This window comes from Massilia agilis, assembly GCF_024756255.1.
Classification (GTDB): domain Bacteria; phylum Pseudomonadota; class Gammaproteobacteria; order Burkholderiales; family Burkholderiaceae_D; genus Telluria; species Telluria agilis.
On sequence record NZ_JANUHB010000003.1, the window covers coordinates 112,128 to 341,630 of the forward strand.

The window sequence follows — 229,503 nt, forward strand, 5'->3', positions numbered from 1 at the left end:
TAAAGCGAGGCATGGGTGCCTCGACGCGCTTGATTCTACACAGGGGCTGTGCGGGATGAGATTCCATTTCCGCGCTTAAACGTGTTACAGCGCGGGACGCGGCTTGCCACGCTTCTTGACATTAAGATTTAGGTGGCGCATGTTTAACGCGACGATTCGTAACAATCCTTTTTTGATCAGTCTTCTCTATTGGCCATCGCCCGCCCTTAAAGCAGCAACCCGCCGGACCGCGCTGCCTCTCTCCACTGCACTTCGGACGCAAGATTTCGAGGATCTCATCATGACACTTCTCCGTACATGCGCTGTGCTGGCCGCCCTGGCCAGCAGTGGCGCGGCCTTTGCCGATACCGATTGCACCGACCCCATCGCGCAATGGAAGCCCCATGAAAGCTTGCGGCAAGAGGTGGAGCAACGCGGCTGGGCGGTGCAGCGTATCAAGGTGGACGACGGTTGCTACCAGGTCAGGGCCACCGACCGCAAAGGCAACAAAGTGAAGGCAAAGTTTTCCCCCGCCTCGCTGAAGATCCGCAGCCTGCAAGTAGAGTTCGGGCCAGATGCCGATGCCTCGGATTACATCCCGCCCGTCCAGCAAGAAGCCACTATCCGGGGCAATGGACGAATGAGAAAAGGAAACACTCCATGAAAAAACTGACGACTTATATGTGCGTTGCCGGCGCGCTGACGCTGCCTGTCCTGGTGCAGGCGAAACCGGTCACGCTCAATACCCAGCTGCAAAATTATGGCGGCAATGGCGCTTACCTGGCCATTTATCTCACCGACGCTGCCGGTCAATACAAGAAGACCTTGTGGGTCGCTGGAAAGAAATCGAAGTATTACAAACACATGAGCGCCTGGGCGCGCGGCAGTGCGCTCAAAGCAAGCGAATTCGATGGCATTACCGGGGCCAGCGTTGGCAGCGGCAAGTCGCTCAAGGTCACGGTGGACGTGGCGGACGTGCTGATCGACGCCGGCTATGAAATCAGGATCGACAGCGCGGTCGAAGACGGGCGCGACAATCCGGCCGAGGTGCGCGTTCCGCTGACCAAGCAGGGCTCCGGCAAGCCGGTCAAGGGACGCGGCTACGTCAGCACCTTCCGCTACGACCTGTAACCGGGAAACATGCTGCGCAAGATCCATTCGCTGCCGGGGCTGATCGCCGCACTGCTCATCGTGCTCCTGGGAATTACGGGAGCGGTGCTGTCGGTCGATCCCGCCATCGACAGGCTCGGTACCAGCATACCGGCGCACCTGAGCGTCGCCGAACTGGCGGGCCGGGTGGTGGCGCACTACCCGGGGGCCGAACAGATCCAGCGCACGCCCTCGGGCGGGATCATCGTTTACTACCACAGCGACAGTGGCGCCGGCGCCGACCGCGTCGACCCGCAACGCGGCAGCCGTATCGAACCCTACGTTCCCTCGGCATTCTCACGTTGGACCAAGCAGCTGCACAGGTCGCTGCTGCTCGATACCACCGGCCGCGCCGCCACTGGCATCACGGCCATCGTCATGCTGGTTTTGTGCGTGTCGGGCCTGCTGCTGCTGGTCAAGCGCGTGGGTGGATGGCGCCAGGTGGCGGGGCCCTTGCGTGGAAATCGCAGCCAGCGCTGGCACGCCGAGGTGGGGCGCATCGCCATTGCCGGTTTGCTGTTGTCGGCGCTGACCGGCACCTACATGTCGGCCGCCACCTTCAGCCTGGTGTCGGACGGTACGCAGGACGAGCCCGATTTTCCTGCCGCCACCTCCGGCGGCCCGCCGGCACCCGTAGCCCGCCTGCCGGCCCTGGTGGCGACGGATCTTGCGGACCTGCGCGAGCTGGTGCTGCCTGACCCCAGCGACAGCGCCGCCGTCTATACCTTACGCACTGTTCAGGGGGATGGTTATGTCGACCAGTCCACCGGCAAGCTGCTGGTCTTCCGCGCGCACAGCGGCGTGCGCGATACGTACGAACTGATCTACAAGCTGCACACGGGCGAAGGCCTGTGGTGGCTGGGCCTGCTGCTGGGCCTGTGCGCGCTCGGTGCGGTCTGGCTGGCGGCGACCGGCGCAATCGTCTGGTGGCAGCGCCAACGCGCCAAGCCCAAGATTGCGGGCAACAGCCCGGCACAGTCGGCCGAGACCTTGATCCTGGTCGGCAGCGAAAACAACAGCACATGGGGATTCGCGCGCGTGCTGCACGATGCGCTGCGCAAGGCCGGCCACAAGGTGCACACCGCGCCGATGAACCAGGCGCCGTTCCAGCGCAGCCCTGCGCGCCTGGTGTTCATCCTCACCGCGACCTATGGCGACGGCGAGGCGCCGTCGTCGGCCAACCAGTTCCGGGCGCAGCTGGCGCAGCGTGCGCCCGACCCCGCAACCAAGTTTGCCGTACTGGCCTTTGGCGACCGCCAGTTCACCAAATTCTGCCAGTTCGGCAAAGACGTCGATGCGGCGCTCGCTGCGCATGGCTGCCAGCGCTTGCTTGAGCTAACGACCATCAACCGCCAGTCGTCGCAGGAATTCGCACGCTGGGGTGTCGCCGTCGGCCCGCTGCTTGGGCTGGAGCTGGAACTCGAACACACGCCGGCACATCCGAAAACCTTCCCGCTGTACCTGCGCGAACGGATCGACTATGGGATCGAAGAGTCCGAGCCCACCGTGGTGCTGCGCTTTGACGCAGGCGCAGGGCAGCCTGCCGGGCTGTTCCAGCGGCACCGGCTGCCGCATTTCGAGGCCGGGGACCTGGTCGGCATCATCCCCCCGGGCAGCCCGATGCCGCGCTTTTACTCGCTGGCCAGCGGGTCCCGGAACGGCGTGCTCGAAATCTGCGTGCGTAAGCAACCGCACGGCGTGTGTTCGACCTACCTGCATGGACTGCAAACCGGCGAGCGCATCGACGCCTTCATCCAGCCCAATCCGCAGTTCCGCCCGGCCTCGGGAAAGGCGCCGGTGATCCTGATCGGCGCCGGCACCGGCATCGGCCCGCTCGCCGGCTTCATCCGGAACAACACAGGGAAATACCCGATGTACCTGTACTGGGGCGGCCGCAACCCCGAGTCGGACTTCCTTTACGAGCCCGAACTCAAGAACTACCTGGCCGACCGCCGGCTCACCCAGCTGCACACCGCATTCTCGCGCGTGCACAACGGCGTGCACGTGCAAACCCGGCTGACCGAGGATGCCGACAACATGCGCAAGCTGATCGAAAACGGCGGCCAGGTGCTGGTGTGCGGCAGCAGCGCGATGGCAAGCAGCGTGCGCATGGCGCTGGACGAGATTCTCGCTCCCATCCACCTGAGCGTGCTCACGCTCAAAACCAATGGACGGTATCGTGAAGACGTCTTCTGAAGACGCCCTGCAGCGTTACAGCCTCAACGGAGCGACGATGGGCACGCGCTACACGGCGATCTTCTATGCGCCCGCAGGTACCGACACCGCCGCCATCGGAAGGAGCCTGTTTGCGGTGGTGGACAAGGTGGACCGGCAAATGTCGAACTGGATACCCGAGTCCGACCTGTGCCGCCTGAACGCCGCGCCCGATGACAGCTGGATTACCGTGCCCGCCGAGCTGGCGCAGGTGCTTGAGGCGGGCCTCGCGGTTGGCCGGGAATCGCATGGCGCCTTTGACATGAACGTGGGCGCGCTGGTGGATGCATGGGGTTTCGGCCCGTCGGGGCGGACCCTGCACGGCGCAGTGCCGCAGGAGCAGCCGGCCGCGCGGTCCATCGACACGCTGGAGGTGGACCGCATACGCCGCCAAGTGCGAAAGCGACGTCCGGTCAAGCTGGACCTGTGCGGTATCGCCAAGGGCTATGGCGTCGACCAGCTCGCATACTGCCTGGACCGCTGGAACATCACCCGCTACCTGGTCGGCATTGACGGCGAAATGCGCGCGCGCGGCGAAAAGCCGGGTGGCGAGCCCTGGGCAGTGGCCGTCGAGCAGCCGACCTTTGGCAAGCGCGAAGTCGCCGGCGTGATGGAGCTGAACGACGCCGCCATTGCCACCTCCGGGGACTATCGCCATTGGGTCGAGATCGATGGCAAGCGCTACGCCCACACGATCGACCCCAGGTCGGGACAGCCATTATCGAATGGCCTCGCGGCGGTCACGGTGCTCATGCCGACCTGCATGCTGGCCGATGCCTGGGCAACGGCGCTGATGGTGCTGGGTGAGAAGGATGGCGTCGCCCTGGCCAAGGAAAAGGGCATCGATGCGCTGTTCGTGCTGCGCGAAGGTGACCAGCTGCGGGAAGTGGTGGTGGCCGGCCGCCTGCTGAGCGACGACAGCGGCGCCGCCGGTTAGGGTAGCGTGGGCAGGTCGCCCTGCCCACGCGTACCAAAGGCCCGCAATCAGCCGTGCAGCGGCTTGTAGCGGATACGCTTCGGCTTGGCGCCTTCTTCGCCCAGGCGCGCCTTCTTGTCGGCTTCGTATTCCTGGTAGTTACCGTTGAAGAAGGTCACCTGCGAGTTGCCTTCGAACGCCAGGATGTGGGTGGCGATGCGGTCGAGGAACCAGCGGTCGTGCGAGATCACCATCACGCTGCCGGCGAACTCGAGCAGCGCGTCTTCCAGCGCGCGCAGGGTTTCCACGTCCAGGTCGTTCGACGGTTCGTCCAGCAGCAGCACGTTGCCGCCCTTGAGCAGGGTCTTTGCCAGGTGCAGGCGGCCGCGTTCGCCGCCGGACAGGTTGCCCACCTGTTTCTGCTGGTCGGCGCCCTTGAAGTTGAAGCGGCCCAGGTAGGCGCGCGACGGCATCTCGAAACGGCCCACCTGCAGCACGTCGGCGCCGCCGGTCACGTCCTCGAACACGGTCTTGTTGTCGGACAGCGCGTCGCGCGACTGGTCCACCAGCGAGATCTTGGCGGTCTGGCCGATGTGCACTTCGCCGCTGTCCGGCTGCTCGATCCCGGCGATCATCTTGAACAGGGTCGATTTACCGGCGCCGTTGGGGCCGATGATGCCGACGATCGCGCCCGGCGGCACGGTGAACGACAGGTTGTCGATCAGCAGGCGGTCGCCGAAGGCCTTGGTCACGTTCTTGAATTCGATGACGTCGTTGCCCAGGCGCTCGGCGACGGGGATGAAGATCTCCTGGGTCTCGTTGCGCTTCTGGTATTCGTATTCGGACAGTTCGTTAAAGCGTGCCAGGCGTGCCTTGGACTTGGCCTGGCGTGCCTTCGGGTTCTGGCGTGCCCACTCCAGTTCCTTCGCCAGCGCCTTCTGGCGCGCGGACTCGTGCGCCTCTTCCTGCTTCAGGCGGTCTTCCTTCTGCTCCAGCCACGACGAGTAGTTGCCCTTCCAGGGAATACCGTGGCCGCGGTCCAGTTCCAGGATCCATTCGGCGGCGTTGTCGAGGAAGTAGCGGTCGTGGGTGATGCCCACCACGGTGCCCGGGAAGCGCAGCAGGAACTGCTCCAGCCACTCGACCGACTCGGCGTCCAGGTGGTTGGTCGGCTCGTCCAGCAGCAGCATGTCGGGTTTGGACAGCAGCAGCTTGCACAGCGCCACGCGGCGCTTTTCGCCGCCGGACAGCACGCCGATCTTGGCATCCCACGGCGGCAGGCGCAGCGCGTCGGCGGCCATTTCCAGCTGCAGGTTCAGGTTGCCGCCGTCGGCGGCGGCGATGATCGCTTCCAGGCGTTCCTGCTCCTTGGCCAGCGCGTCGAAGTCGGCGTCGGCTTCCGCATAGGCGGCGTACACGGCTTCCAGCTTGGCCTGCGCTTCAAACGCTTCGCCCAGGCCCGACTCGACTTCCTGGCGCACGGTCTTGTCCGGGTCCAGCTGCGGTTCCTGCGGCAGGTAGCCGATCGACAGGCCGGGCATCGGGCGCGCTTCGCCCTGGATGTCGGTGTCGATGCCGGCCATGATCTTGAGCAGGCTCGATTTGCCCGAACCGTTCAGGCCCAGCACGCCAATTTTTGCGCCGGGGAAGAACGACAGCGAAATGTCTTTCAGGATCTGGCGTTTCGGCGGGACGATCTTGCCCACGCGATTCATTGTGTAGACGTAGTTGGCCATTCTTTAACTTGTAGGTGAAATGAGGACGACAGGATACGACAGAATAGGCGGCACCAGCCGTTTTTCTGCTCAAGCCTTGTTGGCAGCGGCCGGCTGGGTACGCCTGAGCAGGCCCTCGGCGGCGAACAGCGCCAGCGCGCTCCAGATCAGCGCGAAGCCGACCAGTTTGCCGGAGTCAAAGTGCTCATGGAACATCAGCACGCCCAGCAGGAACTGCAGGGTCGGCGACAGGTATTGAAGCAGCCCCAGCACCGACAGCGGAATCTGGCGTGCGCCGGATGCGAACAGCAGCAGCGGGATCGCGGTGGTCGGGCCGGAAGCGACCAGCAGCGCGCGCGTTAGGTCGGAGCTGGTGTTCAGGAATACGTTTTGTCCGTGCAGCGTCAGCCACACCACGTACACCAGCGCGATCGGGAACAGCACCATGGTCTCGAACGACAGCCCTTCCAGCGCGCCCAGCGCGGCAGTCTTGCGCAGCAGGCCATAGATGCCGAAGGTGGAGGCCAGCAGCAGCGCAATCCAGGGCAGCGTGCCGGCCTGCCACGTCAGCCAGGCCACGCCGAGCGCGGCAATCGCGATCGCGCCCCATTGCTGCGGGCGCAGGCGTTCCTTCAGCAGCAGCGAGCCGAACATGATGTTGACCAGCGGGTTGATGAAGTAGCCGAGCGACGATTCGATCACATGGCCGGTGGTGACGGCCCAAATGTAAATGCCCCAGTTGGCGGACAGGAAGAACGCGGAGGCGATAAAGCTCATCAGCACCTTCGGCTTCTTGACCAGGTTCAGCCAGCCCCACTGGCGCCGTACGGCCAGCACGATCATCAGGAACAGCAGCGACCACACCATGCGATGCGCCAGGATCTGCACCGGGGGCACCTCGCCAAGCGCGCGGAAGTACAGGGGAAACAGGCCCCAGCAGAGAAACGCCAGGGCTGCAGAAAGGATGCCGGTTTGCATGGGAAACGTCGGTGGGTTGCAGGGACGACATTATCCCAAAATACGGCCGAGCTTGCCGGCGGCGGCCGATTGCCACCACCGCCAACAAGGTTGTTCCTGCCTATTTGCCGACCGCGAACAGCATCGCATTGTTGATCGCGTACACCGTCCCGTCCGCCCCGATGGCGGTCGGTGTGTACGATTCACCCAGCCCGCTGGTCAGGCGCACCTTTTGCGACAGCGTGTTGGTCGCCAGGTCCCAGCGGTACAGCCAGCCGTCTTCGCTGTTGACCAGGATCGACTTGGTGAACGGGTCCACCGCCGCCGTGTTGATGCACCACTCGACCACGCCGCCCGGGTAGTTGGGATCGGGCGTCACGCCGAGGATGGTCAGCACTTCCTTCATCACCTGCACGCCGGGTGCGATGAAGTCGGCCTGCGCCGCGTTCGGGTCGAGCAGCGCGACCTTGTTCTTCGAGTCGCCGCTGCCGGCGCGGCCGTAGTTGTTGTATTTGGTGGTGATCAGGTACTGCGAGCTTCCCTTGTAGCCGGGCACCATCGAGGCCGGCACGATCGATGCCGTGTCGTCCCAGCCGAACGAACCCGGCGTCTTGGCCTGTGCCAGGTTGGCATTGAAGTGCAGCAGCCAGCCGCGTGCGTTGTGCTGGGCGTAGGTGGTCTCGAGCACGCCGAAGAACACGTCGCCGTCCGGGCCGACGGTGGGCGAGGCGGTGCTGTCGTCCGACACCCGTGCCGGTTGCGCGGTCTGCGGGTCGACCAGCAGCGCCTTGCTCTTGAGGGACAGCGTGGCCGCGTCCAGGGCCAGCAGGTAGCCTTTCTCCCTGGGGCCGTTGACGGCCACATACAGCGTCTTCTGGTCCTGCGACAGCGCGGGCGCGCTGTTCATCGCGGCCTTGTCGATCTCGGTGTCGCCGGTGAGCACGGTGGCGGCAGCCCAGCTGCCCTTGCCGTCCGCGCCGATGCGCGCCACGCCGCCCTTGAGCCCCGCGGGCGCACCCGGCAGCGTGCTGAAGCCGAAATAGATGTTGCCCTGGCTGTCCGCCGTGATCGGCGTGTTGACGAAGACGCTGGCGTCGAACGCGGCCTTGTTGGCGTCATAGGCCGCGTTGCCATAGAACGCGGCGCTTTGCGCGGTGATGCCGCCACTGTCCGGGTTGTCGCGGTACAGCACGCGCCCGCCCAGCGCCGGCACGATCATCCGGTTGGCGCTGGTGAGCGTGACGTTGAAGCTCGGCGTCCAGCGGTGCGGCGGCATCACGTAGTCGGTTTGCATCTCCCACAGCAGCTCGCTGGTGTAGCCGATCACCGCCCGCACCATATAGCCGTCCTGGCTCAGGCGCTTGACGGGAATGAGCACGGTGTTCTTGCTGGTGATCGCTGGCGAGCCGTAATGGACCAGCAAATAGCCTTGCGGGCTGTACTGCGGGGCCATGTCCACCGCCGTACGCCAGCGGATGCGCGCCAGATCTTGGGTCGCAACCTGGGCCACGGCCGTGTGCTGCGCGTCGGCGCCGAATCCCAGCCAGGCCGGACCGTTGACCGGCGGCAGCACGACCGGCGGCGGTTCCGTCACCACCGGCGTGCCGCTGCCGCCGCCACCGCCGCCGCACGCGACCAGCAGCGCGCCCGCCAGCGCCGCCGCCGCCAGTGCGAACCTGCCGTTTGTTTTCTGGGCCAGATGCATGAGCTTCTCCTGCTGTGCCGGAAAGCTTCAAGTATGTACTATTGCTGGGCTAAACTTGTATGAAATTGCACACCCCATGGCTATTGTCCCTATCCGCATAGCATTGCTGGCGCTGCTCGTCGCCGTCGCCGGCTGCGACAAGGACAGCCATGGCGCGGCGAGCGCACCGGCGCCGCTTGCGCACAGCGCGGCGGCGCCCGTGGCCCCCGTCGACGGCGAGCGCGCGCCCACCAGCTATCCGATCCTGTTCGTGACCCAGGCGCCGGTCGCTACCGACGACGCGGCGCGGCTGTCGGTCTTTGCCAACCACCTGCCGGCGATGGACGCGGCGCCGCGCGGCGGCGACCTGATGCTGCGCTACCCGGACGGCAGCCTGCGCAATCTCACCCAGGAAGCGGGCCTTGGCACCGACGGCGCGCAAGGCGCCAACGCGATCGCGGTGCGCGAGCCGTCGGTGGACTGGGACGGCAAGCGCGCGCTGTTTTCGATGGTGGCCGGGGACGGGCACGCGTTCTGGCAGCTGTACGAGGTGACCGGCCTGGCCAAGGGCGAGCGCGCGCACATCGTGCGCGTGCCCGGCCAGCCGGCCAACGCCAACAACGTCTCGCCGCTGTACGCCACCGATGGCCGCGTCCTGTTTACCTCGGACCGCCCGCGCGCCGGCCTTGCGCACCTGTACCCCCAGCTGGACGAGTACGAAGCCACGCCCACCACCACCGGCATCTGGAGCCTTGACCGCGCAAGCGGCGCGCTGCGCATCCTGAACCATGCGCCCAGCGGCGCCTTCAGCCCCATCGTGGACAGCTACGCTCGGGTGGTGTTCACGCGCTGGGACCACCTGCAGCAGGACCAGCTCGCGCAGCGCGACCGCGACGCCGCGCAAAACGGCGTGGCGCTGCCCTTCAGGTCCTTCAACTATGCCGGCGAGGCGGCTGGCGCGATTCCGCTGCCGGCGCGCACCGAGGTGTTTCCCGAGTCGCGCTCCGGCAGCCAAGGCAAATATGGCTGGGTGAACGCGTTCACCAACAACTTCTTCACCGCCTGGCAGATGAATGAGGACGGCAGCGGCGAAGAGACCCTGAACCACGTGGGCCAGCACGAACTCGCGTTCGGCTACCTGACCCCGAGCTTTCGCGACGACCCGGCGCTGTCCAACCGCACCGTCGACACGCTGCACGCCAACCGCACCAGCATTCGCCGCGAGGGCGGCCTGCTCCAGCTGCGCGAGGACCCGCGCCACCCCGGCACCTACTTCGCCGTCGCCGCGCGCGACCGCGGCACCTTCGGCACCGGGCAGCTGGTGCGCCTTGGCGGCGACCCTGGCCTGAACGGCGAGCAAATGCAGGTCGATCCGGTCACGCCGGGCGACCCGGGCGACGCGCTGCCCGGCGGGCGCTTTCGCAACCCCTTGCCGCTGTCGGATGGCGCGCTGGTGGCCAGCCACACTGGCGACGAGCGGCTCGTGCCCGGCGCACCTGGCCTGTCCGGCTTGCGGCTGGTATGGCTCGAACCAGGCCCCGCGGGCCTGTACCGGGCCGGCAGGCCGCTCACCGCCGGCATCAGGAAGACCTTGCGATGGATGTCGGCGGCGGGCCCGCGCAACTGGTCGGGCGAGCTGTGGGAGCTGGAGGCGGTCGAGGTGCGGCCCCGGCCGCGGCCCACGCGCGCGCAGGCCGGGCTGGAAGCGCCGGAGCGCGCCGTGCTGGCCGAAGAACACGTCAGCGAAGAAGCGCTGCGCCGCTGGCTGGTGCGTAACGACCTTGCCCTGATCGTAACGCGCGACCAGACCAGCCGTGATCGGGCAGACTTGCAACAGCCGTTCAATTTGCGCGTGCCCGGCGGCGTGCGCACGCTGTCGACCAGCGCGCCTGGCGGCAGGGTGTACGACATCGCGCATTTCCAGCTGTTCGAGGGCGAGCAGTTGCGCGCCTATCCGGGCCGCCCCGGCCGCCGCGTGATCGCGCAGCCCATGCACACCGGACGGCTGCCGGCCAACCCCGGCGCTCCCGAGGGCAGCGTGCAGATTGCGCCTGACGGCTCCACCGCCGCGTTCGTGCCCGCGCGGCGCGCGCTGAGCTGGCAGACCACGGATCCGTCCGGCGAGCCGGTGGTGCGCGAGCGCAACTGGATCACCTTCCAGGCCGGTGAAATGCGCGTGTGCGCATCGTGCCACGGCGTCAATGTGCGCGACCAGGCAGGACGGCTGCCGCCGGTGAACAAACCCGAGGCGCTGCGGCGCTTACTTTCATGGTGGAAACAACAGTCACAGTAGGGGCATTTGCGTATTTGAAACAGCCACTTGCAAAGTTCCATAATGTGGCATATTGTGCAACGCACCAAAACGACAAGACGGTGAAATTTTGGCTTCGCAACACAAGAAAAGCAGCGTCGCCGCGCTGACCCTGGCGGCAGTCGGCATCGTGTACGGCGACATCGGCACCAGCCCGCTGTACACACTCAAGACCATCTTCGATCCGGTGCATGGACTGGCACTGAACGAATTCAACCTGGTGGGCGTGATCTCCCTGATTTTCTGGGGGCTGACCATGATCGTCGCGCTCAAGTACGTGTCGCTGGTGCTGCGCGCCGACAACCGTGGCGAGGGCGGCATCATGGCGCTGATGGCGCTGGCCTTGAGCTCGGTGCGCAAATCGAGCTGGCAGTTCCCGCTGATGCTGATCGGCGTGCTGGGCGCCACCATGTTCTACGGCGACAGCGTGATCACGCCGGCAATCTCGGTGCTGGGCGCGATCGAGGGCCTGGAGGTGGCCACGCCGGCGCTGTCGCGCTACGTGGTGCCGCTCACCATCGTGGTGCTGGTGGCGCTGTATTCGGTCCAGCGCCACGGCACCGCAGGCATCGGCCGCTGGTTCGGCCCGATCATGATGATCTGGTTCGCCGCGCTGGCGATCATGGGCGTCATCAATATCGTGGCCGCGCCGCAGGTGCTTGCCGCGCTCAATCCGCTGCATGCGTTCGCGTTCCTGCTCGAGAACCGCTTCGTCGGCTTCGTCGCGCTGGGCGCGGTGGTGCTGGCGTTCACCGGCGCCGAGGCGCTGTACGCCGACATGGGCCACTTCGGCAAAAAGCCGATCCGGGTCGCCTGGTTCATGGTGGTGTTCCCGGCGCTTGCGCTCAATTACATGGGCCAGGGCGCGCTCTTGATGGCGCAACCGGAAGCGATCGAGAACCCGTTCTTCCACCAGCTTGGCGCGTGGAGCGTGTATCCGCTGGTGGTGCTGTCCACGGTGGCGGCGGTGATCGCGTCCCAGGCCACCATCTCGGGCAGCTATTCGATGACGCGCCAGGCGATCGCGCTCGGGCTGCTGCCGCGCATGCGCGTGCTGCACACCTCGGTGAGCGAGATCGGCCAGATCTACATGCCGGCGGTGAACTGGCTGCAGTGCGGCGTGGTGCTGCTGGCGGTGATCGGCTTCGGCTCGTCGGAAAAGCTGGCTGGCGCCTACGGCATTGCCGTGACCTGCACGATGATGGCCACCACCATCCTGACCTTCTTCGTGATCCGCTACCGCTGGAGCCTGCCGCTGGTGCTGTCGCTGGGCGCGACCGCCTTCTTCATCACCATGGACATCGCGCTGGTCTCGGCCAGCAGCCTGAAGCTGTTCCACGGCGGCTGGTTCCCGCTGCTGCTGGCCACCGTGCTGTTTACCATCATGATGACCTGGAAGCGCGGCCGCGAGCTGGTGTTCGAGAACCTGCAGCAGCACGCGATCCCGCTGGACGACTTCCTGCAGTCGCTGTTCGTGGCCCCGCCGGTGCGCGTGCCCGGCACCGCCATCTTCCTGCGCGGCGAAAGCGACGGCGTGCCGCACGCGCTCTTGCACAACCTGTCGCACAACAAGGTGCTGCACGAGCGCGTGGCCTTCCTGACCGTGCACATTCGCGAAGAGCCGTTCGTGCCGCCGAGCGAGCAGGTGACCATCATCCCGCTCGGGCACAACTGCTTCCAGCTCAACGTCTGCTACGGTTTCAAGGACGAGCCGAACATCCCCACGGTGCTGGGACTGTGCGAGCAGCAGGGCCTGAAGTTCGAGCCGATGGAGACTTCGTTCTTCATCGCGCGCCAGACCGTGATCTCGGTGCCGGGTCGCGGCATGGCGCCGTGGCGCGAGCACCTGTACATCGCCATGTCGCGCAACGCGCGCGCCGCCGCCGACTACTACCAGATCCCCGCCAACCGCGTCATCGAGCTCGGCACGCAAGTCGAGATCTGATACAAAGGCTTACAAAATCCGGACACCTCCTGCCGCCGGGCTCGGGTAGTGTGCGGATTTTGTTCCCGGTTTTTCTTACCCTTTTTATCGCCAAGGATCGTCCATGAAACTGAAGTATCCCCTGATCGCCGCCTTCGTCGCCGTGCTGGGCCTGACCGCCTGCGGCGGTGGCGGAAGCTCGTCGGGCGCCAGCTCGAGCGGCAGCACCGCCGTCGCCAGCCCCGCGCAACTGAGCTTCACCGACTCCGTGGTGGGCACCGGCACCACCGCCGCCACCGGGATGACGGTCACGGTCAAGTACACCGGCTGGCTGTACAGCACCAGCGCGACCAACAACAAGGGGACGCAGTTCGACACCGGCACCTTCTCGTTCAAGCTGGGCACCAATTCGGTCATCCCCGGCTTCGAGCAGGGCGTGCTGGGCATGAAGGTGGGCGGCAAGCGCACCGTGCTGATCCCGTCCAGCCTGGGCTATGGCGCCTCGGGCACGTCGGGCATCCCGGGCGGTTCGGGGCTGGTGTTCGACATCGAACTGGTCAGCGCCCAGTAAGCACCGACGAGCGGGCCGGCACGACGCCGGCCGCTTCTGAACACTTACCGCTCGTGCGGCAGCTTCGCAATCACCTTGATTTCGAAGTTGAACCCATAAAGCCAGGTGACGCCGACCCCGGTCAAGGCCGGGTAGGGGGCACTGCCCCAATACTCCGGCAGCACGCTCCAGATCGCGTCCAGATTCGACGCCGGATCGACGACGAACATGGTCACGTCCACCACATCGTCGAAGGTGCAGCCGGCCGCTGCCAGGACCGCATTGAGATTGTCGAAGGCCAGCCTGACCTGTGCTTTCAGGTCGGGCTCGGGTGACCCATCCTCCCGGCTGCCGACCTGGCCCGAAACAAACAGCAAGCCGTTCGATCGGATTGCTGGAGAATACCGATTGCGCTCGTAAAGCGCCTGCCGGCCATCCGGAAAAACTGCGTCGCGTATCGTCATTGAAACCTCCGTGGGCGAGACTGCCCGAACAAGAAAGACTCCACTCTAAGGACGGCGCTATTTTTGATAAACAGGCCAGTCCACGCATCACTGTTTGTAAAATGAGAACAATGACGATGGGGGCCAAGGATGGATCGGTTTGATGCGATGCGTGCGTTCGTTCGCGTGGTCGAGGCTGGCAGCTTCACCAAGGCGGCCGAGACGCTGTACATGAGTAAGACCAGTGTGACGCAGCTGGTGCAACAGCTGGAGGCGCGGCTGCGTGTGAAGCTGCTCAACCGCACGACACGCAAGTTGAACGTCACGGCCGATGGCGCAGCCTACTATGAACGCGCGGTCCGCCTTCTGGCCGACCTGGACGATGCCGAAACCAGCCTGTCCAGCGCAGCAGCTGCCCCGCGCGGGAGGTTGAGGGTGGACATCGCCAGCCCGCTGGCGAGCATGATCCTGGTGCCGGCATTGCCGGCTTTTCATGCGCGCTACCCCGAGATCCAATTTGACATGGGCGTGAGCGATCGCCTGGTGGACCTGGTCAGCGACAATGTGGACTGTGTCGTTCGAGGCGGTGAGATAGCCGACCAGTCGCTGATCGCCCGTCACGTTGCGGATTTGACCATCGGCGCTTATGCCGCGCCAGGCTACCTGGCCCGCATGGGGGTGCCGTCCGGGCCGAAAGCGCTCGAAGGTTCAGCGCACAGCATGGTCGGTTTTTTGCATCCCCGTACCGGCAAGGTTCCGCCGACCGCGATGCATCTCAATGGCGAGTCCATCAGCGTGAAAGGCCGGTATGTGCTCGCGGTTGACGATGGCAACGCCTGCCTTGCAGCGGGCCTGGCGGGCCTGGGCGTGCTCTTCCTTCCTGCCTACATGGCGGCGCCTCACCAGGCCCGTGATGAACTGGTTCCCTTGTTCGAAGAATGGCACATCGACCCGATGCCATTGCATATCGCATTTCCGCCCAATCGGCACGTCAGCGCCAAACTGCGCGTGTTTATCGACTGGGTGATCGAAATAATGGGACAACACGCGCCGCTGATCAAACCGATTGGCAACGCGGGGAACGTTGCCAGCCCCGGATGAATCGCCCCGTGGCGGGACGGTTCATGCAGGTGCGCGTATGTCGCGTGCGCGCCTTAGGCGCGGCCGGACATGCGTTTGAGGATGCCGTCGCGATCGATGAACTGGTGCTTGATCACGCCCAGCAGGTGAAAGCCGATCAGGAACAGCATCGCATCGGCGGTGAAGCCGTGGACCTCTTCGAGCGGCTCGTGCAGGGCGCGGAACTCCGGGAACGGGCTGGGGATGCTGAGCAGGTCGAAGACCGGAATCGCGCGGCCCGTGCTCCAGATGATCAGCGGCCCGGTGATCGCCAGCACCGCGATCCCCACCAGCAGCAGCACGTGCACGACCTGCGCGAACTTCTGCAGCGCCGGCTGCTGCGGCAGCGCCAGCGGCGAGGTCGAGCGCACGCGCCAGTACACGCGCCACAGCAGGAACAGCGAGGCGAACGCGCCGATGGCGATGTGCAGGCCGCGCCAGAACTTGCGCGCGTCGCCCTTGGGCATATCTTCGAAGTACAAGCCGATCGCGAGCAGCGCCAGCACCAGCAGCGCGCCCAGCCAGTGGTTGAACCGCGAGACCGAGCCGTAGCTGGTGGGGGAGTCTTGGGTCGACGACGACATGTTGTAATTCTCCAAACGGGACAAAAATTCCATTATGGATGATCCCGGCTGGCAGTTCAAACGCCGCCGCGGGGCTCCTGCGCCCCACTGAGCGGCGGGGCGCACGTCAGTCGCGCAGGGCCAGCACCGGGGTGACGCGTACCGCCGCCAGCGTGTGGCGCAGGGTGGCCCCCAGCGCCACCGCCAGCGCCACGGCCAGCGCCGCGCCAAGCGCCCACAGCCCGATCGGCGCGCGCTCGGTGAACGAGGCCAGGTAGCGTTCGGTCGCGAGCCACGCGGCCGGCAGGCCGATGAGGGCGCCGATCCCGGTCAGCATCGCGAACTCGCGCACCACCAGGGCGCCGATGTCCCCGCCGCTGGCGCCGTACAGCTTGCGCAGGACGATCTCCTTGGTCTTGCGCTGCACGCTGTATGCCGCCAGCACATAGATGCCGAACGCGGCGATGGCGATCGCGATCACGCTGGAGGCGGCCAGCAGCTTGGCCAGCCGCAGGTCGTCCGCGTAGCGCGCCTCGATCATGGCGCGCATGCGCCGCATGTCGAGCAGGTCGTTGGGGAAGTAGCGCGGCCACATCTGCTCGATCGCGCGCTGCACCGCCGCCATGTCGCCGCTCACGCGCACCGTCAGCGTGCCCAGCCGGGTGCCAAGGTAGAACACGCTGGGCTGGGCGGCGCCGCGCGCCAGCCGGTGGCGCAGGTCCGGCATCACGCCGATCACCTGCATCGGCTTCTCGTGGCCATTCGGGCTGCTGAGCACCTTGCCGATCGCGTCCTGCGGGCTCGCGAAACCGAATTTGGCCGCGGCCGACGCATTGATCACAACGCGGTCGCGGTCGCCGATGTGGTCCATGGCCGGGTTGTACAGGCGGCCGGCCAAGGACTGGATCCGGTACACATCGGGGAATTCCGGGCTCACCAGGTAGGTGTTGATCTCGGCCGAGGTTCCGCCCTCGCGCGCCAGCGACGAGGAATTGGCGCTGACCGTCATCGGCATGTCGCTCTCGGCCACGCCAGCTACCCCTGGCAGGCGGGCGAGGGCGTCGCGGAATGCGCGCACGGTCGGGTCGCGCATGTCCTTGGCTGTCTTCACCAGCAGTAGCGGGTCGGGATCGAAGCCGGGGCTGAGCGTGCTTGCAAAATGGGTCTGCCACGCAACCGCCAGCGTGGTGCCGGTCAGGCCCATCGCGGTGGCGAACTGCAGCACGGTCAGCACGCGCCGCATCCACAAGCCGCCGGGCGTCTCGGCATTGCCGCGCCCGGCCAGCGCGGCGGTGGGCCGCACGCCCAGCGCCGACCAGGTCGGGTAGGCGCCGGCGGCCAGTCCCAGCAGTACGCCGAGCAGCAGGCAGCCGGCCAGTGCCGCCGGGCTGAACATGGTGTCCAGCTTGCGCTGCACCAGGTCGGCGAACACCGGCAGCACCAGCCAGGCCAGCAGCAGGCCGGCGAGCGTGGCGATCAGGCAGACCAGTACCGACTCGGCCAGGAACTGCCGCACCACCGTCGGCGCCGATGCGCCCAGCACCTTGCGCACCGCGATTTCGCGCTGGCGCCGCAGCGTGCGCACAGTGGCCAGGTTGACGTAGTTGGTGGCCGCCAGCAGCAGGATCAGCACCGCGACGGCCAACAGCCCGTAGATGGTCTGGCGGTCGCCGTGGAGGGACGAGCTGTCCTGCAGGTCGGGATCGAGGTAGGCGTCGGCCAGCGCGCCAAGCTTGAAGTCCAACAGCTCGCGGCCATTGAGCGCGGCCACCTGGTCGGGGCTCTGCTCCCTGGCCATCGGCGAATCGCGCAGCGCGCGCTGCAGGGCATCGAGCAGGGCGTGCTGGTCGGCGCCAGGCAGCAGCTTCACATACACGCGGCCGCGCGAGGAGCCCCAGTTTCGTTCGATGAGCTGGCGGTCTTCGGCCGGCCACAGCGTCGTCTTGGGCCCGGCCAGGGCGTCGAACGGCATGGTGGTGGCGGCTGGCTGGTCGGCCACGATCGCGCCCACCGCGTAGGCCTGCCCGCCGGATTGCAGGGTGCGCCCGACCGCGTCCGCCGTGCCGAACAGCTTGACCGCGGTCTCGCGCGCGAGCACCAGGCCGTCCGGGCGCAGCAGCGTGGCGCCCAGGTTGCCGGCCAGGACGCGCGGCGCGAAGATCTTCTCGAAGTCGGGATCGACCATCGTCACGCCGATGCTCTGCACCTGTTCGCCGACACGCACGTCCACGCCAGTGTCGAAGAAGGTAGTGGCAAGGAGCGGCTGCCCGCTGGCCACTGCCGCCTCGCGCGCCTTCAGGCTCGTGTAGTCATACCAGGCGCCGCCGAAGGCCGACAGGTTCCAGCGCTGCTTGATGCGGTAGATGCTTTCGCGCTCGGGCACCTGCTGGTCGTACGACAGCGAATGGCGCACGTAACCGAGCAGCAGGAAGCAGGCGGCAAAGCCGACCGCCAGCCCCAATATCACCACCGCCGTGTAGGCCGGCTCCTTGAGCAGCAGGCGCCAGCCGATGCGGAAATCGCGCAGGTTCATGGCCGCCTCCCTTACGCTGCCTGCAGCGCGTCGACCACCACGCGCCCGTCCAGCAAATGCAGCGTGCGCGAGGCCTGGGCCGCGTGCGCGGGTGAGTGGGTGACCATGACCACGGTGGTGCCTTCCTCGTTGATCTGGCGTAGCAGCCGCATCACCTCGTCGCCGTGGGCGGTGTCGAGGTTGCCGGTCGGTTCGTCCGCCAGCAGCAGCGGCGGGCCGGCCACCAGCGCGCGCGCGATCGCCACGCGCTGCTGCTGGCCGCCCGACAGCTGCGAAGGACGGTGTCCGGCGCGGTGCGCCACGCCCAGCTTGGCCAGCATCGCGCGCACGCGCTCGCGGCGCTCGGCGGCCGGGGTGCTGGTGTACTCGAGCGCCAGCTCCACGTTCTCGTACACCGTCAGCTCCTCGATCAGGTTAAAGCTCTGGAAGATGAAGCCGACCCGCCCGCGCCGCAGCGCGTTGAGCCTGGCCTCGCTCCAGCCGGCCACGTTCTGGCCGTCGAACCAGTACGCGCCCTGGCTGGGCACGTCGAGCAGGCCCAGGATCGACAGCAGGGTCGACTTGCCGCAGCCGGAAGGCCCGGTGATGGCAAGGTATTCGCCGGCCGCGATCTCGAGGTCGATGCGGTCCAGGGCGGTGGTCTGCACTTCGCCCGCCAGGTGCGTCTTGCTGACGCCTGAAAGTTTGAGCATGGTCTTTCCCTAATCTGGTTGCGTTTTTATTTACTTGTTCAGTTCCAGCCGCTCGGCCTTGCCGAATGGAGTGTAGCTGGAGACGATCACCCGTTCACCGGGCGCGAGGCCCGAGAGCACTTCGATCTGGCTGCTGCTGCGGCGGCCCAGGCGCAGCGCGCGCTTGACCGCGCTGGCGCCGCCGGCATCGAGCACGAACGCCCAGGTGCCGCCGGTATCGTTGGCGAACGCACCGTTGGGCAGCAGCAGGGCGTTGGCCGGCGCGCCGAGCGTGAGCTGGGCGTCGAGTCCCTGGCCGGGGGACAGCTGTGGCTGGGCTCCGGCAAACACCAATTCGACCTTGAAGCGGCCTTCCTTGACTTGCGGGTACACCGTCCTGATCGTCACCTCGTGGTCCTTGCCGTCCTGGCGCACGCTGCCATGGCGGCCGACCGCGATCCGGTTCAGGTAGAACTCGTCCACCTGGGCGGTCAGCTTGAAGCGGTTGGGGTCGTCGATGCGGCCGATATGCTCGTCGGTCTTCACGGTCTGGCCCACCAGCAGGTGAAAGTCGGCCAGCATGCCGTCGATGGGGGCGCGCACGGCCAGTGCGTCCACCGTGGCGGAGACCAGCTTCAGGCCCGAGTTCAGGCCATCGATCGCGGTCTGCATCTCCGACAGCGCGGCGTGGCGCACCTTTTCCTCGACGTCGACACGGCCCTCTTCAGCCTCCAGCGCATGGCGCGCCTGCGCCAGCTTGTCGGCCGACTCTTCCAGCGCTGCCTGCGAAATGAAGCCTTTGGCCGCAAGGCGAACGTTGCGGTCGTGCTGCTTTTGTACCTGCGACAGCGCAAAACGCAAATCCAGCAGGCGCCGTTGGTGGTCGGTGCGGCCCGCCTCCTGCGCCACCCGCAGGTTCGACAGGTTCGACACCTGCTGCGCCGTTTCGGCCTGGGTGCGCAGCAGTTCCAGGTTGCGCTGCGGGTTCGACAGCCGGAACAACAGGTCGCCTTTCCTGACCATCTGGCCGTCGCGGGCGAACACTTCCTCGACCCGGCCCGATTCCACCGAATCCAGGATCACGGAATTGAGCGGCTCGGCGGTGGCGCGCACGACGATATCGTCGCGGAACACGCCGCGCTGCACGGTGGCGATGCGCACGTCGCTGGCGTTCACCTGCAGGCCATGCGGCGCTAGCTGCCAGAATGCGTAGCCGGCGCCGATGAGCACCGCCAGCGCGGCGCCGACACGCTTTGCCAGCTTGCCGCGCTTTTTGGGCACGACCTGGTCCATGTTCGACCCGGTGACGGCCACTTCGGGGGTATGTCGGTCCATAGCCTTCTCGTGTTGTTCGACGCAGGCGTAATTGCAAGCGGCGTGCCAGCCCCTTTGCACGGGCAAACGGCGGCTCGTACGTGGCGGAGTGTCCGCTTCCGGACAGTGCCGCCGTCCGCTTCCGGACACCGGCAATTTGTGGCTTTTCCGATAAGCCCGGGCGCTGCTAGAATCGGCCGGACTGACCTCATCAATACCGCAGACGATGGCCGATCCAGCAGCCCGCATCCTCATCCTCGACGACGACGCCGACGTCGCCTACGCCGCGCAGTTGCTGCTGCGACGCCGCTACGGCGCAGTCACGAGCCTGGGCGACCCTGCCGGGTTGGCCGCCGCGCTGGCAGCGGGCGCGCCGGACGTGGTGCTGCTCGACTTTAATTTCGCGCCGGGCCGCATCGACGGCGCGGAAGGGCTGGCGGTGCTGGACCGCCTGCGCGCGCTGCCGCGCCCGCCGGCGGTCATCGCCCTTACCGCGTATGCCGACGTGCCGCTGGCGGTGGAGGCGCTCAAGCGCGGCGCCTGCGACTTCATCACCAAGCCGTGGGATAACGCGCGCCTCGTGGCCGCCATCGAGAGTGCGCTGGCGCGGCGCGGCGCCGGCGCGTCGTGCGCGGTGCCGGAGTTGATGGGCGATTCGGCGGCCATGCGCGAAGTGAAGGCGATGATCGCCAGCGTTGCGCCGACCGAGGCCAATGTGATGATCCTGGGCGAGAACGGCGTGGGCAAGGAGCTGGTTGCGCGCGCCATCCACGGCGCATCCCGGCGCGCCGGCCAGGCCTTCCTGGCCGTGGACATGGGCGCGCTGCCCGAGGCCACCTTCGAGAGCGAGCTGTTCGGCCATCGCAAGGGCTCGTTCACGGACGCCAAAGAAAACCGCGCCGGCCGCTTCCAGGCCGCACGCGGCGGTTCGCTGTTCCTTGACGAGATCGGCAACATGCCGCTCGCCGCGCAGGCCAAACTCCTGAATGTGCTGGAGCGGCGCGAAGTGACCCCGCTCGGCGCCGACCGCGCCGAGCCGGTCGACGTGCGCATCGTCAGCGCCACCAACCTGGACGAAGCCAGGCTGTTCGACCCCGCCGTGTTCCGGCCCGACCTGCTGTTCCGGCTGAACACCATCGTGATCCGTGTCGCGCCCTTGCGCGAGCGGCGCGAGGACATCCCTGCGCTGCTGCGGCACTACCTTGCGTTGTACGAGCAGCAGTACCAGCGGCCGGCGCGCACGCTGTCCGCCGGGGCGCTGGAACGGCTGTGCGCCTGGCCCTGGCCCGGCAACGTGCGCGCGCTGCGCCACGCGTGCGAGCGGGCGGCCATCCTGGGCGCGCAAGAACAGTACCAGTTCGGCGATTTCGGCCTGGGACCGGCCGCGGCGGCGCCGCCTGCGGCCACCGGCGCCCCGCTCGCGCCGCAGCTTGCGCTTGGCCGGCTCGAGCGCGAGGCGATCGCCGCCGCCCTGCAGCAGGCCGGGGGCAACATCAGCCAGGCGGCGCGGCTCTTGGGCGTCTCGCGCGCCGCGCTGTACCGCAAGCTGGACAAGCATGGGATCTGAGCGAGGCGCCGCTGCGGCCTTCACGCTTGCCCTCGCGGGCATGCTGGTGGCCGCGTTTGGCGCTGGCGCCCTGGCCGGCTCGCCCCGGTTGCAGGTGCTGTGCGCGCTGGCCGTGCTGGCGCTGCTGGCCGCGTTGTGGCGCAGCCTGCGCGCCATGCTGCGCCAGTCGCGCGGGCCCATCATCGAAAGCGCCAATGCGATGGCGCCGGACCAGCGGCGCCTGCTCGATGCCGCCCAGGCGGTGGAGGCGCGGCTCGAGCACGCGCCGATCGCGCTGTTCAGGATCGACGGCGCCGGCGGCGAGGGCGCGGTCGTGCCGCTTAACGCCAACGCGCGCAAACTGGTAGCGCCCGGGCGCGCCGTCGATCCGGCCGGCCTGTACCGCCTCATCGCCGCGCAGCAGGTTCACCGGCGCGGCATGATCGGTTTCGACACCGAGCGCGGCACCGAACGAGCACTGGTGTCGGTGAGCGCACTGACCCTGCAGGGCAAGGCGCAGCGCCTGGCCGCGCTGATGCCGGTGGAAAGCGAACTCGAAGCCGAGGCGCTCAATGCGTGGCGCCAGCTGGTGCACGTGCTCACGCACGAGATCATGAATTCCCTCACCCCCGTGGCCTCGCTGTCGCGCACCGCGCGCGAGCTGCTCGGCGAAGACGGTTCCAGCGTGCCGGCGGACGCGCGCGCGGACCTGGCCATGGCGCTGGACGCGATCGGCCGCCGCGCCGACAGCCTGGTGCAGTTCGTCGGCAGCTACCGCAGCCTGTCCAACGTGCCCGAGCCGCGGCCGGAGCGCGTGGTCCTGCTTGTGCTGTTCGAACGGGTCGCCGCGCTGGTGCGCCCGGACTGGCAGGCACGCGGCGGCCGGATCGAGTTCGCGGTGCAGCCCCCAACGCTGGAGCTGGTGGTCGACCCCGGCCAGCTGGAGCAGGCGCTCATCAACCTGCTCAAGAACGCGGCCGATGCGACCGCCCAGGTGGCGGCGCCGATCGCCAGCGTGTCCGCCCGGCTTGTGCGCGGCGGGCGGCTGCAGATCGAGGTGGCGGATAACGGCAGCGGTGTGCCGCCGGAACTGGTCACGCACATCTTTACCCCGTTCTTCACGACCAGGAAGCACGGCAGCGGCATCGGGCTGGCGATGGTGCGCCAGCTCGTGCACGGCAATGGGGGAACCGTGCGTTATGCGCGCTCGCTTGGCAGCGGCGCGCGCTTCATGATCACGTTCTGAGCCGCGCGCCGGTTACGGCAGCAGGATCGACAGCTCCTGCGCACCCTTGAGCAGCACCGGCAGGAACAGGTCGAGCATCTTGCGGTTCGACACCCGCGCCGCGTGCGCGCCGACGTTGAGCGCGGCCAGCACAGTGCCGCTGGCGCCGCGCACCGGCACCGCGATCGAGCGCAGGCCGACTTCGAGCTCTTCCTCGACCATCGCGTAACCCTGTTCGCGTACCCCGGCCAGGATCTCGCGCAGGCGCGCCTGCGACACCACCGTGCGCTCGGTCATCGCCTTGAGCGGCACGCGCTCGAAGTAGGCGTCCAGCTGCTCGGGCGGCAGGTGTGCCAGCAGCACGCGCCCCAGCGAGGTGCAGTAGGCCGGCAGCCGGCTGCCGGTGGTGAGCGACACCGACATGATGCGCGAGGCCGCCGAACGGCCCACATACAGCACCTCGTCGTCCTGCAACACCGCGAGCGAACATGATTCGCTGAGCGTGCGGCTGACCTGGTTCAGGTAGGGGTGGGCCGAGACCGTGAGCGGCGTCGAGGACAAGTAGGAGTAGCCGAGCGTGAGCACCTTGGGCTTGAGCGCGTAGTGATTGCCGTCCGCCTCGGCGTAGCCCAGTTCCATCAGGGTGTGCAGGCAGCGCCGCACCGAGGCCCGCGGAATGCCCGTGCGGTGGCTGATCTGCGCCATCGTCAGGCTGCGGCGCTGGTCGCTGAAGGCCTGCAGCACCGCCAGCCCGCGCGCCAGCGAGGTCATGAAGTTGGGGTCGCTGTGCGGCTGCTCGTCCTCGGCCTTGCCGTCGGTGCTGGGATCTCCGCTGTTCATATTCTCCTCAGAAATCAAACTGTCAAATTGCGTTCGACAATCGAACACAATTTGTTGCGTCCGTCTTGACGCTTCAATCGTACGGCTTCTAAACTTTGGCACAAATGGTTCTGCGATCGAACAATAGTGCGATCACCGAACAGTGTCAACAGACGTCCCGCCCCACAGCATGACTGCGCGCCGCGGGGCGGGAGGTCTCCAGTGATTAACAAGCTATCCCCGTCGCTCGAAGCGGCGGTCGCCGGCGTGCATGACGGCGCCACCGTGCTGATCGGCGGTTTCGGCACCGCCGGCCAGCCGGCCGAGCTCATCGACGCCCTGATCGCCCAGGGCGCCCGCGATCTCACCATCGTCAACAACAACGCCGGCAACGGCGAGACGGGCCTGGCCGCGCTGCTCAAGGCGCGCCGCGTGCGCAAGATCATCTGCTCGTTCCCGCGCCAGGCCGATTCGCAGGTGTTCGATGCGCTGTACCGCGCCGGCGAGGTCGAGCTGGAACTGACCCCGCAGGGTAACCTGGCCGAGCGCATCCGCGCCGCCGGCGCCGGCATCGGCGGCTTTTTCACGCCCACCGGCTACGGCACCCGCCTGGCCGAGGGCAAGGAGACCCGCGTCATCGACGGCAAGCACTATGTGTTCGAGACCCCGATCCACGCCGACTTCGCGCTCATCAAGGCGCATCGCGGCGACCGCTGGGGCAACCTCACCTACCGCAAGACCGCCCGCAACTTCGGGCCGATCATGGCCATGGCCGCGCGCTGCGCGATCGCGCAGGTGAACGAGGTGGTGGAACTGGGCCAGCTCGATCCCGAGGCGATCGTCACCCCGGGCATCTTCGTGCAGCGCGTGGTGCTGCAGGGAGGGGCATGATGCAGCGCCTGACCCGCGACCAGATTGCCGAGCGCGTGGCGCGCGACATCCCCGAAGGCGCCTACGTCAACCTGGGCATCGGCCTGCCGACCATGGTGACGAAGCACCTGCCGCCTGGCCTGGACATCTTCCTGCACAGCGAGAACGGCCTGCTCGGCATGGGCCCGCCGCCTGCGCCGGGAGACGAGGACGAGGACCTGATCAACGCCGGCAAGCAGCCGGTGACGCTGCTGCCCGGCGGCGCCTACTTCCACCACGCCGATTCGTTCGCGATGATGCGCGGCGGGCACCTGGACATCTGCGTGCTGGGGGCCTTCCAGGTCTCAAGCCAGGGTGACCTGGCCAACTGGCACACCGGCGCGCCGGACGCGATTCCGGCGGTGGGCGGCGCCATGGACCTGGCGATCGGCGCCAAGCGCGTGTTCGTGATGATGGAGCACCTGACCAAGGACGGCGCCAGCAAGATCGTCCCGCAGTGCTCCTACCCGCTGACCGGCGTGGGCTGCGTGAGCCGCATCTACACCGACCTGGCGGTGATCGACGTGACCGCGCATGGCCTGGTGGTGCGCGAGATGGTCGAGGGCCTGGACCTGGACGAACTGCAGCGCATGACCGGCGTGCCGCTCGCCTATGAAGCTTTGTAAGACATTGCAGCGCGCTGGCCAAGGCCGCGCGCTGCGCCCGATGTGTGCGGGCGTTGGGCCGGGGATCGCAACGATCCCCGAACGGGCCTGACGCCCGCCTCGACATTTTTCAAAACAAGTATCCGGAGACAGGAATGGCAAGGCAAGACACTACCCCCCAGAAAACCACGCAGGAGCTCACGCCCGCGCAGCGCGTGTTTGCGATCGTCGGCGCATCGTCGGGCAACCTGGTCGAGTGGTTCGACTTCTACATCTACTCGTTCTGCGCGCTGTACTTCTCGTCGCAGTTCTTCCCCAAGGGCGACCCGACCTCGCAGCTGCTCAACACCGCCGGCATCTTCGCGGCCGGCTTCCTGATGCGTCCCGTCGGCGGCTGGCTGTTCGGCCGCATCGGCGACCGCTACGGACGCCGTAAGTCGATGCTGATCTCGGTGCTGATGATGTGCGGCGGTTCGCTGCTCATCGCCGTGCTGCCGACCTACAACCAGATCGGCAACGCGGCGCCGCTGCTGCTGCTGATCGCGCGCCTGTTCCAGGGCCTGTCGGTGGGCGGCGAATACGGCACCAGCGCGACCTACATGTCCGAGGTCGCCCAGTCCGGCAAGAAGGGCTTCTACGCGTCGTTCCAGTACGTGACGCTGATCGGCGGCCAGCTGGTGGCGCTGCTGGTGCTGGTGACCCTGCAGCAGATCCTGACCGAGGCCGAGCTCAAGGCCTTTGGCTGGCGCATCCCGTTCGCGATCGGCGCGGCCACCGCGGTGGTCTCGCTGTACCTGCGCAGCTCGCTGCATGAAACCACCACCGAAGAGACGCGCAAGAGCAAAGGCGCCGGCCGCATCAGCACGCTGCTGCAGCACAAGCGCGCGTTCGTCACCGTGCTCGGCTTTACCGCCGGCGGCTCGCTGATCTTCTACGCGTTCACCACCTACATGCAAAAGTACCTGGTCAACACGGTGGGCATGACCAAGGAAACCGCGAGCGCCACGATGACCGTCGCGCTGCTGGCGTACGCCGCCATGCAGCCGCTGTTCGGGCTGCTGTCCGACCGCATCGGCCGCCGCGCGTCCATGCTGTGGTTCGGCGGCCTGGCCACCGTCTGCACCGCGCCGATCTTCTTCGCGCTGCGCGGCGTGCAGAGCCCGGTCACCGCTTGCCTGCTCATCATCGGCGCGCTGGCGATCGTCAGCCTGTACACCTCGATCAGCGGCCTGATCAAGGCCGAGATGTTCCCGATCGAAGTGCGCGCGCTGGGCGTGGGCCTGTCGTACGCGGTCGCCAACGCGATCTTCGGCGGCTCGGCCGAGTACGTGGCGCTGTGGTTCAAGTCGGCCGGCATGGAACAGAACTTCTACTGGTACGTGAGCGGCATGTGCGCGCTGGCCTTCGTGGTCGCGTTCAAGATGCCGGACCCGGGCAAGTCGGGCCTGCTCAAGTAATCCCGCGGCGCCTGGGCGCGCCGGAAACGCTTCTCTCCTGCGGGTGCCGCCTTCGTGGTGGCGCCCGTTTTTTTTTGAACGTGCGATGATGGCGGCGCCGTCCGGTCTAAGGATGCAAGGAGGGGCTCGACATGCACATGATGGACGAATGGCCGGCGCTGCCGTACAGCCAGTGGCAGGACACGCTCGCAACCTTGCATTTGTGGACGCAGGTCGTTGGCAAGGTCAAGCTGGGCCTCATGCCGTGGACGAACCATTCCTGGCACGTCACCTTGTTCCTCACCGCGCGCGGCTTGAGCACGCTGCCGCTGCCGTATGGCGTACGCAGCTTCCAGATCGATTTCGATTTCATCGAGCACGCCTTGCGCATCGAGACCGCGGACGGGGCCACGCGCCTGCTGCCGCTGCGGCCGCAGCCGGTTGCGCATTTCTATCGCGACGTGCTGTTCACGCTCGACGAGCTCGGGCTGCCGGTGAAAATACGGCCGATGCCCAACGAGATCCCGGACGCGATTCCCTGCGACCAGGACCATGTGCACAGCGCTTACGACGGCGACTACGCCAACCGCTGCTGGCAGGCGATGCTGCATGCGCAGCGGGTGTTCGGGCGCTTTCGGGCCGGCTTTCGCGGCAAGTGCAGCCCGGTGCACTTCTTCTGGGGCAGCTTCGACCTGGCCGTCACGCGCTTTTCGGGACGGCGCGCGCCCCCGCATCCCGGTGGCGTGCCGCATTTGCCGGACTGGGTCGCGCGCGAAGCCTATTCGCAGGAAGTGAGCAGCTGCGGCTTCTGGCCGGGCGGCCCTGCCTTGCCCGAGCCGGTGTTCTATTCGTACGCCTATCCGGAGCCGGCGGGCTTTGCCGATGCGGCGATCGCACCGGCCGCCGCTTATTTCCACCCGCAGCTGCGCGAATTCGTGCTGCCCTACGAAGCGGTGCGCGAGGCGCCGTCACCCGACGACATGCTGATGGAGTTCTGCCAGAGCACCTATGAGGCTGCTGCCAACCTCGCCAAATGGAACCGTACGGAGCTGGAGACCGTGCCCGGTGGCGCCTGATAGCGCGTGTGCGGCGTGGGCACAAGTGCCCACCCTACGCCAGGTGGTGCTCTTGTAGGGTGGGCTCTTGAGCCCACGCGGCCACACCCCCCGCCTCAGCGCAGCATGTCGATGTGCATGATCCCGTCCTCGTCGTACGGTTCGGAGATCGTTTGGAAGCCGAAGCCCTGGTAGAACTTTTCGAGGTACTGCTGGGCGCCGATCTTGATGCGGTGGCCCGGATGCAGGCGCTCTGCGCATTCGATCCCGCGCGCCAGCAAAGCGCGCCCGGCGCCGGTGCCGCGCGCGGCCTGCGTGGTCAGCACCCGGCCGATCGACATCTCGTCGTACTTGACGCCCGGCGCCAGCACGCGCAGGTAGGCCGCCAGTTCACGCCTGCCATCGACCGTGCGCCAGCCAAGCAGGTGGTGCGCGCCGATGTCCAGGCCGTCGAAGTCGTTATAAAAGCACTGCTGTTCGAGCACGAACACCTGCTGGCGCTGCTCCAGCACCTCATACAGTTCCACGTTGGTCAGTTCGTGGAAGCTGCACCACTGCCATTCGATCATGTGTTTTCCGTTGTCAGGCCGCCGTCTCGAAGCCTTCGAGCACGTTGACCGTGTTGATGCCAAGTTCCGCGATCGCGCTGCCGCCCTCCATCATGAAGGCCGTCGGCAGCCCGAGGTGGGCGATGCGTTCGCCGATGCGCAGGAAGTCGCTCGTGGACAGCGCCACGCGCGAGGCCGGGTCGCCGGCGAAGCCGTCCACCCCGAGCGAGACGACCAGCGCATCCGCCCCGTATGCATTGATCTTGATGCAGGCCGTCTCCAGCGCCGCGAACCACTGCGCGGCGGAAGCGCCGGCCGGCAGCGGCACGTTCATGTTGAAGCCCAGCCCCTCGCCTTCGCCGGTTTCGTCCGCATGCCCCAGGTAGAACGGGTATTCGGTGCACGGGTCGCCGTGGACCGACACGAACAGCACGTCGCTGCGGTGGTAGAAGATGCTTTGGGTGCCGTTGCCGTGGTGGTAGTCGATGTCGAGGATCGCCACGCGCGCCGCGCCATCGTCCAGCAGGTGCTGGGCCGCCAGCGCGGCGTTGTTCAGGAAGCAGTAGCCGCCGAAGAAATCGGCGCCGGCATGGTGGCCGGGCGGGCGCGTGAGCGCGAACGTGGAGCGCTCGCCCAGGCGCAGCGCGTGCGCGGCGTTGACCGCGCAGTCGGCCCCGGTCTTGGCCGCGATCCAGGTGCCGGCGGACAGCGGCGTGCCGCTGTCCATCGAGTACAGGCCCAGGCGGGCGCAAAAATTGTCGGGCTCGATGTCGTCGCGCAGCGTGCGCACCGGCCAGACGGCGGGAAAGGCGTCCTTGTCGGCGTTGGCCGGGTCCAGCGCGGTCCACTCGCTCCACGCATTGCGCAAAAAGTGCAGGTAGCGCGGCGTGTGGATGCGTTCGAGCGAGACCAGCGGCACGCCGTGCGGCGTGACGATGCGGCCAAGGCCGCGCCGCTCGAATTCGGCCAGCACCAGGCTGGCCCGCTCGGGCTTCTCCGAACACGGCACCAGCTCGCCCCGGTAAATTTCCAGGCGTGGCCGGTGCTGGGCGTGGTGTTCGTTGAAAAAGGTGAGCAAGTCATCCTCGCGGCGTGGTTATTCGCCGCATAGTGTACTGCTGTTGTATTTGGCGACAAAGTCGTCGAAGGTGCCGGTGTCGGACTGCTCGATGACCGCCTGCTCCGCCAGCGAGCTTCCCGCCATCTCGAGGAACATCGCTTCCTCGGCCGGCATCAGGCCCGCCTCGCGGAAGTAGGCCGCGTGCAGCTGGCTTTGCTGCAGGCCGAACTTGTTGGCCGAGCCGAGCGCGCGCACTTCGTCCAGCACGCGTGCCGACGGCGTCTTGGACGGGTCCTCGACCTTGGCCTTCTGCACGGCCAGCGAGGCCTCGTGCACCGGCTCGTCGAACTGGGTGTCGAGCAGCTTGGCCACCGGGCGGATGCGTTCGATCAGTTCCATCGCCCATTCCACCAGCGGCACTTCCTTGCCGTCCTTGGTCAGCGTCAGGCCCGGCTTGCGGCCTTCCTTGACCGTGCGCGCGAAATTGGACGCGTGGACCTGCCCGTCGGCCGCGCTGATGAAGGGGCTCTCTTCGAGCGCGCAGAACAGCAGGAAGGCGTCGAGGAAGCGGCCGGCCTCCAGCGAGATGCCGACCGGCTCGAACGGATCGACGTCCATGCAGCGCACCTCGATGTACTGCACCCCGCGGCGGCACAGCGCCTGCACCGGGCGCTCGCCGGTGCGGATCACGCGCTTGGGACGGATCGTCGAATAGTATTCGTTCTCGATCTGCAGCACGTTGGTGGACAGCTGGATCCACTCGCCGTCCTTCTTGGTGCCGAGCGCCGCGTACGGCTCGTACGGGCGGTTGACCGCGTCCATCAGCGAGGTGACGTAGCTTTCGAGGCTGTTTTCGTGCGGGCGCAGGCCGGACTGGGCGTCGTTCTGGTAGCCCAGGTCGCTCATGCGCAGGCTGGTGGCGTACGGCAGGTACAGGGTGTCGTCCGACAGCGACTCGAGGTTGTGCGGGCGGTCGCGCAGGAAGCTCTTGTTCAGCACCGGCGAGGCGCCGAACAGATACATCAGCAGCCAGCTGTGGCGGCGGAAGTTGCGGATCGTCGCGATGTAGCTCTCGGACTGGAAGTCGCGCAGCGCCGAGCGCCGCTCTTCCATCACGCCTTCGTTCACCGCCAGCACCTGCCACAGCTTCTCGGGCAGCGAATAGTTGTAGTGGATGCCGGCGATGCACTGCATCGCCTTCCCGTAGCGCAGGGCCAGGCCGCGCCGGTACACGTGCTTGAGCATGCCGATGTGCGACTTGCCGTACCAGGCGATCTCGATGTCGCTGTCCGGCGGCAGCTCGCACGGCATCGACTGGCTCCACAGCAGCTCGCCGCCCAGCCGCGCATACGCGAAGCGGTGGATCGTGTCGAGCCGGTGCAGGGTCAGTGCGATGTCGTGCTCGGCCGGCGTGATGAACTCGAGCAGCGCCTCGGCATAGTCGGTGGTGATCTGCGGATGCGTCAGCGCCGATCCGAGTGCGACCGGATGCGGGGTGTGCGCCAGGTGGCCGTGCTGGTCGACGCGCAACGTCTCGCGTTCGATGCCGCGCAGGCCCTGGCCCAGCAGGGAGCGGTGTGCATCGTCGTCAAGCAGGGCCAGGCGGCGGGTCAGTTGGTTCGACACGGGATGTTTCCTTTCTTTTACTGCCTAATCAGTGGCGCCAAGAGTAACCGAAAATCGCCGGCCGCGTCGGGCACCCCTCAAGTTCACAATCTTGACAAAATGTCAGCTTGGTGGATGGGCTGGCGCCGGCTTCGGCGCCTCGACCTTGGGCGCGCTCTCCTGGCCGATCCAGCGCTCGATTTCGCGCTCGAGCACCGCCAGCGGCAGCGGGCCGTTGTCGATCACCGCGTTGTGGAAGCGCTTCAGGTCAAAGCGCGGACCCAGCGCCGCCTGGGCCTTCTCGCGCAGGGCCAGGATGCGCAGCTGGCCGATCTTGTAGCCCAGCGCCTGCCCCGGCTGGGCGATGTAGCGGTCCACCTCGGCCTCGTTGTCGGCCGGCGGGTTGGCGGTGTTCGCGTTCATGTAGTCGATCGCCTGCTGGCGCGACCAGCCCAGCGCATGGATGCCGGTGTCCACCACCAGCCGCACCGCGCGAAACAATTCGTCGTTCAGGTGGCCGAAGCTGGAGAACGGGTCCTTGTACAGGCCCAGTTGCGGGCCCAGGCTCTCCGCATACAGCGCCCAGCCTTCGCCGAAGGCCACGTACCAGCCGTAGCGGCGAAACGCGGGCAGGCCCTCGATCTCGTGCGCGCGCGCGACCTGCACGTGGTGGCCCGGCACGCCTTCGTGCAGGGTGAGGGTGTCCACCTCCCACATCGGCCGCGTGTTCAGGCGCGAGGTGTTCACCACCAGCGCCGCCACCCGCCCGGGGCCGCCGGCCTCGTAGTAGGCGCCCGGCTGCTGCTCGGCCCCGGCGCCCTGGATCGGCTTGACCACGATATCTTCCTTGGGCACGGTGGCGAACAGGTCGGGCAGGCGCGCCTCGGCGCGTTCGAGCGTGCGCCGGTAGCGCGCCAGCAGCGCCTCGGGCTCAACGTAGAACAAGCGCGCGTCGCTGCGCGCGAATGCGGCAAACTGTTCGAAGGTGCCCTTGAAGCCGGTGCGCGGGATCGCCGCCACGATCTCGCCGCGCAGGCGCGCCACTTCCTTCAGGCCGAGCGCGTTGATCTCGGCGGGGCTCATGTTGGTCGTGGTCGCGCCACGCACAAGGAAGGCATACCACGCCGCGCCGCCCGGCAGGCTGGATGCGGCGATCGCGTCGCGCGCGGCCGGCAGGTACTCGGTGCGCACGAAGTCCTCCAGCCTTTGCAGCGCGGGCGCGGCGCTGTCGGCCAGGGCGGCGTTGCCGCTCGCGGCCAGCTGCTCGCGCACGTCCTTGTCGATCGTGGCCGGCAGCGCGCGCAGTGGGGCGCCCAGCGGGCCGTCGGCCAGGTGCTCGCGCATCGCGCGCAGCAGCGCGGGCAGCGGCTGCATCACGACCTTGGGCGCGACCCAGCCGTTGCGCATCCCGTAGCGCATCTGCTCGATCAGGCCGTCCACGTAGCGCGGCAGCGCCTGCAGGCGCGCGATGTAGTTGCGATAGTCGTCCTCGTCCGCGAACTGCATTTGCGCGACCAGTTGCGGCAGGCGGATGTGCAGGCCGTTCTGCGCCGTGATGGGGTAGGGATCGAACGGGTAGAAGGCGGCGGCGGCGAGCTTGCGCTCCTTGTCGTCCAGGAACAGGTCGTAGGAGATGCGGTCCTGGCCGGCGAGCTGGTCGCGGTCGATGGCCTTGATCGCGTCGAACATGCGGTGCTCGTGCTCGGTGGCCGCGCGCAGGCCATTTAACGAGGTGTCGGCGAGCTTGTCGTCGAAGCGGTGCTCGCCGATGCCCGTGGCCAGCTCGGGCTGGTGGCGCAGGCGCCATTGCCAGTCGCGCTCGAACAGCGCGTGCGCCTGGTCCGCCACGCTGTCGGCGGCTGCCGCAAGCGGTGCGTAGATGGCGAGGATGGCAAACAGTCTGCGCATGCGATGGGTCTGGGCGTGGATCGGGAAGTTTATCAAAGGCGCAATTTCGGGCGCGCAGGGGAGAGCGGCCAGGCAGGTCGTCCTGGCGCTTGCCCCGGCGGCGCGACGGGATGCGGGCTGGCTGTTATGCGTTACGGGTAGCGAGCCTGCCGCCGCTGACGCGCTCGATGCCGGCCAGGTCGCGCCAGCTTTGCACATCCGCATAGCCCTGCGCCTCCAGCAGCGCGCGCACCTGCGCCGCCTGGTCGTAGCCATGCTCGAGCAGCAGCCAGCCGTTTGGCGCCAGGTGCCCGCCCGCGCCGCCGATGATGATGCGCAGCGCCGCCAGCCCGTCCGCATGGTCGGTGAGCGCCATGTTCGGCTCGAAGCGCAGGTCGCCGCGCGACAGGTGCTCGTCGCCCGAGGCGATGTAGGGCGGGTTGGACGCGATGACGTCGAAGGTTTCGGCACCCAGGTTCGAGAACCAGTCGCTGCGCAGGAAGCGCACCGCGGCCCCGTGCGCGTTGGCGTTGGCGCGCGCAACGTCCAGCGCCGCGCCGGAGTAGTCGAGCGCGGTCACGGCGGCGTCTGGCCGCGTGTGTGCGACCGACACGGCGATCGCGCCGCTGCCGGTGCCCATGTCGAGCAGGCGGCCCTGTTGCGGCAGGCGTTCCAGAGCCAGTTCAACCAGCAGTTCGGTGTCGGGGCGCGGAATGAGCACCGAATCGTTGACCGCGAAATCGAGCCCGTAGAATTCGCGGCGGCCCACGATGTAGGCGATCGGCTCGCCGAACTTGCGGCGCTCGACCAGGGTGGCCAGCTGCGCGGCCTCCTCGGCCGTGAGCGCGCGGTCGGACTGCGTGACCAGCCCCACGCGCGACAGGCCCAGCGCATGGCACAGCAAAATGCGGTTCTCGAGCGGGTCGAGCGGCAGCGCCGACTGCAGCGCGCCGATGGTAACGCCAGCGGTAATCATCGTTTGCCGCGCACCAGCAGCCATGCCAGCGACACCGCCAGGATGGCGAACCACACCGCCGACCATGCCGGGATCGAGAGCCCGAACAGGGTATCGCGCGCGTCCTCGCACAGGCCGTCGGCGTGGAACATCCACGGCATCGCGGTGGCGGTCGGGATCTTGTTCAGCATGGTTTCCATCGGGTCGATGCCGCACGAGAAACCGGGGTGGGCCAGCACGTACAGGTGCTTGCCCACCACGCCCAGCCCGCCCAGCGCGCCCAGCAGGCCCAGGCCCGCACCCACCTTCGGCTGGCCCATGGCGGCGCCCAGCAGGCAGCACAGCGCAATGGCCAGGTACAGGTAGCGCTGGATCACGCACAGCGGGCAGGGCATCATGTTCTGCACATGCTGCAGGTACAGGGCGGCGCCGACCAGCGCGAAACAGGCGGCGGCGATGGCGTAGAGGACGTTCTTGGACGTGGTCATTCGTATAGGTTGGGGCTGCAAAAAAGATGGGGCATTGTCGCATAAAGCGGCATGCCCCTTCCTTGATTTCGGCTTTGCAATTCGTGATGGGTTTCGTAGGGTGGGCGGGTCTCCCGCCCACGCGTTCGACTAACGCAAGAGCTGGTTGAACGCGTGGGCAGGATCTGCCCACCCTACGCGAATCAATCGCCCAGTGCTGCCAGCTGCTCGGCCTGGTGTTCCGACGCCAGCGCGTTAGTCAGCTCTTCCAGGTCGCCGTCCATGATCATGTCCAGCTTGTAGAGCGTGAGGTTGATGCGGTGGTCGGTCAGGCGCCCCTGCGGGAAGTTGTAGGTGCGGATGCGCTCGCTGCGGTCGCCCGAGCCGATCAGGCTCTTGCGCGTGGCCGCCTCGCGGCTCTGCTGTTCGCGCAGCTGCACGTCCTTGATGCGCGCGGCCAGCACCTTCATCGCCTGCGCCTTGTTCTTGTGCTGGCTGCGGTCGTCCTGGCATTCGACCACGATCCCCGTGGGCAGGTGGGTGATGCGCACCGCCGAGTCGGTCTTGTTGATGTGCTGGCCGCCGGCGCCCGAGGCGCGGAAGGTGTCGATGCGCAGGTCGGCCGGGTTGATGTTCACGTCCTCGACCTCGTCCGCCTCGGGCATCACCGCCACCGTGCAGGCCGAGGTGTGGATGCGGCCCTGGGTTTCGGTGGCCGGCACGCGCTGCACGCGGTGGCCGCCCGATTCGAACTTGAGCCTGGAGTAGGCGCCGTTGCCGACGATGCGCACAATCACTTCGCGGTAGCCGCCCAGGTCGGACGGCGACTCCGACACCATCTCGACCTGCCAGCGATTGCGCTCGGCAAAGCGGGTGTACATGCGCAAAAGGTCGCCCGCGAACAGCGCCGATTCGTCGCCGCCGGTGCCGGCGCGGATCTCGAGGAAGATGTTGCGCTCGTCGTTTTCGTCCTTCGGCAGCAGCATCTTCTGCAGCTCCAGGTCGAGTTCTCCCAGGCGCGCCCTGGCGGCCTCGATTTCGTCCTGCGCGAACTCTTTCATGTCCGGGTCTGCCAGCATCTCCTGCGCGGTGGCGATGTCGCCCTGGGCGTCCTGGTACTGGCGGTACAGCGCGACCAGCGGGCCAAGCTCGGCGTGCTCGCGCGTCATCTTGCGGTAGTTGTCCATGTTCGCCGTCGCGTTTTGTTGCGCCAGCAGTTCGTCCAGTTCGACTAGTCGGTTGGCCAGTTGGTCCAGCTTGGCCAGCATGGATGGTTTCATCGGGTATCTCGGTAACGTGGTTCGGGCCGCAGGGCGCGGCAACGCGGCGCGCCGCGGCAGGGGCGGCGCGAGAGAAGGGGAGGGCCGCTAACGGCGGCCGCGGAACAGCTGCGGCAGCAGGCTGGCCAGGCGCGCGCGCTCGTCGCCCTGGGCGCGGTGCAGCGCCTGCTGCGGGCCGTGCAGGAACTTGGCGGTCAGGCCGCGCGAGAGCGCTTCGAGCACGGCTTCGGGATCCTCGCCCTTGGCCAGCAGCTTGCGCGCGCGTTCCAGCTCGGCCAGGCGCAGCTCTTCGCTGGACTCGTGCAGGTCGCGGATCACCGGCACCACGGCGCGGTCGCCAATCCAGTGCATGAACGACTGCACGCGCGTTTCGATGATGGCCTCGGCTTGGGCGACCGCGGCCTGGCGGCTTTCGATGCCGGTCTGGACCACCTGCGCGAGGTCATCCACGGTGTACAGGAACACGTCGTCCAGTCCGCCGACTTCGGGCTCGATATCGCGCGGCACGGCCAGGTCCACCATGAACACCGGGCGGCGGCGGCGTGCCTTGATGGCGCGCTCGACCAGGCCCTTGCCGATCAGCGGCAGGGTGGAGGCAGTGCACGAGATGACGATGTCGAACTGGGACAGGCGCTCCGGCAGGTCGGCCAGCTTGATCGCCTGGCCATTGAAGCGCGCCGCCAGCGCCTCGCCGCGCTCCATGGTGCGGTTGGCGATGGTGATGCTTTTCGGGTTCTGGGCCGCGAAGTGGGTGGCGCACAGCTCGATCATTTCGCCGGCGCCGATGAACAGCACGTTCTGCTCGCCGATGCGGTCGAAGATGCGCTGCGACAGGCGCACCGCGGCCGCCGCCATCGACACGCTGTGCGCGCCGATCTCGGTGGTGCTGCGCACTTCCTTGGCCACGGCAAAGCTGCGCTGGAACAGCTGGTGCAGGTAGGTGCCCAGGCCGCCGGCTTCCTCGGCCGCGCGCACCGCATCCTTCATCTGGCCCAGGATCTGCGGTTCGCCCAGCACCATCGAGTCCAGGCCCGAGGCGACGCGGAAGGCGTGGCGCACGGCGTCGTCCTGCGGCAGCAGGTACAGGTGCGGGCGCAGCTCGGCGTGGTTCAGCGCGTGGTAGTGGGCCAGGAAATGGGCCGAGGCGTCCAGCGGGTTGGGGGCGCCGCTGGCGGCGTACATCTCGGTGCGGTTGCAGGTGGACAGCAGGGCCGCTTCGTCGCTGCCCTTGTCGTTGTAGCGCGCAAACCAGGCGCGCGCCGCGCGCACCGCTTCGCCGAGCTGCTCAGGCCCCAGCGCCAGTTGCTCGCGCAGCGAGACCGGTGCTGTGTTGTGATTGAGGCCGACGGCAAGAAGTTGCATGCTGACTGGAACGAGGGCTGGCGGGTGGCGCCATTATACCCTGAGGCGGGCAGGGTTTCAGGCGCCCAGTTTTTCCAGCCGGTAGCCGTAGCTGTACACCGGCACCAGGCGGAAGCCGTTTTCTGGACGCAGTTGCAACTTGTTGCGCACGCGCGAGACGTGGGTATCCATGGTGCGCGAGGGCACCGCCGTTTCCCGCACCCAGACCGACTCGTGGATGTAGGCGCGCGACAGCGGACGGCCGATGTTGCGGAAAAACAGCAGCGCCAGGTAGAACTCCTTGTGCGTCACGTCGATCGGCGCGCCGTCCATCAGCAGCCGGCCCGGGCGGGTCTCGAACGTGTACGGGCCGAAGGTGAGCTGTTCCGAGCCGTTCTGCGACGGGTAGGCGCGGCGCAGCAGGGCCGAGACGCGCGCGGCCAGCTCGCCGCGGCGCAGCGGCTTGACCAGGTAGTCGTCGGCGCCGGCGGTCATGCCTGCCACCATGTCATCCTCGGCCGAGGTATTGGCCAGGAACATGGTCGGGGTGTTGGCCGACAGTTTTTCTTTTGCGCGCCGCAGCACCTCGCTGCCCGGCATGTCCGGCACTTGCCAGTCCATGATCAAGAGGTCGGTACTGTCCTTGCGCAGTTGCCCCAGCAGTTCCTTGCCCGAGTCAAAGGTCTGGCACGAGTGCCCGGCCCCGGAAAGAACCTGGCAGATGGTGTCTGCCTGGCTGCGGTCGTTATCCAAGACGGCGATTCTCATAGTGCAATTCAGCTCGTTAAAGAGTCCTGTAGGAGTTAATGTAGGAGCAGTCCTACAAGGTTACACCGAATATAACAGACTTTTACAAAGATGTGCCATAACTGGACAAGAAAATTTCGTTTAGAAACAACGATTTCCCGTGTGCAATGGTCGGGAATTCGCGAAATCCCGTTGTAGGAATAGGATGGCAAATGTGTCTCGGGCGCTATGCAGGATGCTTATGCAGGACGGCAAACGGTTGTTTTCATTGGATAAAGCGGCATTTGTTCCATTACAACGAAGTTTGTCTTTGTGCAATCCAGATGGGTGTGCGCGGCATACAGCGCAAACGCGTTAAGCTTGGGCGTTGGCAGACTTCGCTTTGGATATGAAAGAGAACCTGGACTGGGAATTGATGCCGGCAAGCGGCACCGAGATCGCGCGGGTGCGTGAGCAGTGCCGCAAGCTGGTGCGCAAGCGCGCGGCGGTGTCGGCCGGCATCGCGGCGGTACCGTTGCCGGGCGTGGACCTGCTGTCCGACCTGACCACCTTCGCCCTGCTGATCGAGGAAATCAACAAGGCCTTCGGGCTGACCCCGGCGCAGATCGACAAGTTGCAGCCGCGCATGCGCATCGCGGTGTACGAGGCGACGGCGGCGATCGGCGGGATGCTGGTGGGGAAAATCGTGACCCGCGAGCTGGTGCTGCAGGTCTTCAAGAAGTCGGGGCTGAAGCTGGCGGCCAAGTCGGTCAGCCGGTTCGTGCCGCTGGCCGGACAGGTGGCCTCGGCCGCGATCGGCTACGCGCTGTTCCAGAAGATGGGGTACCAGCACATCGAGGCGTGTGCGAAGGTGGTGGAGAAGGCGGCCGGTTCAAAGCCCGTGTGAGGCGCCGGCAGCTTGAAAGACGTCGTCCCGGCGCAAGCCGGGACCCATACACAGCATCCGGATTCGGATACTCAGCATGGGTCCCGGCCGGCGCCGGGACGACGTTCGTGCGTTAACGAAGCGCGTTACGCGTCCGGCAGCACCACGTTCACGTCGAGCACTTCCAGGTTGCCCTGGCGGTCGAGCGAGATCTTGATGTCGTCGGCGTTGACCTTGGTGTACTTCGAGATCACCTCGATCAGCTCGCGGTGCAGGGCCGGCAGGAAGTCCGGTCCGCCGGCACGGCTGCTGCGTTCGCGCGCGATGATGATCTGGAGGCGTTCCTTGGCCTCCGACGCGCTTTTCTGTTTCTGCGGGAACAGGATCGAAAGCAGGCCCATGTCACTTCACCCCAAAGATGCGCTGCAGCAGACCGGGTTTTTCGTAGTTGGTGAAACGCAGCGGGCGTTCTTCGCCAAGGAAGCGTGACACCACGTCTTCGTACGCCTCGGCCACGTCGGTCCCCTTGAAGTGGATCGCCGGGTTGCCCTGGTTCGACGCGTGCAGCACCTGCTCCGATTCCGGGATGATGCCGATCAGCTTGATGCGCAGGATTTCCTGCACGTCTTCATGCGACAGCATTTCGTTCGCTTCCACGCGCTTGGGCGAGTAGCGGGTGATCAAGAGGTGCTCCTTGACCGGTTCCGAGCCCGATTGCGCGCGGCGCGACTTGGCTTGCAGGATGCCCAGGATGCGGTCCGAGTCGCGCACCGACGACACTTCCGGGTTGGTGACGATGATCGCCTCGTCGGCAAAGGTCAGCGCCATCAGCGCGCCGTGCTCGATGCCGGCCGGCGAATCGCACACGATGTACTCGAAGCCCATCTTCACCATTTCGTTCAGCACGCGCTCCACGCCTTCTTCCGACAGCGCGTCCTTGTCGCGGGTCTGCGAGGCCGGCAGGATGAACAGGTTCTCGCAGTGCTTGTCCTTGATGAGCGCCTGGGTCAGGCTGGCCTCGCCGTTGATCACGTTGATCAGGTCGTACACCACGCGGCGTTCGCAGCCCATGATCAGGTCGAGGTTGCGCAGGCCGACGTCGAAGTCGATCACCGCGGTCTTGTGGCCGCGCATGGCCAGGCCCGTGGAAAAGCTCGCGCTCGAGGTGGTCTTGCCCACACCGCCCTTACCGGACGTCACAACAATAATTCGTGCCACAAAAAAGTCCTTTTCGGTATCTGGTTGTCAGTTGCGCTCAGACGCGGGTAGCCGAACTGAGCGATAGTATATCCAGTCGATCGCCTGTTAGTCGAATTTGCGACGGCCCCTTGCCCAGGTCGGCGGGGAAGCCCTCGTCGAAGGTGCGGTACACGCCCGCAATGGAAACCAGTTCGGGCTGCATCGACAGCGCGAAGATGCGCGCGCCGGCATTGCCGGAAGCGCCGGCCAGCGCACGGCCATGCAGCGGCGCATACACGTGGATGCTGCCGTCGGCAATGATTTCGGCGCCGTTGTTGACCACCGCCGTGATGATCAGGTCGCTGCCGCGCGCGTAGATGCGCTGGCCCGCGCGCACCGGGGTGTCCACGATCATCGCGGCGCTGGCGGCCGGGGCGGCGGGGGCGGCCGGTGCCGCCGTCGGGGCCGGTGTCGGGGCGGGCGTGGGCGCCGGCGTGGCCACCGGGGCCGCCTCGCGCACGCGCTCGCCGCTGGCGCCGTCGTCCAGGAACAGGCCGCTGGCGCGGATCGCGTCGTGCATGGCCGCGGACGCGCCGCGCACCGCCACCGCGTTCAGCCGGTATTTCTTGAGCAGGGCCGCCAGCGCCGTCCAGTCGATGCGCGGGTTCCCCGCCGCGATCGCGGTCACGTCGATCACCGCGAACTCGTCCTCGAAAAAGTCGGACACGCCCCCCGTCATCTGTTTCAGCGCCGCGTCGATCGACAGCGGATCGGACGAATGGAGGATCGTCGAGATCGCGACAACGGTGGAAATCTTGATTTCGACGGGCAAGGAGGTCGGGCTTTTGGACATAAACGGGTCAGGTTGGCTCAAGCCCGTGCATTCTACTGTGATTTTTAGCCGTGTGGACATGCCAACTGGCATCAAATCGCCCGAAATCACGGCAGGTTGGCAGTTCGAAAACAGCAGTTCGCGGTGGCGGAGGGCCCGTCTCACCCAGGGTAAATACCGCTTGCTTTTCCTTGTCCTGTCGCTAACATATCTGTTATCTAACAATTAATAAAGAGTGGGGCCGGCCGGTCCGGCGACGCGGCAACGAAGGGAATCACTTGAAAAAGACGGTCTTTTGCGCGCTGGCGCTGGCGGGCGCACTGGCGCACGCTGCCGAGCCGCTGCGCGAGGTGGCGTGGCTGCAGGGCTGCTGGCAGGTCGATGGCGCCGAACCGGGCTCGGGCGAGCACTGGAGCGCGCCGGCGGCCGGCGCGATGGTCGGTTCGGTGCGCCTGGTCAAGGGCGGCAAGATGACGAACCTCGGACTGCTCCAGCTGCGCCATGTCGATGGCCAGCTCGAGTACGTGGCCCAGTCGCTGGGCGAGGCGGTGATGGCCTTCACGCGGGTTGCCGCGGCCCGGGGCGAGCTGGCGTTCGCGCGCGCGGCGCCGACGTTTCCCCAGCGCCTGGTGCTGCGCCAGAAGGACGCCATGCATTTCTATTCCAGACTGGAAGGCACCGTGAAGGGGGAGCGCAAGGTGCTCGAATTCCCGATGACGCGGGTCAACTGCGAAGGCAACTGAGCGGCATTGCCGGCGGGCTTACACCGCGTCGTCGTTGTCTTCTGTGACCAAGCTGATAAGATTGACTTGCCTCAAAGGCGAAAGGACGCCCGATCACTAACATGTATCTTTTTCCAACGCAGGCCGGCACCCGGCAGCCACGAGCTGCGGCTACGCCCGGCCTGCCTTGCTGCGTCGAATCCTGAACCGGCGGCGGGCTGCCGCCGCCTCGTCAACCTCCTGGCACGCCAGGACACTGGAGAATCAAATGGAAGAAGTTGTCATCGTCGCCGCCGGCCGCACCGCTGTGGGCAAGTTCGGCGGTAGCCTCGCCAAGGTATCCGGCGCCGAGCTCGGCGCGCACGTCATCAAGCAGCTGCTGGCCAAATCCGGCATTGCGCCGGACGCCGTGAGCGAAGTGCTCATGGGCCAGGTGCTGACTGCGGCGGCCGGCCAGAACCCGGCGCGCCAGGCCTCGATCAAGGCCGGCCTGCCCGACACCATCCCGGCCATGACCATCAACATGGTGTGCGGCAGCGGCCTGCGCGCCACCCACCTGGCGGCGCAGGCGATCAAGTGCGGCGACGCGCGTATCGTCATTGCAGGCGGCCAGGAAAGCATGAGCATGTCCCCGCACGCCATGCCCGGCTCGCGCGACGGCGTGCGCATGGGCGAGGCCAAGCTCGTGGACACCATGATCATCGACGGCCTGTGGGACGCGTTCAACCAGTACCACATGGGCGTGACCGCCGAGAACGTCGCGCGCAAGTACGACATCTCGCGCCAGGAGCAGGACGAATTCGCGCTGCAGTCGCAGCTGAAGGCCGAGGCCGCGCAAAAGGCCGGCAAGTTCAAGGACGAGATCATCCCCTTCGAGATCGTGACCAGGAAAGGCACGACCGTCGTCGATACCGACGAGTACCCGAAACACGGCACCACGCTCGAGGCGCTGTCGAGCCTGCGCCCGGCCTTCAACAAGGAAGGCACGGTCACTGCCGGCAACGCATCCGGCATCAACGACGGCGCTGCGGCGGTCATCATGATGTCCGCCTCGCAGGCCAAGGAAATGGGCCTGGCGCCGATGGCGCGCATCAAGGCCTACGCCTCGGCCGGCGTGGACCCGTCGATCATGGGCATGGGCCCGGTGTCGGCCACCCGCCTGTGCCTGCAAAAGGCCGGCTGGGGCGTGAACGACCTCGACCTCATGGAAATCAACGAGGCATTCGCCGCGCAGGCCGTTGCGGTCAACAAGGAAATGGGCTGGGACACGTCGAAGATCAACGTGAACGGCGGCGCGATCGCGATCGGCCACCCGATCGGCGCTTCGGGCGCGCGCATCCTGGTGACCCTGCTGCACGAAATGATACGCCGTGACGCCAAGCGTGGCCTGGCCAGCCTGTGCATCGGCGGCGGCATGGGCGTGGCGCTGGCAGTGGAACGCTAAGCGCGGGCGCAACCGCGCTGGCGGTCCGGGTTTTCGGAAGTACAGATAAAAACAGGAGAAGACACATGGCTAGAGTGGCATTGGTAACGGGGGGCATGGGCGGCCTGGGCGAGGCAATCTGCATCAAGATGGCCGCGCTGGGCTACAAGGTCGTGGCCACCTACTCGCCGGGCAACACCAAGCGCGACGCGTGGCTGGCCGCCATGCGCGAAAAAGGGCACGAGTTCCACGCCTACGAGTGCGACGTTGCCGACTACGATTCGGCGCAAGCCTGCGTGGCCCAGGTGGTGGCCGAGGTGGGGCCGGTGGATGTGTTGGTCAACAACGCCGGCATCACGCGCGACATGACCTTCAAGAAAATGGACAAGGTCAACTGGGACGCGGTCATCAAGACCAACCTCGATTCCGTGTTCAACATGACCAAGCCGGTGTGCGACGGCATGGTCGAGCGCGGCTGGGGGCGGATCATTAACATCTCGTCCGTCAACGGCCAGAAGGGTGCCTTCGGCCAGACCAACTATTCCGCCGCCAAGGCCGGCATGCACGGCTTTACCAAGGCGCTGGCGCTGGAAGTGGCGCGCAAGGGCGTGACCGTCAACACCATCTCGCCGGGCTACATCGGCACCAAGATGGTGATGGACATCCCGAGCGAGGTGCTCGAGACCAAGATCATCCCGCAAATCCCCATGGGGCGCCTGGGCAAGCCGGAGGAAGTGGCCGGCCTGGTGGCCTACCTCGCGTCGGATGAGGCCGCTTTCGTCACGGGGGCCAACATCGCCATCAACGGCGGGCAGCACATGTACTAAGCCGAAAGGGCGGGGCGGCAGCATGCCCCCCGCCTGCATCGGTCAGCGCGGTAATGCCGTATGGCATCATGCTGTTTTTTCAACAGCATCATCGGCATGACGCGCACCCCTCTTTTCATCCAGTCCCAGCAGACCGAGTGTTGCATTGCCGTGCTTGGCGCGATGCTCGGCTATTTCGGGCGTTCGGTCACGCTGGCCGAGCTGCGCGAAGTCACGGGCATCTCGCGCGATTGCCTGAGCGCGGCGGACATGGCGCGTGCCGCCCGCCATTACGGCCTGGCGGCGCGGGTGCTGCGCAAGGAGCCGGGCGAGCTGGCAGCGCTCGGGCTGCCGTTGATCGTGCACCTGGACTTCATCCATTTCGCGGTGCTGGAAGAGATCAGCGCGACCGAGGTGCTGCTGAACGATCCGTCGTACGGGCCAGAGCGGCTGCCGCGCGAAGTCTTCGATGAGCGTTTCACCGGCATTGCGATCGCGCTCGCACCCACCCCGCAGTTTGAACGCAACGCGCCGCCGCCCAGGCTGCTGGCCGCTTGCGCCGGGCGCCTGCCGCCACAAGCCCGCCGTCCGCTGGCGGCCGCCGCGCTGGTCGCGATCCTCATGCCGCTGGCCCCGCTGGCATTGGCCTGGACCGCGTTCGCGGGGAGCGGCGCGCAGGCTGTTGCCGGCGCCGCGCTGGCGGCGGCCGGACTGCGCATGCTGCTCGCCTGGCTGCAAGCGGGGGCACGCGAGCGCGCCGAGCGCGCCATTCGCGAGGACGGGGAGCGCCGGTTCGTGGAGAGCATGGCGCGCCAGCCGCAATCGTTTTTCGACTACCGGCTCCCCTCGGCCCTGCAGGCGATCGCGGGCCTGCCGCAGGCGCTGGGCGGCGCCGTGTGCCGGCAACTGCTGCCGGCCTGGACCCGGCTTGCGGAAACGGTGGTCTTGCTGGCCGGGCTGGCCTGGCTGGCGCCGGCGTTCGGGGCCGCCGTGTGCGCGGTGCTGGGCGCTGCCGCCGTGCTGGCGTGGGCGGCGGGCGGGCGCGGAGGCTGGCGCCTGAACCGGCTGCTGGCGCCGGCACCGGAAACCGCGTCGTACAGTGCCAACGGCATCGAGAGTACCCGGACCGGCGGCCAGGCCGAAGAAGCGCTGGCCGCACGCGCCGGCGCGCTGGCGGCCGACATCGGCCAGCGCCAGTGGCTCGCGTCCTGGGCCTTGCGGATCCGGCTGGTGCAGCATGGATGCCTGCTGGTCCTGGTCGCGCTGCTGGCCCGCTACGCCGCCGGGGCGCCCGCCGGGCAGGTGCTGGCGCTGCTGTTGCTGGCGGCGCCGCTGCCGCTGGTGCTTCCCTGGCTGGCGCGCTTGCCGGCCTGCCTGCACAACCTGCGGGTCATCGTGCAGCTGCAAGACGACGCGCAAGCGCCGCCGGCGGCCCCACCACACGCGGGGAACGTGGCGCTTGCGCCGGTCCCGGCCCTGGTGGCGCGCCACCTCGTGTTCGGTTACGCGCGCAACCGCGCCCCGGTGCTGGACGATGCGTCGCTCGATGTCGCGCCCGGCGAGATCGTGGGCCTTACGGGGGCGTCCGGCGCCGGCAAATCGACCTTGGCGGCGCTGCTGTGCGGCCTGGCGCAGCCCTGGTCGGGCGAGCTGCGATTCGGCGGCGTCGCGCCAGGTGCGCTCGACCCTGGCCAGCGCGCGCACGCGATCGCATGGGTCGACAAATTCCCGGCATTCTTTGCCGGCCCGGTGCGCGCCAACCTGACCCTGTGGCAGGACGGCGTCGGCGAGGCCACGCTGCGCCAGGCGCTCGACGACGCCTGCCTGGGCGAGCTGGTGGCATCGCGCCCCGGTGGGCTGGACAGCGGGGTGGCGCCGCGCGCGGCCAATTTCAGCGGAGGACAGCGCCAACGCCTGGCGATTGCCCGCGCGCTGGTGAGCGAGCCGCGCCTGCTGATCCTGGACGAGGCCACCGATGGCCTGGACAGCGCGCTCGAGGCGAGCCTGCTGTCGAACCTGCGCCGGCGCGGCTGTAGCGTGATCCTGATCAGCCACCGGCCCGCCACGCTGGCCGCCTGCGACCGCGTGCTGCGACTGGAGCATGGCACGCTTGCGCAAGACGCCGCGCCCGCGCCGTCGCGCACCGCCAGCGCCGCCGGTTTTCACGACGCGCCGGACGAGACGGACGAGCCTGCGCCGCCGCTGCCCGGGCCAGGCCAGTTGCGCGACTGCCTGCGCCAGCTGGCCGAGCGCTGCGGCCTGCCGTGGGATGCCGGGGCACAGCCGGCCGCGCCTGCCGCCACGCGCGCGCAGGCCGTGCTGGCGCTGGCGCGCGCGCAGGGATGGCGGCTGCGTCCGGTGCGCATGGTCGCGCGCAGCTGGTGGCGCGAGGACCCCGGACCGCTGCTGGTGTTCGAGCGCGCCAGCGGCCGGCCGGCCGTGCTGGTGGCCGGGCCGGGCCGTGGCTACGCCATGTTCGACGCCGCCGGTGCGCGCCGTCCTGTCACGGCGCCGGAGTGCGCGTTCGACGACGAAGCGTACGCGCCGATGCCGCGGGCAGGCAAGGCGGTGCCGGGCAGCGTGGCCGCCTTGCTGGCGCGCGTCGGTTGGCACGGCCGCCGGGACTGGGGCGGCACGCTCGCCGCCTGCGCCCTCGATGCCGTGCTGGGCGTGGCGGCGCTTTGTTCCGCTGCCCTGCTGGCCTGGCCGGCCGCCGCCGCCGCGCTCATCGCGTCCTTGCTGTGGCAATGGCAGGCCGGCGTGCGGCTGGCGCGGGTACTGGGGCGCGATCACGCCGCGCTTGACGCTACCCTGCGCCAGACGCTGCATAGCGTGCCGCCGCCGGCAGCATCCGGCCGCTACACCGCGCTGCGCCTGGCCAGTGGCGCCGACGCGGCGCCGGCCGTGCTGCGTGCGCTGCAGGACGACCGCCGCGGCGCGCCCCCCGTGGCCACAGCTGCCTGCTCGCTGCTGGCCACAGGCGCCGGCCTGGCCTGGCTGTGGCCGGCGCTGTGGCCGGCGTGGGCCGCGCTGGCGCTGGCGGCCATGCTGCCGCTGGCCTGGGCGGCGGGGCCGGCCCGGTTGCGCGTGCGGGGGCCGCGTGTGCTGAGGCGCCGGGCCCAGTTCCTGCAGCATGTGCTGCACCACGTCGGTTCGCTGCGTGCCGCCGGCCGTACCGATGCCGCCTTGCGGCGCTGGCTCGGCATGCCGTGGCGCCAGCCGGTTGGCCTGGCGCGGCGCCTGCGTGCGGCCAGTGCGTGGCGCGCCGGCTATCCGCTTGCCGCCCTGGGCCTGCTGCTGGCCTGGGTACTGGCGGCGCCGGCCGCAGCGCCTGCGGGCGCGCGCTGGCTTGCCACCGCGGCCCTGGCGTTGTCCATGCTGGTCCATGCCGGCCGCCTGTGCCAGGCGGGCCTGGCCTGGGCCGCAGCGCTCGATGAGCGGCGCGCGCTGCACAGGCTCCTGCGTGCGCCGCGCGACCCGGCCCCGTCCGCGGACGCTGCGCAAGGGCCTGCGCGCGTGCAGGCGCACGCCCTGTGTTTCACCTATCCCGGCAGCCCGCATCGCGCGCTCGATGGCGTGTCGATCGAACTCGCGCCAGGACGCATCACGGCGCTGGCCGGCGCCTCGGGCAGCGGCAAGTCCACCCTGCTCAGGCTATTGCTCGGCTTCGAGACAGCGAGCCACGGCCAGGTGCTGGTCGACGGCAGGACGCCCGGCGCGGCCGGCATGGCCGCGCTGCGCGAATCCACCGGGCTGGTGATGCAGGATGAGGTTCTCAATGGGGCCGGTCCGCTGCGCTGGCAGCTTGCGGGAATGGGCACGTGGCCGCTGGGCGCGGTGTGGCAGGCGCTCGAGCAGGCCGTGCTGGCGCGCGACGTCCGGCGCATGCCGATGGGCGTGCTGACCATTGTCGACAGCGCACGGCTGGCCACCGGGCAGCTGCAGCGCTTGCTGATTGCGCGCTGCCTGCTGCGCCGACCGCGCCTGCTGGTCCTCGACGAAGCGACCAGCGCGCTGCCCGACGAGATGCAGGCCGAGCTGCTGGGCCGCATCCGCGCGCTTGGTGTGACCTGCCTTCTGGTCAGCCATCGCGACAGCGCCCTTGCTTGTGCCGACGAGGTGCTGGTGCTCGCGCATGGCAAGGTGGCCGCGCGTGGCGCACCCGGCAGCGCGCCGGTGCGCGCGGCGCTCGGCACGCTCGCCGGGCAGGAAGGGCGGGCACCGTTCGAGCCGGCGATCGAAGCGCCGGCCGGTGCGCCCGCGCCAGGGGCCCCGGCCATGCGGCGCGGCCTGTTCCGCGACCAGGCCCTGCGCCGCTTCCAGGGCGAGGGCAGCAACACCAGTCCCCTGCTGTTGCTGCGCCGGGCGCGCTGGCCCGGCTGGCTCGCCGCCGCCCTGCTGGCAGCGCTGGCGGCGCGCCTGGCCTGAACGATCAGTCCTCGAGCAGCCGCTCCAGGAAGCGCGCGACTGCCGCGCCGATCGCCTCGGCCTTGTCCCGGTCCAGCGCGTGGGGCAGGTAGCACAGGTGCCATGCCAGGGTTCCGTCGCTCATGCCGGCACTGAGTTCAAGCACGGGGAAGCTGCCGCTGCGCGCACGCGCCTCGTTCCACGCACCCGGCAGGTGAGTCGCGCCAAGGAAGGTGAACACGCCGTCGCGCCGGAAGCCGTTATCGACCGCACCGCGAAATTCCAGCGCCAGGGCCGGCTGCGCCAGCCGTTGGGCCTCTCCGTGCGCTGCGGCGCCATGGCACAGCAGGGCATAGTCCGCGGCATGCGGCGCGACCGCGGCATGGGCCTGGCGTGCCACCGCGTACTGGCGCTGCGGGCTGGAGGGAGCGGCGTGCACCCGAACCGGGTAGAAGTCGACCAGCCAGCCGACCGCCGCGGCGCTGGCCCCGCTGCGGCCGTGCTGGTTCAGCAGCACCAGCGCCGATGCGTCGCCACTGGCGCCGCACCAGGCATGGCAAAACGCGGCCAGCAGCGCGTCATGGCGCGCCGGGCCATCGGCAAAGCGTTCGAGAAAGCGCCGGTTGGCCAGCGGCGCCAGGCGCTGCTGCGCCGTGTGCTCGAACACGAACGGCCATGGCTGCGCCTCGGGCGGCCCGGCGCTGCCGCAGACGGCGCGCCAGAACCGCAGTTCGTCCTCGGCCCAGCCGGGTGTCGCGGTGCGCGCCTGGCGCGCGCCAAGCCAGTCCAGGAACGCATCCGGAGCCGGCGGGGCCAGCGTGCCCCGGCACGCCTGCCCGTAGGCGTGCTGCAGGCCGCGCAGCAGGATCGCGACCGACACCGCGTCGATCGCCAGGTGGTGCAGCGCGAGTGCGAGCACCCCAGTTTCGCCAGCGCCGCGGTCGAGCCAGACCGCATGGGCCAGGTGGCCACGTTCGATGTCGATCGCGGCACGCAGCTGTTGCAGCACCGCGTTTTGCCAGCCGCGCGCGCCGGCGGGCACGGTGGCCATGTCGAGGCGCTCCAGGCCGATCCCCGCGCCGTCCGGCCGCGCGCTCCATCCGGCCGCGCCAGCGCGTTCGAAACGCAGGCGCAGGGCAGGGTGGCGCTGCACCAGCCACGCCAGCGCAGCCTCCAGTGCGCCCAGGTCGAGCGCCGCCGGCACGCGCAGGTACACGATTTCAAGGAAGTCGTTCGGGTCGGCCACGCCGGCGGCCAGCAAGCGCAGTTGCACCGGGCTGGGCGCGTACGCGGCCGCCTGCCCCGCGCCGCCAGCGGCGTCGGCCGGCCCGCCGGGCGCGGCGTCGAGCAGCCATTGCAGCTCGCGCAGCGGCAGGTCGGGCCGCAACTGCTCCACGCTGATGGCGCGGCCCAGCTCCTGCTCGAGCGTGATCGCCAGCTCGACCCGCTTGAGCGAATCGATGCCGAGCTCGCCGAGCGTCCAGTCGCTGTCGACCTGGCCCGGATCGAAGCCGGCCAGCCGCGCGGCGCAGTCCAGCAAGGCGGCCTGCCCGGCTGCGCGGGCCGGAGCCGGTGTCGCCGGCGCCAGCGCCAGTTCGCCACTGCGCCATGCGTCGCGTGTGCCCGAGCGACTGATCTTGCCGCTGGTGGTGCGCGGCAGCGCGCCCGGCAGCAGCAGCACGATCTCGTCGGCACTCACGTCCAGCGCCTGCGCCAGCGCAGCCTGGATTGCCCTGGCGACCTGCTGCTGGTCGGCGCGGCGGCGCTCGCGCCGCAGTTCGCATGCGAGCACCAGCCGCTCGCCGTGCGCGCCCTCGTCGCTGAACGCGGCCACCGCCAGCGGGTCCAGCGCCGGGTGGCTGGCGCCGGCCAGCTGCTCGATGTCGGCAGGGTAGCAATTGCGGCCGCGCAGGATGATCAGGTCCTTGATGCGGCCGGTCACGTACAGTTCGCCGTCATGCAGGTAGCCGGTGTCGCCGCTGCGCAGCCACGCTGCGGGATCGCCCTCCAGAACCTGCCCGAATACCTGGGCATTGAGCCGGTCCTGCCGCCAGTAACCGGCCGCCACCTGGGCGCCGGCGATCCAGATTTCGCCGACGCTGCGCTCGGGGCAGCGGCGCCCGCGCTCATCGACGATCGCAACGCGCACGCCGGGGCCGGGAGCGCCGCACGAGACCCGCTGCTGCGCCGTTTCGCCTTCTTCGTCGCGCGCATGGGTGGCAAGGCCGGTGCCGGGCGCGCGCGCGCTGACCAGCAAGGTCGATTCGGCCAGCCCGTAGCAGGGCGCCAGCGCATCGGCGGAAAAGCCGGCGCTTGCGGCCAGGGCCGCGAACCGCTGCAGGCTCGCCGCGCGCACCGTTTCGGCGCCGCAGAACGCGACACGCCATGACGACAGGTCCAGTCCCGCGAGGTCCTGCGGCGCGAGCTTTTGCGCGCACAGCTCGTAGGCGAAGTTGGGGCCGCCGCTGTGGGTGGCGCGGTAGCGGCTGATCGCTTCGAGCCAGCGCCGCGGGCGCGCGATGAAGTGGGCCGGCGCCATCAGCACCAGGTGCACGCCGAATGCCAGCATTGGCAGGATGCCGCCGATCAGACCCATGTCGTGGTACGGCGGCAGCCAGCTCACCACGCAGGCGCTCGGCGGGAGGGCGAAGCGCTCGGCCATGGTGGCCAGGTTCGCCTCCAGGTTGGCATGGCTCAGGCAGACGCCGCGCGGCGACCCGGTGGAGCCGGACGTGTACTGGATCAGTGCGGGGCCGGCGCCTGGCCGGCTTTGTGCGCCGGCGTCGTCGTCCGGATGGGTTTCATCGGTGGCCAGCCAGCGCAGCGCGCCGGCCCCGTGGCCGGCCTGCCAAGTCCGGGCCAGGCTGGCGCTGTCCACCAGTGCCAGCTGGGCATCGGCGTCGGCGACCAGGCGCTCGAACCGTTCGCTTGCGCGCGAGCCGAGCCGGTAGGTGGGCGGATAGGTGGGCACCGGCGTGATCCCCGCCACCCAGCACGCGCACAGGGCGGTGACGAGTTCGGGTCCCGGGCGGTGCAGCACCAGCGCGCGCTGCGCATCCGGGCAGTGGCGCAACAGGCGCCGCGCGATGCGCCGGGATTCGTTGTCGATCTGGCCGAAAGTGAGCGTGCGCGGCGCGCCGCCATCGTCGTCGAGGAAGGTGAGAGCGATCCGGTCCGGCGTCTCGGCCGCCAGGCGGCGCACGCCGGCCAGCAGGCCGGGTTGCATCGGTCAGGCCTCCGGCGCGTCGGCCAGGAGCCGCATCAGGCGGCTGAAGCGCTCGCCGGCGATCGCCACGTTGTCCAGCAAGCCTTCGTCCAGTTCGTCCTCCAGCAGCTCCTCCGATGCCAGGCTGGCCGCACCGCCGTAACCCAGCCGCGCGATGGTGCTGCGCATGCGCTCGGCCAGGAATACCGAGATCGCCTTGAAGAACCGCATGCCCAGCGCAGGGTCGCTGGCAAAGCGCGCCTCCAGCTCGTCCTTGCGCAGTTCCAGCAGGCTCACCTCGTCGAGCGCGCGCACGGTCGCCGACGTTGGCGCGCTGTCCACGAACGACATCTCGCCCAGGATCTCGCCGCTGGACAGCTTGGCCACCACGCCCAGGCCGCTGATGTCCACTTCCATGTGGCCGTCCAGCAGCAGGTAGAGCCGGTCGAGCACTTGTCCCTGCTTGATCAGCACGTGGCCGGGCGCCAGCTTGCGCTTGCGCCCCAGCCTGGCCATCAGTTCAACGTCGGCGTCGGCCAGCAGGCCAAAAATGTACAGTGCCTTGCGCATCGGGCTTCCTTTCCATCATAAGAGCTGGCGCTGGGCCAGCTCGGCAAATAATCCGTCTTCGTCCAGCAGCTGCCGGTAGGTCCCGCGCTGCACGATGCGGCCGTTGTGCACCACCAGGATCAGGTCGGCTGACATCACCGTGGACAGCCGGTGCGCCACCACCACCCGGGTCAGTTCCAGGCGCGCCAGGCTGTCCATCAGGATGGCCTGGGTGCGGTTGTCCAGCGCGCTCGTCGCTTCATCCAGCAGCAGCACGGCGGGCTTGCGCGCCAGCGCGCGCGCCAGCAGCAGGCGCTGGCGCTGGCCACCGGACAGGGTGCCGCCGCCATCCTGCAGCACGGTGTGTAGCCCCATCGGCATGGCGGCGATTTCGTCGGCAAAGCCGACCTGGCGCGCCGCCTCCATCGCCTGTTCGTGGCTGATGCGCGCGCTGCCGGCGATGTTCGAGAACACGCTGCCCGACGCGATGCGCCCGTTCTGCAGCACCACGCCGATGCGGCGGCGCAGCGCCCCCGTATCGAGCTGGTCCAGCGGCTGGCCATCGAAGGCGATGGTGCCCGCCTGCGGCTGTTCGAAACCCATCATCAGGCGCAGCAGCGTCGACTTGCCGCTGCCGGACGGCCCGACGATGGCGACATACTGGCCAGGCTCGACGCGCAGCGAGACGTCCTGGAGGATCGGTTTTCCTTGCGGCGCGTAGCGGAACGACACGCCGTTGAACGCGATCGCCCCGCGCAGTGCCTCCGGCTGGCGCTTGCCGGCCGCGTCTTCGGGCACGGCCTGCAGCAGAGGCTTGAGGCGGCGCCACGGCGACAGCGCGCGCGCCGCGCCGTTCAGGGCCAGGCCCATTGCGGTGACCGCAGCCAGCAACTGTCCGAACGCGGCATTAAACGCCAGCAGGTCGCCGGTGGCCACGCCACTCTCGCGCCGGAGCAGGACGAGCATCGCGCCGAAGATCAGCAGGCTGGCCAGCGGCGGCGCGCACGCCTGCACCAGCTCTTGCACCTGGGTGCTGCGGCGCGACGTGGCAAAGCGCCCGGCCTGCGACAGGTAGATGCGCGCCCATGCGGCCAGCGCGCGCGGTTCGGCCGCCGCCGCGCGCAGCTTGCCGATGCCGGTGATGAATTGCAGGACCAGCCCCTCGACCAGGCCGCGCTGGTGGCTCTGCTCCGCCTTGGGGCGCCACTGGCTGCGGGCCGACCACACGGTCAGGGCCAGCACCAGCGCCACCGGCCCCAGGCCGGCGAGCGCCAGCGGCACGCTGTAATAGAACATCGCGGCCAGGCTGGACAGCGAAAACAGCGCGCCCAGCATGGCGCCGAGCGCGCTCAGCGACAGTAGGTTGCGGATTTCCTGCACGCCCAGCGCGCGGTTGGCCAGGTCGCCCACCGTGTAATTCCTGAAGAAACCTACCGGCAGGCGCAGCAGGCGGTCGAACAGCGCTGCCTGCAGGGCCAGGTCCGCGCGCGATTCGCAGCGCAGCAGCAGCCAGGACTTGACCAGCTCGAATCCGGCCGCGCCCAGCGCCGCCGCCACCAGCAGCCCCACCAGTTGCCACTGGCCGCCAAGGTCGGCACGCGGGATGACCGACTTGACCAGGAGGCCCGTGGCCACCGGCGCCATCAGCGCCAGCACCGAAGCGGCCAGGCCCGCCAGCAGCAGCAAGCCGAGGTCGGGCGCCAGGCCGCGCACGCCGAACCGCAGCAGGGCGCCGGCATCCAGCGCGCCGCCGGGCAGCGGCCGGTACAACATGAGCGCCTGCGCGCCCAGGGTGGCGGCGCTGGCGGCGTCCACTTTCTGCACGACGCCGTCGGCGCCGACCAGCCGGTAGCCGCCGCGCCCCGGCAGCAGGGCGCAGGCTTGTTGCGCCTGGTCGAAGCCGATCAGTGGGCCATTGTCGGCGCGCCACCACTGGCCGCGCAGCAGCACCGCGCGGCTGCGGATGCCGGCATGCGCGAGCAGTTCGTCCAGCGGGGCATCGGCCGGCAGTCCCGCGGGGCTCTGCAGGTCGATGCCGAGCGCGGCGGCCACGCGGTGGCAAGCGGCGAACGCCGCGCCGTGTTGCCCTGCCTGCGGCACGGGGGCCGGCGCCGGGGCGGCAGGCGCCGCACTCGGGCCGCTCGCCTCGCTCGGCCGCACCGGCTGGCCGGGCACTCCGCCGTCGCGCACCAGGCGCGCGAGCGCACCCAAGGCCTGCTGGTAGCGCAGCATGCCGTCGCGCCAGCTGCGCGTGATGCGGCCGGCACGCGCCGCGCCCTGGGCCGCAAGCGCGGCATCGAAGCGTTGCGCGGCTGCGGCATGCAGCGGCGCCAGCGCCGCGACGCTGTCGGCAATGGTGTCGGGCGCGCCCAGGTGTGCGCACCAGGTGCCCAGCAGCGCGCGCCGCTGCTGCGCGGGCACGGCGTCCAGCCCGGCGTCGTCCAGTTCGATGACCTCGGTGCCCAGCGCGGCCAGCCCGAGCACGCGGCGCGCGCCGATGGCGGGCAGGCCGAACAGCAGCTCGCCGGTGGCGCACTGGAACAGGAAACGGCGCCGCCCGCCGGTCTCTTCCGCGAACACGTTGATGGCGCCGCGCAGCACGAACAGCGGCGCCGGCCGGCCCGTCAGGTCGAGCGGGTGGGCCGCGCTGGCGGAGCGTACCGGGCCGGGGAAGTCGTGGTGTGCCGTCATCACATTGCCGCAATCAGGTCCGCGTATTCGCCGCCCAGGGCCAGCAACTGCTCGTGCGTGCCGCGCTCGACCGCCTGCCCGCCCTTGAGCACGATGATCTCGTCGCAGTCGCGCAAGGTGGACAGCCGGTGGGCGATGATGACGCAGGCACAGCCGCGCCGGCGCAGCGCCGCGTCGATCGCCTGTTCGGTCACCGTGTCCAGCGCCGAAGTGGCTTCGTCGAGCACCAGCAGCGCCGGGTCGCGCACCAGGGCGCGCGCGATTTCCAGGCGCTGGCGCTCGCCGCCGCTCCAGTTGGCGCCGCCCTCGCCCACGGCGCTGTCCAGCCCACCTTCGCGCGCCGCGACTTCGGCGGCCACGCAGGCGTCCTCCAGCGCGGCATGCAGGTCGGCGTCGGGCACCGAGTCGTCCCACAGGGTCAGGTTGTCGCGCAGGCTGCCCTGGAACAGGAAGACCTCCTGGTCGACGTAGGCCACGGCGCTGGCGAACACCCGCGCCGGCAGCGAATCGAGCGCTCGGCCGTCCAGTAGCACCTGCCCCGACGATGGCGGCACCAGGCCGCAGCAAATGCGTCCGAGCGTGCTCTTGCCGCTGCCCGACGCGCCCACCAGCGCAACGCGTGCGCCCGGCGCCACTGTCAATGAAATGTCGCGCACCTGCGGCGGGTCGAGCGGGCTGTAGCCATAGCTGACGTTGCGCAGCTCCAGCCGGCCCTGCAGGCCGGCGGCCCACGCTGCCTCCTGCTCGGCGTCTTCGCCGTCCGGCGCGCTCGGCGGCACCGGATAGTGGAACACGTCCGACAGGCGGGTCAGCAAACCCTTGACCGACTGGATGCTGGCGGCCATGCCCACCAGCTGCGCCACCGGTTGGCTGAACGCCGCCAGCAGCAGCTGGAACGCGACCAGGTCGCCAATGGTGAGCACACCGTGGATGACGCGCAGGCCGCCAAGGCCGAGCACCATGGCCGCGGTCAGTGCGGCCAGCAGGCCGGGCGCCACCGCCAGCAGCGCACCCTGGCGCCCCAGCTCCTGCTGCCCGAGCAGGGTGGCGGCCTGGTAGCCGGCCCAGCGTCCGAAGGCCACGTCCTCGGTGCCGCCGGCCTTGAGGGTTTCGATGCCGGCGATGGCGCCGACGGTGGCCGCGCTCAACTTGCCCTGGTCGCCGATCAGGCGGTTCGACAGGTCGGCGCGCTGGCGCCCCAGCGCATGCAGGCACCACAGGTTGAGCCCGACCAGCGCGAGCACGCACAGGCCCAGCGGAAGATCGTAGGCCAGCATCACGGCCGCGTAGAACACCACCGCCAGCAGGTTGAAGCAGCTGGTGGCGAGCGACCCTGACAGCAGTTGCGCAATGCGCTCCGATGCGCCGATCCGGCTGGCCACCTCGCCGGGGTGGCGCTGGCTGAAGAAGTTGAGCGGCAGGCGCATCACATGCGCCAGGAAGCGGGTGGACATGGCCACGGCCAGCTTGAGCTCCAGCCGCAGCAGGTAGCGTTGCTGCAGCCAGGTCAGGAGGGCGCGCCCGGCCAGCGCGGTGGCCATCGCCAGCATCAGCGGGCCGAACCAGCGCTCGTCGCGCGCGACCAGGATCTCGTCGACGAATACCTTGGCGCACAAGGGCAGGGCGATGCCGGGCACCACCAGCAGCAGGCTGGCCAGCGCCACCAGCGCCACGCCCTGGCGCGAATGGCGCAGCCACGCGGCCAGCTCGCGCAGCAGCGACGGGGGGCTGCCGGCCGCGACGAAGTCCGGCCCCGGTTCCATCGCCAGCACCACGCCGGTGAAGCTTTCGCCCAGTTCCTCGAGCGTGACCTTGCGCGGCCCGCTGGCGGGGTCGTTCAGCCAGGCGTGGCCATCCTCGATCCCTTCGAAGACGAGGAAGTGATTGAAGTTCCAGTGCAGGATCGATGGCACCGGCAGCGCGGCCAGCGCTTCCACCCCATCCTTGGTGAAGCCTTTGGCGGCCATGCCGTGGCGGCGCGCGGCCTTGAGCAGGTTGCTGGCCTTGCTGCCGTTGCGCGACACGCCGCAGTCGATGCGCAATTCCTCCAGCGGGATCCAGCGGCCGTAATGAGCGAGCACGATCGCCAGCGCGGCCGCGCCGCATTCGACCGCCTCCATCTGCAGCACGGTCGGGGTCTTCACGCGCCTTGCCGCGCCAGGCCCTGCCTTGCTCATCGCGCGGCCCGCGCGTCCAGGCCGGGCAGCACCAGTTCGATGGGATGGCGCTGGCGCAGGGTGACCTCGGCGTCGATCAGGGTGCCGCTGGTGAGCGGTGCGGCAGCGGGACCGGGGACAAGCGCAATGCGCACCGCGTAGCGTGGCACCGGCGCGCCGAACGCCGCCGCCAGCGACTGGTTGGCCAGCATGGCGCCGATCGCCTCGCTACTGAGCGGATACGGCGACACCGCGCTGACGGTGCCGCGCACGGCGCCACGCGCGCCTGCGGGCGTGAGCAGCGCTGGCATGCCCGGCTTGACCTGTTTGCCCTGGTCGGCGGGCAGGAACAGCAAGCCTTCCACGCGCTGCGGGTCGCCCGCTTCGATCGACAACAGCGCCTCGCCGGCGCGCACGGGGGCGCCAGCGGCGCGCTTCAGTTCCAGCACGCGGCCGTCCGCCGGCGCCGCCTGCGCGGCGTGTTCGCCCGTTGCAAGGGTGATCTCGGCCACCGGTTGGCCGCGGCGCACGCCGTCGCCCGGCGCCACGGAAAACCCGTGCAGCCGGCCGTTGCCGCTGGCGGGCAGCGTGACGATGCGGCTCGCGCCGGCGGTCAGGATGCCGGGGCCGGACAGGGTGACGGGAACCGAGGCGCCCAGGCCCCACGCAATGAGCGTGGCGCCGAGCACGCCCAGCAGGGCCAGCGCAAGCCAGCCGCGGCGCTCGGCCACGGGCAGCAGCCGGTCCAGTTGATCGGGAGAGGCCAGCCGGTCGAGCGCGGCCTGGCGGAAAAAACGCTTTTCAGCCATGTGCTGGCAGTCGAATCCGGTGCGATGGCAGGCAGGGAAAAGTCAGCGCCCCGGTGGCCGGGGCGCGGTTGACACTGGCAGGCCGCGCCGCAAGGCGGCAGCGAGCCTGCATGAACCTTGGCCGTGGTTCAGCCGCGGTCGATGCCGCTGTGGTGGTCGAATTTCCTTTGCGGCGGCATGCAGATGCCGCCCGAGACCAGTTCCATTTCAAAGTCGGACAGCTCGTCGTCCGGCGCGCTCAGGACCGCTACCGCGTCTTCGGCGGAAAAATCGTGGCCGTGTTTGCGGCCCAGTTCGGCCAGTCCGGCGTAATCGATGGTGCCGTTGCTGACGTGGCGTGCCACCTCCGCCTGCAGGGCGGCCGAGGCGTTGGTTTGCTGGCGGAAGGCTTGTGCGGCCTGGATCGACATGGGGACTCCCTTCTGGTGAATGAAATGCGTGGATGCGCGATTCGATGGCTGGCCGGCGATCAGCCGCCCATCGGACGGTCGCGTTTGGCGTACTGCGGCGGGATGATGGCGCCGCCCGAGACCAGTTCCATTTCAAAGTCGGACAGCTCGTCCGAAGGCGCGCTCAGGACCGCCACCGCGTCTTCCGCGGAGAAGACGTGGCCGTGCTTGCGGCCCAGTTCGGCCAGTGCGGCGTAATCGATGGTGCCGTTGCTGACATGGCCCAGGACTTCAGCCTGCAGGGCAGGCGAGGCATTGGTTTGCTGGCGGAAAGCTTGCGCGGCTTGGATCGACATGGCAGGTCCTTTTGAATGATTGCAGTGCGGTTGGCGTACAGACGTTATTGCATTTAGATCAATCTTATCCTCCATGCTAGCTGATTTCTTGCTTATGTGCAACGCATGCATACAGGCGGCGGGAACGGCGGGCCGCACGCTACAATGCGCTGACCAACCAAGGACACGATCCCGATGACTACCTTGCCCCACGGCGGCCTGGCCCTGTCCGCCCTCGAAGAACAACTGCTGCAACCCGGCGTCAAGGGTTTGCCGATCACCGACCCGCTGCGCCAGGGCGCCATTGGCCTGCAAGGCTGGAACGTGCTGCATGGCGACACCAGCTTTCCGGTCGCGCTGCTCAAGACCTCGGCCCTGAAGCACAACCTGGACTGGATGCGCCGCTTCTGCGAGCGCCACGGCGCCACGCTCGCCCCGCACGGCAAGACCACGATGAGCCCGCAGCTGTTCGGCGCCCAGCTCGCCAATGGCGCCTGGGGCATCACGCTGGCCACCGCCACCCAGGTGCAGGTCGCGCACCGCTTCGGCGTGCGCCGGGTGCTGCTGGCCAACCAGCTGGTCGCGCGGGCCGACACCAACGCCGTGCTGCAGCTGATGCATGAAGACCCCGATTTCGACTGCTACGTGCTGGCCGACTCGCTGGCCGGCGTCGAGCGCCTGGCCGAAGCGGTGGAGCGCCACCCGCTCGCGCGCAAGTTGCCGGTGCTGGTGGAGCTGGGGCTGCCCGGCAAGCGCGCCGGCTGCCGCACGCTGGACGAGGCGATGACCGTGGCGCGCGCCGTGCAAGGCGCGCCCGGCCTGCAGCTGGCCGGCTTCGAAGGCTACGAGGGCCTGCTCGTCTCGGGCGAACGCGAGCGCGACGCGCGCGAGGTGTCCGAATTCGTCGGCCGCATCGTCGCCCTGGTGCGCGAGTCGGACGACGAAGGACTGTTCGGCATGCCCGAGATCCTGCTGTCGGCGGGCGGCTCGGCCTACTTCGACCTGGTGGCGCGCGGCTTTGCCGGCGTGGGCAAGCTGTCGCGGCCGGTGCGCGCCGTGCTGCGCAGCGGCTGCTACCTGACCAGCGACCACGGCTCGTACAAGCGCCTGCTGGCCCAGCTGAACCTGCGCGAGGACATCCCGGCGCGCGACGCGCTGCGCCCGGCGCTGGAAGTGTGGAGCGTGGTGCAGTCGCGCCCCGAGCCGACCCTGGCCATCCTCACCATGGGCAAGCGCGATGCCTCGTACGACGACGGCCTGCCGGTCCCGCTGGTGCACCACCGGCCCGGCCCCGGCACGCCGGCCGCGCTGCCGGACGGCTGCGAGATCTTCAAGATGAACGACCAGCACGCCTACCTGCGCCTGCCCGATGGCGATCCGCTGTGCGACACCCTGGCCGTTGGCGACCTGGTCGGCTGCGGCATTTCGCACCCGTGCACGACCTTCGACAAGTGGCCGCTGCTGCTGGCGGTGGACGACGATTACGTGGTGCGTTTCGCACTGAACACGTTCTTCTGAAAGCCGGGCAGTACGCTACAATGGCCCTCGCTTAACAAGAGAGCCACACATGCCCGTCACGCCGTCCTCGCTGTTCCCGCCGATCCTGCCCGCCCGCCACGGCATGCTGGCGGTCGACGACGTTCATACCATCTACTGGGAAGAGGTCGGCAACCCGAACGGCATCCCGGTCATCTTCCTGCACGGCGGCCCGGGCGCGGGCCTGTCGCCGCAGCACCGCCGCTTTTTCGACCCGCACGCCTACCGCATCATCCTGTTCGACCAGCGCGGCGCCGGCAAGTCCACCCCGCTGGGCGAGTGGCGCAACAACACCACGCAGCTGCTGATCGAGGACATCGAACGCCTGCGCCAGATGTTCGGCATCGAGCGCTGGCTGGTGTTCGGCGGCTCGTGGGGCTCGACGCTGGCGCTGGCCTACGGGCAGGCCCATCCGGACCGCTGCCTCGGTTTCGTCCTGCGCGGCATCTTCCTGTGCACCAGGGCCGAGATCGACTGGTTCATCCACGGCGTCCAGTGGTTCTATCCTGAGCTCTATGCCGAGTTCATCGCGCCCATCCCCGAGGCCGAGCGCGGCGACCTGCTCAAGGCCTATTGCGCGCGCCTGCTGTGCGACGACCCCGACACCTACTGGCCCGCCGCGCGCGCCTGGAGCCGCTTCGAGGGGCGCCGCGTGTTCCTGCTGCCGCAAGAGGACGAATCGCCGTCCGACACGCTCGACCTGGGCGTGGGCCGCCTCGAATCGCACTACATGGCCAACGGCGGCTTCCTCGAGGACGACCAGCTGGTGCGCAACATCGACCGCATCGCGCACCTGCCGGCCGTGATCGTGCAGGGCCGCTACGACGTGATCTGCCCGCCGCTGTCGGCCTGGCGCCTGTACCATGCCTGGCCCGGTTCGCGCCTGCGCATGATTCCCGACGCCGGCCACGGCGCGCTGGAGGCCGGCATTGCGCGCGCGCTGGTCGCCGCCACTGAACAGTTCAAGCGCAACGGGCGCTTCGATTGAACGCGAAAGTGGCTGTGGCGCTGGTAAACTCTGTTCGAACAATGAACCCCGGGCACATGTGCCCGGGCTACGATTAATCCAAGGGACGTAATGAATATTCAGATCAGCGACGTCGGCCACATCATCCAGTTGGCGATTGCGCCGGTGTTCCTGCTGACGGGCGTGGCCACCAAGCTTGGCGTGCTGGCCAACCGCCTTGGGCGTATCATCGACCGTACGCGTTTGCTGGAGGACCGCCTGCGCAACGGCCCCAACGAGGAATACAGCGAGGAGCTCGAGGTGCTGTACACGCGCTCGCACCTGATCAACTACGCGATCACGTCCAGCACAACCTGCGGCCTGTTGATCTGCCTGGTGATCGCGATGCTGTTCCTGAGCGATACCGCCGACCTGCCGCTTGACCAGATCATTGCGGCCTTCTTCGTGCTCGCCATGCTGGCGCTGATCAGCAGCTTCGTGAACCTGCTGCGCGAGATCTTCATCGCCGCGCGCCACATGCGCGAACGGCATAACGCGACCCTGCCACAGCAGGTGCGCTAAAGAGAGAACCATGCACGACTACCAACGCCCACCCACCCTGTATCGCTACGGCACCCGCGCCGAACTCGAGGCCGCGCTCAAGTCCGGCCAGTTCCGGCTGGTCCCGTCCGGCCAGTTCCTCACCGTCGCCTTTTCCAAGGTGTGGGACAAGGAGCTGTTCGACCTGCTGGCGCCGGCCGACTGCTGCCTGGTGATCCACAACACCGAGGAGTTCGGCGAGCGCCTGCACCGCGCGGTGCAGCGCACGCTTCCCAACTGGGCCGGCATCGACGGCGCGGTCGAATACGGCCACCGCTCGCCCTTGGGCGCGGCCTTCACCAAGTCGGCCGCCGAGGCGCCGGAACAGGAGTGGCAATTCGCCTGGCGCTCGCTCACGCCGGGCGCGAGCCTGAACCCGGTCACGGTCCGCATCGGCAGCATCGAGCAGTTCGCCGAACTGCGCGACCGCGAGAGCCACTTGGCGTAAGGACGAAATCACGCTTTAATGGCGTGATGAACACGACAACTTATCCGCACCTGCTCGAACCGCTCGACCTGGGCTTCACCACCCTGAGGAACCGGGTGGTCATGGGCTCGATGCACACGGGCCTTGAGGACCGCTTCTACCACTACGGCAAGCTGGCCGCGTTCTACCGCGAACGCGCGCGCGGCGGCGTGGGGCTGATCGTCACCGGCGGCATTTCGCCCAACCGCGAGGGCTGGCTGCTGCCGCTGGGCGGCACCATGAACTTCATTGGCGACGTGTTCAACCACCGGCGCGTCACCCGCGCCGTGCACGAGGAAGGCGGCAAGATCCTGCTGCAGCTGCTGCACGCCGGGCGCTACGGCTACCAGCCGTTCGTGGTGTCGGCCTCAAAGATCAAGTCGCCGATCTCGCCCTTCAAGCCGCGGGAACTGACCGAAGCCGGAATCGAAAAGACGATCCGCGCCTATGCCCGTAGCGCGCGGCTGGCCAGGCTGGCCGGCTACGACGGCGTGGAGGTGATGGGCAGCGAAGGCTACCTGCTCAACCAGTTCCTGTGCGCGCGCACCAACAAGCGCGTGGACCGCTGGGGCGGGCCGATCGAGAACCGCATGCGCCTGGCCGTCGAGGTGGTCCGGCGCATCCGCGACAAGGTGGGGCCGGACTTCATCATCATGTACCGGCTGTCGGTGCTGGACCTGGTCGAGGGCGGCAACACCTGGGAAGAAGTGGCCACCGTGGCGCGCGCGCTGCAGGAGGCCGGCGCCACCATCCTCAACACCGGCTACGGCTGGCACGAGGCGCGGGTGCCGACCATCGTCACCTCGGTGCCGCGCGCGGCGTTTGCCAGCGTGGCCGGGCGGCTGCGGCGCGAGGTCCGGATCCCGGTGGTGGCATCGAACCGCATCAACATGCCCGAGGTGGCCGAGGACATCATCGCGCGCGGCGACGCCGACATGGTGTCGATGGCGCGTCCCTTCCTCGCCGATCCAAACTTCGTGGCCAAGGCTGCCAGCGGCCGGGCCGACGAAATCAACACCTGCATCGCCTGCAACCAGGCCTGCCTGGACCACACCTTCGCCAACAAGCGCGCCACCTGCCTGGTCAACCCGCGCGCCTGCCACGAAACCGAATTGGTTTATACGAAAACGGCTGCGCCACGGCGCATTGCGGTCATCGGCGCCGGCCCCGCCGGGCTGTCCGCCGCGACGGTGGCGGCCGAGCGCGGGCATGCGGTGACGCTGTTCGAAGCGGCCGAGCGCATCGGCGGCCAGTTCAACATCGCCATGCAAATACCGGGCAAGGAGGAGTTTGCGGAGACGATCCGCTACTTCCGCCGCAAGCTCGAAACGACGGGCGTGGATGTGCGCCTGGGCCGCCGGGTCACGCGCGCCGAGTTGCTGGAGGCCGGCTTCGACGAGGTGATCGTCGCCACCGGCGTGAAGGTGAGGATGCCGCGCATCGAGGGCATCGGGCATCCGAAGGTGCTGTCCTACCTCGACGTTTTGCGCGACAAGAAGCCGGTGGGCCGGCGCGTTGCCGTCATTGGCGCGGGCGGCATCGGGTTCGACCTGAGCGAATACCTGCTCCACGATGCCTCGCATCCGCTGCCGGTGCCGGTTCAAGAGTGGACTGCGGAGTGGGGCGTGGACCTGGCGGTGCGCGAGCCGGGCGGCCTGGTCAAGCCCGCAGAGGCCACGCCACTGCGCCAGGTCTGGCTCATGCAGCGCAAGGCGTCAAAGCCGGGCGCGGGGTTGGGCAAGACCTCCGGCTGGGTGCACCGGGCCACCTTGGTGCGCAACGGCGTGCGGATGATGGCTGGCGTGCAGTATGACCGCATCGACGACGCCGGGCTGCACATCACGGTGGGCGGCGAGCGCCGCCTGCTCGAGGTGGACAACGTGGTGATTTGCGCGGGGCAGGAGAGCCTGGCCGAGCTGATGCCGGAGCTAGCGGAGCAGAACCACGGACCGCGCTTTCACAAGATCGGCGGCGCGGCGCTGGCGGCGGAGCTCGACGCCAAGCGCGCGATCCGCGAGGGCGCCGAACTGGCGGCGCGCTTGTAAGCGTGGGGTTCCGTAGGGTGGGCGGGTCCCCCGCCCACGCGTCCAGCTCCCCGGGCACAGTGGCAGTGCATGCCGAAGTTGAACGCGTGGGCGGGAAACCCGCCCACCCTACGGGACGTGTTGCTTATTTTTTGCGCACCACCACGCAACCGATCGAATAGCCCGCACCAAACGAGCAGATCACCCCGTACGACCCCGCCGGCATGTCATCCTGGTACTTGTGGAACGCAATGATCGACCCCGCCGACGAGGTGTTGGCGTAGGTGTCGAGAATGACAGGCGCCTCGTTCGGCTCGGCGTCGCGCCCGAGCAGCGTGCGCGCGATCAGCAGGTTCATGTTCAGGTTCGCCTGGTGCAGCCAGTAGCGCGATACCTGCGGCAGTTGCAGGCCCGCGGCCTTGACCGTGTCGGCGATCATCTCGGCCGCCATCGGGCACACTTCCTTGAACACCTTGCGGCCCTGCTGGCGGAACAGCTTGTCCGGCTGGCCGATGCCGGCTTCGTCGAAGCGGTTCATGAAGCCGAAGTTGTTGCGGATGTTGTTCGAGAACTTGGTCTTGAGCTTCGATTCCACGATCTCGAACTGGTGGTGGCTGGTTGCCGTGTCCGCCGCCTCGATCACCATCGCCGTGCACGCGTCGCCAAAGATGAAATGGCTGTCGCGGTCGCGGAAGTTCAGGTGGCCGCTGGTGATCTCGGGGTTCAGCACCAGCACCGCGCGCGCCTGCCCGCTTTGCACCGCCGCCGCTGCGGTCTGGATGCCGAAGGTGGCCGACGAGCAGGCCACGTTCATGTCGAAGCCGTAGCCATCGATGCCCAGCGCCTCCTGCACTTCCACCGCCATCGCCGGGTAGGCGCGCTGCATGTTTGAGCACGCCACCAGCACCATGTCGATGTCGGACGGCGTGCGGCCCGCGCGGTCCAGCGCCTGGCGCGCGGCGGCCACGCACATCTCGGCCTGCAGCGACAGTTCGTCGTCGCCGCGCTCGGGAATGCGCGGCGTCATGCGCGCGGGGTCGAGGATGCCCGACTTTTCCATCACATAGCGGGATTTGATGCCCGATGCCTTTTCGATGAACGCGCTGCTGGACGGCTCGATGGCGGCGACCTCGCCGGCCGCGATCCTCGCGGCGTTGTCGGCGTTGAAGCGCTCGGCATAAGCGTTGAAGGCCGTAACCAGCTCGTCGTTGGAGATGGAGTAGGGAGGCGTAAACAGGCCGGTGCCGCTGATGACGACAGATTTCATGTTGGCGAAACTTTCAGTGAAGATAACCGGGCTTTACCGGCAGATGAGTCGATTCTACACAAACGGCCGTGGCGTGGGAATCGCCCGGCGCAGGTGGCATGCAGGGGGCGTAGGGTGGGCAGAACCCGCCCACCCTACCGATTACTGCGTGCGATGCGCCAGCGTCGGCTGCGCGTGCCTGGCCAGCTGCATCGGCTGGCCCTTGAGGTGCTTGAGCGCCTGCGCCAGCTGGAAGTCGCTGTCGCTGCCGAAATCGATGGGCTTGCGTGCGCCGGCCCTGGCCAGCGCCTCGTCCTCGTCGTAGGCGCCGGCGCGCGAGGCTTCCTCCTTGTCGCGGTCGTTGGACAGGTGGTGTTCCAGGTCGGCCTCGCGCACGCGCAGCGCGTTGATGCCGTCGCCGTCCGGCGTTTCGTCCACCGCATAATCCGGCACGATGCCGCGCGCCTGGATCGAGCGCCCCGACGGCGTGTAGTAGCGCGCCGTGGTCAGCTTGACCGCCGCGTCGTTGCCGATCGGCCGGATGGTCTGCACCGAGCCCTTGCCGAAGGTCTGGCTGCCGATGATCGCCGCGCGCTTGTAGTCCTGCAGCGCGCCGGCCACGATTTCGGACGCCGACGCCGACCCGGTGTTCACCAGCACCGCCATCGGCAGCGTCCTGAACACCTCCGGCACCTTGGCCAGCGGGTCGTCGCCGCCGCGCACCATGTAGTACTCGGCCTTGCCGTAAAAGCGCTGCTTGGAGTCGGCCAGCTGGCCGTTGGTCGAGACCACCTCGGCGCCCTTGGGCAGGAAGGCCGCCGCCACGCCGATTGCGCCCTGCAGCAGGCCGCCCGGGTCGTTGCGCAGGTCGAGCACCACGCCTTTGAGCTGGGGGTCCTGCTTGTACAACGCGGCCAGCTTGTCGGCCAGGTCGTCCACCGTCGGTTCCTGGAACTGCGACACGCGGATCCACGCGTAGCCCGGCTCCACCAGGCGCGCCTTGACGCTCTTTTGCACGATCTCTTCGCGCGTGATCGTGAACGACAGCGGCTGTTCCTCGCCCTCGCGCCGCACGGTGATCGCCACCCGGGTGTGCGGCTCGCCGCGCATGCGTTTGATGGCCTCGTCCATCTCCACGCCCTTGAGCGACACGCCGTTCACGTGCGTGATCAGGTCGCCCTGCTTGATGCCGGCGCGCCAGGCGGGGGAGTCCTCGATGGGCGAGACGATGCGCACATAGCCATCGTCGCTTTGCTGGATCTCGATGCCCAGCCCGACGAACTTGCCCTCGGTGCCCTCGCGCAGCTCGCGGTAGGCTTTTTTGTCCAGGTAGGCGGAATGCGGGTCGAGCGAGCCGACCATGCCGGAGATGGCCTCGGTGAGCAGTCGCTTGTCGTCCACCTTTTCGACGTAGTCGGACTTGATCAGGCCATAGACGTTCGACAATTCACGCAGGCTGTCCATCGGGATGGCCGCTTCGACCGGCTTTTGCGCCAACGCCGAAAACTGCATCGAAATCGCCACGCCGGCGACTGCGCCCAGGCCGACCAGGCCAGTGTTCTTGAGTTTGGTGCCCATGTTTCACCTGCGAAGAGCGCATGAGATAGCGCAGGGCCAGTATAAACCTGAACGGTCCGGGTACGTGGACACCGCACAAGCGCGGTGCGCGATGGCAAGATTTGTAAAGCCCTGTTTCGACTCCTGCCTGGACGGTAAGCAATTGTAAGAGTGCGGGCAGGGCAACAGTGCCGGCCCTATATTCGTCCATGCAGTTTTTCTCTCTCTCCACTCTTTTGAAGTGGTCTTTGCCCACGGCCCCCTCCGTGGGCTTTTTTCTGCCCCGGAGATTGTAATGAAGTCAAGTTCAGTGCGCCGCGGCCTGCAGGCGGCGTTCGTGGCGCTGGCCCTGGGCGGCGCCGTCCCGTCCGGCGCGGTGCCGCTGATGGACATGCGCGCCGAAGACCTGCTGCCGATGGCCTCGGAGCTGCGCAAGACCCTCAACCTGAACGCCAACCAGCAGACGCTGTGGCAGCAGGTGGAAAGCCGCAGCCGGGCCATCCTGCGCGAACGCCAGTCGCGCCGCGAGCGCCTGCAGCAGCAGGTCAAAGCCCTGCTCGAGAATGCGACGGTCGAACTGCGCGACGTGAACGCCCTGATCGACGCCGAAAGCGCGGCAGCCTTGGCCGAGGACAAGCAGCTGCGCGAACTGTGGCTGACCGTGAACGACGCGCTGGACGACGGCCAGCGGCGCAAGGTGGCAGCGATGCTGGTCGAGCAGATGATGCGCGTGCCCGACAACGGCCAGCACGGCGGCCAGGACCGTCCGCGCGGCGAGGGCGGCGACCGGCACCGTGGCGGCGCGGGCCATGGGCGGGGCGGCATGAACATCGGCATGCCGGGGAGTTGACCAGAGCTGCGGGTGGGCGTTCGGCCGGGCACTGCCCAGCCTCACCCTGCCCACGCGTCCAGCCTGCATATGCATGCCTGCAACGCGCCCATGTATCGAAAAGTAAAAAACCGCCTGCTCATGATTTCCATGCGGCCCCAGCCGCTAGAATGTTCAGCCTGCCGACTCCCGGCCCGGTAAAAAATAACTGAACAACAAGCATGAGCAGATTGATCCCGATCGCCTGCCTGGCCGTGCTGGGCACGGCCGGCGGACAGGCGTTGGCACAGGACCAGGCGGCGCCGGCTGGCGCGCCTGCGCAGGAAGTCCAGGACAGCGCGGCCAAGGCGCCGGCGGCCGACGCAAAGCCCGAAGCCGCCCAGCGCCGCCGTCCGCCGGTGCGCGCCCAGAAACCCGCCACCACCGAGGGTGACGCCAAGGACACGCAGCAGGTGGTCGTCAGCGGCAGCCGCGATATCGACGTGCGCCGCGCCTCGACCGCGGCCAAGATGATCTTCGGCCGCGAAGAGCTGGACCGCAACGGCGACAGCAACATCGGCGAAGTGCTCAAGCGCCTGCCGGGCGTGACGATGGGCGGTGCCCCGGGGCGCGGCGGCGGCGGTGTGCGCATGCGCGGCCTGGGCAACGGCTACACCCAGATGCTGGTCAACGGCGAACGCCCGCCGCCAGGCTTCTCGCTCGAATCGATCCCGCCCGACCAGGTCGAGCGCATCGAGATCATGCGCGGCCCGGTGGCCGAGCACAGCACGCAGGCGATCGCCGGCACCATCAACGTGGTGCTGCGCGAGGGCTACACGCAGAAGGACAAGCAAATCCGCGTCGCCGACAACATCGAGCAGGGCCGCCACGGCGCCAACGTCTCGGCGACCATTCCCGGCAAGGCTGGCAACCTGACCTGGATGCTCAACATCGCGGCCATGCAGAACCGCCAGCACAACGAAAGCGACAGCCGCGACATCGACGCGCTGGACGACGGCACCGTGCAGCGCGAGCAGCTGATCCACGTGGACGGCAACGGCAAGTCGCGTGGGGTACACCTGTCGCCGCGCCTGTCGTACAAGTTCGACAATGGCGACACGCTGAACTTCCAGCCCTTCATCGTCGCCAACCGCAACGACAGCATCACCGACTCGTATGTGGACCAGACGATCGGCCTGGTGCCGCCCGAGTTCGCGTTCCAGCACGCCGTGTCCCACTCCAGCGGCAACATGGCGCGCGGCTTCGGCAACTGGGTGCACAAGATGGACGGCGGCGCCAAGCTCGACGTGAAATTCAGCGGCGGCGTCAACCACAATGAGAGCGAAGGCGTGCGCCAGAACTACGACGCGGCCGAGCGCCTGAATCGCGTGTACAACGACACCGACACGATCCGCCACCGCAGCTTCTCCACCGGCGGCAAGTACAGCCGCCCGCTCGGCCAGGGCCACAACTTCGCAGCCGGCTGGGATGCCGAAGCGGCGCACCTGTCGCAGGTGCATGTGGCCGAAGGCGACAACAACCCGCTGTACGACGAGTCGGGCGCGAACCTGACCGCCGACACCCGGCGCGTGGCGCTGTTCGCGCAGGACGAGTGGGACATCACGAGCCAGTGGTCGACCTACTTCGGCCTGCGCTGGGAAGGCATCCGCACCACCAGCAACAGCGTGGCGCGCGAGGTGAAGAACACCAGCAGCGTGTTCAGCCCCGTGCTGCACACGGTGTACCGGATTCCCGGCCACGACAAGGACCAGGTGCGCGCCAGCCTGACCCAGAGCTACAAGGCGCCGGCGCTGAACGACATGATCGCCGCGCCTTCGTTCTCGAGCGATAACCGCGCCACCCGCCCGGACCGCAGCGGCAACCCGAACCTCAAGCCCGAGCTGGCCAAGGGCATCGACCTCGCGTACGAGCATTACCTGACCCGCAGCGGCATCCTGTCGGCCAGCGCCTTCGTGCGCGACATCGACAACCTGATGCGGCGCCAGACCACGCTGCAGCAAACCAGCATCGGCCCGCGCTGGGTGTCCACGCCCACCAACATCGGCCATGCGCGCACCAGCGGCATCGAACTGGAAGCCAAGTTCCAGCTCGCCGAGTTCTTCCCGAACGGCCCGAACGTGGACGTGCGCTCGAACTACAGCCACTTCTGGTCGAAGGTGGACGGCATTCCGGGCCCCGACAACCGGCTCGACCAGCAGGCCAAGCAGACCGCCAACGTGGGCGCCGACTACCGCATGAAGGGCCTGCCGCTGACGCTGGGCGCGAACCTGAACTGGACGCCGGTCACCGTGATCCGCTCGGCGGTCCAGGAGCTCGACACCACCGGCATGAAACGCCAGCTCGACGCCTACGGCCTGTGGCGCTTCGGTCCCAACACCCAGCTGCGCGTCTCCGGCAACAACCTGTTCGCCCGCAAATACGAGACCGCGCGCGTCGTCGACACCAACGGCATGCTGCAGGCGATCGACACGCTGGCCCGCACCTACACCAGCGTGCGTGTGCAGCTGGAGCTGAAGATCTGATGCGCATGCTGCGTTTGCCAGTTTTTTCATCGGCCACCAAGAGCCGCCTTTTCCCCTGCTAACAAGAGAGACTATCCTGTGAAACGATACCTTCTGAGCACCCTGACCCTGTCCGTGATGGCGGCCTTCGCCAACGCGGCCGACAACGCCCCGGCTCGCACTTCCGGCATCGACGTCCAGTACATCGACTCGAGCGTGCGTCCCCAGGATGACTTCTTCAAGTACCTGAACGGCAAGTGGCTGAAGGACACCGAGATCCCGGCCGACAAGTCGAGCTGGGGCACCTTCATGCAGCTGCGCGAAACCTCGATCACGCAGGCGCGCGGCATCATCGAAGCGGACGCCGCGGCCAAGCACAAGCTCGGCACCGACGAACAGAAGATCGGTGACCTGTACAAGAGCTTCATGGACGAGAAGAAGCTGGAAAGCCTGGGCACCAAGCCGCTGGCCGGCGAACTGCACCGCATCGCGGCGCTGAAGGACAAGAAGGCGCTGCCCGCCCTGATCGCGCACCTGTCGCAGATCGGCGTGTCCAGCCCGTACGGGATCCGCGTTGCGCAGGACGCCAAGAACTCGACCCAGTACGCCGTGTACATCGGCCAGAGCGGCCTGGGCCTGCCGGACCGCGACTACTACCTGAAGAAGGACGACAAGCGCATGGCCGACGCGCTGGCCGAGTACGAAGAGCATGTCGCCAAAGTCCTGACCCTGGCCGGCGAAAAGAACGCTGCCCAGCAGGCCAAGGCCATCGTCGCCTTCGAAACCCAGCTCGCGCAGGCGCAGTGGACCAAGGTCGAACTGCGTGACCCGGTCAAGCGCTATAACAAGATGGAAGTGGCCAAGCTGGCCGAACTGGCGCCGGGCTACGACTGGAAGGCCGCGCTGGCCGGCGCCGGCGTGGGCAACAAGGTGGACACCGTGATCGTGGGCCAGCCGAGCTATCTGAGCGGCATGAACCAGATCGTGCAGAACGCCGACCTGGCCACCCTGCAGTCGTACTTCAAGTGGCACCTGCTGCGCGAGTTCTCGCCGTTCCTGTCCAAGCCATTCGTTGACGCGAACTTTGCGTTCTACGGCACCGTGCTGACCGGCGTGGCCGAGAACCGTCCGCGCTGGCAGCGTGGCGTGGCAACCGTCGAAGGCGCGCTGGGCGAAGCCGTGGGCCGCCAGTACGTGGCGCAGTACTTCCCGCCGGAGCGCAAGGCCCGCATGGAGGAGCTGGTCAAGAACGTGCTGGCCGCGTACAAGGACAGCATCGAGCACCTGGACTGGATGGGCGCCGATACCCGCACCCAGGCGCTGGACAAGCTGGCCAAGTTCACCCCGCACATCGGCTACCCGAGCAAGTGGCGCGACTACTCCAAGCTGACCATCAAGGCCGATGACCTGGTCGGCAACGTGATGCGCGCTTCGCAGTTCGCCCACAACCGCAACATCAGCAAGCTGGGCAAACCGGTGGACCGCGAAGAGTGGGGCATGACGCCGCAGACCGTGAACGCGTACTACAACTCTTCGCTCAACGAGATCGTGTTCCCGGCCGCGATCCTGCAGCCGCCGTTCTTCAACGCTGCCGCTGACGACGCCGTGAACTACGGCGCGATCGGCGCCGTGATCGGCCACGAGATCGGCCACGGCTTCGACGACAAGGGCAGCCAGTCCGACGGCGACGGCAACCTGCGCAACTGGTGGACCGACGCCGACCGCGCCGCGTTCAAGGCCAAGACCGATGTGCTGGACGCGCAGTACAGCGCCTTCGAGCCGATCCCGGGCTACCACGTCAACGGCCAGCTGACCATGGGCGAGAACATCGGCGACAACTCGGGCCTGGCGATTGCGTACAAGGCCTACAAGATCTCGCTGCACGGCCAGCCGGCCCCGGTGATCGACGGCTTGACCGGCGACCAGCGCTTCTACATGGGCTTTGGCCAGGTGTGGCGTTCGAAGATGCGCGACGCCGCGCAGATCGTGCAGATCAAGACCGACCCGCACTCGCCGGGCCAGTTCCGCGCCAACGGCACGGTGCGCAACCAGCCGGGCTTCTACGAGGCGTTCGGGGTCAAACCGGGCGACAAGATGTATCTCGAGCCGAAAGATCGGGTCTCGATCTGGTAAATTACGCGTTGTAAGCCGTCGTCCCGGCGAAAGCCGGGACCCATGCCGAGTATGCGAATCCGCTAACGGTGTATGGGTCCCGGCGTTCGCCGGGACGACGTTTTAGTGGTTTATCTTCCAAAACTACAAGTGGAGAAGAACATGAAACGTCATCTGCTCAGCGCACTGACCCTTGCGCTGATCGCCAGCGTTACCCACGCCGAGGGCACCGCAGCCAAGGCCAACGCCACCGCCTCGAAATCGGCTCCGGTCCTGTCGGCCGGTATCGCCATGCAGTATGTCGAGTCGTCGGTCCGCCCGCAGGACAATTTCTACGATTACGTGAATGGCAAGTGGATGCAGGCTACCGAGATCCCGGCCGACAAATCGGCCTGGGGCTCGTTCCAGAAACTGCGCGACGACACGCTGACCCAGCTGCACGGGCTGATCGAGAAGACCGCGTCCAGGCACGCGGCCGCCGGCACCGACGAACAGCGCATCGGCGACTACTACGCCGCCTTCATGGACGAAGCGAAGCTCGAGCAGCTGGGCCTGGCCCCGCTCAAGGGCGAGCTGGACAAGATCGCCGCGATCAAGGACAAGTCCGAGCTGCCGGCCGTGTTTGCGCGCATGAGCAAGCTGGGTGTGAACGTGCCGTACGACTTCGGCATCCACCAGGACAACAAGGATTCGACCAAGTACGTGGCCGACATCAGCCAGGGTGGCCTGGGCATGCCGGACCGCGACTACTACCTGAAGCTGGACGACGCCAAGCTGACGGCCGCGCGCGACAAGTACCTGGCCCACCTGGAGAAAACCCTGTCGATGGCGGGCGACGCCAACGCCACTGCCGACGCCAAGGCCATCCTGGCGCTGGAAACCGAGATCGCCAAGGCGCAGTGGACCAAGGTCGAACTGCGCGACCCGATCAAGGCCTACAACAAGGTCGAGCTGGCCAAGCTGGCCGACGTGGCCCCGGGCTGGGACTGGAACACCTGGCTGAAGGACACCGGCATCGCCGCCAAGACCAGCTACGTGATCGTGGGCCAGCCGACCTACCTGAAGGGCTTTGCCGACATCGCCGCCAAGACCCCGCTGGAAACCTGGAAGGCCTACCTGCAGCTGCACATCATCGACAGCTACGCCAACTTCCTGTCCAAGGCCTATGTGGACGAGCACTTCGCGTTCTACGGCACCACGTTGTCGGGCGTGAAGGAGATGGAGCCGCGCTGGAAGCGTGGCGTGGGCGCGGTTGAGCGCTCGATGGGCGAGTCGCTGGGCAAGCTGTACGTGGCCGAGTACTTTCCGCCGGAGCGCAAGGCGCGCATGGAAGCGCTGGTGAAGAACCTGCTGGCCGCCTACAAGCAGTCGATCGACAAGCTCGATTGGATGAGCCCCGCGACCAAGAAGGAAGCGCAGGCCAAGCTGGCCAAGTTCACGCCCAAGATCGGCTACCCGAACAAGTGGAAGGACTATTCCAAGCTGGTGGTCGCCAAGGATGACCTGGTCGGCAACGTGATGCGTTCGCGCGCCGTCGAGTACGACCGCGAGCTGTCCAAGCTGGGCCGCCCGATCGACCGCGACGAGTGGGGCATGACGCCGCAGACCATCAACGCGTACTACAACCCGGAGATGAACGAGATCGTGTTCCCGGCCGCGATCCTGCAGCCGCCGTTCTTCGATGCGAGCGCGGATGACGCGGTCAACTACGGCGGCATCGGCGCCGTGATCGGCCACGAGATCAGCCACGGCTTCGACGACCAGGGCGCGCAGTACGACGGCAACGGCAACCTGCGCGACTGGTGGACCGCGTCCGACCACAAGAACTTCGAGGCCAAGACCAAGATGCTGGTGGAGCAGTACAACGCGTTCGAGCCGCTGCCGGGCTACCACGTGAACGGCTCGCTGACCCTGGGCGAGAACATCGCCGACAACTCGGGTCTGGCGATCGCGTACAAGGCCTACAGGCTTTCGCTCAAGGGCAAGAAGGCACCGGTGATCAACGGCCTCACGGGCGACCAGCGCTTCTACATGGGCTGGGCGCAGGTGTGGCGCACCAAGATGCGCGAGCAGCAGCAGATCGTGCAGGTGAAGGTCGATCCGCACTCGCCGGGCCAGTACCGCGCGAACGGCACGGTGAAGAACCAGCCAGGCTTCTATGACGCGTTCGGCGTCAAGCCGGGCGACAAGATGTACGTCGCACCGAAGGATCGCGTGATCATCTGGTAAGCGCGCCAGCGCAAACGGAAAGGGCTGCTGCGGCAGCCCTTTTTTCATGCGCCCTGGTGTCGCGCGAGCCGCTCGCGCAGGCGCAGCTTCGCTTGTGGCCACTCGTCGTCGAGGATCGAAAAGTACACCATGTCGCGTGGCCTGCCGTTGTCGGCGATGAGATGGCGCCGCAAGGTGCCTTCCTCGAGCGCGCCGAGCGCGAGGATCGCCTTGCGCGACTGCGCATTGTGCGCCTCGGTCTTGAACACGACCTTCTGCACGCCCAGCGTCTCGAATGCGTGCGTGAGCAGCAGGAGCTTCGATTCCACATTGGCGCCGCTGCGCTGGAATGACGGCGTGTACCAGGTGGCGCCGATCTCGACGCGGCGGTGGGCCGGCGCGATGTCCATGAACCGCGTCGAGCCGATCACCGTGCCGCTCGCCAGGTCGACCACGGCGAACGGCAGGCTGGCCGCGCGCGCCTGGTCGGCCAGCGCCGCGCGCACATAGGCGCGCATGTCCGCTTCGGTCTCAATGGGCCGCGGCTGCAGGCGCCACAGTTCCGGGTGCAGGCCAGCGACGGTCAGGGCCGGCACATGCTCGAGCGTGAGCGGCTCCAGCCGAACACGGGAGCCCAGGAGCGTAACGGGGGATAGGTTCATGTGCTAGCGGGCCGCGTTCGGCCATAAAGGTTGAAGACCCATGCTGCGTTCAATCGTGTAGCGGCGCCGCCGCCAGCTCGGCGTCAGCATGGGTTCCCGCCTGCGCGGGAACGACGGGTTGGCGTTCCAGTCCCTGCAGCCACGCCCACCACGCCGCCGTCGCCACGAGCGCCAGCACGAACACCACCACCACGAACGCCGGCGTGCCAAAGATGACCGGTTCTGCCAACACGCCGCGCGCCAGCAGCCCGTTCAGCACCACGAACTTGTATGCGAACACCACCAGCAGCGGCATCACGCAAAAGCCAGCGATGATCGTGCCGCGGCGCGGCTTTGCCAGCGCGCGCCAGGCAAACCAGATCGGCGGCCCGCAAAGGAGCAGCGTCATCGCCACCGCCAGCCAGCGCGACTGCGGCACCGTCACTGCGCCTTCCAGCAGCTTGGCCAAAAAGCCGCGCTCGTCGCCGCCACCCATCAGCGCCGTGAAGATGCGCGCAAACGGCAGCGGCGCGAACACCAGCGTGAAGCCCATCGAGCGGCCGGCTGGGGTGGCGGCGCGCATCAGCACCCACACGCCGGCCCACATCACCAGGTAGCTGAACAGCGGCCCGGCGATGCCTGCGGCGAGCGCGAAGCCGTCCATGCCGGCGCAGCCGTGCACGTTGTTGAAGTCGCGCGGGCCGAAGCAGCCATAGATGAGCCAGTTGGTGGCCATGTGCGACTGCTCGTGCAGCTCGCTGATGACATCGTTCAGCGCGAAGAAGGCGAAGCCGTATTTCCAGCTCAGTTTCAGGTCCACGTTCGTCCCATCAGGAGAAGTCGATGGGCGATTGTAACCTAATGTCAATACAACACTTACGGCGCCGTGGCCTCGTAGGCACCGATATCGAGTACACCCACCACCGGCCGCGACACGCCCGACGCGACATGCCTGTATTCCGCGCCCGGGTTGAGCGGCACGCCGCTGGCGGCGTAGCCCGGCGCCGACGCGGCGTTGATGATGAGGACGTTCGACACCGGATGCAGGTCGTAGTGCGCGCGGTCCACGAAGGCCACGCTAGTGGCGCGGTAGTTGGTCTTCTGGACTGCCGCGCTCTGGTTGGTTACGGTGCCCACGCCGCTGAAGATGTTGTTCTGCAGGAGCGCGCCGCGCGTGACGCCACTCCCCATCAGCACGAAGGTGCCGCCGCCGGTGTAATCGTTCAGGAAGGTGTTGTTCACCACGTACAGGTCCTGCGCCGGATTGGTTGCGCCTTCCTCGCCGTACGCGATCATGTTCGGGTTGCTGTTGGCGGCCGGCTGCTCGATCACGTTGCCGATGATGTAGGAGCTGCCCGCATTCGGCAGGTCGATCTCGTAGCTCGGTTTGCCCGCGGCCGTGCTGCCGGTCTCGCCCGGCGCCAGGCTCGAGAAGCGGTTGTACGCGATCATGTTGGTGCGCGCGCGCGACTTCAGGTTGTGGCCGCCGTTGGCGTCGTGCGAGTAGTTGTAGCGGAAGGTCAGGCTGGCCACGTTGCCGATGTAGAGGTTGTGCGTGTAGCCGGTGCCGTAGCCGTTGTGGCCGAATTCGCTGTACTCGATGGTGATGCTGCTGTTGGTGTTGGGGTTGCTGAGGATGCCGTTCTCGTTATCGTGCAAAAAGGCCTGGCGCAGCGTGAAGTCGGTGCCCTCCAGGCGCAGCGCGGCGCCGTTCTGGTCCGGCACCCTGGCGCCCACCATCTCGACGTTCTGCACGGTGACGTTGCTGCCCTCGATCACCCAGGTGCCCTTGCCGAGCGCGTTCTTGCCGGCCGCGTCGATCTTCGGGCGGCCGTTCACGCCACGGATGGTCAGGTTGCTGGGGTAGATGGCGCAAACGTCACCGCTGTAGGTGACGCCGCCGGTGATCTCGACGATGTCGCCCGACTTGGCTGCCGCGAACGCGCGGCACGGTGCGGCGTAGCTTTTGCCGGGGCCAACCGACAAGGTTGCGGCAGATGCCGAAGCGGCGCCGGCGAGGAGCAGGGCGGGGAAAATGAGGACGTTTCGGTGTTTCATGATCGAATGACAAACCGCTGCGAGGCGGCAATCTTGAACAGGGAAAACGGCCGAGGTTACGCGCTGCCTGCAGGAAAAGCCGTAAGCGATTGTAACGGTAGCAATTGAACAAGGCGGGCCGGTCACGGTAGGGTGGGCAGGTTTCTGCCCACGCGTTCAGCCAGCGCTGGCGGCGCCTCGCGGTACGCCACTGTTGAACGCGTGGGCGGGAAACCCGCCCACGCTACGAGTGCCGTCGCGATCAACGCGGCACGATCGCGAACTGCGGCGCCAGGCCGTAGTTCGGCTTGACCGAGCGGTTCATGAACACCGTCCACGCGCTCTTGCCGGGTGCCCCCAGCGCGTCGGCCGCATAGGCCAGTGCCGGCTGCAGGTTCGACGGGTAGCCGGTCGCCTCGGCCGAGTAGCCGGTCATCTCGCCAACCTTCAGCTTGAGCGCGGTGGCCATCTCGGCGCTGGCGCAGGACAGGGCGTTGAACGTGGCCGTATGGCTGGTCTTGTAGGCCTGTCCCATGGTCGCGTAGTACGGGCTGGTGGAGGAGTCGCGCACGATCAGCGTGTAGATCGAGCCGTCCACCCAGCACGCGCCATCGGCGGTCATGCGCGAGACCGGGAACTTCGATTTCCACGCCAGCAGCGGCTGCGCCTTGGTGAAGCCCAGTTCGGCCGCGTGGCCGATCGCGGAGGTGAAGAAGTCATCCTGCCACGGCGCCATGCCGGTGCCGTTGTTGTACACGAGCGAGTAGCCGTTGACGATGATGCCAAGCTGGTTGGCGGCCGCGTTGTTGGTGTAGGTCTGGTTGAACCAGTCCAGGTTGCTGTTGACGATCTGCGTGAAGTGCGCCTTCAGGCGGTCGTTGTCGGGCGTGATGTAGGCCGCTTCGGCCACCGTGCGCATGGTCCAGGCCTGGCCGCGCACCTGGTCGGCCAGCACCAGGCCCTTGACGTTCTGGCGGTAGCCCGGGTTGGACGAGAACGCCGCCCACATCGCCCAGAACTGCAGCTCTTCCAGGTAGTAGTAGTCGCCGGTGAGCAGGTAGGGCAGGTAGGCCAGGTTCGGCATGTGCGCGCTGTCGTGCGTGTACGGCGTGGTGCACGCGGTGCTGCTGGCGCAGGCCGGGAAGGCTTCGTACTTTCTCGTGACCGGGTTGTAGGTGTCGCCGATGCGGCCCAGGATCGTCATGTACGGGTAGTCGATCAGGCTGACCGGGCGGCCGGTGTTCTTGTCGCGGTAGTGCGCGGACCAGCTGCCGGCGCCGTCTGCGGTGCCCAGCGTGACGTCGCGTGCGCGCTTGTCCATCGAGAGCAGCCAGGTCGCGGCCCAGCCGGGCAACAGGCCGATGTCGTCGCGTCCGCCAGTCTGCGGCATGTACGCGGTGGCCAGGCCAATGCCCATCGGCTCGGTGATGGCGCCGGTCCACTTGGCCTGCAGCGCGGCCAGCTTGGTTTCTGGGATGGTGACGGTCTGGTCGTAGTTGGGCAGTGCGCGGGTGGCGATCAGGTAAGCCGCGTTGTGCTTGACGTTCACCTCGGGCGCGGTGCCGTTGTACCAGAAGACCTTGCGCCAGCGGGCGTGGTTCAGGTGGTTCAGGCCGGTCTTGGCATACACCTCTTTCGCGCCGACGAGCACGCTCGCGTCGTAGGTGATGTTCTGCGGGTTCGGTTCGTAGGCCCAGTCGTTTTCGACCGTGACGTCCACCCGCGCCTTGCTCGCGCCCGGGTACCAGCGTATCGCGAAGCGGGCGCTCAGGTGCGGGTGCCTGGTGCCGTCGGCCGCGGTGAGCGGGGCGGACACTTGCCACTCGCTGGCGACCGGACCGGACAGCCAGGTCTGGTACGGGCCTTCCTTGAGCAGGTCGTCGGCGAAAGCCTCGTAGCGCACGCCGTTGATGGTGGCGTGCACCGAGGCCGAGAAGCCGGCGCCCAGCAGGTCGTCCGGGGTGGAGGCGCCGGCGCTGGCGGCGGTGCCGGACTTCACCAGCGACATGGCATTCGTTTGCCCGGCCGCCAGGCTCGGCAGCACGGCGGAGATGACCGCATGGCGCACCGAGCCGTCTGCGTGCAGGGCCTTGACGTCAACCTGCAGCGCAATGGTGGTGCCGTCCGAGAGGCGGCCGACCAGGCCATCGGCCGGACTGAGCGCGCCTTGCGCGAACACCTGGCCGAAGGTGACCGGGACGTTGGCCTGCGCCAGCTGCGGGTTGGTGTTCTCGAACCGCACGTCGGTGAGAACGCCCTGGATGGCGGCAGAGGTGCCGGAGGCGGTGGTGGTGGCTGTGCCGGTGCTTAGCTCAGCCGCGAGGACGGTGGCTTTGCCTGTCTGGGGATCCGAGCCGCCGCCGCAAGCGGCCAGCGAGGAGGCGATAAAGATGGCTGGCAGCACCTTGGCTGCCGAGGTGTGCAGTGGAAATTTCATGGCGATCTCTTCAGGACTTGTTGCCGTGGCTTTTCGCCGAAGCGGCCACTGTGGAGTCCTTTTAGGTTACGCCAAGGAAATTGTTTGGCACAGGAAATTATCTCAAGCTGTTCAATTTTTTGCCCAAATACAACACAACTTTATCTGAAATCTAACAAATATTATTTGTCCAAAATGTCAATTTTGATGTTTTTCTACTGGTCGTTAACAGAATGAGCACGAAAAAAAACCGCCCATGCGCGGGCGGTTTTTTGGGGCAGGACGGACTGGCTTATTTCGCCGCGGCCGCCATGTAATCGACGGCTGCCTTGACCTCGTCGTCCGAGGCGGTCGAGCCACCTTTCGGCGGCATCACGCCGGCCTTGCCCTGGAAGCCCTTGATGGCGTGGTCATACAAGACGTTGCTGCCTTGCTTGATGCGCGCAGCCCAGGCGGCCTTGTCGCCGAACTTCGGTGCGCCGGCGATCCCAGCGCCGTGGCAAGCCTGGCAGGTCGAGCTGTACAGTGCCTTGCCGGCGTCGGCCGAGGCCGCTTTCGGCTGGGCTGCGGCGGCAGGAGCCGCTGCCGGTGCCGCTGCGGCTGCCGGCGCGCTTGCTGCCGGGGCTGCTTCTGCCGGGGCGCTGGCCGCTGCGGCCGCGCCGGCCGGTGCTTCCGGCTCCTTGAAGTTGGCGCCAGCCTTGTTGGCCATGTAAGCGACGGCGCGAGCGACTTCGACGTCAGACAGGTCAGGATTGCCGCCCTTGGCCGGCATGGCGCGAATGCCCTGGGTGGCGTGCTGGACCAGGGTGTCGAAACCTTGAGCAATGCGTGCGCCCCATGCGCCGGCGTCGCCGAACTTCGGTGCGCCAGCCGCGCCGGTGCCGTGGCAGGCGGCGCAAGTGGTGTTGTAGATGGCTTCGCCGGTCTGCAGCACCTTGGGCGCGTTGGTGTCCTTCAGCGTGTAGCCCTGCTCGGCCACCGGCTGGATGCGCTGGGCGACTGCCTCGGGGCTCTGGCTCTCGGTACCGGCGCCGGTCAGCTTGCTGCTGGTGGCGTAGGTGACCAGCAGGATGATGCCGATGATGATTACGAGGAAGAAACCAGCGACCACGGCGATGAGCTGCTTCGGGGTCCGGATGAAGGATTGATGTTCTTTGTGTTCGTCGCTCATGATTTCCTTAATACAACAATTAAAAAAACCTGTCCGCCGGCCCGTGCGCAGGCAAGGATGCCAGCTTGCAACTGCCGCTAAACGGCCGATTATAGACCCTCCGTCAACCTTTTGGAACGCAATTCAGTCGAGCGGGGCCGGTTTCCATGGACGGGGAGGGCGGATTTACTGTATGCTTCGCATCACTTCGCAGTTCCCCTCAGCGGCTGTAGCTCAGTGGATAGAGTATTGGCCTCCGAAGCCAAGGGTCGTGGGTTCGATCCCCGCCAGCCGCGCCATCCCACCAAAAAAATCACGCGTGTTGCCCCCGTGGGGTGCTCACGTCGAACTCCGCCGTCTGGCGCAGCAATTCGGGCATGCCGGATCAATATCGGCCGGAGCGAAATGGATGGGATACGGACCAACCGCACCCGGCAGGCTCAGCTGCGGGGTACGGTTAGTTCCGAGTGGCAGACCTACTCAGACACCACAAGGCAAGCATGCCGGCGTGGTGTATCCCAGGCTTTGCGCCGGGACGATGGTGGTCGAGAGCGGCATCGGCAGTGGCAGCTTGACCAGCGGGAAAACCGATTCGGCGGTTACGGCGTCGCAGCCGCTACTGTTCACCGGATCGCAGATGCGCGCGCGCACCAGCCGGATGCATGTGGGCGCATTGGCATCGGCCGTACAGGTGGCGAGGTTTTTCGCCGGCGTCTCGGGCAGCGAGGCGGTGGGGATGACTTTTGGCGTCGTCGATCCGTCCGGGTTCCTGATCAGCGCCAGGTAGTCGATGCGCACATGCTGGTCCGTCACCGGCGGCGCCAGCAGCAAGGAACCCGCCGAATTGCGAAAGATGGCGCGCTGGCGCACCAGGGTGAGTGCAGGCTCATGAAAGTCGCTGTTGGCGGCCCCCACCGCCGCGCGACGCGTCACTTCTTGCAGCGTGTTGATCACATACATCGCCCGCGCCAGCTCCATGACGCCGAAGATAAACAGAAGAAATGGGATCATGATAAACGCAAGCTCGACTGCGGCAGTGCCTTGTTGCCGGCGACGGGTGGCGACAGGTGGCCGCTCAAGGACCGACATAGTTCATCTCCGAAATCGCAAGCACGGGAAAGCCGTCCGCCCCAGCATAAGAAACGTGGAAAATCGGGTCGTACATGAGCGTGCCGACTCGCACGGCCACGGTGCTGGGACTGCCAATGCCGCAGGGAAGTGGACGGCACTCGACAGTTGGTGCCACGGGGTATTCCCCGCCAGGGTTGAGCTCCGCCACCTCCGACTCGGCAATGAATTTCGCAATACTCACCGCGTCCAACGCCTTCGAATAATTCTTCATGTCGTGCGACGGAACCGTCGCGAGATACCACGCTGCATCATGCGCAGCCTTTTGCATCGTCGTGTAATGCCAGAATACGCGACTGAAGAAGAGCGGAACCGTCAGCAGCATGACCAGCAGCACCGATAGCATCGCGAATTCAACCGCCGCGACCCCCTGTTGTGACTTCCCGTTGCGCGTCGTCGGTCTCATTGGTAGAGCTCCATTTGGGTTCCCATGGTATTTTCCGAAGCGATTCCTGCAAACTCCGCATACAAGCTGGTCGAGGTCGCAGGGGCGGTCATGAAGAACCTGCCAATTGCCAGCACCTTGGCCGTTGATCCAGGAACGGGGCACTCAAGCAAAGGCACATACAACAGGCGCCGGTTGCGAATTCCGGGCCGGTGCGACGCCGTTGGCGGGGCCAGGAAGTTTGCCCCCGAGGTCGCCCAGTAGGGCGTTGGCGCCGAACTGCTGGTTGGGTAGCTGGCTGTTGCCACCGGGCGCCCGGGGTCGTACAAGGTCTTCCAATCACTGACACCAAACGGCACATAACCGCCGCTCGGCTCCGTTGCTCCCGGAACGTAAGAGGAATAGGGAACCGCTTTCGCGTACGACCAGAGAACGCCATAGTCGCCCGCCGTATTGCTTGACGGCGCTGGCAGCGGATCTGCGACAGTCCAGAGCTCCCCGCCAGAGGCCAGCGAGCGCGCCGATTGCGTCCCCGGTACCGGTGACATCCACGGCACCGCGCCGGCGACCGAACGATCGTAAGCCTTCACGTTCGCGTCCGGCGGGGCCGAATTCGGACTGCACGCCCCGGCCGGATAACTGTCGAAGCGCGAATTGAAGTGCTTGTACAGGTCCGCGATGGGGAAGCCCCTGGCCACGGTGACCGATTTGTTGACGATTCCTCGTGCAACCATGGAACCCGTACAAATGAAGGCGCCCACGGTTGCTTCATCCATGACGCCGGAGATGGGGCTGATCATGAAATTCTGGGCGGTCGTTCCATTTGGATTCAGGTTCATCAAATCGTAGCCAACCCCGCGCCGGAATCCATATTCGACCAGCTCCGTATTTGGCGGGGCCAGGCTGGGCGTGGCCGAACCCGGATTCAGGCGCGCGGTAGCCGCATTGGACGACATTGCGCATATACCAAACGGGACCGCCGCCAGTTGCGACGGGCCGGCGATCGCGGTCGCAGACATGTTCAGGGACGCACTTGGCGAGACCACGTTCATGAAAATGGTGTAGACATGGCTGACGGCGTAGCCCAAGGCGGTCGTGTCGATCTTCACGAACTTCACTCCCTGCGGATTCGAGGTGGCGACATCGAGCGTGACCCATTCGCCGGTCAGGCTGTCGCTGAAGGAAATGGCGTCGTCGGACCAGGGCGCCAACGTGGAGTAGTTGTAGGCAAGCCTGCGGACGGATGCGCTGGCCTTGTTCTTGGCATTCGTAATCCCGGCCGCTGTCCCGTTCAGCTCGTGCGCGGCGGCAAGCGCCGCGGCGTTGGCCAGTTGCTGGACCTCGATCTTGCGGTTGTATGCCCGCGACAGGTCCCAGCTGAAGCCGAGCAGCGCAAAGAACAGGAACAGCGCGCCGGAAAACATGATCGCGATCGAGCCCGCCTGCGAACGGCGCCGCGGTAGCGATGGGCCCGGCAGTGGCGGGGTGCGAACCAGGGTGCCGTTTGCATACATCAATGACATCAGGACTCCTCGGTGTAGTCTTGCGGCCGTGAATCTCCTTCGAGGAAACTTTAGTTCCGTCAATTTTTTTGCGCTTGATGAAAATCAGTAACTAACCCTGCACTGGCCGGAGGGGAGGCGCTCAACCCTGCGGCGGCGTCGCTTGTGTGCCGCTCGCGCGCTTCGGCGTGCGTCGCCTTTGCGTTACCGCGCGACAGCTTAATTCGGCGAAATGTAGCATCGAGTCATTGTCACGCTGACAATTGATTTGGAGGAGACATGAAAAAGCTGATTGCCGCTGCAGGGGTGCTGGCAGCCGTGGCCGGTTGCGCGACCCGTCCCGAAAAGATCGAACCAAGTTTCGTTTCCGACGCGTCGTACATGGCGACCGAGTGCGCACAGCTGGCCGAGCGCATGACCGACGCCAGGGCCCGGCTGCAGGATTTTTCGGCCAAGCAGGAAAAGAAGGCCAACCTCGACGCTGCCTTCGTGTTTTGGGTGCTGGTGCCCGCCAGCCTGTTCACCGGCGACTACGCTGCCGATGTCGCCAAATCCAAGGGCGAGGTCGCCGCGATCGGGGCGGCCCAGGCCAGCAAGGGCTGCACCGCCATTAAGGCCTGACCCAAGCTCTCGCAAGCGCACGCGGCCGCGCCCAGCTGGCCCGTGCAACCCGTTTCCTCCCGCCTCCCCACCCGTCCAATCGTGCGCCGTCCAGTCGAGCTCAAGAACTAGGATTAGCTCAACAGCCAAGGGGTGCGCACGATTCAATTCGCCCCGGAACTTGAATTTTAGAAAATGCTACTATTGCACCGTTGTTTCCGATAAGCCAGAGATGATTTGACAATCTGGTGCGGGGAACGGAGCAACCTCGCCCGTCCGAAATAACGGGCCAATTTTTCGGCAACTGCGTGTTTCAGGCAACGAACTGTTGTGATGAAGCGACGCGACAGCGATGTTCATGCTCAGGATCGACGCCGCCACGACCACCGTGGCGAAGCATCCGCGCAGTGCCGTTAGTATCTTTTTGATATCGCAACAAGAATTAAAGTAGTGCAGTTTTGACAATCTCGACGAGATCGGCGCCATTGCGGCGTGGTGTCAAAGACTTGCACTTGTGCAACTCTTTTGAGAACGGAACCGAACATGAAAGCAGATGAGGTCGTCGCAGTAGTAGGTCTGGGATATGTCGGCTTGCCGCTGGCAGTGGAATTCGGCAAAAAGGGCAGGACGATCGGCTTTGACCTGTCCGCCACCAAGGTCGAGAACTACAAACGCTTTGTGGACCCGACCGGCGAGGTTTCCACCGAGGAGCTGAAGGCATCGCGCCACCTGGAGGTGACCACCGATCCCGCCATGCTGGGCCAGGCCGATTATATCGTGGTGGCCGTGCCCACCCCGGTGGACATCGCCCACAACCCCGATTTCACCCCGCTCGAAGGCGCCAGCCGCACCGTCGGCGCCCACATGAAGCGCGGCGCGATCGTGGTGTACGAATCGACCGTCTACCCCGGCGCGACCGAAGAGGTCTGCATCCCGCTGCTGGAAAAGCATTCCGGCCTGAAGTGGAAGGACGACTTCCACGTCGGCTTCTCGCCCGAGCGCATCAACCCGGGCGACAAGGAGCACCGCCTGACCACGATCCTGAAGGTGGTTTCTGGCGACGACGAGGAAACGCTCGAGCGCGTGGCCGGCCTGTACGAGTCGGTCGTGGCCGCCGGCGTGCACCGCGCCTCGAGCATCAAGGTGGCGGAGGCGGCCAAGGTCATCGAGAACACCCAGCGCGACCTGAACATCGCCCTGATGAACGAGCTGGCGATCATCTTCGACAAGGTGGGCATCGACACGCTGGAAGTGCTCAAGGCCGCCGGCACCAAGTGGAACTTCCTGCCGTTCCGCCCGGGCCTGGTGGGCGGCCACTGCATCGGCGTCGATCCGTACTACCTGACCCACAAGGCCGAGATGATCGGCTACCACCCGCAGGTGATCCTGGCGGGCCGCCGCATCAACGACGGCATGGCCAAGTTCGTGGCCGAGAAAACGGTCAAGAGCATGATCTCGAGCGGCTTTCACGTGAAGGGCTCGAAGGTCAACGTGGTGGGCCTGACCTTCAAGGAGAACTGCCCGGACCTGCGCAACTCCAAGGTGGCCGACATCGTCCACGAACTGGAGAGCTACGGCTGCGACGTGCACGTGCACGACCCGGTGGCCGACGCCGAGGAAGCGCAGCACGAGTACGGCATCAAGCTGGAAAGCTGGGACAGCCTGCCCAAGGCCGATGCGCTGATCGTGGCCGTGCCGCACAAGGAAGTGCTGGCGCGTTCGCTGGTCGATTTCGAGTCCCGGCTCAACGAAGGTGGCTGCTTCATCGACGTGAAGTCGCAGTTCGACCCGAAGGCGATCAAGGAAGCCGGCTTTTGCGTCTGGCGCCTGTAAGCACCGCGATTTGCGGCTGCCCCCGCCTTGATGACGGTGGCGGCAGCCGGCATCAACCCTGGCGTTACCTGGAAAGTGTCTGACAAAGTGAACAAGATCAACGACGTCGAGCAGCACCTGCGCGAACACCGCTATCACTGGCTGGTCACCGGCGCGGCCGGCTTCATCGGCTCGAACCTGGTGGAAGCGCTGCTGCGCCTGGGCCAGCGCGTGACCGGGCTGGATAACTTCGCCACCGGCCACCAGCACAACCTGCACCAGGTCCGCGACCTCGTCGGCCCCAGCCTGTGGGCGAACTTCACGTTCATCGAAGCGGACATCCGCAACCTGGCCGATTGCCACCGCGCCTGCGAGGGCGTGGACTTCGTGCTGCACGAGGCGGCGCTGGGCTCGGTGTCGCGCTCGATCGACAACCCGATCGGCACCAACGAGACCAATGTCACCGGTTTCCTGAACATGCTGGTCGCCGCGCGCGACGCCGGGGTGAAGCGCTTCATCTACGCCGCGTCGAGCTCGACCTACGGCGACCATCCGGCGCTGCCCAAGATCGAGCACCAGATCGGCAACCCGCTGTCGCCGTACGCGGTGACCAAGTACGTGAACGAGCTGTACGCGAACGTGTTCGGCCGCACCTACGGCATGGAGTCGATCGGGCTGCGCTACTTCAACGTGTTCGGCCCGCGCCAGGATCCGAACGGAGCGTATGCCGCCGTGATCCCGCAGTGGATCGCCGCGCTGATCCGCAACACGCCGCTGAAGATCAATGGCGACGGCGAGACCAGCCGCGACTTCTGCTACATCGACAACGTGGTGCAGGCCAACCTGCTCGCCGCGCTGGCAGGCAAGGACGCGGCCAACCAGGTGTACAACGTGGCGCTGAATGACCGCACCACGCTCAACCAGCTGTACCAGATGATGCGTGACCTGCTGCGCGAGCGGTTCCCGCACGTGGAAGGGCATGCGCCGCAATACGTCGACTTCCGGCCAGGCGACGTACGGCATTCGCAGGCAGACATTTCAAAGGCCGCCGCGCTGCTCGGCTACGCGCCGACGCACCGGATCGGGGAAGGCTTGAAACAGGCAATGGATTGGTACGTCCGCGACCTCGCCCGGCAGGGATAACGCGCCCGGCGTGCCACAGTAACAAACGAAGCAAGAAAGTATTCCGGAGGCTGACGTGCTTAGGATCTCTAATCACTATGTGTCGAAGATCGTATTTGTACTCCTGTTCGTGGAGCTGCTGGTGCTGATGGGCTCCGCCTATGCCGGCGCGGCAGTGCGCCACATCGGCTCGGGCGAAGTGCTCTCGGCCGAGCACCTGCACCATTTCTTCACCTCGGCGATCGCGTTTGCGACCGCGGTCATCTTCAGCATGAGCGCAATGGGCATGTACCAGCTCAATTTCGGCGAGGGGACTTCGCGCAACTCGTTCCTGATGCAGCTGATGCCGTCGTTCGTGATGGGCTTTTTCATCCTGACGCTGGTGTTCTACCTGGCGCCGGACCTGTCGTTCGGGCGCAGCATCCTGCTGCTGGTGTTCGCGATCGCCGCCGCCGGCATCGCGGTGGCGCGGATGATCTTCCTGAAGACGTCCGAGCTGCGCTTCCTGCAGCAGCGCATCATGTTCCTTGGCGGCGGCCCGCTGGCCAAGGAGTGCAGCGACCTGGCGGGGCAGAGCTCGCGCTACCACCGTTACAAGATCGCCGGCTTCATCCAGACCGAGTCGGAGGAGCTGTGCGTGCCGGCGTCGAACCTGCTCAAGATGAAGGACGGCGACTCGCTGCTGTCGATGGCGAAGAAGCACGGGGTCGAGGAGATCGTGGTCTCGGTCGAGAACCGCCGCTCGGGCCTGCCAATCAAGGAACTGCTCGACTGCAAACTGCAGGGCGTGAAGGTGACCGACGCCGCCACCTTCTTCGAGCGCGAGACCTGCCAGATCCGCGTCGATTCGCTGCAGCCGAGCTGGCTGGTGTTCGGCGGCGGCTTCGACCAGAGCTTCGTGCGCACCTTCATGAAGCGCTCGTTCGACCTGGTGTGCAGCGCGACGATCCTGGCGCTGACCTTCCCGCTGATGCTGCTGGCCGCGATCGCGGTCAAGCTGGAGGATGGCGGCCCGGTGTTCTATTCGCAGGAGCGCGTGGGCAAGGACGGCAAGACCTTCCGCGTGCACAAATTCCGCAGCATGCGCGCCGACGCCGAAAAAGGCGGCAAGCCGCAGTGGGCGGCGCAGAACGATCCGCGCGTCACCCGCGTTGGCAACTTCATGCGCAAGACCCGGATCGACGAGCTGCCGCAGATCGTCAACGTATTCAAGGGCGAGATGTCGTTCGTCGGCCCGCGCCCCGAGCGCCCGTACTTCGTCGAGCAGCTGATCGAGGTGGTCCCGTACTACAACGTCCGCCACAGCATCAAGCCGGGCATCACCGGCTGGGCGCAGGTGCGCTACGGCTACGGCTCCTCGGCCGAGGATGCGCTGCAAAAGCTGCAGTACGACCTGTACTACGTGAAGAACAACAGCCTGTTCCTGGACATGCTGATCCTGATCGACACGCTCAAGGTGGTGCTGTTCCGCAGCGGACGCTGATGTCATATGGCGGGCTGCCCGGCGCGGCCTGCGCAACAAACTGCTTTGCCTGGCTGCGCCATCCCGGCGCATGCCTTTATTTCTACTGATGGTGCATCGTGACGAGTATCGCCGCCTATAGCTACGCGCTGGCCGCCGTTTGCTTTTTGGTGCTCGGCGTGCCGATGATGACCCGCTGGCGCGGCCGCAACCACGGCCGCGCGCTCACAGCCGCCTGCCTGCTGTCCGCCGCGTGGGCCGCCGCACTGGGCTGGGCCGCCTCGCGCATGGTGATGTGGTCGGCCATGACCGGCGTGCTGGAGATCCTGCGCGACGCCGGCTGGTCGATCTTCCTGGCTGGGCTGCACGGTCACTACCGCGATCCGCGCAGCCGCTTGCCGTTCGGCTTGCGGCCATCGTGGTTTGCGGGCGGCTGCCTGTACGTGCTGATGCTGGCCGCCACGCTTTCCGGCTACTGGAACCTGCCGCTGTTCGCGCGCTTCGGGCTCATGCCCACTGTCGCCGCGCATGTGGTGTTCGCGGTGTACGGCATGCTGCTGGTCGAGCAGGTGTACCGCAACAAGTCGGCGCAGGAGCGCTGGGCCATCAAGTTCGCCTGCCTTGGCATCGGCGGCATGTTCGCCTACGACTTCTACCTGTACAGCCACACCATGCTGTTCCGCGAGACGCACCCGGACGTGTGGGCCGCGCGCGGCGTCGTCAACGCGCTCACGGTGCCGCTGCTGGCGGTGTCGGTCGGGCGCAGCAAGTCGTGGTCCACGCCGCTGGCGGTGTCGCGCCGCGTGATGTTCCATTCGGCCGCGCTGTTCGGGTCCGCCATCTACCTGCTCGCCATGGGATCGGCCGGCTACTACCTGCGTTTTTTCGGCGGCAGCTGGGGCACGGTGATGCAGGTGACCTTCTTGTTCGGCGCACTGGTGCTGCTGGCCGGGATCCTGTTCTCCGGCGCCTTCCGCTCCTGGCTCAAGGTCTTCATCAGCAAGCACTTCTACCGCTACAACTACGACTACCGCGAGGAATGGATGCGCTTCACGCGCACCCTCTCCGAGCCGGGGCCGGGCCTGGCCGAACGGGCGATCGAGGCCGTGGCCGCGCTGGTCGAAAGCCCCGGCGGCGTGTTGTGGCAGCGGCGCGACGGCGGCGCATTCGAGCCGGTCGCTTACTGGCACGTCCCCGCGGTGTCCGCGCGCGAGCCGGACGCCTCCCCGTTCTGCCAGTTCCTCGAATCGACGCAGTGGGTGGTGGACCTGCACGAGTGCGCGCGCCACCCCGAGCGCTACGAAGGGCTGGCGCTGCCGGCATGGGTGGAAAGCTTCCCGCGCGGCTGGCTGGTGGTGCCGCTGGTCCTGCAGGGCAAGCTGTTCGGCTTCGTGCTGCTGCAAAACGCGCGCAGCCCGGTCAAGCTGAACTGGGAAGTGATCGACCTGCTCGGCATCGCCGGCAGCCAGGCGGCCAGCTACCTGGCGCAGCAGGATGCCGCCAACGCGCTGATGGTGGCGCGCCAGTTCGAGTCGTTCAACCGCATGTCCACCTTCGTGGTGCACGACCTGAAGAACCTGGTGGCGCAGCTGTCGCTGATGAACGCCAACGCCGAGCGCCATCGCGACAATCCCGAATTCCAGCGCGACATGCAGGAGACGGTCAGCTATTCGGTGCAGAAGATGAAGCTGCTGCTGCAAAAGCTGGGCCGCGCCGGGCGTCCCGAGAATCCGGAGCCGCTGGCGGTGGACCAGGTGGTGCGCCAGGCGGTCGCGCTCAAGGCGGCGTTCGAGCCGCGGCCGCGGCTGGAGATCAACAGCACCGGGCTGTACGTGCTGGCCGACCGCGAGCGGCTCGAGCGCGTGGTGGGCCACCTGATCCAGAACGCCATCGAAGCCACGCCCAGGAACGGCGAGGTCGTGATCCGCGTGGGCGCGAGCGGCGCCGGCGTGCTGGTCGAGATCGCGGACACGGGCGCTGGCATGAGCGAGGAATTCATCCGCGAACGCCTGTTCAAGCCGTTCGAGTCCACCAAGTCGGCCGGCATGGGCATTGGCGTGTTCGAAAGCCGTGAATACATCATCGAGCTGGGCGGCAGCCTGGAAGTGACCAGCAAGCCGACCCAGGGAACCACCTTCAAAGTCGTCCTGCCTCTCTACCAGGAAGAGACGCAGGCCATCGAACAAGCCGCATGAAGAGGAAAGCGCTGTGACACAAACGAAACCGAAACTGCTCATCATCGAAGACGATCCCGGGCTGCAGAAGCAGCTCAAGTGGAGCCTGGACGCCTACGACGTGGTGGTCGCGGGCGACCGCGAGAGCGCGCTGGCGCAGGTGCGCCGCCACGAGCCGGCGGTGGTGACCATGGACCTGGGCCTGCCGCCCGACCCGGACGGCGCCACCGAAGGACTGGCCACGCTGCAGCAGATCCTGGCGATGGCCCCAAGCACGCGCGTGATTGTCCTCACCGGCAACCAGGACCACGCGCACGCGGTCAAGGCGATCGGCATGGGCGCATACGACTTCCACCAGAAGCCGTGCGACCCGGTGATCCTGAACCTCGTGATCGAGCGCGCGTTCTTCTTGCACGCGCTGCAGCAGGAGAACCGGCGCATGCAAACGCTGCAGGCCGACTCGCCGCTGGCCGGCGTGATCAGCCGCGACCCGGGCATGCTCAAGGTGTGCCGCAATATCGAAAAAGTCGCGCCTACCTCGGCGTCGGTGATGCTGCTGGGTGAAAGCGGCACCGGCAAGGAGGTGCTGGCGCGCGCGCTGCACCAGTTGAGTCCCCGCGCCGGCCAGCGCTTCATGGCGATCAACTGCGCGGCCATTCCCGAGAACCTGCTCGAGAGCGAGCTGTTCGGCTACGAGAAGGGCGCCTTCACCGGCGCGGCCAAGCAGACCAAGGGCAAGGTGGAGCTGGCCCACGGCGGCACCTTCTTCCTGGACGAAGTGGGCGACCTGCCGATGGCGCTGCAGGCCAAGCTGTTGCGCTTTTTGCAGGAGCGCGTGATCGAGCGCATCGGCGGGCACGAGGAGATCCCGGTGGATGTGCGCATCGTGTGCGCCACCCACCAGAAGCTCAAGGACCTGTGCGCGGCGGGGCGCTTCCGCGAGGACCTGTACTACCGCCTGTCCGAGATCGTGGTGAACATTCCGCCGCTGCGGGAGCGCAGTGGCGACGCGGCGCTGCTGGCCCACCACTTCAAGAACAAGTTCTGCGCCCAGGAGTCGCGGGCCGCGCTGCATTTTTCACCCGAGGCGGTGGCGGCGATCGAGTCCTGGTCCTGGCCCGGCAACGTGCGCGAGATGGAGAACTGCATCAAGCGCGCCGTCATCATGGCCGACGGCTCGTCGATCGGCGCCGACGACCTTGGCCTGCCCGACACCGCCGCCCAAGACGAGCCGATCAACCTGCGCCAGGTGCGCGACGACGCGGAATACAAGGCCATCATCAAGGTGCTCGCGCGGGTGGACGGGAACATCGTCAAGGCGTCCGAACTGCTGGGCATCAGCCGTCCCACCATGTACGACCTGATGGCGCGCCACGCCATCAAGCCGGCAGCGGCGGCCGCATGACTGCGCGCGCGCTGCGCTATGCCTCGCTGCTGGCGCTGCTCGGCTTGTCGGTGACGACGGCGGCCGCGTTGTACCTGCAGGGCATGGGCGTGGCGCCGCGCGCGCTCGGGCCATACGTCGGCCAGCGCAGCGCAGGCCACAACCCGCTTGTCAGCGGCATCGGCAGCTGGCTGCAGGAGCGCTTGCTGTCGCTCGACCGCAGCGGACCCGGCCCGTATGCGATGCCTTCGTTCTCCGTCGGCGCCATGGCCATGCCGTCTTCCCAGGCCAGCGACCAGGCCTGCTGGCGCACGCCGGGTTGCCGCCGGCTGCGCAAATTCGCCAGCAGCCCGGCCGATGTGCGCGCGGCAGTGCAGGCGGCGCAGCCGGGCGACGTGATCACGCTGCTGCCGGGGACCTACCGCTTTGGCGCGGGGCTGGTGGCGCTCGCCGCGGGCACCGAGCAGGCGCCCATCACCGTGCGCGCCGAGCGCCATGGCTCGGTGGTCATCCAGTTCGATACCGTGGAGGGCTTTGCGGTATCCGGACCGTGGTGGCGCTTCGAGAACCTGATTGTGCAGGGCGCCTGCACAATTGACGCGCGCTGCGAGCACGCGTTCCACGTGGCGGGCGACGCCCATCATTTCGTGGCCGTGAACAATTCGATCAGCGATTTCAACGCGCACTTCAAGATCAACGGCAGCGGCGGGCGCTTTCCGGACCATGGCCTCATCGACCACAACACGCTGGCCAATTCCGCTCCGCGCAAGACGGCCGGCCCGGTGACGCCGATCGACCTGGTGGGCGCCAGCGGCTGGACCATTCGCGCCAACTACATTGCGGACTTCATCAAGGCGCAGGGCGACCGCGTCAGCTATGGCGCGTTTGCCAAGGGCGCCGGCGCGGGCACCACCATCGCCGGCAACGTGGTGCTGTGCGAGCAGCGGCTGCAGGGCCAACCCGGCCAGCGCGTCGGCCTGTCGTTTGGCGGCGGCGGCACCGGCAAGCCATATTGCCGCGACCGCCGGTGCATCACCGAGCAGGACCATGGCGTCATCCGCGACAACCTCGTCGCCGCCTGCTCCGACGCCGGCATCTACATCAACAGCGCGGCCGACACGCAGATCATCCACAACACGCTGCTCGACACCGGCGGCATCGACGTGCGCTTTCCCGAGAGCGGCGCGGACGTGATCAGCAACCTGGTCGATGGCACGATCCGCGCGCGTAACGGGGCGCGGGTGCGGGCGCTGGACAACCTGGACACGCCGATCGCCTACCTGTACGCGGGCTATCACCCGGTACGCCGGCTGTTCGAGAACGTGCGGGAGCTGAACCTGCGCTGGAAGGCGGCGCCACCAAGGCGCGCCATCACCGGCGCGGCCGTGGACATGTGCGGCAGGGCGCGGCCGGTGTGGGCGAGCTACGGCGCGTTCGAGAATTTCGCAGACTGCGTACGCTAGCTCAGGCCAGGGCGCAGATCCAGCTGCGGGTCCACTCTGCCACCTGGTCGTGCCATGCGCGCCGCGAGCAGGTGTGGTCGGCCCCGGCCAGCGTGTGGCGCGTGAACCGGCTTTCCCCGAGCAGCTTTTCCCAAGCCTGCGTGGACGCGAGACCGGCAAACTCCTGCGCGGTCAGGTCGGCGCCACTCAGCATGATGAGCACCTCGCCCTTGAAGGAGCGCAGCGCTGCGTGCACGCGCTCCGGCAGCGTCATCGCCGCGCCGTCGCGCCGGCCGCCCGCCAGCGCCTTGCGCGCCAGTGCGGTGAACGATGCGATTGCGGCGCGGTATTCGAAGCGGCCATCCAGTACCTTGGCCCAGAACGCGCGTTCGAGCACCCGTGCGCCGTAGTAGTGCCTGATCGTGGCCCTGGCTGCGCCTTCCTCGGTGCGTACCCACGGATTAAGCAGGGCCAGCGCGCGCACGCGCTGATCTCGCGGCGCGTACATCGCCGCGGCGCTCGCGCCGTCGCACAGCCCCCACAGCACAACCTCTTCCAGGCCCGGTGACTCGGCGACGAACCTGTCGATGGCCGCCCTGATGTCGTCGTTCACCGACTCGAAGTGCCGCATCTCGCCTTCGCTGTCGCCCATGCCGCGGTAGTCGAAACGCATGGCGGGGATGCCAGCCGCGGCCAGGCTGCGCGCCAGCAGGGTGAACTGGCGGTGGCTGCCGGCGCGGTACTGGGGGCCGCCGGCCACGATCAGCACACCACGCCTTGCCGGTTGCGCCGGCTGGCTGAGGATCCCGTACAGCCAGTCGCCGCCGCACGGGAACGCGAATGCGCGCTCCTCAAGCATGCGCGGCCTCGCGGCAGGCGCTGACGGTGGGCTCAACCAGCGGCGGGCACTCCGCAATCTCGGGCGTGGCCCAGAAGCTCGGCCCGCAGACCGTTTCAGTGTGCAGATCGGCGCCCTTGTCGCGCCATGCAGAGGCGATGCGGCTGGCGGCGGGCGAAAGCGGCCGTCCGGGCTCGGCGACCACCTCGAACCAGTGCACCGGGCAGCGGGGCGGCGCGAGCGCGGCGGCCTCGAGCTGGTCCATCGGCAGGGCCAGTCCCGGCGCCAGGTCGTAGCCGGCGATTTCAATCGTGCTGCCGCCTTGCAGCAGCGCGCGCAGCGATCCGGTGCTCGTTGTTGCACTGTCTTGCTGCAGCAGGTCGCCGGCAAGGCGCAGCCGCAGCAGCTGGGTCAGGTAGCCGCTGCCGCTCAATACGGGTTGCCACAGCAGCAGGCGGTCAGCGGGAAGGGCATCGCCTTGCACGCAGTCGAGCGCGAGCAGGGCGCCAAGGCGCAGCCCCCACAGTCCGACCGGCATGCCGAGCCGCGTGCGCAGCCAGGTGCTGGCGAGGGCGACGTCGTGCTTCCAGGTGTCCCAGCGGGCGTCGCCGAACTCGCCGCTGCTGTCGCCGCAGCCGTGCAGGTCCAGCTGCAGCACCGCCACGCCGCTGGCGGCCAGCGCGCGTGCGGCCAGCGCGGTCATGCGGCGCGAGCGGTTCATCTCTTCGGCAAAGGGATGGATGTACACCAGCGCGGCGCGGCAGTGGCCGGCCGGGTGATGGAACAGGCAAAAGCGCGGCCCGGTGCTCGCTGCGAGGTAGATCGGTTCAGCAGGCGCGTGTCCGGGCAGCGCCATCGTTCATGCCGCCTTCTCTTCGACGAACTTGGCCAGGCTGCCCAGCGTTTCGAAGGTGCTGGCGCTGATGTCGTCGTCGTCCACTGCGATGCCGAAGCGCTCCTCGAGCGCGCCGAGCAGCGTGACCACCGCCATCGAATCGAGTTCGGGCAGGCTGCCGAGCAGCGGCGAATCGGCGGTGAGCGCTTCCCCGGCCGGGCCGAGGTTGAGCACATCGATCAGGACATTTTTAACGTCGTTCAGGTACATGGTTGCTTTCAAGGGGAAGGGTGCGCGGCCTGTCGCGAGCGTGCGGTGGACGCCAGCAGCGTGTGCAGGCGGCGCAGCCCGGGCCATCGGTAAACGTTCACATGGTACATAGTACGCACATCTTCCGTCCAGCGCAGGTGCCAGTCCATCACGCGGCCGTAGAACTCCAGGCGCCGGATCCGGCCCTCGTCGAACAGGCGCCGGCACGCCTCTTCGCGCATCAGCAGCGTGGGTGACAACCCGTTCGGCACGCGCTCGTCGTAGGCCGTCTTGAGCACGACGATGCTGTCGGCGTCCTCCACGCACAGGTCGGCCGCAACCAGCTGGTCCCCAAAGTAGTAGCGATAGACGCTGCCTGCGCCCCGGCGGCAGAAGTCTTCCAGCATCGCGCGGTAGTAGCGGCCCTGCGCGTTGCCGGCATCGACCGCGGTGCCGCAGGCCGCCTTCCAGCCCGAGCCCTCCAGCCGCCCGTAGTCCTCCACCGCGGCTGCCATGTCCTGTGCGTCGCGGCAGACCACGAGGCGGGTGGCGGTCCCGTCCCGGGCCAGCCGCGCGCGCTGCTTCTTCAGGTTGGCGCGCAGGTTCTTGCCGCGGTTGTTCCAATATGTGTCGAAGCTGCCGTCGATCGTTACGCGCGCCGTGTCGATGTAGTCGAGCGTGCGCACGCTGCCGGAATCGGCGGGGCGCGCGTGCATGGCGGGGTCCAGCTGCGTGATGCCGAACACGAGCGGGAAACCCGGGAGGGCGCGCATCAGGCCTTGGGCCAGCCGCTCCACGTCAAGCCCGGGGCGCTGCAGCCACAGGCCGATGGGTGCCTGCGCCGGCTGGAAGGTGGACCAGCCAGCATGGCCGGCGGGGGCTACAAGCGCCATCGCCACGGTTTCGCCATCCATCTGGCAGCGTGCAAGCAGCTCGCGGCCGGTGCCGAACTGCGCCAGCAGCGGCGCGACGAAATCGGCGGCCAGCAGCGACGGCGCGCCGCAGCGGCTGTGCAGCTGCTGCCAAAGCGTGGCATGTTCGGCAAAGCGCGCGGCGGGGAGCACGGTCCAGCTCATGCCAGCGCCTTCCTGATCGCTTCGATCATGCGCGCCAGTTCGTGCTCCTGCAGCTCCTGGTGGCAGGCGAAGCCCACCACGTGCCGCGACAGCCGTGCGCTGGTCGCACAGACGCTGTCGTCCACACCCTGCCACAGCGGCAGCCCAAAGCGCACCAGCGGCACGCCGGCCTGGCGCAGGCGTTCGCACAAGCCCTCGGGATCTTCGGCCAGGAACGGGAACACCCAGGGGCATGCGCCTTCCGGCAGGCGCGGGTACAGGGCCCGGCCGCCGGGCAGGCCGCGCAGGTTGGCGTCGATGCGTTCGTAGTTGGCCCGGCGCGCGCTCGCGATCCGGCTAGGGGACGCCAGGCGCGTCACCAGCCGCGCGAACCACGACGAGCGCTTGTCGATCCAGCGCGCGTCGAAGTTGAAGCTGCTGTCCGACGAGTCGGGCGCAAGCGGCACGGCGCCGGCGTTCGTGCGCCGTTTGAGCATTCCCCACGCCGCATCCCTGGCCTTCATGGGCAGCCAGAGCGCGGCGCGCGCGGCCGACAGGCGCCCGTGGGCGAACGCCTTCTCCAGCGAAGCGAGGGCGATCTTGGCCTCGAATCCCGGGCCCGCCGAGCGCAGCGCCACCTGGCGCAGGCTGTGGCGCGCCGACACCAGCAAGCCGCCCTCGTAAATCGGCAGGAATTTCATGCTGCTCGCGATCGCATAATCGCCCCAGGCGCCAACCGGGCGGCCCTGGTGCTCGCCAATGAAGCAGTGCGCGCAGTCTTCCAGCAGCCGGATGCCGCGCGCGTCGCAGAGGGTGCGCAGGGCCGCGATCTCGTGCTGCACAAAGCCGAAGTAGTGCGTCACCATCAGCACGCGCACCGAGTCGTCGAGCTTGTCCACGATGTCGGCCAGGTCGGCGCTGGTGTCCGCGCGCAGCTTGTAGAACACAGGCTGCGCGCCGCGCCACAGCACCGGCGGGATCATGGACGGGCTGTGCCAGGCCGGCACCAGCACCTTGTCGCCGGCCTTGACGCCCATCTCGCGCAGCGCCAGCCCGATCGCAATGCGGCCGCTGGTGACGAAGCGCACCTCGCCTGCGTCCAGCACCGAGCGGGTGCGCGTGCCCGGCGCGCGGCGCAGTGCGCTGAACGACAGCACCGGGGACAATGGAATCGGGCGGGTGGCGTGACTCATGGGCCGAGTATAGATCGAGTGTTAAAAAATTGGCCACGAGATATGTCCGAAACTAAACAATCGTCTGCGGCCATTGACCACAAACTGTTAAGATTGCGGCCTGTCTTGCGCCACGCTCAGCGCGGCGCGCGAATACGTTCCGCCTATGCCAGTCCTGATCCACGACGTCATTTTTGAAACCGCCGCCCGCACCCCGCAGGCCGCAGCGCTCGCCTACGGGAACGAGCGGCTCGACTACGCGGCGCTGGCCGCCGCCGTGCGCCGCGCCGCCGGCGCGCTGCTTGCCGCGGGCGTACAGCGTGCCGACCGGGTTGCGGTGTACCTGGAAAAGCGGATCGAGAACGTGGCCGCGATGTACGGCGCCAGCCTGGCCGGCGCTGTGTTCGTGCCGGTGAACCCGCTGCTCAAGGCCGAGCAGGTGGCGCATATCCTGGCCGACTGCAATGTGCGCGTGCTGGTGACCTCGCCCGAGCGCCTGGCGCAGCTCGATGGCGTGCTGGCGCGCTGCCCGGACCTGCGCACCGTGTTCGTGACCGGCCCTGCGCGCGACCACGCGGCGCCGGTGCGCTCGTGGGAAGCGGCGCAGGCCGAGCCGCAAGCGCCGCTGCTCGCAAGCCGCCGCGTCATCGACGCCGACATGGCCGCGATCCTGTACACCTCGGGCAGCACCGGCAAGCCGAAGGGCGTGGTGCTCTCGCATCGGAACATGGTGGCGGGCGCGCAGAGCGTGGCCAGCTACCTCGGGATCACCGCCGCCGACCGCATCCTGTCGGTGCTGCCGCTCAGCTTCGACTACGGGCTGTCCCAGCTCACCACCGCGTTCCTGCACGGCGCCAGCGTGGTGCTGATGAACCACCTGTTCGCGCGCGACATCGTGAAGATGGTCGCGCTCGAGGGCATCACCGGCCTGGCCGCGGTGCCGCCGCTGTGGATCCAGCTGGCCGCGCTGCCCTGGCCGCAACCGAACACGCTGCGCTTCTTGACCAATTCCGGCGGCGCCATGCCGCGCCCGACCGTGGCGGCGCTGCGCGCGGCGCTGCCCGAGGCCGACCTGTTCCTGATGTACGGCCTGACCGAGGCGTTTCGCTCGACCTACCTGCCGCCGTCCGAACTGGACCGCCGCCCCGATTCGATGGGCCGCGCGATCCCGAACGCCGAGGTGATGGTGGTGCGCCCGGACGGCACGCCGTGCGCGCCGAACGAGCCCGGCGAACTGGTGCACCGCGGTGCGCTGGTCTCGCTCGGCTACTGGAACGACCCGGCCAAGACGGCCGAGCGCTTCAAGCCGGCGCCCGGCCAGGACCCGGCGCTGCCGATCACCGAAATGGCCGTGTGGTCCGGCGACACCGTGCGCATGGACGAAGAGGGCTACCTGTACTTCATCGGCCGCAGCGACGACATGATCAAGGTGTCCGGCTACCGCATCAGCCCCACCGAGGTCGAGGAGGCGGTGCATGCGACCGCCCTGGTGCAGGAAGTGGCCGCGTTCGGCGTGCCGCACCCGGCGCTGGGGCAGGCGATCGTGCTGCTCGCCGTCGCGCGCGAGGCCACGCTGGAGCCGGCGGCGCTGCTCAAGGAGTGCCAGCGCCGCCTGCCGGCGTACATGGTGCCCGCGCACGTCGAGGTGCGGGGCGAACCGTTCCCGCGCAACCCGAACGGCAAGATCGACCGCACGCTGCTGCGCCAATCCTTCATGACCTTGTTCGACAAAGCCTCCAATCCATGAGCACCACCAAACCAGTCCACGCCGCCCAGAGCCGGTTCCCGGTCGTTGACGGCGTCCTCCACGTGGGCGGCGTACCGCTCACCCGCCTGGCACAGCGGGTCGGCCGCACGCCCTTCTACGCCTACGACCGCAAGGTGGTGAGCGACCGCGTGCGCCAGGTGCGCGACTGCCTGCCGGACGGCGTGCGCCTGCACTATTCGATCAAGGCCAACCCGATGCCGGCGCTGGTGCAGCACATGGCCGCGCTGGTGGACGGGCTGGACGTGGCCTCCGGCGGCGAACTGAAGACCGCGCTGGACGCCGGCATGGCGCCCGAATGCATCAGCTTTGCCGGCCCCGGCAAGTCCGACGCCGAACTGGCGCAGGCGGTGGCGGCCGGCGTGCACGTGCACGCGGAGTCCGAGCGCGAACTGCATGCGTTGGCGCGCATCGGCCAGGAGCTCGGCATCGCGCCGCTGGTGGTCATCCGCGTCAATCCCGACTTCGAGCTCAAGGGCTCGGGCATGCGCATGGGCGGCGGCGCCAAGCAGTTCGGCATCGACGCCGAGGAGATGCCGCGCGTACTGGCGCTGGCCGCCGGGCTGGGACTGGACGTGCTGGGTTTTCATATCTTCAGCGGATCGCAGAGCCTGAAGGCCGAGGCGATCGTCGAAGCGCAGGCGCAGACCTTTGCGCTGGCCGAGCGGCTGGCGCAGTCGTGCCGGCACCCGGTGCGCGTGCTGAACATCGGCGGCGGCTTCGGCATTCCCTACTTCCCCGGCGAGGCGCCGCTCGACCTGGCGCCGATCGCCGCGCACCTGCGCCAGGCGCTGCCGCACGTGCAGGCGGCGCTGCCGCAGGCCGAAGTGTCGATCGAGCTGGGGCGCTACCTGGTGGGCGAAGCCGGGGTGTACGTGGCGCGCGTGGTGGACCGCAAAGTCTCGCGCGGCCAGGTGTTCCTGGTCACGGACGGCGGCCTGCACCACCACCTTGCCGCATCGGGCAATTTCGGCCAGGTGATCCGCAAGAACTACCCCGTTGCGATAGGCAACCGCATGGGTGGCGGCCAGGCCGAGGTGGTGTCCGTGGTGGGCCCGCTGTGCACGCCGCTTGACCTGTTGGCCGACAAGATGGAGCTGCCGCGCGCGAACGTGGGCGACCTGGTGGTCGTGTTCCAGTCCGGCGCCTACGGCATCTCGGCCAGCCCCGCCGGTTTCCTGAGCCACCCGAACGCTGTCGAAGTCCTCGTCTGAAGGAGTAGCGCATGCCGACCGTCTCCGTGATCATCCCCACCACGTGCGAAGAGCGCCGCTGGTCGTCGCTGCAACGCGCCATTGCCAGCACCCGCGCCAGCGAAGGCGTGGACGTGAAGGTGATCGTGGTCGTCAACGGCAAGCGCTTCGATGCGGCAAAGCTGGCGGAACTGCGTGAGCGCCCCGACATCACGGTCGCGTACCGGGAAGAAGGCAGTGCGCCGCTGGCGCAGCGCCACGGCCGCACGCTGGTGGACACCGAGTTCTTCGCATTCCTGGACGACGATGACGAATACCAGCCGCAGGCGCTGGCGCTGCGCTGCGCGCCGCTGTTGGCCGATCCCCGGCTCGGTTTTGTCGCCACCAACGGCTACCGCTGCGTGGGCGGCGAGGACAGGCTGATGGTCTCTTGCGCGGCGGCCGTGCGTGCCGACCCGCTGGCGGCGCTGGCGCGCGAAAACTGGCTCGCCTCGTGCGGCGGCCTGTTCCGCACCAGCAGCATCGGGCCGGTCTATTTCGACGATCCTGCGCCCTTCCTGGAATGGACCTACCTGGCCTACCGGCTGGCGCTTGACTTCAACATGGCTTTCGTGGACACGCCGACTTTCCGTATCCATGACACGCCGGCCTCGCTGTCCAAGTCCGACGCGTACCGCGCCGCGGAGCTGGATGTACTGCGGCGCATCGCGGCGCTGCCGCTGCCGGCACCGGTGGCGCGCCAGGTGCGCGGCAAGGTGGGCGCGGCCTGCCACGACCTGGCGGACCAGGCGCGCATGGCAGGGCGCTACGGCCGCGCACTGGCCCTGCACGCGCGCAGCCTGCTGTTGCCGGGCGGCTGGCGCTACCTTGCCTGGTCGCGCAAGCTGCTGCCGTTCGCGTTCAAGCGCCCGGCGGCTGCGAGCTGACCCTGCCCAGCCTGCGCAGCATCTCCTCCAGCCGGGCGAACGCATAGCCTTCCGGGCCGGACGGGCGCGCGGCCCAGCGCCACAGCGCATACAGCGATCCCACATACACCAGGGCGCCTGCGGCCACGCACAGCAGCAGGGCCATGACGTAATCGAGCGTGACCGGGCGCGGCTGCAGCGCGTCCTTCAGCAGCAGCACCACGCCGCCCATGATGCTCGATGCCACGAGCGGCCGCATCACGTGGCGCACGAACTGCAGTGCCGACAGTCCCAGGCAGCGCGCGATCAGGTACTGGTTCACCGGGATCATCAGGATCATCGTGATCAGGAACGCGCCGGCGGCGCCGAGCACCCCGAACCACAGGATTCCCGGGATAAGCATCGACACCAGCAGCGCGAACTGCAAGCCGGCCGTCCAGGTGATGAGCGTGGTGCGGCCGAGCGCAAGGTACACGTAGCCGATGTTGTTCTGTACTGCCTCGATGACACCGTAGATCGCGAGGATCTGGATGATCGGCACGGCCGACTGCCATTTCCACCCCAGCGCCGCCGGCACCAGCAGGTCGGCCACGACCAGGATGCCCACGCCGGCGGGCAGCGCAACCATCGCGATCGAGGACACCACGTTCAAAAAGCTCGCGCGCAGCGCCGCCAGGTTGCCGGCTGCCTTGGCGTAGCCGGGGAAGGCCGCGCGGTTCACCGGCGCGACCAGCTCGGTGGTGGGCAGCGACGAGATTTCGGACGCGATCGAGTACACGCCCAGCGCCTGGGCGCCAGCGTAGCGGCCAAGGATGAACTGTCCGGCGCGGTTATTCAGGAACTGGAACAGGTTGTTCACCATGAGCCACTTCGACTTGTGGAACAGGTCCACCTTGGCGCGCAGCGAAAAGCGCGGCCGGTAGTCGCTCACGCTGTAGGACAGCCAGACCGACAGCACGGTCCCGGTCAGCTGGCCGATCACCAGCGCCCAGTAGTTGTGCAGGTAAAAGGCGAGCGGGATGGTGACGCAGGTGGCCATGCGCTTCCCGAGCAGGAACTTGAACTCGCGGTCAAAGCGCATCTCGCGCCGAAAGCTCACCGGGCCGATATTGGAAAAGCCCTGCAGCACAAAGCCGATGGCGAGCGAATAGATCACCGGCGCCAGCCGCGGCTCGTTGTAAAAGACGGCGGCCATTGGCGCCAGCAGGGCCAGCACCACGCCGCAGGCGGCGGCGAACAACACGTTGAAGGTCCAGGCCGTATCGAATTCGTCACGGCCGGCGTCCGGATTCTGGATCAGCGCCACATCGAAGCTGAACGCCACCAGCAGCTGCAGCGCGCCGATCAGCGTCATCGCCATGGCCACCAGGCCGAAGTCCGCCGGCAGCAGCAAGCGCGCGAGGACCACGGTGCTGACCACGCCGATGCCGCGGTCGACCAGCTTGAACAGCACCATCCAGGCCGCGCCCTTGGCGATCTTGCGGTCGATGTCGCTCATGCGGCCTCCATGCACACGCGCTCGCCCACCGCCTCGTCGAACAAGCCGGCAAGCTGGCGCGCCCGGCCCGCGCGCGACGACCGGATCACCAGATCGGGCGAGGCCACGTGCGCGCTGCCATCGCGCACGTCGCGCAGGAAGCGTTCCAGCACGCCCGCGATCTCGTCCGGCGCGTCCATGGTCGCGATGCTGTCAAAGCCTGCCGCGCCGAGCACCCGCGCCGTTTCGCCGGTACGGTCCACCAGCCCCAGGATCGGGCGGCGCGCGCGGAAGTATTCGTACACCTTGGCCGGAACCTGGGTATTGAACGGCGTGCCCTGGAACACCAGCAGGCCGTCCGCGGCCAGCATTTCCTGCAGCGCCTCGCGATAGGGCACGGCCGGCGCGACCTCGGCAATGTCGTCCACGCCCAGGCGCCGCGCGCATGCCGCGATGGCCTGCTCGTTGCCGGGCGCGCGCAGGATCACGCGCAGCTTGCCGGCATCCACCGTGCCCGCGCGTTTCAGGCGCGCGATCGCCTCGAAAAAGGCGCTCGGGTCGCGTCCGGTGTCGTACAGCAGGCCGCTGTGCACCAGCGTCACCCGGCCAGCCGGGTGCGGCGCTTCCGTCTGCAGCGCGCCCGCCATCGTGAAGTTGTCTTCGTCGTAGCCGTTTTCGATCACCATGCACTTGTCAGGCGCCAGCTCGGGGAACCGGGCCTTGTACGAGGCCATTGCGCTGTGCGTCGTGAACACCGCCTTGTGGCAGCGCCGGATGGTCTGGCGCTCGATCCACGCATACGCTTTGCGCTGCAGGCCGTAGCTGGGGTAGGCGCTTTGCAGCATCGGGTCGCGGAAATCGGCGATCCACGGCAGGCCGGTCAGGCGGTGCAACGCCAGGCCGATCAGGTGCGCGGTGGCGATCGGGAAGGTGGACCAGATCACCTGCGGGCGGTGGCGGCGTATCATCGCCAGGCCCGCGGGCACCGCCGCGAACCACCACCAAACCCAGCGGTCGGGCAGGGCCAGCGGGCCGAGGTAGCGCCCGCGCACGCCCAGGTCGCGCTTGGTGTCGAGCGCAAACGCGCGCTTGACCACCAGCCCGGCCGGCACGCTGGCCAGCTGCGACGGGTTCTGTTCGGGGTAGGCGCGCGGGTGGGCCGAGAGCACCAGCGGCTCCCAGCCGTTCTTGCCAAGGTGGCGAGAAAAGCTCAGCGTGCGCTGGATGCCGCTGCTTGCTGCCTGCGGCGGAAAGTGAAATGCGATCAGTAGTGCGCGTTTGGTCATGCTCATGCTCTTGTATGGGCTAGCGGATGGCGGCGTTGTCGCTGCCGGCGAGGCGCGCCATCCTGTTTGCGTATTCATGCCGCGCCGGTGCGCCTTGCGCCAGCCACTGCAGCAGCCGCAGGCCGAACAGCAGCGGCCTTTTATCCCACGGCCGGCTGCGCGGCAGCTGGAAGCGGTCGGCCATGCCACCGATCGCGCCCACCGCCGTGGTGAACGCGGCTTCGAAGCCGGCCTCGCGCACCATCGCCACGTGGCGCGCGTCGAAGTCCTTGCCGGCCTTGCCGTTGGGGTAGGCGAACAGGCGCACGGGTTTGCCGATCAGCGCTTCCAGCTCCTGTTTGCCATTGCGGATTTCCGCGCGCGCGGCGTCGTCGTCCAGGCTGGTCAGGATCGGGTGGGTGATGGTGTGGGCGCCGATTTCCACGCCGCGGCGGTCCAGGTCCACCACCATCTCGGGCGTGAGCATCAGGCCCGGCGCGTCGCCGGTGCCGGCCAGTGTGGCAAGGCGTTCCACCAGTGCCGCGCGCGCCGGCGGCGGCAGGTATTTCGATGCTTCGGTCAGGCCGGCGGTGGCGCGCTTGCGGTCGGCCTCGTTGGCAAGCGGGTAGCGCGGCAGGCCCAGGTCCGACAGGTCGAGCGCGCCGGCAGGCAACGCCTGCACCGCCTCGATGATGCGGTCGTTCCACATGCTGCCCCTGCCCACGTGGCCGCTCGTGACGAATACCGTTGCCGGCAGGCCCAATTCCTCCAGCACCGGCAGGGCCAGTTCGTGGACCGAGCGGTAGCCGTCGTCGAAGGTGATGCAGACGGTACGCGGCGGCAGGTTCCCCGCATCGAGCGCGGCCAGCGCAGCGCGCAGCGGCATCACATGGAAGCACTCGGCGAGCAGCGCCATCTGCCAGCGAAAGGCCGCAACGTCGGGCTCCGAGTCGAGCAGCGGGTCCGGGCGCGCGAGGATACGGTGGTAGTTGACCACGCACAGGCTGGGCTCGCGCTGGCTGCGCGCGATGGCGTCGCCGGCAAGGCGCAGCAGGCTGCGCGTGAAACCGGTGTGCGTCGTCATCGCGGCGCCTCCGCCAGTGCCCGCGGGAGAATCCTCTTTTCCAGCACGATCAGCAGCGCAATGATCGCGAAGGTCAGGTCGAAGTAGGCGAAGCTGAGTGCGGCGCCGCCTACGCAAAACGCAAACAGCGTCAGCTGCAGCGTGGTGGCGGCTTGGGCGATCCACTGGGCGGATGCCGCCGCGCGTGCGCGCCTGGCGACGCGCTGCGCGGTGCGGAATGCGCCCACCAGGATCCCGAGGTAGATCGCCAGGCCGAAGAAGCCGTGGTCGCCCAGCACCTGGAAGTACACGCTGTGGGCCGCGCGCGCCTTTTCCGTGTCCGGCAGCGCGTCCCCGGTGTAGAACCACGGGTAGGAAAAGAAGTCTTGCGACAGCGAGGACCAGACCGGGAAGTACTCGAGCCCTTTGAAGCCGCCGCCAAAGAACGGGTGGCGCATCGCCATGATCATCGACAGCTTCCACGCGACCACCCGGCCCATGAACGAGGCATCCTTGCCGGCCGAATTGATGCTGTCGATACGCGACAGCCATTCCGCCGTCGCCACCTGCGACACGCCCAGCGCGAGCACCGCCACCATCGTCGTCACCAGCAGCTTGCGGTCGGTCTTGATGAAGAAGTAGGCGCCCAGTGCGAGCAGCGCGATGAAACCGCCGCGCGACTGGGTGCCGACGATGGCCACCACCGTGAGCGCGATCGTCCCGAGCAGGCCAATCGACAGCGCGCGCGACTGCTTGCCGTATTCGCGCAGCAGGTAAGCGCAGATCGGCAGCAGCATCACGAAGGCGACGGCGAGTTCATTGCGGTCGCCCAGCACGTGCCCGGCCATGCCTTCGATCTTGTGGCCGCCGCCGCTGGCGAGGAACTTGAGCGCCTCGATGTCGGCATAAAAGCCCACGGACAGCACCACGCAGCCGAGGAAGAAGTCGAAATGCAGCTTGCTGTCCACGATGGCCAGCACGAACACGAACAGCACCACCACCTTCATGAAGCGGTCCCAGATCTCCCAGGCCAGCTCGGGCCGGCCAAGTGCCGTCATCGTGCTGCCGGTGGTCCAGGCAAAGAACAGCAGCACAAGGAAGGCGGTGCCGCTGAAGGCGAACCTTGGCTTGTACCGGGTCGTCAGGTAGCTGAAAATCGCCAAGGCCGCGAACAGCAGGTTGTAGCGGATCGCGGCAGCCGGGCCGTACACCCAACCATTGGGGAAAAACAGCGCGGTCCAGATCCACAGCCCGAGCCCGATGAACGGGCGCCTGGCGATCGCGTACAGCATGAATGGCAGCACGGCCAGCAAAAACGCATCACGCATGACTTACCCCGGCCGCTTGTCGTTCTTGCGCGCAGCCTTGACGTCCTGCGCGATCGCCCACCGGCACAGCACCAGCACCGCGATCAGGTCGAGGGCCCACAGTATGCTTTCCATGTTTGGTTTCCTTTGATTGCATGGCGCTCGAGCGCCTGCCCGAATACCTTGATTTGACCGGCGGTGGTGTCGTCCCAGCTGAAGCGCTCGGCGTAGCGGCGCGTAGCGGCCCGGTCGGGGTAGCGGCTGCGCAGCGCGATCACCGCTTCCGCCACGCCGCGCGCGCTGCGCTCGTTCATCAGCACGCCCGCGTCAAGCGCTGCCACCACTTCAGGGGTGCCGTAGACGCGGCTGGCGACCACCGGGGTCCCGCACGCCATCGACTCGAGCAGCACGTTGGCCCAGCCCTCGCGGCTCGATGCCAGCACCAGCGCGTCGGCGGCGGCGTAATGCCGCGGCAGTTCGGACTGCGGCACCGCGCCGAGGAATTGGACGCGGGTGGCCACGCCAAGCTTGTGCGCCAGCGCTTCCAGCTTGCCGCGGTCCGGACCGTCTCCGGCCAGCATCAGCCGCGTATCCGGCAGCATGGGCAGGGCCGCGATGGTCAAGTCCTGTCCCTTGACCGGCACCAGGTGCCCGACCGCGAGCAGCGTGAATGCCGGGTTGTCCTTGCGCGCCACCGGCTGGAACAGATCCAGGTCCACGCCGTTGCGCAGCGAGGTCACACGGCCGGGGTCCACGCCGAGCGCCACCACTTCGTCGCGCAGCGCGTTGCAGACGGTGATCACGGCGCTCGCCTGTTGCGCGGCCCAGCGAATCATCATGCGCGGCAGGCGATAGCGCGGGATCAGGGTGATGTCCGAGCCGCGTGCCGTCACCACCACCGGCTTGTTGAAGTAGCGGCCCAGCATGGCAGCGGCCACGCCGTCCGGGTAGAAGTAGTGCGCGTCGATCAGGTCGAAGTCGTAGCCCTCGTCGATGATGCGGGCGATGGTGCCCTTGGCCGCCTGCGCGAGCAGGGCGGGCGCCACGTTCATGCCGATCTTGGGCAGCACCGGGTAGCGTGGATGCTCGACCAACAGGCCGTGGCGCGTTTCGGCGCGCGGCACCCTGGCAAAGCGCGCCCATGCACCAAAGCGTTCGTGCCCGCTCGGGAACCACGGCACCGGCGCCACCACGCGCGATTCGACCTTGCCGCTGGCGACCAGGTGGCGCAGGCGGGTTTCGACGAAGATGCCGTGGCCGGGCTTTTCGGCGTTCGGGAACAGCGTGCTGAAGGTCAGGATCTTCATGCGCCCGGCCTTCCGGTGAGGCGGCCGTAAATGCTCTTGTAGCGTGCCACGCTCACCGGCCAGTTGCGCTCGCTCTCGACGTACTTGCGTCCCGCCGCGCGCAGGTGCGGCCATTCCTGGCGCGACGCCAGCAGCGCGCCCACCTTGTCGGCCAGTGCGTCGGGGTCGTCGGCCTTGAACAGCACGCCCGTCTTGCCGTCTGCGATGAGCTCCAGGTGTCCGCCGACGTCCGACGCGGCCAGCACGCGGCCTTGCGCCATCGCCTCCAGCGGCTTGAGCGGCGTGACCAGGTCGGTGAGGCGCATCGACGAACGCGGGTACACCAGCACGTCCAGCAGGTCGTAATACTTCTGTACCTGGTCGTGCGGCACGCGGCCTGTGAAGACAACCTTGTCCTCGATGCGCAGCTCCCTGGACAGCCGGCGCAGCTGCCCGTCCTGCGGCCCGCCGCCCACCAGCAGCACGCGCAAATCCGGATGGCGCGCCGCGAGCCTGGGCACCGCGCGCAGCAGGATGTCCAGCCCCTCGTAGGCGTAGAACGAGCCGATGAAGCCGATCAGGCGCGAACCCTGCAGGCCAAGCCTGGTCTTGAGCTCCATGTCGGCCGTGCCGCCGACCGAAAACTTCTCGATGTCCACCGCATTCGGGATGACGGTCACCTTCTCGGCCGGGATGCCGCGCGCAACGATGTCGCGGCGCAGCCCCTCGCAGATGGTGGTGACGGCATCGGCCTGTTTGAGGGCATAGGTTTCGAGCGCGCGGGTGAGCTTGTAGCGCAGGCCGTTTTCGGCCGTGGTGCCGTGGTCCACCGCGGCGTCTTCCCAGAACGCCCGCACTTCGTACACCACCGGGATGCCGAAGCGCTTGCCGGCCCGCAGTGCAGCGATCGCGTTCAGGCTTGGCGAGTGCGCATGCAGCACGTCGGGCTTGATCTTCGGGATGATCTCGCCCAGCCGCCTTGCCAGGCCGTCAATCACGTCCTTCTGGCTCAGCACCGGCAATTTCGACAGCATGCCTGCCGGGGTGCGGTAGAAGTGCAGGCCGTCCACGGTCTCTTCCAGTGCGTCGGTGGCGCCCTGTTTGGCGCCCGTGACGTGAAAGGTCTCCCAGCCGAGCGCGCGCTGTTCGCGCAGGATCGAGCGCGTGCGGAAGGTGTAGCCGCTGTGTAGCGGTATCGAATGGTCCAGGACGTGCAGTACTTTCATTGTGCGGTGCTCCCATGCGCGCCATCGGCGCCGTTCTTGCGCAGGAAGGCGTCGAACATCAGCACCTGCCACAGCGCGGTGCTGTGGTCGTGGGCGCCGGACTGGTGTTCGTCCACCATCTGCCTGAGGTAGTGTTGGTTGAAGATGCCGGTACCCTCCAAAGCCGGGTTGAGCACGGCCTGCTTCATGGTCTCGCGCAGCGGCCCGCGCAGCCAGGCCGCGAGCGGGATCGAAAATCCCATCTTCTTGCGGTACAGGATGTCGTCGGACAGGTAGGGCTTGAGCGCCTTCTTGAACAGGTGCTTGCCTTCGCCGTTGCGCAGCTTCGACGATGGCGGCAGGCCCGACACCCACTCGACGAACTCGTGGTCCAGCAGCGGCACCCGCACTTCGAGCGAGTGCGCCATGCTGGCGCGGTCCACCTTGGTCAGGATGTCGCCCGGCAGGTAGGTCTTCATGTCGATGTACTGGACCAGCGACAGCGGGTCGTCGGTTGGCGCCTCGGCCGCGTAGCCGCGCATGACTTCGATCGCGCGGTAGCCCTGCAGCTGGCTGCGAAATCCATGCGAAAACAGCTGCGAACGCACGCGGTCGTTCAGCATCGATACGCCGTGGAAGTAGCCCTCGGTGAGGTCGCGCGCCAGCGCCTCGAAGGTGGTCTTGGCGCGGAACACGCGCGGCGCCCAGTCGGCCTTGGGGTAGGCGGCGCCCAGAAAGCCGAACACGGGCTTCCTCACCGCCAGCGGCAGCATGGAGCGCACGCGCTCTTCGCCCATCGCCATCCGGTGGCGGCGGTAGCCGGCAAAGTTCTCGTCGCCACCGTCGCCGGACAGCGCCACCGTCACGCGCTTGCGCGCGAGCTGGCAGACGCGGTAGGTGGGGATCGCCGAGCTGTCGGCATACGGCTCGTCGTACAGCGCGGCCAGCGTGTCGATGAGGCCGTAGTCGTCCTTGCTGACCGTCTCGCACTGGTGAATGGTGCCGTAGCGCGTGGCCACCTGGCGCGCGTATTCCGATTCGTCGAAGGCCGGGTCGTCGAAGGCGATCGAGCAGGTGTTGACCGGGCCGTTGGTCACGCCGGCCATCATCGCCACCACCGCGCTCGAATCGACGCCGCCGGACAGGAAGGCGCCCAGCGGCACGTCCGACACGAGGTGGCTTTCGACCGCCTCGCGCAGGCGCGGGATCAGTTCGCCCTCGATGTCGCGGTCGGTCATGCCGTAGTGCGGTTTGAACGGCACATCCCAGTAGCGCTTGGGCGCTGCGAGCGGCTCGCCTGCCTTGAGCGTGAGCGTGTAGCCGGGCTTGAGCTTGCGCGCGGCCTTGAAGATGGTGCGCGGCTCGGGTACGTAGCCGTAGGCGAAGTAGTCCTCGACCGCGCACGGGTCGATCTCGCGCGACAGGCCTGGTGCGGCCATGATCGACTTGAGCTCGGAGCCGAACACGAACATCCCGTCGGGCAGCAGCGCGTAGTGCATCGGCTTGATGCCCAGGCGGTCGCGCGCGAGGAACAGCGTCTTGCGGTTGCGGTCCCAGATCGCGAACGAAAACATGCCGCGCAGCCGCTGCACGCACTGTTCGCCCCATTCCTCCCACGCGTGCACGATCACCTCGGTGTCGCAGCGGGTGCGGAAGGTGTGGCCGCGTGTGGAGAGCTCGCGCATCAGCGCCCTGAAGTTGTAGATCTCGCCATTGAACACGACGACCACGCTGTGGTCCTCGTTGAACAGCGGTTGCAGGCCCGATGCCAGGTCGATGATCGAGAGGCGCCTGTGGCCAAAGCCCAGGCCGGGCTCGACGTGCACGTCGCCTTCCACCGGTCCGCGGTGGAACTGGCTGTCGTTCATCCGGTGCAGCGCGGCGCGATCGATGTCGCGCGCGCCCTGCGTATCAAACATTCCAACTATTCCGCACATGGTGTGATTGCTTGCTTGAGTGTTTTCCTGGGTTTGCACAGCTCGTCGTACAGGGCCAGGTAGTGGCCGAGCATGGCGGCGATGCTGTAGTGCTGTTCGACGCGCGCCCGGCCCGCCGCGCCATGGTTGCGGGCACGCTCGCTGTCCATCACGTAGCCGAGCAGGGCGCGCGCCATCCGGTCGGCATCAAGCGGCGGCACCAGGGTTCCGGTGACGCCATCGAGCACGAGTTCGGGAATGCCGCCCACGGCCGTCGCCACCACCGGCAGCTCGGTTGCCATCGCTTCCAGCAGCGTGACCGGTGTGCCTTCCGCGATCGACGACAGCGCGAACAGCGAAAAGCTGCGCATCACCTGTGCCACGTCGGTGCGCGGGCCGGCCAGCCACACGCAATTGCGCAGGCCAAGGGTGGAAATGCGTTCGGCCAGCGCGCCGCGCAGCGGGCCGTCGCCGACGATCACCAGCCGCAGGCGGTGCTGTTCGGATGGCAGCATGTCGCGCAGGCGGGCAAACGCCTCGACCAGCGTGGCCTGGTCCTTCACATCCTGCAGCCTGCCCACGGTGCCGATGACAAAGCGACCCGGTTCCATCCACGGCTCGCGCTGGTCTTCCCTCGCCGCGGCCGCGCCGAAGCGCTGCGTGTCCACCCCATTGCCGATGAAACGGATCTTCGCGGCCGGAATGCCGACCACGCCGGACAGCCAGCGCTGCAGGTCGGTGGAGACCGGCACGTAGCGGTCGATGAACGGCACCAGCAGGCGGCGCAGCAGGTTGTGTTTTCGGTTGCTGCCGTTGGGGTCGCGCGCATTGCGCCCGTGTTCGGCGTGCACGCGGGCCGGCACGCCTGCCAGCGCGGCCGTGAACGCGTACTCGATGGCGCCCAGGTTGTAGGTATGCAGGATGTCGGGGCGCAGGCGGCGCAGCAGCTTGAACAGCGCGCCGTGCGTGCCCAGCGACAGGCCAGGCCGCTTGTATAGCGCATGCAGCTCCACGTCCGGGCGCGTGATGCGCTTGGCGAAGTCCGTGTAGTCGGTCAGGCAGATGACGACGTGGCGGTAGGCGCCAACCGGCATGCGGTTGATCGAATCGACGAGGAGGGTCTCCAGCCCGCCGATGTCGAGCCGGTAGATCAGGTGCGCCACCAGCGGCGCGGCTTCCGGGTGCAGGGCTTGCGTTGTCATCGTCAACCTCCCTTTGCGTCGGCGAGCGCCGCGCCGATGGCGTCGCCATGCGCGGACAGGAAGGCGCGCATCGCACGGCGCGCTTCCTCCGGCGACTCGGTGAACGGCGCGTACAGCAGCAGCGCCGCGCCGTCGTCGCCGCGCAGCAGCAGTTTCGAACGTGCCTGCAGCAGCTTGGCCTTGTAGGCACTGGTGGTGTACTGGCCGCCGACCCACATCCACTGCCAGACGAGTAGCGAACCCTTCCCGCTTTGGAGCGTGGTCTCGGTCAGTGCAAGGGGACGCCCCGCAACCGCTTCGGTCCGCGTTCCGGAAGCCGTCCAGTGCCACGCGTCGTTCGGGTTGGTCAGCTTGTTGAGCGAGCTGACCAGGCTCCTGCTGCTGTCCTGGTCGCGGTAGTAGAGCACCGTCAGCCCGACCGGCTGCAGGCCGGGCGCGCGCCACGCGCCGCTGTAGCCGGCGCTCGGCGCGAGGAAGCGCGGCGACCAGTCGGTGAACATTGGCGTGGCGGGCCACGCGACCTGCGGCGCATGAAGCCGCACCGGCGCCGGGTTCGCGTTGGCATGCTCGTTGTACTGGGCGAGCGCCGGCCACAGGGCTGCGAGCAGCAGGGTGTACGCCGCCATCCGCGCCATCTGGCCGGGAGCGGCGTGCGTGACGGCCGGCTGCGCGGCCGGGGCGCTGCTGCGCGCGGCCGGCTCCTGCGCTTCGTCCTCGCGCCAGTAGCTGCCGATCCAGAACATGATGAACATGACCAGACCGAAGAACAGCCAGCCGTAGATCAGGTGGTCCACGCCGGTGGCGAGCTTCATGCCGGACAGGTGGCCGATCATGACGATCATGTAAGCGCGCAGGCCGTTGGCCACGATCGGCACCACCACCGACAGCGCGACGAACATGGCCCGCCGTGTCATTGAGCGGTAGGTCAGGTAGGCGTACAGGCAGCCGAGCGTGATCGACGAGATCAGGTAGCGGATGCCGCTGCACGCCTCCACCACCGACCAGGTGCCGGTCGGCAGCTCGAAGCGCGCACCGGTGCGCAGCACGGGTATGCCGCTGGCGCGCACCGCGGCCACGGTGAAGTCGGCCGTGAAGTTAATCAGCGGCTGCACGAAGATTTCGCCGAACGGCACGGCGAACAGCAGGAACAGCAGCGGAAACGCGAGCGACGCAGCCAGGCGCGGCCCGAGCAGGGCCAGCACGCCCAGCGGGATCATCGACACGAACGCATACTGCCGCACCACCTGCACTTCGCCCACGGTGGCCAGCAGCCAGCCCGCCCCGGCCAGCGCCAGCGCGGCAAGGCCCGGCCACCACGGGGCCACGGGAATGTACGTGAAGTTCTCGCGGCGGCGCCATACCAGCCACGCGCTGATGGGAAGGATGGCGTAGCCGTGGGCGAAGGTGTCCGAACTGTTCCAGACCGCGACGATCGACTGCACGGTGGACAGGTACAGGAAGAACGGCGCCAGCAGGCACAGGCCGGCCAGCAGAAGCGCGCCGCGTGCCGCGCCAGGTTGCGCGACGCGGATTGCGTGGGTTGGCGCCTTGGTCAGCATTCGAGGCGCTCCCCGATGCAGGCCAGGTTGCTCGGCCAGCTGTACTGCCGTTCGACCCGGGCACGCGCGGCCTTGCCGATGCCGTGTTCCGGCACGCACAAGAGCGCGGACACGGCCTCGACGAAATCGGACGCGTCTTCGGCCAGCACCAGTTCGGTGCCGGGCACGGCGTCGATGCCTTCCAGCGCCTGTGGCGACACCACCACCGGGGTCGCCATCGCCATCGCTTCGAGCACCTTGTTCTGGATGCCGCGCGCCACGCGCAGCGGCGCCACTGCCACCTTGGCATGCGCAATGTAGGGGCGCACGTCCGGGACGGTGCCGGTGACAGTCACGCCTTCATGCTGCGCCAGCGCCTGCACGGCGGCCGTGGGGCGCGCGCCGACAATATAGAAGCGCAGGTCGCCGTGGCGCGCGCGCAGCGCCGGGAAGATCGCGCTCGCGAACCACTGCACCGCATCCACGTTGGGCCAGTAGTCCATGGCGCCGGTGAAGACGATGGCGCGTTCGCCCGGCTGGTACGGGTTCTCGTGCCGGAGCTCGGGCGAGAAGTACTCGGTGTCCACGCCGTTGTTGAAGAAGCCGATCTTGCCGATGCTCTCGGGCGCGAGGCTGCGGAACAGCTCGGCCTCGGGCGCAGAGACGAACAGCGAGGCGTCGTACTCGCGAGCCACCCGGCGCTCGTAGGACAGCAGCTGGTTCGCCTCGTGGCGGTACAGCCAGCTCACCGGCCACGCCTTCTTTTCGGCGTACTGGCGCCATTTGTCCGAATCGACGTCGCAAAAGTCCACCACGCGCCGCGCGCCCGGATGGTTCTCGGCGTATTGCGCCATGGCCGACGAAAACACGAGGATGCGCTCGATGCCGTGCGCGGCGACGGTCTGGTCCACCCAGCGCTGTAGCGTCGCGTCGCGGTAGTAGTCGAGCGACAGCGAGCGGCCCTTGACCAGCGCGCCCAGGCTGCGCACCCGCGCCAGCGCCGGGTTCAGGCCGGCGAAGTGGCTGCTGGCGCACATCGCTTCCACGTGCGGCACATGCTGCCAGTCGGCCGGGTCGTCCACGAAGGTCGCCAGGTGCACGCGGTAGTCCTTTGCCAGGTGCTTGAGCAGATGGTAGGAACGGATCTTGTCGCCCTTGTTGGGCGGGTACGGGATCCGGTGAACCAAAAGGAGCAGGTCTTCCATGTGCTTACCCCAGGTTGCGCACGATGTACGGGCCGAGCGCGTTGGCGACCGGCAGCGGCAGCTTCTTCCACATTCGGATGAAGAGCTGGTACTTCGGGTTGAGCGGGTTGTTGTCCGGGAGCCTGGACGCGGCATACAGCTTGTACTCGTAGGGCAGCGGCTGCGCGGTGAAACCCCAGTTCTTCTTGAAGTCGTAGGCGCCCGTGCCCAGCTTGCTGCGACCGAAATCGAACAGCCGGCAGCCTCGCGCGCTTGCGGCCTGCATCAGGTTCCAGTACATGAAGTCGTTGCCGGCGACCTCGCGCGCCAGCGCCGTGCCGCCCCCGTAGTAGGGCACCACCTCGTCGCGCCAGTAAAAGCTCAGCACCGACGCCACCAGTTCGCCGGTGGCCGTGGTAATGGTGCGCACCTCGCACTCGTTACCGAATACCTGCTGCAGCAGCGCGAAGTACTTCTTCGGGAACACCGGGGTGCCCAGGCGGTGCACGCTCTGTGCGTAGGCGTCGAACAGGCGGTCCACGTTGTCGTCCACCTCGCCCACCAGTCCGAGCTTGATCGCCTTGCGCACCATGGCGCGCTGCTTGCGCGGGATGGCGTTCATGTTTTCTTCGTCATCGCCCGAGATCGGTTTGCGGAAGGTGACGTACAGTTCCTTGGTGTGCCACTCGGGGTCGTCCGGGTGCGCGCGGCGCATGCCGCGGTATTCCAGGTGGCCTACGCCAAGTTCTTGCGCCAGTGCGTGCGCCGCGTCGTCGAGCATCTTGCGTGCGGTGTCGGTGACCGCCGCAACGCCGCCGTACACGCAGAACGGCATCGCCCCCAGCGAGTGCCCGAACAGGCGGCTCTTGATCTGCGCCAGCGGCAGCACGCCCTGGATCTGGCCGTCCTGCTGCACGTAGTAGAACCAGGTCCGGATGCCGAACGATTCCTCGATCACCTTCTGCCATCCGGAGAGGTGGAAGAAGGTCGCGTCGGGGCAGGTGCGAACGAACGCGTCCCAGCGGGCGTGCTCGTGCGGTTGCATCAGGTGCAGGGTGTGCGGCCCGCTCGCCAAGATCGGGGCGGCGCGCTTGGATTGTGCCAGTTCGATGATGGTCATTGCTTGTCCAGGAAAATGCGGTCCATGCGGTCCCACGCAAAGTCGCGGGTGAGCTGCCGGATGCGCTGTTCCATCCGGTCGATGTTGATGTAGTGCCTGAAGCGCGCCTTGGGCGACAGCCCCTGCGGACGCGGCTGGCCGGGGTCGATCTCCCACGGGTGGAAGTAAAAGATCGCCGCCTGGCCGTCGATGCGGTTCACGCGTTCCATCATCCAGCGCGACAGGGTGTATGGCAGCAGGCGGAAGTAGCCGCCGCCGCCCGCGGGCAGGTTGCGCTGCATGAGGCGCACGGTGGTGATCGGCACCTCGAGCAGTCCGTCCGGGCCAGTCGGGTGGAAGGCAAAGCGCGGCGCGTGCGGCATGCCGTAGTGGTCGTGCCGGATCGGGTAGATGCTCGAGCTGTAGCGGTAGCCGGCGTCGAGCAGTTCATCGAGCGCCCACAGGTTGTCCGCGCCGATCGAAAAACTCGGTGCGCGGTAGCCCACCACCGCGGCGCCAGCGATGTCTTCCAGCAGCGCTTTGCTGCGCCGGATGTCGCGCGCGAACTCGGCGCGGCCCTGGTCGCTCGCGCGCAGGTGGCTGTAGCCGTGGCTGGCCAGCTCGTGGCCCTGCGCGACGATCGCCCGCACCACGTTCGGGTAGCGCTCGGCGATCCAGCCGAGCGTGAAGAACGTCGCCTTGACGCCGTTGTCGGCAAACAGGGCAAGGATGCGCTCCATGTTCGCCTCGACCCGGCATTCGCGCGCCGGCCAGCTGTCGCGCGAAATGAAAGGAGCGAAGGCGGACACCTGGAAGTAGTCTTCGACGTCGCAGGTCATCGCGTTGACCACCGGTCCCGTGCTGGCGCGCCCTGCCTGCAGCGCTGGCTCGTTCATCCTCATTGGGCACCGTCCGCGGGCTGGGCGAGCGCGCCGCGGGGCGCGGCCACCATGTTCTTCAGGAGCGAAAGCATCGAGACCATCGATGTCTCCAGGCGCGTCATGCGCTCGTCGATCGAGTCGCCCGGTGCTGCGGCCTGCGGCGCGGCTGCGGCGGTGTGCTCGAACTGCTGGCCGGGCAGCTCGAATTCCTCGCTGATGTCGTTCACCACGGCCTGTACTTCGGCCGCGCCGAACGCGTGCAGCTCTTCCAGGAAGCCCATCAGCAGGATGCGGTCGCACAGCGTGTTGGTCTTGCGCGGAATGCCGCCGCTGTAGGCGTAGACCGCAGCGTGCGCCTCGGCCGAGAACGCCGGGTCGCCCTTCCAGCCCACCGTCTGCAGGCGGTGTTCGATGTAGGCGCGCGTCTCCTGGGCGTCCATCGGCCCGAGGTGGTAGCTGGCGATCACGCGCTGGCGCAGCTGCTGCATGGTCGGGCTGTGCAGGGTGGCGCGGAACTCGGGCTGGCCGAGCAGGAAGGTCTGCAGCAGGCACTGCGAGTCGGTCTGGAAGTTCGACAGCATGCGCAGCTCTTCCACCGTGCCCGCGTTCAGGTTCTGTGCCTCGTCGATGACCAGCAGCGCGCGCCTGCCTTGCCGCCCCGTCAGGCGCAGGAACTGTTCCAGGCGCGCCAGCAGGGTGGCCTTGGATGCGCCATCGGTGGGCAGGCCGAATGCCGAGGCCACCATGCGCAGCGCGTCGTCGGCGTCCAGGTGCGTGTTGACGATGTGCGCCGCGACGATCTGGTCCTTGGGCATGCGGTTGAACAGGTTGCGCACCAGCGTGGTCTTGCCGGCGCCGACTTCGCCGGTGATGACGATGAAGCCCTCGCCCTGCGACAGGCCGTATTCCAGGTAGGCCATGGCGCGCTTGTGGCCGTGGCTGGCGAAGTAGAAGTGCGGGTCGGGGCGCAGCTGGAACGGCTTGGCCGACAATCCATAGTAGGTTTCGTACATCGTGTTCTCGCTCCGCTTAAAGCTGGATGGACAGGGTGGCCGACACCGCGTTCTCGGTGTAGGTCTTGGCGTTCAGGGCGCTGGACGCGCCGCGCGCATGCCGCACTTCGAATGCCGCCTGCATGCGGTCGCTGAGCTGGTGGTTCATCCCGAACCGCACGGTGCGCGTGTCCTGCGCAAGGCCGGTCGAGAGCGACTGCGTGCGGAAGGCCAGCGCCGACAGCGAGGCGCTGGTGCGCGACGAAACGCGGTAGGTGTAGGTGGACGACACGCCGCGCTGGCGCGTGTCCTGGCTGGCGGTGGCCAGCTCGCTGCCGAGGAACTGGCTGTCGCTTTGCGCCAGCGACAGCGCCTCGCGCCTGGTGTCGTAGGCCGACAGCAGCCAGCTACCGTGTGCGCCGTTCAGGCCCATCGACGCGTGCAGCTGCTTTTGCCGCATGAAGCGGTTGCTGAAGTAGTTGATGCTGTCGGCCAGCGTGGGCGGCAGTCCGGCCAGCTTCATGTACGCCTCCACCGCCTGGGCGCGCGCGGCCGGGTCGGGGAAGGAGGTGGTGAACATCTTGTCCAGCATGGCCGCGGTGTCGAACGTGGCCGGCAGCAGGAATTGCGAGCGCGCGGTGGTGATCTCGTCGCTGTAGGACAGGTTGAACACGCTGTGGCGGCGCCGGTGGCTGGCCGAGAGCGAGCCGCTCGGGCCGAAATAGCGATGGCCGAAGCTCGCGCGCACGCTGGTGCGGCTCGATGGCGCCCAGATGAACCCACCGGCCCAGTTGGCGCCGGCGGTGCGCCCGCCCAGCGACTGGAAGTCATAGCGGTCGTAGCCGCGGCTTGCGGTGAGCGCAAAGCTGCGGCTCAGGCGCAGGCGCAGCGTGCCCATCGCGTTCTCGGATGACGAGGGCCCCATCAGCTTGTTGTCCAGGTCCTGCTTGGAATAATCGAGGCTCCAGCCGAGCGTGTAGAACGACGACCCGCTGGCCAGGCTGGCGGCCACGGTGCGGCCCTCGCTGGTGCCCAGCAGGTTGCGCCCGGCGTCCACCGAGTCGCGCAGGTAGCGCACGGTCAGGTCGGCGCTGCCGCCGAAGCGGTGCCGCACGTAGGGGCTCACGCGCCAGGTGTGCACGTTGGCGCGGTTGCCGGTGGCCCAGAGGTTGCCGGTGACCGCCGCCTGCGGCCCGAACGCCGACACCGATTGCGGGCCGCCGGAGGCGAGGGCGTCCACGTACAGCCAGTCGTCCACCACGCGCATCTGCGCGTTGGCGTTGTACTGGTTCACGCTGTCGGCGGTGCCGGGCATGCGCTTGCCCTCGTAAGCGAACACGTGCCAGCGCGTCATCGCCGCCAGCGACAAGCGCGGCGTGCGGCCGGTCAGCGCAAAGCCGGGCGTGACCTCGCCGATCCACGCGCTGCGCGCCTGCTCGTCCGGCTGCAGCGCGACGTTGTCGGTGAAGGTCTCGGTGACGCCGACAAACGGGGTAAAGCGCCAGCCCGCGTGGCATTGTGGCGCTACCGCGAGCAGCGCCAGTGCGACCGGCGCCAGCCGCGGCAGCTTAACCGTAGTGATAGCCATACGCCGCGTCGAGGCCCGGGAAGTCCCTGGTCTTGTTGTAGATGAGGTTGACGTTGCTGCAGCCTTCAAGCTGGCTGATCGCTTCCAGCACCGCGTGCTGGGTGGTCTGCTCGGCTTCCACCACCAGTGCGATCTGGCCCATGTGGCTGGCCAGGACGCGCGCTTCGCTGGTCATCAAGAGCGGCGGTGAATCGAAGATCACCACGCGGTCCGGGTAGCGCGTCGCGATCTCGTGCAGCAGCGAGCTCATGCCCGAGCTGGCCAACAGTTCGGTCGAACGCGCGGTGGAGGTGCCGGCCGGGAGGATCGACAGCGTGTCCACGTTCGTGCGCAGCATCACATCGGCCACGTCCAGGCGGGCATCTGCCAGCACGTCCATCAGGCCGCTCTGGTTGGGCAGGCCGAGCGTGCGCAACACCGATGGCCGCGCCACGTCGGCCTCGACCAGCAGCACGGTGTGGTCGAGCTCCATCGCAATGCTCATGGCCAGGTTGATCGCGCACCAGGTCTTGCCCTCGCCCGGCAGCGAGCTGGTGATCATGACCAGGTTGGCCGGCTTGTCGCCCGGCGTGCGCGCGGCGAAGGCGCGCTGCAGCAGCGGGCGCTTGATAATGCGGAATTCCTCGAGCAGCTGGGTGCGCCCGCCGGCCGCGGTGACCAGGCCCATCTTGCGCATGCGCTCCAGGTCCAGATCGACCGTTTTGGCGGCAGGGCGAACGACCGGCGCGGCGGTGGCCGCGTCGAACCCGGGCAGCGGCAGCGCGGGCGGCACCGGCGGCACGAACGCGGCGGCGGTTTCCGGTTCGGCGCCGGTGGGGATGGGTTGGGCGGCGCTTGCGCGCTGCAGGTCGATGCGGCTGGCCGCTTTTTCGATAATGCTCACGATGACTCCTTGTGTTCTATCCGTTACAGCGCGGGGCGCGCCACGATCGCGGCCACGCCGGCGCCGTAGGTCCCGAACAGCACCAGCACCGAGCAGGCCAGCGCGTACAGGCGGCGCCGGTGGCGCACGCGCTCGCGCTCGGTCCAGTTCATGCCCACGCTGCCCAGCACCGGCAGGCCGGTCACTTCGCGCAGCGACGCGTACGACAGGAAGGTCGGGCGCACCTGGCTCATCAGGAAGGCGCCCGCCACGCCGGCGCCGAGCGCGAACACGAACACCAGCGAGAACAGGCGCAGGCGGTTCGGGCCGGACGGCTTGGTGGGCGCGGTCGGCGGGTCCACCACGCGGAAGGTCAGCATGTCGGTGGCCGAGGACAGGTCGCCCGACAGGCGCGCCGATTCGCGGCGCTCGACCAGCTTCTGGTAGTTCTCGCGGTTGACCTGGTAGTCGCGGTTCAGCTGCGCGAGCTGGGCTTCCACTTCGGGAATCACGGTGCCCTGGGCGCGCAGGCGGGCCACGCGCGCGGCGTGTTCTCCCACGCGGGCCTTGAGCGACGCGACGCGTGCTTCGGCCGCGGACAGGCTCACGTTCAGCTGCTGCAGCATCGGGCTGTACGAGGCGCCCGGGTCCAGGCTGCGCTTCGGATGGCTCAACTCGTCCTTCTTGCGCGCCTGCAGCTGGTCGAGCAGGCGGCGGCTGGCGATGATGTCCGGGTGCTGGTCGGTGTACTGCATGCGCAGCGCGTCCAGGTTCTTGGTCACGGCTGCGATGCGGTCGTCGAGCTCCTTGTCGGCCAGCGCCGGATCGAGCTTCTCGCCCTTGCCATCGCCGGCGATCTGGTGGCGGATCGCATTGCGCGCCTGCTCGGCCTCGGCCAGTTCCAGGCGCGCCTGGTTCAGCTGCTCGGTGGCGTCGGCCAGCTTGGCGCCATAGTCGGCGCCGTCGCGCGGCAGCATGCCCACGTTCTTGATCTTGAAATCCTTGAGTGCGTTCTCGGCGTTGGCCAGCTTTTCCTCGTAGGTCTTGATCTGGTCGTCGATGAACTGCACCGCCTTCTCGGAATCCTGCTTTTTGCCGCCGAAGCTGCCCTCGACGAACATGGTCAGCAGCGACTGCACCACGTCGCGGCCCAGCTTGGGGTTGGGGGCGGTGTAGCTGATGGTGTAGATGTCGTCGCGCTCGGTGCCGGCGATCTTGATCTTGTCCATGAGCTCATCGACCATCTTGTCGTGCTCCCTGGCGTCGCCGGCCTTCACGTCCAGGTCCACCATGCGCATCAGCTTTTCGACGTTGGGGCGGCTCAGGAGCGTGCGGCGCATGAACACCACCTGCTGCTCCAGGTTGGGCAGGGTGGTCATCCCGGACAGCAGGGGCTTGAGGATGGTCTGGGTATCGACGTACACGCGGGCCGAGGTCTCGTACTGGTTGGGCAGCTTGAGCACGATCGCCCAGCCGACCAGCGCAACGGTCCACGTGATGGCGACCGCGTGCCAGCGGTACTTGCCAATCGCCTTGAGGAAGTGGTGGAGTGCGGCCGTCATTTCTGCCATTTGCTTGTCTCGTCTAAAAAATGCCCGGCTGGGGGCGAGGTTGTTGCCTGCTTGTTGGGCGGATGCGAGTTCCGCGATGAAATTTCCGTCGTGAATTACTAAGGTGTCGTTTCTGCAATCAAACTTCCGTGCGTTACCGCACCCAAGTTTTGGTTTGGCAAGCAATGAACTCTTGTTAGCTCATGCAAACAGTTGTTTTCCTTTCGCATGCCGGTTTGCATTGTTGCCAAAAATTAAACGATTTGATTGTAGTGAGAAAAAAAATTTCACGTAGCACGGTTGAGCTTGGTGAAGCCGTGCGCCGCGCCGCCACTGGGGAAACGGCCATGCGGGTGGGTAGGGTGAGGGCACCGGAGAGGGGAATCAGGAGCGTGAAAACGTGAAATGTTCTCCCGTGCGCGGCGTCTTTTCCAAAAGCACTATAGTTCCGACTCAACAGGAAATTGATGGGTAAATTGCAACTTTTAGGCCGGCCTGGGTTGACTCGAAGACAAGGTCGTCAACCACGAAGGAGAACAAGGAAATGACATATCAACCGATTGCCAGGACTGCGATCCTGGCCGCCACCGCGAGCCTGGCCCTGCTGCTGGGCGGCTGCGCCACCGCGCCGGCCCCGGCCGAAAGCCAGGCCGTCACCGCCAACGCCGACTACAAGATCGGTCCGGGCGACGCCGTCAACATCATCGTGTGGCGCAATCCGGAGGTGTCGATGTCGGTGCCCGTGCGTCCGGACGGCAAGATCACCACGCCGCTGGTCGAGGACCTGCAGGCGGCCGGCAAGACTTCCAGCGAACTGGCGCGCGACATTGAAAAGTCGCTGTCGAAATACATCCAGCAGCCGGTGGTGACGGTGGTGGTGACCAACTTTATCGGCAATTACAGCGAACAGATCCGCGTGATCGGGCAGGCCGCCAAGCCGCAGGCGCTGTCGTACAAGCGCGACATGTCGCTGATGGATGTGCTGATCGCCGTTGGCGGCGTAACCGATTTTGCCGCCGGCAACCGCGCCACCATCATCCGCAACGTCGATGGCAAGCCGCAGCGGCTGGCCGTGCGCCTGGACGACCTGGTGCGCGACGGCGACGTGTCGGCCAATGTGGCGATGCGGCCCGGCGACGTGCTGGTGATTCCCGAGAGCTTCTTCTGACCGGCCACAAGCCGGGCTTCCTTCGCGCCGCCTCCGGGCGGCGTTTTTCTTTTGCGCATCGGATCCCGCGCAAGCGGCTGTCGGAAAACCTTACACCGCAGCCGCCGAGCCAGGGGCTGCGTCAACTAAGTCATTGAAAACAAAAGAACTTGATGAGCTGGCACGGCGATTGCTAAATGTAGGGCGTGTTGGCGAGAAATTAATTATTCACATCGAGGACGATAAATCATGAAACTGCTGAACAAATTTGCTTGCGCTGCTGCTGTTGCCCTGGCCTTTGCTGGTACCGCGAACGCGGGCGTCGTCATGAACGACTGGGTGTTCAACCCGGTTGGCGGCGGCTTCGCGAGCGGCCAGACGATCGGCGAATACCTGGATGTGAACGGCAATTCGTTCATCCAGTTGAGCTCGACCGGCACTTCGAGCTTCAGCTTCAAGGAGCACTCGGTCTTCAACATCCCGCAGGCCGACAGCAACTTCAAACTGTTCCCGGTGACTTACCCGGGCGGCAACATCACCGCCACCTTCGAGGCCTACGGCACCGGCACCCTGTCCGGCAGCTTCACCTTCGGCGGCGGCCTGATCAAGATCTACCAGAACCCGACCAGCGGCCAGTATGGCACCAGCGCCGGCATCTACGGCGCCAACCTGGGCAACCTGATCGCCACCTTCGACGTGCTCGCTGGCGGCGGCGGCAAGGTGGACCAGTTCGGCAACCCGGTCTCGAACGGCCAGGTGACCGTCAACGCCAAGGCCAGCGCAGGCGACCTGGCTCCGGGCTACTTCTTCCGTGGCAATGGTGACGACCTGTCGAATGAAAGCGTGCTGTCGTTCGCCTTCACCAATGCCAACCCGCTGCAGGACCCCAATGGCATGCTGGTGTCGGAAGTGGCTTGCCAGTTTGCCGGCTTCACCGGCGCCGGCTGCGATGGCTCGGCATACGCCAACGCGGCGGGCCAGTACTTCTTCCTGGGCACCAACGGCCAGTTCAAGCTGGCAGAAGTGCCGGAGCCGGGCTCGCTGGCACTGTTCGGCATCGCCATGCTGGGCGCTGGCGTCGTGAGCCGCAAGCGCGCGAAGAAGGCCTGATCCCTGGGATCACGTTCGAATGGTTTAAGAGCGGGCTCGTCCCGCTCTTTTTTTCGGCCGTGTTAAAGCTGGTTGGACGCGTGGGCAGGAGACCTGCCCACCCTACCGGTTGTTTCGTAGGGTGGGCAGATTCTGCCCACGCGTTCAACAGGTGGATGGTCAGGGGATGAGCAACTGCTCGAGCGGCAGGCGTTCCGAGCGCGCCGTCGGTGCGGGGCCGGCGCCGACGCGGCCCATGTACACGGGATGCAGCGCGTCGGTGAAGATCAGCGCGCGCGCCTCGCGCTCAAGGCGTGCGGCCACGCCGTGCAGGCGCCCGGTTTGCGTGAAGGGGCGGCGTTCGCGCACGTACTTGGAGAAGATCAGCGGCGTCATCTCGGGCTGCATGAACAGGCCCAGCTTCGTGAGCGTGAGCCAGAACCGCTGCAGCGCCCGGCCGGCATCGATGTAGTCGTCGACCGAAGCCGGCGCGCGCCGCGCCTTGAGCACGAAGTGGGCGGCGCACGCGAGCGCGGGAATGAAGTCCATCTGCAGGCGCGGCGCCCAGGTGCCAAGCATGCGGTTCACCATCGACATGCGGCGCCAGCTCGCCATCGCCCACTGCATCAGGCGCAGCGTGCCCGGGTCCACGCCCAGCGCGCGGTCGGGCACCTTGTCCGGGCTGCGCGAGGCGTTCCAGTGGATGATGCGGCGGTGGACCTCGAATGCCTCGGGCATCGACAGGCGCAGGGCGGCGTTGGCGTACATCAGCCGCGCCGCGCGCAGGCGCTCGCCCGCGCTCTCCAGCCATGTGAGCGTATAGCCTTTCCCGAGCGACTGTTCCAGCGCCTCTTTCTCGAGCGCGGTGAGCGCGCGTGTGCGCATTGGCCGGCGCTGCACCGTGCGGCGCGTGATGGCGTCGATGAGCGGGCTGGGTTGGATGCCCGCGTCGGGCACCAGCCGGACGTCGAACTGCAGGGACTCGACCGGGCGGTCGGGACGGCGGCGCACGTCGGCGCGCAGGCCGTGGGCGCTCGCGGCGATGGCGATCGTTTCGAGCAGCGTGCCGATCGAGATCTGGCTCGGGTGCCCGTCCAGGTCGTACACGCACTCCGCGCGCGTGTCCCACGCATGCACCAGCACGTGGTCCGGTCCCAGCACTTCGAAGCGCCACACCTGGGTGTTGTCGCCGGACGGCGCCCAGCGCGCCAGGTCCAGGATCTTGCGCATTGCGCCGGTCGGCATCATGGCTGCGCCGCCTTTGCCAGCTGGCGCCGGCCGATCGCGATCATCAAGCGGTGCAGCGGGTTGCGGTTGCCGCCCGGGCGCCAGGTGCGCGCCAGCTTGTTGCGGTAGGCATCGAACTGCACGCCCCAGGGCGCGGCCAGCACGCGGCCGCGGCCCAGCAGGATCTTGAGCGCCTCGGTGGCCGCGATGCCGGCGCACAGCTGGCAGGCCATGAAGGTGGACGGCCCGCGCCGCTCGGCGAAATTGACCGCTTCCGGCACCACCAGGTAGGGCCGGTGCAGGCCCGCCGGCGCCAGGCCCACGACGAAGCGGACCGCCTTTTCCACATCGGGCAGGTCGCCCCACTGGAAGTACTCTTCAAAGCTCATCTGCCCCGGCATGAAGGTGAGCAGTGCGGCGCCCATGCCCAGCGGCGCGGCGGTGGTGGCGGGCACGCCCAGTTCGAAGCACATCGCGAAAGTGCGCTGGCGGATGTCGAACGCGAAGAAGTCGAGCGCGTCCACGTACAGGTCGGCGCCGTCGAGGAAGGCGTGCAGGTTACCGGCATTCACACCCTGGTCGAACACCTCGATCTCGATCTCGGGGTTGATGTCGCGTGCCATGCGCGCCAGCACCTCGGCCTTCGGTTCGCCCAGCGTGGACATCATCGCGCCCACCTGGCGGTTGAAGTTGACGATGTCGAAGGTGTCGAAGTCGGCGATGCGAAAGCGCCCGACGCCAAGGCGCGCGAGCGTGAGCAGGTGCACGCCGCCGACCCCGCCGCCACCGGCAATCGCCACGCGCTTATTGCGCAGCGCCTGCTGCTCGGCCGGCGTGACCCAGCCGATGTTGCGGGCGAATGCCTGTTCGTAGACGAAGGGACTGTGGTGCACGGTGTTACCTCGCGCTCATGCGAGCTGCTGCTCGTCGATGCGCAGCAGCCGGTTGATGATGCCCTGCTCTTCGCGCGGGGAGAAGAAATACGGATAGAACGAGCGGCCCGTGCTCTTTTCGCTGAAGGTGCCGCCGTACTGCCTGATCTGTTCGGTCACGAAGTCGAGCTCCACGCGCAGCAGGTAGGCCGGCGCGTTCACGCGCGGGTTGGTCTTGAGCTCGCCGAGCTGCTTAAAGCCCAGCATCTGCTCGTAGAAGCGCCGGTGGCGCGGGTTCACTTCGATCACGATGTCGGTGCGGTGGTGGATGTCGCGCGCGTAGATCACGGCCAGGTGGAACAGGTTGGCCAGCGAAGTCTTCGACTTGACCGACGGGTCGAACGCGAGCTTGGTGAACTCGCACAGGCGCGCGCCGCGTTCGCGCATCTCGTCCAGTTCTTCCTTGAAGACCTGGTCCGCGGACAGGCCGACCGGCGCGTCCATGCCGATGGTGAGCGTGCCCACCACGCGCCCGTGGTCGGTTGCGGTCAGGGTCATGCGGTTGGGGTCGTCGACGATCTGGTGGGTGCCGGCATAGCCCCGCCAGGCATACATCTTGTTGATCAACAAGCTGGCCGAGCTCCGGCCTTCCGCAGTATCAGTCAGACGGATGCCATAGGAATCCTGGGTCACGACTACATCCTCTAGTGCAGAGGCCGCAATCTTAGCCCGATCGCCCTGGTCGGCAGCGCCCGATACGGCCTCATCCGTAAGCGGGTGCTGGTCAGTTTGTGCCTTGTCCGCCATCGCCGCCGCCTCCCCGCGCCTGGCCGCAGCATGCGCCGCGTGCCGCGGCGCGCCGCGTTTTGCCTTGCATCCCGTTCACAGCATCTTGCGCAGCGAGCGCGCCTCGTCGAGTTGTGCGAAGGGACGATTTTCCCCGAGCAATTTGTCGAGCTCTTTGCGCGCGCCGTCCTTGTCGCCGGCCTTGGACAGGCCGAACGCGAGGTGGTAGCGGATGTCCGCCGCCGCGGGTGCCAGCGCCACCGCCTTCTGCAGCAGCGGCACGCCGCGCTGCGTGTTGCCCTGCTCGACCAGCATCCAGCCGAGCGTGTCCATCACTGCCGGGCTGTCGCCGGTGAGCTTGAGCGCCTGCTCGGCGGTGGCGAGCGCGCGCGGGTCTTTCTCCTGCTGGTAGGCCCAGGCCAGGTTGTTCAGCGCGACCGCGTGTTTCGGGTCGTTCTTCACCACCTGCTCGAGCAGGGCGATGGCTGGCTTGAATTGTTTGTTCGCCAGCTGCGACTCGGCCACGTACAGCGCCACCACCGGCTCGTCCGGGTGGGCGCGGCGCCACTGGCCGATCAGCTGCTCCGATTCTTTTTCCTTGCCCGTCAGTTTCAGCACCTGCGCGACCTTCACCAGCAACTGCGGCGTGGGCGTGGTGGCGTACGCTTTCTGGTAGGCGGCCAGCGCGAGCGGCGCCTTGTTCTGGCTGAGGTGGATGTCGCCTTCGAGCATGTAGCCGAGCGTGGCCTGGGCCGGGCGCTTTTGCACCTGGCGCGCCGCCGCCAGCGCCTCGTCCACCCGGCCGCGGCGCATGGCCAGTTCGACCTGGGCGACGCGGGCATCGACCAGGTCCGGTTGCAGCTCGGCCGCGCGGCGCAGGTCTTCGGCGGCCGCGCTGTCGTTCTTCATCAGCGCGTGCACGCTGGCCATGCGCATTTGGGCCATGGCCGATTTCGGCAGCACGTTGGCCAGCTTGCTGTAGGTTTCAAGCGCGCCGGCCTGGTCCTTGTTGGCCAGCTGCGACTGGCCCAGCAGGTCGAGCACATCCGGGTTGGTCGGGTTGGCGGTCTGGAACTTGCGTGCCAGCGTCAGCGCCTTTTGCGGCTGGCGCGTGCGCAGGTATTGGGCGCCGAGTTTCAGCGCCGGTCCCACCGCATCGGGGTTGGCGTTGCTGGCCTTTTCCAGCCAGGCGGTCGCCTCGGCCGGCTTGTCCTGCGCCGCCAGCAGCTCGGCCAGGGCGGCCATGGCGCCGAAGTTCTTGGGCTCCTTTTGCAGGAAGGCTTCGAAGCGCGCGCGCGCCGCGTCGGGTTGGTTGTCGGCCAGGTCGAGCTGGGCGAGGTTGGCCACGGCGGTGAAATAGTTCGGCTGCAGCGACAGCGCCTTGTCGAACGCGGCGCGGGCCGCGGCCTTGTCGCCCTTGGCCAGGTACACGCCGCCCTTGAGGTTCTGCACCGCCGCGTTGCCCGGCTGGCGCTGCGCCAGCTTGTCCACGGTGGCCAGCGCCTTGTCGTACTGCCGCGCCGATACCTGGGCCTGCACCAGGGCAAAGCCGGCGCTGGCCGATGCCGGGTCCAGCTCGGTGGCCAGTTGCAGCTCGCTGATGGCCTTGTCGTGCTCGCCCTGGTTCAGGCGCGCCAGGCCCAGCGAAGTGTGTACGACCGCCGCTTTCGGCGCCAGCGCGGCCGCTTTCTCGAAGTAGGCGCTGGCCTGGTTAAAGTCGTGCACCTGCATGTACGATTCGCCGGCCAGCGCGAGCAGCTGGGCGTCCTGCGGCGCCTGCTTGAGGACCGGCGCGAGCGCGGCCACCGCATCGTTCGGCTGCCCGCTCTTGAGCAGGGTCTGGGCCAGCAGCTTGCGGGCGTAGAGGTTGTCGGGATTGATCCCGAGGTACTTGCGCAGGTGCTGTTCGGCCTGCTGCGTGGCGCCCATGTTCAGCTCGACGGCGCCGGCCAGCAGGATGCTCGGCATGTGTTCCGGCGCGCTCTTGAGCACCTTTTGCAGCGATTCCTGCGCGGCGGCGAATTTGCCCTGGCTGAAGTCGAGCATGGCCTGGCTGTAGGTCACCAGCAGGCTGCCGGGCGCGTTCTTGCGGGCTGCGTCCAGGTCGGCCTTCGCGGCATCGAATTTGCCTTGCTCGATCTCGATGTAGGCTTTCTCGACGTGCGCCGAGCGGTGCTCGGGCTTGAGCGCGAGCGCCTTGTCGAATGCGGCCAGCGCTTCGGCCGGCTTGCCGGCGGCGCGCAGCATGGTGCCGTTGAACATCCACACTTCCGGGTTCCCGGGGTCGCGCGCGATGGCGTCGGCGGTGTAGCGTTCGCCGGCCTGGCGGTCGCCCTGGGCGATGGCGTTGCGCGCCAGGCCAGTGAGCGCGTCGCCGGCGTGCTGGTCCACCGCCAGCGCCTGTTCGTAGGCTTGTTTGGCGTGGACCGGGTCGCCCAGCGCCACGAAGGCGTCGCCGCGCATCGCCAGCAGCTGTGCGGAGCCCTGCGCCGCTTGTGGTGTAATCTCGTCCAGCAGCTGCTTGTACTGGCCCTGGGACAGCATCAGGCGCGCCAGCAGCGGCAGGGTGCGCTGTGGCGGCGCGCCGAGGCTGGCCGCCTTGCGCAGTTCCTTCTCTGCCGAGGCGCTGTCGCCCATGTCCAGGTGCAGTTCGCCCAGGCGCAGGCGCGCCTCGCCATCCTCGGGGCTTTGCGCCACCGCGTTCTTCAGCTGGATCAGCGCGGCCTTGTGGTCGCCTTTCTGTTGATATTGTTGCGCGTCCTGCAACAGTTTGCTGGTTGGTTTGTTGTCATTGCAGCCACTCAAGCCCGCGCCCAGCAGCACCACCGCGCACATCACGGCGGCACTGAGTTTTCCCTTTGTGAAACGATGCGGCATGGTTTTATTCCCTCTTTGTCCGGGTGTTGCTGCCAGTGGTGGATTACCGATGGCTAAATTTCCTGTCGGACAAGAGTACAAAAGAAATTGATTGCACGTCGCACAACTGAAACCGCTGTGCATAGCGTCAGCTCAAGGGACGGCACGCGCCGACGGGAACAAGCGGAACATGCGGCCACACTAATGGTGGACGGCGTTGTCGAAGCATCAGGGAGTGTGCATGGAAACCAGTCTGGAGCAATCACCGGCGGTGGCCGTACCATTTGCGCCCGGGGAAGGTGGCGCGATCGCCACCGCCGGCGCGGGCGGTGCCAGGGCGGTGCCCACGTCCAGCGGGCCGCTGCGGGTAGTGGCGGCAGCCGGATGGATCAGCTTGACGTTCGGGGCGTGGCAGGTGTTCGCGCCGGGTATGTTCGCGCACATGGTGGGGATGGCTTACCCCAGCTGGCTGCTGCGCGCGGTGGGCGCGCGCGACATGGTGGTGGGCGCCGGCATGCTGGCCCGCCCGGCGTCGCATGGCTGGCGCAACGCGCGCGTGCTGTCCGACGTGCTCGACACCGGCCTCATCGGCGCGGCGGCGCTGGACCGCAAGGCCGACCGCGGGCGTCTTGCCGCGTTCGCGCTTGTGGCCGCGGGCGTGATCGCACTCGATATCCGCGCCGCGCGTGCCAGGCGCCGCACGGGGCTGGCGCACTGAGTGGTCGCGGCCTATCCGTCGCGCTTGCGCAGCTTGTTCAGCAGGGCCTCGACGTTCTCGCCCACCGGCAGGCCGTGGCGCCGCAGCAGCTGCACGTGCAGCACCAGGTTTTCGAGCACCAGCTTGGCCGACACCGCGAGCAGGGTCATCAAGCGGTCCTCGGTGCTGAAGTTCTCCATCGACGCGGCCATCTCGCACAGGTGGCTGGCCACGAGCTGGCGCAGTTCGTCCTCGGGAAAGGGCAGGTCGGCGAAGTCGATCGGGTCTTCCTGTTCGACCTCGTGCATGAGCGCGGCGAGTTGTTCGGGCTGGATCGGCATGCGGCGGCTCCACTGGTGGACACGGTTTCATTCTAGGCCAGCGGTGCGCTTTGTGCGCGCGGGACTGGACAAGCAAACAGATAGTCAAACGACAACGACGCGTCTAGAATCCGTGCATCACCTGTTGCAGGAGCAAGGCATGGCGCACGTCTTCTTCACCCAGCAGCTCGCCCGCTTCACCCACGTGCCGCAGGTCGAGACCGGCGCCGGCGAGCTGCGCGCGGCGCTGGAGTGTGCCTTCGACGCCAACCCGCGCCTGCGCGGCTACGTGCTGGATGACCAGGGCCACCTGCGCCAGAACGTGGTGATCTTCATCGACGGCCGGCGCTGCCTGGACCGCAGGCGGCTGGACGATCCACTCCAACCCGACAGCAAGGTGTACGTGCTGCAAGCACTTTCCGGAGGTTGACATGAGCGACCGCGCATACCTTTCCACCCGCAAGGGCCTGTTCGAACTGTCCAGGACCGGCCACGGCTGGGACATCGGCCCGGTGCACTTTTTGGGCGAGCCGGTGACGCTGGCGCTGCCGGACCGCCGCGACGGCAGCCTGTACGCGGCGCTGAACCTGGGCCACTTCGGGGTCAAGCTGCACCGGCGCGATGCCGGCAGCCAGGTGTGGCACGAGATCGCCACGCCCAGCTACCCGGCCAAGCCGGAGGACAGCGCCGACCCGGCCGAATGGACGACCAAGCTGATCTGGGCACTGGCGCCCGGCGCGCCCGGGCAGGACGGCGTGCTGTGGTGCGGAACCCAGCCTGGCGGACTGTTCCGCTCGCGTGACCGGGGCGCGTCGTGGGAACTGGTGCGCTCGCTGTGGGATGTGCCGCAGCGGCTGGAATGGTTCGGCGGTGGCGCCGATGCGCCGGTGATCCACAGCGTCAGCCTCGATCCGCGCGACAGCGACAAGATGGCGGTGGCCATTTCCTGCGGCGGCGTCTGGCGCAGCGAGGATGGCGGCGAGAGCTGGGCAGTGAGTTCCACCGGCATGCGCGCCGACTACATGCCGCCGGAGCAGCACGAGAACGAGGCAATCCAGGACCCGCACCGGATCGTGCGCTGCGCGGGCGAGCCGGACAAGCTCTGGTGCCAGCACCACAACGGCATCTGGCGGTCGACCAATGGCGGGCGGACCTGGGACGAGATTCGCGAAGCGCCGGTGTCGCGCTTCGGTTTTGCGGTGGCGGTGCATCCGCGCGACGGCGAGACGGCCTGGTTCGTGCCGCTGGAGTCGGACATGCGGCGCGTGCCGGTGGGCGCCTCGATGGCGGTCACGCGCACGCGCAACGGCGGCAAGAGCTTCGACGTGCTGCGCGACGGGCTGCCGCAGGAGCACTGCTATGACGTGGTGTTCCGCCACGCGCTGGCGGTGGCCGATGACGGCCATACGCTGCTGATGGGGTCGGAAAGTGGCGGGGTGTGGCTGTCGGAGAACGGCGGCGACAGCTGGCATACGGTGTCGCTGACGCTGCCGCCGGTGTATGCGGTGTGTTTCGCGTAGCAGAGCTGAACAAGGGCGCGCGATCGTGAACGATACCGCAGGCGACGAGGGAACGTCGTATGATGGCGAGATGGAAGCGCGCCTTGCCAAACTTGAGTCCGACCTCGCCGCGATCAAGACTGATCTTGCAGTCATCAAAGCCACCGGTGCGACCAGGACCGACCTGGCGGAACTCAAGGGCGAGACCAAGGCCGCCATTGCCGATGCCAAGGCGAGCATCATCGTGTGGGTCGTGGGCGCGGTCTTTATCGCCCAACTGCTGCCGGCCTTGCTTCAACTCCTCAGCAAGTAGAGGCAGCCGCCCGAGGGCGGCCGCCGGTCCGCCTTACATGTTGCGGCGGTACTGCCCGCCCACCTCGAACAGCGCGGTGGTGATCTGGCCCAACGAGCACACGCGCACCGCGTCCATCAGCTTGTCGAACACGTTGGCGTTGTCGATCGCGGCTTGCTGCAGCGCGGCCAGCGCGGCCGGGGCGTCGGCCGCGTGGCGCTGGTGGAAGGCTTCCAGGCGGGTGAGCTGCGACTGCTTTTCGTCGTCCGTCGAGCGCGCCAGCTCGATGGTGGCCGGCGCCGCCGCGCCCTTCGGGTTGCGGAAGGTATTCACGCCGATGATCGGCAGCGAGCCGTCGTGCTTCTTGTGCTCGTACAGCATCGACTCTTCCTGGATCTTGCCGCGCTGGTAGCCGGTCTCCATCGCGCCCAGCACGCCGCCGCGCTCGGCGATGCGCTCGAACTCCTGCAGCACCGCTTCCTCGACGAGATCCGTGAGCTCTTCCATGATGAACGAGCCCTGGTTCGGGTTCTCGTTCTTGGCCAGGCCCCACTCGCGGTTGATGATCAGCTGGATCGCCAGCGCGCGCCGCACCGATTCGTCCGTCGGGGTGGTGATCGCTTCGTCGTAGGCGTTGGTGTGCAGCGAGTTGCAGTTGTCGTAGATCGCGATCAGCGCCTGCAGCGTGGTGCGGATGTCGTTGAAGTCGATCTCCTGCGCGTGCAGCGAGCGGCCCGAGGTCTGGATGTGGTACTTGAGCTTTTGGCTGCGCTCGTTGGCGCCGTACTTGTCGCGCATCGCCACCGCCCAGATGCGGCGCGCCACGCGGCCGAGCACCGTGTACTCGGGGTCCATGCCGTTGGAGAAGAAGAACGACAGGTTGGGCGCGAAGTCGTCGATGTGCATGCCGCGCGCAAGGTAGGCTTCCACGAAGGTGAAGCCGTTCGACAGCGTGAATGCCAGCTGCGAGATCGGGTTCGCGCCCGCTTCGGCGATGTGGTAGCCCGAGATCGACACCGAGTAGAAGTTGCGCACCTGGTGGTGCACGAAATACTCCTGGATGTCGCCCATCACCTTGAGCGAGAACTCGGTCGAGAAGATGCAGGTGTTCTGGCCCTGGTCTTCCTTCAGGATGTCGGCCTGCACCGTGCCGCGCACGTTGGCCAGCACCCATTCGCGGATCTTGGCCGCTTCCTCAATGGTCGGCTGGCGGCCATTGTCCTTGACGAACTTGTCGACCTGCTGGTCGATCGCGGTGTTCATGAACATCGCCAGGATCGTCGGCGCCGGGCCGTTGATCGTCATCGAGACGCTGGTGTTCGGGCTGCACAGGTCGAAGCCGTCGTACAGCACCTTCATGTCGTCCAGCGTGGCGATCGACACGCCCGAGTTGCCGACCTTGCCGTAGATGTCCGGGCGCAGCGCCGGGTCGGCGCCGTACAGCGTGACCGAGTCGAACGCGGTGGACAGGCGCTTGGCGTCCATGCCCTCCGAGACCAGCTTGAAGCGGCGGTTGGTGCGGAAGGCGTCGCCTTCGCCGGCGAACATGCGGGTCGGGTCTTCGTTTTCGCGCTTGAAGGCGAACACGCCGGCGGTGTACGGGAACGAGCCGGGCACGTTTTCCAGCATCAGGAAGCGCAGCACCTCGCCGTGGTCCTCGAACTTGGGCAGCGCGACCTTGCGGATCGGGTTGCCGGACAGGGTTTTCTGCACCAGCTTCGTGCGGATTTCCTTGTCGCGGATTTTGACCACGTATTCGTCGCCGGCATAGGCGGCTTGCATGTCGGGCCACATGGCCAGCAGTTTCTTGGCGCCGGCGTCAAGCTGGTTGTCGCGCTCGACGATCAGGTCGTCGAAGTCGGCGCCCTTGTTGGCAGCGGTGAGCATGCGCTTGGCCGCTTGCAGCTGCTGGCGCTCGCGCGCGAGCGTGACCTGCTTGTTCACGTTCTTGTGATAGCCGCGCACGGTGTCGGCGATCTCGGCCAGGTAGCGGGTGCGGGCGGGCGGCACGATCACGTGCTTGCCGCTCGAGTACTTCTGCTCCGGCACCGGCAGCCTGGACGGCTCGACCGGCAGGCCCAGCCCGGCCAGGCGCGGCAACAGGCCGTGGTACAGCGCAGTCACGCCGTCGTCATTGAAGCGCGAGGCCTGGGTGCCGTACACCGGCATCTGGTCCGGGCTCTGGCCGAACAGCTCGCGGTTGCGCTGGTACTGTTTGGCCACGTCGCGCAGCGCGTCCTGCGCGCCCTTGCGGTCGAACTTGTTGATGGCGACGACGTCGGCGAAATCGAGCATGTCGATCTTTTCCAGCTGTGAGGCGGCGCCGAATTCGGGGGTCATCACGTACATCGACAGGTCCACGTGCGGCACGATGGCGGCGTCGCCCTGGCCGATGCCGGAGGTCTCGACGATGACGAGATCAAAGCCGGCCACCTTGCAGGCGGCGACCACGTCCGGCAGCGCGTGCGAGATTTCCGAGCCGGCTTCGCGCGTGGCCAGCGAGCGCATGAACACGCGGCGCTCGCCGTTCCACGGGCCGATCGCGTTCATGCGGATGCGGTCGCCCAGGAGCGCGCCGCCCGATTTGCGGCGCGACGGGTCGATCGAGATCACGGCGATGTTGAGGCGGTCGCCCTGGTCCAGGCGAATGCGGCGGATCAGCTCATCGGTGAGCGAGGATTTGCCGGCGCCGCCGGTGCCGGTGATGCCCAGCACGGGCACCTTCAGGCCCTCGGCCGCGTCGTGCAGCTGCTTGACCAGCGCGGCGTCGGCCTTGCCGTTTTCCAGCGCCGTGATCAGCTGGGCCAGCGGGCGGTGGTGGCTGGCGATGTCGCCTTCCTGCAGCGGCGCGAGCGCGGTCGGCGCATACGGCGACAGGTCGGCGTCGCAGGCGGCCAGCATCGAGCGGATCATGCCGACCAGGCCCATGCGCTGGCCGTCCTCGGGGCTGAAGATGCGCGTCACGCCGTAGGCATGCAGTTCTTCGATCTCGTGCGGGACGATCACGCCGCCGCCGCCGCCGAACACCTTGATGTGCGCGCCGCCGCGCTGGCGCAGCAGGTCGATCATGTATTTGAAGTATTCGACGTGGCCGCCCTGGTAGCTGGAGACGGCGATGCCTTGCGCGTCTTCGGCCAGCGCCGCGGTGACCACTTCGTCCACCGAGCGGTTGTGGCCCAGGTGGATCACTTCGGCGCCGTTGGACTGCAGGATGCGGCGCATGATGTTGATCGAGGCGTCGTGGCCGTCGAACAGCGAGGCGGCGGTGACGAAGCGCACCTTGTTGGCCAGCTTGAACTGCTCCGGCAGGTCGAGCTTGGCGGCGGGAGTGATGTCGTTCATGGTGTTCCTTGTGGGCGGAAGCGGACAGGGTCGTCTGAGTATTATATGACGTTAACGTAAACGTCAACAGCGGAACAGTTGGTGCGTCAACCTCGGCCACATCATCCGATCCGTCGTCCCCGCGCAGGCGGGGACCCATAGACCGGGTGCGTCGTCGGGGCAGGATCGACGCCACAGGCGGAGCACACTCAGCATGGGTCCCCGCCTGCGCGGGGACGACGGTTGGAGGGCGGTGGCTGGCGTCAGGCGGCTTGTTTCTGCTCGGAAAGAGCGGACAGCAGCTCGGCCTTCCTCACGCGGAACAGGGCCACGGCCTTTTCCTTCACGTGGCCGAAACCGCGGATCTGCTCCGGCAGGCTCGCCAGTTCCACCGCCACGGCGTGGTTCGATGCATTCAGCCCAGCCAGCAGCGCTTGCACCATCTGGCGGTACTCGCCAATCAGCGCGCGCTCCATCTTGCGCTCGGCGGTGTAGCCGAACACGTCGAGCGCGCCGCCGCGCAGGCCCTTGAGCCTGGCCAGCAGCTTCATCGCCGTCCACATCCACGAGCCGAATTCGGCTTTCATCAGGCGGCCCTGTCCGTCCTTTTTGGCAAACAGCGGTGGCGCCATGTTGAACTTGAGCGTGAAGTCGCCTTCGAACTGGGTTTTCAGTTGCTCGACGAAGCGGCCGTCGGTGTACAGGCGCGCCACTTCGTACTCGTCCTTGTAGGCCATCAGCTTGAAGTAGTACTTGGCCACCGCGGTGGACAGCTTGTTGCCCAGGCCTTGCTCGCTCTCGGCGGCGCGCACCTGCGCGACCAGGTCTTCGTACACGGCGGCGTAGGCGCTGTCCTGGTAGCCGGTCAGGTACGCGATGCGCTTCTTGATGAGCGTGTCCAGCGACTGCGGCATCTGCACCACGATCGCCTGCGCCGGGGTGGCGGTCTTCTCGACCCGCGCCAGGTCCACGGCGGCGCGGCGGCCCCACAGGAAGCTCTTCTTGTTGGCCGCAACGGCCACGCCGTTCAGTTCGATCGCGCGCAGCAGGGCCGCTTCCGACAGCGGGATCAGGCCTTTTTGCCAGGCGTAGCCCAGCATGAACAGGTTGGCGGCGATCGAGTCGCCCATCAGCGCGGTCGCCAGCTTGGTCGCGTCGATGAAGTCGGCGCTCGCGTGTTCCTGCGCGCCGGCCGCCTCGTTGATCAGCGCGCGCACCTGCCCGGCCGGGAACTCCCAATCGGGCTGCTGCGCGAACGTGCCGGTCGGCTGCTCGTGCAGGTTGACCACCACCCGCGTGCGGCCCGGGCGCATCTTCGAGATTGCGTCCGGTGCGCCGGCGGTGAGCATGTCGCAGCCCAGCACCAGGTCTGCTTCGCCGGTGGCGATGCGCTGTGCGCGCAGGCGCTCTGGCGCGGCGGCGATCTTCACGTGCGAGGTGACCGAGCCGTTCTTCTGGCTCATGCCGGTCATGTCCAGCACCGAGGCGCCCTTGCCCTCGAGGTGGGCGGCCATGCCCATCAGCGCGCCGACGGTGATCACGCCGGTGCCGCCGATGCCGTTGATGAGGATGTTGTACGGCGCATCCACCTGCGGCAGCAGCGGGTGGGGCAGTTCGGCCCAGCCGTCATCGCCCGCGCCGGCGCCGGCACGGCTCTTCTTGAGTGCGCCGCCTTCGACGGTGACAAAGCTCGGGCAGAAGCCCTTCACGCACGAGAAGTCCTTGTTGCACGAGGACTGGTCGATCGCGCGCTTGCGGCCGAATTCGGTTTCCTTGGGCAGGATCGACACGCAGTTGGACTGGATGCCGCAGTCGCCGCAGCCTTCGCAGACGGCCTCGTTGATCACCATGCGCTTGGCCGGATCGGGGAACTGGTTCTTCTTGCGGCGGCGGCGCTTTTCGGCGGCGCAAGTCTGGTCGTAGATCAGGACGGTGGTGCCGGGGATCTCGCGCAGTTCGCGCTGCACGTCGTCCATGAATTTGCGGTCGTGGAGGGTGACCAGCTCCGGCAGGCTTGAACGGTCGGCGTAGCGCGACAGGTCCTCGGTGACCAGCGCGATGCGCTTGACGCCTTCGGCCGCCATCTGCTGCGCGATCAGCGGCACGCTGGTGGTGCCGTCCACCGGCTGGCCGCCGGTCATCGCCACCGCGTCGTTGTACAGGATCTTGTAGGTGATGTTGACCTTGGCCGCCACGGCGGCGCGGATCGCCAGGTAACCGGAGTGGAAGTAGGTGCCGTCGCCCAGGTTCTGGAACACGTGCGGCACCTTGGAGAACGCGGCCTGGCCGATCCACGGCGCACCCTCGCCGCCCATGTGGGTGGTCAGCTTGTTCATCTCCGGGTAGATCGAGGTGGCCATCACGTGGCAGCCGATGCCGGCCAGCGCGAACGAGCCTTCGGGCACCTTGGTCGAGGTGTTGTGCGGGCAGCCGGAGCAGTAGAACGCGGGGCGGAACGGGGTGTGGATCGCCTTTTGCAGCACCGCGTCCTTCGCTTCCAGGAAGGCCAGGCGCGCTTTGATGAGGTCACGGGTGACGTCATCGAGGTCCAGGCGCTTGACGCGCCCGGCGATCACGCGCGCCACCTGCGCCACCGAGAAGTCGGCCTTGGGCGGCAGCAGCCACTCGCCGCGCGGCGCCACCCATTCGCCCTTGTCGTCGAATTTGCCGACCACGTGCGGGCGCACGTCGTCGCGCCAGTTGTACAGCTGCTCCTTGAGCTGGTATTCGACCACCTGGCGCTTTTCCTCGACCACGAGGATTTCGTCCAGCCCTTGCGCGAACTCGCGCACGCCGTCCGGCTCCAGCGGCCAGATCATGGCGACCTTGAACAGGCGCAGGCCGATCTTCGCTGCCATCGCTTCGTCGATGCCCAGTTCTTCCAGCGCTTCCAGCACGTCGAGGTAGGATTTGCCCGAGGCGATGATGCCCAGCTTGGCGTTCGGGCTGTCGATCGTGACGCGGTTGAGCTTGTTCTCGCGCGCATAGGCCAGTGCGGCGTAGATCTTGTAGTCCTGCATCAGCGCTTCCTGCTTGCGCGCCTGCAGGCCCAGCGGGTCCGACGACAGCCGGGTGTTCAGGCCGCCCTCTGGCATGGCGAAGTCCTGCGGGATCTTCACTTCCACGCGGAACGGGTCGGCATCGACCGATGCGCTCGATTCGACCGTGTCGGCCAGCGCCTTGAACGCCACCGCGCAGCCGGAAAAGCGCGACATCGCCCAACCGTGGACGCCCAGGTCCAGGTACTCCTGCACGTTGCATGGGTACAGCACCGGGATCATGCAGGCCGAGAAGATGTGGTCGGACTGGTGCGGAAGGGTGGAGGAGTAGGCGCCGTGGTCGTCGCCGGCCACCAGCAGCACGCCGCCGGTGGCGGAGGTGCCGGCGTGGTTCATGTGCTTGAAGACGTCGCCGCAACGGTCCACGCCCGGGCCTTTGCCGTACCACATGGCGAACACGCCGTCGTACTTGGTCGGGCCGATCAGGCCGACGGTCTGGGTGCCCCACACGGCGGTGGCGGCCAGGTCTTCGTTCACGCCCGGCACGAACTGGATGCTGTTCGCTTCGAGATGGCCCTTGGCCTTCCACAGGTTCTCGTCCAGCCCGCCCAGCGGCGAGCCGCGGTAGCCGGACACGAAACCGGCCGTGTTCATACCCGCGGCAAGGTCGCGTTCGCGCTGGATCATCGGCAGGCGCACCAGTGCCTGGATGCCGGACAGGAAGATCTTGCCGGTCCTGGCGGTGTATTTGTCGTCGAGGCTGACGTCGGCGAGGGCAGGGGCGTGCGGCGCGGCAGGAACGATGGCCGTGGTATCGGGCATGGCGGTCTCCAAAATCGTGATTTGGTGTGGTCCCGCCCAGGAAAGGCGCCGGGTAGGCGCGGCCGGGGCGGGAAGGGCGTCGCGGGTGTGGGCGACTGTCTTGTGGCGCTTTTTCAGGAAAAACGTCCAGCGCGCGAGTGTAGAAGTTTCGCCAAATGCCGGGAAATACCGTTTCCGGATGGGGGTATAAGAAAAACTGATGGCTGGCCGAAGGCGCGTGGCGCGGCCAGGGCGCGGGCGGGGGATGCCGTGCCGGGCGAGTGGCGCTTTCATGCTCTTTTGGCCTGCGCGTTTTGTCTCTTCTTGTCGAATTCTGTCTCGCGCCGGGGGATGAGACAAAAAGCGACGGAAATAGACAAAACGCGCAGCGCAAAAGAGAACAAAAGCGCCACGCGCCGCCGGACGGCGCCCCACCTCGCGGTCGGGCGGGGTGCTTTTGGGAACGGTTCGTCAGCCGGCCAGGGCGGCGCCGGGCCAGTGGCCGCTGGCGCACAGCTCCTCGGTCACCTGGCGCACGAGGCGGCCGATTGCGGCGGCGGCGTCGGTGAGCGGAATGTTGCGGGATGAACAGAGGGTGACGCTGCGCGTGATTGCCGGGTGTTCCACCGGCCAGGCGGCAAGCGTGCCGGCCTCGATATCGGCGCGCACCGGTGCGACCGGCAGCAGGGTCGCGCCGATGTCGGCCAGCAGGGCGGAGCGCAGGATGGCAATGGAGTTGATCTCGATCACCTTGTCCAGCGCCAGCCCGGCGCCGCGTGCGGTCTGTTCGATGCGCGGGCGCACGCCATGCTGCTGGGCCGGAAGGATCAGCGTGCTGGCCAGCGCGTCGGCCAGGCTGATCGAGGGGCCGGCGGGTGCGAAGGCCGAGCCGGGGCGGCAGATGAACATCAGGTCCTCTTCCACCAGCGGCACACTGTTGAACTGGCCCAGCTGGCCGTCATCGAACAACACCGCCAGGTTGAGCCGGCCCGACTTGAGCTGCTCGGTCAGGCTGCCCGAAATCTCCTCGGTCAGCTGCAGCGTGATCTCCGGGTAGCGCGCGCGGGCCGCGGTCAGCAGCGGCAGGGCCAGCGCGCCGGAAATGCTGTGCGGCAGGCCCAGCGTGACGCTGCCGGACGGCCGTTCGGTCGATTGCGCCACGGCGGCGCGGGCATCGGCCACCTGCTTGAGGATGGCCTGGGCGTGCTGGTAGAACAGCTTGCCGGCGTCGGTCGAGGTCACGCCCTGGGCCGAGCGGTGCAGCAGGCGGGCGCCCAGTTCGTCCTCGAGCTGGCGCAGCTGCTGGGTCAGCGCCGGCTGCGCCACGTGCAACACGAGCGCGGCGCGCGACAGCGAACCGTGATCGACGATCGCCACGAAGTAGCGGAGCTGGCGGAGTTCCATGTGTTGCTATTCTGCGTCTCGACGACGATTACTGCCAGTAAGTTAACTTCTGACAACGACTGTTGTTATACTCTCAGCGTGTCTGTTGCGTCAGATTAACATAGCCAGGGGAAGAGGGATGCTGAAGAAGGTGGATTCGTCACAGCTACGGGTCGGGATGTATGTCCAGGACCTGGATTGCAGCTGGATCGAGCACCCCTTCGTGCGCAGCCGTTTTGTGCTGACCTCGGAGGACGAAATCCGCAAGATCGTCGGCGCCAACATCCGCAACGTGGTCATCGACTGCAACAAGGGCATCGACGTCGAGGACGCGCCCACGGTGGCCGAGGCGCGCGCCCAGACCGAGTCCGAGCTGCAGGCACTGATGTCCAAGCCGACCGCGGCGCCGGCGCCGCCGCCGCGCACCACCATTGCCGAGGAACTGCAGCGCGCTGCCAACATCCGGCGCCAGGCGGCCGGCCTGGTGCGCGAGGTGATGCAGGATGCGCGGCTGGGCAAGGCGATCGAGCTGGACCGGGTCAGCCCGATGGTCGAGAACATCACGGCCTCGATCCTGCGCAACCCCGGCGCGCTGCTGGGCCTGCTGCGGATCAAGAGCAAGGACGACTACACCTTCCTGCATTCGGTCTCGGTGTGCACCCTGCTGGTGGCGTTTTGCCGCTCGCGCAACATGAACGAGGAAACCACCTACCAGGCCGGGCTGGGCGGCCTGCTGCACGACACCGGCAAGGCGCTGGTGCCCGACCATATCCTGAACAAGCCGGGGCGGCTGTCCGACGACGAGTTCAACATCATCCGCAAGCACCCGCAGGACGGCTACGAGATCCTGCTGCGCACTCCCGCGATCGGCCCGATCCCGCTCGACATCACGCTGCACCACCACGAGCGGCGCGACGCCAGCGGCTACCCGGACAAGCAGGGCGGCGACGACATCAGCGAGCTGGCCCAGATGGCGGCGATCGTCGACGTGTACGATGCGATCACGGCCGACCGCTGCTACCACAAGGGGCTGCCGGCGGCCGAGGCGCTGCGCAAGATCTACGAGTGGAGCAAGTTCCACTTCAACCCGGTGTACGCGCAGGAGTTCGTGCGCTGCGTCGGCATCTACCCGGTCGGCACCCTGGTGCTGCTCGAATCCGGGCGCCTGGCGGTGGTGGTCGAGCCGCACGAGAGCAGCCTGCTCACGCCCAAGGTCAACGTGTTCTACGACACCAACAAGAAGTCCTTCATCCAACCGCAGACCGTGGACCTGGCGCGCCCGCTCGGGCACGGCGGCGGCGACAAGATCGTGCGCCACGAGCTGCCCGAGAAGTGGCAGGTGGACCCGGTCAAATTCATGGCCGCGGCCTAGAAGAATTCGGCGGTGTCGTTGGAGGCGACGGTGGCCAGGAGGCCATCGGCGACCAGCTGGTCGTAGTGGCAGACCTGGTTGCGGCCGTGGGTCTTGGCGAAGTACAGCGCCTGGTCGGCGTGGCCGAGCGTGACCACCGGCGAATCGTACGGCTTGATGCAGGTAAAACCGACGCTGACCGTGACCGTGCCCACCTGCGGGAAGTGGTGGCTCTCGACGCCGGCGCGGAAGCGCTCGATGATGCGGCGCGCGTTCTCCAGCGTGGTCGAGCGCAGCAGCACCACGAACTCCTCGCCGCCGAAGCGGAACACGCGGTCGTGCGCGCGGAACGAGGACTGCAGCATGTTGGCGATCAGGATCAGCACCTCGTCGCCGTACAGGTGGCCGAAGCGGTCGTTGACCAGCTTGAAGTGATCGACATCGACCACCGCCAGCCACTGCTCGTGGCCGGTGCCTTTCTGGCGCCGCTCGGGCTGGCCCGGCAGCGGTGACTCCTGCTCGGCGGCGCACTGCAGCATGCGCGCCAGCTGGTCGTCGAAAGTCTTGCGGTTGAGCAGGCCGGTGAGCGAGTCGCGCTCGCTGTATTCGAGCAGGCTAAGGAAGTTGCGGTACACGCCGACGATGCCGTCGATGGTGTGGACCTCGGCCGCGGTGAACGGCGCCGCGCGCGCGATCTCGAGGATGGTGGCGGCCAGCTCGCCGCGCCAGATCGGCACCCACATCGTGTGCCGTCCCGGCTGCCCGGCCTCGGCGCGCGCGCCCTGCGCCGCCAGGCACGCGGCCAGCTCCGGGTAGGCGTCGAGCGTCTCGCCGGGACCGGCCTCGTCCTCCAGCCGCGGCGCGCCGCCGTCGTCCACGCTGGCGCGCGCGCGCAGGTAGCGTGCCGGCCCGACCGCGGCCAGCGACAGCACCCGGGTGTGCTGGGCACCGGCCAGCTCCTGCACCGCTGCCACCGCCGACAGGTCGAGCATCGCATGGTCGCGATGGCCGGTCATGTCCACCATGTGCTTCAGTAACGAATCCATGTCGCTCTCGATCGAAGTCCGGCCCGCGGCACGCTTCGCGCATTGTTTAAATTGCAAGCGGAGAAGAATATCGGCTTTTGCGGAATTGTTCAATTATGCCCGAGAAATTTTTGCCCTGGTTGTGGTGTTTCGCCTGCAATGACCGGGGTTTTCTCTTTCCTCGGAGCAAAATTGGTGCCGGTGGGAAATCTTGCTTCGAGTCAAGTTGCCCTCTGGAATCATCTCCTATAGTGGATTCACTGGTTCGGCACTGGCGGCAGGCAATCCAAGCCGCCAGCGAACCCGGCGGCCGACGGGTTCGGGCCGGGCCAGGTTTTCATCAACCACCATATGGAGTTTGTCATGAACAAGTTCACCTCCGCAGTCAAAGCTTTCATTGCTGACGAGAACGGTGTCACCGCGATCGAGTATGGCCTGATCGCCGCACTGGTTGGCTGTGTCATGCTGGTCGGCGCCAAGGTTCTCGGCACCGACCTGAGCAACGCCTTCTCGGCCATTGGCGGCATCGTCCAGACCAACGTGCCGGCCGCACCGTAACGCCGTGCCCAGCCGCCGCCCGCCCGGGCGGCGGTTTTTCTTCCCGGGAGCTGCCATGCCTGTCCAGACTTGCCTCGAGCTGGCCCTGCTCGTGCTCGTGCTCGCGGCCGCCGCCAGCGACCTGGCGACCCGCCGCATCCCCAACGTCTTGCTGCTGCTGGCCTGGCTGGTGGCGCTGCCGCTGCAGCTGGCCGCCGGCGCGCTCGCCGACTGCCTGCTGGGCGCGCTGGCCGGCCTCTTGCTGTTCCTGCCGCTGTACCTGCTGCGCGGCATGGCCGCCGGCGACGTCAAGCTGATGGCTACCGTCGGCGCCTTCGCCGGCCCCGCCGCCGCCCTGCACATCGCGCTGTTGGCCTGGTGCGCCGGCGGCGTGATGGCGCTGGTGCTGGTGGCGTTCCAGCGCCGCCTGCGCGCCGCCTGCGCCAACCTGCGCGACTTGCTGCGTCCCATGCTGCTGCGCGCGGCCGGCATGCCGCTGGCGGCCACCCCGCTGCCACGCCCGAGCGTGGGCGCGATGCCCTATGGCCTGGCGGTCGCGCTGGCCACCGTGGGCTGGCTGTGGGCTGGCCACGGCTGAGCGTCCTTTCTTGCTCAAACTCAAAAGTTGCCGGTAGGCCCGTCGCTAGAATCGATTCATGTTGGTCGGAAAGATGTTCCCACGAAAGGACTTCCGATGATGAATGCGCTATCCGCAGCGGCCGAGCTGCACGGGGCCCGCGCGGCGCCGCCGCCGGCCGCGCCCGAGTTTGCCGACATCCTGCCGCGCCAGGCCAAAACCGTGCTCGACACCGGCCTGCCGCCGCGCCTGGTGACCGAGCTGGTGGTCAAGGTGTTGCACGGCAGCGGCAAGACCCCGCTGCCGGCGCTCTCGGCCAGGCTCAAGCTGTCGGTCAACGTGCTGCGCGAGATCCTCAACCAGCTGATGGCCGAGCAGCAGGTCGAGGTGGCCTGGACCGGGGACTCCGACATCGACGTCCAGTACCAGCTGACCGCGCCCGGCCAGCGCGCCGCCGCCGACTACCTGGCGCAGTCGCGCTACGCCGGCCCGGCGCCGGTGCCGCTGGCCAGCTACCGCGAGGTGGTCGAGCGCCAGTCGCTGCGCCGGCCCGGCGCGCCCCGTCCCGAGCGCGCCCAGCTGGCCGCCGCGCTGGCCGAGCACGGCTTCGATCCGGCCCTGCGCGACGTGCTCGGCGCCGCCCTGCATTCGCGCCGCGCGCTGCTGCTGTACGGCCCGTCCGGAGCCGGCAAGACCCTGCTCGCGCATCAGCTCGCGCGCCTGCAGCACGGCGCGGTGGCGCTGCCCTATGCGCTGCTGGTGGAGCGCCAGATCATCCAGTTCTACGACCCGCTGCTGCACCAGCCGGCGCCGCCGCTGCCGCGCCAGCAGGAAGAGCGCCGCAGCTGGGACGCGCGCTGGGCCATCTGCCAGCGCCCGCTGGTGCACGTGGGCGCGGCGCTCGCTGCCGACATGCTCGACCTGCGCGAGGACGCCGCCAGCGGGGTGCTGCGCGCGCCGCCGCACGTGCTGGCCAACAACGGCATGCTGGTCGTGGACGACCTCGGCCGCCAGCGCTTGCCGCTGGCCGACCTGCTCGGCCGCTGGCTCGGCGCGCTCGACCAGGGCTGGGACGCGCTCGCGTTGCCTGGCGGCCACAGCGAAACCGTGCCGTTCGACGCGACCGTGGTGTTCGCCACCAGCCTGGCGCCGGACGCGCTGCTCGACGAGTCCTTCCTGCGCCGCATCGGCTACAAGGTCGGGCTCGGCCCGTTGCCCGAAGCGGCTTACCGCGCGCTGCTGCGGCGCGCCTGCCGCCAGGCCGGCATCGAGCCGGACGAGGACGCCGCCAGCCGCCTGCTGGCGCTGCACGCGGCCAGCGGCCGCCCGCTGCTGCCGGCCTATCCGCATGAACTGCTCGGGCGCATCAGCGATTTCGCCAGCTTCGCCGGCGCCACGCCGCGGTTGTCCGCCGCCGCCGTCGAGCAGGCCTGGAACAGCATGTTTGCGGCCTGCGCCGCGCCGACCACTTCGGGGGAACCATCATGAAAAACAAACGTGCCCTTGCCGTGATGGCGATGGCGATCCTGTTCGGGGTCACCGCCGTCGTGCTGGCCTCGCGCTGGCTGCTGCAGCAGCCGTCCGCCAACGCCGGCCGCATCGTGGTGGCGCTGTCCGACATCAACCTCGGCCAGCGCCTGTCGCCCGAAATGCTCAAGCTGATCGACTGGCCGGCCGAAAGCGTGCCCAAGGGCGCGTTTGCCGACCCCCAGAAGCTGGCCGGCCGGGTGCTCAGGAGCAGCGTGCTGGCGGGCGAGCCGGTCAGCGAGGCCAAGCTGGCCCCGAGCGGCACCGTGGGCGGCCTGGCGGCCCTGATCGCCGAAGGCAAGCGCGCCATCACCGTGCGCGTGAACGACGTGATCGGCGTGGCCGGCTTCGCGCTGCCCGGCACCTACGTCGACATCATCGTCAGCACCCAGCAGGATGCCGACGGCCACGGCCGCGAGCAGAACATCTCCAAGATCGTGCTCGAGCGGATCCTGGTGCTGGCGGTCGCGCAGGAGGTCAACCGCGACGAGACCAAGCCCAAGGTGGTCAACGCCGTCACGCTCGAAGTCACCCCCGAGCAGGCCGAAAAGCTCGACCTGGCGCGCAGCGTGGGCACGCTGTCGCTGGCGCTGCGCAACCAGGTCGACCCGCAGCCGGTGGACACCCGCGGCGCCACCAAGCTGACCTTGCTGCCGGGGGCCGAGCCGCCGAAACCGGCGCCGCGCCCGGCCGCCCCGGCTCCGGCCGCGCCGCCGGTGCACAAGGTGGCGCTGCCGGTCAAGCGCGACTGCGTGGGCGTCATCAACGGCCTGCAGTCGTCGAAAGAGTGCTTCTGAATTCCAACATCTAGCTGGGGGTGAATGCCATGAACAGTAGCCTCACGAACGCGGCCGTGTTGCGGGCCGGCCTGCTGGCGGCCCTGGTGGCCGCCAGCACCAACGCGGCCGCCGCCGCGCGCCTTGCGCAAGCCGGCGCCCAGCCGGCGCCGGCAGCGCCCGAGGTGGTCGACCGGATCGAGCCGACCCGCTGCAGCGGCGCGCCCGCCACGCCGGCCCAGCTGGCGCTGCAGATGGGCCGCTCGACCATGCTGCGCCTGCCCGAGGCCGTGCAGAACCGCGCGGTCGGCAACCCCGGCGTGGTGCAGGCCATGCTGGTCGCGCCGGACACGCTGTACATCGCCGGGGTGGACGTGGGCACCACCAACATGATCGTGCAGGGCAAGAGCGGCACCTGCAGCGTGGTCGACATCACGGTGGCGATGGACCCGGCGGCGCTGCAGGCCACGCTCGCCAGCGTGATGCCGGAGGAGAAGGACATCAAGGTGCTGGCCGCCGCCGACGCGCTGGTGCTGACCGGCACCGTGTCCGACGCGGCGGCCGTCTCCCGCGCCGTCGAGCTGGCCAGCGCCTACGTGCGCCGCCCGCTGCGGCCGGTCGCCGGCGCCCAGAAGCTGGACAATAATGCGCAAAACCAGGCCGGCAGCAACAATAACAACGGTCGCGTGGTCAACATGCTGTCCGTGAGCGCGCCGCAGCAGGTGCAGCTCGAGGTCAAGATCGCCGAGGTCTCCAAGACCCTGCTCGACCGGCTGGAAGCGGGCGCCACGCTGCGCTTCGGCTCCGGCAGCTGGGCCGCCACGCTGTTGTCCAATTTCATCAGCGGCAGCGCCAACGGCCTGCTGGACGCGCGCCGCAGCAACGGCAAGCAGCAGTTCACGCTCGAAGCCGACAAGCAGGACGGCGTCGTGCGCGTGCTGGCCGAACCGAATGTGATGGCGATCAGCGGCCAGGAGGGCTCGTTCCTGGCCGGCGGCAAGTTCTACATCCCGGTCCCCCAGGACAACGGCAAGATCTCGATGGAAGAGAAGGAGTTCGGCGTCGGCCTGCGCTTCACGCCGACCGTGCTGGCGGGCGGGCGCATCAACCTGCGCGTGGCGCCCGAGGTGTCCGAGCTGTCGCGCGAAGGCATCGCGGTGTCGGCGACCGGCACCAACGGCGTGGCGATCCTGCCTGCGCTCACCACCCGCAAGGCCAGCACCACCGTGCAGCTGTACGACGGCCAGAGCTTCGCCATTGGAGGCCTGATCAAGAACAACCTCACCACCAGCATGAAGGGCCTGCCGCTGCTGGGTGAAATGCCGGTGCTGGGCGCGCTGTTTCGCAGCGCCGACTACCAGCAGGACCGCACCGAGCTGGTGTTCGTGATCACCGCGCGCCTGGTCAAGCCGCAAGCCTCGACCGCCTACGTGCTGCCCACCGATAAAGTCGGCGTGCCCTCGCGCGGCGTCGTGCTGCTCGGCGGGCGCCTGGAAGGCCCGGCCCCGGACACCACCACGGCCGCGGCCTCGACCCCGCCGGCCAGCGCACCCACCGCCCAGAGCGCGGGCGGATTCGAACTCAAATGAGGAGGACGGCGATGGCAACCAGATTGATCCCAACCGGCATCGCACTGCTTGCGCTGGCATTGGCAGGCTGCCGCACCAGCCCGCGCATCGACGACCATTTTGGCGAGGCGGTGCGCGCCAACCTGGCGGCCCAGGCGCTGCGGCCGGAAGCATCCGGCAACACCAACCCGGCCGCCGGCGTGGACGGCCGCGCCGCGCGCGCCGCGCAGCAGCGCTACGAGAAATCGTTCGAGCAGACCGAGCAGCAGGCCGCGCCATCCATCATCCCGCTCGGCACCGGGCAATGAACGCCATCGGGCCGCCGGCAGCGCAGGCGCCGCCTGGCCAGTTCCCCTTGATAACCGCGCAAGCCAACAAGGACAGCCGATGAAAGCCTTACTGATCAGCCACGACAGCCAGCTGTACGCCGAGCTTGCCTCGCAGGGCGCGGCGCGCGTGCCGCCGCTGAAGATGGCGGCCAACCGCGCCAGCATGCGCGACGCGCTCGACCGGCCGGTCGCCGAGCCGCCGGAACTGCTGATCATCGACGCCAGCGACGCCACTGCCGGCGACGTCGACCTGCTCGAGCGCCTGGCCCGCACCTACCCGAGCGCCAGCATGATGCTGCTGGGCGGCCAGCAGCAGCCGGAACTCTTGATCCGCGCCATGCGCGCCGGCGTGCGCGAGGTGCTGCCGCTGCCGCTGGTGCACCGCGCCTTCCACGAGGCGATGGACCGCATCGCCGCCACTGCCGGCAAGGCCGCCCTGCGCGACGGCAAGGTGTTCGCCTTCATCGCCTGCAAGGGCGGCAGCGGCGCCACCTTCATCTCGACCAATTTCGGCTACGCCCTGGCCACCCTGGCCGACAAGAAGGTGCTGCTGATCGACCTGCACGGCCAGTTCGGCGACGCCGCGCTGTACGTGTCGGACCAGAAGCCGCAGATGACGCTGTCGGACGTGTGCAGCCAGATCGCCCGCATCGACGGCCCCTTCCTCGAATCGTGCCTGGTGCACGTGGCGCCCGGCTTTGGCGTGCTGGCCGCCGCCGACGACCCGGCCCAGTCGCGCGAGGCCAAGCCCGAGCACATCGACACCATCCTGCGCGTGGCGCGCCAGCACTACGATTTCATCTTGCTCGACGTCGGCCGCCAGATCGACGCGGTGTCGCTGCGCGCGCTCGACACCACCGACACCATCTACCCGGTGCTGCAGCTGGCGCTGCCGGACATCCGCGACGCCCGCCGCCTGCTCGACATCTTCCGCTCGCTCGGCTACTCGCTCGAGAACATCCGGCTGGTGGTCAACCGCTACGAGAAGGGCGGCAAGCTGCGCCTGCAGGACCTGCACTCGGCGCTGGGCGCCGAAGTGGTGCACACCGTCCCCAACGACTACATCGCCGTCACCGACTCGGTCAACCAGGGCGTGCCGGTGCTGCAGCTGGCGCGCACCAGCGCCGCCGCGCGCAGCCTGGCCGAGCTGGTCGAGATGGTGACGGCGCGCCGCGTCCCCGAAAGCAAGGGCCTGTTCGACCGCCTGTTCGGCCGCGGCGACAGCGACTACTGAACCTGACAGGAGCACACCATGTCCCTACGTGAACGGCTGGCCGGATCGGACGACGAGCGCGCCTTGCCCGCGGTGCCCGAGGTGGCCAACCACGCCTACCAGGAGCTGAAGAAGACGATGCACCAGATGATCCTCGACCGGATCGACCTGGAGCGCCTGAAGCGCCTGACGCCCGAACAGTTCAAGCACGAGCTGGCGCTGCTCATCGCCCGCATCATCGAGGAAGAGCGCATCGTGCTCAACCAGACCGAGCGCCACAACCTGGTGCTCGACATCCAGCACGAGATGCTCGGCTTCGGCCCGCTCGAACCGCTGCTCACCGACCCGTCGGTCTCCGACATCCTGGTCAACACCGCCAGCAAGGTGTACGTCGAGCGCAAGGGGCGGCTCGAACTCACCGACGTCACCTTCCACGACAACGCGCACCTGATGAAGATCATCGAGAAGATCGTCTCGCGCGTGGGGCGCCGGGTGGACGAATCGAGCCCGATGGTGGACGCGCGCCTGCCCGACGGCTCGCGCGTGAACGCGATCATCCCGCCGCTGGCGGTGGACGGGCCGCTGCTGTCGATCCGCCGCTTCGGCGCCAACCCGCTGACGGTGCAGAACCTGCTCGACCTGAAGAGCCTGACGCCGCCGATGATCAAGGTGCTCGAGGCGCTCGGCGTGGCCAAGGTGAACATCCTGATCTCGGGCGGCACCGGCAGCGGCAAGACCACGCTGCTCAACCTGCTGTCCGGCTTCATCCCCGGCAACGAGCGCATCGTCACCATCGAAGACGCGGCCGAGCTGCAGCTGCGCCAGCCGCACGTGGTCCGGCTCGAGACGCGCCCGGCCAACATCGAAGGCAAGGGCGAGGTGACGCAACGCCAGCTGGTGAAAAACGCGCTGCGCATGCGGCCCGACCGCATCATCCTGGGCGAGGTGCGCGGCGCCGAAGCGCTCGACATGCTGCAGGCGATGAACACCGGCCACGAGGGCTCGCTCGCCACCATCCACTCCAACACCCCGCGCGACGCGCTGTCGCGGCTCGAGAACATGGTCAGCATGTCCGGCGTGAACCTGACCACGCGCGGCATCCGCCAGCAGATCTGCTCGGCCATCACGGTGGTGCTGCAGGTGTCGCGCCTGACCGACGGCTGCCGCAAGCTGGTCAGCATGCAGGAGATCACCGGCATGGAAGGCGAGATCATCTCCTCGCAGGAGATCTTCCGCTTCGAGCAGACCGGCGTGGACGGCGACGGCAAGGTGCAGGGCCACTTCTGCGCCAGCGGTGTGCGGCCGCGCTTTGCCGACCGCCTCAAGATGTTCGGCGTGCCGCTGCCCGAGGATACCTTCGACCCCGACCGCATCTTCTAAGGGCGCGCGCATGAACTTCCTCTTCTACGGTTTCGCGGTCTTCCTGTTCGCCGCGGTCATCCTCGGCATCGAGGGCGTGTACCTGTGGTGGATCAGCACCCACGGCGCGGCCGCGCAGCGCATCGCGCGCCGCCTGCAGATCATGTCCGGCACCGGCGGGCGCAGCGAACGGATCTCGATCCTCAAGCAGCGCCGCTACAGCAAGCGCGACAGCGTGGACCGGATCCTGCACCAATGGTCGCTGGCGCACCGCATCGACCAGCTGCTGGTGCAGGCCGGCGGCAAGTGGTCGGTCGACCAGTTCTTCCTGGCCTCGCTGGCGTCGCTGGCGCTGGGCCTGGCGCTGGTGCTGCACTGGCCGCTTCCGCTCGGTATGCGGCTGTCGCTGGCCCTGGTGTTCATCGTGATCCCGTACGTGCTGGCGCGCCGCGCGCGCGTGCGCCGGCTGGTGCGCATCGAACAGCAGCTGCCGGAAGCGGCCGACTTCATTGCGCGCGCGCTGCGCGCGGGCCACTCGTTCACCAACGTGCTGCAAATCGTCGGCAACGAGCTGTCCGAGCCGCTGTCCGGCGAGTTCCGCATCGCGCGCGAGGAGATCAACTATGGCGTGCCGATGAGCGAAGCCCTGCACGCCATGGCCGACCGCATTCCGCTGACCGATTTGCGCTACCTGATCATCGCGGTGCTGATCCAGCGCGAGTCGGGCGGCAACCTGGCCGAAATCCTGGGGAACATCAGCCAGATCATCCGCGGACGCCTGAAGCTGGCCGCGCAGGTGCGCGTGCTGTCGGCCGAGGGCCGCATGTCGGCCTGGATCCTGGGGCTGCTGCCGTTTGCGGTCGGCCTGGCCACGCTGGTGCTCAACCCGCAGTACATCAGCCTGCTGTGGACCGACCCGATCGGCACCAAGATGCTATGGGGCGCCTGCGTCATGCTCGTCGCCGGCATCGCCTGGATGCGCAAGATCATTCACATCCATATCTGAGGGGGCGCGATGAACGGCGCACAGTTATTGTTCCTGCTGATCGTGTTTGCGATCGTCGGCAGCCTGGCCTGGCTCGGTGCGCTGCTGTTCGCCCCGGCCGCACTGCGCGCGCGGCTGGGCCATTTCATGACGGAGTCGGCCGAAGGGGGCCTGGAAAAGCGCGGCTGGATCGAGCGCGTGGCGCGCGTGGTCAAGCCGCTGACCAAACTGTCGGTGCCGGAAGAGGGCTGGGAAAAATCGGCGCTGCGCACGCGCTTCATGAACGCCGGCTGGCGCAACCCGGTGGCGCCCACCCTGTACTTCGCGGCCAAGACCGTGCTGTCGCTGCTGCTGCCGGCCATCGTGGGTACGGCGCTCGCCGCCACCGGCCGCGTCGAGGGCCGTAACCTGCTGTTGCTGCTGTTTTTCTCCGCCACGCTGGGCTACTACCTGCCCAACATCGTCTTGACCCGCATCGTCGAGCGGCGCCAGCGCGACATCTTCGAAACCATTCCCGACGCGCTCGACCTGCTGACCGTCTGCGTCGAAGCCGGCCTGTCGCTGGAACGCGCACTGGTCAAGGTGGCCGCCGAGATCGGCATCAAGAGCCCGGTGCTGGCGCAGGAGCTGCAGATCGTGCTGATGGAGATGCGCGCCGGCTTCACGAAAGAGAAAGCGCTGCGCAACCTGGCCCTGCGCACCGGCGTGGACGACGTCGATACGCTGGTGGCGATGCTGATCCAGTCCGAGCGTTTCGGCACCAGCGTTGGCGACGCGCTGCGCGTGCACTCCGAAAACCTGCGCACGCGGCGCCGCATGCTGGCCGAAGAGACGGCCGCGAAGATCGGCCTGAAGCTGATGTTCCCGCTGATCTTCTTCATCTTCCCGACCCTGCTGATCGTGCTGATGGGCCCCGCCGTCATCCAGATTGCGCACACGCTGCTGCCGGCACTGAGCGCGGTGCGCCAATGATGTGAAAGGAAAACTGCCATGCAAACTGTGACCACGCTCAAACGCCTGACCGTGCTGTGCGCGGGCACGATGTTGTGGGCCTGCGCCGACCTGTCGGGCAACTTCTCGCTGCCCGAGCAGGCCGCGCTGCGCCGCGCCGACGACGCCTACGCGCTCGGGCGCAACTACCATCTCGCGCACAAATACGAAGACGCGGTCAAGGCCTACCGCGAAGCGCTGCAGGCCGACCCGCAGCACGTCAACGCGCGCAACGGCCTGGCCACGATCTATGCCGAGCGGCGCGCGTTTGCGCAGGCCATTCCGATCTGGCGCGGCCTGACGGAAAAGCTGACGCTGGCCTCCGGCCCCGGCAGCGCCTACCTGTTCAGCAACCTGGGCTACGCCTACTTCCTCAACGGCGACTACGCCAGCGCGGTGACCGCCCTGGAAAAGGCGTGCCTGCTCGACCCGCTCAGCTACCGCGCCTGGCACCACCTGGGCGAAAGCCTGCAAAAGCTCGGCCAGGAAGAGCGCGCGCAGCAGATGTTCCGCCAAGCGCAAGCGCTGCAGCAGCACGACCTGCGCGAAGACACCAAGGCCAGCGGCGGCACCACCGTGGCCGCGATCGACGAAGCGGTCAAGACCCGCGAGCGCGGCCCGGAATGGCCGGCTGTGGACGTGCTGCAGTCGCAGAACGGCATGCTGGAACTGCGGCGCGTGGCCACGGTTGCTGCGGTCGCGCCTGTGGAGCCGGCTGCAGCGCCGCAAAAGCCGGAGCCAGCCCCTGCCGCGCAGCCGGAAGTGGCCCCGCTGCCTGCCTTGGCTGCCCCGGCGCAATCGGCCCTGCTCGAGATCCGCAACGGCAACGGCGTGAACGGAATGGCGCGCACGCTGTCGCGCCAGATGGGCGATCCGGACTTTAAGGTGGTGCGCCTAACCAACGAGAAAGGCTTCGGCGTCAAGCAAACGCGCGTGGAATACCAGTTTGGCTTTCGCGCCGCGGCCGAACGGCTCGCGCAGCGCTTCGAGAACGCCTCGGTGGTCGAGGTAAGCAACTGCAAGAAGACCGACATGCGCCTGGTGCTCGGCCGCGACGTGGCCACGCCCAAGTTTGCGCTGCGGCCGATGCCGGCGGCCGCCAATACGGTGGCGGTGGTGGAGGGCGGCGCACTGCCGTAAATAAACGGTGTGCCGCGCGCGCCACAATGTCATGAGTTGTGCGGCGGGCTCACGCTAAACGGCGTAGATTGAATGTCCGTTTTTCGGGAGCGATGCCATGAAAACCAAACAGCGCCTGACAGCCGCCTGCGCCGCCGTCCTGATGGCGGCGCTTGCCGCTTGCGCCCCGACCCGCACGCACGAGGGCACGGGCGAATACATCGACGACAGCGTCATCACCACCAAGGTCAAGGCCGCGTTCGCGGAAGACCCGCAAGTCAAGGCGACCGAAGTGAAGGTCGAAACCTTCAAGGGCACGGTGCAACTGAGCGGCTTTGTCGACTCGCGCCAGAGTGCTGAGCGCGCCGTCCAGCTGGCGCGCGAGGTGAAGGGCGTGAAGGCGGTGAAAGACGACACCGTCGTCAAATCCGCCGCCCACTAAGGGGCGTTTCACGTAGGGTGGGCAGCTTCGCTGCCCACGCGTCCAACCAGCTAAAACTAGCTCGCTTGCCCGAGCTAGCCGTGTGCCGATCACTTCCAGCTGACCTTGCCCAGCCCGCTGGTGGTCGCATTGCGGGTCGCCGGGTTGCCATACACCGTCGCCGACCCCAGTCCGGACAGGCTCATGTTCGCCGCCGTTTTGGCAAACACGGTCGCGCTGCCCATGCCCGACATCTGCAGGTCCACGCTGTCGGCGCGCAGGTTGTTTGCGTCCAGGCTGCCCACGCCGGACAAGCGGCCATACAGCTGCTTCACGTCGCCGGTGACCGTCATGCGGCCTGCGCCGCGCATGCCCAGCTCCATCCGCTCCGCGCCACGGTTATCAAGCGTAAAGCTGCCGACGCCGCCGAGGGTGGCGTCGAGGTAACGATAGCGGGTGCTCATCGTCAGCGAGCCAGGGCCGTCGAGCGACACGCGCATCTTGTCGCCGGAGAAGCCGGTAATCGAGCTGCTGCCCACCCCTTGCGACACGAACTCGTCCAGGTTCGGCACGGTCAGGTCGGCCTGCAGCTTCTCGCTGCGCCAGTGGAAGTTGGTGTGGCTTTCGGTGTCGATGTCGAGCGTGTCGCCATGCTGGCTGGTGGTTACGCGCGCCACGGCCGACTTGTCGCCGGAAATGACCAGCGACGGCGTCGCGCCCTGGTGCACGTTCAGGCTCACCACGCCGCCGAGCTTGATCTTGGTAACCTTCGCGTCCACGGCGCGCGATTCGCGCACCTGCTCTTCAGCGAAAGCGGAATGGGTTGCCAGCGACAGGGTGGTGGCGACGAGGGCGGTACCGAGCAGTTTGTTCATTTCGTGTTCTCCCGAAGGCGGTTTCGATGGGAGAACTATAGTCCCGCTCGGTTCAAGGCAGCCGGCAATTGCGATGAATTGCACGGATTGCGGGCTGAACGGCAAAAAGCCGGGACATTCAGGCGCTTACAGGCCTCCGCCGCAGCGCAGCGTGGTGCCCGTGATGTAGGACGCGGCCGGCGACAGCAGCCAGACGATGGGCTCGGCGATTTCCTCGGGTGTGGCCGGCCGCTGCATCGGAATCTTGGGCGCCAGGCGGGCGGGGCGGTCCGGTTCGCCAGAGACGGTGTGGATGTCGGTGAGCGTCAGCCCCGGCGCGACCGCGCAGACCCTGATTCCTTCCGCCGCGAGCTCCTTTGCTAGCCCGAGCGTGAACGTTTCCACCGCCGACTTGCTGGCCGCATAGTGCACATACTCGTTCGGACTACCGGTCGCGGCGGCGACCGACGACACGTTCACGATCACGCCCTTGGTGCCGGACCTGCGGAACGACTCGATCGCAGCGCGGCAGCAGTGCATGGTTCCGTACACGTTGGTGCGGAAGACGTCTTCGATTGTCGCCGGGGCGGTCTGCATGAAGCTGGCCATCCGGCTGGTGATGCCGGCGTTGTTGACGAGCGCGGAAACCGGGCCGAGTTCCTGTTCAACCAAGGCGAACATCTGCGCTACCTGGGCCTCGTCGGCGGCGTCGGCCTGCACGGCAAGCGCGAGGCCGCCGTCTGCACGGATCGTGCGTATCAGCTCATCGGCAGCGTCGCGGTCGCTGCGAAAGTTCACGGCCACGGCGTGGCCCTCCGCGGCAAGCTGGCGCGCAACCGCAGCGCCGATGCCGCGGCCCGAACCAGTGACGATCGAAACGTTTTTCAATGATTCCTCCTGCCCTGCGGGGCACTCGTTAATCGCCACTTGGCCGCTGTGCCTGAGCGAACGCCTGGGCGTGGGCCAGCAGATCGTCCAAGGTGAGTTCGCCCAGAATGTAGCGCCGCTGATTCTCCAAATCCTGCTCATCTGGAGTGAATCCAGATAGCGCGAAGCTCGCATTCATCCTCGCGACGTCCTGCCGGCGCGTTTTGCTCATCACATCTCCCTTGTACCCAAGTTTTGACCGCTCGTTGGCAAGCCGTTGAGCGCGCCCAAGTTGCTATGAATATACCTCCGGGACAATGACCCGACAACAACTACGGAGGCAATATGGCAGCAGACTACTACCTGCAAATCGAAGGAATCAAAGGCGAGTCCGCTGACTCGTGGCATGCTGGCTGGATTGAGTGCACATCGGTGACTTGGTCGATTACGCAGCCCAAAAGCGCGACCGCGTCAACGAGTGGCGGGCACACGGCAGAGCGGGCCGAACTCAGCGTAATCAGCACCAGTGGCAATACCGCCGGCGGCTGGGATGCGGCCGCCAACAGGATCGCGTGATGCGCGCCCTGATTGTGCTGGCGCTGTTCGTCGCGACACTGTCTGCTGCGGCGCAGACCGGGAAGCCGCCATGGATGACCGGCGAACGGCTGCTGCAACTTGTCGCCTACCCGCCGACGGCGAAGGGAAATTTTGACCTGACGCCAAAGCAGCACCTCGACGCCGAACGCGCCCGCGCGTACGTCGAGGGTGTGCATGACAGCAGCGATGGACAGCGCTGGTGCAACAGCAAGCAGGTTCCCGCAGGCCCGGATGCGCTGCGGGAAGCCGTCGAAATGAACCTGCGCAAACTGCCGCCCGACCAGCTCAAGCGCAATGCCGCGGACTTGGTGATTGAAACGTGGGCGAGCCGGTGGCCATGTACCGATCGTAGGGACGCGCGATGAGCCCCTTGTTCGCCATACTGAAGGCAAATCACATGGGCCGTACGGGCCAACGCAGGTCTACGAGAAGATTGGCCAAAAGCCCGACATGCAGAAGCGTAAAGTCCAAGCCTGTCGTGTTGCCGGATCTGACCCCGCTATTCTTGGGCTTGGCCAATCACCGCCGACGAGGAATCCGCAGCTTCTTGACTCTATTTTTGCCTTGTTGAGCTTTCCGCTGCAGAATTCTTGCTCTTGGCGTGTCGCCTGACATTTCTTTGATTTTCTGCGAAATCTGTTCTCTAACCCGGTGCGCGTAGTCATGAACGACCATGCTCATGGCTAGCAGGTCTGCACTGTCGCTTTCGAGGCACAGCTCGGCAATCATCATTGACAACGATCCTGCGGCGCACTCTGTCGCTACCTCGCAACCTAATGCAGGGGCAACGTGGACGCCATCAATTGAGGTGTCGCGAAGAGTAATGCGTTTGAGAGTCGCTAGGGCACCACCGTGGACAGTACTGTTTGCCCACTTGTATCGTCGGCGCAAGGCTTCGAGCCCCACATGATGCTCCAGGTCCCGGAACGTGGTCTTGCTTCGGCCGAGTTCGATGGAAGCCCAACCATAATCCCCAACGAATGCGGCCCCGAAGCGATCGATCATTGCCGACACCTCCAGGCGTAGCTCGCGCATAGAGCGATCCGCGTTACGATTTCTGATCATTCCTGTCCTGCTGGCCCGGTCGGCTTCGCGAAGCCGCAACTCTTCAACCCGGTGATGGGAAAGGTACATCAACGCGCAACGATCGGATTGCTTCGCTAAGAAAATCGCAGTGACACAGATTTCATGGAGTGAACGCCACCTTGCCAGCGCACCATCCGCGTACCCGCCGCTGACCAGGATAATAATCTCTCCCACAACTTCGTACGCTCGGTCGACGAGCCTTTTCAGAGCAAACGCCGTATTTGGACTGGCGTAAGGGCCTTTGCGTAACTCGATCGCGGCACCGCTCCACTCCAAGACGATGTGTCTCTGAAAGTCCAAGCGTTCGAGTGCTTTTCCCCAAAGTCGCTGTACCAGTTCGGCTCGAAGTGCGTGCGCCCTTCTCAAATCTAGTGTGTGTTCAAGTGCATTGTCTGCGATGTGCTCACTGATAATGCCTGCTATAGCGCGAAGGGCCTCGGAAATGACAGCAGACATTTTTTCGCTCAGGTCTTCCTCGATGTCCGTTCCGATCGACCCATTTAATTCGTTGATCAGCCCCTGCACGGTTGCATGAACTTCCTCTTCGGTCTCGCCGAAAGAACAGGGCGCGCCCATGTCAACGGTCGCTACGTTGCCTTCTGCGCTGAGGATCGCATTTGTCAACTTCTCAAGGTCTTGGTCTAGAAGGCTTATGTTCCGCCTTTTCGCTGCTTTTCGCAGGAGCCTCGGGAGCAGCTGTTCTTTTGCTGTGACCTTGGCAACGGCGCGACTAAGGGCTGCTTGTATCCACTCTTTACTTTTCATTTTGCGCTGTTAAGCTGGCGCCTATTTTTCGTTAACTGGAACTGGTTGACGAAGGCGTGTTGGGCTACGCGGTGCGGCATAGCTTGGTAGGCGCGCCCCAGCGGCCTGATCGAGCGCTAACGAACACCCGCCCTGCGGATGCTGTCGCACCTGTCGCTCAGCGGCCGCCCCAGCGCCGTCAGGCCAAAGTCTTTGGCGCGCCCTGCGCGTTCCCTCTGAACATAAGCGGAGCCGGCGCGCTGCCGTGCCGACGTAGGAGACCGAATAGTTTCCGTCTGGCTGGAAGCTCGCCTTGGCTGAGAACTTTTCCGGCACGAGGCAGCCAGTCAGAAGAACGGCGGTGGCGGCGACGGCAGCGATGGATCGCAACTCCACAAAAAGAGGCGGCCAATGCAGTTTAGCGGAAACGGAAGAAATATTGCCAATAAAAAGCTATTTGGGCTTAGATAAGCCATCCAATGTCGCTCGTCTGTAAGCTGGCGTGCGTCCCATTGATGGGCTGGCTTCTCTGGAATGGTCTGGTGTACCGGGAGTAGTGCCGGTGACTTCGCCGCCAAAGGTTGCGAATGAGCGTGATCGACAGGAGAGCGAGTCCGAATGCGTCGGATATCGAATTGCTGGTATCCGCAGCGGCTGCGACACGTGAAGCAAAGCCGATCTACTTCTCTTGCGTCCATGGGGCTGTGACTGACTCGTTCCCCTACCGCTAGGCAGGTTGCTTATTCCTTATCATAAACCTACGTACCTTTTGCGCGAAAGCGATAACGATAGCCGGTGTCGCTTCCTTCACTCCCCGGACCCAGCCTACGGTGTTTCGATAAAACGAAAGGAACGAAAAGGCAAACACCAGCAGGAAGAGACAGACGGCGATGAGAGCCAATCCCACGGCCAATTCAGCGTGAGGCCAGCCATTGACCATTCCAACGATCGCGAAAGCTATGCCGACACCAGATGCTACGGCGAATGACTTGACTACGAACCAGACGAAGAACGCGACGCTGCCTTCAACGAAGAAGAGATTTTTTGCGCAGCCGAAGAGACCACTCAGCAGATAGGTGAGTATCTGAGGTACAAGTACGAGTGAGATCAACGCGGCAGCAAGAACAACGTCGGATTTTAGGTCAATGAAGAAAGTTAGTATGGCGGCCAATATATCTCCGGCCTTACCATGACTCTGGCCCGCTTTGTCGATTGCTCCGATTTGTATCGCAAGCATCCCAAGTAGCGCAGTCGCAGTGACCGACAGGGAGAAGAAGTACCAAACAATATTCAGGTCGCCTTGGTGATTCTTCACAAGGGAACGCGCCGAGACATAGATCATATAAATCATTAGCAAGAGGAGCAGAATCGCAAGGACCATGGTTGTCTTTCTTATCCAGAGTATGTCAAAACGGACACATCTTAGCGCGGTGCTGGCCGACTGCGGATGTGAACCGAACCTGTCTCAAAAAATCGTTCGCATCGCTTGATCAAGTTATAGTCGAGCAGTCTAGCGTCACCGTTACTGCATTTGAGCATTGTCACGAGTTCACGCAGATCGAGAACATGAAAAAAGTCACCCGTTGTCAGCATCGCCGCCCCTAATGATTCCTCTATCGTCCGCCAGTCCCCTTCATGCATCAGGTCGGAAAGGAGAACAATGCAATGAATCGGTCGGTCCAAAATAAATGAAACGGTGTTGCCGTGTCGGTCCGTGATTCTCTCGCCTCGCTTCGCGGCCTTCGAAGCGCCAATGAGCTGATCGATTGCTTTCCTCGTTTGCTTTTGTATTCCGCTTAACCGACGTTGCCGAGTTCGATCAAATCCAGCGGTGAGGATTGACAAGTCTTTGGCTTCAATAAAGAAACTGCCATACTCGTAGGAGGCGGCGACGTCAACCAGCTCGCGTTGCTTTTTGCCGACCGTAACCTGTGGCGACCGGTGAAGAGTAAATGGGAACACCGATTCCAGCGACGCCCAAATTGCGCGCTCCAGAACACCGCCCTCATCGAGATCGTTCAGAACGATGCTTTGGGTGTCCCGCACACCAGGGAACGAGACAATATTCGACATCCATGGCCCGTGCGCTACAGTCGTTTCCAGCGCCCGGAAGTTTGCCGCATCCGTGACGCGCTCTTGAAGATTTGTGGCTGTACAAAATACGTCTAGAAATTCTGAAGCCGGCTTTGGGAACTCTCCCGCGTAGAACTCCTGGCGCATTGAGAGGAAATCGATGAGTAGGCGGCTATCATCATTCGTTATCCTACTATCCGCCCACGCTACGCATACATCCACCTCATTGAAGAGAAAGATCGGAGACTGCCCGGCAGCGACGATCCGGCGGAGCGTGGCATGTTCTTCATCATGGCGCTGTATCCTACAAAGTAACAGAGGTGCTTCGGGCACGTCATATACGCGCACACCGCAACAAAGGTATCTGTCCTGAACCGCGAAAACAAAGCTGAGCTCCGCCCCAGCGACAAGTGCCTTCAACGTGCTTGTTGGTGCCTTGATGAGCACCGCGCTTTCTTTGCCGCCGTTGGCAGGAACGAACCATACACCTCCTTCTTCTCCGCGTATCTCGCAATAGACTCTGCTACTTGGAATGTGCATCGTATTGTCTTTCTTTCGATTGTTTTGCCAGAATGTACGGCAGCATACGCCGGGCAATATTGGGAACTTGAGCGGGGGCTCGTGCCATCGAGCTTTACAACTAAGTCTTCTGGGCGTAGGTGCGTGTTGCGGCGAAGCACTTGCATCGATTTGTGGCCGCTGATGGAGGCGACTTCCTGATCGCTCAATCCGCCTTCGACAAGCGACTTACGGCTTCGTGGCGAAGGTCGTGGAAGTGGAGGTCGATTATTCCGAGCGTTTCCTTGATGCCGGCCCAAATCTTCGCGAACTGATACGGGCATCGCTGGAGGTCTGTGCCTGGTTCGCCGAAAAAGATCAGATCGGCATCCTTCGGGCGCAGCGGATTTTCGACTTGGCCTTCTAGGTGCCTGCGTCGGTCTTAAGGAATGTCGCCATGAACACTCTGTGATCTGTGACTGTACCTAAAGTGTACCTATTCGAGATGCACAAAGACAAATGCCTTAGACCGGTTAAGTCTAAGGCACTGTTTTCAAAGCCATTCTATGGTGCCGGCTACCCGAATCGAACGGGTCACCTGATGATTACAAATCAACTGCTCTACCAAATGAGCTAAGCCGGCTTCGCGCCGGATTATACGCTATTTAACCCTGGTCAGCGTTGGCCTGCCGCCTTTCTTGGGCGGCTCGGTGCCGTCATCGTCGGGCGTACGCGACAGCTGCTCGGCGGCGTGCGTCTCAGCAGCTGGCACCGGGGCCAGCGCAGCGGATACGGTCTCAGCCGGCTCGCGCGGCGGCGCCATCTCGGAGGCGGTCTGGTTCACCTCGAACGCCATGCCCTGGCCGTTTTCGTTGGCGTAGATCGCCAGCACGTTCTGCACCGGAATATAGATCTCGCGCGAGACGCCGTTGAAGCGCGCGCGGAAGTGGATCGCGTCGTTGTCCATCTTCAGCCCGGACGTGGCGCCGTAGCTGATGTTCAGAACGATCTCGCCCTTGCGCACGTATTCCATCGGAACCGTGGTCGCCGCGTCAACCTTGACGGCAATGTGCGGCGTGTAGCCGCTGTCGGTACACCACTCGTAGATGGCACGCAACAGATAGGGCTTGGTGGAAATTTCAGACATGTGTGTTCGCAGGGAAGGGGACCGAAGTCACGCCAGTGTACTGCGATTGGCCCGCAGGCGTCGGTACGTACACCGGCATCGGAAGGGGCGCGCGCGCCGGGCGGCACGCGCGAAACGCCATCAACGGCGCATCACCTTCTCGGACGGGGTCAGCGCTTCGATGTAGGCCGGGCGCGAGAAGATGCGCTCCGCATATTTCATCAGCGGTGCCGCGGTCTTGGACAGTTCGATGCCGTAGTGGTCCAGGCGCCAGAGCAGCGGGGCGATCGCCACGTCCAGCATCGAGAACTCGTCGCCGAGCATGTACTTGTTCTTCAGGAACAGCGGCGCCAGCGTGGTCAGGCGGTCGCGGATCTCGGCCCTGGCCTTGTCCTGCGCCTTGTCGTTCGCCTTGTTGCGCTCGCCTTCGAGGGTGTGCACGTGCACGAACAGCTCTTTCTCGAAGTTGAACAGCATCAGCCGCGCACGCGCGCGCATCAGCGGGTCGGCCGGCATCAGCTGCGGATGCGGGAAGCGCTCGTCGATGTACTCGTTGATGATGTTCGATTCGTACAGAATCAGCTCGCGCTCGACCAGGATCGGCACCTGGCCATAGGGATTCATCGTCGAGATGTCTTCCGGCTTGTTGAACAGGTCGACGTCACGCACCTCGAAGTCCATGCCCTTTTCGAACAGGACCAGGCGGCAGCGCTGCGAGAACGGGCACGTGGTGCCGGAGTAGAGAACCATCATGGTTTATAGTTCCTTATAAGAAACAAAGGGGTGAAGCGCGTGTGCGGCTCACCCCAAAAATGCACATTGCCCAGATTATATAGAATCGGGCAATGCAAAAGAAAGATGGTTACTTAACTTCTTTCCAATACGACTCGTTCAGGCGCCATGCCAGGAACGCAAACGCGGCCAGGAACAGCACCACGATCGCGCCCAGTTTCTTGCGCGTGTTCTGCGCCGGCTCGGCCATCCAGTTCAGGTAGGCCACCAGGTCGCCCACGGCCGCGTCGTACTCGGCCTTGTTCATCTGGCCCGGGGTCACCTGCTCGAAGCCCACGAACTTGTGGATCTTCTTGCCCGGCTCGTGCGGGTCGGCCACTTCCTCGAACTTGGCGGTCTGCACGCCTTGCAGCTGCCACAGCGCGTGCGGCATTGCCGCGTTCGGCAGGACCATGTTGTTCCAGCCGGTCGGGCGCGCGTCGTCCTTGTAGAAGGTGCGCAGGTAAGTGTACAGGTAGTCTGCACCCGAGCCCGCACCGGAGGCCTTGGCGCGCGCGATCACCGACAGGTCCGGCGGCACCGCGCCGAACCAGGCCTTGGCGTCTTCCGGCTTGATGGCCACGGTCATCATGGCGCCCACTTTGTCGGCCGAGAACAAGAGGTTGTTCTTGATCTGGTCTTCGGTCAGGCCCAGGTCGCGCAGGCGGTTGTAACGCATGGCGTTGGCCGAGTGGCAGTTCAGGCAGTAGTTGACGAACAGCTTGGCGCCGTTTTGCAGCGACGCCATGCTCGTCGTTTCCGGCGCACGATCCAGCGGGAAGCCGGCTTCGTTCGCGAATGCCAGTCCGGGCAGCAAGGCCAGGACGGCGATCAGTTTCTGATGGAGTTTCATCTTGTTGTCCTTTGCTCTTTCCGAATGGCGATTAATGCGGCGTGAAGGTCACGCGCTTGGGCACGGTCTTGAACGTGCCCATCGTGCTCCACCACGGCATCAGGAGGAAGAAGCTAAAGTACAGCAAGGTGCAGGCCTGGGCGATCAGCGTGAAGGCCGGGGTCGGCAGCTGGGTACCGAGGTAGCCGAGCGTGACGAACGCAATGCCGAACACCAGGTACACGAGCTTGTGCCAGCTCGGACGATAGCGGATCGACTTGGCCGGCGACTTGTCCAGCCACGGCAGGCCAGCCAGGATCACCACGGCCGAACCGAACAGCACCACGCCCCAGAACTTCGCGTCCAGCACTTGCGGCAGCATGCCGATTTCGGCCAGCACGGCCACGCCGGCGATGGTCGCCTTGGTCTTGAACGACAGGCGCGACTTGAGCCAGATGAACACGACGTAGGCAGCCAGGCCAGCCATCACCACCCACATGAAGTCCGCAGTGGTGGCGCGCAGCACCGAGTAGAACGGGGTGAAGTACCAGGTCGGCGCAATGTGCGGCGGGGTCTTCATCGAGTCGGCTGGCAGGAAGTTGTTGTATTCCAGGAAGAAGCCGCCCATTTCCGGTGCGAAGAACACCACCGACGAGAAGATCAGCAGGAACACCGACGCGCCGAACAGGTCTTTGGTGGTGTAGTACGGGTGCGACGGAATCGCGTCCACCGGGTGGCCGTCTTCGCCGATGGTCTCTTTGACTTCGACGCCGTCCGGGTTGCCCGAGCCCACTTCGTGCAGCGCGATCAGGTGCGCAGCCACCAGGCCCAGCAGGACCAGCGGGATGGCGATCACGTGGAACGCGAAGAAGCGGTTCAGGGTGGCGTCGGAGACGACGTAGTCACCGCGGATCCACAGCGACAGGTCCGGGCCGATGAACGGGATCGCGCCGAACAGGTTCACGATCACCTGGGCGCCCCAGTACGACATCTGGCCCCACGGCAGCAGGTAGCCAAAGAAGGCTTCGGCCATCAGGCACAGGAAGATCGCAAAGCCGAACAGCCAGATCAGCTCGCGCGGCTTGCGGTACGAACCGTACAACAGGCCCCGGGTCATGTGCAGGTACACGATGATGAAGAACGCCGACGCGCCGGTCGAGTGCATGTAACGCACCAGCCAGCCCCACGGCACTTCACGCATGATGTATTCGACCGAGCCGAATGCCAGGTTGGCGTCCGGCTTGTAGTGCATGGTCAGGAAGATGCCGGTGACGATCTGCAGCACCAGCACCAGCATGGCCAGCGAGCCGAAGATGTACCAGAGGTTGAAGTTCTTGGGCGCGTAGTAGCTGCCCCACTGGTCGTTCCACAGCTTGGTGAGGGGGAAGCGGTCATCGACCCACGCCAGTGCCTTCTTGCCTGCCGGTGCTTCGGCCGGCAGCTTGGTCTCTTTGAATGCGGTAGCCATGCTTATGCCTCGCCTTTCTCGTCTTTGCCGACCAGAATCTTGTTATCCGACAGGAACATATACGGAGGGATGTCGAGGTTCAGCGGGGCAGGCTTGTTCTTGAACACGCGGCCGGCCAGGTCGAAGGTCGAACCGTGGCAGGGGCACAGGAAGCCGCCGTGCCAGTCGTCCGGCAGGTTCGGCTGCGGGCCTTCGGCAAAGCGCGACGAGGGCGAGCAGCCCAGGTGCGTGCAGATGCCCACCGTCACCAGCACGTCCTTGTGCTCGGCGCGGGAACGGGCTTCGTTCTTGCAGTATTCCGGCATCGGCATCTGGTAGCTCTTGTCGGAGTGCGGATCGGCGACCTTGTCGTCGTTCTTCTGCAGGCTGGCCATCTGTTCCGGCGTGCGGCGCATGATCCAAACCGGCTTGCCGCGCCATTCGACAACTTTCATCTCGCCCGGTTTCACGTCCGAGATGTCCACCTCGACCGGCGCGCCGGCTGCTTTTGCGCGCTCCGATGGCTGGAAGGTGCTCACTAGGACTCCCGCCGTGGAAACACCGACTACCCCGCCCGCCGCGCATGTCGCTGCGAGCAGGCCGCGTCGGCCTGAATCGACCTGCTTATCGTTACTCATACCAATCCACTCCGTTAAATACGAATCTTTTAAGAATCAATAAAGAGCTTCCAGCAACCCAAAATTATATGTGAATGGGGAACTTAACTAAAGAAAAAAGAATTACCTTGTCTACAAGAAAACGAAAATCAGACATTCCCGCCCTGCGGCCGGGCGCCGTCAATACGCGCGCGTGCCGGGTTCGCCCAGCGACGGGCTGCCGCAGGTGGATGGCTTGGGGTATCATCGTGCTGCACAATTGACAAAACCTCTCTCCACAAGGACTGAACATGGCGATGTTGGAAGATTTCAAGCGTTTTGCGATGAAAGGGAGCATGATCGATCTCGCTGTCGGCGTGATCATCGGTGCGGCATTCAGCAAGATCGTGGATTCGCTGGTCGCGGACATCATCATGCCGCCCATCAGCCTGCTGATCGGCGGGCTCGACTTTTCCAACTATTACATTCCACTCAACCACCAGGCCTACGCCCTGCCGCTGGCGGAGGCGAAGAAGGCCGGCGCGGTGTTCGCGTACGGCAATTTCCTGACCGTGCTGCTGAACTTCGTGATCCTGGCGTTCATCATCTTCCAGATGGTGCGGCTGGTGAGCCGGGTGCGCGCCCGGGCGGCTGCCCAGCCCGAGCCCGCAGGGCCGGCCGAAGAGATCCTGCTGCTGCGCGAGATCCGGGACTCGCTGAGAAAATGACATGAGGCGCCGCCGTCCCCGATGAAACGCTTTTGGTTGATCTTTGCCCAGACCGTCACCGTTGCGCTGGGTTTGTACATGGTGGTGGCTGCGCTGCGGCCTGAATGGCTGGGGCGGCAGGTGACGCAGGTGCAGGTGGGCACCGGCCAGCGCTCGGTGCCGGTGCTGCAGGCCGGCCCGGCGACCGTCAGCGGCAGCTACCGCGAGGCGGCGGGCAGGGCGATGCCGGCGGTGGTCAATGTATTGACGAGCAAGGCGCTGCGCAACTCGCACCCCATGCTCAAGGATCCGTTCTTCAAACGTTTCTTCGGCGACCGCCCGCCCGAGGAGCAGCTGGCCAGCCTGGGCTCCGGGGTGATCGTCAGCGCCGACGGCTACATCCTGACCAACTACCACGTGGTGGAGGCGGCGGACGAGATCGAGGTCGGCCTGGCCGACGGCCGCAAGGAAGCGGCGACGATCGTCGGCACCGATCCCGAGACCGACCTGGCCGTCATCCGCATCAAGGCGCGCAACCTGCCCGTGATGGTGATGGGCCACGTGGAGCAGGCGCGCGTGGGCGACGTGGTGCTTGCGATCGGCAACCCGTTCGGCGTGGGCCAGACGGTCACCATGGGCATCATCTCCGCCCTTGGGCGCAACAACCTGCACATCAATCACTTCGAAAACTTCATCCAGACCGACGCCGCGATCAACTTCGGCAACTCGGGCGGCGCGCTGGTGGACAGCAACGGCAACCTGCTGGGCATCAATTCGGCAATCTATTCGCAGACCGGCGGCTCGGTGGGCATCGGCTTTGCGATTCCCGTGTCCACCGCCCGCATGGTGCTGGAGCAGATCATCCAGCACGGCCAGGTGGTGCGCGGCTGGATCGGCATCGAGTCGCAGGACATCACGCCGGAGCTGGCTGACAGCTTTGGCCTGGGGCGGCAAAGCGGCGCGATCATCGCCGGGGTGGTGCGCGGCGGGCCGGCCGACAAGGCGGGCATGCGGCCGGGCGACATCCTGCTCAAGGTCGAGGGCAAGCCGGTTGCCAACACCAGCGACATGCTCAACCTCATCGCCCAGCTGCAGCCGGGCGGCAAGGCCAAGATGACCGTGATGCGCAAGAATCGCGAATCGGTGCTGGACGTGACCGTTGGCCGCCGCCCGCGCCAGGTTGAATAACAAGGAACAACAACGATAAAGGGATGCCATGCACCTGCGCGACCTTACGCAGTTTTTAACCGAGCTGGGCGAGAACAACAACCGCCCCTGGTTCCTCTGGAACAAACCCCGTTTCGACATCCTGCGCACCGAATTCCACGAGGTGGTCACGGAACTGATCCGCGAACTGTCGAAGTTCGACAAGGAAGTGGCGGCCTGCGACCCGAAGAAGGCGATCTTCCGCATCTACCGCGACACCCGCTTTTCGAACGACAAGACGCCGTACAAGACCTACTTCTCGGCCGGCATTGCGCCCAAGGACAAGCGGCGCCCGAGCGAAGCGGGCGGGCCCACCTATTACTTCCACATCGAAGGCGATGGCAGGCTGCTGTTCGGCGCCGGCGAATACATTCCGCCCGCGCCGCGCCTGAAGGCGATCCGCGAGCACGTGGTCAACGATGCGACAGGCTTCGCCAAAATGTTGAAGAATAAGCATCTGCGCGAGACCTACGGCAGCCTGCGCGAGGACGAAGGCAAGTTGCAGCGGCCGCCCAAGGGCTTCGACCCCGATCATCCGCTGGTCGAGTACCTCAAGCTCAAAAGCTATTTCGTGTGGGTGGAGCAGCCGCTCGACCTGAACGCACCCGAAAAGCTGGTGCCGCAGCTCGCGCGCGGATTCAAGGACGCCTCTGCGCTGGTCACGTGGCTGCGCGGGGTTCCACAAACGGCACAACAGGAATAAACCGGGAGAGTGACATGGCCTTGCAACACGCGGCATCGGGCGAGCGCATCAAGCTGCAACGCGGCGAAGACGACATTGCTAACTTTACCTCGGTGGCGCTGATCAAGACCGACCACATGGAGCTGATCCGGCTGGTCGTGACCCGCGACAAGCCGGTGCCCGAGCACCGGGTCGAGGGCGAGATGACGCTGCTGTGCCTGGAAGGCGAAATCGCGTTCGACGCGCACGGGCGCACCACCCTCCTGCAGCCGAGCGAAATGGTGTATTTGGCAGCCGGCGAGCCGCACACGGTGCGTGCCAACAAGGATGCGGTGGCGCTGCTGACGATCCTGCTGCACCCGGGCGACAACAGTGGCGGGCCAACGCGCGACCCGCGCGGCGCGCCGAATAACTGAGCTCTGCGCGGCTCGCGTAGGGTGGGCGGGTCTCCCGCCCACGCGTTCAACTAACGCCGGCTCGGCCGCAATACAAGCCGAGGCCGCCAAGCGAACAGCCAGGTTTTGCCGTTCCATTGTTCCGGCGGTGTTTGAACGCGTGGGCGGGCAAGCCGCCCACCCTACGCCCACTGCACCCGGGCGACAACAACGGCGGGCCCACGCGCGACCCGCGCGGCGCGCCGAATACCTGAGCTGCCGTTGGGTGGGCGCTCGTGCCCACGCGGTCATCACGCGGCGCGATGAATACCTGAATCGTAGGGTGGGCACTTGTGCCCACGCAATCGTCACGCGGCGTATGCACGCGTGGGCTCAAGAGCCCACCCTACGCGTCAGTAGTAGATGTAGATGTCATCCCGGCGCAAGCCGGAATCCGTGACCCTTATGCTCAGCATGGGTCCCGGCTTGCGCCGGGACGACGAGGGCATCAGGCCAGTTCGTTGCGCGGGTCGCGCGCGAGCAGCTGTGACGCCATCGCCGACGCGCTCACGCCATCAAACAGCACGCCAGCCACCGCATTGGTGATCGGCATATCGACACCGAGTTTTTTCGCCAGCTCGCGCACCGCCTTGGCGCACGGCACGCCTTCGGCCACGTGGCCCAGTTCCGCGACGATGGTCTCGAGCGGCTTGCCCTGCGCCAGCGCCAGCCCCACGCGCCGGTTGCGCGACAGGTCGCCGGTACAGGTCAGGATCAAATCGCCCATGCCGGTCAGGCCCATGAAGGTGGCCGGCTTGGCGCCCAGCGCAATGCCCAGCCGGGTGATCTCGGCCAGCCCGCGCGTGATGAGCGCGGCGCGCGCGTTGAGCCCCAGCCCCAGGCCGTCGGACGCGCCGGTCGCAATCGCCAGGATGTTCTTGACCGCGCCGCCCACTTCCACGCCCACCATGTCGTCGCAGGCATAGACGCGGATGCTGCCGCCGTGCACCGCCGACACCACGCGCTCGCGCAGCGCGGCCGAATCGGATGCGACCGTCAGCGCGCACGGCAAGCCGCGCGCCACTTCTTGCGCAAACGATGGCCCCGACAACACGGCCGATGGCACCGCGTTGCCCAGCACCTCGCGCACCACCTGGTGCGGCAGCAGGCCGGTCTCGTACTCGAAGCCCTTGCACAGCCAGACCACGTTCGGGATCGGCCGCTCCTTGAGCTGTTGCATCAGCGGGCGCAGCCCGGCCACCGGGCAGGCGGCGATCAGCAGCGGTGCTTCGTCCGCGCTTGCGCCCGTGACGTGGGTACAAGCCTGCTCGAAATCGGCCGTGACGCGCAGCGCCGGCGGCAGCGGGTAGCCGGCCAGGTAATCGGTGTTTTCGCGAGCCGCCTCGAGGGTGGCCATCTGCGCCGGATTGCGGCCCCACAGCAGCACGTCATGGCGGCTGGCCAGGGCAATGGCAACGGCAGTGCCCCAGGCGCCAGCGCCGAGGACGGTGATTTTGTGTCGTTTTGGTTCGTGCATGGAGACCCGGCGGGAGAAAGGGGCCGGATGGCGGGGCGATCCGGCGCGACGAATGCCGCACCGGGCGCGTGGATGACTTACTGCTTGGCCTGGCCAGCGGCGGCTTCAGCCATGGCTTGCTGGCGCTGCTGGTAGAAGGCTTCGAAGTTGATCTCGGCCAGGTGCACCGGCGGGAAGCCGGCACGGGTGATCACGTCCGCGATGTTGCTGCGCAGGTAGGGGTACACGATGTTCGGGCAGCCGATGCCCAGCAGCGGGTCCATCTGGTCAGCCGGGATGTTGCGGGCTTCGAAGATGCCAGCCTGCTTGCCTTCGACCAGGAACGCGACCTTGTCCTTGACCTTGGCGGTCACGGTGATGGTGACGGTGCTTTCGTAGATGCCATCGGCGATGCTCTCGGCGCCCACGTCCAGCGAGACCTCGATCGACGGGGCTTCCTGCTCGAGGAAGATCGACGGCGAGTTCGGTTGTTCCAGCGACATGTCCTTCAGGTACACGCGCTGGATTTGAAATACGGGTTGCAGGTTTTCGTCAGCCATGGAACGCTTTCGTTAAATGTGTGGGGAACGGCAAGCCGCCGTTCCGGGTGTGCTTAAAGTAAACGCGACGGCAATTGTAGCAAAATCAATTTGCAAACAATAGCTTTGGCGCCGCGGCGCAATCAGCCGCCATTTAACAGCGGATCCAGACGCCCGGCCTGATCGAGCGCATACAAGTCGTCGAATCCGCCGACGTGGGTTTCGCCCACGTAAATCTGGGGTACGGTGCGGCGCCCGGTCTTTTGCATCATGATCTGGCGCTGCTCCGGGTCGAGGTCGACGCGGATCTTTTCAATGTCGGTCACACCCTTCGCTTCGAGCAGGCGCTCGGCGCGCACGCAGTACGGGCAGCTGGCGGTGTGGTAGAGAACAACGTGGGCGGTCATACAGACTCCTTCCAATCCTGATTATTTGGTCACGGGCAAGCCGGCAGCCTGCCAGGCGGACACGCCGCCGTCCAGGCTCCAGACGTCCTCGAAGCCGGCAGCGGCCAGTTGGCGCACTGCCTTGTCCGAGCGGGCGCCAGCCTGGCACACGACCACGATGGTGCGGTTTTTCGACTTGTCCAATTCGCCGATGCGGTTTGCCAAGTCTGCCAGCGGAATGTTTTTGGCGTCGCGCAGATGGCCGCCGGAAAACTCGTCGGCATTGCGCACGTCCAGCACGACGGTCTTGCCGCGGTTGATCAGCTGGGTCACCTGGAGCGGGGTCGCACGCCGCCCGGCCGGACGCAGCGCCGGCCACAGCAGGGCAATGCCAGAAGCCACGGCGATCGCGACGACGAAAATATGGTCGAGGATAAATTTCACGTAAGGTCCCGGTTGAAGTGAATCCGAGCATTATAAAATAGAAGCAGGACCGGATATTTCACGCATCATTTTTTCCAAGAAGAGCTTATGTACAAAATCGTATTCATGCGCCATGGCGAATCGACCTGGAACCTGGACAACCGCTTCACCGGCTGGACCGACGTCGACCTGACGGAGAAGGGCGTGCTTGAGGCCCGCACCGCCGGCAAGGTGCTGCGCGAGGCCGGCTTCACCTTCGACCTGGCTTACACCTCGGTGCTCAAGCGCGCGATCCGCACCCTGTGGCTGACCATGGACGAGATGGACCTGATGTGGCTGCCCGTGAAGAACGACTGGCGCCTGAACGAGCGCCACTACGGCGCGCTGCAGGGCCTGGACAAGGCCGAGACCGCGGCCAAGTACGGCGACCAGCAGGTGCTGGTCTGGCGCCGCAGCTACGACACGCCGCCGCCGGCACTGGAGGCAAACGATCCGCGCACCTCGTTCAACGACCCGCGCTACGCCGGCCTGCCGAAATCGCGCATTCCGCTGACCGAGTGCCTGAAGGACACCGTGGCGCGCGTGCTGCCGTGCTGGAATGAAGAGATCGCCCCGGCGATCCGCGCCGGCAAGCAGATCCTGGTCTCGGCCCACGGCAATAGCCTGCGCGCGCTGATCAAGATGCTCGACAACATCAGCGACGAGGACATCGTCGGCCTGAACATCCCCAACGGCCAGCCGCTCGTGTACGAGCTGGACGCGGACCTCAAGCCGATCCGCCACTACTACCTGGGCGACCCGGAAGCGATCGCCAAGGCGCAGGCGGCGGTGGCCAACCAAGGGAAGGCCAAGTAATCTTGCGTCCCTCGTTGAAGAAGTCCGGCAGCGCGCTGTTGTGCGCGTTGCTGGCGCTGGGGTGCGCCTCGCTGGCCGACGCGCGCACCACCGAGCGCGCAAAGCAGAAGGCCGAGGCCGAGGCGCGCCGCGCCGGCATCGCCCAGCAGCTGCAGGCGCTGAAGAAGGATATCAGCCGCACCGAAAGCGAGAAGGAGGACGCCGGCGACGCGCTGGCCGAATCCGAAGAGGCGATCTCCGACGCCAACCGCGCCCTGCATGACCTGGCGCAGGAGCAGGAAGAGACCAATGCCCGGCTGCAGTCGATCACCGACGAACAGGCGCGGCTGGCCAGGACCATCGAGACGCAGAAGCAGCAGCTGGCCACGCTGCTGCGCAAGCACTATGTCGCCGGCAACGAAGACCGCATCAAGCTGCTGCTCTCGGGCGACAACCCGAACCGCATCAACCGCGACCTGCAGATGATGGCCTACGTGTCGCAGGCGCAGGCCAAGCTGCTGGCGTCGCTGCGCGCGAACCTGGCGCAGGTCGAGGCCAACCGCGAGAAGGTCGAGAACGCCAAGGAAGATCTGGAAGACATCGCCCAGGAGCAGCGCGAGCAAAAAGCCAAGCTGGAGAAGGAAAAGGCGCACCGCGCCAACCTGCTGGCCTCGCTGTCGTCCAAGCTGGCCGGCCAGCGCAAGCAGGCCACCAAGCTGGAACGCGACGAGCAGCGCCTGTCGGGCCTGGTGGACCAGCTGTCGCGCATCATCCGCCAGCAGGAAGCGGCCGCTGCCGCCGAACGCAAGCGCCAGGAAGCGCTGGCAGCGGCGCGTGCCAAGGCCGAAGCCGAAGCGAAGGCGCTGGCCGCCGCGCGCGCCAAGGCCGAACGCGAACGCCTGGCGCAGCAGGGCAAGCCGGGCGCCAAGCCGGTGCCCGAGCCGGAGCCGCCCAAGGTGGTCGAACAGACGCCGCCGCCCAAGAGCGAGCCGCCGCCGCCGCGCGTGGTGCAGCCGGCCGCGCCCGAGGGCGCGTTTGCCAGCCTGAAGGGCAAGCTGCCGGCGCCGGTGGCCGGCAAGGTCGAGACCCGCTTTGGCGCCAAGCGCGCCGATGGCGGACCAGCCTGGCGCGGCATGTTCATCAAGGCGCCCGAAGGCAGCGAAGTGCGCACCGTTGCGGCGGGTCGTGTGATGTTCGCGAGCTGGATGCGAAGTTACGGGAACTTGATTATCATCGACCACGGCGGCCAGTACCTGTCGATCTACGCGAACAACCAGTCCCTGCTCAAGCACGTGGGCGACATGGTCAAGCCGGGCGAGCCGATCGCCACCGCCGGCAACACCGGGGGCAACGAGGAGTCGGGCCTGTATTTCGAGCTGCGCCACCTCGGTTCGCCGTTCGATCCGGCCGGCTGGGTGCGGTTCTAACGAACACATAGGGTAGGCAGCATGGGTAACAAGTTGAAGAACATCGGCCTGATCGGCTTTGGCATGGTGGCCGGCGTGGCCGCCTCGTTCCAGTTTTCGGCGTTCGCGCAAAAGGACCTGGGCGCGCCGCTGCCGCTGGACGAGCTGCGCCAGCTGGCCGACGTGTACGGCCTGATCAAGACCGACTATGTGGAGCCGGTGGACGACAAGAAGCTGCTGTCGGACGCCATCTCGGGCATGGTCGCCTCGCTCGACCCGCACTCGATCTACCTGGACCAGAAGGCCTTCCGCGAAATGCGCGAGACCATGGCCGGCAAGTTCGTCGGCCTGGGCATCGAGGTGGCCATGGAAGACGGCTACGTCAAGGTGGTTTCGCCGATCGAGGATTCGCCCGCCTACCGCGCCGGCATCAAGCCCGGCGACCTGATCACGCGCATCGACAACACCCCGGTCAAGGGCCTGTCGCTGGACGAAGCCGTGAGCAAGATGCGCGGCGCGCCGCACTCCAAGGTCACGGTCACCATCGCCCGCCGCGGCGAAGACAAGCCGTGGGTGGTGCCCATCACGCGCGAAGAAGTGCGCGTGGCCAGCGTCAAGGCCAAGCTGGTCGAGCCCGGCTACGCCTGGGTGCGCATCAGCCAGTTCCAGGAAGAGACCGTGGACGAGCTGGTCAAGAAAACCAGCGCACTGTACGCGCAGAACCCGAACATCAAGGGCCTGGTGCTGGACCTGCGCAACGACCCGGGCGGGCTGCTGCCCAGCGCCATCGGCGTGTCGGCCGCCTTCCTGCCCAAGGCCACCGACCAGGTGATCGTGTCCACCAAGGGCCAGCTGGCCGATTCCAACCAGGCCTTCTACGGCCGGCGCGACTTTTATGCCGAGCGTGGCGGCGACCCGCTGGCCAAGCTGCCGGCGGCGCTCAAGTCGGTGCCGATGGTGGTGCTGGTCAACACCGGCTCGGCTTCGGCGTCCGAGATCGTGGCCGGCGCGCTGCAGGACTACAAGCGCGCCATCGTCATGGGCAGCCAGACCTTCGGCAAGGGCTCGGTGCAGACGCTGCGCCAGCTCTCGCCCGACACCGCCGTCAAGCTGACCACCGCGCGCTACTACACGCCGAACGGCCGCTCGATCCAGGCCACCGGCATCGTGCCTGACATGGCGGTGGATGAAACGCCGGAAGGCGACGGCCTGAACGCGCTGCGCGTGCGCGAGGCGGACCTGGACCACCACCTGTCCAACGAAACCGACGGCAAGCTGCCGCTGGTCAAGACCAAGCACCGCGACGAGCTCGAAGAAGAGCAGCAGGCGGTGGCGCTGCTGAAGAACCACAAGCCGCTCGAGTACGGCGGCAAGGACGACTTCCAGCTGGCGCAGGCGATCAACCACTTCAAGGGACTGCCGGTCAAGCTGGCCAGGGCCGAGGACGGGCTGGATGCAGCGGCGCCCAAGGAAGTGCCGGGCACCGAGAAGAAGCCGGTGGAATTGAAGGGCGCGCCGAAGAAATAATATCGGATGGGCCGACACTGCGTAGGGTGGGCACTCGTGCCCACGCGGTGATGGACGCGCCGCGTGACCAAGCGCGTGGGCTCGAGAGCCCACCCTACGAAACTCATTGAACCACGCATGAACGACAACCAGCTGCTCCGCTACTCCCGCCACATCCTGCTGGACGAGATCGGCATCGAAGGCCAGCAGAAGCTGCTGGACGCGCACGCGCTGGTGATCGGCGCCGGCGGCCTGGGTTCGCCCGCGGCGCTGTACCTGGCCTCCGGCGGCATCGGCCGCATCACGCTGGTGGACGACGACGAGGTGGACCTGACCAACCTGCAGCGCCAGATCATGCACACGAGCGCGCGCGTCGGCCAGCCCAAGGCCGAGTCCGGCCGCGAAGCTTTGATGGCGATCAATCCCGAGGTCCAGGTGCGCGCGCTGCGCGAGCGCGTCGCCGGCGAGCGGCTGGCGGCGCTGGTGCGCGAGGCCACCGTCGTGCTCGATTGCAGCGACAACTTCGCCACCCGCCACGCGGTCAACCGTGCCTGCTTTGCGGCCGGGGTGCCGCTGGTGGCCGGGGCCGTGATCCGCTTCGACGGCCAGGTCTCGGTGTACGATCCGCGTTCGGAGGAAAGCCCGTGCTACGCCTGCCTGTTCCCGGAGGACGGTAAGTTCGAGGATGCGGCCTGCAGCACGATGGGCGTGTTCGCGCCGCTGGTGGGCGTGATCGGCGCCATGCAGGCGGCCGAGGCCATGAAACTGGTGGTGGGCACCGGGCAGTCGCTGGCCGGTCGTCTGCTGCTGCTGGATGGCCGGGCGATGGAGTGGACCAGCATCGGCATCGCGCGCAATGCGTCCTGCCAGGCGTGCGCAAACCGCGTGTAGGCACACTGTCAATCAATGCAAGGCAGAGCGTGCTGCCGTACAATGCCTCACCCGCCGCCGATGGCAGCACTGGCCCGTCGGTCTTATACTACATCGGTTATTTCGACCTAAGTACCCCATAACATATATGCATATCGTATCCAAACGTCCATTGCGCCAGCGCATGCAGCGCGGCTTCACCCTCGTCGAGATCATGGTTGTGGTGGTGATCATCGGCATCCTTGGCGCGCTGGTCGTGCCCAAGCTGCTGGGCCGTACCGGCGAGTCGCGCCAGACCGCGGCGCGCGTAGACATCGCCACGCTGATGCAGGCGCTCAAGCTGTACAAGCTGGACAACCAGCGCTACCCGACCACCGAGCAGGGCCTGGTCGCACTGGTGCAAAAGCCGACCAGCGGCCCGGCCGCCACCGGCTGGAAGGAAGGCGGCTACCTCGAGAAGCTGCCCAAGGACCCGTGGGGCAACTCCTACCAGTACCTGTCGCCCGGCATCCACGGTGAAGTGGACGTGTTCTCGTTCGGCGCCGACGGGCAGCCGGGCGGCACCGGCGAAGACGCCGACATTGGCTCCTGGGACAACAAGTAAGGAGCCCAATGCCGGCAACCAAGGCGCAGCGCAAGGTCTCCGGCTTCACCCTGGTGGAGCTGCTGGTCGTGATGGTCATCATTGGCATCACGCTGGGGCTCGCTACGCTGAATGCGATTCCGAGCCCGCGCCAGGACTTGCAGAAGGAAGCGCAGCGCATCGCGCTGCTGCTGCAGCTGGCGCGTGACGAAGCGATCGTGCGCAACCGGCTGGTGTCGTTCGAGGCGGACGGCAACCAGTATCACTTCCTGGTCCGCAACGAAAACGGCTGGTCGCTCATCACCAACGACGACCTGCTGCGCGAGCGCAGCTTTGCGCACGGTCCGGTGCAGCTGATGCTCGACCCGCCCGCCGCCGGCAGCACCGACCGGCTGCGCATCACCTTCGGCCGCGAGCCGGTCGACAAACCCTTCGTGCTGACCCTTGCCAGCGGCGACAACCGCGTGGCGATCCGCGCCGATGGCGTGGGCCATTTCACGGTCGAACAATGAACGCGCGCCTGCACGCACGCCCACGCGGTTTTACCCTGCTCGAAGTGCTGGTGGCGCTGGTCATCGTCGGCACCGCGCTGGGCGCCGGCCTGCGCGCGGTGGGCAGCCTGACGCAGAACAGCACCGGCTTGCGCACCGCGATGATGGCGACCTGGTCGGCCGAAAACCGGCTGGTGCAGATCCGCCTCGGGCGCGAGTTCCCCGAAGTGGGCAAGCGCAGCTTCGACTGCCCGCAAGGCGACCTGAAGCTGGTGTGCCAGGAGGACGTGTTCACCAGCCCGAACCCGCTGCTGCGGCGGGTCGAGGTGTCGGTGTTCGACGCGGCCAACCCGAACCGGCGCATCCTGAAGCTGGTGCAACTGGTGCCGAGGCCGCGATGAAACAGCGCACGCATGGCTTCACGCTGGTCGAGCTGCTGGTGGCGATCGGCATCCTGGCGATGGTGGCGGTGCTGGGCTGGCGCGGCCTGGACGGCATCGTGCGCGCGCGCGTGGCGCTGACGCAGCAGATGGAAACGACGCGCGGCATGCAGCTGGCGTTTGCCCAGATGCAGAGCGACTGCGAGCACGTGGCCGGGCAGGACATCATGGACAAGCGGCCCTACCTGTTGGCCGACAAGGACCGCCTGACGCTGGTGCGGCTGGTCTCCAACGAAAACGAGCCGACCCGGCTGCAAGTGGTGGCCTACCGCGTGGTGGACGGCACCCTGACCCGGCGCGAGTCGAACGGCACGCGCGACCTGGCCCAGCTGGACGCGATCTGGAAGACGATGACTTCCGACGCCGACACCAGCCTGCAAGGCCAGGCGGTGGGCCTGCAGAAAGGCGTGACCGGCATGCAGGTGTTCACCTGGCAGAACAACCAATGGCGCACCGGGCCGCTGCTCACGCAGGCCGACGTCGGGCTGGCGTTGCCGCCGACCGGCGTGCAGGTGGCGCTGTCCACCCAGGGCGCGCAGGTGCCGATGACCAAATCCTTCCTGCTCGGAGGCGCGCTATGAAGATGAGGATGCGCGCGCGCGAGCGGGGCGTGGCCGTGATCACGGCGCTGCTGCTCACCACACTGGCCATCTCGATCGTGGCCAGCCTGTTCTGGCAGCAGCAGGTGCAAGTGCGCTCGATGGAAAACCAGCGCCTGCAGCTGCAGACGCAGTGGATCGAACGCGGTGCGCTCGATTGGGCCATGCTGGTGCTGCGCCAGGATGCGATGGACAACCCGCTCTACACCTCGCTCGACCAGATCTGGGCAACGCCGCTGGCAGAGACCAGGCTCGACCAGTACATCGAGCGTGAACGGGTGCAGGGCGAGAACTTCAACGCGACCCTGTCCGGCAACGTGATTGACGCGACCTCGCGTTATAATTTGAGCAATTTGGCGAAGGACGGCCAGGTGGATGACACGCAGGCCAAGGTGTTCAGCCGCCTGCTGGGCAACCTGCAGCTCAATCCGTCGCTGGCCATCCAGACGGCCAAATTTGTCGCGGCAGGCCAGACGCCGAAACCGCCGGACGGGCAGCCGGCCGCGCCTTCAACGCAGAGCAAGACCATGAAGCTGGTGCAGCTGGAGGACCTGCTGGCGATCCCCGGCTACACCCCGGCCATGATCGACAAGCTGCGGCCGTTCGCGATCGTGTTGCCAAGCCTGGATGTGACCAAGGTGAACGTGAACACCGCACCGGCCGAGGTGCTGGCTGCGCTGGCGCCGAATTCGTCGGTCATGCAGGCCAATGCGCTGGTGTACCGGCGCAAGCAGGCGCCGTGGAAGGATGTCGGGCAGTTCCAGACCGAACTGGGAACTGACCAGGATTTGACCAATATCGCATCCGTGAAGAGCGACTGGTTCCTGGTGCAAAGCCACATCAAGCTCGACCGTGCTACTCTGAACGCCGAGGCGCTGGTGAGTCGCGTGGGGAACAGTATCCTGCGCAGTCCGGAAGTGAAATGGATTCGCCAAATCTAGAACAAGAAAGAGAGCCAGTTTGACTACACTCTACATCCGGCATCCGGCCCGGGCGGAAGGCGAAGGCGCGCTGTGCAGCTTTGCGGTCGTCGGCGACGCCGGCGCGATCGAGCAGGCCGGCGTGGGCGCGTTGCGCAACCTGGGCGACCTGGTGGCGGCCGCGCGCCGCGTGACCCTGATCATCTCGGCCGCCGACGTGACCCTGCTGTCGGTGCAGGCGCCGCCGCTGTCCGGGGCACGCCTGAAGGCCGCGCTGCCGGGCCTGGTCGAAGAACATGTCTTGGGCGACCCGCTGGAGGCGGTGCTGGTGGCAGGTCCCCAGCAGCCCGATAACACCCGGCCGGTGGCAGTGGTGCAGCGCGACTGGCTCGAGCCGCTGGTGCGCACGCTGCTGGCGCAAGGCGCGCGCACCGTCTCGGCCGTGCCGGCCCAGCTGTGCCTGCCGCTGCTGCCGGGCAGCGTGACGGCGGTCATCGGCGCCGGCGAGCTGACGCTGCGCCAAAGCCAGTACCAGGGCCTGGGCCTGGCGCTGGACGGCAACCCGGCGATGGCGCTGCAGACCGCGCGCGCGCTCGGTGGCGATGCGCCGCTGGTGCTGTACGTGCCGTCCGAGCAGCTGGGCGAATACCAGGCGCTGGCCGCCGAGGCCAGCCCCGGCGTGTCGGTGGAGGCGGACGACTGGGCGCACTGGATCTCGGGCTCGAAGAGCACCGCGTTCGACCTGGTGCCGGGCCTGGGCGCGGCCGGGGCGCCGCAGCGCGACTGGCGCCGCTGGCGCTGGCCGACCCGCCTTGGTCTCTTGATCCTGATCATCAATCTGGCGGCGCTCAACATCCAGTGGCTGCGCCTGCGCGGCGAGGCGAATGCGATCCGCCAGTCGATGACCCAGACCTTCCGCGCCGCCTACCCGAACCAGCCAGTGATCGACCCGGTGGCCCAGATGCGCCAGAACATTACGCGCGCCAAGGCGAGCAGCGGCGAGCTCGCGCACGACGAATTCAACTACCTGGCCGCGGCGCTGGGCGAAGCGGTGCGCGGGCTGGGACGCCAGCCGGGCATTTCGTCAATTGAGTACAGGGAACGCGCGCTGACGGTCAAGGTCAAAGCCGAGACCGTGGACCCGTCGCTGACCAGCCAGCTGAAAACGGCGCTGGCCACGCGCGGCATCAGCCTGGAAGAAACCGCGCCGGCCACCTGGCGCGTGGCAAGCACAGGAGCAAGGCAATGAACGTGGCCGGAACCTTGGGCCAGGCGCGCGCGCGCGCGTTGGCATACTGGATGGCGCGCACCGAGCAGGAACGCCGGACCTTGTCGATCGGCGCCGGCGTGCTGCTGCTGGCGCTGGCCTACCTGGTCCTGATCGCGCCGGCCTGGGAAGGCCGCGCCGAGCTGCGCCGCACGCTGCCGCAGTTGCGCCAGCAGGCCGCCCAGCTGCGCGCGCTGGCGGACGAGGCCAGGAGCCTGGCCGCGCAGCCGGCGCCGCAGGTGGCGCCGATGACGCGCGAGGCGCTGCTGGCCAGCCTCACGGCGCGCGGCATCAACCCGGCCTCGCTGACGCTGACCGGGGAATACGCGAAGGCACAGCTGAATAATGTTTCGTTCGCCAACCTGATGGCCTGGCTGGACGCGCAGCGGCGCGAAAGCCGGGTCCAGCTGCAGGACGGGGCGATCACCGCGCTGCCGGTGGCCGGGCAGGTGGACGCCACCCTGACGCTGCGCCAGGCGACGGCCGGGGCCGCTGCCCAATGAGGCGGCTGCTGTTGTGGCTGGCGCTGGTGGCGCTGGTGGTGGCGGTGACGGTGCTGGCTTTCCTGCCGGCATCTTGGCTGGGACAGATGGTGGAGCAGCAGACCGGCGGCCGTTTGACGCTGGGGGATGCGCAGGGTACGCTGTGGAACGGTTCAGCCTTCCTGGGCGGCGCGGCGGGCGAGGGCGGGGCGGTGACGCCGCTGCTGCCGGGGCGCTTTGCCTGGCGCCTGTCGCCGGCGGTGCTGGTCGGGCGCGTGAGCATGCACGTGGAGAACCCGCAGGCGCTGTCGCAGCCGCTGGCGGTCGAGGGCAGCTGGTCCGACTGGCAGGTGAGCCCGGGCGAGCTGCTGCTGCCGGCCGCGGGGCTGGTCGGGCTGGGCGCGCCGCTGAACACGCTGGCGCCCACCGGCACGATCAAGCTGAACTGGAACGCGCTCGAGGTGGCACGGCAGGGGCAGATGGTGGCGGTGACCGGCCGCACGGTGCTGTCGATGACCGACATGGGTTCGCGCATGTCGCCCATCAAACCGCTGGGCAGTTATGAAATGGCGATGGACTGGCACGGCCAGCAGGCCGCGCTGGTGTTGCGTACGCTGCGCGGGCCGCTGCTGCTGTCGGGAAATGGCAGCCTGCAAAACGGGCGCCTGCAGTTTTCCGGACAGGCCGAGGCGGCCGAAGGTTACGAGGACACGCTGGGCAACATGCTCAATCTGTTGGGCCAGCGCCGAATGGTGAACGGCAAGAAAGTTATCGCGCTAGAGTTCAGATAAATGAAAAAAAATATCCGTAGCACACTTACCCTGCCGGCCCTGCGCCGGACCGTGGCCGGCGCGATGCTGTGCTGTGCAGCCCTGGCGGCCGTGCCCGCTCCGACCTATGCCCAGAACGGCACGGCGGGTGGCGCGGCCCTCAACTTCGTCAATGCCGACATCGAATCGGTGATCAAGGCGGTCGGGCACTACACCGGCATGACCTTCATCATCGACCCGCGCGTCAAGGGCACGCTCACGCTGGTGTCCGAGCGGCCGCTGACCAAGGCGCAGGCGTTCCAGCTGCTCACCTCGCAGCTGCGCCTGCAGGGCTACGCGGTGGTCACCGGCGACGGCTATGCCAAGGTGGTGCCGGAAGCGGAAGCCAAGCTGCAGGCGGCGCCGACCCAGGTCGGGGTGAAGGGCGCCAAAGTGCACGGCGACCAGATCGCCACCCAGATCTACCACCTGTCCTACGAGTCGGCCGCCAACCTGACCGCGGTGCTGCGCCCGCTGGTGTCGCCCAACAACTCGATCATGGCCGACCCGGGCAACAACAGCCTGGTCATCACCGACTATGCCGACAACCTGCGGCGCCTTTCCAAGATCATCGCCGCGCTCGATGCGCCGGTGGCGGGCGACCTGGACGTGATCCAGATCCACAACGGCATCGCCACCGACATCGCCACGCTGGCCACGCGCCTGATGGAGCCGGCCCCGGGCGGCGACTCGGGCCGCGTGACCGTGCTGGCCGACCCGCGCACCAACTCGGTGGTGGTGCGTGCGCCGTCGCCGGCCAAGGCGAACCACGCGCGCGCGCTGATTGCCAAGCTCGACAGGCCCACGCAGGAACTGGGCAACGTGCACGTGGTGTACCTGAAGAACGCCGACGCAACCCGCGTGGCGCAGACCCTGCGTGCGGTGGTGTCGGGCGACGTGTCGGCCGCGCCGCAGGCGGGGCAGGGCACGCAGGGCGGCTCGATCCCGGCCGGCACGCTGGGCGGCGGCATGTCCGGCCAGGGCTCGGCCACCCAGCCGGTCGGCACGCAAAGCCCGACCGGCTTTGGCGGCCCGACCAACACCTTTGCCCAGCAGGGCCAGCAGGGCGGCGCCAATGCGCCGCAGGGGTCGGGCTTCATCCAGGCCGACACCTCCACCAACAGCCTGATCATCACCGCCAACGACGCGATGTACCGCAACCTGCGCGGCGTGATCGACCAGCTCGACGTGCGCCGCGCCCAGGTCTACATCGAGGCGCTGGTGGTCGAGGTGACATCGAACAAGGCGTCCGACTTCGGCGTGCAGTGGGTGGGCCTGACCGGCAACGCCGGCAGCAGCTACCGCGTGGGCGGCCTGCAGTCGTTCGGCCAGGGCACGGTCAACAACATCGTCAACCTGGCACTGGCCGCGCGCACGGGCCTTGGCACCGGCACCACCACGACCGCCAACCCGGCACAGCTGATACCGGGCGGCCTGTCGATCGGCCTGTTCCACCAGTCGTCCGACGGCCAGCTGGGCCTGGGCGCCGTGCTGCACGCACTTGAAACGGACGGAAACGCCAACATCTTGTCGACGCCGAACATGATCACGCTCGACAACGAACTGGCCACCATCAAGGTCGGCCAGAACGTACCAATCCTGAGCGGCGCGTTCACCACGACCAGCGGCACCGCGACCAACCCGTTCCAGACCATCGACCGGCGCGACGTGGGCCTGCTGCTGAAGGTGCGGCCGCAAATTTCCGAAGGCGGTACCATCAAGCTGGCGATCTACCACGAGAATTCGAGCGTGGACCGGTCGACGCTGAACTCGCCCTCGGGCATCACCACCAACGTGCGCGCGATCGAAAGCAACGTGCTGGCCGACGATGGCCAGATCATCGTCCTCGGCGGCCTGATCGAGGACAACGAGAGCGACGGCGAGGAGCGCGTACACGGGCTGGCGAGCATTCCGGTACTGGGCAACCTGTTCAAGACCCGGACCCGCGCCCGTACCAAGACCAACCTGATGGTATTCCTGCGCCCGGTGGTGGTGCGCAGCAAGGAGGCGACGGCCAGCATCACGATGGACCGTTACGACTACATCCGCGCCGCCGGCGAAGTCGCCGTGCCGCCGAGTGGCGAGCCGCTGCTGCGCAACCTCGGGACGCCGGTCTTGCCGCTATTGACCAACGGCCAGCCGCCCACGGGCGGGCAGATGGCCACGGTGCCGCTGCAACCGGCCCAGGCGCCCGCCAAGGGAGCCCAGCCGGGCGCGGCCACGCCGGCCACGCCGGCGGCACCGCCGATCCAGAGATAAGCCAAGATGAACAACCTGTTGCCATACGCTTTCGCACGCGACCACGGCGTGCTCGCGCGTTCCAACGGCGACCCGGCGCAAAGCGTCGAAGTGCTCGTTTCCAATGCCACCGCCCCGGCCGCGATCGCCGAGGTCTCGCGCCGCTTCGGGCGCATCGCCCTGCGCCGCATGGAGCGCAGCGAGCTCGACGCGGCCATTGCCGCCGCCTATGCCGCCGCCGGCGGCGATGCCTCGCAGGTGGTGGACGAGTTCGATGCCGACCTCGACCTGACCAAGCTGCTGCAGGACGTGCCGGCCATCGAAGACCTGCTCGAATCGTCGGACGACGCGCCGGTGATCCGCATGATCAACGCGCTGCTGACCCAGTCGCTGCGCGAGGGCGCGTCCGACATCCACATCGAGCCGTTCGAGCAGACCTCCGTGGTGCGCTTTCGCATCGACGGCGCGCTGCGCGACATCGTGCGGCCCAAGAAAGCGATCCATGCCTCGCTGATCTCGCGTATCAAGATCATGAGCCAGCTGGACATCGCCGAAAAGCGCCTGCCGCAGGACGGCCGCATCACCCTGCGCGTGGGCGGCAAGCCGGTGGACGTGCGCGTCTCGACCCTGCCCACCGGCCACGGCGAGCGCGCGGTGCTGCGTTTGCTGGACAAGGAAGCCGGGCGCCTCGACCTGGGCCACCTGGGCATGAGCGACGCGCTCTTGCCGCAGTTCGACAAGCTGATCAACCAGCCGCACGGCATCGTGCTGGTCACCGGCCCGACCGGTTCCGGCAAGACCACCACGCTGTACGCGGCGCTGTCGCGCCTGAACGCGGCCACCACCAACATCATGACGGTGGAGGACCCGATCGAATACGACCTGAACGGCATCGGCCAGACCCAGGTCAACGCGCGCATCGACATGACCTTTGCCAAGGCGTTGCGCGCGATCCTGCGCCAGGACCCGGACGTGATCATGATCGGCGAGATCCGCGACCTGGAAACCGCGCAGATCGCGGTGCAGGCCTCGCTCACCGGCCACCTGGTGCTGGCGACCTTGCACACCAACGATGCCGCCTCGGCCGTGACGCGCCTGCTGGACATGGGCATCGAACCGTTCCTGCTGTCCTCGTCGCTGCTGGGCGTGATGGCGCAGCGCCTGGTGCGCAAACTCTGCCCGCATTGCAAGAAGTTCGACGGCCAGACCTGGCACGCGGTGGGCTGCGAGCGCTGCGGCCACACCGGCTACCACGGCCGCGTGGGCGTGTACGAGCTGCTCGAAACCACCGAGCAAATCCGTGCGCAGATCCACAACCGCGCCAGCGAAGCCGAGATCCGCGACACGGCGCTTGCCACCGGCATGAAGACCATGCGCGAGGACGGCGAGCGCTGGATCCATGAAGGCGTCACCACGCAGGCCGAGCTGGTGCGTGTGACGAAGGACTGACGCCATGCCGGCCTTTCGCTACGAAGCCGTCGATGCCGCGGGCGCGACCCGCAAGGGCGTCGTCAACGCCGACAGCCCCCGTTCGGCGCGCGCCGACCTGCGCACCCAGGGGCTGACACCGCTTGCCGTCGAGGCCATCTCGGCCCAGGTCGACGAGAGCGGCGCCGCCAAAAGCCGGGGCTTTGGCGAGCGCCTGTCGCAAAACGAGCTGGCGCTGTTCACGCGCCAGCTGGCCAGCCTGCTGGAAGCGGGGCTGCCGCTGGAACAGGCCTTCACCGCGCTGCTGGAACAGGCCGAGCGCCCGTACGTGCGCGACCTGGTCGCCTCGATCCGCTCCGAAGTGATGGGCGGCGCCTCGTTCTCTGCAGCGCTGTCGCGCCACCCGCGCGACTTTGCCGAGATCTATCGCGCGCTGGTCACCTCGGGCGAACAGATCGGCCAGCTGGCGCGCGTGCTGTCGCGCCTGGCCGACTACATCGAGCGCCGCAACGCGCTGGTGCAGAAGGTGCGCCTGGCCTTCACCTACCCGGCGATCGTCACCTTCGTCGCGTTCGCGATCGTGATTTTCCTGCTCACCTACGTGGTGCCGCAGATCGTGTCGGTGTTCGCCAACACCAAGCAAAAGCTGCCGGTGCTCACGGTGGTGATGCTGGGCGTGTCGAACTTCGTGCGCGCCTACGGCATTTACGTGGCGCTGGCGCTCATTGCCGCCTGGTTCGCGTGGCGGCGCGCGCTGCAGAACCCGGCGCTCAAGCTGCGCTGGCACGCCTGGCTGCTCGACGCGCCGGTGTACGGCAAGTTCGAACGCAGCCTGAACACGGCGCGCTTTGCCAGCACGCTGGCGATCACCACCGGCTCCGGCGTGCCAATCCTGAGAGCGCTCGACACCAGCCGCGATACGTTGTCCAATGTGGCCATGCGCGACCTGGTGGAGCAGGCCACGGCCAGCGTGCGCGAGGGCGTGAGCCTGGCGCGCGCGCTGTCGGCGCAAAAGCACTTTCCGCCGATGCTGGTGCACATGATCCGGGCCGGCGAGATCACCGGCGAGCTGCCGGCCATGCTCGAGCGCGCGGCCAACTCGCAGCAGGCCGACCTGGAGCGGCGCACCCTGACCATCGCCGGCCTGCTGGAGCCGGTGCTGATCCTGGCCATGGGCCTGGTGGTGCTCCTGATCGTGCTGGCCGTGCTCATGCCTATCATCGAAATCAACCAGCTGGTGCGCTAACCGAGGAGCCTAATGAAGCGTCTGCCCATCGTCCTGACCCTGGTCGCCCTGATCGTGCTGGCCGCCTCGGTCGCCTACTGGATCCTGCAGCTGTACCAGCCGCCGCAGCGTCCGATCACGGCGCCGCCGCTGGCCGAGGCGCCCGAGCCCAGCATGGACGCGGCCGGCACCCTGTTCGGCGGGCAGGCGGCGGCGCAGGTGGCGACCAACTACCAGCTGACCGGGGTGATCTCGGCCGGGGCGCAGAGCGTGGCCATCATCTCGGCCAACGGCGGGCCGGCCAAGGCGCTGGTCATCGGCAAGGAGATCGCACCGGGCGTGTCGGTGAGCGAGGTGCATGCGCGCTATGTGATGTTGTCCGACGGTGGCGTCATGAAGCGGATCGACCTGGCGCCGGATACCAAGGCGGCAGCACCGATGGGGGCGGCAGCGGCGCCGGCACCGGCGGCCGCGCCCTCGACGGCGGGCTCGGCGGAAGGCGACGTGGCGGGGCGCGGCGACGTGGGCGTGCATGACGAGCCGCCGCCCGCACCGGCGCCGGCGCCCGCACCAGCGCCGGTGCTACCCGGGGCGCAGGCACCGGCTCCGGGGCCGAGCGTCACGTCGCCGCCGCTGACGCCGGGCGCGGTGCCGCAGGCGCCTGCCACTGCACCGACCCAGATGCCGTCGCCGGTGCGCTCGTCCGCCAGCCCGGTCAGCCAGCCGCCGCAATCAAGGTAGGGTGGGCACTCGTGCCCACGCGGTATTACGCGCCAAGTGCGCGCTCCTGCGACAAGGACGGGTTTTCATGAGCTGCGTGTTGCCGCGTGGGCACAAGTGCCCACCCTACCGCCGCAGCGCGGTGAACGCCGCAAACTCCCACGACCTGAAACCCAGCAGCAGCGTGAACCCGTCACGCTCGTCCGGCGCCAGCCGCCGATCGTTGCGGTGCAGCCGCGCCAGGTCGCCGGCCAGCTGGTGCAGCTTGTGCGCCAGCTCGTGCGCGCTGGCGAGCGACAGCCGCGCCGGCAGGCACATCAGCGTTTCCCCGGGCCCGTCGAAGCGGCCACTGAAGTAGTCGGCCACCACGTGCTGGCGGAAGAACTGCTGCACCGGCCCGTCCGGCAGCCAGCGGAAGGCGTTCGACACGCGCAGGCTGTAGCGGTTGAGCGGCTTGAGCTCGATCAGGCCCAGCCGGTCCAGCTCGGCCATGTACTGGATGCATTCCGGCGTCGAGATCCGGTAGGTCTCCACCACCTGCTCCAGGCTCCAGTGGCCGAGGCAACAGATGGCCACCAGCAGCAAGCGCGGTTGCGCGACCAGCGAGGTTTCCTGCGGCATCGTCAGGGTGTCGGCGGCCGGCCGCGAATCGGCGGCGCGGCGCAGCACGTCCTCCAGCGCAATGCCGCACGCGGTGCAGATCTGCGACAGCCGTGACAGCGACATGTCCTTTTGCCCGAACATGCGCTTGACGCTCGATTCGCTCATGGCGATGCGCTCGGCCAGCGCCTTGTAGGTGATGCCGGCGGCGCGCAACTCGGCGCGCAGCACATCGAGGACCAGTTCCGGTGAGCTCATGGGAAGACCTGTTGTTGTGGGGAAGGTACCGCAAGTTGATACCGAATGTACAACGCGGCGGTACTTCGCACAAGCTGCTGGCGCAAGCAGGGCGAACCGTAGACACTTTGATCATGCGGGGCCGGGACATGGGCTGGCATACCCGCAGTGGGCACAGGACGTGCCCACTTCCCTCCGAATTTTGCGTCGCGCCGTGCTGGCGGCGGCGCAACACACATGGCCTGATCGCGGGCGCCCGGTGCGGGCGTCCGCAGGCGGCCGGTCAAATTCCCTGCAAACCACAGAAGCACGTCGTCCCCGCGAAGGCGGGGACCCATGCTGAGTTTGTGTCGCTCCGGCGATTGCAAGTGCTGCGTGCCGGGAAGCATCGCATGGGTCCCCGCCTGCGCGGGGACGACGATTCAGATTTCGACACTTAACGCGAACCGAGATGTCGTTAACCCTCGTCCGGCTCCAGCTTGACCTTCTTGAGCGCGCGCTTGGCGGCCGAGCGCTGGGCCGATTCGGTTTTCACGTGCGGCCCGGCCGAGCGGTTCTTGGCAAAACCGGCAAACGGGTTGCGCGGCTTGCCCAGTCCCGTCGGCACGCCCGGCTTGGCGAGCAAGCGCATTTTCTGCCGGGTGGCCAGTGCCTTGTTCGCCATCGCCGTCCCCTTTACAGCACGTAGCGCGACAGGTCTTCGTTCACCGACAGCTTATCCAGCCGCTCGTTGACGTAGGCCGTGTCGACGGTGACGGTTTTGCCGCTCGATTCGGTCGCGGAGAACGAGATTTCCTCGAGCAGCTTTTCCATCACCGTGTACAGGCGCCGCGCGCCGATATTTTCGGTGCGCTCGTTGACCGAGAACGCGATCTCGGCCAGCCGGTGGATGCCGTCCTTGGCGAATTCGAGCTGCACGCCCTCGGTCGCCAACAGCGCCTGGTACTGCTTGGTCAGGCTGGCGTCGGTCGAGGTCAGGATGCTCTCGAAGTCGGCGATCGACAGCGACTCCAGCTCGACCCGGATCGGGAAGCGGCCCTGCAGCTCCGGGATCAGGTCCGACGGCTTGGACAGGTGGAACGCGCCCGAGGCGATGAACAGGATGTGGTCGGTGCGGATCATGCCGTACTTGGTGTTGACCGTGGTGCCCTCGACCAGCGGCAGCAGGTCGCGCTGCACGCCCGCGCGCGAGACGTCGGCGCCGCCATGTTCGCTGCGCGAGGCGATCTTGTCGATCTCGTCGAGGAACACGATGCCGTTCTGCTCGACGTTGGCAATCGCCTTCTGCTTGAGCTCCTCGTCGTTGATGAGCTTGGCCGCTTCTTCCTCGGCCAGCACTTTCATCGCGTCCTTGATCTTCATCTTGCGCGGCTTCTTGCGCCCCGCGCCGACGCCGGCGAACATGCCCTTGATCTGCTCGGTCATCTCTTCCATGCCGGGCGGCGCCATGATTTCCATCTGCGGGCTGGCCTCGGCCACCTCGATCTCGATGTCGCGGTCGTCGAGCTGGCCCTCGCGCAGGCGCTTGCGGAAGGTGGCGCGGGTGGTGTCGTTGTCCTTGTTCTCGCTGGCGGCCACGTTAAAGCCGAAGTCGCGCGGCGGCGGCACCAGGATGTCGATGATGCGGTCTTCGGCCGCGTCCTCGGCGCGCTGGCGCACCTTCTTCATCTCGCTGGCGCGGGTCTGCTTGATGCCGATGTCCACCAGGTCGCGGATGATCGTGTCCACGTCGCGGCCGACGTAGCCCACCTCGGTGAACTTGGTGGCTTCGATTTTGATGAACGGCGCGTCGGCCAGCTTGGCCAGGCGGCGCGCGATCTCGGTCTTGCCCACGCCGGTCGGGCCGATCATCAGGATGTTCTTCGGCGTGATCTCGTGGCGCAGCGGTTCCTCGACCTGCTGGCGGCGCCAGCGGTTGCGCAGCGCGATCGAGACCGCGCGCTTGGCCTTGGCCTGGCCGACCACGTGCTTGTCCAGTTCCGAGACGATTTCCAGGGGTGTCATGTTCATGTTGGGTACCGCTTAGTCGAGCGTTTCGATGATGTGGGACATGTTCGTGTAGATGCACAGCTCGCCGGCGATGGTCAGCGCCTTCTTCACCACGTCGGCGGGGGCCAGGTCGGTATTTTCCTGCAGCGCCTTGGCCGCGCTTTGCGCGTACACGCCTCCCGAGCCGATTGCGCCGATGCCATCCTCGGGTTCGAGCACGTCGCCGTTACCGGTGATGATCAGGGTCTTCTCGCGGTCGGCGACCAGCAGCATCGCTTCCAGCTTGCGCAGCATGCGGTCGGTGCGCCAGTCCTTGGCCAGCTCGACCGAGGAGCGCAGCAGGTTGCCCTGGTGCTTTTCCAGCTTGCCTTCGAAGCGGTCGAGCAGGGTGAAGGCGTCGGCAGTGGCGCCGGCGAAGCCGCACAACACTTTGCCGTTGTACAGCGTGCGTACCTTGCGCGCCGAGCCCTTCATGACCACGTTGCCGAGGGTGACCTGACCGTCGCCGCCGAGTGCGACCTTGTCGCCGCGGCGTACGCTCACGATGGTGGTGCCGTGAAATTGTTCCATTCTTTGCCTCTTGGTTGTTCAGCCAATCGGAGGTGGGGATGGCGACGCCAATTGCAAGGCTGGCCGGCGCAATTGTTGGGTTGGTAGGGTGGGCGGGTCTCCCGCCCACGCGTCCAAATGGCGCGCGACGGGCCATGTACGCTTGATTTGCACGCGTGAGCAAGGAACTTGCCCACCCTTGTCAATACTTGTTCGCGAACAGCCGGGCGCTGTCGGCCGCGCCCAGCAGGCGCAGCAATGGCCCGACCAGGTGGTTCAGCTCGCGCAGCTCGATGTTGCGCCCTTCGGCCTTGAGTACCCGCAGCTGGCCCTCGAGGGCGCTGGCGGCGGCATGGTCGATCCGCACCAGGCGCGAGCAGTCGAGCACGGCCGGGTCGGCGCTGCGCGCATAGCTGTCGATCGAGGCCAGCAGGGCGGCAGGGTCGCCCTCGACGGTGGCGGGCAGCATGAAACGGTCGCCCGCGGCGGCGCTGGCGGCGGCGGTGGCCACCCGCAGCGGCGCCTCAAAGCGCGGCGGCTCGGTTTCGAAGGTGACCCGGTAGTCCATCGCGGTTTCTTCGAAGTCCTTGGCGCGGTCGGTCAGCTGCAGCAGTTCGAGCAGCAGCAGCCACGGCGCCTGGCTGGCGCCGCGCTCGCCGATCGAGAGCATCGGCCGCAGCACGCCGACCAGGGTATCGGCGCTGCCCAGCACCAGCTCGCTGCCGGCGCGGCGCAGGGCGCGCAGCCCGTCCAGCAGGCAGCTGCAGCCCTCGGGCGTGGCGCCGCGCACGCCGCCGAATTCCAGCCGCAGCACCGGGCTGCTTGCGGTGCAGTCGAGCAGGCGTTGCAGCTGCGGTTCGATGTGCGGGCCGAGCACGCCCGAGAACGCTTCGGTCGGCGTGACCCCGGCGAACTGCGGCTGTGGCGCGCTGGCGGTGCGCGCTTTCCAGACCGGGGGCGAGGTCTCGAAATGGATCGCATAATCGATGGCGATGCTCTCGAAGTCCTGTTCGCGGCCACTGACCTGGTACAGGTCGAGCAGCATCCACCAGGGCACGCGCTGGCTGCGCCCGTCGCCGATCAGGCTGGCGCGCAGCAGGCGCTCGGCCGCCAAGCTTTCGCCGTTGGCGTAGAGCATTGCGGCTTCTTCGGCGACCGGCGGAATGGCCGGGGTGCCCGGGGACATGCCGGAGGCCAGCTCGGACGGAGCCAGTTCATAGGCGGGCGAGGGGGCGGCGGCGGCCGGCGTGCGCGGCGCATTGCTGCCCCAGGCAGGCTCGTCACTGAAGATGTCGGATGCCATCTCCAGTTCGATCGCATCGATCTTGGCGGCGGTGGCGCGCGCGATTTCGCGCTGGCGCGCCCGGTCGGCCTCGCTGTCCTGGCGCGGCACGTCGCCCGTGCGTGCGCGCACGCCGGACGCAGCCGCAGGCGGCTCCTGCTTTCTCTTGAAAAAGGAGAAAAGGCCCAAATCGATGTCCTGTCTGTCAGATCAGGCAGGGCTGCGCGGGACGGCAACCCCGGTCCGGATTGCCACGACCTTGGAGGTGTGGCGCGCTAAGTGTATCCGATAGGAAAGCGCTCGGCCATAAGGAACACCAAGTGTGCCGCGTAAACAAAAAAAGCATGCGACCTGCGCCGCATGCTTTCTTTGGACGGGTGTGGACTGGCTCAGTCGCCGTACAGCTTCTGCTTCAGTTCGCGGCGCTGCTGGGCCTCGAGCGACAGGGTGGCGGTCGGGCGCGCGATCAGGCGCGGAATGCCGATCGGTTCGCCGGTTTCCTCGCACCAGCCGTATTCGCCCGACTCGATGGAGGCCAGCGATTGCTGGACCTTCTTGAGCAGCTTGCGCTCGCGGTCGCGCGTGCGCAGCTCGAGCGCATGCTCTTCCTCGATGGTGGCGCGGTCTGCCGGATCGGGAACCAGCACGGTTTCGCGCAGGTGCTCGGTGGTTTCGCCGGCGTTCTTCAGCAGCTCTTTTTCGAGCGCCTGGAGCTTGGCCTTGAAAAACGCGAGCTGGGCCGGGTTCATGTAGTCCTCGTCGCTCATTGCCCGAATCTCGTCTTCCGTCAAGATGCGTTCTTCGGCCTGGGCGGCGGCATTCGGTTTGGTTGTTTTAGTCATGACTTCACTTACCTTTGATACGACAGGGGTTTGCATTCTATCAGCTAACTCGGCGGCACCATTCGCCGCGCCAGTCAGGCGTGCGTCGGTACCAACCGTTGGTTCACTGCCTGCCTTGGCCGTTGGCTGAACGGCCTCGGCCTTCTCTTTACTGCGCGGCGCCTTGGCTGCCGCTTTTGCCGGAACCTTGGCCGCGGCTGCCGGCGCCTTGGCGCTGGTGGCCTTGGTGGCGGCCGCGGCCTTTGCCGGCGCCTTGGCTGTTGCGCTGGCCTTGGCCGGCGCCTTTGTCGCTGCCGCGCTGGCCTTGGCTGGCACTGCTTTTGGCGCTGCCGCCTTTGCTGCTGTTTTTGGCGTTGCCGCCTTCGCGGGTGCCTTCGATGCTGCCGTCTTTGCCGGCGCCTTGGTGCCGGCCACCGCCTTGGGGGCCGCCTTTGCCGCCGTCGCCTTGGCCGGTGCCTTGGCCGGTGCCTTGGCTGCCGCCGGCTTGGCCGGCGCGGCCTTCGTTTTAGCGGGGGCTGCCTTCACCGCGGCTGCCTTCGGGGCTGCCTTGCCTGCCGCCGTCGCCTTGACCGCACCCGCCTTCTTGACCGGGGCCGCGGCCGCCGTCGTCCTGGCCGAAGCGGCCTTTGCGGTGGGGCGCGACGCCGTCTTGGCCTTGGCCGTGCCCGTGGACGCAGCCTTGGCGGAAGTCAGGGCCGGCTTGCGTGCTGGCGTTGCCGCAGCGCTGGCCTTTTTTGCGGTCTTGCTTACGGTTTCCTTCATATTGGCATCCCGATGTCTTATCCTCGCCCCGCCGGCGAGTCGGCATTTCAGTCGTCAAACAAAGGCGATGCGCTGTCTCTCGCGGCCGGTGGCTGCCGGCCGTGGCGCACCGCAAAACCGGGATAGTTTATACCAAACATTGTTCCAAACCGTGGATAAATACGTCCTTCGGTAAATTTTTGCCAATGAAGACCATTTTGCTGCCACGCGCCTCGTCATCCGCCCACTTTGCACCGAGGTCGCTGCCCATCATTTGATGCACGCCTTGGAACACCACCTTGCGCTCGGCGCCTTGCATGTATAAGACACCTTTGTAGCGCAGCATGCGCGGGCCGAACACCTGCACCAGCCCGCCCAGGAATTCGTCCAGGCGCTGCGGGTCGAACGGCCGCTCGCTCTTGAACACGAAGGCGGCGATGTCGTCGCTGTGGTGGGCATGGTGGTGGTCGTGGTGGTGCTCGTGCTCGCAAGCCTCGCCGTGGGCGTGGTCGTGGCCGCATGCATGGTCGTGCTCGTGCTCATGTTCCTCTTCCTCGAGGAAGGCCGGGTCGAGCTCGAGCTTGTCGTTCAGGTTGAAGCCGCGCAGGTCGAGCACCTCGGAGATCGGGGCCCGGCCGAAGTCCGAGGTCGAGATCGGGGCGCGCGGGTTGATCCGCTTCAGGCGCGCCTTCAGCTCGGCCAGGGCGGCCGCGTCCACCAGGTCGGTCTTGGACAGCAGGATCTTGTCGGCGAAACCGACCTGGCGCTGGGCTTCCTCGTGCTCGTCCAGCTGCTGCATGGCGTGGCGCGCGTCCACCACCGTCACCACCGCGTCCAGCAGGTAGGTCGAGCCGACCGCCTCGTCCACGAAGAAGGTCTGGGCCACCGGGCCGGGGTTGGCAAGGCCCGTGGTCTCGATCACCACGTGGTCGAAGTGCAGCTCGCCGGCGGCGCGCTTGTCGGCCAGGTTCGACAGCGCCACGATCAGGTCGCCGCGCACGGTGCAGCAGATGCAGCCGTTGTTCATCTCGACGATCTGCTCGCCGCTGTCCTGCACCAGGATCTCGTTGTCGATGTTTTCCTGGCCAAACTCGTTCTCGATGACGGCGATACGCAAGCCGTGCTCCTCGCGCAGGATGCGGTTGAGCAGGGTGGTTTTGCCGGCGCCGAGAAAGCCGGTCAGGATGGTGGTCGGGATCAGTTCCATGTTTCGCTAACGAGTCGTTGGCCGCCGTTGACGGCTTGGATAATCGGGGGATTATGCCCCAATTTGCCGTGGCCCACCATGAAGCGTGCCCGAAATTGATGCAGGTCAAGCGATCGCGTCGCTACTTGGCCTTGGCGCGCGGATGGGCCCGGTCATAGACGGCCGCCAGGTGCTGGAAGTCGAGCGAGGTGTAGACCTGGGTCGAGGTGATGCTGGCGTGCCCGAGCAGCTCCTGCACCGCGCGCAGGTCGCCCGAGGACTGCAGCACGTGCGAGGCGAACGAGTGGCGCAGCACGTGCGGGTGCACGTGCACCGGCATGCCGGCGCGCAGCGCATGCTGTTTCAGGCGCTGCTGCACCACGCGCGGCGAGATGCGGGTGGCGCGCGCCGACAGGAACAGGGCGGCGCTGCCGTCGCGCGCGGCCGGGCGCACCGCCAGCCAGGCCGCGAGCGCCTCCAATGCCGGCGCGCCCACCGGGACCCGGCGCTGCTTGTTGCCCTTGCCGGTGACGACCACCTCCTGCGCGGCGCGGTCGAGCCACCCGCGCGAGGCCGGGCGGCCGGCGCCGGCCGGGGTGAAGTCCAGGTCCAGCCCGACCAGCTCGGACACCCGCAGGCCGCTCGAATAGAGCAGCTCGAACATGGCCCGGTTGCATAGCTCGAAGGGTTCGGGGTGGGGACTGGCACCGGCTTCCATCAGCCGCACCGCGTCGTCCACCGCCAGCGCCTTGGGCAGCGACCTGGCGCGACGCGGCGCGCGCACGCCCTGTACCGGGTTGGATGGCAGGCCGGCGCGCGGGGCCAGCCAGTTGAAAAAGCCGCGCCAGCCGGACAGCTTGCGCGCGATCGAGCGCGGGTCCTGGCCGGCAGCGTGCAGCTTGGCGGCGAAGCGGCGGATGTCGAAGTGGGTCAGGCGCGCCCAGTCGGCGTGGCCGGCCAGTTCGGCCAGCTCGGCCAGGTCGCGGCGGTAGGCCGCCACCGTGTGCGCGGACAGCTGGCGCTGCGTGGCCAGCTCGGCCAGGTAGCGCGCAACGGGGTCCGGCTGGCCCGCGGGCCCGTCCATGTCAGCCCTGCAGCTTGGCCAGCGCGGCGCTGGCGGTTTCCAGGATGTGGACCAGGAAGTCGGTGCCCATCTGGCTGGTGAAGCGCTCCGGGTCCGGCGAGCCGAGGATCAACAGGCCGAAGGTGGCCTCGCCCGCGCGCAGCGGCAGCATCACCACCGATTGCACCTGCTCGGCCGCGTCGAGCCAGCGCACGGCCTCGAAGTCCTTGTTCGGGCCGCAGTAGGGCGCGCGCAGGCTGGCTGCGAAGATGCGGGCGTCGTCCGACACGCCGGACGCGAACCAGCACTCGGCGTGCTGGGGCGCCAGGTTCCACAGGCGCAGCGTGGCGTAGGGGACGCCGAATTCCTTGACCAGGCCGTCGAGCAGGTCGCGCGGCATGGCCTCGCCGCCGGGCGATTTGAGCAGGGCCTGGTTCCAGGCGTGGAAGCGGTTGGCGATCGCCGCGTTCTCCTGCGCGATGCGCACCAGCTCGGCCATGCGCAGCTCGAGCGCGCGGTACTTGTCGCGCATGACTTCCATCTGGCGTTCCTGCAGCGACACGGCCTTGCCGGTCACCGGGCTGGCCAGCCGGACCTCGCCCAGCAGGCCGGCGTACTCGTCAAAAAAATGCGGGTGGTCGGCCAGGTATTGGGCGACGGCGGCGGAGTCCAATGGTGCGGTCATGGGGTGAGCGTACAAAAAAATTATTGTGCGCAATTCTACCCGCTGGCCGCGGATGGCGGGGCAAAAATACCGTGCCCGCGGCCACCCGCGCTGTCGCCGCCGTTCGCCGCGCTCAGAAGCGGTGCCGTACGCCGACCTGGAGGGCGGCGCCGTCCTCGCCCGGGCTGGGGGTAAAGCCGCCGGGCGCGCCCGCGGTGCCGGGCGAGAACTGGGCGAAGTTGCTGTTGCGGATGAATGCCCCGGCCACGTAGAAGTCGGTGCGCTTGGACACGAAGTAGGTGTAGCCGAGCGCAAACTGGGTGGCGTCGCTGTCGGCCGAGGTGCGGTCGTTCTGGTGCGCGACCGAGGCCGTGATCCTGCCCGGGCCATAGCGGTACTGCAGCCCGACCTGGAAGCCGAGCGCGTTCTGCTCGGTGTTGCGGAAGATGTTGCTGATGAAGGAACTGCGCAGTGCGGCGGCGGTGGGCGCGCCGAGCGGGGCCAGCAGCGGCGCGATCTGCGCGTCCCAGCCGGTGATGTAGTCGCGCATCAGCGGCGTGTTGGTATTGCGCTCGTAGTGCACGCCGGCAAAGAACTTGTAGTCGCCCCAGGTGTACGAGCCGCCGAAGGTGGTGGTGCGCAGGCTGGGCGCGTCCTGCTGGTCGTAGCCGTGGTTGTGGCCCAGCCCGATATCCCAGCCGTGGTTCTTGTAGGTGATGTTCACGCCAAAGAACTTGTTGTAGCGTTCCAGGTAACCCGAACCTTTGCTGCCGACCATCAGCACCCCGCCAAAACCGCTCGGGTGCACGATGCGGTATTCGACCGAGCGCGAGGAGCGCAGGTCCGACGGGATCGCGGTATAGCCGGCGGTGCCATACAGGATCAGGCCCCAGTTGCCGGCGGTGCCGGCTTCGAAGGCATCGGTGGCGGCGAACACCTCGTAGCCCGGCGTGTACAGGCGCCCGGCGAGGATCGCGCCGAACGGCGTGATCATGCCGATCATCGAGGTGCGGTCGAACAACGCCTTCTGGAAGTTGACTGCCGGCCCGCCCGGCGGCTGGGTGGCGGTACGCACCGCCTGCAGCACCGCCGGCGGGAAGTTCTCCATGCCGTGCGTCAGGAACAATCCCTGGTTTTCGTTAAGCAGGGTCGGCCACTGGGTGCCGGTGTCGAGCTCGACCCGGGCCTCGAGATTGAACACGGCCTTGTAGCCGCGCCCCAGTTCCTCGCTGCCCTTGAAGCCCAGGCGCGAGCCGTCCTCGCCCCCGCTGATGACCTTGGTCGGCCCGCCGCGCTGCCACATGATGCCGGCGTCGGCGACGCCGTAGATCTGGATGTTGTCCTGGGCCAGGGCCGGGCCGCAGCAACATGCGGCGAGCGGGACGGCCAGAAGAGTCTTGTTCATTGCATCCCCCAATCAGTTGTCCATGAAACTGCTTGCCGCCGCCCGGCCGATCCTTCGGGCAACCTGTCCAGCCAACTGCAGCACACCGAACGAGCCGGTTGCGCAAATCACACAGGGCCCAGAAGTGGCAAGGGCGGGCACGGTTTCCCGTGCCCGCCCTTGCGGTGGTGTTGCTTGCCGGGGGTAAGGCTAGCCAGCGGCTAGCCGAACGGCCCCTGTCGTCAACTTAGAACGAGTGGTTCACGCCCACGTCGTAGTGGTTGACGGTCGACGGATTGGCCAGCAGGCCGGCTGCCGTCGTGATGTCCTTCTTGCGCGAAGCGTCCACGTACAGGTAGGTACGCTTGGACAGGCTGTACTCGTAGCCCAGCGAGAACTGCTTGGTCTTGGCAGCGCCGTCCGGATGCTTCTGGCCGTAGCCGGCCAGGACTTTGCCCGGGCCCATGGCGTAGGTTGCGCCCAGCACCCATGCCTTGGTGCGCGGGTTGAACGCAGCGGTGTGGCCGCGGTCCTGGCGGGTGTAGGTTGCCATCAGCTTCAGGTCTTGCACCGGAGCGATGATGCCGCCCAGGGTCCAGACCTTGGTCTCGATCGCGTTGCGCTCATAGCCGAACATGGCCGATGCCGGGCCGTTGTTGTAGGTGGCCGACAGCGAGAACGGGTTGGCCGAGGCTTCGGCGCCAACCGGGTATTGCGGTGCAGCGGCGGTGCCGTTGCCGACGATGGCGGTGGCCAGGCCGGTGTTTTCCTTGGTGGCGACAGCGGCGTTCACCTGGAAGCCGCCCCACAGGTTGGCCGGCGAGTTGTACCAGAAGGCGTTCGACCAGCGGTTGTTGCCCGAACCAGCCGGATCCAGCGGAGCCGAGTTGTAGCCAGCGACGGTCAGGTCGGTGTAGAAGCCGGCCGGGGTCGGCAGCGAGTGCCACGGCTCGTAGGCGCCGACGGTTTCCTGGTACGGGGTCAGGCCACGGCCGATGCGGACCATACCGAAGTCGCCTTGCAGGCCGACGCGGCTCTGGCCCTGGAACAGCGGACGGTTGGCGACTTCAACGGTGCCGGTGTCCGGCTCGTAGCGGATTTCCAGTTGGAACAGTGCTTTCAGGCCGTTGCCCAGCTCTTCGGTGCCTTTGAAGCCCAGGGTGTTGGCGGCGCGCTTGCCGATGTTCAGGGTCTGGCCGGTGCGCTTGATGAAGCCCGCATCGACGGTACCGTAGATCTGCACTGCGGTTTGCGCGTGTGCCACGCCGGCGAACGCGCCAAACAGCGCCACTGCCATCAGTGATTTTTTCATTTATTCGGATCCTTTTTCTAAAGTGAAACGCAAAAACTTGGGGGGCGTTGAGACATGGGGTTGCTGAACGCTTGGGTGTCTGAACCTTAAATGCTTAACGCGTCAAGATTGTTGGATTAGTCAATTATGAGCCTTGCACTTGGTGGAAAGCCAATAAATCCAATTGTGCTGTTGTATTTTCGAAACGCATCACTATGGTGCAAACTGGGCTGCTGTGCTTGGTTTTGGCGCGCGCAGGCCCGTGGCGCCGGCCTGTGCGCACCGCTTTGGGGTTTGTGCGAAATCAAGCGCGGTCGGGTTCGAATCGAATCGCGCGCAGGGCTGGCTTAGACTTTGGCCCAACAAAAAAGCGCTCGCACCGGCCTGCCTCTATTTATATATTGGTAACTTTGCCGGGGGCGCAGGTCCCACTGACAAGCGAGTTGAACCGATGGCAAATCGTGAAGAACTGGCGATCATCCGCAGCGCGCGGGCCGGCCACGCGTCGGCGCAGCTGGAGCTGGGCAAGCTCTACCTGTTCGGCAGCGCCGGCCTGCCCAAGAGCCTGCCCACCGCACTGCACTGGCTCGACCGCGCCGCGCAGCAGGACTGTGCCGAGGCCTGGCAGCTGATCGGAACCCATATCCCGCTCGAGCTGGCGCAGCAAAGTGCGCGCCCGGTCGCGGCCTGGTACGAGCGCGCCTGGGAAGATGGCAACCTGCGCGCCGCCCTGGTCTATGCCCAGCTGGTGCTGGGGCAGGGGAACGCCCCGCGCACCGGCCCGCGCGACAAGGCCGTGCGCGCTCTGGAACAGGCCGCCCAGGGCGGTTTTGCCGAAGCGCAATGGCTGCTGGCGCGCCAGCATGGCGTGGCCGAGGCCGCCGTGGCGTCCGACCCGGCGCCGGCCCCCGCGCCCGCCAGCGTGGCGCCGCCCGCGCAGCGCTGGCTGCGGCGCGCGGCCGAAAGCGGGGTTGCCGAGGCGCGCTTTGCGCTGCTGGAGCAAGACTGGGAGCAGGGCCAGCAGGGCGCCTACCTCGAACGGGCGCTGCCGCTGGCGCGCGCGCTGGTGCAGGCGGCCGAGGCGCGCGGCCGCGCCGGCCCGCGCCTGGCGCCCGACGAAGTCCGGCTGCTGTCGCGCTGCGCCCGGCTGGCCGCATCAAGCACCGGGGCGCACGATCTTCCCGCTGCCGAACTGCAACGCTTCTGGGAACTGGCCGCGGCCGAGCACGACCGGCACGCCCAGCTGGCCATGGGCCTGTGGTACGCGCGCATGCAGGTGGACGGCAAGCGGGTTGGCGCGGGCGCCGGTTCGGCCAACTTCAAGAAGGCGATCCGCTGGCTGACCCTGGCCGGGGAGCAGGGCCTGGCCGAGGCCTGGTACGCACTGTCGCGCATTTACGTCAAACCGGAATTTTCCCAACGCAACGTTGCGGACGCGCAAAAATATCTGGAACGGGCGGCCGAGATGGGGTACCGGGCGGCGCAGCTCGAGTGCGGCCTGTCGGCCTGGCGCGCGCGCCGCGAAAACGAAAACAACGACGTGCGCGCGGTGTACTGGCTGCAAAAGGCGGCGGCCCAGGGCTGTGCCGAGGCGGACGCCGCGTTGCGCAAGATCGCGCCGCGGCCCGACCTGCCGGCCTACACCGAAACCGGCCAGCTGGCCGCGGCCGCGCCCGGCCTTGCGGCAACCCATCCACTGCTGGCGGCCCGGCTGGAACTGGCGGCACTGTTTCGCCTCAGCCGTGCCGAGACCTTGCTGCTGGACGTGAAGGCGGCTGACCGCGGGCACTGCCTGGTGGTGGATATTCGCGCCAGCTACGGGCGCAGCAAGCGCCGGCTGGTGGCGATCGAAACGGCGCCCGAACGGCAGGCGCTGGACCGCATCGTGCGGGTCTTCGACAACATCGACTGCGGCCCAAGCGGGCCGGAAGGAAACTACCGGCAGCGTCTGTACCGGCTGCGCACCTTGCTCGGCGCGCCGGCGGCCGAGGGCGAGGGGCTGGACTATGGCATCGCCGCCTGAGCGCGGCAGCGGGGCAAACCCGGCGGCCGGCGTCCTTCCTCCAGCCGGCGCCGGGTCCGCCGGGGCCCGGTCAGATTTCGATCTCGCCTTCGAAGACCGTGACCGCCGGGCCGCTCAGGTACACCGGCTGCCCGTCGCCGGCCCAGGCGATCGACAGCTCGCCGCCGCGCGCCGACACCCGCACCGGCGAGTCGAGCAGGCCGCGCCGGATGCCGGCCACGACCGCCGCGCAGGAACCGGTGCCGCAAGCCAGCGTTTCGCCGGCGCCGCGCTCGAACACGCGCAGGCGAATGTGGTGGCGGTCCACCACCTGCATGTAGCCGGCGTTCACGCGCTTGGGAAAGCGCGGGTGGTGTTCGATCAGCGGCCCGGTGTCGGCCACCGGCGCGCTGTCCACGTCGTCCACCACCTGCACCGCATGCGGATTGCCCATCGAGACCACCGACACCAGCACTTCTTGCTCCGCGCCGCCCACCGTCAGCGCCAGCGGCCACAGGGTGTCGCCCCCTTGCGGGCGGCCGGCAAGGCCAGTGCTGTCGAACGGCACCTCGGCCGGGTCGAGGCGCGGCGCGCCCATGTCCACCGTCACGTTGCCGTCCTCTTCCAGGCGCGGCGCAATCACGCCCGACATGGTCTCGACACGGATGCTGCGCTCGCGCGTGAGTCCCTTGTCCACCACAAAGCGCACGAAGGCGCGCGAGCCGTTGCCGCACTGTTCCACTTCGCCGCCGTCGTTGTTGAAGATGCGGTAGCGGAAATCGATGCCCGGGCTGCTGGCGCGCTCGACCACCAGGATCTGGTCCGCGCCCACGCCGAAGCGGCGGTCGGCCAGGCGGCGCCACTCTTCCGGGCCAAAGTCGATGTGCTGGTTGATCGCGTCGATCACGACGAAATCGTTGCCGGCGCCGTGCATTTTGGTGAACTTGAGTTTCATTTGTCAGAGATCGTAGAGCGAAGGCTCGCCCGGCGGGCGCGTCTTGTAGCGTTTGTGGGTCCAGAAATATTCCGACGGCGCCTCGCGCACGCGCTCCTCGATGAAAGCGTTCATGCGGCGGGTCGCCTCCAGGATGTCGTCGCCCGGGTAATTTTCCCACTTCGGATAGAACACCACGCGCCAGCCCTTGTAATTGGGCAGGAAGGTGGCCACCACCGGGATCACCTTGGCGCCGGTCGTGGCGGCCAGGCGCGGCAGCGCGGTCAGCGTCGCGGCCGGCACGCCGAAGAAGGGCACGAAGGCGGCGTCCTTTTCGCCGAAGTCCATGTCCGGCAGCATGAAGTAGGGCAGCCCGTCGCGCAGCGCGCGCAGGATCGGCTTGATGCCCTCGTTGCGCGTGATCAGGCGTACCGGGCCCCAGCGCTCGCGCCCGCGGCGCAGCAGCGCGTCGAAGGTCTTGTTCTTCTGCGGCACATAGATGGTGGAAACGGGAATGACGCGCGAGGCCACGCCGGCCACGTCCAGGCACACGAAGTGCGGGCACAGCAGGATGGTGGGGCCGCTTTCCATCTCGGCCTGCGGCACTGCCGGCTCGATATGGATCAGGCGGCGCAGGCGCTCGGCCGGCGCCCACCACAGCAGCGAGCGTTCGAAGATGCTGCGCGCGTAGTTCTGGAAGTGCTTGTGCGCGATCGCGCGGCGCTCCTTTTCCGACAGCTCCGGCATCGCCAGCCGCAAATTGGTCAGCGTGATCTTGCGGCGCTTGGGGATCATGACGTACATCAGGCTGCCCACGGCCTCGCCGAAGCGTCCCAGGATGGGCAGCGGCAGGAAGTGCAGCAGCCACATGAAGAGAATCAAGAGCCTCATGCGACCGCCTCCGATTCCGGTGCGGCCACGCCCTGCGGCTGCTTGTAGCGGTTGTAGCTCCAGAAATACTGGGCCGGGCAGCGCGCGATCAGCCGTTCCATCGCCTGGTTGATCGCCGCGGCCTGCTGCGCCGGCGTACCGGACAGGTCGCCCTCGAACGGGAAGAAGCGGATCACGTAGCCCCGGCCGTGCGGCAGGCGCTCGGCGTAGGTGAGCAGGATGTCGGCCTTGCCCAACTGTGCGAGCTTGGCCGGCAGCGTCATGGTATAAGCGGGGCGTCCGAAGAACGGCGCCCACACGCCTTCGCCTTCCTGCGGCACCTGGTCGGGCAGGATGCCGACCGGCTCGCCGCTGCGCAGGCACTTGACCAGCATCCGCACCCCGGACAGGTTGGCCGGCGCCAGGTGCAGGTTCTGGCGCGCGCGCGCACCCTCGACCAGCGGCTTCAAGGCCGCCTTGCGCGGCGGGCGGTACATCACGGTGAGCGAAATGTCGCGCGCCACGCGCTGCGCGGTGAGCTCGAAGCAGCCCAGGTGCGGGGTCAGGAACACGATGCCGCGCCCGGCATCGAGGGTGTTGCGCACGATGTCGTAGTTTTCCACCGTGATGTGGCGTGCCACCCGCTCCGGATCGGCGCACCAGGCAAACGCCAGTTCGGTGATCGCCTTGCCGGATTCGGCCACGGCCGCATGCAGGTGCTCGCCGTAGCCGGCCTGTTCAAGATTGCCGCGCAGGCGCCGCCGATGCGAGGGAGAAACGAGATACACCAGCCAGCCCAGCGCCGACCCGAGGGTGTGTAGCACAGGCAGTGGCAGGTAGGAAATGACGCGGAATAAGAAAACAAGCATTCGATTGATCGAGGTACAAGCGCGAGCAGGCCACCTCAACAAAATCACAAAAGAGCGTAAAATACCACTTCCAGCAGGATCCGCGGAGTTAATGACAACTTGCGAAGCGGAATATAAATCTCGCTAAAGCGTCGCAGGCACCTGTTGCTGCGGCATGTTTTTATTGAACAGTAACTGGAGCCTCAATGTCCAACGAATTCCTCTTCACCTCCGAATCCGTCTCGGAAGGCCATCCCGACAAGGTCGCGGACCAGATTTCCGACGCCATCCTCGACGCCATCCTCGAGCAGGACCCGCGCGCGCGCGTGGCGGCCGAAACGCTGTGCAACACCGGCCTGGTGGTGCTGGCGGGCGAAATCACCACCCACGCCAACGTCGATTATATTCACGTCGCGCGCAACACCATCAAGCGCATCGGCTACGACAACACCGACTACGGCATCGATTACAAGGGCTGCGCGGTGCTGGTGGCCTATGACAAGCAGTCGCCCGACATCGCCCAGGGCGTGGACGAAGGCGCGGGCCTGGACCTGGACCAGGGCGCCGGCGACCAGGGCCTGATGTTCGGCTACGCCTGCGACGAGACGGCCGAGCTGATGCCCGCCGCCATCCACTACGCGCACCGCCTGGTCGAGCGCCAGTCGCAGCTGCGCAAGGATGGCCGCCTGCCGTGGCTGCGCCCGGACGCCAAGTCGCAGGTCACGCTGCGCTACGTCAACGGCCGCCCGGTCGCGGTGGACACCGTGGTGCTCTCGACCCAGCACGCGCCGGACGTGACCCATTCGCAGATCGAAGAGGCGGTGATCGAAGAGATCATCAAGCCGGTGTTGCCGCGCGAGTGGCTGGGTGGCACCCGCTACCTGGTCAACCCGACCGGCCGCTTCGTCATCGGCGGCCCGCAGGGCGACTGTGGCCTGACCGGCCGCAAGATCATCGTTGACACCTACGGCGGCGCCGCGCCGCACGGCGGTGGCGCGTTCTCGGGCAAGGACCCGTCCAAGGTGGACCGCTCGGCCGCCTATGCGGCGCGTTACGTGGCCAAGAACATCGTGGCGGCGGGCCTGGCGCGCCAGTGCCAGGTGCAGGTCAGCTACGCGATCGGCGTGGCCAAGCCGATCAACATCACCGTGTACACCGAAGGCACCGGCGTCATTTCGGACGAGAAGATCGCCCAGCTGGTGATGGAGCACTTCGACCTGCGCCCGAAAGGCATCGTGCAGATGCTCGACCTGCTGCGCCCGATCTACACCAAGTCGGCCGCCTACGGCCACTTTGGCCGCGAAGAGCCCGAGTTCACCTGGGAGCGCACCGACAAGGCCGCGCTGCTGCGTGCCGAGGCTGGCCTCTCGTAAGCCGCGTCGTCCCGGCGCATCCTCGGCGGCCCCGCCGGGACCCATGCTGAGCCCGCTGTGTGATATCAATTGAGCCGTCGTCCCCGCGCAGGCGGGGACCCATAGACCGCTTGCCCTTGCAGAAGAATGCGCGGGCCACATAAGTTCAGCATGGGTCCCCGCCTGCGCGGGGACGACGTAGTTTGGTAGCCCGACCAGCCACCTCGTGCTAAACTAACCAATTCCGAGGAGCGTTGCGACGAAGTTCCCCACTTCGCCAGGCTCGGATACTCACCAACCGCGCTCACGTTACTTTTTTCAACCATTGAAAGGAGGGCGTGATGAGCGCCGTACTGAAAGACATCAAAGACTTCCTCGTTGCCGACATCTCCCTGGCCAGCTGGGGCGAGAAGGAAATCCGCATCGCCGAAACCGAAATGCCGGGCCTGATGGCGATCCGCGAGGAATATGCCGCCAGCCAGCCGCTCAAGGGCGCGCGCATTGCCGGTTCCCTGCACATGACGATCCAGACCGCGGTCCTGATCCGCACGCTGGAAGCGCTGGGAGCCCAGGTGCGCTGGGCTTCGTGCAACATCTACTCGACCCAGGACCACGCCGCCGCCGCGATCGCCGCCGCCGGCACCCCGGTGTTCGCCGTCAAGGGCGAAACCCTGGACGAATACTGGGAATACACCCACCGCATCTTCGAGTGGCCGGGCGAAGAGCATGCGAATATGATCCTCGACGATGGCGGCGACGCCACCCTGCTGCTGCACCTGGGCGTGCGCGCCGAGAAGGACATCGCGGTGCTGGCCAACCCGGGCTCGGAAGAAGAGATTTGCCTGTTCAACGCGATCAAGGGCCGCCTGGCGCGCGATCCGCAGTGGTACTCCAAGCGCCTGCCGTGTATCAAAGGCGTCACCGAGGAAACCACCACCGGCGTGCACCGCCTGTACCAGATGCACAAGGACGGCAAGCTGGCCTTCCCGGCGATCAACGTGAACGATTCGGTCACCAAGTCCAAGTTCGACAACCTGTACGGCTGCCGCGAATCGCTGGTGGACGGCATCAAGCGCGCCACCGACGTGATGGTCGCCGGCAAGGTCGCCGTGATCTGCGGCTACGGCGACGTGGGCAAGGGCTCGGCCCAGGCCATGCGCGCGCTGTCGGCCCAGGTGTGGGTCACCGAGATCGACCCGATCTGCGCGCTGCAGGCGGCCATGGAAGGCTACCGCGTGGTGACGATGGACTACGCATGCGAACACGGCGACATTTTCGTCACCTGCACCGGCAACTACCACGTGATCACCGAGCAGCACATGCTGCGCATGAAGGACCAGGCGATCGTCTGCAACATCGGCCACTTCGATAACGAGATCGAAGTCGCGGCGCTGCGCAAGTACCAGTGGGAGAACATCAAGCCGCAGGTGGACCACGTGATCTTCCCGAGCGGCCGCCGCATCATCCTGCTGGCCGAAGGCCGCCTGGTGAACCTGGGCTGCGCGACCGGCCACCCGTCCTACGTGATGAGCTCGTCGTTCGCGAACCAGACCATCGCCCAGATCGAGCTGTTTACCAACACCGCCGAGTACCCGGTTGGCGTCTACACCCTGCCCAAGAAGCTGGATGAGAAGGTCGCCCGCCTGCAACTGAAGAAGCTCAACGCTCAGCTGACCGAGCTGACCGAAGAGCAAGCCACGTACATCAACGTGAGCCAGGAAGGCCCGTACAAGCCGGACCACTACCGCTACTGATCAGCGCGAAAGGCACGGCCTGCGCCGTGCCTTTTTTTTCGACTTAAAATACGAACAACTGCACCCACGAAAGATTGTCCATGCGCCTGCTCGTCACCTGGTTGATCAACGCGGCCGCCTTGCTGGCGCTGCCTTACCTGATGCACTCCGTCGTCGTGAGCGACTTCGCTACCGCGCTGCTCGCCGCCCTGTTCCTGGGGCTGGTCAATACCCTGATCCGTCCCGTACTCGTGTTGCTGACCCTGCCCGTCACCCTGGTGTCGATGGGCCTGTTCATCCTGGTGATCAACGCTTTCCTGTTCTGGCTGGTAGCGCAGGCAGTGGAAGGCTTCAATGTGGCCAGCTTCGGCTCGGCCTTCATCGCGGCCATCCTCTACAGCATCATCTCGTGGGCGCTTTCTACTCTCATCCTCAAGAATGATTGAAACGCCAAATTTCAGCATCGAGTTCTTCCCGCCCAAGACTGCCGAGGGCGTGGAAAAACTGCGCGTCGTCCGGCAAAAGCTGGGCGAACTCCAACCGAAGTATTTTTCCGTGACCTTCGGCGCGGGCGGCAGCACCCAGCAGGGCACGCTCGACACCGTGCTCGAGATCATGGGTGAAGGCCACCAGGCCGCGCCGCACCTGTCGTGCGTGGGCGGCACGCGCGCCTCGATCCGCGCCATCCTGGCCAACTACAAGGCGCATGGCATCAAGCGCCTGGTGGCGCTGCGCGGCGACCTGCCCAGCGGCTACGGCGGCGCGGGCGAACTGCGTTACGCCAATGAGCTGGTCGAGTTCATCCGGGCCGAGACCGGCGACTGGTTCCACATCGAGGTGGCGGCCTACCCCGAAATGCATCCGCAGGCGAAATCGCCGCAGGACGACCTGCAGAACTTTGCCCGCAAGGTGAAGGCGGGGGCGAATGCGGCGATCACGCAGTATTTCTACAACGCCGACGCTTATTTCCACTTCGTCGACAACGCCCGCAAACTGGGCGTGGACGTGCCGATCGTGCCAGGCGTCATGCCGATTACGAACCACATGCAGCTGGCGCGCTTTTCGGACATGTGCGGGGCCGAGATCCCGCGCTGGGTGCGCCTGAAGCTGGCCAGCTTTGGCGACGACAGCGCCTCGATCAAGGCCTTCGGGCTGGACGTGGTGACCGAGCTGTGCGAGCGCCTGCTGGCCGGCGGCGCGCCGGGGCTGCACTTCTACAGCATGAACCAGGCGGCGCCGACCACGGCGATCTGGCAGCGCCTTGTAACACGTCAGGAGACTTAACACCGTCGTCCCCGCGGAGGCGGGGACCCATAGACCGCTTGCGCGGCCGGCCTGCAGTGAATGGCCGCGTGGCTGTTGCGCTCAGCATGGGTCCCCGCCTCCGCGGGGACGACGTGCATAGGGTGTGGCTGCGCTCAGCGCACCTGCGAAATCTCGGTCACGATCACATCCAGTGGCACATCATGCGCGGCATGCGCGAACAGCGCCTGCTGGCACGCATACGCGATCCCCAGCGTGGCCGGCCGCGGCTGGGCCGCCAAGGTGCGGTCGTAGAACCCGCCGCCGTACCCCAGCCGGTAGCCGTCGGCATTGAACCCCAGGCACGGCACCAGCATCGCCGGCGGCCGCTCGACGAAATGCAAATCGCCCGGCACCTGCACACCCATGCCGTCTGTCACCATCGGGTCGCCCGGCGTCCATGCCGCGAACGCCAGCGGCGCATCGCGCGACACCACCACCGGCAGCGCCAGTTGCGCGCCTGCCTGCACCAGCTCGGAGTACGCGGCGCGCAAGTCCGGCTCGCCATGCACCGGCCAGTACACGCCCAGCACCGACGGCTGCCGGCGCCGCCACCAGGCCACCACCTGCGCACCGATGTGCGCGTCCCACTGCACGCGCTTTTCCAGCCCGATCTCGCGCCGCGCCGCCTTGAGCGTTGCGCGCAGCGCGCGCTTGGCCTCGTCGCCATTGCTGCTGGTTACACTTGCACCCGAGGCTGGCAGCCCGGACGAGCCACATGGTATTCTTGATGCGCCGGTCATGGTTTGAACGAACCGTACATTGAAAGCTGCATTGATGTTTCCGTCGAAATTAATCACCGGCGCGATCCTCGCCGCTGCCAGCGCCCTTTGCCTTGCGGGCCAGGTGCCTGATCATGACACGCCCGCCACAAGCGCGCCCGTTCCGGCCGCGCCGCCCCAACCGGCCCAGGTGGTGGTGCCGCCGGTTGCCGGCGAGGGCGCCCAGCCGGCTGTTCCGAGTGCCACGCCCCAGGCCATCAACCCGCAGGCCGACGACGAGACTTTCCTGCTGCTGCGCGAAGCCGCGCGCCAGGATGACGCCGCCAAGGCCAACGCGCTCGCGTCGCGCCTGCCCGGCTACGCCATCCCTTCCTATGTCGACTATTATCGTCTGAAACCGCGGCTGCGCGAGGCACCGCAGGAAGAAATCCGCGCCTTCCTGCGACGCTGGGATGGCACCGCGATTGCCGACCGCCTGCGCAACGACTGGCTGCTTGAACTCGGGCGCCGCCGCGACTGGCCCGCGTTCGACCGCGAGCTGCCGCTGTTCGTGAAGAACGACGACTACCAGGTCCGGTGCTACGCGCTGCTATCGCGGCTGGCAAAAGGCGAAAAGGTGGCCAGGGACGCACGCGCCTTGCTCACCATGCCGTCCGGCTATGGCGAAGCGTGCAACGCGCTGCTGGTGCAGCTCGCCCAGGCTGGCCAGTTCACCCAGGCCGACCTGCTCACCCAGCTGCGCCTGGCCGGCGAGATGAATGCCACCGGCCCCGCGCGCCGCGCCGCGCAACTGCTCGGCGCATCCGAAACCCGCGCCGTGCAGGCGGTGGACCTGCCCGCGCTGGCACTGGCGCGCGGCGTCGGCAAGACCCCGGCCGAGCACCAGATCTACCTGGTCGCCGTCGGCCGCATGGCGCGCACCAGCCTCAAGCTGGCGGACCTGGCGCTGAAAAAGAACGGCCCCAAGCTGTCCGCAGAAGAACGCGCGATCGGCTGGTCCAACATTGCGCTGGCCGCCTCGATCGCGCTCTCGCCGGAGGCCTGGGACGACTGGAAGAAGGCCGCCGGCGCGCCGCTGTCGGCCGACCAGCTGCAGTGGAAGACGCGCATCGCGCTGCGCCAGGGCGACTGGAAGACGGTGCGCACCACCATCGAGGCCATGCCCGCGCCGCTGCGTGACGACCCGGCATGGGTATATTGGCGCGGCCGCGCGCTGCTGGCGCAGGGCGAGCGCGAGGATGCGCAGGACCTGTTCCGCCGCATCGCCGACCAGAACAGCTTCTATGGCCAGCTCGCGATGGAAGAGCTGGGCCAGCAGGTGACGATTCCGCCAGCGGCCCGGCCGCCGACCCCGGCCGAGATGGCGCAGGTGGCGGCCAACCCCGACTTCCAGCGCGCGCTCAAGTTCTATGCCTTGCGCCTGCGCTTTGAAGGCACGCGCGAATGGAACTGGGGCCTGCGCGGCTACAACGAGCGCCAGCTGCTGGCCGCCGCCGAGTTCGCGCGCAGGAACAACATCCTCGACCGGATGATCAATACCTCCGAGCGTACCCGCACCGAGTTCGACTACACCCAGCGCTTCCCCGATCCGCACGACGACATCATGCACCCGACGGCGCAGGGCCTGGGGCTGGACAAGGCCTGGGCCTACGGCCTGATCCGCCAGGAGTCGCGCTTCATCTCCGACGCCCAGTCGGGCGTGGGCGCGTCCGGCCTGATGCAGGTGATGCCGTCCACCGGCAAGTGGGTGGCGGCCAAGATCGGCCTGACCGAATTCGTGCATGGCATGCTCAACGACCTGAAGACCAATATCACCCTCGGCGCCAACTACATGAGCATGGTGCTGGCCAACGCCGAGGGCTCGCAGGTGCTGGCCACGGCCGCCTACAACGCCGGCCCGGGCCGCGCGCGCGCCTGGCGCGGCACGCTCGCCGCGCCAATGGAAGGCGCGATCTTCGTCGAGACGATTCCCTTTACCGAAACACGCAACTACGTGCGCAACGTGATGTCGAACGCGACCAACTACGCGGCCCTGTTCGACAAGCGCCCGCAGTCGCTCAAGGCCCGGCTCGGCACGATCACGCCGCGCGGGCAGAACAATCTTCTCCCCTGACCAGCGAGGTCCCATGCGAGACATGACGGTGGTGGTGTTCGGCGGCTCCGGCTTCATCGGCAGCCATCTGGTGGCGCAGCTGGCGGCCGAGGGCGTGCGCGTGCTGGTGCCCACGCGGCGCTATGAAAACGGCAAGCACCTGATCCCGCTGCCCGGCGTGGACGTGGTCGAGGCCGACATGTACGACCCGGCCACGCTGCGCGAGCTGGTGCAGGGGCGCCACGCCGCGATCAACCTGGTGGGCTTGCTGCACTCGCGCCGCGGCACGCCGTGGGGGCCGGACTTCCAGCGCGCCCACGTGGAGCTGCCCAAGAAGATCGTGGACGCCTGCGCGCTCGAAGGCGTGCCGCGCTACCTGCACATGAGCGCCCTGGGCGCCGACCGCGACGGCCCGTCGATGTACCAGCGCTCCAAGGCCGAGGGCGAGGTGATGGCGCGCAGCCACCCCGAAGTGGCGGCCACCATTTTCCGGCCGTCGGTGGTGTTCGGCCCCGAGGACAACTTCATGAACATGTTCGCGCGGCTGCAGCGCTTTTTGCCGGTGATGCCGCTGGCCTGTGCAACCGCGACCTTCCAGCCGGTGTACGTGGGCGACGTCGCCAGCGCATTCCGCCATGCGCTGGCCAACCTGCGCACGCGCCACCTGGTGTTCCACCTGGGCGGGCCGCAGATCTACACGCTGGCCGAGCTGGTGCGCCTGGCCGGCCGCTATTCCGGGCACGAGCGCCCGATCCTCGAGCTGCCCGACTGGGCGGGCTACCTGCAGGCCATGCTGTTCGAGCTCCTGCCCGGCAAGCCCCTTATGAGCCGTGACAACCTCGACTCGATGCGGGTGGATAACGTGATCGACCCGGCGATCCAGGCCTTGACAGCCGACACGCTGGGAATCAAGCTCACAGCCCTTGAAGCGGTGGCGCCGCTCTACCTGGCCCCGCCGGTCGAACGGCTGGACCGCTTCCGTGCCCGCGCCGGGCGCTAACAACAAGAGAGAACAATGCAGACCATCGAACTTGATCCGACCCTGTCGCACACCCTCGAGCAGGCCCGCCGGCCCGGCCTGACCCTCGTCATCGGCAACAAGAACTACTCCTCGTGGTCGATGCGCCCGTGGGTGGCCGCAACGGCGTTCGGCATCCCGTTCACCGAAGTGCGCGTGCTGCTCGACCAGCCCGACACCGCCGCCAACATCGCGCGCTATTCCAGCGCCGGCCGGGTGCCGGTGCTGCTGGCGGGCGACATGACGATCTGGGACAGCCTGGCCATCTGCGAATACCTGGCCGAGCAGTTCCCCGACAAGCACATGTGGCCGCAGGACGTGGCCGCGCGCGCGCTGGCGCGCTCGGTCGTGGCCGAGATGCACTCGGGCTTTGCCGCGCTGCGCACCGCGATGACGATGAACATCAAGGCCAGCCTGCCGGGACGCGGCCGCACCGCCGAGGCGCAGGCCGACATCGGCCGCATCTGCGAGATCTGGGAAGAGTGCCTGGCGCGCTTTGGCCACCGCGGTTTCCTGTTCGGCGAGTTCTCGATCGCGGACGCGTTCTACGCGCCGGTGGTCATGCGCTTCAAAACCTATGGCGTGGCGCTCGCGCCGGCGCTGCAGGCCTACTGCGACCGCATGCTGGCCCATCCCGCCGTCGCGCGCTGGGTCGAGGAAGCGCTCGCCGAAACCGAGGTCGCCGGCGCCCACGAAGACGAGCTGCCGGACTGATGAAAACCTACGTGGTCGGCGGCGCGGTGCGCGACGAGCTGCTCGGGCTGCCCGGCTCGGATCGTGACTGGGTGGTGGTGGGCGCCACGCCCGACGACATGCTCAAGGCCGGCTTTCGCCCGGTGGGCAAGGACTTCCCGGTATTCCTGCACCCGGACACGCAGGAGGAATACGCGCTCGCCCGCACCGAGCGCAAGACCGCGCCCGGCTACCACGGCTTCGTGTTCCACACCGCGCCCGACGTCACGCTCGAGGACGACCTGGTACGGCGCGACCTGACCATCAATGCGATGGCGCGCGCCGACGACGGCGCCATCGTCGACCCCTACGGCGGCCGCGCCGACCTTCAGGCGCGCCTGTTCCGCCACGTCTCGCCCGCGTTTGCCGAAGACCCGGTGCGCATCTTGCGCGTGGCGCGCTTTGCCGCGCGCTTTCCCGAATTTCGCGTGGCCGGCGAAACCGTCGCGCTGATGCGCCAGATGGTCGAGGCAGGGGAGGTCGATGCGCTGGTACCCGAACGCGTGTGGCAGGAGATCGCGCGCGGGCTGATGGAACAGCGCCCGTCGCGCATGTTCGAGGTGCTGCGCGAGTGCGGGGCGCTGGCGCGCATCCTGCCCGAGCTTGACGCGCTGTGGGGCGTGCCGCAGCCGGCCCAGCACCATCCGGAGGTGGACACCGGCGTGCACATGCTCCTGGTGATCGACTACGCGGCTGAGCGGCGCTTCGAGCTGCCGGTGCGCTTTGCCGCGCTGATGCACGACCTGGGCAAGGGCATCACGCCCGAGGAAGGCTGGCCCAGCCACCACGGGCACGAGGGGCTCGGGACCAAGCTGGTGGCGGCCCTGTGCAAGCGCCTGCGCGTGCCCAACGACTGCCGCGACCTGGCCGTGATGGCCGCGCGCGAGCACGGGAACGTGCACCGCGCGCTCGAACTGCGGCCCAACACCATCGTCACCCTGTTCGAGCGCACCGACGCCTTCCGCAAGCCCGAGCGCTTTGCGCAGATGCTGCTGGTGGCCGAGTGCGACTACCGCGGCCGCGGCCACGACGCGCACGAGATGCGCACCCGGCCGTACCCGCAGGCGGCGCACCTGTCGCGCGCGCTTGCCGCCGCGCGCGCCGTCAATGCCGGCGAAGTGGCCGCGCGCTACGTTGATAACAAAGACAGGATTCCCGAGGCGATCCACGCCGCGCGCGTGGCCGCGGTGAAGGCCGCGTTGCACGATCCACGATACTGAACGCGGCCGGTCTGTTATCCTCTGTCGCTGTATTGTTGTGGTTGCGGGAGGATGCGATGTTTGCCGTACTGGCGCGGCGCCTGGAAAGGCTCGGTCCGCGCCGTCGACTGCAGCTCGGGCTGGCCGGGGTGCTGGCCCTGATCGCCGTGCTGGCGTTTTTGTTCATCCGCACCGAAGCGGTCGACATCGCCGCGCAAAACCAGGTGGCGCTCAACCTGCGCGAGCTGGAAAAGCTCGACGCCGAGTGGGACGCCAGCATCGTGCGCGCCCACATCGGCCGCGCCGCCGACAACCGCCGCCTGACTGCGCCGCTGGCGCGCATGCACGAGCTGGCCGCGCGCCTGCGGGCCGCGCTGCCGATGACCCACAGCGAGGGCGCCGCCGCGGCCTTCCAGCGCCTGACCGTGGCGCTCGCCGCCAAGGAGCAGCTGGCCGCCGAGTTCGGGCGCCGCACGCCGCCGCTGCGCACCGCGCTCCTGTACCTGCCGCCGGCGGTGGCCAACCTCAAGACCGACCTGGCCGGCATTGGCGGCGCGCTCGCGCCGGCGCGCATCGTGCTGCGCCTGGACGCCTCGCTCAACGACCTGCTGAGCCAAATCCTGCGCTACAACCTCGCACCCACCGACAAGCTGGCCGCGCGCATTGCCGACACCCTGGGCGACATCGAGGCGCAGGAGATCGCGTTCTCGCCTGCGGTGGTCGACACGATCGACACCATCGCGCGCCAGAGCCGCGTGGTGCTGGTCAACCGGCCGCTGGCCAACGCGCTCGAAGCGAGCATCGCCGCAACCCGCACCGCCGAGGCGATGGACCAGCTGGGCCGCGAATATGACCGCGCGTTCGACGCCGTGCTGCTCGAGCGCGAGCGCTACCGCGGCTGGCTGTTCGCCTATTCGGCCCTGCTGCTGGTGCTGCTGGCCTGGGCCGGCATGCGGCTGCGCCGCAGCTACCGCATCATCGGCGAAGTGAACCAGCGCCTGAAGGCCGCCAACGAGACGCTGGAGCAGCGCGTGGCCGAGCGCACCGCCGAGCTGCAGGCGCAATCGAAGCAGCTCGAACTGCTGGCCCAGCACGACAGCCTGACCGGCCTGGTCAACGTGCGCCAGCTCACCCGCCTGCTCGACCACGCGCTGGTGCGCGCCAGCCGCCGCGGCACCATCGTGGTGGTGATGTTCATCGACCTGGACGGCTTCAAGGCGGTGAACGACACCTACGGCCACGGCACCGGCGACGTGGTGCTGCAGGAAGTGGCGCAGCGCGTGCAGGCCAGGCTGCGCGCCGAGGATGCGCTGGCGCGCCTGGGCGGCGACGAATTCGTGATCCTGCTCGAGGAGGTGAACTCGCCCGAAGGAGCGCTGCGCGTGGCCCAGGCCGCGCTCGACGCGATCCGCAGCGTCACCCGGGCCAATGGCCACCCGGTGCGGGTTTCGGCCAGCATCGGCATCGCCAGCGTGCGCGGGCGCGACGGCGTCGAGCGCGGCGCCGAGGCGCTGCTGGCCCAGGCCGACCAGGCCATGTACCAGGCCAAGCAGGCCGGCAAGGGCGTGTTCGTGATCAGCCCGCAGGCCGAGTGGGCGGCCTAAAGACCATTTCAGAACCCCAGTCATTGTTTCCATGCTCCATGCGTGATAACTTGCGCTTCGGAATACCGTGACGCAGTGATCCTGCGTGCGCTCGAGAACGGCATGGCGGGCGCAAATCCACTACAATGCCCGCTTATTGATGCAGTGCACAAAACTGTGAGCAATTTGTTATGGTTGACAATTCGCTAAGCCGCTGGCTGACCAACCTGCGCAGGCCGACCGTCTACGTGAAGGAACTGCACGAGCGCGACCGCCGGCGCATGCTGCGGCATTTCCTGGCGCTCGACGATAGTGACCGCTTACTGCGCTTTGGCACCGTGCTCAAGAACGAGCAGATCGAGTCGTACGTGGCGAAGATCGACTTCGAGCGCGACATCGTGTTCGGCGTGGTCAACCGGCGTTTCCAGCTGGTGGGCGTGGGCCACCTGGCCTTCCTGGGCAAGGAAGGCGAGCGCGAGAAGGCGACCAGCAAGGAGCGGGTGGCCGAATTCGGCGTGTCGGTGTCGAGCTCGGCGCGCGGGCAGGGCGTGGGGACCAAGCTGTTCGAGCGCGCCGCGATCCACTGCCGCAACAGCGACATCGACACCCTGTACATGCAGTGCCTGTCGTCGAACAAGACGATGATGCACATCGCCAAAAAAGCCGGCATGCAGATCAAGCGCGAATACGGCGAGGCCGACGCCTACCTGCAGCTGCCGCCGCCCAGCCCGTCCAGCGTGCTGCAGGAGGCGTTCGAGGAGCAGTTTGCCTCGATCGACTACGCCGTCAAGGCCAACGCGCGCGCGGCGATGAAGTGGCTGGCGCCGAAGAAGTAAGCACCAGGCCAACCGCTACACTCGAACACCGTCGTCCCCGCGCAGGCGGGGACCCATGCTGAACCTGCGCGGAGTTAGCCTGTATTTCGACTACTCAAGCGGTCCATGGGTCCCCGCCTTCGCGGGGACGACGGTTTTTGGGTTGGGGGCAGATCACACGATCGGCAACGCCGTCGTCTCCTTGATCCGCTGCAGCGCAAAGCTCGACTTCACATCCAGCACGGCCGGATGGCGCAGCAGCGTGGCCATCATGAAGCGCGAGAAGTGGTCCATGTCCTCCACATGCACGCGCAGCAGGAAATCCATCTCCCCCGTCATCGCATAGCACGCCACCACCTCGGGCCAGGTCGCCACCGACTGGGCAAAATCGGTGCGCGGCGAGGTCGCCGGCAGGCGCGACGTGGCCGCCCCTTCACTGTGCTTTTCCAGGCGCACGTTCACGTACGCCAGCAGGCCCAGCCCGATCTTGTCGGGGTCCAGCAGCGCCACGTACTGCCGGATCACCCCCGCTTCCTCCAGCCGCTTGATGCGGCGCAGGCACGGCGACGGTGACAGGCTCACCCGTTCGGCGATGTCCTGGTTCGACAGCCGCCCGTCGGTTTGCAAAATCTCAAGGATTTTTCGGTCCGTTTTGTCGAGCTCGATTTTTGACATGAATCCTCCGAAGGTTCTTCGTTCTCAGCATTTTATTGCCCATTTTGCGAAAGTGGGGGAATTATTTGAAATTTAATGCTGGTTCGTCACGTCTATACTGTCGCAATCAAACAATAATGGAGACAACCATGGAGTTCACACCCTGGGACAACCCGATGGGCACCGACGGCTTTGAATTCGTCGAGTTTGCCGCGCCGGACCCGAAGGCAATGGGCGAGCTGTTCGAAAAGATGGGCTTCACCGCCATCGCCCGCCACCGTCACAAGGACGTGACCCTGTACCGCCAGGGTGAGATCAACTTCATCATCAACGCCGAGCCGGATTCGTTCGCGCAGCGCTTCGCGCGCCTGCACGGCCCGTCGGTGTGCGCGATTGCGATCCGCGTGCAGGACGCCGCCTTTGCCTACAAGCGCGCGCTCGAGCTGGGCGCCTGGGGCTTCGACAACCAGAACGGCCCCATGGAACTGAACATCCCCGCCATCAAGGGCGTGGGCGACTCCCTGCTGTACCTCGTGGACCGCTGGCGCGGCAAGGGCCAGCCGGGGGCGATTGGCGACATCAGCATCTACGACGTGGACTTCGTGCCCATCGACGGCGCCGACCCGCACCCGGTCGGCAACGGCCTGACCTACATCGACCACCTGACGCACAACGTCTATCGCGGCCACATGAAGGAGATCGCCGAGTTCTACGAGAAGATCTTCAACTTCCGCGAGATCCGCTATTTCGACATCAAGGGCAAGCTCACCGGCCTCACGTCCAAGGCCATGACTTCGCCGTGCGGCAAGGTGCGCATCCCGATCAACGAGTCGGCCGACGACAAGTCGCAGATCGCGGAATACCTGGACGAGTACCGTGGCGAGGGCATCCAGCACATCGCGCTGGGGACCGACAACGTGTACGGCTCGGTGCAGACCATGAAGGACGCCGGCATCCCGTTCCAGGACACGATCGACACCTACTACGAGCTGGTGGACCGCCGCCTGCCGGGCCACGGCGAGAACGTGGACGAGCTGCGCCGCCTGCGCATCCTCATCGACGGCAGCACGCCGGAAAACGGCAGCAGCCAGCTGCTGCTGCAAATCTTCACCCAGAACGTGATCGGCCCGATCTTCTTCGAGATCATCCAGCGCAAGGGCGACCAGGGCTTCGGCGAGGGCAACTTCCGCGCGCTGTTCGAATCGATCGAGCTCGATCAGATCCGCCGCGGCGTGCTGAAAGACCCGGCCACCGCGTAAGCGCCGCAACATAAAAACCGTCGTCCCCGCGAAGGCGGGGACCCATGCTGAGCGTCCTGTCACGCGGCCTATGGATCCCCGCCTTCGCGGGGACGACGTTTTGAAGCCGCGGGCTCAAGACACCGCGCTAAGGACAACGGAGACACCCCAATGAACGCACCGCAGGAACGCGCGGCCCTCGCGCCCGCGCACGAGATCACGCTCGACGACAAATGGACGCTGGAGCGCGGCAAGGCCTTCATGACCGGCACCCAGGCGCTGCTGCGCCTGCCGATGCTGCAGCGTGAGCGCGACGAGAAGGCTGGCCTGAACACCGCAGGCTACATCACCGGCTACCGCGGCTCACCGGTCACGCAGATCGACCAGACTGCGATGAAGACCAAAAAGCACCTCGAGGCGCACCACGTCCACTTCCATCCCGGGATGAACGAGGACCTGGCCGCCACCGCGGTGTGGGGCTCCCAGCAGTCGAACCTGTTCGAAGGCGCGAAGTACGACGGCGTGTTCGCCATGTGGTACGGCAAAGGCCCGGGCGTGGACCGCTGCGGCGACGTCTTCAAGCACGGGAACAACGCCGGCAGCGCCCAACACGGCGGCGTGCTGGTGCTGGCCGGCGACGACCACGCGGCCAAGTCGTCCTCGACCGCGCACCAGTCCGACCACATCCTGCACCATTGCGGCATTCCGGTGCTGTACCCGGCCACCATCCAGGAGTACATCGACTACGGCCTGCACGCCTGGGCGATGAGCCGCTACACGGGCCTGTGGGTGTCGATGAAGTGCGTGACCGACACCATCGAATCCGGCGCCGTGGTGGACCTGGACCCGGACCGCGTGCAGATCGTGACGCCGCTTGACTTCGAGATGCCGCCGGGCGGCCTGAACCTGCGCTGGCCGGACGCGGTGCTCGACCAGGAAGTGCGGATGACCAACCACAAGTGGTACGCCGCGCTTGCCTACGCCCGCGCCAATAAGCTGAACCGCATCATCTGGGACAGCCCGCGGCCGAAGATCGGCATCATCACCGCCGGCAAATCCTACGTCGACACGCGCCAGGCGCTGGCCGACCTGGGCATCGACGAGCAGGCCGCCGCCGACATCGGCCTGCGCCTGTACAAGATCGGCATGACCTGGCCGCTCGAAGCGGAAGGCGTGCACGAGTTCGCGCGCGGACTGGACGAGATCATCGTGGTGGAAGAAAAACGCCAGGTGCTCGAGTACGCGCTCAAGGAAGAGCTGTACAACCTGCCGGACGGCGAGCGCCCGCGCGTGGTCGGCAAGTTCGACGACACCGGCGAGTGGAGCAACAAGAACCGCATGGGCCACGGCGACTGGCTGCTGCCCGCGACCTACGAGCTGAACCCGGCGCAGATCGCGCGCGCCATCGCCTCGCGCATTTCGCACTACTGCGCCGGGCATCCGGTAGAGCAGCGCGTCAAGGAGCGCATCGCCTTCCTCGAAGCCAAAGAGCTGGTCCTGAAGAGCATTCCGACCAAGGCCAACCCCGAGACCGACCGCATCCCGTACTTCTGCTCCGGCTGCCCGCACAACAGCTCGACCAAGGTGCCGGAAGGCTCGCGCGCGACCGCCGGCATCGGCTGCCATTACATGGTGCTGTGGATGGACCGCGAGACCTCGACCTTCACTCACATGGGCGGCGAGGGCGTGCCCTGGATCGGCCAGGCGCCGTTCACCAGCGAAGGGCATATCTTCTCCAACCTGGGCGACGGCACCTACTTCCACTCCGGCAGCCTGGCGATCCGCGCCGCGGTGGCGGCCAAGGTCAACATGACCTACAAGATCCTGTACAACGACGCGGTGGCGATGACCGGCGGGCAGAACGTGGACGGCCCGCTCGACCCGGGCAAGATCTCGCGCCAGCTCGCCGCCGAAGGCGTGACCCCGATCGTGGTGGTGACCGACGAGCCTGAAAAATACCCGGACGATTATCCGTGGGCCGCCGGCGTGACAGTGCGCCACCGCTCCGAGCTGATGGAGGTGCAGCGCGAGCTGCGCCAGGTGAAGGGCGTGTCGGCCATGATCTACGACCAGACCTGCGCCTCCGAAAAGCGCCGCCGCCGCAAGAAGGGCGCCTACCCGGACCCGGCCAAGCGCGCCGTGATCAACGAAGCCGTGTGCGAAGGCTGCGGCGACTGCTCGAAGCAGTCCAACTGCCTGTCGGTCGAGCCGCTCGAGACGGAACTGGGCCGCAAGCGCCAGATCAACCAGTCCTCGTGCAACAAGGACTTCTCGTGCGTGACCGGCTTCTGCCCGAGCTTCGTGACCGTTGAAGGCGGCGGCCTGAAGAAGCCGAAGAAGGCCGCGCAAGGCGAAGCGTCGATGCCGCTGCTGCCGATGCCGCAGGTGCCAGCGACCACCACCCCGTTTGGCATCCTGGTCACCGGCATCGGCGGCACCGGCGTGGTCACCGTCGGCCAGATCCTGGCGATGGCCGCGCACGTCGAAGGCAAGGGCGCGCTGGTGCTGGACATGAGCGGCCTGGCCCAGAAGGGCGGCCCGGTGATGTCGCACGTGAAGCTGGCCGACCGCCAGGAAGACCTGTACTCGACCCGCGTTGGCACCGGCAGCGCCGACCTGGTGATCGGCTGTGACCAGATCGTGACCGCGAGCCGCGACGCGCTCTCGCGCATGGGCGAGGGCCGCACCTGGGCCGTGGTCAACGGCACCGGCGCCACCACGGCCGCCTTCATCAAGGATCCGAACTGGCAGTTCCCGGCCGAGGGGTCGCGCGGCGCCATCGTGCAGGCCGTTGGGAGCGGCAACGTCGATTTCGTCGATGCCGGCCACATGGCCACCACGCTGCTGGGCGATTCGATCGCCACCAACATGTTCATGCTCGGCTACGCCTTCCAGAAGGGCCATGTGCCGCTCACCGAGGCGTCGCTGATGAAGGCGATCGAGCTGAACGGCGTGTCGGTCGCATTCAACAAGGCCGCCTTCAACTGGGGCCGCACCGCCGCGCATGACCTGTCGATGGTGGCCAAACTGGTCACGCCGGCCAAGGTCATCGAGTTCAAGCGCGCGCAGGGCCTGGACGAAATCGTCGAACGCCGCGTCGCGCTGCTGACGGCTTACCAGAACGCCGATTACGCAAAACAGTATAAATCGTTTGTCGAGAAGGTCCGCGCCGAGGAAGGCAAGCTGGGCAGCGGCACTCGCCTGGCCGAGGCGGTGGCCAAGTACCTGTACAAGCTGATGGCGTACAAGGACGAGTACGAGGTGGCGCGCCTGTACACCGACCCGGCGTTCAAGGAAAAGATCGGCGCCATGTTCGAAGGCGACGTCAAGCTCAAGTTCCACCTGGCGCCGCCGCTGTTCGCCAAGCGGGACAAGGAAGGGCACCTGGTCAAGCAGGAGTTCGGTCCGTGGATGATGAAGGCGTTCGCGCTGCTGGCCCGGCTCAAGGGCCTGCGCGGCACGCCGCTCGACATCTTCGGCTACACCGGCGAACGCAAGACCGAGCGCGCGCTCATCCAGCAATACCGCGAAACGGTCGAGGCGCTGCTGGGCAGGCTCAATGCCGAGAACCTTGGGCAGGCGGTGGCGATCGCCAGCATCCCGGAAGAGATCCGCGGCTTTGGCCACGTCAAGGAGCGCAACCTGAAGGCGGCCAAGGCGAAGGAAGCCCAGCTGGTGGCGGCCTTCCACGCCGCGCCCGGCGCAGCCCCGCAGGCGGCCTGAAGCGGGAGCGGCGCGTCTCGTAGGGTGGGCAGGTTTTCCTGCCCACGCGGTGATACGCGCCGTGTGCCCGGACTTAACGCTTATCGCGGCCAGATGCCATCCGTTTGCGAAATCTCATCCATCGTGGATGAAATGTCCCCGATTTCCAACGGTTACAGATCGTTGCAACTACCGGCAGGCGGCCCCGACTATAATCGGAAGCATGAAACTGGACTTCCTGCGCCCTGGTCGTTCGACCCTCGCCACTCGCCTGATCCCTTCCGTACTCGCCGCGGCGTTGCTGCTGGCTGGCTGCGGCGGCGGAGGCGGTTCCCCCAACATTGGCGGTCCCACCGGTTCCGGCGGTGACGGCGGTACCACCACCCAGCCGCCGCCACCGACGGGGAACGACACGCCGGACCCGATCCCCGACATCAACACGGTCTTCTCGACCTACTGGAACTCGTGCGCAGTACCGCGCACCGGGCTGGACGCGAGCGGCAAGCCGTACCCGGACCGCCAGGGCACGCTGCTGGACGAGCTCAAGTTCCTGCGCGGCTGGGCCGACGCCTTCTACCTCTGGTACAAGGAAATCCCGACCAACATCCACATGGCGGATTACACCAATGCGCTGGACTACTTCGCGGTGCTCAAGACGCCCGAGCTGACCGCGTCGGGCAAGCCAAAGGACAAGTACCACTTCACCTACCCGACCGCCGAGTGGGAGTCGCTGAACAACGGCATCGACCTTGGCTACGGCATTACCTGGTCGCGCGGGAGCGCCACGGCGCCGCGCACCTGGATCGCTACCGTCGTCGAGCCGGGCTCGCCGGCCGCCGCCGCCGGCATCCAGCGCGGCGACCTCTTGATCACGCTGGACGGCGTCGACTTCGTCAACGCGACCGACAAGGCATTGGTAGACAAGATCAACGCCGGGCTCAATCCCGAGGTCGAGGGCTCGGTCCATACGTTCACCCTGCGCCGCAACGGGACCAATTACGACGTGTCGATGAAGGCAGCGCAGGTGAACGTGGCGCCGGTGAAGACCGTCAAGGTCATCGATACCGCGGCGGGCAAGGTCGGCTATATCGACTTCCAGAGCCATAACAACGTCTCGGAAAAGCAGCTGATCGATGCCATCAGCCAGCTCAAGACCGCCGGCGTGAGCGACCTGGTGCTGGACATGCGCTACAACGGCGGCGGCCTGCTGTACGTGGCCAGCGAACTGGCGTACATGATCGCCGGCCCCGGCCCCACCAGCGGCAAGGTGTTCGAGCAGCCGGTCTACAACGACAAGACCGCGCCGCAGCCGGCGATCGGGTTCCGCACCACCGCCTACGGCTTTTCCGCGCCGATCCCCGCCAAGGCGGGCAGCGCGCTGCCCTACCTGGGCCTGAAGCGCGTGACGGTGCTGACGACGGCCGGCACCTGCTCGGCGAGTGAATCGGTGATCAACAGCCTGCGCGGCGTGGATGTCGAAGTGAACATTATCGGCGGCCAGACCTGCGGCAAGCCGTACGCCTTCACGCCGACGCCGAACTGCGGCACCACCTACTTCTCGATCGAGTTCAAGGGCGCGAACCAGAAAGGCTACGGTGACTATACCGACGGCATGGCGCCTACCTGCAGCGTGGGCGACGACATGACCCATGCGCTTGGCGACCCGGCCGAAGGGCTGCTCGCGGCCGCGCTGTCGTACAACGCCACCGGGACCTGCCCGGCCTCGTCCTCGTCGCGCGCTATGCAGCAACCGCTGCAACTGGTGCGGCCGCAGGCGGCCGAGGTGGCGGTCATGCCCGACCGGCATTAAGCCGCCTGCTTGTTGTCCCGGCGAAAGCCGGGACCCACAGGCAGTCTCCGGAGTCAGCAGACTGCGCCTCACGACATGGGGCCCGGCTCGCGCCGCGCCGACAACAGGGCTGGCCGCACCTTCAACCCGTCTATAATCATCGGCTTTGCAACCTACCTGCCGGAGCTTGCCGATGATCCGTCCCGCCGTATTGACTGCCCTGCTGGCCGCAGTGCCCCTGGCGCACGCCGCGCCCGACCTGTCCACCGTCTCCGAGCGCTCCGGCTTTGCGCGCACCGGCCGTTATGAGGAAGTGGTCAAGCTGTGCGCCGCGTTCCAGCAGGCCTGGCCGCGGCAGGTCAAATGCGTCGAATTCGGCCGCACCCCGGAAGGCAGGCCGATGCTGGCGCTGGTCGCCAGCAGCAGCGGTGCATTGACCGCGCAGGCCGCGAAAAAGCAGGGGCTGCCCGTCACGCTGATCCAGGGCGGCATCCACGCCGGCGAGATCGACGGCAAGGACGCCGGCTTCCTCGCGCTGCGCGAGGTGCTCGAAGGGCGCCTGGCCAAGGGCGTGCTTGACAAGCAGGTGCTGGTGTTCGTCCCCGTCTTCAACGTCGATGGCCACGAGCGCTTCGCCAAATGGAACCGCCCCAACCAGCGCGGACCGGTCGAGATGGGCTGGCGCACCACCGCCCAGAACTTCAACCTGAACCGCGACTACATCAAGGCCGACGCGCCCGAGATGCAGGCCATGCTGGCGCTGGTGAACGCCTGGGACCCGCTCACCTATGTGGACCTGCACGTGACCGACGGCGCCATGTTCCAGCACGACGTGTCGATCCAGGTCGAGCCGGTGAACTCGGGCGACCAGCAGTTCCGCAAGGACGGGCTGGCCCTGCGCAGCGGCGTCATCGCCGACATCAGCCAGCAGGGCTCGACGCCGCAGTCGTACTACATGTCGTTCGTGAAGACCGACGACCCGTCATCCGGCTTTGCCGACGCGGTGTACGAGCCGCGCTTCTCGACCGGCTACTTCCAGCTGCGTAACCGCATCAGCCTTCTGGTCGAAACCCACTCGTGGAAGGATTACGCCACGCGTGTGCGCGTGACCCACAACACCGTGGTCTCGATCCTGCAGCAGGTGGCGAAGAACGGCAGGCAGTGGCAGCAGGACGCATGGGCCGCCGACATGCGCGCGCAGAAGCTGGCCGGCAGCCTGGTCCCGCTGTCGTACAAGACCACCGACAGGACACGCATGGTGGACTTCCAGGGCTATGCCTACACCCGCACCCAGTCCGAAGTGTCGGGCATGATGATGACCCATTACGACGAGACCAAGCCGCAGGTCTGGCACGTGCCGCTGCGCGACGAGGTGGTGCCCGATGCACAGGTGACGGCGCCCGGCGCCGGCTACATCGTGCCGGCCGCGTTTGCGGAGATGGTCGGCAAGAAGCTCAGGCAGCACGACATCGCCTTCAAGGTGCTCGGCCGCGCGCAGGACAAGGCCGACGTCGAGACCTTCCGCGCCGAGCAGGCCAGCTTTTCGAAGACCTCGTTCGAGTCGCACCAGCGCTTGACCGTGCAGGGCGCGTGGAAGCCTGAACCGCGCGCGATCCCCGCGGGCTCCTTGTTCGTGCCGATCGCCCAGGCCAAGGCGCGCCTGGTGATGGCGCTGCTGGAGCCGCAGGCGCCGGACTCGTTGCTGGCCTGGGGCGAGTTCAACAACGCCTTCGAGCGCAAGGAGTACATGGAAGAGTACGTGGCCGAGGACGTGGCGCGCGATCAGCTGGCGGCCGACCCGGCGCTGGCCGCCGAGTTCAGGCGCAGGCTCGACACCGACGAGGCGTTCGCAAAGAACCCGCATGCACGCCTGGAGTTCTTCGCGCGCCGCCATCCGTCGTGGGACGAGCGCCTGAACTTGTATCCGGTGATGCGCACCGACGCTGCGCTGTAAGCCTCACGGCTGGCGCGGTTCAACCGTCGCTGACTCTTCACGCAGGCGCCGCGCCTGCTGCGCCTTGAACTCGGCCACCGGCCCGTAGTGGCGCGGGCGCGTGCCGCGCGCGACCTGCTGGCGCGGCACGAACAGCGTGATCTGGGCGCCGATGTCCTCGAACACTTCGACCGGCGCGAAACGCCGTTCGATCTCTTGCGACACCGACTCGGACGGATCGTACAGGTCGGCCCGGCGCTCGATCAGCCAGATGCGGCGGTAATGCGGCACCATTGCGCGCACGCGCTGAACGTCGGGCAGGTCCACGGCTGGCGCGCCCAGGTTGCCGACGTAGCGCCGGTCCATGCCGGGCGCGGGAAATGGCCGCGGCAGGTACACGATCTCGGCCGCCATGTGGGTGCGCTCCAGGTAGTAGTCGATCGACGGCTGCACTTCGTTGGGAAAGGCGATCACGAGGTCGCCCGGCTGGGCACGCGCCGCGATCATGGTGACCATCTCGCGCCAGTTCTCCATGATCTTGAAGTAGTACCGGTAGGTGGCCCAGCTCATGGCCGCGAGCGTGATGGCGATGGCCAGCTTGCGCAGCGGCGGGCGCAGCGCAAACGCGCCCAGCGCCATCGTGGCCATCATCAGCGGCGCCAGCCACTCGAACAGCCGGGCCAGGAAGATCGGCTTGATGAAGTAGCTGTAGGCCGCCATCGTCAGCGGCGCCACCGCGAACAGCAGCACCAGGTGCCAGGCCAGGTCGCGCCGTCGCTGCCACAGCCAGTAGATGCCGGCCAGCCCGAGCAGCGCCGCCGGCGCCTTGATCGCCTTGCCGCCCGCGGCCAGCACCCAGGCCGAGGGCAGCCCCGACGGCGTGAACTTGATCCAGTAGGCCAGTTGCGACACCCCCTCGCCCTGCTTGAGGAACATCGGCAGGAACGGCAGCCAGATCAGGAACGCGCCAAGTCCTGCCGCGCCCACCAGTACCAGCTGCTGCCCGCGACGCTGCGGCGCCTGCCGCGCCAGCGCGCATGCCAGCGCGGTCCAGATACCGAATGCGACAAAGATGCCGGTGTTGTGCAGCCACAGCGTCAGGCCGGCGGACACGGCCAGCAGCCCCGCCCACGTCCACGTCCGCCGCGAGAATCCGGCGCGGCTTTCGTGCAGCAGCATGAACGAGCAGAAGATCGCGACCGCGGCGGTGAGCGTTTGCAGCGCGTACGGCCGGGCGTCCTGCGCGAACTGCACGTTGCCCGCGTTCAGGGCAAGGAACAGGGCGCCCAGCAGCCCGACGCGCTCGGCCAGCGGCCCCAGTCGTGCCAGGCGCGGCGCGAGCGCCATGAACAGCACGGTGGCCAGGCTCGCCAGCACCGACAGCGAGCGCAGGCCGGCCTCGCTGGAGCCGGCAAGCAGGCGCCAGCCCTTGAGCAGCGTGTAGTAGAACGGTGGATGGGTTTCGTACAGCGGCACCCGGGTCCACAGATCGTGCAGCGGCACCGCCGAGAACCAGGCGCTGTAAGCTTCGTCCAGCCACAGCGAACGGCTGGCCAGCGCGGGCAGCCGCACCAGCAGTGCGATCGCGCATGCGGCGGCGCAGAGCGTCCAGAATTGCCGCGGCGTGAGCGGGCAGCGCTCGTCGAGCACCTCGTCCAGCGGCCAGCGCTTCACACGCAGCGGCAGCGACGCATCTACCTTGGGTTGGAGCGGAAGGTCCATCGCGAATTCACCAGGAAGGTTAGGGTCAGGAGCAGCGCAGTCACGAGCGCCTGCGCAGCCAGCCACGGCACGCGCAGCCAGCGTGTGAGCAGCGCCATGGCCAGGCCGTTGGCCGCCGCGGCGGCAAGCGCCGTGGCGCCGAACCGCCACGCCGCCGGCAGCGTGGCCCGGCGCCGGAAGGTCAGGCGCGCGTTGAGCAGGAAGTTGATGCCCGCGCCAACCAGCGCACCGCACATCGACGCCAGGTCGGGCGCCAGCCAGGCCGCCCACACCAGCGTGGCCAGCACCGCGTAATGCCCGGCTGTACCGACCGCGCCGGCCGCCGCGTACAGCACGAACCGGGGCAGGGCGACGTGTTCAGGCATTCGCAGCCCGCTGCTCGTAGCGCCGCCGGATCAGGTACACCGGCCGCTTCTTCGATTCCAGGTAGATGCGCCCGACGTACTCACCCAGCACGCCGATGCCGATCAGCTGGATTCCCCCCAGCAGCAGGATGGCGGTGGCGAGCGAGGCGTAGCCCGGCACGTCCACGCCGTAGAGCAAGGTGCGCAGCACCAGCCAGGCCGCGCGGCACAGCGCGAAGAAGGCGACTGCCACGCCCACATAGGTCCACACCCGCAGCGGTAGCGTGGAAAAGCTGGTGAAGCCCTCGACCGCGAAGTTCCACAGCTTCCAGCCCGAGAACTTGCTTGCGCCCGCCGCACGCGGGGCGCGCGCGTATTCCACCACAGCGGTGCGAAAGCCGACCCACGCGAACAGCCCTTTCATGAAGCGGCGGCATTCGGGCAGCCGCTTGAGCGCCTCGCCCACCTCGCGCGTGAACAGGCGGAAGTCGCCCACGTTCTCGGGAATCTGCAGGTCCGCGACCGCGTTGTGCATGCGGTAGAACCAGCGCGCGGTCAATTTCTTGAGCGCGGAATCGGCATCGCGGTTGCAGCGCCGGGCCAGCACCACGTCGTAGCCCTCACGCCATTTCTCGACCAGCGCGGCAATGACGGAGGGTGGGTCTTGCAGGTCGGCGTCGAACGGCACGATGAGGTCGCCGCGCGCCTCGTCGATGGCGGCCGACAGCGCCGCCTCCTTGCCGAAGTTGCGCGTCAGGTCCACCACGCGCACGCGCGGGTCCTGCTGCGCGATCGCCACCAGCTTGTCGAGGGTGGCATCGGCGCTGCCGTCGTTCACGCACAGCACCTCGAAACGGATGTCGGCAATGCGTTCCAGCTCGGGGATCACCTGGCCGAAGAACACCTCGACCATCTCGGCCTCGTTGTAGAACGGTACGACGAGCGACAGCAATGGATGTGCATCACCTTTGCGCCACGGCGACGGCTTCGCACCGGCCAGCGCGGGATCGGCCGGCCTTTCGTTTAGCGAGCGCATGTCAGGCCCCCCCTGCGAGCAACGCCGGGGGCGTCGCTGGTTCAACGATGACTCGTTTGACTGAGCAGGGTGGGGTGAGTTCGGCGCGCGCTGCGCGCGGGCAGCCGGCGTGGGGCTACCGGCCGGTCAGCACAGCTTGCCGTCGAAGGGGTCCGTGATGGTCTGGTTGGCGTAGTCGATGCCGGACAGCTCGCGGAACTGCTGCATCGTGCGCACATTGCCCAGGCCATAGGCGCCCGGCAGGC

General features: G+C 67.1%; 197 protein-coding genes, 2 tRNA genes, 2 pseudogenes and 1 riboswitch (1 of these 202 cut by a window edge). Of the genes and pseudogenes, 96 read left to right on the plus strand and 105 right to left on the minus strand.

Annotation, left to right across the window (positions count from 1 at the left end; all coding sequences use genetic code 11):
• Positions 1-139: 139 nt before the first annotated feature.
• The 4 genes from NX774_RS14130 to NX774_RS14145 are packed head-to-tail and all read left to right on the plus strand — an operon-like array spanning position 140 to position 4,279.
• Positions 140-643, plus strand: coding sequence for a PepSY domain-containing protein (locus NX774_RS14130; RefSeq protein ID WP_258822874.1), 504 nt, complete (start codon positions 140-142; stop codon positions 641-643).
• Complete coding sequence (locus NX774_RS14135; RefSeq protein ID WP_258822876.1) at positions 640-1,110, plus strand: DUF2271 domain-containing protein; 471 nt, start codon at positions 640-642, stop codon at positions 1,108-1,110. Before NX774_RS14130 ends, NX774_RS14135 begins: the two co-directional genes overlap by 4 nt.
• Before the next feature lie 9 nt (positions 1,111-1,119).
• Positions 1,120-3,324, plus strand: coding sequence for a PepSY domain-containing protein (locus NX774_RS14140; RefSeq protein ID WP_258822879.1), 2,205 nt, complete (start codon positions 1,120-1,122; stop codon positions 3,322-3,324).
• Positions 3,308-4,279, plus strand: coding sequence for an FAD:protein FMN transferase (locus NX774_RS14145; protein WP_370660435.1), 972 nt, complete (start codon positions 3,308-3,310; stop codon positions 4,277-4,279). The genes NX774_RS14140 and NX774_RS14145 overlap by 17 nt, the downstream gene beginning before the upstream one ends.
• Before the next feature lie 47 nt (positions 4,280-4,326).
• Here NX774_RS14145 and ettA read toward each other — a convergent pair whose 3' ends face one another.
• From ettA to NX774_RS14160, 3 genes are all read right to left on the minus strand, one after another.
• A complete protein-coding gene (ettA, locus tag NX774_RS14150; RefSeq protein WP_258822880.1) occupies positions 4,327-5,994 on the minus strand; it encodes an energy-dependent translational throttle protein EttA in 1,668 nt (555 codons plus the stop codon).
• A 69-nt stretch (positions 5,995-6,063) separates the two neighbouring features.
• Positions 6,064-6,951, minus strand: a complete 888-nt coding sequence (gene rarD / locus NX774_RS14155; protein ID WP_258822881.1) for an EamA family transporter RarD — start codon at positions 6,949-6,951, stop codon at positions 6,064-6,066.
• Between the two features lie 100 nt (positions 6,952-7,051).
• Positions 7,052-8,635 (minus strand): SMP-30/gluconolactonase/LRE family protein, encoded by a 1,584-nt coding sequence (locus NX774_RS14160; protein WP_258822882.1) that lies wholly within the window; start codon positions 8,633-8,635, stop codon positions 7,052-7,054.
• A gap of 76 nt (positions 8,636-8,711) precedes the next feature.
• On the opposite strand from NX774_RS14160, the gene NX774_RS14165 reads away from it, so the two are divergent.
• The 3 genes from NX774_RS14165 (at position 8,712) to NX774_RS14175 (ending at position 13,420) form a co-directional block, all read left to right on the plus strand.
• The gene (locus NX774_RS14165) at positions 8,712-10,907 is read left to right on the plus strand and encodes an HzsA-related protein (RefSeq protein WP_258822883.1); all 2,196 of its coding nucleotides are present in this window, start codon (positions 8,712-8,714) and stop codon (positions 10,905-10,907) included.
• Positions 10,908-10,995: 88 nt separating this feature from the next.
• Positions 10,996-12,870 carry a potassium transporter Kup gene (locus NX774_RS14170; RefSeq protein WP_258822885.1) on the plus strand — a complete coding sequence of 625 codons (1,875 nt, stop codon included), beginning with the start codon at positions 10,996-10,998 and terminating at the stop codon, positions 12,868-12,870.
• A gap of 103 nt (positions 12,871-12,973) precedes the next feature.
• Positions 12,974-13,420: an FKBP-type peptidyl-prolyl cis-trans isomerase gene (locus NX774_RS14175; protein ID WP_258822890.1), complete on the plus strand. Its 447-nt coding sequence runs from the start codon at positions 12,974-12,976 to the stop codon at positions 13,418-13,420.
• A 44-nt stretch (positions 13,421-13,464) separates the two neighbouring features.
• Here NX774_RS14175 and NX774_RS14180 read toward each other — a convergent pair whose 3' ends face one another.
• Positions 13,465-13,863: a RidA family protein gene (locus NX774_RS14180; protein ID WP_258822891.1), complete on the minus strand. Its 399-nt coding sequence runs from the start codon at positions 13,861-13,863 to the stop codon at positions 13,465-13,467.
• Between the two features lie 129 nt (positions 13,864-13,992).
• On the opposite strand from NX774_RS14180, the gene NX774_RS14185 reads away from it, so the two are divergent.
• Positions 13,993-14,943, plus strand: coding sequence for a LysR family transcriptional regulator (locus NX774_RS14185; RefSeq protein WP_258822892.1), 951 nt, complete (start codon positions 13,993-13,995; stop codon positions 14,941-14,943).
• A gap of 53 nt (positions 14,944-14,996) precedes the next feature.
• On the opposite strand, the gene NX774_RS14190 is transcribed toward NX774_RS14185, so the two are convergent.
• The 4 genes from NX774_RS14190 to NX774_RS14205 form a co-directional block, all read right to left on the minus strand.
• Positions 14,997-15,545, minus strand: coding sequence for a cytochrome b (locus tag NX774_RS14190; RefSeq protein WP_258822893.1), 549 nt, complete (start codon positions 15,543-15,545; stop codon positions 14,997-14,999).
• 106 nt (positions 15,546-15,651) lie between these two features.
• A complete protein-coding gene (locus NX774_RS14195; protein ID WP_258822894.1) occupies positions 15,652-18,057 on the minus strand; it encodes an ABC transporter permease in 2,406 nt (801 codons plus the stop codon).
• Positions 18,058-18,068: 11 nt separating this feature from the next.
• On the minus strand, positions 18,069-18,749 hold the full coding sequence (locus tag NX774_RS14200; RefSeq protein ID WP_258822895.1) for an ABC transporter ATP-binding protein: 681 nt from the start codon (positions 18,747-18,749) through the stop codon (positions 18,069-18,071).
• A gap of 30 nt (positions 18,750-18,779) precedes the next feature.
• The gene (locus NX774_RS14205) at positions 18,780-20,063 is read right to left on the minus strand and encodes an efflux RND transporter periplasmic adaptor subunit (protein ID WP_258822896.1); all 1,284 of its coding nucleotides are present in this window, start codon (positions 20,061-20,063) and stop codon (positions 18,780-18,782) included.
• Between the two features lie 205 nt (positions 20,064-20,268).
• Between NX774_RS14205 and NX774_RS14210 the strand changes: the two genes are divergently transcribed.
• Entirely contained in the window at positions 20,269-21,609 is a 1,341-nt protein-coding gene (locus NX774_RS14210; protein WP_258822897.1) for a sigma-54-dependent transcriptional regulator, read from the plus strand.
• Positions 21,599-22,834 carry a sensor histidine kinase gene (locus tag NX774_RS14215; RefSeq protein ID WP_258822898.1) on the plus strand — a complete coding sequence of 412 codons (1,236 nt, stop codon included), beginning with the start codon at positions 21,599-21,601 and terminating at the stop codon, positions 22,832-22,834. Before NX774_RS14210 ends, NX774_RS14215 begins: the two co-directional genes overlap by 11 nt.
• Before the next feature lie 12 nt (positions 22,835-22,846).
• On the opposite strand, the gene NX774_RS14220 is transcribed toward NX774_RS14215, so the two are convergent.
• Entirely contained in the window at positions 22,847-23,653 is an 807-nt protein-coding gene (locus tag NX774_RS14220; protein ID WP_258822899.1) for an IclR family transcriptional regulator domain-containing protein, read from the minus strand.
• 201 nt (positions 23,654-23,854) lie between these two features.
• On the opposite strand from NX774_RS14220, the gene NX774_RS14225 reads away from it, so the two are divergent.
• The 4 genes from NX774_RS14225 (at position 23,855) to NX774_RS14240 (ending at position 27,658) form a co-directional block, all read left to right on the plus strand.
• The gene (locus NX774_RS14225; RefSeq protein ID WP_258822900.1) at positions 23,855-24,523 is read left to right on the plus strand and encodes a 3-oxoacid CoA-transferase subunit A; all 669 of its coding nucleotides are present in this window, start codon (positions 23,855-23,857) and stop codon (positions 24,521-24,523) included.
• A complete protein-coding gene (locus tag NX774_RS14230) occupies positions 24,523-25,167 on the plus strand; it encodes a CoA transferase subunit B (RefSeq protein ID WP_258823364.1) in 645 nt (214 codons plus the stop codon). Before NX774_RS14225 ends, NX774_RS14230 begins: the two co-directional genes overlap by 1 nt.
• Positions 25,168-25,301: 134 nt before the next feature.
• Positions 25,302-26,603, plus strand: a complete 1,302-nt coding sequence (locus tag NX774_RS14235; RefSeq protein WP_258822901.1) for an MFS family transporter — start codon at positions 25,302-25,304, stop codon at positions 26,601-26,603.
• A gap of 131 nt (positions 26,604-26,734) precedes the next feature.
• Entirely contained in the window at positions 26,735-27,658 is a 924-nt protein-coding gene (locus NX774_RS14240; RefSeq protein WP_258822902.1) for a DUF5996 family protein, read from the plus strand.
• A 95-nt stretch (positions 27,659-27,753) separates the two neighbouring features.
• On the opposite strand, the gene NX774_RS14245 is transcribed toward NX774_RS14240, so the two are convergent.
• The 9 genes from NX774_RS14245 to NX774_RS14285 form a co-directional block, all read right to left on the minus strand.
• On the minus strand, positions 27,754-28,206 hold the full coding sequence (locus NX774_RS14245; RefSeq protein WP_258822903.1) for a GNAT family N-acetyltransferase: 453 nt from the start codon (positions 28,204-28,206) through the stop codon (positions 27,754-27,756).
• Between the two features lie 13 nt (positions 28,207-28,219).
• Positions 28,220-29,263 carry a histone deacetylase family protein gene (locus tag NX774_RS14250; RefSeq protein ID WP_258822904.1) on the minus strand — a complete coding sequence of 348 codons (1,044 nt, stop codon included), beginning with the start codon at positions 29,261-29,263 and terminating at the stop codon, positions 28,220-28,222.
• An 18-nt stretch (positions 29,264-29,281) separates the two neighbouring features.
• On the minus strand, positions 29,282-30,871 hold the full coding sequence (gene gshA / locus NX774_RS14255) for a glutamate--cysteine ligase (protein WP_258822905.1): 1,590 nt from the start codon (positions 30,869-30,871) through the stop codon (positions 29,282-29,284).
• A gap of 102 nt (positions 30,872-30,973) precedes the next feature.
• The gene (locus tag NX774_RS14260) at positions 30,974-32,758 is read right to left on the minus strand and encodes a DUF885 domain-containing protein (RefSeq protein ID WP_258822906.1); all 1,785 of its coding nucleotides are present in this window, start codon (positions 32,756-32,758) and stop codon (positions 30,974-30,976) included.
• Positions 32,759-32,882: 124 nt separating this feature from the next.
• The gene (gene prmC, locus NX774_RS14265; protein WP_258822907.1) at positions 32,883-33,713 is read right to left on the minus strand and encodes a peptide chain release factor N(5)-glutamine methyltransferase; all 831 of its coding nucleotides are present in this window, start codon (positions 33,711-33,713) and stop codon (positions 32,883-32,885) included.
• A complete protein-coding gene (locus NX774_RS14270; RefSeq protein WP_258822908.1) occupies positions 33,710-34,180 on the minus strand; it encodes a disulfide bond formation protein B in 471 nt (156 codons plus the stop codon). The genes prmC and NX774_RS14270 overlap by 4 nt, the downstream gene beginning before the upstream one ends.
• 182 nt (positions 34,181-34,362) lie before the next feature.
• Positions 34,363-35,439, minus strand: a complete 1,077-nt coding sequence (prfA, locus tag NX774_RS14275; protein WP_258822909.1) for a peptide chain release factor 1 — start codon at positions 35,437-35,439, stop codon at positions 34,363-34,365.
• Between the two features lie 87 nt (positions 35,440-35,526).
• Positions 35,527-36,801, minus strand: coding sequence for a glutamyl-tRNA reductase (gene hemA / locus NX774_RS14280; RefSeq protein WP_258822910.1), 1,275 nt, complete (start codon positions 36,799-36,801; stop codon positions 35,527-35,529).
• Between the two features lie 57 nt (positions 36,802-36,858).
• Complete coding sequence (locus NX774_RS14285; RefSeq protein WP_258822911.1) at positions 36,859-37,548, minus strand: response regulator transcription factor; 690 nt, start codon at positions 37,546-37,548, stop codon at positions 36,859-36,861.
• 367 nt (positions 37,549-37,915) lie between these two features.
• On the opposite strand from NX774_RS14285, the gene NX774_RS14290 reads away from it, so the two are divergent.
• Entirely contained in the window at positions 37,916-38,413 is a 498-nt protein-coding gene (locus NX774_RS14290; protein WP_258822912.1) for a YcjF family protein, read from the plus strand.
• A 125-nt stretch (positions 38,414-38,538) separates the two neighbouring features.
• On the opposite strand, the gene minE is transcribed toward NX774_RS14290, so the two are convergent.
• From minE to minC, 3 genes are read right to left on the minus strand one after another with little or no spacing between them, the layout of a single operon-like run.
• Positions 38,539-38,793 carry a cell division topological specificity factor MinE gene (minE, locus tag NX774_RS14295; RefSeq protein WP_258822913.1) on the minus strand — a complete coding sequence of 85 codons (255 nt, stop codon included), beginning with the start codon at positions 38,791-38,793 and terminating at the stop codon, positions 38,539-38,541.
• Between the two features lies 1 nt (position 38,794).
• Complete coding sequence (minD, locus tag NX774_RS14300; protein WP_258822914.1) at positions 38,795-39,610, minus strand: septum site-determining protein MinD; 816 nt, start codon at positions 39,608-39,610, stop codon at positions 38,795-38,797.
• A gap of 37 nt (positions 39,611-39,647) precedes the next feature.
• Positions 39,648-40,424, minus strand: a complete 777-nt coding sequence (gene minC / locus NX774_RS14305; RefSeq protein ID WP_258822915.1) for a septum site-determining protein MinC — start codon at positions 40,422-40,424, stop codon at positions 39,648-39,650.
• A 257-nt stretch (positions 40,425-40,681) separates the two neighbouring features.
• On the opposite strand from minC, the gene NX774_RS14310 reads away from it, so the two are divergent.
• From NX774_RS14310 to NX774_RS14325, 4 genes are all read left to right on the plus strand, one after another.
• Positions 40,682-41,146 (plus strand): DUF6265 family protein, encoded by a 465-nt coding sequence (locus NX774_RS14310; RefSeq protein ID WP_258822916.1) that lies wholly within the window; start codon positions 40,682-40,684, stop codon positions 41,144-41,146.
• Positions 41,147-41,393: 247 nt separating this feature from the next.
• Positions 41,394-42,569: an acetyl-CoA C-acetyltransferase gene (locus NX774_RS14315; protein ID WP_258822917.1), complete on the plus strand. Its 1,176-nt coding sequence runs from the start codon at positions 41,394-41,396 to the stop codon at positions 42,567-42,569.
• A 65-nt stretch (positions 42,570-42,634) separates the two neighbouring features.
• Positions 42,635-43,375, plus strand: a complete 741-nt coding sequence (gene phbB, locus NX774_RS14320; protein ID WP_258822918.1) for an acetoacetyl-CoA reductase — start codon at positions 42,635-42,637, stop codon at positions 43,373-43,375.
• A 96-nt stretch (positions 43,376-43,471) separates the two neighbouring features.
• Complete coding sequence (locus NX774_RS14325; RefSeq protein ID WP_258822919.1) at positions 43,472-47,782, plus strand: ATP-binding cassette domain-containing protein; 4,311 nt, start codon at positions 43,472-43,474, stop codon at positions 47,780-47,782.
• Positions 47,783-47,786: 4 nt separating this feature from the next.
• Here NX774_RS14325 and NX774_RS14330 read toward each other — a convergent pair whose 3' ends face one another.
• The 7 genes from NX774_RS14330 to NX774_RS14360 all read right to left on the minus strand — a co-directional run bounded on the left by NX774_RS14330 (position 47,787) and on the right by NX774_RS14360 (position 57,916).
• Positions 47,787-50,987 carry an AMP-binding protein gene (locus tag NX774_RS14330; RefSeq protein WP_258822920.1) on the minus strand — a complete coding sequence of 1,067 codons (3,201 nt, stop codon included), beginning with the start codon at positions 50,985-50,987 and terminating at the stop codon, positions 47,787-47,789.
• A 3-nt stretch (positions 50,988-50,990) separates the two neighbouring features.
• Positions 50,991-51,536: a cyclic nucleotide-binding domain-containing protein gene (locus NX774_RS14335; RefSeq protein WP_258822921.1), complete on the minus strand. Its 546-nt coding sequence runs from the start codon at positions 51,534-51,536 to the stop codon at positions 50,991-50,993.
• 15 nt (positions 51,537-51,551) lie between these two features.
• Positions 51,552-54,206 (minus strand): NHLP bacteriocin export ABC transporter permease/ATPase subunit, encoded by a 2,655-nt coding sequence (locus NX774_RS14340; RefSeq protein WP_258822922.1) that lies wholly within the window; start codon positions 54,204-54,206, stop codon positions 51,552-51,554.
• A complete protein-coding gene (locus NX774_RS14345; RefSeq protein ID WP_258822923.1) occupies positions 54,206-56,350 on the minus strand; it encodes an NHLP family bacteriocin export ABC transporter peptidase/permease/ATPase subunit in 2,145 nt (714 codons plus the stop codon). Before NX774_RS14345 ends, NX774_RS14340 begins: the two co-directional genes overlap by 1 nt.
• A 29-nt stretch (positions 56,351-56,379) precedes the next feature.
• Positions 56,380-57,171 carry an HlyD family efflux transporter periplasmic adaptor subunit gene (locus tag NX774_RS14350; RefSeq protein WP_258822924.1) on the minus strand — a complete coding sequence of 264 codons (792 nt, stop codon included), beginning with the start codon at positions 57,169-57,171 and terminating at the stop codon, positions 56,380-56,382.
• A 128-nt stretch (positions 57,172-57,299) separates the two neighbouring features.
• Positions 57,300-57,581: a Nif11 family protein gene (locus NX774_RS14355; RefSeq protein ID WP_258822925.1), complete on the minus strand. Its 282-nt coding sequence runs from the start codon at positions 57,579-57,581 to the stop codon at positions 57,300-57,302.
• A gap of 59 nt (positions 57,582-57,640) precedes the next feature.
• Positions 57,641-57,916, minus strand: coding sequence for a Nif11 family protein (locus NX774_RS14360; RefSeq protein ID WP_258822926.1), 276 nt, complete (start codon positions 57,914-57,916; stop codon positions 57,641-57,643).
• A gap of 174 nt (positions 57,917-58,090) precedes the next feature.
• On the opposite strand from NX774_RS14360, the gene NX774_RS14365 reads away from it, so the two are divergent.
• The 5 genes from NX774_RS14365 to NX774_RS14385 all read left to right on the plus strand — a co-directional run bounded on the left by NX774_RS14365 (position 58,091) and on the right by NX774_RS14385 (position 63,488).
• Positions 58,091-59,413 (plus strand): amino acid deaminase, encoded by a 1,323-nt coding sequence (locus NX774_RS14365; RefSeq protein WP_258822927.1) that lies wholly within the window; start codon positions 58,091-58,093, stop codon positions 59,411-59,413.
• Between the two features lie 49 nt (positions 59,414-59,462).
• A complete protein-coding gene (gene pip / locus NX774_RS14370) occupies positions 59,463-60,419 on the plus strand; it encodes a prolyl aminopeptidase (RefSeq protein ID WP_258822928.1) in 957 nt (318 codons plus the stop codon).
• A gap of 90 nt (positions 60,420-60,509) precedes the next feature.
• Positions 60,510-60,959 carry a DUF2721 domain-containing protein gene (locus tag NX774_RS14375; protein ID WP_258822929.1) on the plus strand — a complete coding sequence of 150 codons (450 nt, stop codon included), beginning with the start codon at positions 60,510-60,512 and terminating at the stop codon, positions 60,957-60,959.
• 10 nt (positions 60,960-60,969) lie between these two features.
• Complete coding sequence (locus tag NX774_RS14380; protein WP_258822930.1) at positions 60,970-61,425, plus strand: hypothetical protein; 456 nt, start codon at positions 60,970-60,972, stop codon at positions 61,423-61,425.
• Between the two features lie 26 nt (positions 61,426-61,451).
• Positions 61,452-63,488 (plus strand): NADPH-dependent 2,4-dienoyl-CoA reductase, encoded by a 2,037-nt coding sequence (locus NX774_RS14385; RefSeq protein ID WP_258822931.1) that lies wholly within the window; start codon positions 61,452-61,454, stop codon positions 63,486-63,488.
• A 124-nt stretch (positions 63,489-63,612) separates the two neighbouring features.
• Here the strand turns inward: NX774_RS14385 and NX774_RS14390 are convergent, their stop codons facing one another.
• Positions 63,613-64,734, minus strand: coding sequence for a beta-ketoacyl-ACP synthase III (locus tag NX774_RS14390; RefSeq protein WP_258822932.1), 1,122 nt, complete (start codon positions 64,732-64,734; stop codon positions 63,613-63,615).
• Positions 64,735-64,875: 141 nt separating this feature from the next.
• Positions 64,876-66,291, minus strand: coding sequence for a S41 family peptidase (locus NX774_RS14395; protein ID WP_258822933.1), 1,416 nt, complete (start codon positions 66,289-66,291; stop codon positions 64,876-64,878).
• A gap of 274 nt (positions 66,292-66,565) precedes the next feature.
• On the opposite strand from NX774_RS14395, the gene NX774_RS14400 reads away from it, so the two are divergent.
• The 4 genes from NX774_RS14400 (at position 66,566) to NX774_RS14415 (ending at position 73,941) form a co-directional block, all read left to right on the plus strand.
• Positions 66,566-67,120 (plus strand): hypothetical protein, encoded by a 555-nt coding sequence (locus NX774_RS14400; protein ID WP_258822934.1) that lies wholly within the window; start codon positions 66,566-66,568, stop codon positions 67,118-67,120.
• 200 nt (positions 67,121-67,320) lie between these two features.
• The gene (locus NX774_RS14405; RefSeq protein ID WP_258822935.1) at positions 67,321-69,621 is read left to right on the plus strand and encodes a TonB-dependent receptor plug domain-containing protein; all 2,301 of its coding nucleotides are present in this window, start codon (positions 67,321-67,323) and stop codon (positions 69,619-69,621) included.
• A 117-nt stretch (positions 69,622-69,738) separates the two neighbouring features.
• A complete protein-coding gene (locus NX774_RS14410) occupies positions 69,739-71,733 on the plus strand; it encodes a M13 family metallopeptidase (RefSeq protein ID WP_258823365.1) in 1,995 nt (664 codons plus the stop codon).
• Positions 71,734-71,874: 141 nt separating this feature from the next.
• A complete protein-coding gene (locus NX774_RS14415; protein WP_307731285.1) occupies positions 71,875-73,941 on the plus strand; it encodes a M13 family metallopeptidase in 2,067 nt (688 codons plus the stop codon).
• A gap of 44 nt (positions 73,942-73,985) precedes the next feature.
• On the opposite strand, the gene NX774_RS14420 is transcribed toward NX774_RS14415, so the two are convergent.
• The 5 genes from NX774_RS14420 to NX774_RS14440 all read right to left on the minus strand — a co-directional run bounded on the left by NX774_RS14420 (position 73,986) and on the right by NX774_RS14440 (position 80,185).
• On the minus strand, positions 73,986-74,582 hold the full coding sequence (locus tag NX774_RS14420) for a GNAT family N-acetyltransferase (RefSeq protein WP_258822936.1): 597 nt from the start codon (positions 74,580-74,582) through the stop codon (positions 73,986-73,988).
• A 49-nt stretch (positions 74,583-74,631) separates the two neighbouring features.
• A complete protein-coding gene (locus NX774_RS14425; protein ID WP_258822937.1) occupies positions 74,632-75,381 on the minus strand; it encodes a hypothetical protein in 750 nt (249 codons plus the stop codon).
• Positions 75,382-75,437: 56 nt separating this feature from the next.
• Positions 75,438-76,619 carry a hypothetical protein gene (locus NX774_RS14430; protein WP_258822938.1) on the minus strand — a complete coding sequence of 394 codons (1,182 nt, stop codon included), beginning with the start codon at positions 76,617-76,619 and terminating at the stop codon, positions 75,438-75,440.
• A 241-nt stretch (positions 76,620-76,860) separates the two neighbouring features.
• Positions 76,861-79,035, minus strand: a complete 2,175-nt coding sequence (locus tag NX774_RS14435; protein WP_258822939.1) for an RIFT barrel domain-containing protein — start codon at positions 79,033-79,035, stop codon at positions 76,861-76,863.
• 271 nt (positions 79,036-79,306) lie between these two features.
• A complete protein-coding gene (locus NX774_RS14440; protein ID WP_258822940.1) occupies positions 79,307-80,185 on the minus strand; it encodes a c-type cytochrome in 879 nt (292 codons plus the stop codon).
• A gap of 202 nt (positions 80,186-80,387) precedes the next feature.
• Here NX774_RS14440 and NX774_RS14445 point away from each other — a divergent pair.
• Positions 80,388-80,463: transfer RNA gene (locus NX774_RS14445), tRNA-Arg, on the plus strand.
• Between the two features lie 181 nt (positions 80,464-80,644).
• Here NX774_RS14445 and NX774_RS14450 read toward each other — a convergent pair.
• Genes NX774_RS14450 through NX774_RS14460 form a run of 3 tightly spaced genes read right to left on the minus strand, consistent with a single transcriptional unit; the run spans position 80,645 to position 83,200 of the window.
• Entirely contained in the window at positions 80,645-81,253 is a 609-nt protein-coding gene (locus tag NX774_RS14450) for a TadE/TadG family type IV pilus assembly protein (RefSeq protein WP_258822941.1), read from the minus strand.
• Complete coding sequence (locus NX774_RS14455; RefSeq protein ID WP_258822942.1) at positions 81,240-81,698, minus strand: TadE/TadG family type IV pilus assembly protein; 459 nt, start codon at positions 81,696-81,698, stop codon at positions 81,240-81,242. Before NX774_RS14455 ends, NX774_RS14450 begins: the two co-directional genes overlap by 14 nt.
• Positions 81,695-83,200, minus strand: coding sequence for a pilus assembly protein TadG-related protein (locus NX774_RS14460; protein WP_258822943.1), 1,506 nt, complete (start codon positions 83,198-83,200; stop codon positions 81,695-81,697). The genes NX774_RS14455 and NX774_RS14460 overlap by 4 nt, the downstream gene beginning before the upstream one ends.
• Before the next feature lie 258 nt (positions 83,201-83,458).
• Between NX774_RS14460 and NX774_RS14465 the strand changes: the two genes are divergently transcribed.
• The 7 genes from NX774_RS14465 to NX774_RS14495 all read left to right on the plus strand — a co-directional run bounded on the left by NX774_RS14465 (position 83,459) and on the right by NX774_RS14495 (position 93,196).
• Entirely contained in the window at positions 83,459-83,800 is a 342-nt protein-coding gene (locus NX774_RS14465; protein ID WP_258822944.1) for a hypothetical protein, read from the plus strand.
• A gap of 522 nt (positions 83,801-84,322) precedes the next feature.
• On the plus strand, positions 84,323-85,612 hold the full coding sequence (locus tag NX774_RS14470) for a nucleotide sugar dehydrogenase (RefSeq protein ID WP_258822945.1): 1,290 nt from the start codon (positions 84,323-84,325) through the stop codon (positions 85,610-85,612).
• 75 nt (positions 85,613-85,687) lie between these two features.
• Positions 85,688-86,734: an SDR family oxidoreductase gene (locus tag NX774_RS14475; RefSeq protein WP_370660436.1), complete on the plus strand. Its 1,047-nt coding sequence runs from the start codon at positions 85,688-85,690 to the stop codon at positions 86,732-86,734.
• Between the two features lie 55 nt (positions 86,735-86,789).
• A complete protein-coding gene (locus tag NX774_RS14480; protein WP_258822946.1) occupies positions 86,790-88,196 on the plus strand; it encodes a TIGR03013 family XrtA/PEP-CTERM system glycosyltransferase in 1,407 nt (468 codons plus the stop codon).
• Between the two features lie 98 nt (positions 88,197-88,294).
• A complete protein-coding gene (prsK, locus tag NX774_RS14485) occupies positions 88,295-90,370 on the plus strand; it encodes an XrtA/PEP-CTERM system histidine kinase PrsK (RefSeq protein WP_258822947.1) in 2,076 nt (691 codons plus the stop codon).
• Positions 90,371-90,383: 13 nt separating this feature from the next.
• Positions 90,384-91,754 (plus strand): PEP-CTERM-box response regulator transcription factor, encoded by a 1,371-nt coding sequence (gene prsR / locus NX774_RS14490; protein ID WP_258822948.1) that lies wholly within the window; start codon positions 90,384-90,386, stop codon positions 91,752-91,754.
• Positions 91,751-93,196 carry a chondroitinase-B domain-containing protein gene (locus NX774_RS14495; protein WP_258822949.1) on the plus strand — a complete coding sequence of 482 codons (1,446 nt, stop codon included), beginning with the start codon at positions 91,751-91,753 and terminating at the stop codon, positions 93,194-93,196. The genes prsR and NX774_RS14495 overlap by 4 nt, the downstream gene beginning before the upstream one ends.
• A 1-nt stretch (position 93,197) precedes the next feature.
• On the opposite strand, the gene NX774_RS14500 is transcribed toward NX774_RS14495, so the two are convergent.
• Genes NX774_RS14500 through NX774_RS14520 form a run of 5 tightly spaced genes read right to left on the minus strand, consistent with a single transcriptional unit; the run spans position 93,198 to position 97,345 of the window.
• Positions 93,198-94,034 carry a hydrolase 1, exosortase A system-associated gene (locus NX774_RS14500; protein WP_258822950.1) on the minus strand — a complete coding sequence of 279 codons (837 nt, stop codon included), beginning with the start codon at positions 94,032-94,034 and terminating at the stop codon, positions 93,198-93,200.
• Positions 94,027-94,869 carry a hydrolase 2, exosortase A system-associated gene (locus tag NX774_RS14505; protein ID WP_258822951.1) on the minus strand — a complete coding sequence of 281 codons (843 nt, stop codon included), beginning with the start codon at positions 94,867-94,869 and terminating at the stop codon, positions 94,027-94,029. The genes NX774_RS14500 and NX774_RS14505 overlap by 8 nt, the downstream gene beginning before the upstream one ends.
• 3 nt (positions 94,870-94,872) lie before the next feature.
• Positions 94,873-95,118: an acyl carrier protein gene (locus tag NX774_RS14510; protein ID WP_258822952.1), complete on the minus strand. Its 246-nt coding sequence runs from the start codon at positions 95,116-95,118 to the stop codon at positions 94,873-94,875.
• A gap of 8 nt (positions 95,119-95,126) precedes the next feature.
• Positions 95,127-96,173, minus strand: coding sequence for a GNAT family N-acetyltransferase (locus NX774_RS14515; protein ID WP_258822953.1), 1,047 nt, complete (start codon positions 96,171-96,173; stop codon positions 95,127-95,129).
• Positions 96,170-97,345, minus strand: a complete 1,176-nt coding sequence (locus tag NX774_RS14520) for a DegT/DnrJ/EryC1/StrS family aminotransferase (protein WP_258822954.1) — start codon at positions 97,343-97,345, stop codon at positions 96,170-96,172. Before NX774_RS14520 ends, NX774_RS14515 begins: the two co-directional genes overlap by 4 nt.
• 145 nt (positions 97,346-97,490) lie before the next feature.
• Between NX774_RS14520 and NX774_RS14525 the strand changes: the two genes are divergently transcribed.
• Genes NX774_RS14525 through NX774_RS14535 form a run of 3 tightly spaced genes read left to right on the plus strand, consistent with a single transcriptional unit; the run spans position 97,491 to position 101,208 of the window.
• On the plus strand, positions 97,491-99,071 hold the full coding sequence (locus tag NX774_RS14525; protein ID WP_258822955.1) for an acyl-CoA ligase (AMP-forming), exosortase A system-associated: 1,581 nt from the start codon (positions 97,491-97,493) through the stop codon (positions 99,069-99,071).
• Positions 99,068-100,303 (plus strand): pyridoxal-dependent decarboxylase, exosortase A system-associated, encoded by a 1,236-nt coding sequence (locus NX774_RS14530; protein WP_258822956.1) that lies wholly within the window; start codon positions 99,068-99,070, stop codon positions 100,301-100,303. Before NX774_RS14525 ends, NX774_RS14530 begins: the two co-directional genes overlap by 4 nt.
• An 11-nt stretch (positions 100,304-100,314) precedes the next feature.
• Positions 100,315-101,208, plus strand: coding sequence for a glycosyltransferase (locus NX774_RS14535; RefSeq protein ID WP_258822957.1), 894 nt, complete (start codon positions 100,315-100,317; stop codon positions 101,206-101,208).
• On the opposite strand, the gene NX774_RS14540 is transcribed toward NX774_RS14535, so the two are convergent.
• The 16 genes from NX774_RS14540 to NX774_RS14615 form a co-directional block, all read right to left on the minus strand.
• Complete coding sequence (locus NX774_RS14540; RefSeq protein WP_258822958.1) at positions 101,183-102,685, minus strand: lipopolysaccharide biosynthesis protein; 1,503 nt, start codon at positions 102,683-102,685, stop codon at positions 101,183-101,185. The genes NX774_RS14535 and NX774_RS14540 overlap by 26 nt on opposite strands.
• Positions 102,682-103,950, minus strand: coding sequence for a glycosyltransferase (locus NX774_RS14545; protein WP_258822959.1), 1,269 nt, complete (start codon positions 103,948-103,950; stop codon positions 102,682-102,684). Before NX774_RS14545 ends, NX774_RS14540 begins: the two co-directional genes overlap by 4 nt.
• A 19-nt stretch (positions 103,951-103,969) precedes the next feature.
• Entirely contained in the window at positions 103,970-105,013 is a 1,044-nt protein-coding gene (locus tag NX774_RS14550; protein WP_258822960.1) for a polysaccharide deacetylase family protein, read from the minus strand.
• Entirely contained in the window at positions 105,010-106,320 is a 1,311-nt protein-coding gene (locus NX774_RS14555; protein WP_258822961.1) for a putative O-glycosylation ligase, exosortase A system-associated, read from the minus strand. The genes NX774_RS14550 and NX774_RS14555 overlap by 4 nt, the downstream gene beginning before the upstream one ends.
• Before the next feature lie 83 nt (positions 106,321-106,403).
• Positions 106,404-107,606, minus strand: coding sequence for a glycosyltransferase family 4 protein (locus NX774_RS14560; RefSeq protein WP_258822962.1), 1,203 nt, complete (start codon positions 107,604-107,606; stop codon positions 106,404-106,406).
• A complete protein-coding gene (locus tag NX774_RS14565) occupies positions 107,603-108,811 on the minus strand; it encodes a TIGR04063 family PEP-CTERM/XrtA system glycosyltransferase (protein ID WP_258822963.1) in 1,209 nt (402 codons plus the stop codon). The genes NX774_RS14560 and NX774_RS14565 overlap by 4 nt, the downstream gene beginning before the upstream one ends.
• A complete protein-coding gene (locus tag NX774_RS14570; RefSeq protein ID WP_258822964.1) occupies positions 108,808-110,727 on the minus strand; it encodes an XrtA/PEP-CTERM system amidotransferase in 1,920 nt (639 codons plus the stop codon). Before NX774_RS14570 ends, NX774_RS14565 begins: the two co-directional genes overlap by 4 nt.
• Complete coding sequence (locus NX774_RS14575) at positions 110,715-111,908, minus strand: TIGR03088 family PEP-CTERM/XrtA system glycosyltransferase (protein ID WP_258822965.1); 1,194 nt, start codon at positions 111,906-111,908, stop codon at positions 110,715-110,717. The genes NX774_RS14570 and NX774_RS14575 overlap by 13 nt, the downstream gene beginning before the upstream one ends.
• Positions 111,909-111,910: 2 nt before the next feature.
• Positions 111,911-113,467, minus strand: coding sequence for an exosortase A (gene xrtA / locus NX774_RS14580; protein WP_258822966.1), 1,557 nt, complete (start codon positions 113,465-113,467; stop codon positions 111,911-111,913).
• The gene (locus NX774_RS14585; protein ID WP_258822967.1) at positions 113,461-114,651 is read right to left on the minus strand and encodes a TIGR03087 family PEP-CTERM/XrtA system glycosyltransferase; all 1,191 of its coding nucleotides are present in this window, start codon (positions 114,649-114,651) and stop codon (positions 113,461-113,463) included. The genes xrtA and NX774_RS14585 overlap by 7 nt, the downstream gene beginning before the upstream one ends.
• Positions 114,652-114,655: 4 nt before the next feature.
• The gene (locus NX774_RS14590; RefSeq protein WP_258822968.1) at positions 114,656-115,750 is read right to left on the minus strand and encodes a FemAB family XrtA/PEP-CTERM system-associated protein; all 1,095 of its coding nucleotides are present in this window, start codon (positions 115,748-115,750) and stop codon (positions 114,656-114,658) included.
• Complete coding sequence (locus NX774_RS14595) at positions 115,747-116,631, minus strand: XrtA system polysaccharide deacetylase (protein WP_258822969.1); 885 nt, start codon at positions 116,629-116,631, stop codon at positions 115,747-115,749. Before NX774_RS14595 ends, NX774_RS14590 begins: the two co-directional genes overlap by 4 nt.
• Positions 116,628-117,623 carry an XrtA/PEP-CTERM system-associated ATPase gene (locus NX774_RS14600; protein WP_258822970.1) on the minus strand — a complete coding sequence of 332 codons (996 nt, stop codon included), beginning with the start codon at positions 117,621-117,623 and terminating at the stop codon, positions 116,628-116,630. Before NX774_RS14600 ends, NX774_RS14595 begins: the two co-directional genes overlap by 4 nt.
• 16 nt (positions 117,624-117,639) lie before the next feature.
• A complete protein-coding gene (locus NX774_RS14605) occupies positions 117,640-119,190 on the minus strand; it encodes a TIGR03016 family PEP-CTERM system-associated outer membrane protein (RefSeq protein ID WP_258822971.1) in 1,551 nt (516 codons plus the stop codon).
• Positions 119,171-120,073: an XrtA-associated tyrosine autokinase gene (locus NX774_RS14610; protein ID WP_258822972.1), complete on the minus strand. Its 903-nt coding sequence runs from the start codon at positions 120,071-120,073 to the stop codon at positions 119,171-119,173. Before NX774_RS14610 ends, NX774_RS14605 begins: the two co-directional genes overlap by 20 nt.
• A 23-nt stretch (positions 120,074-120,096) precedes the next feature.
• On the minus strand, positions 120,097-121,623 hold the full coding sequence (locus NX774_RS14615) for an XrtA system polysaccharide chain length determinant (RefSeq protein ID WP_258822973.1): 1,527 nt from the start codon (positions 121,621-121,623) through the stop codon (positions 120,097-120,099).
• 523 nt (positions 121,624-122,146) lie between these two features.
• On the opposite strand from NX774_RS14615, the gene NX774_RS14620 reads away from it, so the two are divergent.
• Positions 122,147-122,770, plus strand: a complete 624-nt coding sequence (locus NX774_RS14620; RefSeq protein WP_258822974.1) for an XrtA/PEP-CTERM system exopolysaccharide export protein — start codon at positions 122,147-122,149, stop codon at positions 122,768-122,770.
• A 228-nt stretch (positions 122,771-122,998) separates the two neighbouring features.
• A complete protein-coding gene (gene pepA, locus NX774_RS14625; protein WP_258822975.1) occupies positions 122,999-123,859 on the plus strand; it encodes a flocculation-associated PEP-CTERM protein PepA in 861 nt (286 codons plus the stop codon).
• A gap of 159 nt (positions 123,860-124,018) precedes the next feature.
• Here pepA and NX774_RS14630 read toward each other — a convergent pair whose 3' ends face one another.
• The 4 genes from NX774_RS14630 to prsT all read right to left on the minus strand — a co-directional run bounded on the left by NX774_RS14630 (position 124,019) and on the right by prsT (position 129,600).
• Entirely contained in the window at positions 124,019-125,086 is a 1,068-nt protein-coding gene (locus NX774_RS14630) for a nitroreductase family protein (protein ID WP_258822976.1), read from the minus strand.
• Complete coding sequence (locus NX774_RS14635) at positions 125,083-125,958, minus strand: ThiF family adenylyltransferase (protein ID WP_258822977.1); 876 nt, start codon at positions 125,956-125,958, stop codon at positions 125,083-125,085. The genes NX774_RS14630 and NX774_RS14635 overlap by 4 nt, the downstream gene beginning before the upstream one ends.
• 15 nt (positions 125,959-125,973) lie before the next feature.
• Entirely contained in the window at positions 125,974-126,564 is a 591-nt protein-coding gene (locus tag NX774_RS14640; RefSeq protein ID WP_258822978.1) for an N-acyl amino acid synthase FeeM domain-containing protein, read from the minus strand.
• 255 nt (positions 126,565-126,819) lie between these two features.
• Complete coding sequence (gene prsT / locus NX774_RS14645) at positions 126,820-129,600, minus strand: XrtA/PEP-CTERM system TPR-repeat protein PrsT (protein WP_258822979.1); 2,781 nt, start codon at positions 129,598-129,600, stop codon at positions 126,820-126,822.
• A gap of 220 nt (positions 129,601-129,820) precedes the next feature.
• Between prsT and NX774_RS14650 the strand changes: the two genes are divergently transcribed.
• On the plus strand, positions 129,821-130,297 hold the full coding sequence (locus NX774_RS14650) for a hypothetical protein (protein WP_258822980.1): 477 nt from the start codon (positions 129,821-129,823) through the stop codon (positions 130,295-130,297).
• An 11-nt stretch (positions 130,298-130,308) separates the two neighbouring features.
• Here the strand turns inward: NX774_RS14650 and NX774_RS14655 are convergent, their stop codons facing one another.
• A complete protein-coding gene (locus NX774_RS14655) occupies positions 130,309-130,617 on the minus strand; it encodes a hypothetical protein (RefSeq protein ID WP_258822981.1) in 309 nt (102 codons plus the stop codon).
• 139 nt (positions 130,618-130,756) lie between these two features.
• Here NX774_RS14655 and NX774_RS14660 point away from each other — a divergent pair, with 139 nt between their 5' ends.
• From NX774_RS14660 to NX774_RS14670, 3 genes are read left to right on the plus strand one after another with little or no spacing between them, the layout of a single operon-like run.
• Positions 130,757-131,026, plus strand: a complete 270-nt coding sequence (locus NX774_RS14660) for a ubiquitin family protein (protein ID WP_258822982.1) — start codon at positions 130,757-130,759, stop codon at positions 131,024-131,026.
• 1 nt (position 131,027) lies between these two features.
• Positions 131,028-132,116, plus strand: a complete 1,089-nt coding sequence (locus tag NX774_RS14665) for a WD40/YVTN/BNR-like repeat-containing protein (RefSeq protein ID WP_258822983.1) — start codon at positions 131,028-131,030, stop codon at positions 132,114-132,116.
• 25 nt (positions 132,117-132,141) lie between these two features.
• Positions 132,142-132,408 carry a hypothetical protein gene (locus NX774_RS14670; RefSeq protein ID WP_258822984.1) on the plus strand — a complete coding sequence of 89 codons (267 nt, stop codon included), beginning with the start codon at positions 132,142-132,144 and terminating at the stop codon, positions 132,406-132,408.
• 33 nt (positions 132,409-132,441) lie between these two features.
• On the opposite strand, the gene icmF is transcribed toward NX774_RS14670, so the two are convergent.
• The 3 genes from icmF to NX774_RS14685 form a co-directional block, all read right to left on the minus strand.
• Positions 132,442-135,729, minus strand: a complete 3,288-nt coding sequence (icmF, locus tag NX774_RS14675; RefSeq protein ID WP_258822985.1) for a fused isobutyryl-CoA mutase/GTPase IcmF — start codon at positions 135,727-135,729, stop codon at positions 132,442-132,444.
• Positions 135,730-135,971: 242 nt separating this feature from the next.
• Positions 135,972-139,529 carry an indolepyruvate ferredoxin oxidoreductase family protein gene (locus tag NX774_RS14680; RefSeq protein WP_258822986.1) on the minus strand — a complete coding sequence of 1,186 codons (3,558 nt, stop codon included), beginning with the start codon at positions 139,527-139,529 and terminating at the stop codon, positions 135,972-135,974.
• Between the two features lie 450 nt (positions 139,530-139,979).
• Positions 139,980-140,912, minus strand: coding sequence for a LysR substrate-binding domain-containing protein (locus NX774_RS14685; RefSeq protein WP_258822987.1), 933 nt, complete (start codon positions 140,910-140,912; stop codon positions 139,980-139,982).
• 118 nt (positions 140,913-141,030) lie between these two features.
• On the opposite strand from NX774_RS14685, the gene NX774_RS14690 reads away from it, so the two are divergent.
• On the plus strand, positions 141,031-142,263 hold the full coding sequence (locus NX774_RS14690) for a cyclic di-GMP phosphodiesterase (protein ID WP_258822988.1): 1,233 nt from the start codon (positions 141,031-141,033) through the stop codon (positions 142,261-142,263).
• Here the strand turns inward: NX774_RS14690 and NX774_RS14695 are convergent.
• Positions 142,260-143,288: a GGDEF domain-containing protein gene (locus tag NX774_RS14695; protein WP_258822989.1), complete on the minus strand. Its 1,029-nt coding sequence runs from the start codon at positions 143,286-143,288 to the stop codon at positions 142,260-142,262. The genes NX774_RS14690 and NX774_RS14695 overlap by 4 nt on opposite strands.
• A gap of 342 nt (positions 143,289-143,630) precedes the next feature.
• On the opposite strand from NX774_RS14695, the gene NX774_RS14700 reads away from it, so the two are divergent.
• From NX774_RS14700 to NX774_RS14755, 12 genes are all read left to right on the plus strand, one after another.
• Positions 143,631-143,825 carry a Flp family type IVb pilin gene (locus NX774_RS14700; protein ID WP_258822990.1) on the plus strand — a complete coding sequence of 65 codons (195 nt, stop codon included), beginning with the start codon at positions 143,631-143,633 and terminating at the stop codon, positions 143,823-143,825.
• 55 nt (positions 143,826-143,880) lie between these two features.
• Complete coding sequence (locus NX774_RS14705) at positions 143,881-144,402, plus strand: prepilin peptidase (RefSeq protein ID WP_258822991.1); 522 nt, start codon at positions 143,881-143,883, stop codon at positions 144,400-144,402.
• 96 nt (positions 144,403-144,498) lie between these two features.
• Complete coding sequence (locus NX774_RS14710; RefSeq protein WP_258822992.1) at positions 144,499-145,869, plus strand: DUF8689 domain-containing protein; 1,371 nt, start codon at positions 144,499-144,501, stop codon at positions 145,867-145,869.
• A complete protein-coding gene (cpaB, locus tag NX774_RS14715) occupies positions 145,866-146,705 on the plus strand; it encodes a Flp pilus assembly protein CpaB (protein ID WP_258822993.1) in 840 nt (279 codons plus the stop codon). The genes NX774_RS14710 and cpaB overlap by 4 nt, the downstream gene beginning before the upstream one ends.
• A 29-nt stretch (positions 146,706-146,734) precedes the next feature.
• The gene (locus NX774_RS14720) at positions 146,735-148,273 is read left to right on the plus strand and encodes a type II and III secretion system protein family protein (protein ID WP_258822994.1); all 1,539 of its coding nucleotides are present in this window, start codon (positions 146,735-146,737) and stop codon (positions 148,271-148,273) included.
• An 11-nt stretch (positions 148,274-148,284) separates the two neighbouring features.
• Complete coding sequence (locus tag NX774_RS14725) at positions 148,285-148,560, plus strand: hypothetical protein (protein WP_258822995.1); 276 nt, start codon at positions 148,285-148,287, stop codon at positions 148,558-148,560.
• Positions 148,561-148,639: 79 nt separating this feature from the next.
• On the plus strand, positions 148,640-149,815 hold the full coding sequence (locus NX774_RS14730) for a CpaE/TadZ family protein (RefSeq protein ID WP_258822996.1): 1,176 nt from the start codon (positions 148,640-148,642) through the stop codon (positions 149,813-149,815).
• A gap of 18 nt (positions 149,816-149,833) precedes the next feature.
• Entirely contained in the window at positions 149,834-151,174 is a 1,341-nt protein-coding gene (locus NX774_RS14735) for a TadA family conjugal transfer-associated ATPase (protein ID WP_258822997.1), read from the plus strand.
• Between the two features lie 10 nt (positions 151,175-151,184).
• The gene (locus tag NX774_RS14740; protein ID WP_258822998.1) at positions 151,185-152,159 is read left to right on the plus strand and encodes a type II secretion system F family protein; all 975 of its coding nucleotides are present in this window, start codon (positions 151,185-151,187) and stop codon (positions 152,157-152,159) included.
• Between the two features lie 9 nt (positions 152,160-152,168).
• Positions 152,169-153,110 carry a type II secretion system F family protein gene (locus NX774_RS14745; RefSeq protein ID WP_258822999.1) on the plus strand — a complete coding sequence of 314 codons (942 nt, stop codon included), beginning with the start codon at positions 152,169-152,171 and terminating at the stop codon, positions 153,108-153,110.
• Positions 153,111-153,128: 18 nt separating this feature from the next.
• Entirely contained in the window at positions 153,129-154,268 is a 1,140-nt protein-coding gene (locus NX774_RS14750; RefSeq protein WP_258823000.1) for a tetratricopeptide repeat protein, read from the plus strand.
• 97 nt (positions 154,269-154,365) lie between these two features.
• Complete coding sequence (locus NX774_RS14755) at positions 154,366-154,689, plus strand: BON domain-containing protein (protein WP_258823001.1); 324 nt, start codon at positions 154,366-154,368, stop codon at positions 154,687-154,689.
• Between the two features lie 89 nt (positions 154,690-154,778).
• Here NX774_RS14755 and NX774_RS14760 read toward each other — a convergent pair whose 3' ends face one another.
• From NX774_RS14760 to NX774_RS14770, 3 genes are all read right to left on the minus strand, one after another.
• On the minus strand, positions 154,779-155,543 hold the full coding sequence (locus NX774_RS14760) for a GIN domain-containing protein (RefSeq protein WP_258823002.1): 765 nt from the start codon (positions 155,541-155,543) through the stop codon (positions 154,779-154,781).
• A gap of 126 nt (positions 155,544-155,669) precedes the next feature.
• Positions 155,670-156,410, minus strand: coding sequence for an SDR family oxidoreductase (locus tag NX774_RS14765; RefSeq protein ID WP_258823003.1), 741 nt, complete (start codon positions 156,408-156,410; stop codon positions 155,670-155,672).
• Between the two features lie 28 nt (positions 156,411-156,438).
• A complete protein-coding gene (locus tag NX774_RS14770) occupies positions 156,439-156,621 on the minus strand; it encodes an antitoxin VbhA family protein (protein ID WP_258823004.1) in 183 nt (60 codons plus the stop codon).
• A gap of 113 nt (positions 156,622-156,734) precedes the next feature.
• Between NX774_RS14770 and NX774_RS14775 the strand changes: the two are divergent.
• Together NX774_RS14775 and NX774_RS14780 are read left to right on the plus strand one after the other, a co-directional pair.
• A pseudogene (locus NX774_RS14775) lies at positions 156,735-156,911 on the plus strand (type VI secretion system tube protein Hcp); the annotation flags it as partial.
• Between the two features lie 53 nt (positions 156,912-156,964).
• The gene (locus NX774_RS14780) at positions 156,965-157,351 is read left to right on the plus strand and encodes a Rap1a/Tai family immunity protein (RefSeq protein ID WP_258823005.1); all 387 of its coding nucleotides are present in this window, start codon (positions 156,965-156,967) and stop codon (positions 157,349-157,351) included.
• Between the two features lie 154 nt (positions 157,352-157,505).
• On the opposite strand, the gene NX774_RS14785 is transcribed toward NX774_RS14780, so the two are convergent.
• From NX774_RS14785 to petA, 10 genes and pseudogenes are all read right to left on the minus strand, one after another.
• Positions 157,506-158,837 carry a DUF5677 domain-containing protein gene (locus tag NX774_RS14785; RefSeq protein ID WP_258823006.1) on the minus strand — a complete coding sequence of 444 codons (1,332 nt, stop codon included), beginning with the start codon at positions 158,835-158,837 and terminating at the stop codon, positions 157,506-157,508.
• A 706-nt stretch (positions 158,838-159,543) separates the two neighbouring features.
• Complete coding sequence (locus NX774_RS14790; protein ID WP_258823007.1) at positions 159,544-160,197, minus strand: hypothetical protein; 654 nt, start codon at positions 160,195-160,197, stop codon at positions 159,544-159,546.
• 41 nt (positions 160,198-160,238) lie between these two features.
• Positions 160,239-161,429, minus strand: coding sequence for a hypothetical protein (locus NX774_RS14795; RefSeq protein ID WP_258823008.1), 1,191 nt, complete (start codon positions 161,427-161,429; stop codon positions 160,239-160,241).
• Between the two features lie 86 nt (positions 161,430-161,515).
• Positions 161,516-161,796, minus strand: a pseudogene (locus tag NX774_RS14800) (tyrosine-type recombinase/integrase); the annotation flags it as partial.
• Between the two features lie 158 nt (positions 161,797-161,954).
• Positions 161,955-162,030 (minus strand) — tRNA-Thr (locus tag NX774_RS14805).
• An 18-nt stretch (positions 162,031-162,048) separates the two neighbouring features.
• Positions 162,049-162,534 (minus strand): ClpXP protease specificity-enhancing factor, encoded by a 486-nt coding sequence (locus NX774_RS14810; protein WP_258823009.1) that lies wholly within the window; start codon positions 162,532-162,534, stop codon positions 162,049-162,051.
• 120 nt (positions 162,535-162,654) lie between these two features.
• Complete coding sequence (locus tag NX774_RS14815) at positions 162,655-163,266, minus strand: glutathione S-transferase N-terminal domain-containing protein (RefSeq protein WP_258823010.1); 612 nt, start codon at positions 163,264-163,266, stop codon at positions 162,655-162,657.
• Positions 163,267-163,375: 109 nt separating this feature from the next.
• The gene (locus tag NX774_RS14820; RefSeq protein WP_258823011.1) at positions 163,376-164,137 is read right to left on the minus strand and encodes a cytochrome c1; all 762 of its coding nucleotides are present in this window, start codon (positions 164,135-164,137) and stop codon (positions 163,376-163,378) included.
• A 31-nt stretch (positions 164,138-164,168) separates the two neighbouring features.
• The gene (locus tag NX774_RS14825) at positions 164,169-165,584 is read right to left on the minus strand and encodes a cytochrome b (protein ID WP_258823012.1); all 1,416 of its coding nucleotides are present in this window, start codon (positions 165,582-165,584) and stop codon (positions 164,169-164,171) included.
• A gap of 2 nt (positions 165,585-165,586) precedes the next feature.
• The gene (petA, locus tag NX774_RS14830) at positions 165,587-166,201 is read right to left on the minus strand and encodes a ubiquinol-cytochrome c reductase iron-sulfur subunit (protein ID WP_258823013.1); all 615 of its coding nucleotides are present in this window, start codon (positions 166,199-166,201) and stop codon (positions 165,587-165,589) included.
• 269 nt (positions 166,202-166,470) lie between these two features.
• On the opposite strand from petA, the gene mscL reads away from it, so the two are divergent.
• The 4 genes from mscL to NX774_RS14850 are packed head-to-tail and all read left to right on the plus strand — an operon-like array spanning position 166,471 to position 169,170.
• Positions 166,471-166,887 carry a large conductance mechanosensitive channel protein MscL gene (gene mscL / locus NX774_RS14835; protein ID WP_258823014.1) on the plus strand — a complete coding sequence of 139 codons (417 nt, stop codon included), beginning with the start codon at positions 166,471-166,473 and terminating at the stop codon, positions 166,885-166,887.
• Between the two features lie 21 nt (positions 166,888-166,908).
• Positions 166,909-168,054: a Do family serine endopeptidase gene (locus NX774_RS14840; protein ID WP_258823015.1), complete on the plus strand. Its 1,146-nt coding sequence runs from the start codon at positions 166,909-166,911 to the stop codon at positions 168,052-168,054.
• A 28-nt stretch (positions 168,055-168,082) separates the two neighbouring features.
• Positions 168,083-168,775 carry a DUF2461 domain-containing protein gene (locus NX774_RS14845; RefSeq protein ID WP_258823016.1) on the plus strand — a complete coding sequence of 231 codons (693 nt, stop codon included), beginning with the start codon at positions 168,083-168,085 and terminating at the stop codon, positions 168,773-168,775.
• 14 nt (positions 168,776-168,789) lie between these two features.
• A complete protein-coding gene (locus NX774_RS14850; RefSeq protein WP_258823017.1) occupies positions 168,790-169,170 on the plus strand; it encodes a cupin domain-containing protein in 381 nt (126 codons plus the stop codon).
• A gap of 466 nt (positions 169,171-169,636) precedes the next feature.
• On the opposite strand, the gene NX774_RS14855 is transcribed toward NX774_RS14850, so the two are convergent.
• The 4 genes from NX774_RS14855 to NX774_RS14870 form a co-directional block, all read right to left on the minus strand.
• Complete coding sequence (locus tag NX774_RS14855; protein WP_258823018.1) at positions 169,637-170,665, minus strand: NAD(P)H-dependent glycerol-3-phosphate dehydrogenase; 1,029 nt, start codon at positions 170,663-170,665, stop codon at positions 169,637-169,639.
• 77 nt (positions 170,666-170,742) lie between these two features.
• On the minus strand, positions 170,743-171,204 hold the full coding sequence (secB, locus tag NX774_RS14860; RefSeq protein ID WP_258823019.1) for a protein-export chaperone SecB: 462 nt from the start codon (positions 171,202-171,204) through the stop codon (positions 170,743-170,745).
• A 122-nt stretch (positions 171,205-171,326) separates the two neighbouring features.
• Entirely contained in the window at positions 171,327-171,590 is a 264-nt protein-coding gene (gene grxC / locus NX774_RS14865) for a glutaredoxin 3 (protein WP_258823020.1), read from the minus strand.
• Between the two features lie 21 nt (positions 171,591-171,611).
• Entirely contained in the window at positions 171,612-172,013 is a 402-nt protein-coding gene (locus tag NX774_RS14870; RefSeq protein ID WP_258823021.1) for a rhodanese-like domain-containing protein, read from the minus strand.
• Positions 172,014-172,100: 87 nt separating this feature from the next.
• On the opposite strand from NX774_RS14870, the gene gpmA reads away from it, so the two are divergent.
• From gpmA to NX774_RS23400, 16 genes are all read left to right on the plus strand, one after another.
• Entirely contained in the window at positions 172,101-172,847 is a 747-nt protein-coding gene (gene gpmA, locus NX774_RS14875) for a 2,3-diphosphoglycerate-dependent phosphoglycerate mutase (protein ID WP_258823022.1), read from the plus strand.
• A 2-nt stretch (positions 172,848-172,849) separates the two neighbouring features.
• A complete protein-coding gene (locus tag NX774_RS14880; protein WP_370660437.1) occupies positions 172,850-174,253 on the plus strand; it encodes a murein hydrolase activator EnvC family protein in 1,404 nt (467 codons plus the stop codon).
• A 21-nt stretch (positions 174,254-174,274) separates the two neighbouring features.
• Positions 174,275-175,759: a S41 family peptidase gene (locus NX774_RS14885; protein WP_258823023.1), complete on the plus strand. Its 1,485-nt coding sequence runs from the start codon at positions 174,275-174,277 to the stop codon at positions 175,757-175,759.
• Positions 175,760-175,876: 117 nt separating this feature from the next.
• Positions 175,877-176,629: a HesA/MoeB/ThiF family protein gene (locus NX774_RS14890; protein ID WP_258823024.1), complete on the plus strand. Its 753-nt coding sequence runs from the start codon at positions 175,877-175,879 to the stop codon at positions 176,627-176,629.
• A gap of 127 nt (positions 176,630-176,756) precedes the next feature.
• Positions 176,757-177,212 (plus strand): type II secretion system major pseudopilin GspG, encoded by a 456-nt coding sequence (gene gspG, locus NX774_RS14895; RefSeq protein ID WP_258823025.1) that lies wholly within the window; start codon positions 176,757-176,759, stop codon positions 177,210-177,212.
• A gap of 8 nt (positions 177,213-177,220) precedes the next feature.
• On the plus strand, positions 177,221-177,703 hold the full coding sequence (locus NX774_RS14900) for a GspH/FimT family pseudopilin (RefSeq protein WP_258823026.1): 483 nt from the start codon (positions 177,221-177,223) through the stop codon (positions 177,701-177,703).
• Positions 177,700-178,083 carry a type II secretion system minor pseudopilin GspI gene (gene gspI, locus NX774_RS14905; RefSeq protein ID WP_258823027.1) on the plus strand — a complete coding sequence of 128 codons (384 nt, stop codon included), beginning with the start codon at positions 177,700-177,702 and terminating at the stop codon, positions 178,081-178,083. The genes NX774_RS14900 and gspI overlap by 4 nt, the downstream gene beginning before the upstream one ends.
• The gene (locus tag NX774_RS14910; RefSeq protein WP_258823028.1) at positions 178,080-178,703 is read left to right on the plus strand and encodes a PulJ/GspJ family protein; all 624 of its coding nucleotides are present in this window, start codon (positions 178,080-178,082) and stop codon (positions 178,701-178,703) included. Before gspI ends, NX774_RS14910 begins: the two co-directional genes overlap by 4 nt.
• A complete protein-coding gene (gspK, locus tag NX774_RS14915; protein WP_258823029.1) occupies positions 178,700-179,662 on the plus strand; it encodes a type II secretion system minor pseudopilin GspK in 963 nt (320 codons plus the stop codon). The genes NX774_RS14910 and gspK overlap by 4 nt, the downstream gene beginning before the upstream one ends.
• A 19-nt stretch (positions 179,663-179,681) precedes the next feature.
• Positions 179,682-180,890 carry a type II secretion system protein GspL gene (gene gspL / locus NX774_RS14920; RefSeq protein ID WP_258823030.1) on the plus strand — a complete coding sequence of 403 codons (1,209 nt, stop codon included), beginning with the start codon at positions 179,682-179,684 and terminating at the stop codon, positions 180,888-180,890.
• Positions 180,887-181,411 (plus strand): type II secretion system protein M, encoded by a 525-nt coding sequence (locus NX774_RS14925; RefSeq protein WP_258823031.1) that lies wholly within the window; start codon positions 180,887-180,889, stop codon positions 181,409-181,411. The genes gspL and NX774_RS14925 overlap by 4 nt, the downstream gene beginning before the upstream one ends.
• Positions 181,408-182,181 (plus strand): type II secretion system protein N, encoded by a 774-nt coding sequence (gene gspN, locus NX774_RS14930; RefSeq protein ID WP_258823032.1) that lies wholly within the window; start codon positions 181,408-181,410, stop codon positions 182,179-182,181. The genes NX774_RS14925 and gspN overlap by 4 nt, the downstream gene beginning before the upstream one ends.
• Entirely contained in the window at positions 182,182-184,458 is a 2,277-nt protein-coding gene (gene gspD / locus NX774_RS14935; RefSeq protein ID WP_258823033.1) for a type II secretion system secretin GspD, read from the plus strand. It begins immediately after the preceding gene.
• A 6-nt stretch (positions 184,459-184,464) separates the two neighbouring features.
• Positions 184,465-185,886 (plus strand): type II secretion system ATPase GspE, encoded by a 1,422-nt coding sequence (gene gspE, locus NX774_RS14940; protein ID WP_258823034.1) that lies wholly within the window; start codon positions 184,465-184,467, stop codon positions 185,884-185,886.
• Positions 185,887-185,890: 4 nt separating this feature from the next.
• On the plus strand, positions 185,891-187,111 hold the full coding sequence (gene gspF, locus NX774_RS14945) for a type II secretion system inner membrane protein GspF (protein ID WP_258823035.1): 1,221 nt from the start codon (positions 185,891-185,893) through the stop codon (positions 187,109-187,111).
• A 12-nt stretch (positions 187,112-187,123) separates the two neighbouring features.
• Positions 187,124-187,831 carry a type II secretion system protein N gene (locus NX774_RS23400; protein WP_307731288.1) on the plus strand — a complete coding sequence of 236 codons (708 nt, stop codon included), beginning with the start codon at positions 187,124-187,126 and terminating at the stop codon, positions 187,829-187,831.
• Positions 187,832-187,936: 105 nt separating this feature from the next.
• Here NX774_RS23400 and NX774_RS14955 read toward each other — a convergent pair whose 3' ends face one another.
• The 6 genes from NX774_RS14955 to dksA all read right to left on the minus strand — a co-directional run bounded on the left by NX774_RS14955 (position 187,937) and on the right by dksA (position 193,309).
• The gene (locus NX774_RS14955) at positions 187,937-188,668 is read right to left on the minus strand and encodes a helix-turn-helix domain-containing protein (protein ID WP_258823036.1); all 732 of its coding nucleotides are present in this window, start codon (positions 188,666-188,668) and stop codon (positions 187,937-187,939) included.
• A 436-nt stretch (positions 188,669-189,104) separates the two neighbouring features.
• Positions 189,105-189,311 (minus strand): hypothetical protein, encoded by a 207-nt coding sequence (locus NX774_RS14960; RefSeq protein ID WP_258823037.1) that lies wholly within the window; start codon positions 189,309-189,311, stop codon positions 189,105-189,107.
• 11 nt (positions 189,312-189,322) lie between these two features.
• Positions 189,323-190,657 (minus strand): ATP-dependent protease ATPase subunit HslU, encoded by a 1,335-nt coding sequence (hslU, locus tag NX774_RS14965; RefSeq protein WP_258823038.1) that lies wholly within the window; start codon positions 190,655-190,657, stop codon positions 189,323-189,325.
• A 12-nt stretch (positions 190,658-190,669) separates the two neighbouring features.
• A complete protein-coding gene (gene hslV, locus NX774_RS14970) occupies positions 190,670-191,206 on the minus strand; it encodes an ATP-dependent protease subunit HslV (RefSeq protein ID WP_258823039.1) in 537 nt (178 codons plus the stop codon).
• A gap of 181 nt (positions 191,207-191,387) precedes the next feature.
• A complete protein-coding gene (locus NX774_RS14975) occupies positions 191,388-192,599 on the minus strand; it encodes an STAS domain-containing protein (RefSeq protein WP_258823040.1) in 1,212 nt (403 codons plus the stop codon).
• Positions 192,600-192,856: 257 nt separating this feature from the next.
• Positions 192,857-193,309 carry an RNA polymerase-binding protein DksA gene (gene dksA, locus NX774_RS14980; protein ID WP_258823041.1) on the minus strand — a complete coding sequence of 151 codons (453 nt, stop codon included), beginning with the start codon at positions 193,307-193,309 and terminating at the stop codon, positions 192,857-192,859.
• Between the two features lie 163 nt (positions 193,310-193,472).
• On the opposite strand from dksA, the gene NX774_RS14985 reads away from it, so the two are divergent.
• Positions 193,473-194,246 carry a hypothetical protein gene (locus tag NX774_RS14985; RefSeq protein WP_258823042.1) on the plus strand — a complete coding sequence of 258 codons (774 nt, stop codon included), beginning with the start codon at positions 193,473-193,475 and terminating at the stop codon, positions 194,244-194,246.
• Here the strand turns inward: NX774_RS14985 and NX774_RS14990 are convergent.
• From NX774_RS14990 to NX774_RS15010, 5 genes are all read right to left on the minus strand, one after another.
• Positions 194,199-195,257 (minus strand): CobW family GTP-binding protein, encoded by a 1,059-nt coding sequence (locus NX774_RS14990; RefSeq protein WP_258823043.1) that lies wholly within the window; start codon positions 195,255-195,257, stop codon positions 194,199-194,201. The two genes, NX774_RS14985 and NX774_RS14990, sit on opposite strands and share 48 nt — an antisense overlap.
• 121 nt (positions 195,258-195,378) lie before the next feature.
• Positions 195,379-196,320 (minus strand): tyrosine recombinase XerC, encoded by a 942-nt coding sequence (gene xerC, locus NX774_RS14995; protein WP_258823044.1) that lies wholly within the window; start codon positions 196,318-196,320, stop codon positions 195,379-195,381.
• 1 nt (position 196,321) lies between these two features.
• Entirely contained in the window at positions 196,322-196,984 is a 663-nt protein-coding gene (locus NX774_RS15000) for a DUF484 family protein (RefSeq protein ID WP_258823045.1), read from the minus strand.
• Positions 196,985-197,096: 112 nt separating this feature from the next.
• Positions 197,097-198,368, minus strand: a complete 1,272-nt coding sequence (locus NX774_RS15005; RefSeq protein WP_258823046.1) for a porin — start codon at positions 198,366-198,368, stop codon at positions 197,097-197,099.
• Positions 198,369-198,594: 226 nt separating this feature from the next.
• Entirely contained in the window at positions 198,595-199,659 is a 1,065-nt protein-coding gene (locus tag NX774_RS15010) for a porin (RefSeq protein ID WP_258823047.1), read from the minus strand.
• 430 nt (positions 199,660-200,089) lie between these two features.
• Here NX774_RS15010 and NX774_RS15015 point away from each other — a divergent pair, with 430 nt between their 5' ends.
• On the plus strand, positions 200,090-201,661 hold the full coding sequence (locus tag NX774_RS15015) for a tetratricopeptide repeat protein (protein ID WP_258823048.1): 1,572 nt from the start codon (positions 200,090-200,092) through the stop codon (positions 201,659-201,661).
• Positions 201,662-201,731: 70 nt separating this feature from the next.
• On the opposite strand, the gene dapF is transcribed toward NX774_RS15015, so the two are convergent.
• The 3 genes from dapF to NX774_RS15030 are packed head-to-tail and all read right to left on the minus strand — an operon-like array spanning position 201,732 to position 204,313.
• Positions 201,732-202,595, minus strand: coding sequence for a diaminopimelate epimerase (gene dapF, locus NX774_RS15020; RefSeq protein WP_258823049.1), 864 nt, complete (start codon positions 202,593-202,595; stop codon positions 201,732-201,734).
• 3 nt (positions 202,596-202,598) lie between these two features.
• Positions 202,599-203,465 carry an LpxL/LpxP family acyltransferase gene (locus NX774_RS15025; RefSeq protein WP_258823050.1) on the minus strand — a complete coding sequence of 289 codons (867 nt, stop codon included), beginning with the start codon at positions 203,463-203,465 and terminating at the stop codon, positions 202,599-202,601.
• On the minus strand, positions 203,462-204,313 hold the full coding sequence (locus tag NX774_RS15030) for a lysophospholipid acyltransferase family protein (protein WP_258823051.1): 852 nt from the start codon (positions 204,311-204,313) through the stop codon (positions 203,462-203,464). The genes NX774_RS15025 and NX774_RS15030 overlap by 4 nt, the downstream gene beginning before the upstream one ends.
• 185 nt (positions 204,314-204,498) lie before the next feature.
• Here NX774_RS15030 and metK point away from each other — a divergent pair, with 185 nt between their 5' ends.
• The 4 genes from metK (at position 204,499) to metF (ending at position 208,661) form a co-directional block, all read left to right on the plus strand.
• Positions 204,499-205,665 (plus strand): methionine adenosyltransferase, encoded by a 1,167-nt coding sequence (gene metK / locus NX774_RS15035; RefSeq protein WP_258823052.1) that lies wholly within the window; start codon positions 204,499-204,501, stop codon positions 205,663-205,665.
• A gap of 219 nt (positions 205,666-205,884) precedes the next feature.
• A riboswitch (S-adenosyl-L-homocysteine riboswitch) is annotated at positions 205,885-205,957 on the plus strand.
• Positions 205,958-205,985: 28 nt separating this feature from the next.
• Positions 205,986-207,398: an adenosylhomocysteinase gene (ahcY, locus tag NX774_RS15040; RefSeq protein ID WP_258823053.1), complete on the plus strand. Its 1,413-nt coding sequence runs from the start codon at positions 205,986-205,988 to the stop codon at positions 207,396-207,398.
• An 80-nt stretch (positions 207,399-207,478) separates the two neighbouring features.
• Positions 207,479-207,823: a phage holin family protein gene (locus NX774_RS15045; protein WP_258823054.1), complete on the plus strand. Its 345-nt coding sequence runs from the start codon at positions 207,479-207,481 to the stop codon at positions 207,821-207,823.
• Positions 207,819-208,661, plus strand: coding sequence for a methylenetetrahydrofolate reductase [NAD(P)H] (gene metF / locus NX774_RS15050; protein WP_258823369.1), 843 nt, complete (start codon positions 207,819-207,821; stop codon positions 208,659-208,661). The genes NX774_RS15045 and metF overlap by 5 nt, the downstream gene beginning before the upstream one ends.
• 134 nt (positions 208,662-208,795) lie before the next feature.
• On the opposite strand, the gene NX774_RS15055 is transcribed toward metF, so the two are convergent.
• Positions 208,796-209,422 (minus strand): 5-formyltetrahydrofolate cyclo-ligase, encoded by a 627-nt coding sequence (locus NX774_RS15055; protein ID WP_258823055.1) that lies wholly within the window; start codon positions 209,420-209,422, stop codon positions 208,796-208,798.
• A 34-nt stretch (positions 209,423-209,456) separates the two neighbouring features.
• Here NX774_RS15055 and NX774_RS15060 point away from each other — a divergent pair, with 34 nt between their 5' ends.
• From NX774_RS15060 to NX774_RS15085, 6 genes are all read left to right on the plus strand, one after another.
• Positions 209,457-211,514, plus strand: coding sequence for a lytic transglycosylase domain-containing protein (locus NX774_RS15060; protein WP_258823056.1), 2,058 nt, complete (start codon positions 209,457-209,459; stop codon positions 211,512-211,514).
• A 13-nt stretch (positions 211,515-211,527) separates the two neighbouring features.
• On the plus strand, positions 211,528-212,493 hold the full coding sequence (locus NX774_RS15065) for a complex I NDUFA9 subunit family protein (protein WP_258823057.1): 966 nt from the start codon (positions 211,528-211,530) through the stop codon (positions 212,491-212,493).
• A 15-nt stretch (positions 212,494-212,508) separates the two neighbouring features.
• A complete protein-coding gene (locus tag NX774_RS23530) occupies positions 212,509-213,225 on the plus strand; it encodes a glutathione S-transferase family protein (RefSeq protein ID WP_258823058.1) in 717 nt (238 codons plus the stop codon).
• Entirely contained in the window at positions 213,225-214,463 is a 1,239-nt protein-coding gene (locus tag NX774_RS15075; RefSeq protein WP_258823059.1) for a multifunctional CCA addition/repair protein, read from the plus strand. Before NX774_RS23530 ends, NX774_RS15075 begins: the two co-directional genes overlap by 1 nt.
• Positions 214,464-214,519: 56 nt before the next feature.
• Positions 214,520-216,046, plus strand: a complete 1,527-nt coding sequence (locus NX774_RS15080) for a diguanylate cyclase domain-containing protein (RefSeq protein ID WP_258823060.1) — start codon at positions 214,520-214,522, stop codon at positions 216,044-216,046.
• Positions 216,047-216,216: 170 nt separating this feature from the next.
• Positions 216,217-216,861, plus strand: coding sequence for a GNAT family N-acetyltransferase (locus NX774_RS15085; RefSeq protein WP_258823061.1), 645 nt, complete (start codon positions 216,217-216,219; stop codon positions 216,859-216,861).
• 153 nt (positions 216,862-217,014) lie between these two features.
• Here NX774_RS15085 and NX774_RS15090 read toward each other — a convergent pair whose 3' ends face one another.
• The gene (locus NX774_RS15090) at positions 217,015-217,515 is read right to left on the minus strand and encodes an Lrp/AsnC family transcriptional regulator (RefSeq protein WP_258823062.1); all 501 of its coding nucleotides are present in this window, start codon (positions 217,513-217,515) and stop codon (positions 217,015-217,017) included.
• Between the two features lie 128 nt (positions 217,516-217,643).
• Between NX774_RS15090 and hppD the strand changes: the two genes are divergently transcribed.
• From hppD to NX774_RS15110, 4 genes are all read left to right on the plus strand, one after another.
• Positions 217,644-218,753, plus strand: coding sequence for a 4-hydroxyphenylpyruvate dioxygenase (gene hppD / locus NX774_RS15095; protein ID WP_258823063.1), 1,110 nt, complete (start codon positions 217,644-217,646; stop codon positions 218,751-218,753).
• 150 nt (positions 218,754-218,903) lie between these two features.
• The gene (locus NX774_RS15100; RefSeq protein ID WP_258823064.1) at positions 218,904-222,455 is read left to right on the plus strand and encodes an indolepyruvate ferredoxin oxidoreductase family protein; all 3,552 of its coding nucleotides are present in this window, start codon (positions 218,904-218,906) and stop codon (positions 222,453-222,455) included.
• Between the two features lie 202 nt (positions 222,456-222,657).
• The gene (locus NX774_RS15105) at positions 222,658-224,244 is read left to right on the plus strand and encodes a S41 family peptidase (RefSeq protein ID WP_258823065.1); all 1,587 of its coding nucleotides are present in this window, start codon (positions 222,658-222,660) and stop codon (positions 224,242-224,244) included.
• A 172-nt stretch (positions 224,245-224,416) separates the two neighbouring features.
• Complete coding sequence (locus tag NX774_RS15110; RefSeq protein ID WP_258823066.1) at positions 224,417-226,177, plus strand: M14 family metallopeptidase; 1,761 nt, start codon at positions 224,417-224,419, stop codon at positions 226,175-226,177.
• 3 nt (positions 226,178-226,180) lie between these two features.
• Here NX774_RS15110 and NX774_RS15115 read toward each other — a convergent pair whose 3' ends face one another.
• From NX774_RS15115 to NX774_RS15130, 4 genes are all read right to left on the minus strand, one after another.
• Positions 226,181-227,878: a glycosyltransferase family 39 protein gene (locus tag NX774_RS15115; RefSeq protein WP_258823067.1), complete on the minus strand. Its 1,698-nt coding sequence runs from the start codon at positions 227,876-227,878 to the stop codon at positions 226,181-226,183.
• Positions 227,851-228,243: a GtrA family protein gene (locus NX774_RS15120; RefSeq protein ID WP_258823068.1), complete on the minus strand. Its 393-nt coding sequence runs from the start codon at positions 228,241-228,243 to the stop codon at positions 227,851-227,853. The genes NX774_RS15115 and NX774_RS15120 overlap by 28 nt, the downstream gene beginning before the upstream one ends.
• Entirely contained in the window at positions 228,236-229,135 is a 900-nt protein-coding gene (locus NX774_RS15125; protein ID WP_370660442.1) for a glycosyltransferase family 2 protein, read from the minus strand. Before NX774_RS15125 ends, NX774_RS15120 begins: the two co-directional genes overlap by 8 nt.
• Before the next feature lie 249 nt (positions 229,136-229,384).
• On the minus strand, positions 229,385-229,503 hold the final stretch of the coding sequence (locus tag NX774_RS15130) for a GlcNAc-transferase family protein (RefSeq protein WP_258823070.1). The gene runs 832 nt beyond the window's last position; the window shows 119 of its 951 coding nt (coding positions 833-951); the start codon falls outside the window, past its right edge; it ends in the stop codon at positions 229,385-229,387.

Excerpts from the sequence above, each read along its gene's own strand:
- gpmA (WP_258823022.1), top strand. The coding sequence starts at position 172,101 with ATGTACAAAATCGTATTCATGCGCCATGGCGAATCGACCTGGAACCTG.
- gspN (WP_258823032.1), top strand. The coding sequence starts at position 181,408 with ATGAGGCGGCTGCTGTTGTGGCTGGCGCTGGTGGCGCTGGTGGTGGCG.
- petA (WP_258823013.1), bottom strand. The coding sequence starts at position 166,201 with ATGAGTAACGATAAGCAGGTCGATTCAGGCCGACGCGGCCTGCTCGCA.
- NX774_RS14750 (WP_258823000.1), top strand. The coding sequence starts at position 153,129 with ATGCAAACTGTGACCACGCTCAAACGCCTGACCGTGCTGTGCGCGGGC.
- NX774_RS14735 (WP_258822997.1), top strand. The coding sequence starts at position 149,834 with ATGTCCCTACGTGAACGGCTGGCCGGATCGGACGACGAGCGCGCCTTG.
- NX774_RS15000 (WP_258823045.1), bottom strand. The coding sequence starts at position 196,984 with ATGACCGCACCATTGGACTCCGCCGCCGTCGCCCAATACCTGGCCGAC.
- NX774_RS14465 (WP_258822944.1), top strand. The coding sequence starts at position 83,459 with ATGAAAAAGCTGATTGCCGCTGCAGGGGTGCTGGCAGCCGTGGCCGGT.
- NX774_RS14185 (WP_258822892.1), top strand. The coding sequence starts at position 13,993 with ATGGATCGGTTTGATGCGATGCGTGCGTTCGTTCGCGTGGTCGAGGCT.
- phbB (WP_258822918.1), top strand. The coding sequence starts at position 42,635 with ATGGCTAGAGTGGCATTGGTAACGGGGGGCATGGGCGGCCTGGGCGAG.
- hslU (WP_258823038.1), bottom strand. The coding sequence starts at position 190,657 with ATGAACATGACACCCCTGGAAATCGTCTCGGAACTGGACAAGCACGTG.
- minE (WP_258822913.1), bottom strand. The coding sequence starts at position 38,793 with ATGGGCCTGCTTTCGATCCTGTTCCCGCAGAAACAGAAAAGCGCGTCG.
- xrtA (WP_258822966.1), bottom strand. The coding sequence starts at position 113,467 with ATGCTGACCAAGGCGCCAACCCACGCAATCCGCGTCGCGCAACCTGGC.
- NX774_RS15100 (WP_258823064.1), top strand. The coding sequence starts at position 218,904 with ATGAACGCACCGCAGGAACGCGCGGCCCTCGCGCCCGCGCACGAGATC.
- NX774_RS14230 (WP_258823364.1), top strand. The coding sequence starts at position 24,523 with ATGCAGCGCCTGACCCGCGACCAGATTGCCGAGCGCGTGGCGCGCGAC.
- hppD (WP_258823063.1), top strand. The coding sequence starts at position 217,644 with ATGGAGTTCACACCCTGGGACAACCCGATGGGCACCGACGGCTTTGAA.
- NX774_RS14600 (WP_258822970.1), bottom strand. The coding sequence starts at position 117,623 with ATGTACGAAACCTACTATGGATTGTCGGCCAAGCCGTTCCAGCTGCGC.
- NX774_RS14760 (WP_258823002.1), bottom strand. The coding sequence starts at position 155,543 with ATGAACAAACTGCTCGGTACCGCCCTCGTCGCCACCACCCTGTCGCTG.
- NX774_RS23530 (WP_258823058.1), top strand. The coding sequence starts at position 212,509 with ATGCAGACCATCGAACTTGATCCGACCCTGTCGCACACCCTCGAGCAG.
- NX774_RS14785 (WP_258823006.1), bottom strand. The coding sequence starts at position 158,837 with ATGAAAAGTAAAGAGTGGATACAAGCAGCCCTTAGTCGCGCCGTTGCC.
- NX774_RS14540 (WP_258822958.1), bottom strand. The coding sequence starts at position 102,685 with ATGAGCGACATCGACCGCAAGATCGCCAAGGGCGCGGCCTGGATGGTG.
- NX774_RS14720 (WP_258822994.1), top strand. The coding sequence starts at position 146,735 with ATGAACAGTAGCCTCACGAACGCGGCCGTGTTGCGGGCCGGCCTGCTG.
- NX774_RS14205 (WP_258822896.1), bottom strand. The coding sequence starts at position 20,063 with ATGGACCGACATACCCCCGAAGTGGCCGTCACCGGGTCGAACATGGAC.
- NX774_RS14260 (WP_258822906.1), bottom strand. The coding sequence starts at position 32,758 with ATGCGCAGACTGTTTGCCATCCTCGCCATCTACGCACCGCTTGCGGCA.
- NX774_RS14660 (WP_258822982.1), top strand. The coding sequence starts at position 130,757 with ATGGCGCACGTCTTCTTCACCCAGCAGCTCGCCCGCTTCACCCACGTG.
- NX774_RS14695 (WP_258822989.1), bottom strand. The coding sequence starts at position 143,288 with ATGGATTCGTTACTGAAGCACATGGTGGACATGACCGGCCATCGCGAC.
- hslV (WP_258823039.1), bottom strand. The coding sequence starts at position 191,206 with ATGGAACAATTTCACGGCACCACCATCGTGAGCGTACGCCGCGGCGAC.
- NX774_RS14690 (WP_258822988.1), top strand. The coding sequence starts at position 141,031 with ATGCTGAAGAAGGTGGATTCGTCACAGCTACGGGTCGGGATGTATGTC.
- NX774_RS15005 (WP_258823046.1), bottom strand. The coding sequence starts at position 198,368 with ATGAACAAGACTCTTCTGGCCGTCCCGCTCGCCGCATGTTGCTGCGGC.
- NX774_RS14570 (WP_258822964.1), bottom strand. The coding sequence starts at position 110,727 with ATGTGCGGAATAGTTGGAATGTTTGATACGCAGGGCGCGCGCGACATC.
- NX774_RS15110 (WP_258823066.1), top strand. The coding sequence starts at position 224,417 with ATGATCCGTCCCGCCGTATTGACTGCCCTGCTGGCCGCAGTGCCCCTG.
- NX774_RS14175 (WP_258822890.1), top strand. The coding sequence starts at position 12,974 with ATGAAACTGAAGTATCCCCTGATCGCCGCCTTCGTCGCCGTGCTGGGC.
- NX774_RS15085 (WP_258823061.1), top strand. The coding sequence starts at position 216,217 with ATGGTTGACAATTCGCTAAGCCGCTGGCTGACCAACCTGCGCAGGCCG.
- dapF (WP_258823049.1), bottom strand. The coding sequence starts at position 202,595 with ATGAAACTCAAGTTCACCAAAATGCACGGCGCCGGCAACGATTTCGTC.
- NX774_RS14825 (WP_258823012.1), bottom strand. The coding sequence starts at position 165,584 with ATGGCTACCGCATTCAAAGAGACCAAGCTGCCGGCCGAAGCACCGGCA.
- NX774_RS14470 (WP_258822945.1), top strand. The coding sequence starts at position 84,323 with ATGAAAGCAGATGAGGTCGTCGCAGTAGTAGGTCTGGGATATGTCGGC.
- NX774_RS14220 (WP_258822899.1), bottom strand. The coding sequence starts at position 23,653 with ATGAACAGCGGAGATCCCAGCACCGACGGCAAGGCCGAGGACGAGCAG.
- NX774_RS14240 (WP_258822902.1), top strand. The coding sequence starts at position 26,735 with ATGCACATGATGGACGAATGGCCGGCGCTGCCGTACAGCCAGTGGCAG.
- NX774_RS14795 (WP_258823008.1), bottom strand. The coding sequence starts at position 161,429 with ATGCACATTCCAAGTAGCAGAGTCTATTGCGAGATACGCGGAGAAGAA.
- NX774_RS14190 (WP_258822893.1), bottom strand. The coding sequence starts at position 15,545 with ATGTCGTCGTCGACCCAAGACTCCCCCACCAGCTACGGCTCGGTCTCG.
- NX774_RS14130 (WP_258822874.1), top strand. The coding sequence starts at position 140 with ATGTTTAACGCGACGATTCGTAACAATCCTTTTTTGATCAGTCTTCTC.
- NX774_RS14450 (WP_258822941.1), bottom strand. The coding sequence starts at position 81,253 with ATGTCGGTCCTTGAGCGGCCACCTGTCGCCACCCGTCGCCGGCAACAA.
- NX774_RS14925 (WP_258823031.1), top strand. The coding sequence starts at position 180,887 with ATGAACGTGGCCGGAACCTTGGGCCAGGCGCGCGCGCGCGCGTTGGCA.
- NX774_RS14140 (WP_258822879.1), top strand. The coding sequence starts at position 1,120 with ATGCTGCGCAAGATCCATTCGCTGCCGGGGCTGATCGCCGCACTGCTC.
- NX774_RS14510 (WP_258822952.1), bottom strand. The coding sequence starts at position 95,118 with ATGTACCTGAACGACGTTAAAAATGTCCTGATCGATGTGCTCAACCTC.
- NX774_RS15065 (WP_258823057.1), top strand. The coding sequence starts at position 211,528 with ATGCGAGACATGACGGTGGTGGTGTTCGGCGGCTCCGGCTTCATCGGC.
- prfA (WP_258822909.1), bottom strand. The coding sequence starts at position 35,439 with ATGAAACCATCCATGCTGGCCAAGCTGGACCAACTGGCCAACCGACTA.
- NX774_RS14575 (WP_258822965.1), bottom strand. The coding sequence starts at position 111,908 with ATGACAACGCAAGCCCTGCACCCGGAAGCCGCGCCGCTGGTGGCGCAC.
- grxC (WP_258823020.1), bottom strand. The coding sequence starts at position 171,590 with ATGACCGCCCACGTTGTTCTCTACCACACCGCCAGCTGCCCGTACTGC.
- NX774_RS14525 (WP_258822955.1), top strand. The coding sequence starts at position 97,491 with ATGCCAGTCCTGATCCACGACGTCATTTTTGAAACCGCCGCCCGCACC.
- NX774_RS14395 (WP_258822933.1), bottom strand. The coding sequence starts at position 66,291 with ATGGGCACCAAACTCAAGAACACTGGCCTGGTCGGCCTGGGCGCAGTC.
- NX774_RS14270 (WP_258822908.1), bottom strand. The coding sequence starts at position 34,180 with ATGACCACGTCCAAGAACGTCCTCTACGCCATCGCCGCCGCCTGTTTC.
- NX774_RS14520 (WP_258822954.1), bottom strand. The coding sequence starts at position 97,345 with ATGAGTCACGCCACCCGCCCGATTCCATTGTCCCCGGTGCTGTCGTTC.
- NX774_RS14605 (WP_258822971.1), bottom strand. The coding sequence starts at position 119,190 with ATGGCTATCACTACGGTTAAGCTGCCGCGGCTGGCGCCGGTCGCACTG.
- NX774_RS14680 (WP_258822986.1), bottom strand. The coding sequence starts at position 139,529 with ATGCCCGATACCACGGCCATCGTTCCTGCCGCGCCGCACGCCCCTGCC.
- hemA (WP_258822910.1), bottom strand. The coding sequence starts at position 36,801 with ATGCAACTTCTTGCCGTCGGCCTCAATCACAACACAGCACCGGTCTCG.
- NX774_RS14710 (WP_258822992.1), top strand. The coding sequence starts at position 144,499 with ATGATGAATGCGCTATCCGCAGCGGCCGAGCTGCACGGGGCCCGCGCG.
- pepA (WP_258822975.1), top strand. The coding sequence starts at position 122,999 with ATGAAACTGCTGAACAAATTTGCTTGCGCTGCTGCTGTTGCCCTGGCC.
- NX774_RS14200 (WP_258822895.1), bottom strand. The coding sequence starts at position 18,749 with ATGCTCAAACTTTCAGGCGTCAGCAAGACGCACCTGGCGGGCGAAGTG.
- NX774_RS14595 (WP_258822969.1), bottom strand. The coding sequence starts at position 116,631 with ATGAGGATGAACGAGCCAGCGCTGCAGGCAGGGCGCGCCAGCACGGGA.
- NX774_RS14705 (WP_258822991.1), top strand. The coding sequence starts at position 143,881 with ATGCCTGTCCAGACTTGCCTCGAGCTGGCCCTGCTCGTGCTCGTGCTC.
- NX774_RS14505 (WP_258822951.1), bottom strand. The coding sequence starts at position 94,869 with ATGGCGCTGCCCGGACACGCGCCTGCTGAACCGATCTACCTCGCAGCG.
- NX774_RS14890 (WP_258823024.1), top strand. The coding sequence starts at position 175,877 with ATGAACGACAACCAGCTGCTCCGCTACTCCCGCCACATCCTGCTGGAC.
- NX774_RS14420 (WP_258822936.1), bottom strand. The coding sequence starts at position 74,582 with ATGAACCTATCCCCCGTTACGCTCCTGGGCTCCCGTGTTCGGCTGGAG.
- NX774_RS14495 (WP_258822949.1), top strand. The coding sequence starts at position 91,751 with ATGACTGCGCGCGCGCTGCGCTATGCCTCGCTGCTGGCGCTGCTCGGC.
- xerC (WP_258823044.1), bottom strand. The coding sequence starts at position 196,320 with ATGGACGGGCCCGCGGGCCAGCCGGACCCCGTTGCGCGCTACCTGGCC.
- NX774_RS14355 (WP_258822925.1), bottom strand. The coding sequence starts at position 57,581 with ATGTCGATCCAGGCCGCACAAGCCTTCCGCCAGCAAACCAACGCCTCG.
- NX774_RS14730 (WP_258822996.1), top strand. The coding sequence starts at position 148,640 with ATGAAAGCCTTACTGATCAGCCACGACAGCCAGCTGTACGCCGAGCTT.
- rarD (WP_258822881.1), bottom strand. The coding sequence starts at position 6,951 with ATGCAAACCGGCATCCTTTCTGCAGCCCTGGCGTTTCTCTGCTGGGGC.
- NX774_RS14815 (WP_258823010.1), bottom strand. The coding sequence starts at position 163,266 with ATGATGGTTCTCTACTCCGGCACCACGTGCCCGTTCTCGCAGCGCTGC.
- NX774_RS14290 (WP_258822912.1), top strand. The coding sequence starts at position 37,916 with ATGAAAGAGAACCTGGACTGGGAATTGATGCCGGCAAGCGGCACCGAG.
- secB (WP_258823019.1), bottom strand. The coding sequence starts at position 171,204 with ATGGCTGACGAAAACCTGCAACCCGTATTTCAAATCCAGCGCGTGTAC.
- NX774_RS14560 (WP_258822962.1), bottom strand. The coding sequence starts at position 107,606 with ATGAAGATCCTGACCTTCAGCACGCTGTTCCCGAACGCCGAAAAGCCC.
- NX774_RS15010 (WP_258823047.1), bottom strand. The coding sequence starts at position 199,659 with ATGAAAAAATCACTGATGGCAGTGGCGCTGTTTGGCGCGTTCGCCGGC.
- NX774_RS14375 (WP_258822929.1), top strand. The coding sequence starts at position 60,510 with ATGAATATTCAGATCAGCGACGTCGGCCACATCATCCAGTTGGCGATT.
- NX774_RS14460 (WP_258822943.1), bottom strand. The coding sequence starts at position 83,200 with ATGTCATTGATGTATGCAAACGGCACCCTGGTTCGCACCCCGCCACTG.
- NX774_RS14415 (WP_307731285.1), top strand. The coding sequence starts at position 71,875 with ATGAAACGTCATCTGCTCAGCGCACTGACCCTTGCGCTGATCGCCAGC.
- prsT (WP_258822979.1), bottom strand. The coding sequence starts at position 129,600 with ATGCCGCATCGTTTCACAAAGGGAAAACTCAGTGCCGCCGTGATGTGC.
- NX774_RS15030 (WP_258823051.1), bottom strand. The coding sequence starts at position 204,313 with ATGCTTGTTTTCTTATTCCGCGTCATTTCCTACCTGCCACTGCCTGTG.
- NX774_RS14330 (WP_258822920.1), bottom strand. The coding sequence starts at position 50,987 with ATGCAACCCGGCCTGCTGGCCGGCGTGCGCCGCCTGGCGGCCGAGACG.
- NX774_RS14900 (WP_258823026.1), top strand. The coding sequence starts at position 177,221 with ATGCCGGCAACCAAGGCGCAGCGCAAGGTCTCCGGCTTCACCCTGGTG.
- NX774_RS14810 (WP_258823009.1), bottom strand. The coding sequence starts at position 162,534 with ATGTCTGAAATTTCCACCAAGCCCTATCTGTTGCGTGCCATCTACGAG.
- prmC (WP_258822907.1), bottom strand. The coding sequence starts at position 33,713 with ATGATTACCGCTGGCGTTACCATCGGCGCGCTGCAGTCGGCGCTGCCG.
- NX774_RS14960 (WP_258823037.1), bottom strand. The coding sequence starts at position 189,311 with ATGGCGAACAAGGCACTGGCCACCCGGCAGAAAATGCGCTTGCTCGCC.
- NX774_RS14360 (WP_258822926.1), bottom strand. The coding sequence starts at position 57,916 with ATGTCGATCCAAGCCGCGCAAGCTTTCCGCCAGCAAACCAATGCCTCG.
- NX774_RS14620 (WP_258822974.1), top strand. The coding sequence starts at position 122,147 with ATGACATATCAACCGATTGCCAGGACTGCGATCCTGGCCGCCACCGCG.
- NX774_RS14955 (WP_258823036.1), bottom strand. The coding sequence starts at position 188,668 with ATGAGCTCACCGGAACTGGTCCTCGATGTGCTGCGCGCCGAGTTGCGC.
- minC (WP_258822915.1), bottom strand. The coding sequence starts at position 40,424 with ATGTCCAAAAGCCCGACCTCCTTGCCCGTCGAAATCAAGATTTCCACC.
- NX774_RS14855 (WP_258823018.1), bottom strand. The coding sequence starts at position 170,665 with ATGCACGAACCAAAACGACACAAAATCACCGTCCTCGGCGCTGGCGCC.
- NX774_RS14550 (WP_258822960.1), bottom strand. The coding sequence starts at position 105,013 with ATGACGACGCACACCGGTTTCACGCGCAGCCTGCTGCGCCTTGCCGGC.
- gspD (WP_258823033.1), top strand. The coding sequence starts at position 182,182 with ATGAAAAAAAATATCCGTAGCACACTTACCCTGCCGGCCCTGCGCCGG.
- NX774_RS14440 (WP_258822940.1), bottom strand. The coding sequence starts at position 80,185 with ATGAGCGACGAACACAAAGAACATCAATCCTTCATCCGGACCCCGAAG.
- NX774_RS14780 (WP_258823005.1), top strand. The coding sequence starts at position 156,965 with ATGCGCGCCCTGATTGTGCTGGCGCTGTTCGTCGCGACACTGTCTGCT.
- NX774_RS15045 (WP_258823054.1), top strand. The coding sequence starts at position 207,479 with ATGCGCCTGCTCGTCACCTGGTTGATCAACGCGGCCGCCTTGCTGGCG.
- NX774_RS15055 (WP_258823055.1), bottom strand. The coding sequence starts at position 209,422 with ATGACCGGCGCATCAAGAATACCATGTGGCTCGTCCGGGCTGCCAGCC.
- gspE (WP_258823034.1), top strand. The coding sequence starts at position 184,465 with ATGAACAACCTGTTGCCATACGCTTTCGCACGCGACCACGGCGTGCTC.
- NX774_RS14500 (WP_258822950.1), bottom strand. The coding sequence starts at position 94,034 with ATGCTTGAGGAGCGCGCATTCGCGTTCCCGTGCGGCGGCGACTGGCTG.
- NX774_RS14740 (WP_258822998.1), top strand. The coding sequence starts at position 151,185 with ATGAACTTCCTCTTCTACGGTTTCGCGGTCTTCCTGTTCGCCGCGGTC.
- NX774_RS14615 (WP_258822973.1), bottom strand. The coding sequence starts at position 121,623 with ATGGCAGAAATGACGGCCGCACTCCACCACTTCCTCAAGGCGATTGGC.
- NX774_RS14755 (WP_258823001.1), top strand. The coding sequence starts at position 154,366 with ATGAAAACCAAACAGCGCCTGACAGCCGCCTGCGCCGCCGTCCTGATG.
- NX774_RS14590 (WP_258822968.1), bottom strand. The coding sequence starts at position 115,750 with ATGACCATCATCGAACTGGCACAATCCAAGCGCGCCGCCCCGATCTTG.
- NX774_RS15080 (WP_258823060.1), top strand. The coding sequence starts at position 214,520 with ATGTTTGCCGTACTGGCGCGGCGCCTGGAAAGGCTCGGTCCGCGCCGT.
- gspI (WP_258823027.1), top strand. The coding sequence starts at position 177,700 with ATGAACGCGCGCCTGCACGCACGCCCACGCGGTTTTACCCTGCTCGAA.
- NX774_RS14380 (WP_258822930.1), top strand. The coding sequence starts at position 60,970 with ATGCACGACTACCAACGCCCACCCACCCTGTATCGCTACGGCACCCGC.
- NX774_RS15115 (WP_258823067.1), bottom strand. The coding sequence starts at position 227,878 with ATGGACCTTCCGCTCCAACCCAAGGTAGATGCGTCGCTGCCGCTGCGT.
- NX774_RS14845 (WP_258823016.1), top strand. The coding sequence starts at position 168,083 with ATGCACCTGCGCGACCTTACGCAGTTTTTAACCGAGCTGGGCGAGAAC.
- ahcY (WP_258823053.1), top strand. The coding sequence starts at position 205,986 with ATGAGCGCCGTACTGAAAGACATCAAAGACTTCCTCGTTGCCGACATC.
- NX774_RS14365 (WP_258822927.1), top strand. The coding sequence starts at position 58,091 with ATGACTACCTTGCCCCACGGCGGCCTGGCCCTGTCCGCCCTCGAAGAA.
- mscL (WP_258823014.1), top strand. The coding sequence starts at position 166,471 with ATGGCGATGTTGGAAGATTTCAAGCGTTTTGCGATGAAAGGGAGCATG.
- NX774_RS14165 (WP_258822883.1), top strand. The coding sequence starts at position 8,712 with ATGGCTATTGTCCCTATCCGCATAGCATTGCTGGCGCTGCTCGTCGCC.
- NX774_RS15125 (WP_370660442.1), bottom strand. The coding sequence starts at position 229,135 with ATGGTCGAGGTGTTCTTCGGCCAGGTGATCCCCGAGCTGGAACGCATT.
- NX774_RS14410 (WP_258823365.1), top strand. The coding sequence starts at position 69,739 with ATGGCGGCCTTCGCCAACGCGGCCGACAACGCCCCGGCTCGCACTTCC.
- NX774_RS14215 (WP_258822898.1), top strand. The coding sequence starts at position 21,599 with ATGGGATCTGAGCGAGGCGCCGCTGCGGCCTTCACGCTTGCCCTCGCG.
- dksA (WP_258823041.1), bottom strand. The coding sequence starts at position 193,309 with ATGACTAAAACAACCAAACCGAATGCCGCCGCCCAGGCCGAAGAACGC.
- NX774_RS15075 (WP_258823059.1), top strand. The coding sequence starts at position 213,225 with ATGAAAACCTACGTGGTCGGCGGCGCGGTGCGCGACGAGCTGCTCGGG.
- NX774_RS15015 (WP_258823048.1), top strand. The coding sequence starts at position 200,090 with ATGGCAAATCGTGAAGAACTGGCGATCATCCGCAGCGCGCGGGCCGGC.
- NX774_RS14515 (WP_258822953.1), bottom strand. The coding sequence starts at position 96,173 with ATGAGCTGGACCGTGCTCCCCGCCGCGCGCTTTGCCGAACATGCCACG.
- NX774_RS14555 (WP_258822961.1), bottom strand. The coding sequence starts at position 106,320 with ATGCGTGATGCGTTTTTGCTGGCCGTGCTGCCATTCATGCTGTACGCG.
- NX774_RS14455 (WP_258822942.1), bottom strand. The coding sequence starts at position 81,698 with ATGAGACCGACGACGCGCAACGGGAAGTCACAACAGGGGGTCGCGGCG.
- NX774_RS14285 (WP_258822911.1), bottom strand. The coding sequence starts at position 37,548 with ATGAGAATCGCCGTCTTGGATAACGACCGCAGCCAGGCAGACACCATC.
- NX774_RS14350 (WP_258822924.1), bottom strand. The coding sequence starts at position 57,171 with ATGGCTGAAAAGCGTTTTTTCCGCCAGGCCGCGCTCGACCGGCTGGCC.
- NX774_RS14790 (WP_258823007.1), bottom strand. The coding sequence starts at position 160,197 with ATGGTCCTTGCGATTCTGCTCCTCTTGCTAATGATTTATATGATCTAT.
- gspF (WP_258823035.1), top strand. The coding sequence starts at position 185,891 with ATGCCGGCCTTTCGCTACGAAGCCGTCGATGCCGCGGGCGCGACCCGC.
- NX774_RS14195 (WP_258822894.1), bottom strand. The coding sequence starts at position 18,057 with ATGAACCTGCGCGATTTCCGCATCGGCTGGCGCCTGCTGCTCAAGGAG.
- NX774_RS23400 (WP_307731288.1), top strand. The coding sequence starts at position 187,124 with ATGAAGCGTCTGCCCATCGTCCTGACCCTGGTCGCCCTGATCGTGCTG.
- NX774_RS14725 (WP_258822995.1), top strand. The coding sequence starts at position 148,285 with ATGGCAACCAGATTGATCCCAACCGGCATCGCACTGCTTGCGCTGGCA.
- gspG (WP_258823025.1), top strand. The coding sequence starts at position 176,757 with ATGCATATCGTATCCAAACGTCCATTGCGCCAGCGCATGCAGCGCGGC.
- NX774_RS14850 (WP_258823017.1), top strand. The coding sequence starts at position 168,790 with ATGGCCTTGCAACACGCGGCATCGGGCGAGCGCATCAAGCTGCAACGC.
- NX774_RS14685 (WP_258822987.1), bottom strand. The coding sequence starts at position 140,912 with ATGGAACTCCGCCAGCTCCGCTACTTCGTGGCGATCGTCGATCACGGT.
- NX774_RS14160 (WP_258822882.1), bottom strand. The coding sequence starts at position 8,635 with ATGCATCTGGCCCAGAAAACAAACGGCAGGTTCGCACTGGCGGCGGCG.
- NX774_RS14385 (WP_258822931.1), top strand. The coding sequence starts at position 61,452 with ATGAACACGACAACTTATCCGCACCTGCTCGAACCGCTCGACCTGGGC.
- ettA (WP_258822880.1), bottom strand. The coding sequence starts at position 5,994 with ATGGCCAACTACGTCTACACAATGAATCGCGTGGGCAAGATCGTCCCG.
- NX774_RS14315 (WP_258822917.1), top strand. The coding sequence starts at position 41,394 with ATGGAAGAAGTTGTCATCGTCGCCGCCGGCCGCACCGCTGTGGGCAAG.
- NX774_RS14665 (WP_258822983.1), top strand. The coding sequence starts at position 131,028 with ATGAGCGACCGCGCATACCTTTCCACCCGCAAGGGCCTGTTCGAACTG.
- NX774_RS14340 (WP_258822922.1), bottom strand. The coding sequence starts at position 54,206 with ATGACGGCACACCACGACTTCCCCGGCCCGGTACGCTCCGCCAGCGCG.
- NX774_RS14405 (WP_258822935.1), top strand. The coding sequence starts at position 67,321 with ATGAGCAGATTGATCCCGATCGCCTGCCTGGCCGTGCTGGGCACGGCC.
- metK (WP_258823052.1), top strand. The coding sequence starts at position 204,499 with ATGTCCAACGAATTCCTCTTCACCTCCGAATCCGTCTCGGAAGGCCAT.
- NX774_RS14650 (WP_258822980.1), top strand. The coding sequence starts at position 129,821 with ATGGAAACCAGTCTGGAGCAATCACCGGCGGTGGCCGTACCATTTGCG.
- pip (WP_258822928.1), top strand. The coding sequence starts at position 59,463 with ATGCCCGTCACGCCGTCCTCGCTGTTCCCGCCGATCCTGCCCGCCCGC.
- gspK (WP_258823029.1), top strand. The coding sequence starts at position 178,700 with ATGAAGATGAGGATGCGCGCGCGCGAGCGGGGCGTGGCCGTGATCACG.
- NX774_RS14700 (WP_258822990.1), top strand. The coding sequence starts at position 143,631 with ATGAACAAGTTCACCTCCGCAGTCAAAGCTTTCATTGCTGACGAGAAC.
- NX774_RS15025 (WP_258823050.1), bottom strand. The coding sequence starts at position 203,465 with ATGAGGCTCTTGATTCTCTTCATGTGGCTGCTGCACTTCCTGCCGCTG.
- NX774_RS15120 (WP_258823068.1), bottom strand. The coding sequence starts at position 228,243 with ATGCCTGAACACGTCGCCCTGCCCCGGTTCGTGCTGTACGCGGCGGCC.
- NX774_RS14530 (WP_258822956.1), top strand. The coding sequence starts at position 99,068 with ATGAGCACCACCAAACCAGTCCACGCCGCCCAGAGCCGGTTCCCGGTC.
- icmF (WP_258822985.1), bottom strand. The coding sequence starts at position 135,729 with ATGAACGACATCACTCCCGCCGCCAAGCTCGACCTGCCGGAGCAGTTC.
- NX774_RS14400 (WP_258822934.1), top strand. The coding sequence starts at position 66,566 with ATGAAGTCAAGTTCAGTGCGCCGCGGCCTGCAGGCGGCGTTCGTGGCG.
- cpaB (WP_258822993.1), top strand. The coding sequence starts at position 145,866 with ATGAAAAACAAACGTGCCCTTGCCGTGATGGCGATGGCGATCCTGTTC.
- NX774_RS14325 (WP_258822919.1), top strand. The coding sequence starts at position 43,472 with ATGACGCGCACCCCTCTTTTCATCCAGTCCCAGCAGACCGAGTGTTGC.
- NX774_RS14535 (WP_258822957.1), top strand. The coding sequence starts at position 100,315 with ATGCCGACCGTCTCCGTGATCATCCCCACCACGTGCGAAGAGCGCCGC.
- NX774_RS15105 (WP_258823065.1), top strand. The coding sequence starts at position 222,658 with ATGAAACTGGACTTCCTGCGCCCTGGTCGTTCGACCCTCGCCACTCGC.
- NX774_RS14820 (WP_258823011.1), bottom strand. The coding sequence starts at position 164,137 with ATGAAACTCCATCAGAAACTGATCGCCGTCCTGGCCTTGCTGCCCGGA.
- NX774_RS14770 (WP_258823004.1), bottom strand. The coding sequence starts at position 156,621 with ATGAGCAAAACGCGCCGGCAGGACGTCGCGAGGATGAATGCGAGCTTC.
- NX774_RS14565 (WP_258822963.1), bottom strand. The coding sequence starts at position 108,811 with ATGAAAGTACTGCACGTCCTGGACCATTCGATACCGCTACACAGCGGC.
- NX774_RS14210 (WP_258822897.1), top strand. The coding sequence starts at position 20,269 with ATGGCCGATCCAGCAGCCCGCATCCTCATCCTCGACGACGACGCCGAC.
- NX774_RS14390 (WP_258822932.1), bottom strand. The coding sequence starts at position 64,734 with ATGAAATCTGTCGTCATCAGCGGCACCGGCCTGTTTACGCCTCCCTAC.
- NX774_RS14630 (WP_258822976.1), bottom strand. The coding sequence starts at position 125,086 with ATGATGCCGACCGGCGCAATGCGCAAGATCCTGGACCTGGCGCGCTGG.
- NX774_RS14335 (WP_258822921.1), bottom strand. The coding sequence starts at position 51,536 with ATGCGCAAGGCACTGTACATTTTTGGCCTGCTGGCCGACGCCGACGTT.
- NX774_RS14235 (WP_258822901.1), top strand. The coding sequence starts at position 25,302 with ATGGCAAGGCAAGACACTACCCCCCAGAAAACCACGCAGGAGCTCACG.
- NX774_RS14435 (WP_258822939.1), bottom strand. The coding sequence starts at position 79,035 with ATGAAATTTCCACTGCACACCTCGGCAGCCAAGGTGCTGCCAGCCATC.
- NX774_RS14655 (WP_258822981.1), bottom strand. The coding sequence starts at position 130,617 with ATGCCGATCCAGCCCGAACAACTCGCCGCGCTCATGCACGAGGTCGAA.
- NX774_RS15090 (WP_258823062.1), bottom strand. The coding sequence starts at position 217,515 with ATGTCAAAAATCGAGCTCGACAAAACGGACCGAAAAATCCTTGAGATT.
- NX774_RS15060 (WP_258823056.1), top strand. The coding sequence starts at position 209,457 with ATGTTTCCGTCGAAATTAATCACCGGCGCGATCCTCGCCGCTGCCAGC.
- NX774_RS14180 (WP_258822891.1), bottom strand. The coding sequence starts at position 13,863 with ATGACGATACGCGACGCAGTTTTTCCGGATGGCCGGCAGGCGCTTTAC.
- NX774_RS14545 (WP_258822959.1), bottom strand. The coding sequence starts at position 103,950 with ATGACCAAACGCGCACTACTGATCGCATTTCACTTTCCGCCGCAGGCA.
- NX774_RS14430 (WP_258822938.1), bottom strand. The coding sequence starts at position 76,619 with ATGAAACACCGAAACGTCCTCATTTTCCCCGCCCTGCTCCTCGCCGGC.
- NX774_RS14990 (WP_258823043.1), bottom strand. The coding sequence starts at position 195,257 with ATGGAACTGATCCCGACCACCATCCTGACCGGCTTTCTCGGCGCCGGC.
- NX774_RS14585 (WP_258822967.1), bottom strand. The coding sequence starts at position 114,651 with ATGGAAGACCTGCTCCTTTTGGTTCACCGGATCCCGTACCCGCCCAAC.
- NX774_RS14885 (WP_258823023.1), top strand. The coding sequence starts at position 174,275 with ATGGGTAACAAGTTGAAGAACATCGGCCTGATCGGCTTTGGCATGGTG.
- NX774_RS14745 (WP_258822999.1), top strand. The coding sequence starts at position 152,169 with ATGAACGGCGCACAGTTATTGTTCCTGCTGATCGTGTTTGCGATCGTC.
- NX774_RS14135 (WP_258822876.1), top strand. The coding sequence starts at position 640 with ATGAAAAAACTGACGACTTATATGTGCGTTGCCGGCGCGCTGACGCTG.
- NX774_RS14245 (WP_258822903.1), bottom strand. The coding sequence starts at position 28,206 with ATGATCGAATGGCAGTGGTGCAGCTTCCACGAACTGACCAACGTGGAA.
- NX774_RS14840 (WP_258823015.1), top strand. The coding sequence starts at position 166,909 with ATGAAACGCTTTTGGTTGATCTTTGCCCAGACCGTCACCGTTGCGCTG.
- NX774_RS14910 (WP_258823028.1), top strand. The coding sequence starts at position 178,080 with ATGAAACAGCGCACGCATGGCTTCACGCTGGTCGAGCTGCTGGTGGCG.